The organism is Salinimicrobium sediminis (assembly GCF_900215295.1).
GTDB lineage: Bacteria > Bacteroidota > Bacteroidia > Flavobacteriales > Flavobacteriaceae > Salinimicrobium > Salinimicrobium sediminis.
Genome location: NZ_OCMF01000001.1, coordinates 1,151,153 through 1,381,838 on the forward strand (window position 1 = coordinate 1,151,153; position 230,686 = coordinate 1,381,838).

Genomic DNA, 230,686 nt, shown 5'->3' on the forward strand with positions numbered 1-230,686 from the left:
CCCCCTTTGGACATTTACACTATAGATCCTTTTCAGAACGGCCTGGAATCTTATTCCATGGAGGTGGCGCAGGTGGAAGATTTCATTAATGCCCCCTATGTTTCTTCCCTTGCCTATTCGGGTCTAAGGATCGAACAGATCAACGGCAGACTCGAATTAATGGATGCTGAAGGTGAGCAGCTGGCAGATGAAGCCATGATCAAAGTTGCTTTAAGCGATTATTTGACCTCAATTTATTCCGGAGATTTTAAAACTCCTGAAAAGACCTTTGAAAAAACCACAGCCGATTATCTTATTGATTATCTCCTGCAACATCAGTCTGTAATCGATTTGGAGGGCTGCAACCGCGGGATTTAAATCCTCCCCGAAAATGGCATTTTTAGAAGTTATTTTTCAGCCCTTGAAAATGAAATAGACTGCCAGGATCAGAAAAATGAATCCGATAAGATGATTGCTGCTGAAGGTTTCGTTTTTGAAGAAGATCACTGAAAAGATTACAAAAACTACAAGCGTGATCACCTCCTGCAGCACTTTTAGCTGCACGAGAGAGAATGGGCCGCCTGTACCCCTGAAGCCTATCCTGTTTGCCGGCACCTGAAAGCAGTATTCAAAAAAGGCAATTCCCCAGCTGATCACCACCAGACCAATAAGGCCATATTTGGCAATGCCTTTCCACTCTCCAAATTTCAGATGACCATACCAGGCCAGGGTCATGAAGGCATTGGACAGGATAAGGAGTAGAATGGTAGCTATAGACTTCATTTGTTCAAATTTTATAGCTCCAAAATTATCTAAAAAGTAAAGTAGTTTTACCGGATTTTATAAAAGGAAAAAAACTGATACAGGGCCTTACTTTTTTGGTAGTTTGTTTAGGGAAATAGATTTTTTCAATTATATTTGCAACCGCAAAAATGGTTGCGACAGTCCTCCTTAGCTCAGTTGGTTAGAGCATCTGACTGTTAATCAGAGGGTCCTTGGTTCGAGCCCAAGAGGAGGAGCAAAAAGCAGCAGGCAGCTTTTAAAAAATTCTGGACATATTGAAATTCCTCCTTAGCTCAGTTGGTTAGAGCATCTGACTGTTAATCAGAGGGTCCTTGGTTCGAGCCCAAGAGGAGGAGCAAAATTGAAGCCACCATTTAGGTGGCTTTTTTGGTTATATAGGTTGGGGCGAGAAGCCTGTCCCGAGCGAAGTCGAGGGGAGCCCAAGAGGAGGAGCAAAATTAAAGCCCCACATTTTATGTGGGGCTTTTTGTTTTTACTCATGAACCACGAGGTGTACATTCTTTATTCAAAAACTTTGAATCGCTATTACATTGGTTCATCTTCAGATATTAGGGTTCGAATGCAATTCCATGCTACTTCTCCAGGTTATAAATTCACTGGAAAGGCAGGAGATTGGGAGATATTTTTAAAGTTTTTCTGCGAGAATAAAAAACAGGTTTTGGCTATTGAAAACCATATAAAAACCATGAAGAGTAAAAATTATATTGAGAATTTAAAGAAGTATTCTGAAATGATAGAGAAGCTGAAAAACAGGTATTCTGACCGTTAATCAGAGCCCCGATAGCTATCGGGGTTGGTTCGAGCCCAAGAGGAGGAGCAAAGTTAAAGCCATCTTTTTTAGATGGCTTTTTTGTTTATAAAGGTTTGGGCGAGTAAAACCCTTTCAGGGTTCCAAACCCTGAAAGGGTTATTCCGGGAGTTTAATTTAACTATAAATAGAATGAATAAACTCCTGGTATTTTTCCGTGATCGTTCTGCGTTTAAGCTTTAGCGTGGGCGTTAATTCTCCCCCTTCAATAGTCCATTCATGTGGGAGCAGGCGGAATTGCTTGATCTGTTCCACCGGATTGAAATTGAGGTTGTATTTTTTGACAGAATCACTGATCAATTGCCGCACTTCTGCTGCATGAAGAACTTTGTCATTCCCGGGATAGGGTAATTCCTGGTCCAGATACCATTTTTTGAGGGCTTCAAACGCCGGAACCACAAGCGCGCCAACAAATTTCTGAAATTCTCCTACCACCATGATCTGTTCGATCCATGGACTCTCTACCATCTTATTTTCAATGGGCTGTGGAGCTACATACTTCCCGCCGCTGGTCTTGATGAGCTCTTTTTTGCGATCTGTGATCTTCAGGAACTTTCCATCTATAATTTCCCCGATGTCCCCGGTACGCAACCACTCCCCATCCATCACCTCTTCTGTAAGATCGGGACGTTTATAATAACCCATCATCACATTAGGGCCTTTACAGAGAATTTCCCCGTCTTCGGCTATTTTCACCTCTACTTCCCTGAGCAGGGGCCCCACTGTGCCAAACATCCTGTTCTTTTCGTTGTAACGGTTTCCGCTTATAATGGGAGAGGCTTCAGTTAATCCATAACCCTCCTGGATCACTATGCCTGCGGCGGTGAAAATGCGCAGCAATCTCACCTGGCATGCAGCGGCGCCCGTAATAATAGATTTTACTTCTCCGCCCAATGCATCTCTCCATTTGCTAAAGATCAGCTTATCTGCCAATGCCAATTGCACCATGTAGGATAGACTTTTTGGTTTGTTGATCTCAAATTCTTCGGCTAAACCAAGAGCCCAGAAAAACAGCTTTTTTTTGATCCCGGTTAATTCATTTCCCTTTGCCAGGATACCTTCATATACTTTTTCCACCAGACGGGGAACGGTGGTGAAAAGCGTGGGTTGAACTTCTTTGAGATTGGCGGCAATGGTATCCATACTTTCGGCATAATAAACAGCTGCCCCGCTATAGAACTGGCAGTAGGTGGCCATACGTTCAAAAGCATGATTAAGAGGCAGGAAACTTATCACACGTTTACCTTTAACCCCAACTTCCTGTATAACTTCTGCAGCGCCCATAGCATTGCTCAGAATGTTCCTGTGTGATAACATGACCCCTTTGGGAGTACCCGTGGTGCCGGAGGTGTATAAAATGGAAACCAGGTCATTTTCCTTTACCTGCCCCCGGTGCTTCTCTACCTGTAGTTTTTCTTCGGGAGTGATCTCCTGCATTAAGGCCGTAAGTTGTTCTACTCCCGGGACTTCTTTAAAGGAATAGATCTTCTGCAAAGCAGGTAGTTCTGCTTCGATCTCCATGACCTTTCCAAAGAGGATTTTGTCACCCACAAAGACCATCTTCACATTGGCATCCTGAAGAATGAATTTTAATTCTTCGTTGGTAATATTGGGATAAACCGGAACAGAGACGGCACCAATTTGCTGAATAGCCATATCTGCCATCATCCATTCGGGACAATTCTGGCTTATAATACCAATCTTATCCCTGCCTTCAACACTACCGTCACCTCCCGAAAATCCCATTTTTAAAAGGGAAGCACTAATTTCATCTATTTTTTGTTTTACCTCTGCGGTACTGTATTTTCTCCATTCTCCTTCTTCCTTGGCTGCAAGCGTATCGGGCAGAGGAAAGTTTTCCAATTGATAGCTTAGGCAGTCAAAAAGCCGCTTTGGTTCTCCTGAATTTTTTACCTGTGGATTCATTCTAATCGCTGTTATCTCTTCCGAAAAAAAGTGGAAGTTATGTCCCTGCATGATGACACAGGGAGCGCAAAAGTATTATATAAATAAGATAAAAAGATGCGGGAAGAACCACAAATATTTTCTGAAGCTCTTTGCTCCTCAACCGGAAAACAATAAACCTCCCGGGTATTTAAAATCCGGGAGGTTGGAATGGTATTTCAAGAGATCAATTTTGAATCTTAAATTTTGAATTCTAAATCCATTTAACTTTCTTCTCCCAGTTCCACAGCTCTGTCAAAAGCAGCGTAGGCAGCTTCCTTGATCAATTCCTTTACGTTATTATCGTCCATAGAATCTAAAGCTGCGCGGGTGGTTCCTCCTTTTGAGGCCACGCGGTCCATCCATAGCGTAGGAGAGAGATCGTTCTGATTGAACAATTCTACCGCTCCTTCGAACGTCTGACTCACCAGGACGCGGGAATCGTGTTCAGAAAATCCCATTTTTAAGGCTGCTTCCAGCATGGAGTTCATGAAATAGAAAACATAGGCCGGCCCGCTACCCGAAATTCCGGTAGAGGCATCGATGAATTTCTGGTTTTCCACATGAATGGATTCTCCCGTGGTATCCAGCAGGTTCCTTATCATTAACAATTCCACGCGGGAAACCTCTTTCGATTCGGTATAAGAGGTTACCCCTTTCCCTACCTGTGCGGGTAGGTTAGGCATGGCACGAACAACTTTATTGATCCCCAGGCCTTTCTGGATTGTACCAATGGTTACTCCGGCCATAAGGGAAACGGCGATCTGTTCCTTATTCATCATGGGCTTCATCTTCTGGAAGAGTTCTTCACTGTGATAGGGCTTTACAGCCAGGAAGATCACGTCTGCTTCCGGCAAAGCGTCCTCCAGCTTTTCATACACATCAAAAATGCCCATTTCTTTCAGGGAGATGATCTTATCTGGAGACACATCGAAAACCATGAGCTTCCGGCGATTTAAAAATGTTGATCTGGCCATACCTTCTGCATAGGTAAGACCCATATTTCCTGCTCCAATAACTAAAACTTTCATTATATCATTATTTTGTAATGTTTGTGCAAAGACTGTACAGGACCTTCAGTTTTTCCAAATTTTCTCTGTTTCTGCGGAATAAAATCCGATAGGGTACCATTTTAGAGGGCTCCAGGTAAATTCGGAATAACCATAACTCCCGACAAATGGTCATTTTCCTGAAATTACGTCAGGTTTTTAAGCTTCCGAAGCAAGGCCCCATGAATTAAGCCCTCTCTAAAATTACATTCCTTTTGATATATTTGAACAAACCTCAATAAAAACTTAATTTCTCATGAAAAAATTTACAGGAATTTTGTTTCTCTGCCTAGTCCTGTGGGGAAACATTGTTATTGCACAGGATGATCCTGTTATTGAAAGCATTGTTAGGGAAGCCGAAGAAAACTCAAAACTGGAGAGCCTTGCGCATTCGCTGCTGGACAGTATTGGCCCCCGCCTGGTAGGTACGCCACAAATGAACAATGCTCATAACTGGGCTGTCAAAAAGTTTGAAAGCTGGGGTATCCCTGCCGAAAAGCAGAAATGGGGCGAATGGCGCGGCTGGGAACGCGGCGTAACTCATATTGATATGGTGAGCCCAAGGTTGCAAACCCTCGAGGGCAGACAACTTGCCTGGAGCCCTTCCACAGGAAAGAAACCTGTAACCGCCGAAGTGATCACCCTGCCTGAAGAAATTCAGGATTCCCTGGCTTTCCAGAAGTGGTTGCCTAAAGCCAAAGGTAAGTTCGTCCTTATCTCAATGAAAGAAAATACCGGAAGGCCCGATTATAATTGGGAAGAATTTGCAACCGAAGCTTCTTTTGAAAAGATGAAAAAGGAGCGGGAGGAGCAAAGCAATGCCTGGAGAGATAAATTCCGCACCATGGGGTATAATTCCCGCACTTTGCCCGTAGCTCTTGAAAAAGCCGGTGCCGCCGGAATTATCACCTCCAACTGGTCCCGCGGATTTGGGGTGAATAAAATATTTGGGGCTTATACAGAAAAAATCCCCACGCTTGATCTATCTCTAGAGGATTACGGACTGCTTTACAGGCTTGCCGAAAACGGAAGTAAACCCCAGATTAGGGTGACCTCAGAATCTAAAGATCTGGGCACTGTACCCACCTTTAATACCATTGCTACCATTAAAGGCACCGAACTTCCTGAAGAATACATCGTGCTTTCGGCACATTTTGATTCCTGGGATGGCGCAACCGGTGCAACCGACAATGGTACGGGAACCATCGTAATGATGGAAACTGCACGTATTCTCAAAAAGCATTATCCAAACCCTAAGCGCACCATCATTGTTGGATTGTGGGGAAGCGAGGAGCAGGGACTTAACGGTTCCCGTGCCTTCGTGGAAGATCATCCCGAGATAGTGAAGAACATTCAGGCGGTATTTAACCAGGATAACGGAACCGGAAGAGTGGTTAATATCTCCGGAAACGGCTTTTTGCATGCCTATGATTATCTGGGAGACTGGCTGGCCAAAGTGCCCGATACTGTCACTCAACACATCGAAACCAACTTTCCCGGAAGTCCGGGTCGTGGAGGTTCAGATTATGCATCCTTTGTAGCCGCGGGAGCACCTGCTTTTAACCTTAGCTCCCTGAACTGGGCGTACTGGAACTACACCTGGCACACCAATCGCGATACTTATGACAAGATCGTTTTTGACGATGTGAGAAATAATGTGATCCTTACAGCTGTTCTTGCCTATATGGCGAGTGAAGATGAGGAGCAAGCATCAAGAGAGCAGATCAAATTAAAGAACAACCCAAGGACCGGGGAGCCTCAAACCTGGCCGGAACCACGCTCTCCTAACCGCAAGGGAGGATTGGATTAAATAAGGAAACAAGAGTCAAGAGAAAGAATCAAGACTTTGATGGCATTAGGAAATGGCTGAAATCATTTCTGACTATGAGCTTTCTTTTAGCCCCGGTTTAAAACCCGGGGCTATTTTTTTTGGTTTTCCCGGAGCCACGGATTTTAATCCGTGGTAGAGAGAGGTTGAAAATCATAAACTGTTTTAACGGTTTATAATCAGAGGTGTCAAAAAGCTGATTTTTCCGGTGCTTCATTTCATTTTCAGGACTTCTTTTCCCGCTGCGACTTCCCGACGGGCACGGTCGAATAGTTCTTTGTCGCCACCCACTAACACCCGGGTGAGTGCTTCCATTTCAAAAAGATATTTTCGGGCGAATCCCGGGTCGTTCCTTACGATATCCGGGGTGTTGTCTATAACATCGGCTAATTTGATGGTTTTCGCCTGCGCACTTATATTTGCCTGCCTTTCCACTTCTTTTTGTTTCCTGGTTTTTCTGTTGAGGTGTGGATAATTTACCTTCATAAATTCATCGGTAAGTTCCCCGACAAGCTGAGCCACCTTAGCTCCAAATTTTTCCTGTATTTCTTCAATTTCCACAGCTGTGTCTTCCACCACGTCGTGCAGGTATGCAGCGCAGATCATTTCAGAAGTATGGGGAATTCCTCTTACGATCTCTGCCACCCGTTTTGGATGTTCTATATAAGGTTCATTTGTGAATTTCCTTTGTTGTTCACCGTGGGCTTCAGTTGCGAACCTCAATGCCTCCTCTTCCATGAATTTTTTCTTGTCAAATTAATGATTTTTCAGAAGGAGGAAAAGCAACAAAAAAGGTTGTTTAAAAAGCTTTGGTCAGCTTTTTAAACAACCTTGAAAAATGCCATTTTTGACAGTTTATTTATCCAATGGTGCTCCAACAGGAATAGCACAATCATGCCCGGGTTCCCCGTGTGGCGGATTGACCGACGGAGTTTGATTTACTCTCACAGGTGAAACCGTGGTGGACTGGGTGTTGTTGGTAGAAGTTGGCGTAGCAGTATTGGCTGCCGTTCCATTTAACGGTGCTCCTACCGGAAGGTCACATCTGTGCCCCGGCAAACCGTGCGCAGGATTAACCTTTACCTCTTCAGTAGCAGCATTGGTAGTATTCTCGGTTGCGGCCGGTGTAGCTTCAGTGGAAGCCTCAGCCTGTTTTTCGCTATCGTTGCAGGAAACCGTAAAGATTAATCCTACGGCGAGTACAAATAGATTCAGTTTAGTTTTTTTCATGACAAGTTTTATTTAGTAAGTTCTTCAAGTTCTTTTTTGGAAATATTCAACAGGCCCGAGGCCGGTAATCTTCTGGTCATTTCTTTCCAGTTGGGATCTGCTTTAAAAATAGCTTCAAAAAGTGGTTTTGCTTCGTCCATTCTTCCGCTATTCGCCAGGGCAACTGCTGTCCAATATTTCATTTCAAGATTTTCGGGGAACAATTCCATTGCACCTCCATATTCCTCCAAAGCTTTTTCAACATTGGCTGCTTCCATGGCGAGATCGCCGCGGTTCATAAATTCATAGGCACGGGCAACCTTTAGCAGGCGCTCCAGCTCTACAAGTGGTTCGGCATGATCATCTACCCGCAGGTCGATCTTCTTTTCCTCCCACGGATGCTCTACTTCTTCGGCACCTACAACAATAAGTGCGGCGGATTGTTTTCCGCGGATATCCCCACCGGCAGCTTCCGCAGCCTGTAAAACCTTCAGCACGCGTTCTGCCAAGGGCAGATTTTCATGTTCCAAAAATGCCTTTTTCATGGCGGGAACAACTTTATCATTCAGCATCATATTAGCCTGTACAGAAAAGTTTTCAGCAGCAAAATCTCCTGCAGCCTCCACACATTTTTCTCCTGTATGCACGGCAGTTTCACCATTGGCATTCAAAAATGCAACCTGGCGGTATGCTTTCCCTTCATCAAGGGCTAGAAGTATAGTAAGTGCTTCTGCAGGAGCCAAGCCTTGTTCCATTAATTTTAATCCATTAGGACCATAAGCCGGATTTACAAAAGACTGGGTGGCGACCACGCCCACTCCTGCCTTTCCCCAGGAGACTATAGAGCCTACAGAGAACCAGTGGCTTTGCACCCCCACAGCCATTTCTCCCGTTTTTGCATCCCGGGCTACAATAGAATAGGTGTGGGCAAAAGGATCTTTCATGATCTCAGCAGTTTGAGCAGAAACCTTTGAGCTTAAAGGTAAACAGCAAAGCAAGACAAGAAATAGTCGCATATTTTCCACAGATTAAGGTCTTTAAAAGTAAGAAATAATATTATACCTCAAATTCCTTATGCAGGGTGGCAAAAAAATGAGATTAATGACAAATAAACCGACTGGAAGTTTTTAAATTTGCATCCCTTAGTTGGCCTCGTAGTTCAATGGATAGAATAGTAGTTTCCTAAACTGTAGATCCAAGTTCGATTCTTGGCGAGGCTACAAATAGCTATGAAAATGCCCTTTTTAAAAAGGGCATTTTTTCTTATTAAAGCTGTCATTTAATTACCGGCTGTTTAATTCTTTGAGGTGACTGCAGGAAATCTTTATCTTTAAATACTCAAGCTATTTGGTGTGCAGGAAACCTTGATCAAAAATCTCAAAAGAGTTCTGGGAGAAGATATTCCGGAAGAGCTATACGAGCTTCTTCAGCAATACTCTTTCGAAAAATCCTTTGACAAGAAAGTACTACTTTCTGAAGCGGGCGCAGACTGCAAATACCAATATTTTATCCTGGAAGGCTCTGTCTATTCCTATTACGTCAATGAGAAAGGAGATAAGAGCGTGATAGAACTGGCCATTGAAGAGTACTGGATCACCGATGCAGCGAGTTATTTTACCGGCAAACCTTCCGTAGCAAATATTAAAACCCTGGAACCCACGAGAGCACTATTGATCAACAGAGAGGATTATGATGCCCTTTGCTGTGCTCATCCGCTTTTTGACCGCTTCTTTCGTATTCTTATGCAAAATGCGCTGGCCTCGCTCCACGACCGGATATTAGGAACCATAAGTGAAGATGCCGAACACCGTTACAGGGAATTTTCAAGGTTACGTCCTTATTTCGTACAGAGAATTCCGCAATATCTTATTGCTTCTTATCTTGGTATCAAACCACAATCGTTGAGCAGGATTCGGAAAAACCTTTTTCAGAAGTAATTTGCTAATTCTGCTTTCTTAACATAGGTGAATCATTTTAGAGAAGGATTTGCTGAAATTTGCTTTGTAATTATTTGATTATCAATTTAAAATACAGGCGATGGTAGCAGGAAATACAATTACATGGAAATTAGACCCGGCTCACAGTGAGCTTACCTTTAGGGTGAAACATTTGATGATAAGCCATGTAAAAGGGGAGTTTCAAAAATTTGACGGACAACTTATTTCTAAAGGAGAGGATTTCAACAAGGCAAAAATCAAGGCTACAGTAGATTCCCGTTCTATTTATACCAATAACCCCGAGCGGGATGAGCATTTAAAAAGCATGGATTTTTTTGATGCAAACCTGTACAGAACATTGAAATTTAAGGGGACAAGTTTCGAAAAACTGGATGAGGAGAACTACAAATTAACCGGCCTGCTCAAAATTAAGGGCACTACCAAAGAGGTAGTATTGGAGGTGGACTATGGCGGAATAATGACCGATCCTGCCGGACAGGTCAAAGCCGGTTTTTCCGTCAGCGGAAAGATCAACCGTAAAGACTGGGGCCTCAAGTGGAACGCCGTGCTGGGAAACGGAGGCGTGCTGGTGAGTGATGAGGTGCGTATCAATGGAGAATTTCAATTTATTAAACAGGCATAATCTTTAAAAAGCATAATAATGGAAAACAAAATATTAGGACTGCATCACATCACTGCCATAGCGGGAGATGCACAGCGCAATTATGATTTTTACACCAAGATCCTGGGGCTGCGAATGGTGAAGAAAACAGTCAACTTTGATGACCCTCAAACCTATCATTTTTATTTTGGAGACGAGGTGGGAAGTCCGGGTACTATTCTTACTTTCTTTCCCTGGCCGGGAGCCAGACCGGGACAGGATGGAGCAGGAATGGCGACAGAAATTGGATATTCGGTACCTAAAGGCAGCCTGGAATTCTGGAAAGATCGCTTTGAGGAAAAGAATATAAGACACTTCCAGATCAGGGAAAGGTTTGGAGAAAGGCAATTGCCTTTTTTAGATCCCGATGGTTTGAAATTAACTTTAATAGAGGCTGCACATTCAGATGCTCGCAATGGTTATGAAACAGAATTGATTCCTTCCCAAAATGTGATCAAAGGTTTCCATGCAGTGACCCTCACTTTAAACTTTATAGAAGAAACCGCAGAGGTATTAACAGAGATCTTCGGGTATAAAAAGATTAAAACTGAAGGGAGTTTTTACCGCTATGGAACAGATGCCGTGGAAAATGCCGCTTTTGTAGACATTTTTATACTGCCCGATGCCTATCGCGGAATAAATTCCAGGGGAACCAATCACCACGTGGCCTTTCGGGTGAAGAATGAAGAGGATCTCATGACGATGAGAGCGAAGGTGCTGGAAAAAGGTTTGCAGATCACCGAAAAGATCGACCGCAACTATTTCTATTCGCTGTACTTCAGAGAACCGGGAGGAGTGCTCTTTGAGATCGCGACAGATAATCCCGGGTTTGCCATAGATGAAACCGTGGAGGAGCTTGGTAACAATCTGGTTTTACCCGCAAGATATGAAGCTGCGAGGGCGCAGATTGAAAGAGCTTTACCTGAGTTAAAACATTAAATTGTAATAGAAGATATAAGGCTTAAGAAAAATTAGGTCTATTCTGATAAATACTCCGAATCGCTGGTCAATTCAGCTTTTCATCAAGCATAAAAACCTGATCATATGGTAAAACTGGTAATTGATGCCCGGCAGGCTTCCCTTGGGGAAGGAATGAAGGTGAAGCGCATCCTGCCTTTCAGAAAGAAAAGAATGGTTGGCCCTTTTATTTTCATGGATCACGGCGGCCCCGTGGATCTTCGGCCGGGCCTGAAGAAATCCATGGATGTGCTGCCTCATCCGCATATTGGTCTTTCTACTGTAAGCTATCTGTTTAGCGGAGAATTGGTCCATAGGGACAGCCTGGGAGTAAAACAGGTGATCAAACCGGGAGAGGTCAACTGGATGACTGCCGGTAGGGGAATTTCTCATTCCGAGCGCTTTGAAGACCCGGGGATCCTGGCACAAAATTCCCTGGAATTGATCCAGACCTGGGTGGCCCTGCCGGAAAAACATGAAGAAGATGCGCCTTCTTTTGAGAATTATAAACCCGAAAACTTACCTGTATTTACAGATAAAGGTATTTGGATGCGGTTGATTGCGGGAGATGCCTTTGGGTTGAGGAATGATGTTGCCACGCTTTCTCCCATGTTCTACCTGCACGTAAAACTTCAGAAAGATGCCGTTTTTGGTCTTCCTGAGAAGCACAGCGAGCGTGCTATCTACATTGCAAAAGGTAAATTAGAGGTATCGGGTGGGATTTTTTCCGCAGGACAAATGCTTGTCTTCTACAAGAACAATGATCCAATTATTAAGGCTAAGGAACCTGCAGAATTAATAGTGCTGGGAGGGGAGCCCCTGGGAGAACGTTTTATCTGGTGGAACTTCGTTTCTTCAAGGAAAGAACGTATTGAACAGGCAAAGGAAGACTGGAAGCAGGGGAGAATACTTTTGCCGCCAACAGATAACCGGGAATTCATTCCATTGCCCGAAGATCCATTCAGGAAAAAGGAAGATCCGTCGCCGGAACCTTTATCCTAATCCTTTCTTTCAATACCCGAAAAAAGGCAGATCTTCAATTATTCCTAATGAGGCAACTTATGCCGCAGGAGGCCATAAATATAAGTTCCTATTAATGCTCCTAAAAGTGTTACCAGGATGGGTAGATAACCCGCCCCAATAAGCGTATAAATTGGTCCTGGGCAGGATCCCGCCAGGGCCCATCCTAAACCAAAAAGGATTCCTCCATACATATACCGGCTAAAACTTTTGGTCTTAGGATTAAATTTTATGGGTTCTCCGTCAAACGACTTCAGCTTATATTTTTTGATGAGCCAGGTTCCCACGATTCCGAGGCTCAGGGCAGAGCCCATAATGCCATACATGTGGAAAGACTGGAATTGAAACATTTCATAAATGCGAAACCAGGAAGCGGCTTCACTTTTAAACATCACAATCCCGAAGATGACCCCTATGATTAAAAAATTTAAATATTTCATGCTTTAGAAGATTAAGGGAAACATTAGGTGAACCATGATGAGACCTCCAAGAAAGAATCCCACAACAGCAATAAGAGAAGGTAACTGCAGGTTACTGAGGCCGGTAATGGCGTGTCCCGAGGTGCATCCGCCGGCATATCTTGCTCCAAAGCCTATTAAAATACCTCCCACAAGTAAGATCGCCAGGGATTTGGGATCTGTAAACGCCCCGTTGGCAAAAAGTTCATCTGGCAAATAGGCTTCCCCTGCACTTTCAAAACCCAGGGTCCTAAGAGTGTCCACAGTTTCGGGAGCAATATCTACGGAAGTGTCTCCGCTCAGGAAATTTGCAGCAAGAAATCCCCCAATGACCGCACCGGCAACCACGATCAGATTCCAACGCTTTGTTCTCCAGTCAAAGGCAAAATAATCTATTCTTTTTCCCGCACCACCCATGGCGCACATGGTTTCAAGATTAGATGACATTCCAAAGGTCTTTCCTCCAAACAAAAGCAGGAACAGAATTCCTGCAATCAAGGGTCCTCCCACATACCACGGCCAAGGTTCTAAGATCCAATCCATAACTATCATTTTAAAGGCTGCAAAATAAGCAGGTTTTTGGTCCGGGGGCAATATCATAGGTCACAATCTTTATCTCTTTATTGAATTTTTCAAATCATGACATCTTCAAATTTTTAGATTTTGTATTTGAAGTTCTCAAAAAACGAATTTGTGTTCATTGGTTTTTGATCATTGTTAATTAAGAATAACCGACAGATCCGCAGATATTTTTTTAATCACTCATACTCCTTTTCTTTCATCCTGAAATTTTCAAATCATCCCACCTCCAAATCTGAATAACATCTATCTTTATCTTTGATATGATCAACGAGAAATACTTTGAGAATTTTCCGAAGCTGCAAACGGAGAGACTCTTCCTTCGGAAGCAGGAGCTGAAAGATGCGGCCAACCTGCAGTTATTGCGTTCCAATGAGCAGGTCATGACCTACATGGATTCAGACCCTCATCCCGATGTGCAGACTTCTGAAGCTTTTATCGCCAAAAACCTAAAAAGCTATCAACAAAAGAAAGGATTCTTCTGGGTGATCATAGCTGCTCAAACCGGCAACTATTTGGGAGATATCATCCTGCGCAAGATAGACAGGAGCAACGCCAGGGCAGAGATAGGCTACACGCTCCTGCCCGAATTCTGGGGCCGGGGTTATATGAAAGAAGCCATGCGTGCGGTCATTTCTTTTGGGTTCAAAGATTTGGGTCTCCACAGCATTGAGGCAAATATTAATCCCGCCAACATCAGCTCCCGGGAACTCCTGCTAAAAACGGGCTTTGTAAAGGAAGCTTATTTTAGAGAGAATTATTACTACAACGGAAGGTTCCTGGATACGGAGATCTATTCTCTGTTGGAGAAGAATTTTAATTTTAATTAAAACAGTTAATTTTCAGAGGCGTGAGTAATTTTTTTTCTTCAATTTTCTTTTTTATCCTTTGTATCTCACAGGGTTCGGCACAAATCGTTTTTGAAAATGATGAACTGAAAATCGAGCAGATAAGCAAACATGCTTACCGGCATATCTCCTTTCTGGATACTAAAGAATATGGAAAAGTTGCCTCTAATGGAGTGCTTTATTTAAATAATAATGAAGCCCTGGTTTATGACACTCCGGTAAATGATCATGCGGCTTCTTACCTGATCGGCTGGATAGAAAAGCATCAGAAAAGTAAGATTAAAGCTGTGGTGGTCACCCACTTTCATGAAGATTGCCTGGGAGGATTAGAGGAATTTCATAAGAACGGGATCCCTTCTTACTCCACAACCTTAACTAAGGAGCTGGCACAAAAGAATAATTACTCAGTCCCTCAGAATATTTTTACCAAAAGTCTGGAAATTCATATAGGTGGAATTACAACTGCTACTGAATTTTTAGGAGCCGGACACACGCTTGATAATGCGGTGGGGTTTATTCCATCCGAAAAGGTGTTTTTCGGGGGCTGTTTAGTAAAAGCCGCCGGCTCCGGAAAAGGTAATCTGGCAGATGCCGATGTAGGGGAATGGGCAGAGACTGTGAAAAGGATTAAGCTCAGATTTCCTGATGTAAAAGTTGTGGTGCCGGGACATGGAAGTCCTGGCGGACCGGAGTTGCTCGATTATACTATAGAATTATTCCGGAATCCATAATCTCTGGTAGAAATTTGTTGCCTGACCACCATGGATTTCCCGAAAGATTTCACAGGAAAGCAGAGGTGACAAAGCCTTTTTTAGTCTGTAAATTTTTCACTTGATTCAATAAAAATTTTTGACGCAAAGCTTGCAAGGCTCTACCGCGAAGGGCGCAGAGATCTTTTCTTCATTAATTATTGATCATTCCCGATTGGAAAAGCTGCCCGCAGATCTCGCAGACTTCTGACCACTTTACCGAAAGTTCTTAGTTTTCCTGAAAGAATTTTACTTCATCCTGCCTGACATTTGTCATGGTGCTAAAATTTTAGCTGCCGTATCTTAATTGAGCATTTCAAATCCCGACTGTTCTGAAAAATGGGTTTCCTTTTTTTCGGTGTCCTTAGGATTAATGCTCATGATCGACACGACCCATTCGGAATTTTTATCCAGGGAGGCCGTGGATGAAAATAAATGTATCTCTGTATGGAAAAGGGTCTGACCCTGAATAAAATGGATTACTAAAATATAAACAGGATAAAATGCTGTTTAGGATAATTATACTACTGGTGGTTTTTCCATTGATCACTTCTTGTGATAGTATTTCTGTATCGACACCTCAACCTGTGGATTCAAAAAATATAATGAATTTCCCCAGGGATTATAGAGGAACCTGGACTTGTGAAGGCAACACTGTAACTATAGGAAAGGATTTTTATGAATACAGTGAGGTTTTTGATGTTAAGATTCCAAAACAGCTTGTCGATACTTCTTCTTCCTATCTCCTAAAGAATAACAAGATTTACTATGTCGACAGGTGGAAACAGGAGTTAGGAGAAGGATTTCCATACATGATAGAAAATGATACCATTTACTATACAGAGCGTACAGTAAGTGAAACAACTCTTGGACAAAATGCTTTTTTAAGAAGAGTGAAGAAAAATTACATTTTGAATGTCAAACAGGAGAATCAATGGTGGCAACTGGCATTGATCGAAAAAAATAAAGGAGGAGAAATAATAATAAGGATCCAGAATTTAGAGGAGCTCGATAGATTCTCTAATCACACTCATATTCATACCTTATCAGGTAAATATGACAGGTCCGAGTTTATTGAAGCCAATTGGACAAGAAAGGATCTTTCAGATATGTTGAATAATGGGATGTTCTCGGACACCTTATTAGTACTGGAGCCAAACAACAAGATCCGGTGTGATGATTTCTAACCAATTGTCTTCGAATAAAGGGCTTCTTTGAGGAGAATCAGTAAATATGGGAATATGGAAACCCCATTCACAATAGAACAATTCTTTGAAGTATTCGGGAAATACAATACTGCAGTATTTCCGGCCCAATTCATTTTTATTGGATTAGGCTTTCTGGGTTTAGTTCTTATTCATAAACAAAAAAATAACAGCAATCATTTCATCACCGGCTTTCTCGCTTTTCTGTGGCTTTGGATTGGTTTTATCTACCATATAGGCTTCTTCACCTCGATCAATAAGGCCGCATATGGCTTTGGTGCCCTTTTCATTATTCAGGGTTTATTTTTTGTAAGAGAGTTTTTCAGAAGCAACCTCGAATTTAGATTGCAAAGGAACTCACGCACTTACCTCGGATACTTTTTTGTTCTTTTCGGGTTGATCCTTTATCCGCTAACCGGTTACCTGTTTGGGTCAGAATTCCATACTACAATTTCCCTCGGATTACCCTGCCCCACTACCATTCTCACCTTTGGATTCCTCATGCTAACCAATAGCAAATTCCCCGGCTATCTTTTGATCATTCCCACTATCTGGGCAATTATAGGAACATTGGCTGCAGTAAATTTTGGCGTGTACCAGGATTTCCTAATGATCATTGCAGCCGTTATTGCTGACCTGTACTTGCTGAAAAGGAAGAAAATGCCGGCTGTTTCAGCTGTAAATTATTCAAGAAAATCCTGAAGCCATGGAAGGGAAGATCAACAGAGAATGGCATACCTTACATAAGATGCCTAAAAACCCCGGTATGGATCAAAGGATCGCCTGGCACCTTGAACACGCACAGCACTGTGGCTGCCGAAAGATCGAAGGCAAACTGGCGGAGGAAATGAAGAAAAGAGGAATTAAATTCTGAAATCCGGTTCTCTTTTTTAACAAGCCCTTTTTGATCAATTTTTACATCAATAATATATTTTCAGATAAAGTCCGCGAACTCCTGCAAACAGCACAAGGACCTTCTATTCATTGCTAGTTATTTTCCTTGATCGTGAAAAGCCACGGATGCACCGAGGTTTATTTATTCATATTCCCTTTTGTCTCATTATACAATTCAAATCACTACATCTTTCAATCTGCATTCGGATTTTGTGCTTGTAATTATGAATTTATTTTCACTTTCATCCTCAAATTTCCTATTGGAATTCAAATACTCTTTTGCCTGAAAGTCAGTAATATATATCTGATTTTAGTACATTTATAATAATGACTTCCGAATCTCCTTTTAAAACGGTGAATTATGAGATCAGTTTTCTTTCTGCTACTGTTGTTTGGACTATCTTTTTCTTCACAAGCGGCTTTTTTTCAGCAGCCAGATCAGGTTAGGACCGGAGTACTCTCTAAGACGAGTATAATCGATCTCAGTCATGCCTTTTCCGAAGAGACTGTATATTGGGTCACTGCTAAAGAATTCCGGTTGGATACCGTCTTTGCCGGCCAAACTGATAAAGGATACTACTATTCTGCCTTTGATTTTGAAACGGCAGAGCACGGAGGAACACACATAGATGCACCTATACATTTTGCTGCCAATGCTCAAACTGTAGATGAGATCCCACTCCGTAGACTGGTGGGCGCGGCTATTAAGATCGATGTCTCTTCAAAAGCGATGAATGATCCCGATTACCTGATCTCGGTGGAGGATCTTACCGGCTGGGAAAAAGAACAGCAAATGCAGATCCCCGATGGAAGTATAGTGTTACTGCAAACCGGTTTCTCCAATTTTTATCCGGACCGTGAGAAATACATGGGCACGGCTGAACGCGGGGAAGAGGCTGTCAAAAAACTGCATTTTCCGGGCCTATCTCCTGAAGCAGCTCAATGGCTTGTTGATAAGAGAAATATCAATGCGATTGGCCTGGATACTCCCAGTATAGATTACGGGCAGTCTCAAGACTTTCGCAGTCATGTGATCCTGCTTTCTCAAAACATTCCGGCCTTTGAGAATCTCACTAACCTGGATAAGTTACCTGCAAAGGGTTTTGAGGTCATTGCCCTGCCCATGAAGATAAAAGGCGGCAGTGGGGCTCCGCTGCGAATCATTGCACTTCTTCCTGACTGATCCTGCAAAAAGGGAGTTTTCGTTTATAAAATTTTTTTCTGCTACTATTTTTTTCTTCCAATCTCCACATCCTCATATCTTTATTTGGAATTTGGTGCTTGAATTTTGGAATTTGCTTTTCAATTACGTTTTCCCGTAAACTCCTTTAACAAAATTTTAATAAATTTATTCTATAAAGGGAGGTCAGGTTGGACCGCTGTTGTGCGGGATTCACCGCAATGAATCTCATCGGGAACTTACCCTCTTGCCCCCATCATAACCAACAAAAAAATGAAACAACATCTACTGCTATTCTTAACCGCACTTTTAAGCCTTAATGGTTATTCGCAGATCAAATTTGAAAAAGGATATTTTATAGATAATGAAGATCAAAAAGAGGAGGGTTTGATCAGGAATGTTGACTGGAGAAATAATCCCTCCGAATTTGAATTTAAAATATCTGAAAATAAGGAGTCCAGAAATGAAACATTAGAATCAGTAAAAGAATTCGGCATCTACGATGTGGCAAAATACATCAGGCATATTGTAAAGGTGGACAGATCAAGCGGGAATATCAAGAACCTGAGCGAAGACAGAAATCCTGACTTTAACGAGGAAGAACATTTTTTAAAACTGCTGGTAGAAGGCAAAGTCAGTCTATACTCCCTGGAGGATGGGAATATTACCAGATACTTCTACAGCAAAGATGATTCAGAAATTACCCAATTGATTTATAAAAAATATTTGACTCCCGATAAAAGTATCGCTATCAATGATGGATACAGGCAGCAGCTGTGGAATGATCTTAGTTGTTCAGCTTTTAGCGTGAGAAAGGTGGAGAGGCTGGAATACAAAAAAAGGGAACTGATAAATTATTTTAAGGACTATAACGAATGCCTTGAACAGGAGTATGTTGTTTATGATGAAACACAACAAAGGGACCTATTCAATTTAAGCATCCGGCCCGGGATAAATTACTCCTCTCTTTCCATTGAGAACCTCGCTGTAAACTCAAGAGATACAGAATTTGATAATGAGATTGGTCTAAGGTTTGGAGTAGAAGCGGAATTCCTTATGCCGTTCAATAAAAACAAGTGGGCTATCATTATAGAACCCACTTATCAATATTATAGATCTGAAAAATCACAGGAAAAAGACAATGTGAACGGGGGGACCCTAATCTCCAAAGTCGATTACAGATCCATTGAGTTGCCAATTGGGGTGAGACATTATTTATACCTCAATGATAGCTCAAAGCTCTTCCTGAACCTTTCCTATGTTATTGACCTTAATCTGGGTTCTGAACTCGATTTCTATAGAATGGATAATACTCTGCATTCTAATCTGGAGGTCAAATCCAGAGGGAATATAGCTATGGGGATTGGATACAGGTTTAAGGATACTTACGGCGTTGAACTCAGATACCACACCAGCCGGGAAATTTTGGGCAATTATTCGCACTGGAATTCTGAGTACAGGACCGTTTCTTTTATTCTCGGGTATTCCTTCTTTTAATCAGACTGCCTACAAAAAGGGTTTCAAAAATGGTCTTTTTAGGTACTTATCCGGTAAGAATACTTCCTTTAAAAATCATATTGAATCCGCTTTTAAAAGGCCCTGGGAGTAGTTTAAGCACCTCAGAAAAATCTACACTTCCGAGTATGGATTGAAGCCTGCCGGCCATTTCCGAAGAACAAAGTGGTTCTGATCTTTGATGATCGATCAACGAAATGGGAAGGCCAAAATCATAATATTTTTCACATAGATCCCTGATGAACAGATAATTAATCGTAACTTACATCTCCCTCCCAATAATGGCTCCCTGCATTTTTTGAGTATTAATCTTAATATATATAGCCATGAAAAAAGTAATGTACTGGTTATTCCTGATCCCGTTTATGGCTCTGGCACAAAATCCTGAGCAAAGCAATCAGCAATACGCTGTATTTGAAAATGCCATTTTAACCCCACAGCCGGATAAGGTCCAACAGTTCGAAGCGGGGATTGCAGCACACAACAAAAAATTTCACGCTTCCGATCCTTACGGAGCCCGGGTCTATTACATCTCGAACGGACCAAATGTTGGCAAATACATGTGGGTCATGGGGCCCCTTCCCTGGAGTGCTATGGACAAAAGACCTGAGGATAAGGCGCATGACGACGACTGGATCAACAATGTTGTGAAGTATATGACTGCAGATTCCGATCAATCCTACTGGCGGTTTAACAATGAACTCTCCAATTTCCCTAAAGATTTTAAAGTAAACAAGTTACTGGTGGATACCTATGATATCAAACGCTTCAGGGACGAAGGGGCAAAGGCATCAATGGAAAAGATAGCGAAGGTGATGAAGGGGAAATATCCCGATATGGCCTACGGAGTCTACACCAACGAATTACCCGCGACCAAAGATGGGCGGGACCTTTCTATGGTTTTTTTCTTTGATGATATGGCATGGATGGGGGAAGACCCCAAATTCGTAGAGGCTTACGAAGAAATGTACGGCGCCGATAGCTGGAAAAGTTTTATGCAGGAATGGGAGCAATCTACCGATGGAAAGCAGTCTGAACTATGGATCTTCGAACCTGAACTCAGTGGACTGCCCGCAGACGTCAAGGCCATGGACCGGCAATAAAATACATTAATTATTATTCATTAAACCCACTTTGTAATAGGTGGGTTTTTTTGTAGGGTTTTGTCTCTCACGACAAACATCCATGGGAAATTTGTTTACGGCAATTATTTGTAAAATGTTTAACCGGGAAAAGGTCTCCCGACTATTTTCACGCAAAGCCCGCAAAACTCAACCGCAAAGAACGCAAAGAGATTTTTTTTCTGACTACTGACCACTGACCACTGATCTTTTTTTCCCGCAGCTCATACATTCTTCTCATATCCTTCCTCCCGTCATTTCGAGCCTGCCTGTTTGTAGATAGGTTAATCCGGAACTGTGAGGGCAGAGACGGATTAATATTGAGAAAAGGGATGTTCACAAAACCACTTTGAAAAAAGCTTCAGAAATCTAAAAATTCAGCTAAATCTCTCCTAAAGAATCCGGTTGAATTCGGGGCTTTGGCCTAAAATGGGTAACTTAGAGATTCAGGTAAAACCTGATCAAAAAACTTAACTAACCATAAATTTTCTTACCACATGAACATTTACGAAGCAATTAAGCAAGACCACGACATACAAAGAGATCTTATTGCCAGGTTATTAGAAACTTCCGGGGATACTAAAGAGCGTCAGGAGCTTTGGTCTCAGCTTAGAAAAGAACTGGAAGTTCATGAAGTTGCCGAAGAACGACACTTTTATTCACCTCTCATAGACACCGACAAAATGCAGGAAGATGCACGACATGGAATGGCAGAGCACCATGAGATCGATGAACTTATACAGGAACTGGAGGACACCGGAATGGATTCTCCTCACTGGCTGGGAGCCCTGAAGAAGTTGAGGGATAAGGTGCACCATCATTTGGAAGACGAAGAGGAGGAGTTCTTTGGAAAGGCAAAAAAGGTCTACACCCAAAAGGAGAGCGAAGAACTCGCTGCAAAATATGAGAAGTCCAGGGAAGAATACAAAAAAGGATGGCCGGAATCGATCCCGGGTTCAGACCACGAAGAATAGAACACCCTAAAATGTCATTTTAAAGGCGCTTTTGCGCAGTACTCTAATGCTGCGCAGAATTTCTGTTGTTTACTGATCATTGCAAATTGAAAATCTTTCCCGCAGCTCACGCAAAGTTTTTCAGAACTGCCAATTTTGAATTAACCAGTCCCTAATTCCCTGAATAATAAAAATTTAAATTAACTTAGAACCGCCCTCCCGAATCGTTCTCTTTGTAACCAACACTTTAATAAATGATAACCTCAATTGATCTATGCCTTCGGAAAAGCGGCTATCTGGCAGCTATTCTGTTCCTGAGCACCGGGATGCTTCTTGCCCAGGAAAAATCTCAACAGATAAAAGATCTGCTGAATAAATATCACGAGTACGGCCAGTTCAACGGTTCAGCTCTGGTCGCCGATGATGGAGAATTGGTCTTCAGCGACGGTTTCGGAATGGCCAACATGGAATATGATATTCCTAACAAGCCGGAAACAAAGCACCGGCTGGGTTCTATCACCAAACAATTCACCGCAGCTTTGATCCTGCAACTTGTCGAAGAGGGGAAGCTGGAGCTGGATAAACCCATTTCCACATATCTGCCCAATTATAAAGGGCCCGCAGCCAATGTGGTCACACTTCACCACCTGCTTACCCACAGTTCGGGAATTCCAAGCTATACATCCTTTCCTGGATTCTTTGAGGAGCAAAGTCGGGACCCTTCAAGTCCGGCAGAATTTGTAAAGGTCTTTGCTGATTCTACCCTGCAATTCACCCCTGGGGAAAAATTCGCCTATAACAACTCGGGATATTTCCTGCTGGGGCATATTATTGAAGAAGTAACAGGAAAATCATATGAGCAGGTGTTGCAGGAAAAGATCCTTGAACCTCTCGACATGGATGATACAGGTTATGATCATCATGCTACCATATTGAAGAACCGGGCTGCGGGTTATGAGAAGAACGGCAACGAATATGTAAACGCACCATATTTGGATATGTCCCTTCCCTATGCTGCGGGATCGATGTATTCAACTGTGGAGGACCTGTACAAATGGGACAGGGCGCTGTATGAGGACGAGATACTTTCTGCAGAATCTAAAGAATTAATGTTCAGTCCGCTAATGCCCGATGGGGATGGGAAATATGGCTATGGCTGGAGTATAGGAGACCTTCCTGTGGGCACTTCGGGAGACAGCGTTTCCATTGTGGCCCATGGCGGCGGTATCAACGGCTTCAATACGTTGATCGTTCGCGTGCCTGAAGAGGAAGATCTTATTGTTCTGCTGAATAATACCGGGGGTACAATGTTAAGGGAAATGGCAATGGGTATTAATAACATCCTGCACGGTGAAAAAGCCGATATGCCAAAAAGATCTATTGCAATGGAAGTGCTTCCTGTTTTCGCCAAAGACGGAGTGGATGCGGGACTCGCAAAATACAGGGCACTGAAAGCCGATGAGACCTATGGCCTAAAGGAGAATGAAATGAACCAGATTGGTTACCAACTGCTGCAGAACGGAAAGACCAAAGAAGCCATTGAAGTCTTCAAAATAAACGTAGCCGAATACCCGGATTCCTGGAACACCTATGACAGCCTTGGGGAGGCTTATATGATGGATCGTCAAAGGGATAAAGCCATTGCCAATTATGAAAAATCCATAGAAATGAACCCCGATAATCAAAACGGGAAAGACATGCTGGCGAAGATCAGGGCACAATAAGAGAAGAAGATCAGGGCACAATAAGAGAAAAAGTTTCAACTAAAAAACCTTCCATTCCGGAAGGTTTTTTGTTTTTCCACTATCTTCAAAAATGTTTAATTGATATGTTGATGAAACCTTTACTTCCGTCTATAATCTAAAGTCTACCGAACAATTTCACGCAAAGCCCGCAAAGTTCAACAGCAAAGAGCGCAAAGAGTTTTTTTTCTGACCACTGACCACTTACCACTGATCATTTTTTTTCCCGCAGACCACGCAGATTTTCGCAGATAACCAAACCCCGTCCGTTCGAGTGAAGCCGGACCTGCGGGAGCAGGGGCGGATTTGTATCGAGAACAACTAATCACAAATTAACCATTGACTAATTCACCAAATTACGCTTTACCGTAAACCTCCTTAACTGAATTTTAATAAATTTACAGAAGCCCTATAAACTGTAGTTGTTCTGGCGAAAAAATAAGAGGAATTGATTCTTCGATAAATACAAACAACATAATATTTCTCCAAAATTGAGCTTTAAAAATATAATGACCTATAAATTGAATAAGAAGGTCGCTGAAAAACATCTTGATGAGCTAATTGATACTTTTTATCAACATTTTGCTACAGGAGGAAGAACAATTAAATATGTTTTTGACTTTTCTGAAGTTGAATGGATGTCGAATGAAGAACTACTTACTTTTACTGGATTGTTTAAGTCTTTAATTGATTCGGATATTGACTTCAATGTACAATTTTTAAAAGATGGTTCTAGTGAAACAATTAACAAGAGAAAAGCCAAACAAATTATACAATTATGGGATGTTTGGAAAATTTATTCAATTGTTCCTCACAAAGATTACAATCTATACTTTGATATTGACGGCAATTTTATTGAACGTCTGAGAGCAGAATATAATATTCAGACAGTCACACAAGAAATTTATGAGAGCTATGGTATAACACCATTTGTCACCCTAGAAAAAATCGAATCTTACGATGATCAAAGGATCGTGGAAAAGCTTCACGAAATTTACAGATTGGAAGCGGCTACAAGTGAAATTTTACACGAGAATAACTGTTACTTACCATTCCATAATGAAACTCTAACTTCCATCGTATCAAAAGAGTTATTTGAAAATTTCTTAGATCATTATGACCAAAGCCTTTTTAGCCCTAAAAGTAAAGTAGCTTTCCTGAGCCTCGTATTAAAAAGAAAGCTAAATACAGAAAGATTGGGGAAGGCTAAGGTGCAGGAAATCCTTAAAAGAAACTTCAAAGAAGAATCATTTCCTGAATTAAGAGATTTCTATGTTGAAATGGATAACCCGGACGTGTTTCTAAACCGTTCTTTACTTCAACTCTCCTTTGTTGATTTCGGGGAAGGAATTCCTAAAACCTTGAAATCAGCCTACTATAGGAATACCGGCACTGGGTATAGTAAAGAACATACATCTCAAAATGAAGATACTCGAATTCTTGAATATGCCTTTAAACATGATTCTTCCCAACATGAATTAAAAGATAAGTATTCTAAAGAATTTGCTGTTCCACGGGGGTTATTTGATCTGCTTTCAGTCGTGAAAAGATTTGAGGGGGTTATCATTGCTCGAAGTCACTATGGAAAAATTGCCTTCGACTTCTCGTGTGGTAAATCGATGGAGGAAGCTGTGCGGTATTTTGGGGATCAGTCAAAGATTTTTCCAGGAACATTATTTACTATTTATATACCAGAAAGGGAAATTCAATTTGAAATTGACTCTTCTTCCATTAAACCTTACGACTCACTTGCCGAATATTCTTTTAAGAAAAATGAAGTAAAACATGTAAGTCTTTTTGAAATACAAACTGAACAAAAAAACCAGAAAACGGATAAGGGAGAATTTTACAATATACTCTTCGACTCCTTTCTTAAGAAAATTCAAAATAATTCTGAAACATTAATTTATTTGGACTTTACTGGTTGGGAAATAGATGAAAGAGTTACTAAGAAAATTATCTTTTTTCTATGCACTGATTATAGAATAAACCTGAATAACAATGTTATTGTAGTAAATCCACCTTCAAAAAGATTTTTAGCTTCAATAAGGGATCAACTATTAGATCTAGAAGAAGTCCACCGAAGGTTTAAAATACATCCAACGCCTTTCGTATTTTTTGATAACAATGAATTAGAAATTTTTTGGCTGGGTATATTTTCTGAACAAGACATCGAAAAATTAAATAAACTTCTTTTTGAAGAACACGATTTAAGGAAATCTGACTTTGAAAATCCAGAAGCAATTATTGGTCATATTAACCATTATGATAATTATGGAAATTTAGTTTCTATTATTAACTCTACTCAATTAAAATTACATTATACAGGTGAAGCATCGAAAATAGAAGATAGTGAAATTGAAAAGATAATTGCTCCTTGTATAAAATCTTCAAAGGACACAGTTTATCTTTGTAATGGCAACTATTACCAATATCAATATTTAGAATTATTTGACGCCTTGTCGGATGAAGACAAACGCAAATTTCTCAATGAAATTTTACTACGAAAAATTCAAAGTTCTATTGATGATTGGAACCAATATATACTTGTAGGAATTACCTCTAGCAGTCATAAGATAGTTGACTACTTTGAATCCCGGTTGGGAGGAGATCGTAAAAATTATGTTCGTTTAAATAATTACTTTTCTTTCGAGGAGGAAGCAGAATTTAAACAAGGTATTTATAAAGGCTCAAAAGTAATTCTTCTTTGCGATGTTGTTTCTACAGGTTACATGGTTGAACGTTTTATTTCAAGACTGAATATATTAGAAGCATCAATTGAAAAAATAGGAGTCCTTGTTGATGCAATCGATACTGATTTTAACCCTGATAAATACAATTATTCTGAAATTAAAAATAAAATTATTTCGGTTTATAAAAAGCCCCTTAAAAAATATACCCGAAATAATATTTCTGCAAAGTTGAAACATGGAGAACTGAAAGTAATAAGAATTAATCCTTTTACCAATACACCAATAACTCAGGGAATTGATGAGAGTAATTATAATAAATCGGTTCTTCTCAATAATGAGGATTTTGCAAAATTAATATCGGTAGATCAAATACAGGTAGGTTATTTTAATTTTAATAGTCTTGTGCATCCGTACTTTTTTAACATGCACTCTATTTTATCCGACCCAAGAAAATCTCAAAATTTAATTACCCAACTCTTCGACGCATTACAGAAACAAACTTCTCTAGAAGAAATTGGGGTGGTATTTTATCCGAAATCTTCAGGTATTCATAAGATTGATTTCAAATTGTTGCAGGACAAGTACTTCAAGAATCACAACACTCTTTTTTTTGAGTTGGAGAGATTTCTAACCAATGAAGGATGGCGTTTTCCACATCCTCCTCAATATTTAGTTCAAATTAGTAGAGAGAAAAGAACTATGATTCTTGATGACGGCTCTTGCTCAGGTGAATCTATATCCCAGATGATTGATGAAGTATCCTTTTTAAATGTTAAAAGCATAACTGTTTTGTCCCTTGTAGGCCGAATTAACAACCATAAAAGAGAATTCTTTTCAAGAATAAAAAAAATAGACAGTGGAGGGAAGGAAATTCCTGTAAAAATATTCTTTGGGAGTAACTGGCACATCCCGACGTACCATCAGTCCAAGAGCCCAGTAATTGAAGAGAATAAATGGCTGGATCAATTAATTCAATTACCAAATATTCCACAAGGAATTAAGACTCTTGTAAAAACTATCAAAAAGGAGATTACTCCTAAAGAAATTTCAGAAGGGAATAGTTCTTATTTATTAAAAACCAAAGAAGGATTTGCAATTCATGACGAACTCGCACTTGTGCGTAATGAATTTGGAAAGATTTCTGAATACAGATTTTACAAAGAATATTTCCAATTTTTCGATCAGTTTATTTCCTATCATGAATCCAAGAATTCAAAAGAGAGAGGACATTTTCCCTATAGAAAGATTGAGGCCGTATGTGCCGTTTTCTTACACGAACCATATTTATTTGATAAAGTCAAAGCGGTCATTCCGGATGTGGTTGATAAAATAGAAAAATTTGTGGAATTATTTGTTATTGAAAATAAAATACCACAAGACTTGTTGTGTTATCAATGGAATAAAAAAGATATGATTCATCTATTATTTATTATTTACAAAGATGAAACTTTACTTGACATATTAAATAATAACTTGAAAAAGCTATTAATTTTTTCCTCCGACAGTCAATCCACAGTTAACTATTTTCTTTATAAACTGCTGAAATATTTCCCTCTCGAAAAATCAGAAACAAGAATTAAAAGACTTGATAATCAATTTAAAGAAATCTTAGAAAATGTAGAAACAGATAATGTAACTCTAAATAAACAAATAAAAAAGTTCTATAATTTTTTAAAGACTTTGCCCTCAGGTACGGATATAGAATCACTCTTACGGACGTTAAGAGAAAATTACAAAAAGGAAAAAGAACCAGACTTGCATGATGACAAAATTTCTTTTAATCATAATATCTCTTTGATTCTTGGTAAGATTAGAGAGGCAATGGACAAAATAGAATCTAAAGAAACGATCCCTTCATCTCTATCGGATGCAATAGTTAAAGGTTGGTTCCAGGTCTTTAATTTCATTTCCCCAATATTAACTTTTTCCATTACGTATGAGGAGTACCTTGCTCCTTTCCCTTATTTCAAGTTGCTTAATACTACAGAAAGGGACTCTGATTCTTTAAGAACACTTGTGGGAGCTAATGAAACAATGATTTTTTCAATTGATCAATCGTTTAACGATATCAACAAATTAAAAAAGATTGAAAGGAATACTATACTAATTCAATCGAACTTTTCATTGAACACAGATTTTCACAGACTAATTGAGCATCGGTGGACGGATTGGTCCCGATTCTACCAAAAATTAGAAAAAGAGTTGAAGAGGTTAGAATTAAAAGTAAAGCTGGATAATCAATTAAATAAAAACCATTTAAAAATCCAAATACCAAAAATCTATTCTTATAAACTAATAATTGATGAATTAATAAACAACCTTAAAAATCATTGTAAAAAAGAAAAAGGAGCAGAGGTATATTTATGTCTTCAGGATATAGGTTCAAACGGTATTCAGCTCCACATTATTAATCCAATTGCAGACATTAGCCACTCCAACAGTAATGGAGAAGGCACCAAATGTCTCAACCTTCTTTCAACAGCCGGCCATTTTGGATTTGAATATCAAGCCCAGATTAAGGAAGGAAACTATGATCAAATTTTGAAATTCCAAACATTATGATTAAAACCAGAAATATAAATTTATTTGTGTTTGACACCAAAACAAACTTCGAGAAGTCACAAGAATTTTTGGGTACATCTTTTAAATCGATAAATCAAGTTGACAGTTTAGAGTCATTTAACGCACACTTAGAAAGATTAAATGATGAGGAGCTGATTTGTTTAGTTGTACATGTATTTTATACTGAAAGAATTAATGGTATAAAAAGGTTTGCGACTTCAGGAATTCTAGAAGAATATAAGGCATTGGATGTAATGTATATTTCGGACGGAGATGAAAAGGAAATTAAGCATCAAATGGTGGACGAGGGTATCCCTGAGAAGAACGTCTTTAAGTATCATGACGTTTATTCGAATTTAAATGAAGAAAAGGTTCAGGCTACAACCAAATCAGAATTATTAAAAAGAGGAACAAAATTGATTAACACTCCCAATTTCGAATTTGGTATAATTACAGCTTTATACAAAGATGAATATGAAGCAATTAAGCCACATTTCAATTGGCTTGATGAAGAATCAATTACGGTAGGCAATAAGAAATATAGAGTTGGTCATTTACATGGTCAAAGAGAAAGACGAATAATTGCTGCTGTTCCCAATGCAACAGGAATGGTCGATTCGGCTATAATTGCAACTCAAATGTTAGATCTATTCAGCCCCAAGTATCTGCTAATGTCAGGTGTATGCGGAGGAGGCAAAAATACCCATTTTGGGGATATTGTCTTAGCAAAACGAATATTTACATTTCAGAAGGGAAAGGTTTCTGATATTGTTGATAGAGAAAAAAACAACATTGATTTATATGATAAAAATGGCGAAAAAATAAATTACGACAAATTGTTCGACAAAGAAGGAAATCAAATCAAAATAAGTATAGAGAAATTCCAAATAGAACATGATTCAATTTTAGAATTTCAATTAAAAGATTGGACGGATCCAGAAGTGGAACGGATTAAACAAGAAATTAATAATACAGAAATTGTAAAAATTTGGGGTAGTCCAATTAACATACATTTTGAACCAATGGCTTGTAGCACTATGGTAATTAACAAGGATGGTTTTTTTGAGGATCATATAAGGTCAGTGGATAGACAGACTGTGGCGGTTGAAATGGAGAGTTATGGGGTAGCAAGAGCATGTCAGTTCGGAAATGAAGGGAAAACTAAATGGGTAATCTTCAAATCAGTAATGGATAAAACCACGGAGAAAAATGACAAAGCAAAACGTTTTGCCGCCAACACAAGCGCTCTGTTTTTAAAACATTTAATTTATGATGGAGTTTTAAAATAATTAGCTGCACACCTTTTTCCTCAAAACAACCTATGTCAAATCACAAATTAAAATAAAAATTAGGAACTTGTATTGCGGTTAAAAACTTGTACTCGGTGAAGTAATATACCAGAATAGTAGAACTATTAACATTCTACTTTACAATTTAATATTGGTAATCGTTATTCAGCTTTTCTTCCATCAAAATCGATTCATCAATCCCCCTTCTGTAACAAATGCTACACTTGTAGGTAACAAAAGTTACTGACCACCGCCTTCTCTAAGGGTATTTTTGTCTCACAAATTTTAAGAGATGAAAAGAACAAGAACCCTTGCCCTTATTCCCATATTGTTTTTAAGCTTTCTCCTGCAGGCGCAGGAGACGGTGCCTATTGGGAAAAGGGAGATCCTGGAAAGAGTACAGGAGAATAACAGCCGGTTAAGGATCTCTCAGCAGGAGTTCCTGGCAGCCCGTGCCCAGTACCGGCAAACCAATGCAGTCTTTTTACCCAATATAAGTGTTTCCCACACCGGGATGACCACCAATAATCCCCTTATGGCCTTTGGTTCCAAACTGAACCAGGAGATCGTCACCCAGGCCGATTTTGACCCGGCGCGGCTTAACGATCCCGACCGTATCGACAATTTTGCTACCAAGGTAGAAGTGCAACAACCGCTTATCAACCTGGACGGCATCTGGCAGCGGAGCGCTGCAAAGGACAAGATGCAGGCCACAGAGCTGCAGAGCGTACGCACCGGGGACCACATGAAACTTGAAACCGAAAAAGCCTATATGCAGTTGCAGCTCGCTCACAAAGCGGTGACCGTACTGGAGCAGGCGCTGGAAACAGCACAGGCGAACCTGAGACTGGCCGAGAACAACTTCAAGCAGGGCTATCTGCAGCGCTCTGATGTGCTGGCAGTGGAAGTCCGCGTGACCGAAGTCAATAACCAGTTACAGTACGCCAGGAGTAATGTGAACAACGCGAGCGATTATCTCATGTTCCTCATGGGCGATTCCATTGACGTGGTGCTCATTCCAAAAGATTCTCTTAGTGTGCAGTTGAATCCCGTAACCGCTTCTGAACTTCCCGGCGACCGTGCCGACATCCAAGCCATGGAACTGGCAGCCGGGGCACGCAGGAAAATGTACAGGGCCGATCAACTGGCTTTTTTGCCAAGGCTTAATGCCTTCGGAAGTTATGAGCTCTATGATGACGAGATCTTCCAGGGAGACGCCAACGGATACATGGCCGGCGTCGCATTGACCTGGGATGTTTTTGACGGAAGCAAGCGCTTCGGAAAAACCCAGCAGTCCAAAGCCGAATTCAAACAGGCAGAATTGGAACTGGAACAACACGTCCACCAGAGTCAGATGGAATTGAACCGCGCCACCCGCGCCTTAAGGGATGCAGAGAACAAACTGCAGCTGACGCAGCTGGCCCTGGAACAATCCAAAGAAGCCCTGCGCATTCGTAACAACCGCTATGAGCAAGGCCTTGAAAAAACCACTGATCTCTTAGGAGCCGAGACACAATATTCAGAAAAGCAACTGGAGTATTATCAGACGGTGTATGAATATAATTATGCGGTGGCGTATTTGGAATTTTTGACGAGTAGTATTGAGAATTGAGTAGTGAGTATTGAGATTGGAAGCACCAAATTCCAAGCACCAAATTCCAATTATAACGAATGTCACGCTGAGCCCGACTGCGAAGCAGGAGGAAAGCCTGTCCTGAGTATAGCGAAGGATCGAAGCGCTACTGGAAACGAAATAATATTTGAACACAAATGCCCTTCTCCCCCTTTAGGGGGCGGGGGGAAAAAGGGAGTCGGGAATACAGAACAACAATCTTGAATCTTGAACCTTGAATTTTGAATTAAAGAAACTTTGAACATTAAACTTTAAACCTTGAACCAATAGAGATGAAAAAAACAATATACACAATAGCATTAGCTTCCCTGGGATTATTCGCGACGAGCTGTGGCAGCGATGATAAAAAACAGGCAGTGAATGAAGGTCCCGTAGTACCGGTGCAGGTGGAAACACCATCGGGGACGGGAGACCGTTTTCTCACTGCCAGCGGACAAATCGAAGCGGTAAACAGCGCCACCCTTAGCACCCGAATGATGGGGTTCATCGATGACATCCACGTGAACGTGGGAGACAAGGTGAACAAAGGCCAGTTACTGGTATCTATCAATAACAGCGACCTGCAGGCCAAACGTGCCCAGGTAAACGCCGGTATCACCGAAGCTGAAGCCGCCTACAATAACGCTAAAAAAGATTACGAAAGATTTAAGGCCCTTTTCTTAGAGCAGTCGGCTTCCCAAAAAGAAATGGATGACCAGACCGCCCGTTTTGAAATGGCGCAGGCCAGGCTAGAAGCAGCTAAACAAATGAGAAATGAAGTGAACTCCCAGTTCGCTTACGTGAACATACGTGCTCCTTTTAGCGGAGTCATCACTAACAAATTCGCAGAGGAAGGTACTATGGCCAATCCGGGTCAGCCGCTTTTAGCCGTAGAAGCTCCGGGGAATTTTGAAGTAACTGCCAGAGTTGCGGAGTCCAATATTTCAAAAATAGAAACCGGAACCAAAGTGGACGTCATTGTAAAGTCTGTTGAGCAGACTGTTCCCGGCACCGTGGCGGAAGTTAGTACTTCGGCCAGCAACACCGGCGGACAATACCTGGTGAAAGTAGCTCTTGAAGATACTGAAGCAGATTTGAAATCGGGGATGTATGCTACAGTGAGATTTCCGGTAGAGAAGCAGGAAAGCACTGCTGAAGCGGTAATGATCCCCACAGAAGCCATCGTGACCCGTGGTGACCTCAAGGGTGTTTATACGGTGAGTCAGCAGAATACCGCGATGCTGAGATGGCTAAGACTGGGAAGGACCTACGGTGACCGTGTAGAGGTACTTAGCGGACTCAACCCCGATGAGGCTTATATAGTTTCGGCAGACGGAAAATTGTTCAACGGAGCAAAAGTTAGTGTAAAGGAGTAAAGATGCGTTAAGGATTGAGGCAGTTATCCTCCCGACCGGAGGAAGGGAGATAGCGCCGAAAGCCTGACCCCGCCGAAGCTTTAGCGAAGGTGGGGAAACGCCCAAAGAACCATAGAAAATATGAAAGAAGGATTAGCAGGCAAGATTGCCAAAGGCTTTATTAATTCAAAATTGACGGTGTTGCTCATGATCGTGTTCATGATCGTGGGTGTGTACGCGTCATTTTTAATTCCACGCGAGGAAGAGCCGCAGATCGATGTGCCCATGGCCGACATTTTTGTTGGCTACCCGGGTGCCAGCCCTACCGAGGTGGAACAGCGTATTATCAAACCCCTGGAAAAAATGGTTTCCAACATTCCGGGTGTGGAGTATGTCTACTCTACCTCCATGGAAGAACAGGGGATGTTGATCGTGCAGTTCTACGTGGGCGAGGACATTGAACGTTCCTATGTGAAGCTCTACAACGAGCTCATGAAGAATATGGACCAGTTTCCGCCCAATGTGAGTCAGCCGCTGGTGAAGACGAGGGCTATTGACGATGTTCCGGTACTGGGGCTCACCCTGTGGAGCGAAAATTATGACGATTACCAGCTGCGGCAAATGGCCAATGAACTGCGCCATGAGATCGAAAAAGTTGAAGATGTTTCTATAGTGAACACCATTGGTGGCCGTGACAGACAACTGCGCGTGGTGCTCGACAAGGACAGGATGGCTGCCAGCGGAGTGGATCTGCTTGGGGTTACTGAAAAGATCAAGGCTTCCAATCAGCAGCTTTCCTCGGGCAGTTTTGACCGTAACGATAGCGAAGTTCTGGTTAGCTCCGGAAGCTTTTTGGAATCCCCACAGGATGTGGAGAACCTCATCGTGGGAGTGAATGACGGGCAACCGGTGTACCTGAAGCAAATTGCCACGGTACAGGATGGGCCCGAGATCTCTAAATCTTACGTGAATTTTGGATTTGGACAGGCAATAGATGCTTCGGAATATCCCGGGGAATATCCTGCGGTAACTTTATCTGTAGCCAAACGCAAGGGAGCCGATGCGATGAAGATCGCCGATGTGATCCTGGAAAAAGTAGAGCATCTGCAAACAAATCTTATTCCTGAAGATGTACATGTGGAAGTTACCCGTAACTACGGCGAGACCGCTTCTCATAAAGTGGGAGAATTATTGCTGCACCTTATTGGCGCAATCATAGCCGTAACCCTGGTAGTGATGCTGGCCATGGGATGGCGTGGCGGACTGGTGGTATTCCTTTCGGTACCTATCACCTTTGCTCTTACGCTACTTAGTTATTATATGCTCGATTACACCCTGAACAGGATCACCTTGTTCGCACTGGTATTCGTGACCGGTATTGTGGTCGATGACTCGATCATTATTGCCGAGAACATGCACCGGCACTTTAAGATGAAACGCCTGCCGTTCAAACAGGCCGCACTCTATGCCATCAACGAGGTTGGGAACCCAACAATCCTGGCAACCTTTACGGTAATTGCATCGGTGCTGCCAATGGCTTTCGTAAGCGGATTGATGGGACCATATATGAGCCCAATGCCTATTGGAGCTTCTATTGCGATGATCCTGTCCCTTTTCGTGGCACTGACCATTACTCCGTACCTCGGATTCATCTTTTTACGTGAAAAGGAGAAAAAAGGAAAGCCGGTAAAAGAGGCTGAAAAAGGCATTGAAGATTCGATGATCTACCGCGTATACAAACGCTTTGAAGAACCACTTATCGATAACAAGAAGATCCGTTGGGGCTTCCTGGGCTTAACTGCCCTACTCCTGCTGGGTTCTGTCGCCCTGTTCTTTACTGAAGACGTAGCCGTAAAGATGCTGCCTTTTGATAACAAGAATGAATTCCAGGTGGTTATTGACATGCCCGAAGGAACAACTTTAGAAAGAACAGCCGTGGTGACCAAAGAAGTAGGTCAATACCTAAGCGGAAGCGAACAGGTAGTGAACTACCAGACCTACATTGGCACCTCTGCCCCAATCACCTTCAACGGACTCGTACGTCACTACGACCTGCGCGGAGCAAGTAACACTGCCGATATCCAGGTGAACCTGTTGCCAAAAGGAGATCGTGATCTGCAGAGTCACGACATTGCAAAACTGCTGCGCCCGGATATCCAGGCGATAGGAGATAAATACGGAGCCAACATCAAGCTGGTGGAAGTTCCGCCGGGACCTCCGGTATTGTCTACCATAGTCGCTGAAGTCTACGGACCCGATTATGAGACACAGATCGCACTTGCCGACAGTATCCAGACCATACTTCACAATACCGAAGATGTGGTGGATATTGACTGGATGGTCGAAGCGGATCAAAAAGAGTACGAATTCGAAATAGATAAGGAAAAAGCCATGCTCAATGGCATTGCTCCCCAGCAGATCGTTTATACCCTGAACTCCGCGATGGGGGAAAGAGCCATTACGCAGCTTTATGATGAAGAAGCTACCCAAAGGGTGGGAATCGTGCTTACCCTGGATGAAGAGGAAAAATCTTCGGTTGAGGATATCATGAATATCCAGATCGCTTCCCAAAGTGGTCAAATGATCCCAATAGCCGATCTGGTAGAGCCTAAAGAAGTCTTAAGGGACAAGAGCATCTATCGTAAGAACCAGAAGCGAGTGGTGTACGTGCTGGCCGATATGGCCGGGGAACTCGAGAGTCCTGTTTATGCTATCCTTGGAATGGAAGAAAAACTGAAGGAGATCGACATGCCTGCCGGTTATGAGATAAGTGACCTGTATATGGGTCAGCCGCAATATGAAGATGACTACACCGTGAAATGGGATGGAGAGTGGCAGATCACCCTGGAGGTATTCCGGGATCTTGGGATCGCATTTTTGGGAGTGATTGTGATCATTTATATCCTCATCGTGGGTTGGTTCCAAAACTTTAAAGCTCCAATAGTGATGATGGTAGCCATTCCGCTATCGCTGATAGGAATTGTTCTGGGTCACTGGATCATGGGTGCCTTCTTTACCGCTACCTCCTTTATTGGGATGATCGCGCTGGCCGGGATCATGGTGCGGAACTCGGTGCTGCTCATCGACTTTGTAAATCTGAGACTGGAAGACGGAATTCCGTTGAAACAGGCGGTGATCGAAGCCGGGGCTGTAAGGACCACGCCAATCCTCTTAACTGCCGGAACGGTAGTGATCGGAGCCTTCGTGATCCTCTTCGACCCAATTTTCCAGGGATTGGCGATATCCCTTATGGGAGGTACTATTGTCTCGACTTTCCTAACCCTGTTGGTAGTGCCGTTGGTGTACTATATGATAGAGAGAAAGAAGTATGAGGACAGGGAGGAGAAACCGGTTGTAACCGAAAAACGAGAAACTGAGGAGGTTATTTAGTTGTGAGTTGTCGGTTGCAGGTTGCGGGTTGCGGGTTGCGGGTTGCGGGTTCCACTTTCCGCTTTGCCCCTGCCCTAAAGGGAGGCGGAAAGTGTGATGACTAAAAAATTTGAAACACAAAATCCCCTTCTCCCCCTTTAGGGGGCCGGGGGGTAAAAGGAAGTTGCCTGTTGCGGGTTGCGGGTTGCGGGTTGCCAGTTCTTAGTTCTGATTATAAAACGAATGTCATGCTGAGCCCGACCGCGACAGCGGGAGGAAGGTCGAAGCGCTTATGATCACAATGTTGAAATTTTAAACGAGTTGAGATCCGACAACCGACAACCGACAACCGAGAACCGATAACCTTGAACTTTAAACCTTGAACATTAAACCCAAAAAGATGAAATTACTAATAGTCACCAGCGTAGTCGCCTTTCAAAAAGACGTACTAAAGCTGTTCAAAAAAGCAAATATTGAAGCCTTTAGTTCTTCGGAAATAGACGGCTACAAGAATGGAAATTCCCTGGTCGCCACCCAAAGCTGGTTTCCCGGGGAAAAAGGCGGCAATGAGTCCGTCATGTTGTTCTCCTTTACCGAAGAGGAAAAGATCGACGATCTTTTCAAGTACCTGAAGGAGTACAATGAGCACCTGGAAACAAATAATCCTGTACGTGCAGTGGTCCTACCCATAGAACGATCACTTTAACAATTATCAATGATCAATGATCAATAAACAATAAACCATAAACAACAAAAAACTAGAAATTATGCTAAACAGAGTAATACGCGGTATCGCCGGAACATTTATCCTTATCAGCCTGCTTCTGGCAGTTTATGTAAATATCAACTGGTTGTGGTTTACAGCTTTTGTTGGGTTCAACTTATTACAAAGCTCGCTTACCCGTTGGTGTTTGATGGAAGATATCCTGAAGAAATTCGGGATAAAGGAGGAAAAAGCACAATTGCAGAAGTCCGGTTCAGAGTAATGAATTAAGATTATGAGTTGTGTAATTCATTGGAGATGCGGGTTGTGAGTTACTTGCCCACCGAAGCTTTAACGAAGGAGGGCGGGTTGCACTTTCCGCCTCCCTTAAGATTCGATAGGTATCGGGGTAATGCGGATAGTGCAACGATCGAAATCTCCCTTTCCTTAGGATTTATTCAGAATTCGGCTGAAAATTCCGGAACATGACGAATCGCATGTTTCGGGAATCGGCGGTTTCATAAATTAACCTGTTAAACCATTTCCTATGAAAAATCTTCTTTTCCCCTTTTTTGCTCTTTTCCTCCTCGCCGGATGCCAGGAAAGGAAAGTCGAATATTCAACTCCGGAAACAGCTGAACTCCGAATTCCGGCCAGGCAGCAGGAACATCCCGGTAAAAAACTGATGGAAACCTACTGTTATACCTGTCACAGTCCTACTGCACCAATGATGGATGGCAGAATAGGTCCGCCAATGGCGGCTGTAAAGGCGCATTATTTAATGAGTGATCCGTCCCGGGAGGAATTTGTGCAACAAATCGTCGCCTTTGTGGAGGAACCATCCGCAGACAAATCCAAAATGCGGGGAGCAATTAACCGCTTTGGACTCATGCCTTACCAGGAATTTCCCGATGGTACCGTAGAAAAGATCGCCGAATACATTTTCGAATATCAGATCGAAGAACCCGAATGGTTCGCTGAACATTGGAAACAAGGCCCCGGCGAAGGAATATACCGTCAGCAGGGTAGAGGTATGGGCCAAGGAATGGGACAGGGACAGGGTCCGGGCAAAGGCATGGGCATGCAGGGACAAAATGCTGCTGACAGAGGCTTGAAGATCGCACTGCAAACCAAACAATTTTTAGGTCAGAATTTGATGGGAGCCATTCAGAAAGAAGGGACCCTTCACGCTTTGGAGTTTTGTAATGTGGAAGCTATGCCGCTTACCGCTTCCATGGCCGAAAAATATAAGGTCTCTATACAGCGGGTTTCAGATAAGAACCGGAATCCGCAGAATCAAGCCACTCCCGAAGAAGATGCGTTGATCGATCTTTTTACCCACCAGATTAGTGCAGGTAAAGATCCGCAGCCGCTCTTAATTCCTGAAAATGGTACTACCCGCTTCTATTATCCCATAGTCACCAACAGCATGTGCCTTCAATGCCACGGAAAACCAGGGGACATTGAGCCGCAGGTAAAAGAAAAGATCCTGAAATTGTATCCGCAGGACAAGGCCATAGGATATACAGAAAACGAGGTGCGCGGGATATGGAAGATCGAGTTCTAACCCAAATGGATCAGGAGAAAACAGATTAATCCTGAGGCTGAGGAATTTATTTAAATGCTGCTGAAAATATATTGGACATCCCCTTGGTCCTTTATATTCAAGGCTGCCTGAGAATATATTCTTTTCAGCCTCTTTTTCTTTTAGAAAATCATCGATGGGGCCACTTGTTCTGTAATAAATGTTACTGCTCCTTCCGGGTTTAAGGATTAACTTTAGTAGAAATTGAAGCCCATGAAAAAGATCGGACTTATAGGTGGTACCTCCTGGCATTCCACAATTGTTTACTACAGGTTGATCAACGAGCTGGTAGGGGAGAGGATCGGGTCGCAGGCGAATCCGGAGCTGCTCATCTACAGTCTCAACATTGAACTTATGCGGGAGCAGAATAAAGAAAAGATCAACAATAAATACCTCGGAATTGCCCGCACATTAGAGACTGCAGGGGCCGAAGCTTTGGTGATCTGTGCCAATACGCCGCACATGGTGTATGATTTCGTGCAACCGCAAATCGATATTCCAATCCTTCATATCGCTGATGCTATTGGAAAAGAAGCCCATAGTTCCGGACTTAAAACTCTGGGCCTGCTGGGGAACAGGCCTACCATGACAGGTGATTTCATTTCGGAATACCTCAAAAATAACTACGGCATTAGAACCATAATTCCTGATGCTCAATTCATAGATCAAAACCATCATTACGTGTCTGCCGAACTTACGCAGGGAATATTCTCTGATAAGGCTAAAGAATTTTTCATGGAACAAATGGAGCTGCTGAAGCAAAAGGGAGCAGAAGGGATCATTCTTGGCTGTACCGAACTGCCGATGCTCATAGAGACTTCAGATTTTGACCTGCCAATGATGGCAACCACCCAACTACATGCACAAATGGCTGCAGATTTTATTCTTTCTGATAATTAAACTTTTTTGTGCTCCAAATTCACATAAGATTAATACCGGGATTTTCGCCTAAAGCTTTAAAAGAGTTAAATTTAAGGGAATTAAAAAAAATTGAATTATGAGTTATTATTTTTCAAAGGTCCTCGACACCTCATTTGAAGAGGCCATAGATAAAGTTACAAAGGAATTAAAGGAAGAAGGTTTTGGGATTCTTACTGAAATTGACGTAAAAGAAACTTTTAAAAAGAAACTTGATGTGGATTTCAGGAAGTACAGGATCCTGGGAGCCTGCAATCCGCAGCTGGCGCACAAGGCTATCTCTGCGGAAAGTAAGATAGGGACCATGCTGCCCTGTAACGTCATTGTTCAGGAAACCCAAAACGGGAAAACTGAAGTTTCTGCAGTAGATCCTGTTGCCTCCATGAGTGCGGTTGAAAATAAAGATCTGGGAGGGATTGCCGGCGAAGTTCGGGAGAAGCTTAAGACCGTAATAGAACGCCTCAATTAGATCCCTTTTTAGAGAAGTCAAAAAAGGAAAAAAACTACACCTGATCTTTTCCTTATTAAAAATATTCAGCAAAAAAATCCCGGATGCCGCTAAGGAATCCGGGATTTGGTCTGGTATATATAGAAGGTGGTTATGCAGTTTGATTTTCTGCTATCAGCACTTTTGTTTCCAAATGAACTTCAGAAGTTATGGAGTTCGAAATTAAACAAGCTTTCTCTGCTTTGATCATGACCTTTTCTGCCTTTTCCCTGTCATCCTCGTTTGGAATGGTGAGTACGGGCCTGAGAAAGACCTCTGTCATGGCAAATTTTCCTTCTTTCTTGTCTAAAATACCTTCTGCAGGGCAGGTAAGGCTAATAAATTCCAGGTTGGAATTTTCGGCAATAGCTAAAAAAGTGGTCATAAAACAGCTGTTTACGGCAGCGGTGAAAAGATGTTCCGGAGACCAGATCCCGGGCATTCCTTTGGGAAATTCGGGCGGAGTTGCTACTTCAACTTTTTGATCAAGAACCGGGGAAGAAATTTCCCCTTTTCGGTCCATTTTCCATTCAAGGTCTACGTGATATTTATGTGCTTCCATTGTGTAAGTTTAATTTTAAAGATAAAGCAGGTTTTTTCTAATCTTTATGATCTGCATCAGGTTTTACTTCGCAGTTGCCTGTGGCACAATTTCCTGCCGCACAGCCAAGGCCGAACAACCCCATTGCTGCCGGCCAGGCGCCTAACAGCACTCCTATCCATTGACCTTCAAATCCGCTTTGGATGATCACCCACATTCCTATAAAGAGGTAGGCAACACGTGTCCAGGTCCAGTTGTTAAAGATCCTGTTGCTCATCTTCCAATTTTACTGTTAAGCCCGGTCCAGCTTCCGCCGTTGTAAACATTGGTGTAACCCCGGGATTTTAATAAACTTTTTGCTGAAGCACTTCGCATCCCCGAAGCACAACAGGTAATAATAGGCTTATTTTTATCTTTAGGGATCCCTGGACTGGTATTCAGGTTGGACAATGGGATATTTTTAGAACCCTTAATATGTCCGCCTGCATATTCCGCTTTGGTTCTCACATCAACGATCACTCCGCCTTCTTTTAGCATCTGATTATAATCCGGGGCAGGGGCAAACCCCATCAATTCTTTTAGTTTATCGAACATACTATGCTTCTTGTGAGGTTAGATAATTTACTTCCAGCCATGATCCGCCGTTAAGACAGTTTACTCCCTGCCGGCTTAGATAATCTGCAGCCTGTCCGCTTCTCATTCCCGAGGCGCAACATAAGATCAATGGGGCTTCCATTTCCCTTAGATCATTGATCCTGTCCGGAATTTCATTTAATGGAATATTTACAGCTCCGGACACACTTCCTCCCATAAATTCTCCACGGGTTCGTACATCTACTACGGTTCCTTTGTTGTTTTTTATAATTTCTTCTCTACTCATTTATATGATATTTAAGTAAGACTTTATTCAATTAAGAAGTATTCCTTCTTTAAAAAATATGAGCACAAATTTACACCCGGGGAAGAGGTTTCACAGTTACTTTTGTTACATAAGCTTCCGGTTTTAAGATGGCTTTAAAAGGTTATTTTCAGGAGCAAAAAAAAGAGGCTGTCCTGTGGAGCAACCTCTTTCCAAAAATCCTTTTATCCTGATCTTTATTTAAAATCCTCAATAGCTTCACTTAGGTCATAAACCTTTTGATCCTTGAATTTATTCTCTAAAATGCTGCTTCCGGCAGAGGATCTGTATCCCCCGGCACAATGTACCACGATGGGTTTATCGTTAGGCACTTCTCCTGCACGGTTCCTCAATTCATTCAGCGGAATTCCAAGCGCACTGTCAAAGATCTTACCTTCGGCAAGCTCGCTTTCATTCCGTATATCGACAATGGTATATTTATCCTTATTGTTTTTGAAATCCTGAAGATCAAATTCATCAGACCTTTTAGAGACTTCTTCACTCAAAGTGATCATCCCTTTCATCTGCTTTTCGTAACCTATTTTGGCTGTTCTTTCCAAAAGCTCATCGATGTCTTCTACAGAACTTACCACGAGGTAAAATGGTTCATTAGGCTCAATGATTGCCCCGAGCCAGGTCTCATATTTATCCCCCTCTGTTCGGGACATGATGTTGATACTATTTGGAAGATGGCCGGCTTTATAGGCATCTCCGTCTCTTGCGTCTACAACAGTCACCCCTTCTTCTACTTTGGAAACTCCAATGTGTAAAGGAACCCTGTATTTTTCCTGCTGTACATTTCCTGCTCCTTTGCGGTTCATGTCCACATTAAAGCCGAAATAGGAAGGAATAAAAGGTTGGTCCTTCAGGATCTCTTCTACGAATTCCTCTTCGGTCTGGTCTTTAAAAGCCCAGTTGCTCATACGTTCATCACGCAGTGTACTCGAAGGAGCAGCACTCATATTTTTACCACACAATGAACCTGCGCCATGTGCGGGGTAAACCAAAGCATCATCGGGAAGGTCATTGAATTTATTTTGCATGGTGTGGTACATGGCTTTGGCAAGTTCCACTCGTTTTGCGGTCATGTTTCCTGCTTTTTCGCGCAGATCGGGCCGGCCCACATTGCCTATAAATAAAGTATCACCTGTAAATAAGGCAGTTTCGTCACCCTCTTCGGCAACAAAAGTGAGACTGTCCGGAGAGTGACCGGGAGTATGAAGAGGGCGGATATTGATCTTTCCGATCTTCACCGATTGTCCTTCATCAAAAGGTTCATGAGGATAACTTACCCCTACTTTTTCGCTCACATAGATAGTGGCACCGGTTTGTTCGTGGATTTGTAAATGTCCGCTAACAAAATCGGCATGAGGATGAGTTTCAAACACCGCTACGATCTTTGCATTATGCTCCTCGGCAAACTTGTAATATGGTATAGGATTACGGCTTGGGTCAACCAAAGCCATTTTACCCTCACTTACCAGCGCATAGGAATAATGTGCTAAAGGGTCGTCTTTAAATTGTTTTATAGTCATAGCTCCTTTTATTATTTTGTTTAATTTTTACTGAAAACGCTTTACAATCGCTCTTTTCATGTTGAGGCAAAAATAACCTCCAATAAGGCGGAAGGCAGTAACAATTGTTACAATTAGCAGTGGTTCAATAAAATGGATATTTTAGCTTCCATAAAAGTAATACTTATTCACAAATCGACCTGAAGGATAGTAAAAAGAGCCGGCGCTAACCATTTAAAATTGATCTGCAGAAGAGGATCCTTGGAAAGGTCAAATCCCCCTTTGGATTAAGGAAAAAATTCTTGTGTAACATTAGTCACAAAGAGCGGGCTAAGAATTCCTATTTTTGGAATCCATATGGGCCTCAACTCTTACATAGCGATTCTCTTTTCGGTGATCTTCTTCGGAAAATTCCTCGTAATGGACTCCAAAATACTGGTGGCTGTTTTTGATGCAGATGAGATCTCTTATGTAAACCCTTTCTGCAAAAAACAAAATGTGAAAATGCAGAACAACAGCGCTGCGAAATCTTTAGCTGAAGATAACCAATCTCTGGACCTTACTATTGATTCCTTTTGCAATGCCCCTTTTAAGTTTGACGTTTTTACCTGGGAATCCAGGATAATTACTGAAGAAACCCGGGCATACGCAGATCAAACTCCCTCTTTGCCGGAATCTGCTAAAGACAGGTTCTACCCACCTCCAAGAGCTTAGGCTTTACTTCCAAACCTAAACTTTTTTTAATCTTTTCAGGACCTGAAAGTTCTGAACCAAAACCTATTTTATAATGACGACGCAGATCTCAGTCAGCCGTCGCTCCATTCGGGTATTGAGAGTAATGCTTAGCGGGATATTTCTTATCGCAAGTGCCAATCACCTTATGAATGTAGAGCAAACGGCAAAACGCATAGACGCAGCCAGTATGAAAGGATTCGCTTACCTCTTTGGAGACCCCGAGATACTGGTGATCCTTTCGGGTATTGTCATGCTCGTGGCAGGACTCGCCTTTTTTGCAGGCTTCCGAACCCGGTGGGCGGCAGCGATCCTCCTGTCAGTTCTCATCCCAATTACCCTTACCATTCAGGTAGGACAGGCGCATACCATGGGACCCTTATTTAAAAATATAGCCATCATGGGCGGACTCCTGTTCTTTATCCTGAATGACTTTACCAAAGAAACAATAACCGAAACAAACCCGGCTCAACCGGAATTGAGCATAAAAAACAAAGCACTATGAAAATGTATTTTATAAGCAGTATCGTAATTCTCCTTGCAGTATTTACCAATCCTGTAAATGCTCAGGAACAGCAAGAGCAACAGAACTATGTTGTACTAACAAAGAAAGTTCCACAGCTCAAGCCTATTTTAATAGCAGCAGAATCGCTGGCCCGCGAAGACGGGCATCACTTCGGAAAATTCGAGGTCATCATTTGTGGTCAAACCGTAAAGGAACTTACCAATAAAGAAATGATGCAGGAACATATCAACAAAGCTAAAGAACAAAATGTAGAGCTTGTCGCCTGCGGATTCTCCCTGAAGAAATTCGGAGTGGATCGAAGGGATATTTCCCCTGAACTCAAGGTGGTCGATAACGGGATCCTGTATAACCTTCAACTACAAAAGAAGGGATATATAAGTCTTTCTCTTTAAATCTCCGGAAATGAAAATATTAAAAGGAATTTTTTTGGCAGGAATTGCCATCTGGAGTTTTACATCCTGTAACAGGCTAACAGGAGCGAATGCAGATTCAGCAATAATGGCAAAGGATACCCTTAGCATTACCGTGCTCCAAACCGCAGATATTCACGGGCAACTTGACCCACACCCGGAATTGTTCTGGGAAAACGGGGAGATCGTCTTTAAAGAAAGAGGTGGCCTGGCGAATATTAAGACCCTTTTTGAAGAAGAACGGGTAAAAAATCCCGGCCGCACCATCATTGTAGACGGGGGAGACCTCATCCAGGGAAGCGGATATGCCGCTCTTTCTGAAGGGCGTATTTTTCCTGAACTCATCAGTAACATGGGTTATGACGTAATCATTCCCGGAAACTGGGAAGTGGTCTACGGGAAAGACAGAATGATGGAGATTATGACGGGGTACAATACCCCTGTAATTGCACAGAACATGTTCCATCAGGATAATGGAAAGCCACTCTTTCCACCTTACTGGATCAAAGAGATCGAAGGTGTGAAAATTGGTTTTATCGGCATCAATGACCCTGATGTTCCCGTACGTCAAAATCCTGTCTTTAGTAAAGGGATGAGCTTCAGTGGAATCGAAGATGAGGTGAAGGGGCTTATAACTAAAGTCAAAAAGGAGGAAGAAGTAGATGTGCTTTTTCTTGTTACTCACATTGGAGTGTTTAAGCAGGTGGATCTGGCCAGCCGGGAGCTGGCGAAAGACGTGGATTATATCCTCGGAAATGATACCCACGAAAGACTGCGGAAACCTGTTCAGGGAAAATATGCAAAGGTGACAGAACCCGGAGCTTTTGGTTCTTTTGTGGGAAAACTCACCTTGCATTTTGTGGATGGAAAGCTGGTGGGAGATGACTACGAACTCCTGGATGTGGATCCCCAAGTTTATCCCGCAGATCCCGAACTGCAGCAGATGGTGGAGAAAGCCAAGAAACCTTACGAGGACCATCTCGAAACTGTGGTGGGACACACAGCGACACCCATTTACAGATACCTGACGGTGGAAAATCCAATGGACAATATGATCACCGACGCCGCAAGATGGAAAACCGGGGCCGATATCTCCATTTCCAACGGCTTCAGGTTCGGAAATCCCATAGTTCCCGAAAATGGGAAACCTGCGCCTATTACCCGGGCCAACCTGTGGAACCTGCTTCCGGTAAATGAGAAAGTAAAGACCGGAAAAGTAACCGGGCAACAAGTGAAAGACTGGCTGGAGCGGGAGATGCATAATGCCTTTGCACAGGTGCCTACAGAAAGATTTGGAGGTTGGCTGGTAAGATTCTCCGGCATGGAGGTAGACTTCAATAGTCAGGGGGGAAAAGGAGAACGTGTTCAGTCTATAACCATTAAGGGAGAACCTATGCAAATGGATGAAACTTATACCATTTCTGCCTGTGTACGTCCCGGCGACCCAATTGACAACTTGTGCCGTATTCCCGATGTGAAGGAGGTGGAAATAAAAGATTATACCATCCACGAGGTGGTGGAAGAATATTTAAGAAAGAATTCCCCGGTTTCTCCAAAGCTGGAAGGCCGTGCCTATTGTGAATATTTAGGACCTTACTCTTTTTCCACAGTACCTGAGACAGATTACAAATTTCAGTAATGAAATTAATTAATATAAGAGCCTGCCTTTTTCAAACAGAGATTTGGCAGGTTCTTATCATAGAAGATTATAACTTAACATTGCAAAATTTGAGATTATGAGACGAGGAAAATTATTGAAGATGGTAAGTATGGGGGTAATATTTGCAATAGTAACAAGTTGTGGGCAGAGAAATATAGCCACCTCTGGAAATAGAGGGAAGCAACAAACCATTACCTTACTGCATACCAATGACATTCATGGCAATTACATGCCATTTTTGACCACTACAGGAAGTGCCACTTCCCAAACAGGTGATGCAGGTAGAGATACATTAATCACTTTTAAACAGCAGGCCGAAATAGGTGGTTTTGCAGTATTGGCAACCGCGGTGAAGGAAATTAGGAAATCAAAGGGAGATGAAAATGTTCTCCTGCTGGATTCGGGGGACGCTTTTGGTGATGATCTTTTAGGGAATCTAACCAGGGGAGAAGCTGTAATAAGGATGATGAAAAAATTAGGTTATAATTATCTTTCTCTTGGTAATCATGATTTTGACTACGGCAGGGAACGTACAGAAGAATTGATGAAAATCGCCGGTTTCCCTTTTGGCGCTGCCAATATCAGAGACAAAAGAACAGGAAAAAGTATTTTTGGCAATCCTTATTTAATAAAGGAAATAGGAGGTACAAAAATAGCTATTCTGTCCCTGGGATATCATAATACAGATCTTACCGGAAATTCAGAAAATATGAAGGATCTGGAATTTCTCCGGGGGAATGAAGTTTTAAAGGAAGTTTTACTAGAGGTTAAGGAACAGGCCGATATCATTATTTTGCTATCGCACCAGGGAACTGCTGTTGACAGATTGACTGCAGAAGAATTTTCTGAAATTGATCTCATTTTGGGAGGGCATAGCCATGATCTCATATCAAAACCCGAAAAAATTAATAATACCTATATGGTACAGGCACTGTCTGATGCTGCAGCGCTTGGTGAAATTGACCTGGAGATCACAGATGGCAAATTAACAGGAATAAAGGCAAATCATCAATTACTTTGGTTAAGTGATTTTGAAAAGGACGGTGAAATGGAGAATCTTATTAAAGAACTTCGGGCTCCGCACCTTGTTCATCTTGAGGAAGTTATAGCAACGGCAACAGAGGTGATTGACAGGCAATACAAAACAGAAAGTTCTTTTGATAAATTCGTTGGAAATTTGCTTCGCAAAGAATATGAGGCAGAAATTGCTTTTTTGCCGGGAGTAGGTTATGGCATCTCTCTCCAGGGAGATATCACACGAGAAGACCTGTACCGGCTTATTCCACATCCTCCTAAGATTGTTACCCTCAGCCTTACCGGAAAACAAGTTAAGGCTACTTTGGAGCAAACCGCAACCAACCAAAAACCCGGGGATAAATATGAGGTAGTGGGCGGTCTGCTGCAAAGTAGTGGAGTCAGCTACACACTGGATTATTCTAAATCTGTGGGAAATCGCATAACCGCTGTGCAGGTCAACGGAAAAGATCTTGATCTTGAAAAAGAATATAAGATCGTTACTCACAGCGGAATGCTAAAGGGGCTTCATCGCTATAATGAAATTGGAAAAGGGAAGAACATCGACAGAAAAGATATTCAACTGAATGAATTTGTCACTGAAAAATTCCGTGAGTTAAAAGATATAAGTAACCCCGAAAATATGAAGGAAATCAAATTTATTAAATAAATTCAGCTTTTGATTTTTAAAAGAAAAGAGGCTGTCTGGAAAGTTTTTAATACGTCATCCTGAATTTATTTCAGGATCTTAACCAATTGAAATTCAATTACATTAGAAGCTGAAACAAGTTCAGCTTGACGAAACAAGGTCTTTCCAGACAGCCTCTTCTTTGTTATAATGATCAGCAATTCCTTACTGTTTTAAAGTTCCACCTCCACAAACATCTAATTTAAGAGGATCTACTTATATTTATTAATACTGCTCCTTTAAAAACTTCTTGAATTTATTAGTATTGTAATCTCCCATTCCCAGGTGGGTCATCACCAGTTTACCATCAGCATTTATTACAAAGGTGCTGGGGATGCTTTGTGTTTGGTACATCACCGGCATGCCTCCATTTAATTGATAGATCTCAAAGTCATAGCCTTTCTTTTCATTAAAGTCAATGGCTTTTTGAAAATCCTGATCTACAGATAGCATGATAAAAGCCACTTTCTCCTTATCTACGTCATTATAGAGCTTATTGATTCCGGGCATTTCGGCTACACATGGAGGACACCAGGTAGCCCAAACATTCATAAAGATCACTTTGCCTTTAAGATCCTTCATTGCCACTTTTTCCCCTTTGGAATTGATGAGGTTCATATTAAAATCTGCAGTTGGACTTGCATCATTCATGGCAAGATCCTCCTTTTCTTCAAGGTCGGGGTTCATTAATCCGGTGGCGAGGATCCCACGTTGCAGGAATCCCAGGACTTCGGTATGTAAACCTGTTACATATAATCCGCCAAAAATGGCAAAAATGATCCCGTATTCTATGAGGTGTTTTTTCAGACTTTTCTTCTTCTTTTCTTTCATGCTTGCAGTTCTTCTTTGATTTAGGTATTCCAAAGATAGAGCCACTATTCCCTGTGGGATGTAACAAAGGTTACAATAGGCAGCAAGAAAAAAGGCATCCTAATGGATGCCTTTCAAAAAATTGAAATTTATTGTCTATTTCTTTTTTTCAGCAACAAAGCGTATTACCCAGCCTTTGCCTTTGTGGAATGCCCCCTCCTCAAGTTCAATCTCTCCTTCAAAGAATTCCAAAAAATGAAGATCATGAAAGGAATTTTTGATCTCCTCTTCAGAAAACAGCATTTCTGGCTCTTTTGGGCCTCCAACTGCCGGATTGCTTTCCTGGTATTGAGGATGTTTAGAGGCAAAACCTTCAAAGATCACTTTTCCACCTTCTTTTAAATATTTATGTGCCGAGTTGAAGAATTCCTGTCTTTGCTGAGGAGGAAAGTGGGCATAAACAAAGCCTATGGCATCAAACTGAGCTTCTTTAAAGCTAAGGTTTTGCAGCCCGGAAACCGTATAGTCGATTTCCACCCCTTCAGCTTCAGCCAGTCTTAAAGCTTTCTTCCTGCCTTCCTCACTTTGATCAAAAGCTGATACCTGCCAGCCTTTTTTGGCTGCATGAACTGCATTTCTACCTTCCCCTTCCGCAGGGAAAAGGATTCTGCCGGGGGTGAGGTTTTTGAGTTTAGCTTTTAGATACTCATTAGGATCCTTTCCGTAGATATATTCCTCCCGTTGATATCTTTCATTCCAGAATTCCTGCATAGTTTTTTTAGGTGTCAAAAATGGAATTTAAAGCAGCTCTTTTCCAATGATGTAAATTCCCATCACCAGCACAAACCAACCAAAACCTTTTTTCAGTTTTCTACCGTCTATGAATTTGTTGAGGTAACCTCCCAGGAAGATCCCAATAATAGAAAGTCCGGTGAAGATCAGAAGAAAGACCCAGTCAATGTCGAGATTCTGCACATCTCCAATAAATCCTATAAGAGATTTGACGGCAATGATGAGCAGGGAAGTGGCTACTGCTTTTTTCATAGGAAGTTTGGCCAGTAAAACCAGTGCAGGGATAATTAAAAATCCTCCCCCGGCCCCCACAATTCCTGTTAACACGCCCACTACAACCCCTTCTATGATTATGAGGGGATAATTATATTTCACTTTTGTCTCCCGCAGGTCTGCATTGGAGGTTTCCCTGATCATGGAAACCGATGCCACGATCATGATCACTGCAAAGAATAGCATGATCCCGATGTCTTTAGTGACTTCAAAATCCCAGAGGGTGAAAATATGTTCGGGAATTGCGGGGACTAAATACTTTCGGGTGGCATAAACTGCTATAAATGCCGGAATGGAAAATACGGTGGCAGTGCGAAAATCCACCAGCTTCTTTTTTAGATTATTAAGCGCTCCCACGAGAGAGGAGGCGCCAACCACGAATAAGGAATATGCGGTTGCCGTTACGGGATTGATCGACAGCAAATAGACCAGCACAGGGACAGTAAGAATGGAACCACCTCCTCCAATGAGGCCCAAAACAACCCCGATCAATAAAGCACCTAAATATCCTAAGAGGTCAATAATCTCCAAAATTTCTTCAATTTAATGGGAAGCAAAAGTAACCTCCGGTCCTTCCATTTGCAGTAACAAAAGTTACAGTTTTTTTGCGCTACAGCTCATGCACTACAATGCTATTACGTTGCAGCAGGATCTTACCTTCCATTTCAAGCTTTTTGAGCAACCTGGAAACGACTACACGTGAAGTGTTGAGATCATAAGCTACCTGTTGATGAGTGACCTGTAATTCTTCAGATTGATTGATCTTGGCTTTGTCCTGCAGGTAGCGCAGCAGGCGTTTGTCCATGTTCATAAAAGCCAGGGTATCTATGGTCTCCAGCATTTCGGTTAACCGCGAATGATAACTTTCAAAAACAAAATTTCTCCAGCTCTTATATTTAGCCGTCCATTCTTCGATCTTACTCACAGGGATCATTATAAAGCGGGTATCTCTTTCGGCTACAGCCCTCACTTCACTTTTGGTTTGGCCTAAACAGCAGGAGAGCGTTAGGGCGCAGGTATCCCCTCTTTCAAGAAAATAAAGCAACAATTCATTTCCTTCCTTGTCCTCGCGTAAGATCTTGATGGCGCCTTCGAGGAGTAAAGGCATGGAACTTATATAATCGTTGATGTCCATAATGATCTCACCTTCCCTGGCGAATTTCAGGACCCCGGTATGTTCTATTTCTTTTAAAAGTTCTTCTTCAAAAATGAATCCGTAGGCTTCTTTAAGTTCCTGTAACATGTTTTAGCTAATGATAAATATTAGGAAGAGCCAAGTTATTGATTTTCTATGTGAGGCAGGGAATTATAGAATAAATAAAATTGAGGTATAAGGTTAAACAACCTTAAAAATGGGGCTTAAATGCCTAAAAATTAGTGAAATAACCTACGCTTAACAAATAAGGGTGAGAGATTTGCTACTTTCATCAGAAACCAAAAAATTAAGAATTATGAAAATGAAAAAATTTTATTTATCGACTTGTTTCGCGCTCCTAATGTTGTTTAGCGGAAAACTTTTGGCCCAGGAGGAAGGAGCGAAAAAAGATAAGGCGAAAGACGTAGTTGAAATGGATGAGCGTCAGGAATTAAAGAATGATGCCAAAAAGGCACTGGAGGCTTTTAAGGCAAAGGATAACGGTATTCAGGCACATTTAGATAGCGCTGCAGGATATGCCATTTTCCCTAATGTCGGTAAAGGCGCATGGATACTCGGTGGTGCTGCCGGGAATGGAATAGTCTATGAAAAAGGAAAAGTTGTAGGTTATACAGAACTTCGCCAGATTGACGTAGGATTCCAGATTGGCGGACAAGCCTTTAGTGAAATTATTATTTTTAAGACTGAGCAGGCACTAAACGAATTTAAAGAAGGAAATTTTGAATTGGAAGGAAGTGCATCTGCCGTAATATGGGATAAAGGTAAAGGAGAAGCCATTCAATTCCAGGATGGAGTTGGAGTAGCCTTAATGCCTAAAGCCGGTGCTATGGCCGGAATCTCTGTAGGGGGTCAAAAATTCAACTATGGAGAGGTACAATAAGAGATCTGACAATATCTAAGAAAAAAAACCGGCGTTGTTGCCGGTTTTTTATTTGCTGCAAGAGCCGGGAGCCAGAACTTTAAGCATTTAGTTCGCACTGATCAGTTTCCAGTTTAGTTTAACTATAATTAAAATCTGCGCGATCAGCGGGAAATGTAACAAAGTCAAGAAGTATTCAGTGGTAAGGATCTGTGGCGAAATGGAGAAATTCTGCTAACTGCCTACTCCTTACCGCCCACTTCTGACCACTGCCAACTGACCACTGAACAGTCCAATTAAGCTCCCTGTCCCATACTTTGCATGAGTCCGCCGTCCATGGGATAAGTTGAACCTGTGACATAATCTGAGTCTGAAGAGGCTAAGAACACCGCCAGTTTCCCGATCTCTTCGGGTTTTCCTGCGCGCTTCATGGGAATATGCTGTACCTGGTCCTTTCTCACCTCCTTATCTTCTACAGCTTCCTCGTTCATTGGGGTAAGGATCATTCCCGGCGCTATGTTGTTCACATTGATCCCTTCTTCTGCCAGTTCAAGGGCAAGCACCCTCGTAAAATTGCGAACAGCGCCTTTGGTTGCACAATATTCAGCTGTGCCGGGAGCGGGAATTTCTTCATGAACAGAACTTACGTTGATGATCTTTGCCTTTCCGCCTTGTTTCCTTACCTGGTTGATAAACCTGCGGGTACAGAAGAAATAACCGTAAACATTGGTTTTCATGGCTGTATCCCAAACTTCAGTAGACATATCGGCCACTTTGATGCCCTGCCCGTTTACTGCGGCGTTGTTCATGAGAATATCCACTCTTTCGAATTTTTCTATGGCTTTATCGAACATTCGTTCAACCTCTTTTTCTTCAGTCACATCTACCTGCAACACAAGACCGTTACTTCCTGCCGCTTCCACTTTTTTGAGAGTTTCCTGCGCCCCCTCTTCATCGGAATAGTATGTGATCACCACTTTTGCACCTTCTTTTGCAAATTCAATAGCTGTTGCCTGACCAATACCCGAATCTGATCCTGTGATCAAGGCCACCTTGTTGTCCAACTTTCCCATTTCTATATTAATTTTTTATTTATCTGATAGATATATAATCTACAACGGAAAATTCAATGCCGGCGTTAAGGAAAAGGTAATTTCGGGATACTGGAAACTTCAGGTTAATATTTAAAATTAAGGGTGACCGCCAATCTATTGCCGTCCCCGCCATGATAAATTCCAAGGGTTCCGGTGACTGCAAGTCCCGCACTTATCCATATGGCCCCTCCGTAATTATTATGCCATTGCTCCGAATTTTCTCCCGGCACCCAAACCCTTCCGTAGTCAAAACCGGCAGTGACGCCATAAACGAAAGGAAGGAGTCTATTTTCCCAGATTCCCAAAGCAGTACGCAGATCTGTACTGTGATAAAAAGCCTGTTTTCCGTTAAATCTGTGATTCCTGTAGCCTCTCAGGCTTCTGTTGCCACCTATAGTTGCCGCATGATAGAATTCATAGTCGTCACCAAAGAGGGCTTTACCTCCAAGTTTGGTGGCAATCACGACAAAGCCGTTGGACATGAGCGGGTAATTCATGGAAATTACAGGCTCCAGATACCCAAATTCGTTACCGGCATCATCTAAGGCAGATTTATACCCGGTGGTAATCGAAATATCCGATCCCAGGTTTGGAAAGGCTTTGGTGTTCTTACTGTTAAAATGATAATTGGCTTCCCCTCCTGCGTAAACCTGCGTGTCAAAAATGTCATTTTGGGCAGGAAAGCTCTCTGCGAGATAGGTTTCAGGTTCATACTTGACCTTTAAGGATTCCACCAGGGGTCCAATTTTAAAGCTGCTTCCGCCCTCATTGCGCCAGATCAGGGAGGGTCTAAAATGCCATTTTTGGATTTTTACCCGGTTATATTCCTTGGTTACATCATCAGGAAAATAAGTGGCTTCAGTCCCACTACCAAAGTAATTTAGGGTATAGTTGGGGCTCGTAAATCTCGCATCAATGCCCAGGTTCCAATTATAGAACAAGTGGGCAAATTCTCCGGTATACCGAATCGAATAGCCATTAGTGTCGGTATAGTAATTGGCTAAAAGCTTGTGCTGCGCCTGGAAAGGATTATTTACCAGAGAGTAGCGGGTCCAGACATTTTCCACACCCAGGGTGAATCCCGCGTCGGTTTCAAAATTAACATAAGGCAGAACCTTAAAGATGCTGTGTTTGAATTTTTTATAATGGAAGTTATTGATCTCGTAAGAATCGACGAGCAGCCGCCGGGAACCCTGGTTTAATATCTTGCTTTCTGAACTCTTAAAATCATACAATTTTGCGTTTCTCTTGTTCCGGAAATCGTAAGTGTCCTTCCCCGCACCGCCGAGAACTCTTATCCGAAGTGGCTTATCCCCCTCGCCGGAAATCTTAAAACTATCATCCCCATCCATTCCATAGATCCAGATCTCTTCGGTCTCTTCTGAATTATAGCTGCGGCTGAAGATCTCTTCTCCGCCGGAAGTTTGGGTAATCCTGGTAGTAGCATTCTCCTGCCTTTCGATCTCAAAGGCATCATCTTCATTGGTTCCGGTGATCACCACGAAATCCTGAAGTCTGTTGTAATATTTGCGCGCAATTTCCATGAGGTTGCCGCGACGTCCTTTCAGCTTTTCTTTGATCTCCTCAATAGAAGCATCCTGTGCATCTTCTGGAAGGTCATTAAAGGCGATCTCGATCTGTTCATCGGTAATGGAATTCCGGATCACCGCCACCTGTTCCTGCCAGGCTTCCCATTTAGATTTATAAAGTAATTGCAGATCCAGCGGATATCCGGACCAGTTGAACCATTTGATATTGTCTATATCTTCATCGTAGGTCTGCATCTTCCGAAGCATTGGCACCGATAGCTTAATAAGCGGAATCAAAGCCCCATCGTATTTCGAAAACGCCTGATCGCGATCCCGCGGAATAGGGACATACCTCTTTTCTCCATTCTCTTCAAACTCTGCCCATCGCCATTGATCCTGGTGGCGATCCCAATCTCCTACGAGCATATCCAGTAATCTGGCTTTGATATATGCAGCTTCATCTACTGTTGCATTTTTTTCTTCTCTTAATTCTTCAAGGAGATCGAAGGTGCTTAAAATGTCTGCGGGATCACCAAACTGCGAATAATCTTTATTCTCTTCGCCGGCATGTGCCTGCAATTCAAAAAGGGAATCTCCATATTCATCATTATACATTTCCAGAGCCGGTTGCGGTGGTACGTAATAAATGTCCGGCTTGATGTGGGGGATATCCAGTGTTTTTGCGAAATGGTCAAGCGAATATTTGGCGTAAGGATGAGAAGTTGTAAAGTAATCGAGCACCAGGCGCTCCGGCAGGGTATTTTTCAGGATATCATCCAGGTAATTGTCGGGAGAAAGGTCCGTTTGCAGGTACTGGAGGGGATCTTTTCGCAGGGCGCGTAAGGTGTATTCATGGCCTTCATTGTCCTTGAACCTTATCGATCTTGATTGCTGCCCTCCACCTTCTTTCACCGGACTTAAACTATCAAGAAGCAGAACCGGCACTTCGATCTCTTTACTGTACAGCTCCCGGTAATGCTCGCCCCACAAGAACCTGTGAAAGCCTGATTTTTTAGTCTCTTCGGGAGTATAAATAGAAGCCGCATGAGTTTCCCCTATCTCTTTCCACGGCTCTCCTTTAATTTTATCTTCCTTATCTTTTTCCCGCGGAATTTCCTTCTGAAAAAGCTGTTTAAGGTCGGTATTATAAAATTCCACCCGGGAATTGCCATTTTTGAAGACAGTAAGTTTGGCAAAACCGGCTGCTTCTGAAGCGAAATGGTCTTCTTCACCGGCGCGGGCCGATTCTGTTGCGGCGGCTGTGGCGCTAATGATCTGCGGATTTCGATCGTTATGCAGGTACTGAAGATTCTTGTGATGTCCCGAAACAAAGATCACATCATCAAATTGGCTGGCAAGGGTTTCCAGCCTTTTCCTGAAGCTTCTATATGCAGGACTTTCAAAGTTCTGCTTTGAAAATGGAAACACCCTGGACAAAAAGCCCGGAGTATTGGCAGTTAATACAGGGTGATGCATCGCAATGAGTTTAACCTTTCCATCATTATCCTTTATGGCATCCTTAATTTCTATAAAGAATCTCTCCCGGTCTCTTATATCGCATTCCATATTAAAATCTGCACTACGATCCCAGTCTTCAAGAAACCACTGAGAATCTACCGTGATGAGCACTACCTCCTCGCTGATTTCTATTTCTTCAACAGGGCAGCCATCATCAGGCACGAATTCTCTTTTGCTGTTCTGCTGAAGAAAACTCTCCAGGTCGTCCAGGCTCTGGGGTGCTGCAGAAGACCATTCATTTTCTCCGGGGGTAAAAATGATCTTTCCATTGAAGTTTTCGAAAGGTTTTAAAAGGTGGTTCCTGAGAAACTTTTCTGCTGCCATCCGCTCCTGCTCCTGTGCAGGATACCCGCTTTCAGCAGTTATATTACCGAGCAGCAAAAGGCTTGCAGTTTTGTCATTTTTAGATGCTTTGCTTACCGCATTCAGTATTTCAGGAGTTGACATTTCGGTTCCCAGGCCTGTATTCGAAAGGATGTAGAAGATATGGGAAACTTCAAGAGAGTCCGGGGTAGATTCCTGGGAACACACTTTTGTAGAAGTGCTAAAAATAAGAATTATAAGAAGTGTTTTAAGGCTTTTTGAGAGCCCGGGGAACATAGGTTTGTGTAGCATAAAAGAAACCTGGTTGATGAATTATTTTAAATTTATGATCTTTCTGCACCACCCAAACATTTGAAGGTCTGAAAAAATCTTTTTCCTGCCTTGGTTTTTAACGGCTTATAACACTTTTGAAAAGCATTCCTAAAAATTTTCATAAACCTAAAATGAGGTTATATTTGTGAGGGAACCTAAAAAATTAACAGGTCCGGACTTTGAGATTCTATTTACTTCTTCTTTTTCTGTTATCCTGGCTGGCAAATGGCCAGGAACTACCTCCTGTGCTCAATTTTAGCCCCAATGATTATAATGCCGGAAACCAGAATTGGATGGTGTCGCAGGGGCCGGATAAGAGAATATATGTTGCTAATAATTCCGGTTTGCTTCAGTTCGACGGGGAACACTGGAATTTATATAAGGTGCCGGGGGAAACGGCCGTAAGATCGGTCCTGGCCACAGAGGATCGTATTTACACAGGAGCTTATATGGACTTTGGATATTGGGAGCCGAAGGAGAATGGCAGACTAACCTATACTTCACTCAAGGACTCCGTAGGCCCGGGATTATTTGACGGGGAGCAATTCTGGGATATAAAGGAAATAGGGGATCACGTGATTTTTCAGAGTCACCAGCGATTATACAGTTTTAATAAGATTTCCGGACAGGTCACTGTAGTGGTTACTGAAAGGAATATTTCCAATCTTTTTAAAGTTCGGGACAGGATATATTATCAGGAAGCAGAAAAAGGCCTTTTTGTTATAGAAGAGGGGGTGGGGAGATCTTTTGTCTCTAATGAAAAGATCAGGAATAAAAGCATTATCGGTTTGTTTCCCTATTCCTCAGATAAAATACTGGCAGTGACCAGGGATGACGGAATTTTTATCATAACCGGGAATCAATGGGAATTTTTACCCGTGGAAAATTACCCCGGTTCGGTAAGTTTCTTTTCTGCAAATTACCTGAAAGATGGATCTCTTGCTTTAGGAAGTATCGGGAGCGGCCTTTACATCCTGAGTTTGGAGGGAGAGCTAAAATACCATCTATCACAACCCACCTTACTCAACAATACTTTGTTGGCAGTGACCGAAGATGAAGAGGGAAATGTTTGGGGAGGTTTGGACAATGGGATAGCCGTTATCAATAAGGAAAGCCCGTTCAGGTTATTCGTAGACACTTTTGGAAAAATTGGTACTGTCTATTGCGCTTTGGTTGTAGACGGCTTTATGTACTTGGGAACGAATCAGGGTCTTTACTATAAGGAAAAGGATGCTGACGGGGAATATGTGCTGGTGCCGGGAACCACAGGGCAGGTTTGGAGCCTTAATTATATCAACGGGGAGCTTTATGCTGGACATGATCGTGGCACTTTTATAGTTGAGGGTAAAAAGGTAAGGTTGATTTGGGATGGCCTTGGAACCTGGACAATGGCAGGGATGGGGGGTGGTATTTTACAGGGACATTATAACGGACTTAGCTATTTTTCCCCGGGGTCAGAGGAACCGGCCAGTTACATTGAAAATTTTGATCTTTCGGTGCAACACATGGTTGTGGAGAATGATTCTATCGCCTGGATAAGTCATTATCACCGGGGGGTGTTTAAAATCGAGTTGAGCAGAGACTATTCAAAAATTGAAAATATAAAAAACTTTAAAGTGGATCCCGAGGCGGGTATGGATCCTCATGTTTTCATTTTTGAAAATGATATCTATTATTCAACGGAGAAGCTGGTCTTTAAATATGACAGGAAAAAGGACGAGTTTACCGCCGATAATGAACTCAACAGGTTAAGCAGGGGGAATAACAGAATCAGCGGGGCTTCCAGGGTTTTGACAAATGGGAGTTGGTGGACCTTTGGAGAAGAAAATCTTTTTTATGTGACCAGAGATCCTTTTGAGCAGAAGTTAATTGAAAGAAAGATACCGCTTCCATTGGAAAGCAGAAATATCGGGAAAGGATTTGAAAATATCTCTCTTGTAGGGAAGGATCAGTTTCTTGCAGGTTCGAATGGAGGCTACATAGAATTTTCCCTGCCGCTAAGAAATGACGTGCTCTCCGGTCAGCTTTTATTAAGTTCCATTAAAACCTCAATCAAAGGAGAACATGCTGCCTACCGGTCTTTAATTGCGAAAGGTTTGGACCTGGACAATGAAAGCAATAGTATTTCTTTTCATTATGCTATTCCAAATTATCAAATTCTTGCCAGGCCTGAATACAGTTACCGGTTATTAAACTACACCAAGGATTGGTCATTGTGGGATCAGAGCGGAACGACGAGGTTCGAAAATTTGCCCCCCGGGAATTATGTTTTCCAGGTTAAAGGAAGAATAAACGACCGGGACCTGGAGGTTCGGGAATATGCTTTTACTATCCCTAAGCCCTGGCATCTGTCCAATCTGGCTTTGATCAGCTATGGTCTCCTGTTCCTTCTGGGACTTTTTGGAATTCACCATTTCTATAAAAGACGGCACAGGAAAATAATTCTTGAAAGGGAGAAGAACCTTAAGATGAAGAACCTGGAGGCAGAACAACAAATCATTAAGCTTCAAAAAGAAAATCTTGAAAGGAATATGACCGAGAAAAACGGGCAGCTGGCAGCTTCCACAATGTCTCTCATCAAAAAAAATGAATTCCTGTCCTATCTAAAAGAGGAATTAAAGGGAGATGAAAATTCCAGGGTTAAGAAGGTCATTAAAACTATAGATAAAGAATTGAGTGAAGAGGATAACTGGAAGATGTTCCAGGAAGCTTTTAAAAACAGTGACAAGGAATTTTTTGATAAGCTAAAAGCTAAACATCCTGAACTTACTTCAAATGATTTGCGGCTTTGTGCTTATTTAAGATTAAACCTTTCCTCTAAAGAAATTGCTCCTCTAATTAATATCTCAGTTAAGAGTGTGGAGATAAAGCGATATCGTTTGAGAAAAAAAATGGATTTGCCCAGAAATGTGAATTTAACAGACTATATAATGCAATTATAGCCTTTACAAAGCTCATTTTTTCCTCTACACTACCTATACAAATTTCCTAAATAATACTTTTTACTCTCTTTTTTAATTCCCCATTTTATAGCCTATAGGCTTATAAGACCAATGTTTTTGGGGTATATTCTTATCTATACATTAGACTTTTCAATTGTAGATTTTTTGTAAAGGCGATATTTCTTCCGGAGGTTGATTAAGTTAATATATTGGTAACACAATTTTAACAACTAATCCTAAGGCGAAATTGTATAAATCCTAATCTGAGTTGATCCGGAAGATCTTTCCGGTAATTCGAAATCGATTTCGGTTTTGGTTTATTCATTTCCGTCAAATTATTAATCTTAAAATTAAATGCACCAACACCTAAATTAACAATCAATGAAAATTAAAAATTATTTAGTCGTGTTATTTCTGTTTGTTTTGAGTTCTGCCTTGGCTCAAACGAGAGAAGTGACCGGTACCGTAGTAGATGATACAGGAATGCCTTTACCGGGAGCCAATGTCATTATAAAAGGTACTACAGTAGGAACCCAGACAGATTTTGACGGGAAATTTGCTATTGAAGCAGCCCCGGAGGATATTCTTGTATTTTCCTATGTAGGATATGAAACCATTGAAACCCTCGTGGGGGATCTGCAGGATATTGCCATAACCCTCGCTCCAAATGCTGCTTCCCTTGATGAGGTAGTTGTTGTGGGATACGGTACCCAAAAGAAAAGTGTAACCACCGGGGCTATTTCTTCTGTTAAGGCCGAGGAACTTGAAGCTGTTCCCAATGGAAGAATTGAACAAACTCTTCAGGGAAGGGTTTCCGGGGTAACAATTGCACAAAACTCAGGTCAACCAGGTTCTTCAGCAACCGTTCGTGTTAGGGGTCTTACCACATTCGATACCTATGGAGGAAACACTCCATTATGGGTTGTAGACGGTGTGATCGTGGATTCAGGCGGGATTGGATATTTGAACCAGCAAGATATTGAGTCTATAGAAGTCCTTAAAGATGCTGCTTCCCTTGCTATTTATGGGGCCAGGGCAGCCTCCGGAGTTATTCTTGTAACTACAAAGAAAGGTAAGCAAGGTTTAATGAATGTTAACTATACCGGATATTATGGTTTTTCCGGACCTGAAAAGACAGTAGACCTTTTAAATGCACCACAGTATGCTGCATTGATGAATGAGAAATCTGTTGCAGCGGGAGGACAAATTGTTTATCCCGATCTTACTGCTTATGGGACAGGAACAGACTGGCAGAAGGCTATTTTTAATGACAGGGCTACAAGAGAATCACACGAGTTTAGCCTTAGTGGTGGGAATGATGTTTCTACCTTCTATGCTTCCTTCGGACTTTTAGATCAGGAAGGTATCGTTACTTCAGAGATCTCCAAGTATCAGAAGAAAAGTTTACGATTGAACTCTACTCATGAAATATCTGATATGTTCAAGGTTGGACAAACTTTTGGATACACTCACCAAAGAAATACAGGATTGGGAAACACTAACAGTGAATACGGTGGGCCCTTGAGTTCAGCTCTAAACCTGGATCCTCTTACCCCTATTGTAGTAACAGACCCTGCGGTAGCTAATTCTTCTCCCTATATTAATAACCCTGTATTTAGAGATGCAAACGGGAATCCTTACGGAATTTCCGATCCAAGGGTAGGGCAGGAAATGACTAACCCAGTTGCTTATGTTCAAACCAGGTTGGGTAACTATAACTGGTCTGATGATTTTGTAGGTAATGCCTATTTAGAATTTAAGCCCATTGACCAACTTACCTTTAGATCAAGTGTAGGTGGGAAAATAGCATATTGGGGAGGTGACTTCTTTACTCCTGTGTATTATTTAAGTGCTACAGTAGGAACTTCACAAAATAGCTTAAGCCGAAACCTTAACAAGGGATTTGGATGGAATATTGAAAATACAGTTTCTTACGATGACAGCTTTGGTAAACACAACCTTACTGTGTTGCTGGGACAAGGGGCTTATGTTGACGGTATTACCAGTGGTACATATACTTCTTATCAGGGCCTTCCGGTGAGCAGTTACAAAGACGCTTCTTTTAATTACGACATTCCGGATGATCGAATTGTAGGTAGTGCCTATAACGGAACCGAGCATCGCGTAGTTTCCCTCTTCTCGCGTTTGAACTACAACTATGATGAAAGATACCTTTTTACAGGAATTGTTCGTAGAGACGGATCTTCCAATTTTGGACCAAATAACAAATTTGGGGTTTTCCCATCCTTCTCTGCAGGTTGGAATGTGTCCAATGAAGATTTCTGGGGAGGTGAAGGATTCATCAATACTTTAAAAATAAGAGCAGGTTATGGAGTTACCGGTAATGATGCCATCAGGCAAAATGGATATCTGGCTCTAATTGACGGCGGTCGTAATTACACCTTTGGACAGGATGGTAGTGCCATAGAAATCGGCTACAGCCCAAATGCACCCGCAAACCCCGATTTAAGATGGGAAGAGACTTCTCAGCTCAACATTGGAGCTGATGCAAGATTTTTTGATTATCTTACTATGACGCTGGAATACTATAAGAAAGTGACAACCGGCATTCTTCAGGAATTTGAAATTCCGGGGTATGTGGGTTCTACAGGTCTTCCCGTTGGTAACGTGGCCGATATGGAGAACCGTGGAGTAGAACTTGAATTGGGCTTCAATAAGAATTTTGGAGAACTTTATTTCTCTGCTAATGGTAACTTTACCTACCTTGAAAACGAGGTTACTTACCTTGGTCAGGATAAGATCTTTATTACTACCGGTACTTCGGGATTCCAGTCTATGGGTCCCATTACCAGAACTCAGATTGGACAACCATACAACTCTTTCTACGGATTTAGTACAGCAGGTATTTTCCAAACTCCCGAAGAAGTTAATGCCTATACAGGACCTAATGGAAATGTGATTCAGCCAAATGCTGTTCCGGGTGACTTCAAATGGGTAGATACTAACAATGATGGAACTATTACAGATGATGATAAACAGTTCCTTGGAAGTCCGCTTCCAAAATATACCTTTGGTCTTACCCTTAACATGAATTATAAGAATTTCGATTTGATGGTATTTACTCAGGGTGCAGCAGGCAATAAGATCTTCCAGGGCTTACGTCGTCTGGATATCCAAAATGCCAACTACTCTACAAAGGCACTTAGCAGATGGAGAGGTGAAGGAACATCAAATGATTATCCCCGTCTAACGAACAACGATACTAACGAAAACTTTAGTAGAATGTCCGATTTTTATCTTGAGGATGGAGATTATCTCCGCTTAAAGCTGGCTCAGGTGGGATATACCATTCCTGACACCTTTACAAAAGCATACGGGGTTCAAAAAATGAGATTCTATGTAACAGGAGAAAACCTGTTAACATTGACAGACTATACAGGTTACGATCCTGAAATTGGAGGAAATACATTTGGTATAGATCGTGGATATTATCCACAGGCCAGATCTTTCCTATTTGGAGCTAACATACAATTTTAAAAAAAATGAAAATGAAAACACACACATTCAAGTTAGTATTAGCTGCTTTTGCAGTGATATTTACGTTGAATTCCTGTAGTGAAGATTTCCTTGAGGTGCCGGTAAAAGGTACTAACCTGGAATCCAACTATTACAGGAATGAAACGGAAGCTTTTGCCGGTCTTGTAGCAGTTTATGATGTTATGAGAAAATATTCCGGAGGATTTGAGAACATGGTTACCTTTTTTAATGCGGGTTCAGATGATTTCAGAGCCGGAGGAGGTAACGCTTCTGACGGGATCGGGATCCAGAATTTTGATGACTTCAAAATTACGCCCACTACAATGCCTCAAAGCTATTGGAGTGATTACTATCAGGGAATATCCCGTGCTAACTTTTTACTTACCAAGTTGCCTGATGTTGACATGGATGAGAGTAAAATCGCGCGAATGACTGCCGAAACCAAAGCTCTTCGTGCACTTTATTACTTTAACCTGGTAAGAATGTTCAAAAACATTCCTTTGATTACTACTCCTCTTACCAGCAGTGAATTCAACACGGTGCCACAGGCAGATCCTGCGGCGGTTTTTGCGCAAATAGAACAGGATCTTCTTGAGGCTATTCCAGACCTTCCACCTACAATACCTGCAGAAGAGGCAGGACGTATTACTAAAGGAGGAGCCCAGGCAATATTGGGTAAAGTATTCCTTTGGGAAGGAAAAAACCAGGAAGCGGCAGCTCAATTGAGAGAGGTAAACGGAACTCCTGGTGAAACCAACCAATATGGGAACAGATTACTTGACAGCTTTGATGCTCTATGGGAGACAGATAATAAATTTAATGCCGAATCCATAGTAGAGGTTGCTCATACAAATGCTTCTTTCTCCTACTGGGAGATATGGGGTCAGGGTCAGGATGAAGGTAATACCATTAATACTATGGTAGGACCAAGATCTTATTCTCAATTGACCGAGGCTGCGCCAGATCTACCTTCTGGATGGAGTTTTAATCCTGTGGAACCGGAATTGTATGAACTTTTAAAAGGTGATCCGAGATTTGACGCAACAATTCTTGATTTGGAAGCTTTAGTAGCAGCCGGCGCTGCATCCTATTCTCCAGGATACGAAGACACTGGATATTTCCTAAACAAATTTATTCCTACCCGTGCAGATGTGACTACAGGTGCGGGAGAACCGATCTTGAACTATCGTCAGAATTTTTATGTAATTCGTCTTGCAGACACTTACTTAATGGAAGCTGAAGCTCTTGGCGGAACAGGTGCAAGAGCCCAGGCTCTTTTAGACGCAGTAAGAGCCAGAGTTGATTTACCTAGTGTTCCTGTTTCATTACAGGCTATCTACAGAGAACGCAGACTGGAACTTGCCGGAGAAGGTCATAGATTTTTCGATCTTGTGAGAACAGGAAGAGCTGCTGAATTCTTATCTGATGAAGGTTTTGTTGCCGGAAAGCATGAAATTCTTCCTATTCCTTACAGGGAACTAGAAAACACCGTAATTGAGCAAAATCCGCAGTATTAATAAATATGAAAAACATGAAAAAATTTAGATTTATACTGGGTCTGTTTAGCCTCCTTGCAATTCTAGGTTGTAGTATGGAAGATGGAATAGACGACGACACTTCCTTTTTGGAAACCGTTAATTCCGGAAATATAGGTGCCACTTTTGCCATAACGAATGATAATACCGGTCTTGTGACCATTACTCCTACCGGTGAAGGGGTTACCAGATTCATAGTAGATTTTGGAGACGGTTCCCCGGTTTCAGCAGAGATTAAACCAGGAGAATGGGTGAAGCACTTCTATGCAGAAGGAAATTATGATGTTGTGGTTACAGGGAAAAACCTGGCAGGAGAAACGGCTCAGGGAACTCAACCCCTTACTGTTTCATTCAGAACTCCAGAGAATCTAGAAATCAACATAGATAAAGATCCTCAGGATAATTATACCGTAATTGTAAGTGCTACTGCAGATTATGCAGCCACTTTTGATGTATATTTCGGGGAGTCTGCAGATGAGGAGCCAACACCTCTTATGCCAGGCGAATCTGTTAGCCATACCTATCAGACAGTGGGAACTTATGATGTAAGAGTTGTTGCTCTTAGTGGTGGGGAAGCTTCTCTTGAAGATACCAAACAGGTTACCATTACAGATCCTTTGTTTTTACCGGTTGACTTTGAATCCGCTAAATTGGATTATACCTGGAGTGGATTTGGTGGAGCCAGTGCTCAGGTAATAGATAACCCCGATATTAGTGGGATCAACACCAGTGCTAAAGTTGTTGAACTTAAAGAGAATGCTGGTGCAGAAGTATGGGCCGGAGCTTCCTTACAATTAGATGAACCTCTTGATTTCTCTCAGGGTACTGCAATAAAAATGAACGTTTGGTCACCTGAAGCAGGTGTGCCTGTAATGGTCAAAATTGAAGACACTAGTTCAGAGCCCGACGGGAATGGGAACCCATCAGTTTTTGTAGAGGTAATTGAAAATACAACTACATCTGGTGAGTGGGAAGAAATGACCTTTGACCTTAGTAGTGCTGCAAGTTTTGATGCTTCCATTAACTACGACAGGGTGATCGTGTTTTACGACTTCGGAAATCCTGGAGAAGGAGCAACATTCTACTTTGATGACATTAGTTTAATGAAACTGGTGCTTTTACAACTTCCCATAACTTTTGATAACGCAGATCTGGATTATTCTCCAGGAGTATGGGACGGAACATCTTTTGAGGTGGTTGCCAATCCAGCTCAATCTGGGGCCAATACGTCAGCTTCAATGGTTGGTGCGATAACAAATTCCGGTAGTGATTGGGAAGGCATTAAATTTAATCTGGATGAGCCAGTGGATTTCAGTGGTGATAACAAAACAGTCACAATGAAATTATGGTCGGATACTCCTGTCTCCGTTCTCCTTAAATTGGAAGATGCTGTTAATGGTGAGGCTAATACTGAAGTAGCAGCAGACCATGGTGGATCAGGCTGGGAAGAACTTAGCTTTAACTTTAGCACAGATGCACAGTATTCTGGAATGGTCATTTTTGTAGATGGCGGTAAATCTACAGCTGGAACTTTCTATCTTGATGATATTCGTATGGGAGTAGCAGAGTATATTTCTCTCTTCAGCAACGTTGCTGATGATGTAACTGTAGATACCTGGAGAACAGACTGGTCAGTTGCCGATTATGAGGAGGTTACTTTTGATGGCCGTGCATCAAAATACTATACAAATCTTTCTTTTGTAGGGATCGAAACCGTTGCCAATCAATTGGATATCACCGAAATGACTCATTTACATGTGGAATTTTATACTGAAAATGCTACTGCATTTAAAGTGAAACTGGTTGATTTTGGAGCAAATGCTAAATGGGAAGCTGCTGATGCAGGAGATTTTGACAATACCGAACACGAAATAGTATTTGAAAATCCTGCGCAAAAGGAATGGGTAAGCCTGGATATTCCATTGTCTGATTTTACCAACCTTACAGGTAGAGAACATATTGCACAACTAATCTTTTCTGCCGCACCAGCGGGAGAAGCAGATGTATATGTTACCAACATATATTTTCACAACTAAATAAAATAGATAAATGAAAAATATATTGAATTTAAAAAGTCTATTCTATGCCGGCCTGCTTCTTATAGCCGGTTGTTCAGAGACAGATTACGAAATGGGGGAGCTCACTGCTCCAACTAATGTAATGATTGAAACATCCCTTGTGGGACAGGATGAAGCGCATCCTTATGGAGACGGTTCTGGCGATGTCGAAATATCTGTTACAGCAGATAATGCTATAGCTTATAAAATTGACTTTGGTACAAGTGCAAATCCCGATTTTAAATCTTTCACCAATAAAATCTCCAAAAAGTTTACAGCCCTGGGTGTTAATACCTATACGCTTACAGTTGTTGCTTATGGAGCCGGAGGTACTGCTACCACAGTAACTCAGGATGTGACTGTAGAAAGCATATTCTCTCCACAACCGGAGATCATTACCTCTCTTGTTGGCGATGGATCAAAAACCTGGGTAGTTGACAAATCAGTTCCCGGGCATTTTGGAGTAGGTCCATTTTCAGACGGTTCAGTTTGGCCGGAATGGTGGTCTGCCGGAGTAGATGAAAAAGTGGAAAGCGCAAATTGCTTTTATACTGCTACCTTTACTTTTAGTGAAACAGCAAATGGATACTCATTGACTGTTGATGCTCCGGATGGTGCATTCACAAAGACCGGAAGTTTAAGTAATAACTTGCCAGGTATTCCTGCGGAGGGGGCAGAAGGTTGTTACGATGGGTACACTGGAGGAAGTTCAGCCTTTTCTTTTGTGCCTTCAAGTACAGGTGTACCTGAATCAACGCCTTCAACCAAAACTGCCATAGAGCTTATAGGCTCAGAAACCTTTATTGGCTACGGGGCTGTTCAAAAGGAATATGAAATCCTTGAAATCTCTGAAGATCACTTATATCTGAGGGTTCAGGGTACAGAAACAGGAAATGCCTGGTATGTTAGATTGATTCCGGCGGAATAATCTTTGGAAAAAACCTTAAAACTTTCGGTGGTGAAGAATCCGCCGGAAGTTCTAAGGTTACTTTCCACTCATTTTAAAATAAAAAAAATGTTATCTAAAAAGCTAAATTATCAGCTCAAGCTCTTCTTGTGCCTGTTTTTTCCAATAATCACATTGAGTTGCAGTGGTTCTGATCCCGATGAGGAGGTAGATACAAAGCTATCTGATCTTACGGTTGAAGTATCTATTGTGGGGGCATCGGCTTCAAATCCTGAAGGGGATGGTAGCGGGAAGATCAATGTTTCTTTTTCAGCAAAAAACGCAAATTCCTATCGTGTGAATTTTGGAAATGGAGATGTCCTGGAAACCACTTCTAATAATCTTTCCTATACCTATGTTGAAAGTGGGATCAATACCTATAAAATCTTTGTTTCTGCATACAAAGGCAGTGAATACATATCTAAAGAGCAAAGCGTAACAATCTATGTTACTCCCTCGATGATCTTTGCAGAGGAGTTCAATTACAGCGGGGCACCCGATTCTTCCAAATGGACCTATGACATAGGCAGGGGAGATAATGGCTGGGGCAATGGCGAGGCTCAATATTACACTTCCCGGTCAGAGAACGTTAGAGTAGAAAATGGGATTCTAAAGATTACTGCGAAAAAAGAAAATTATGAGGGAGCTGCATACACCTCATCCCGTTTAAAAACCCAGGGAAAATTTTCCTTTACCTATGGCAAAGTGGAAGTTCGGGCAAAATTGCCCAATGGCGGTGGTACCTGGCCGGCGATCTGGATGTTGGGTTCCAATATTACTTCTGTAGGTTGGCCTGCTTCTGGAGAAATTGACATCATGGAACATGTTGGTAATAATCCGGGAAAGATCATTAGTGCAATTCATACCCCCTCAAGTTATGGAGGCACTCAAAACAAAGCCGTAACTACGGTAGAAGACGCCACTTCAGAATTCCATGTCTATGGCCTGGAATGGACGTCCGAAAAACTCATTTTTTCCGTTGATGGGAAAGTACATTATACCTACAATCCTACCAACAAAAATGCAAGCACCTGGCCTTTTACTTCAGACCAGTTCCTTATCCTCAATATAGCGGTTGGAGGAACCCTTGGTGGAACAATAGACCCTGCGTTTAGTTCCGGCACCATGGAAGTAGATTATGTTAGAGTGTACAAATAACCTCCTCCATTAGCGAGGAATAATAAATTATTATGAAAGGGCTTTTCTCTATTTCACTACTACTTTTCCTTATTGGAGGCTGTAGTAGCGAGAATGATCCTCAACCTACCACCCCGCCTCAACCTCCAAAAGTGGAGAATGAAGTGGTTTTTTACCTTACAAAAGGAGATCAATCTCAATTGTTTCAAAAGCAACCGGGGATTCTTGCATTTGGGGTGAATTACAATTCTTATCCTACAATAAAAGTGAGTGTCACCGAGACCTATCAAACGGTGGAAGGTTTTGGCTTCACCCTTACTGGTGGAAGTGCCGAGGTAATTAATTCACTTAACTCAGGTAAAAAGGCAGAACTTCTTCAAAATCTTTTTTCTAAAGAGGGGAATGGGATTGGTGTAAGTTATTTAAGAATAAGTGTGGGTGCCTCAGATCTTAATTCCTCTACTTTTTCCTATAACGATCTTCCCCAAGGCCAAACCGATGAAGATCTTTCTGAATTCAGTCTTGAACCAGATATGGAAGATCTTATCCCTCTCCTGCAGGAAATTCTGGAAATAAATCCTGAAATAGGTATTATGGCAACGCCCTGGTCTCCTCCCGTGTGGATGAAGGATAATCAAAGTACAATTGGAGGAAATCTTCTAAAGGCTTATTACAATGTCTATGCTGATTACCTCGTCAGGTATATACGGGAAATGGAGAGTTTGGGCATAAACATTCATGCCTTGACCGTACAAAACGAACCTTTACATGCGGGAAATAATCCCAGCATGCATATGACTGCAGCTGAGCAGACCAGCTTTATAAAAAATTCTTTAGGACCGGCATTTTTACGTGCCGGGTTAGAAACAGACATTATAATATATGACCACAACGCTGACAATCCATCATATCCAATATCAATCTTAAATGATCCTGAAGCAAGAAAATTCATAGCGGGTTCAGCTTTCCATTTGTATGCCGGGGACATTTCAGCTCTGTCTACCGTTCATGATGCTTACCCTAACAAGGATATATACTTCACCGAACAATATACCTCCTCCCAGGGAGACTTTGGAGGAGATCTGAAATGGCATTTAAAGAATGTTATAGTTGGATCTCTCAGGAATTGGAGCAAAACTGCTTTGGAATGGAATCTTGCTAATAATTCAGGTTTTGGTCCTCATACTCCGGGAGGTTGTACTACCTGTAAGGGAGCTATAACTGTAACCAGTAGTGGATCGTACACTAAAAATGTGAGCTATTATATTATTTCTCACGCTTCAAAATTTGTTCCTCGTGGTTCTGTGAGAATCACCAGTAATATTACCGGTAGCCTGCATAATGTTGCTTTTAGAACCCCAGCAGGAGGCAAGGTTTTGATAGTACTCAACGATGGAGAAAAGTCTGAGTCCTTCAATATAGAATATAATGGAAAGTTGATAACAACCTCTTTACATCCAGGTGCAGTTGGAACATTTGTATGGGAGTGAGCAACGAAAACAGGTAATCATGAAAAATTTAATTCTTTTTGTCTTTTTGGTTTTCTCATTAGCAGGGAAGGCACAGGAATCTACTTCCGGATTTCTCCATACCAGAGGTCAAATTATTGTAGATGAAAAAGGTGAAAATGTACTTCTAAAAGGTATAGGTCTGGGTGGCCATATGCTTCAGGAAGGATATATGCTAAAAGTGCCATTTTCGGGACAGCAGTATGTGATACGGGAGCATATAGAAGAGTTGATAGGAAAGGAAAGAACGGACGAATTCTATGAAGCCTGGCTAAAGAATCATACCCGAAAGATTGACATTGATTCCATGAAGAGCTGGGGGTTCAATTCAGTCCGTCTCCCAATGCATTACAATCTTTACACCCTTCCGGTAGAAGACGAGCCGGTAAAAGGTGAGAATACCTGGCTGGAAAAGGGGTTTCAAATGACCGACTCCCTTTTAAGTTGGGCAGAGGCAAATGAAATGTATCTTATCCTAGATATGCATGCGGCTCCGGGAGGACAGGGACATGATGTAAATATCTCAGATAGGGATCCCTCTAAACCATCTCTGTGGGAAAGCGAAGCAAACCAGCAAAAACTAATTGCACTCTGGAGAAAACTGGCCGAAAGGTACAAGGATGAGCCCTGGATTGGTGCATACGACATTATAAATGAACCTAACTGGACCTTCGAAGAAGGAAAAAATAAAAATGGAATTGAAGATACTCTTAATGCTCCTCTAAAAAAGCTTTTGGTAGATATTACTAATGCTATTCGTGAAGTAGATAGCAGGCATATAATCATCATTGAAGGAAATGGATGGGGAAATAATTATAATGGAATACTTCCTCCCTGGGATGACAATATGGTAATAAGCTTCCATAAATACTGGAATTATAATGATACTGCTTCTATCCAACAGTTCCTCGATTTCAGAGAAAAGTACAACACTCCCGTATGGCTCGGGGAAACAGGAGAGAATTCCAATGTCTGGTTTACAGATGCTATTAGGCTTATGGAAGAAAACAACATTGGCTGGTGTTGGTGGCCCCTCAAAAAATTAGGTTTCAACAATCCTTTAGAAGTTCCGGTAAACCCGGGATACGGGCAAATCCTTAACTACTGGAGAGGAGAAGCGGAGAAACCTTCAGAAGCTGAAGCCTACAAAGGTTTCATGGAACTGGCAGAAAATGTAAAGCTTGAAAATAACTATTATCACAGAGGAGTAGTGGATGCGATGATGCGCCAGCCTCATACAAAAGAAGCCATTCCGTTTAAAGAAGTAGTCATCGACAATAGTGCAATTATTAAAGCTGCCAATTATGACATGGGAGAAAAGGGTATTGCTTATCAGGACAATGTCGCCGCCAACTATTATATATCGACGGGAGGTGAGAGGCAAAGTTGGAATAACGGTAGAACCTATCGAAATGACGGGGTGGATATTTACCCTATGGAGCCCAGGGAAAATTATGATGATGTTTTTGTTGGAGATATGGAAGAAGGGGAGTGGATGCAATACACTTTTGAGGTATCCAAAAATGGCAATTTTGACCTTTCCTTCAAAACTGCTGCCGATGCTCCCGGTAGTGCCGCTGTTGAAGTCAACGGAAAGAGATATCCGGATTTTGTAGTTCCTGCTAGTGCAGGAAAATGGACTCAAACAACTGTAAAAGAAATTCTCTTTAAAAAAGGACAAAACCAGATTAAATTTTTTGTGATCGATGGGGGCTTTAACCTCGAACAAATCCAAATTAATCGCCAAAACTAAATATATGAGATCCCTACGAATATTTTCTCTTTTCTTGCTGCTAATAGTAACGTCATGTGCAGATGAGCCTAAAGAAACAGCCAAGGCAAACTTGTGGTTGACAACCATGGATCAAAAGTCACTGCTTGATCAGCGTACTCTGGAGGTAATTGATGCAGAAGATACTTTAGGAACGACTATAAACATTGATACTTCTCAGACCTTTCAGGAAATAGACGGGTTCGGGTATACGCTTACGGGTGGAAGTGCTTTGCACATTAATAAAATGAGCGATTCGGCCAGAACGGAACTACTTCAGGAGCTTTTTGGAACCGGAAAGGATGAAATAGGAGTGAGTTACCTCCGGCTGAGTGTTGGTGCTTCAGATCTTAATGAAGCCCCGTTCTCTTATAATGACCTTCAGGAAGGAGAAACTGATGTTAACCTTAAAAATTTCAGCCTTGCTAATGACACGGTGCACTTAGTGCCCGTTTTAAAGGAGATCCTGAAGATTGCTCCGGATATAAAGATCATGGGCTCTCCCTGGTCCCCACCGGCCTGGATGAAAGACAACAAGGATACCCGGGGTGGAAGTTTGCTTGAAGAGTATTATCCGGTGTACGCCAATTATCTTGTTAAATATGTGCAGGCGATGGCCGAGCATGGCATTACTATAGATGCTATTACCGTGCAGAATGAGCCTCTTCATCCCGGCAACAATCCGAGTCTGCTAATGCTTGCTGAAGATCAGGCTGAATTCATCAAAAACCACTTAGGTCCTGCATTCGAAAAGAACAATATCGACACAAAGATCATTATCTACGATCACAATGCCGACAGGCCAGATTATCCCATCAGCATTTTAAATGATCCTGAAGCAGCTAAATATATCGATGGATCTGCTTTCCATCTATATGGCGGAGAAATAGAAGCCCTGTCTGAAGTACATGAGGCTCATCCCGACAAAAACCTGTACTTCACGGAACAGTGGGTAGGAGCACCGGGAGATTTTGCAAAGGAAATGTCCTGGCATACCGAAAATCTACTAATAGGAGCCACTCGCAACTGGAGCCGGACGGTTCTGGAATGGAATCTGGCTGCCGATGAAAATCAACAGCCCCATACGGATAGAGGAGGATGTGACCGCTGTCTGGGCGCTATTACCATTACAGGTGATGAAGTGACAAGGGAACCGGCATATTACATAATTGCACAAGCTTCAAAATTCGTTCGTCCCGGTTCTGTAAGAGTGGAATCTAACCTGCCTGAAGATCTTCCTAATGTGGCCTTTTTGACACCAGAAGGAACGGTGGCTCTGATCGTGCAGAACAAATCGGAGACTGAAAAAACTGTAATTGTAAAATTGAATAATAAACAAACTTCTTTTCAGCTTCCGGCAGGAGCAGTGGGAACTTTAGTATTATAATCCAATGAGAATATCACAAATAATTTTAGGACTTGGAATTTTAATAACTACCGGCTGTGGCGTCAAAGCTCAGGATTCAAAAATTGCGCCGTCCAAAGCAGAAATTGAGAACAAGGTAGATGAACTTTTGTCGAAAATGACAATTGAGGAAAAAGTGGGTCAAATGACCCAGGTAACCCTGGATGTTATTGGAAAAGGAGATGATCGCTTTAGCAGCTACGAACCTTTTTCTTTAGATCAAGACCTGGTTAGAAAAGCGGTTTCTGAATACCACGTTGGTTCATTTCTTAATACGGCAAATAACCGTGCTCTTTCAAAAGAGGAGTGGTATGAGGTTATAAAAGAACTTCAGGATATCAACAAAGCCGAAACTAAACTTGGCATTCCTATCATCTATGGAGTCGATATGATCCACGGTGCCACCTATACCGCCGGAGCTACAATGTTTCCACAACAAATTGGGCAGGCAGCCAGCCGGAACCCTGAGCTGGTGCAGCGAGGGGCTGAGATCACTGCATACGAAACCCGTGCCAGCGGAATTCCCTGGAATTTCTCTCCTGTTTTAGACCTTGGAATGGATCCGCGTTTTTCAAGAATGTGGGAGTCTTTTGGTGAAGATCCATATTTAACTTCTGTTTTGGGAGTAGCAATGATCGATGGTTATGAAGGCAAGGATAACAACATTGGACATCCGGAGCATGTTGCATCAACCTTAAAGCACTTTTTAGGTTATCACGCGGTAACTTCGGGTAAGGACAGAACTCCGTCTTACATTCCTCAGGACGCTCTAAGAGAATACCATTTACCTCCTTTCAAAGCTGCAGTAGAGGCTGGGGCGCACACCATTATGGTGAATTCAGGAATTATCAATGGAGTTCCGGTTCACGCTAATTACGATCTGCTTACCTCTCTTCTAAAAGAAGAGTTAGGATTTGAAGGTTTGGTAGTGACCGATTGGGCCGATATTGAAAATCTGCACCGTCGCGACCGCGTAGCCGAAAACGACAGGGAAGCTATAAAAATGGCTATTAATGCAGGGATCGACATGTCTATGGTTCCTTACCAGTATGAGGTCTTCGTTGACAACCTGGTGGATCTGGTAAAGTCAGGTGAGGTTAAGGAGTCGCGGATTGATGATGCGGTGAGAAGGATCCTAAAAGTTAAGCTCGCTCTTAACCTTTTTGACACTCCTGTAACGCATTACAAGAACTATCCAAAGTTCGGAAGTGAGGAATTTGAGCAAGCCTCTTACGATATGGCGGCTGAGTCAATAACCCTTCTTAAAAATGAGGATAACATACTTCCGCTTGACAAAAATGCGAAAGTGCTCGTAACAGGTCCGAATGCAAATTCAATGCGTACCCTCAACGGAGCCTGGACCTATTCATGGCAGGGAGAAAAGACTCCCGAATTCGCAGAATCCTATAATACTATTCTGGAAGCTGTTCAGAAGGAAATAGGAGCCGAAAATGTCATTTTTGAACCTGGTGTTTCTTACGTCGAAGGAGGCAAATATTATGAGGAGGAAAAAGTGGATTTTGAGAAAGCCATTTCCGCAGCTAAGAACGTGGATTACGTGATCCTTGCTGTAGGTGAAAATACTTATACTGAAAAGCCGGGGGATCTTAATGATCTCTACCTGTCTGACCATCAAACGGAATTAGGCAGAGAACTTGCAAAGACTGGTACCCCCGTGATTCTTATCCTAAATGAAGGGCGCCCCCGGATTATCAGTAAGTTCGAAAGAGAAATGAAAGGGATCGTACAGGCTTACCTCCCCGGAAATTTTGGAGGAGATGCACTGGCAGATGTTCTATTTGGAGATGTAAATCCTTCCGGAAAGCTGCCATATAACTATCCGCGATATCCAAATGCAACGATACCTTACATTCACAAACCTTCTGAAGAACAAGCCAAGGCCGAAGGAGTTTATAACTACGAAGCCGATTACAATCCGCAGTTCTTCTTTGGAGACGGATTAAGCTATACCACTTTTGAATATTCAGATCTAAAGCTGGATAAGAATACGATCAGCACCACCGGAATTGTCTCAGTAGAAGTGAAAGTGACCAATACCGGGGAAAGAGCAGGAAAAGAAGTTGTAGAATTATATACTTCAGACCTGTATGCCAGCCAAATTACACCCGATGTTAAAAGGCTTAGGAGGTTCGAAAAGATTTCTCTTGAACCAGGTGAGACTAAAACTGTCACCTTTACTTTGAATGCGAAAGATCTTGCCTACTTCACTCCTAAAGGGGAGTCAATGGTTGAACCGGGAGATTTCGAATTAATGGTAGATGAACTAAAAACAAACCTTGAGGTGACCAACTAATTGGCCAACCTCTAATACCAAATTAAACCAATAAAATGAAAAAGCGAATATTACTCCTGGCTTGCCTTTTTCCGGTCTTTACGGCGACGGCACAAAAGTCAGATATAAAGAGCTCTGTTAAGGATGTTGAGGCCAAAGTAGATTCTGTGCTCAATATTATGACCCTTGAAGAAAAAGTGGGTCAAATGGTTCAGTATAGTGGCACCTGGGATCTTACAGGTCCCGCTACCGGAGACCAGAATCAGTTTCGGGAAGAGCAGCTTAAAAAGGGACTTGTGGGTTCCATGCTCAACGTTCTCTCTGTTGAGGCAACCCGTGAAGCTCAGAAGATGGTGATGGAGAATTCCCGCATTAAAATTCCTCTCATGTTTGGTTATGATGTCATTCATGGCTTTAAGACAATTTTCCCCGTGCCACTTGGAGAAACTGCAAGTTGGGATTTGGAAGCGATGGAGGAAACGGCCCGCATCTCTGCGTTGGAAGCAGCCGCAGACGGTGTGAACTGGACCTTTGCTCCTATGATCGACATTTCCAGGGATGCACGCTGGGGCCGTATTATGGAAGGAGCCGGGGAAGATCCCTATCTTACCTCCCGTGTTGCCGAAGCCAAAGTAAGAGGATACCAGGGAGAGGATCTGTCTGATCCTGCCAGTATTGCGGCAACCGCCAAACATTTTGCGGGATATGGTTTTGCTGAAGCAGGCCGGGATTATAATACAGTGCATGTGGGAGAAAATGAACTGCACAACACAATTCTACCGCCCTTCAAAGCCGCAGCCGATGCAGGGGTGGCTACTTTTATGAACTCATTCAATGACATCGACGGAACTCCTTCTACCGGAAACCGGATACTCCAGAGAGAGATCTTAAAAGGAAATTGGGACTGGGATGGTTTTATCGTTTCAGACTGGGCTTCAATTGCCGAAATGAGAGACCATGGTTATGCCGAAGATCTTACTCATGCTGCCGAAATTGCCTTAAAAGCCGGAAGTGATATGGATATGGAAGGCGGTACCTATGAAACCGGTTTGGTAAAACTGGTAGAGGAAGGAAAGCTTGACGAACAATTAATTAATGATGCGGTACGAAGGATTTTAAGAGTGAAATTTAAACTTGGCCTTTTTGAAGATCCATACCGCTACTCGAATCCTGAAGCTATCAATAAAATAGATAAGGCAGCCCACCGGGAGGTTGCCCGTGATGTAGCTAAGAAGTCAATAGTGCTTCTAAAGAATGAGAAGAACCTGCTTCCGCTTTCTTCTTCAGTAAAGAACATTGCGGTTATTGGTCCGCTGGCAGATGATAAGAACACACCTATAGGTAACTGGCGTGCCCAGGGGGAAGCTAATTCCGCAGTTTCTATCCTGGAAGGAGTAAGGAATGCAGCAGGTAAAAATGTAAAAATTACCTACGAAAAAGGTGCCGATCTTGGCATGGGAGAAAGAAGCTTCCTAAAACCCCTCGAAATAAATAAAACCGATAAGTCGGGCTTTAAAGCCGCTGTTGAGGTTGCGAAAAAGGCCGATCTCGTTATTCTTGCCCTTGGAGAAGATGCTTTCCAGAGCGGGGAAGGAAGAAGCCAGGTGAATATTGGTCTGGCAGGGGTACAAAAAGAACTGATGCAGGAAATCTTTAAGGTGAACAAAAATGTTGTCCTTGTGCTTCAAAACGGAAGACCACTGGAAATAAGCTGGGCTGCTGAAAACATTCCTGCAATTGTAGTGGCATGGCAGTTGGGTACCGAGAGTGGAAACGCCATTGCCGATGTACTCTTTGGAAAATATAATCCTTCAGGGAAACTTCCGGTGTCATTCCCGAGAGCTGTTGGTCAGGAGCCGTTGTATTATAATCAAAAGATGACCGGTCGTCCTACCAATCCTACAGATGTGACGTATTCGGCATATACCGATGAGGAGAAAACGGCATTGTATCCGTTTGGGTATGGTCTAAGTTACACCATCTTTAAATACGGGGACCTAAGCTTGTCTTCAAAGGAGATGACACAACAGGGATCTATTAAAGTTACTGTGCCTGTAACAAATGCAGGAAGCATTGCAGGTAAAGAAGTGGTGCAGTTATACCTGCGCGATCTTGTGGCAAGTACTACCAGGCCGGTGAAGGAATTAAAAGGATTTGAACTCGTACAGCTGCAGCCGGGAGAGACCAAACAGGTAACTTTTGAGATCACCAATGATTTGTTGGAGTTTTACAATGCCGAAAGGAAATGGACCTCAGAACCGGGAAAATTCCAGGTGATGGTCGGAGGAAATTCAGCAGATCTTAAAGTTGAAAGCTTTGAACTAAAATAAAAATCAGCTTCCAAAAAGCCATTTTTGGAACCTTTTAAAAACTTAACTTCAAATAAAAAACAGGCATGAAAAAACAGTTTAAAAATATATTGCTGGGCCTTATGGTCTTTACGGGTGGCAGTTTGCTGGCACAGGAGGCCCATGTAAAGACAGAAAAAGATACCCTCTTCTTTGAAGATTTTTCCGGGGACAACCTGAACCGTGAAAAGTGGAATGTAATGGGCACAGATTTCTGGGTGAACAATGAACAACAGATCTATGTTGATACCTCTGCAACTGTTTTTACTGTAAAAGGTGCCGATGCCGGAGGCGTTGAAAATGCCCTCGTATTAAAAGCGCATTATAGCCCGAATTACATTAATTACCGCGGGAATGATTTTGATTTTATCTCCGGAAGGATCAACACCAGGGATAAAGTGATGTTCACCTACGGAACTGCAGCCGCTAGAATGAAATTGCCAAAAGGTACAGGCTACTGGCCGGCCTTCTGGGCTTTAGGCGGTGGAGACTGGCCCGAAACCGGGGAGATCGATATCATGGAATACGTAGGAGAAACAGATTGGATCGGGGTTGCCCTACACGGCCCCGGTTATTCTGGAGAAACTCCGCTGGTGAATAAATATTTCTTTCCCGAAGGAGAGGATGTTACTGACTGGCATATGTACTCTGTAGATTGGACCCCTGAAGGATTTGACTTTAGAGTCGATGGCAGGCTGATCTATCGGGTTACAAAACCTATGGTAGAACACTACGGCAAGTGGGCTTTTGACAACCCGAAGTTCCTTATCCTTAACCTGGCGTTGGGAGGTGCATATCCATACAAAACTAACGGCATCGAAGAACCATATAACGGACTTCCTGAAAGTACAGTACAACTCATCAAAGATGGAAAAGCCGAAGTGCTTGTAGATTGGGTGTTGATTACTCAATAATAATTCGCAATTAGCCGGAGATCCTCTTCAAAAATGTCATTTTTGAAGAGGATTTTTATTTTTATAATAGTTTCTTTTTGCCCCCGCCACCTTTTCAGGTTTTTAAACCCTGAGAGGGTTCTTCCCGGTCAAGTCCTGGCTCTTGATTCTGCAAAGCGCAGCGATCTAATTCAAATTTCTTCTTTCAATAAAGAACCTCTTCAGCAGTTCAGATGCTTCCTCCTCTAAAATGCCATTTTTCACCTTTGTCCTGGGGTGAAGCTTAGTCCCCATTTTTCTATATCCTCTTTCGGGATCCGATGCTGCGAAGACCAGATTGGAGATCTGACTCCAGTATAAAGCACCGGCGCACATCTGGCAGGGCTCAAGTGTCACATACATCGTGCAGTCGATGAGGTATTTTCCGCCTAAAAAGTTAGCTGCAGAGGTAATAGCCTGCATTTCGGCATGTGCGGTGACATCATTGAGGAGCTCGGTGAGGTTATGTCCGCGGGCGATCACTTGTTGCCTGGCCACAATGACCACGCCTACCGGGATCTCTCCTTTTTCATAAGCTAATTGCGCTTCCTCCAGCGCCTTCTTCATAAAATAGCTGTCGTCAAAAACTAATTGCATATTCAAAAATACAATTTCAAAATGTACCTTTGCCTTTCATGGCAAAAAGTCTTCTTGATACTATAAATTCCCCTGCAGATCTGCGAAAAATTGCTCCCGAAAAGCTTCCGCAGCTGGCAGCCGATTTGCGTAAATTCATCATTGAAATAGTGGCGACCAAAGAAGGCCACCTAGGTGCCAGCCTTGGAGTTGTAGAGCTCACCTTAGCCTTGCATTATATCTTTAATACGCCTGAAGATCTGCTTGTGTGGGATGTAGGCCACCAGGCTTACGGACACAAGATCCTTACCGGACGAAGAGATCTTTTTCACACCAACCGACAGTTAGGCGGCTTAAGCGGATTTCCAAAAAGGAGCGAAAGCGAGTATGATACTTTTGGCGTTGGACATTCCTCAACAGCAATTTCTGCTGCCCTGGGAATGGCGTTGGCTTCAAACCTTAAAGGAGAAACCGCGAAGCAGCATATAGCAGTAGTCGGGGATGCCTCCATCTCCAGTGGAATGGCCTTCGAAGGGCTCAACCACGCCGGGGTTACAGATGCTAACATATTGATCATTCTCAATGACAATGCAATAGGAATTGATCCCAGTGTAGGTGCGCTTAAAAATTACCTTACTAAAGCCAGAGTTGGCTATAAACCGAAACAGGATAATATTATTGAAGCCCTCAATTTTAAATACTTTGGACCCGTTGATGGTCATGACCTGGAAAGCCTTACAAGTATCCTGGAAGAGTTAAAAGGGATCAAGGGGCCCAAGTTCCTTCACGTCATAACAACAAAGGGGAAAGGACTTAAAAAGGCGGAAGAAGATCAGGTGAAGTATCATGCCCCGGGGAAATTTGTTCCCGATACAGGAGAATTACTTCCGTATGACACCAAAGGTCTTCCATTAAAGTTTCAGGATGTGTTTGGGCTCACCTTAGTGGAGCTGGCAGAAAAAAATGAGAAGATCATTGGGATCACGCCGGCAATGCCCACGGGCAGCTCCCTAAAGTACATGATGGATGCCTTTCCCGAAAGGGCCTTCGATGTAGGGATAGCCGAACAACATGCAGTTACTTTGGCCGCAGGAATGGCCACCCGGGGATTTACGGTTTTTTGCGCCATTTATTCCACCTTTCTTCAAAGAGCTTATGACCAGGTGATCCACGATGTGGCGCTTCAGAATTTACCTGTGGTATTTTGTCTTGACCGTGCCGGACTCGTTGGAGAAGATGGAGCTACTCATCATGGGGCCTTTGATATTGCTTATCTGCGTTGCATTCCCAACATGACCATCTTTGCTCCCCTGGACGAGGTGGAGCTTAGGAATATGCTATATTCCGCCCAGGATGGTACTCTAAAAGGCCCTTTAGCAATAAGATATCCTCGCGGGCGTGGCTTTAGAAAAGAGTGGCAACTGCCTTTTGATAAGTTGTTAATAGGTAAAGGAAGAAAACTGCAGCTGGGTACACTTATTGCGGTTTTAAGCTTCGGTTCTGTTGGAGCTAATGTTAGTGCAGCACTAAAAGATCTTCCGCAGGGGGAAATTGCCCACTATGATATGAGGTTTGTAAAACCTTTAGATGAGGAGTTGCTTCATGAGGTCATGAAAACATACAAGGCGGTAGTTACTATTGAAGACGGAGTGGTAAAAGGCGGGTTTGGTTCTGCAATTATGGAATTTGCCCAGGAGCATCATATCCAGATCCCAATTAGGATGCTGGGATTGCCAGACGAATTTATTGACCACGGAAAAGTGGAAGAATTACAAGAAATAGCAAAAATTGACGTTGAGAGTATTAGCAGTTGCCTGTCCAACCTTCTGAAAAAATATAAATTACCTGATGCATAAGTTTACCCTAAGCCTCCTCTTTTTTCTTTTTAGCCTTACAGGTTTCGCAAAAGTGACTGATACCACGGCTGTAGACACTATTAAAGTTGTTAATGAGAAGATCAACTATTGGGAAAATGTGAATAAGGTAGGCTTAAGCCTTAATGAAGTTGCTTTTATCAACTGGAATTCAGGGGGAAACAATTCTTTTTCTGCGCTTTTAAATGGGAATTTCGGAAGAAAATATAAAAAGGAACTGCTTAACTGGAATTCAACACTGGTAATAAAATATGGCTTTAATGCCCAGGAAGGGCGGGAATTAAGAAAGACCGAAGATCAGCTGGAAATAAATTCGAACTTCGGCTATCGCCGGGATTCAGTCTCTAACTGGTACTATTCGGCAAAATTCAACTTTAACACACAACTTACCTACGGTTACCGCTATCCAAATACAGATTCCCCTATTTCAAAATTTATGGCCCCGGGTTACGCATTTTTGGGTGTGGGAACAGAATACTCATCACCCGAAGAAGACCTTACGGTGTATATTTCTCCGGTGACAGAGAAGTCTACTTTTGTACTTGATCAAAGGCTGGCCAATGAGGGCATGTTTGGAGTCACACCGGCTATAAAGGATGAAGAAGGGAATATTATAGAAGAAGGCGAGCGGGTGAGGACCCAATTTGGATTCCTGGTGAGCAGTGCATTTACCAAACAGATCTTTGATAATATAGGTTTGAATAACAACCTGCGGCTGTATTCGGATTATCTCAATAAATTCGGAAACATTGATATTGACTGGGAACTCAATCTCGATCTTAAAGTCAATGAATTCGTGCGTGCGAACGTAGGCTCACATCTTAAGTATGATGACGATGTGAAGTTCAAACAAGATCTGGATGGCGACGGAACTCTAGAAACCGGTGGGCCAAAAATTCAATTTAAGCAATTGCTTGGAGTAGGGCTCGTTTATTCCTTCTGAAAAAGTTGATTTTCCAACCTATTTTTTGATAAGGGTCTGGACCCTGCTGGAATTTCCGCTTTGTATTCTGAAAAAATAAAGTCCTGAGGCTTCTGTAAAGAGATGGATCTCTTCAGGAATATTGTCTTCAAGATCTAATCGCACAGACTTCACAAGTTTCCCCTGTACATTGTAGATGTAAACTTCTGTCCCGGCTGAAGTTTCGCCCGAAATAATTTTATAAGTCCCGTCTGAAATAGTAGGATAAACAGTGATCATATTATCATCTATCACCATTTCTCCCCTCTCTTCAGCCTCTTCCTCAGCCGTCTTGAATTTTCCCGAAAACATTCCGCGGCCATATGAAGCAGCGTATACTACATTATTACCTTTTTTAAGATCCAGATCGGTGACTTTTACATCGCTCATTCCATTATAGGATTGTTTCCAGACAGGAGAATTGGAGCTAAAATTTTCCGTAGCCCAAATCCCAAGTTCTGTCCCTATGATCACTTCCTCCTTATTCAATGGATTGGCAAGGATACTAAGCACCGGAAGATCCGGCAGATTTCCCTCCTTACTCACCCAGGTAGGATTGGCTGCTGTGGCATTAGCAGTGTACCACACATTTCTTACTCCGTAGTTATAGAAGGTCACAAGTAGTTCATCCTCGTTTCTTCCAAATTCTATATCTGAAATGCTGCCTACGAACTGCGAACCTGTAAGCTCTGTCCAGATGGCATTGGAGGGTTCGCCGTTGGCATTTTGAACCCGTAAGAGCTTTCCATTGATGAGACCAAGATATACCGTGCTACTTTCTGTGGTATATGGTGAAATACTTAAGGCGCTTATAGAAACATCCAGTAAAGAATTCGTCAAGGTTCGCCTTCTGGCCACGGGATCATCACTTGTTATTCCGTCATCTCCAATGGAAGTAAGATTGGTTAAATTTTCATAGCGGTACAGGGTGCCATCGCGATCTCCGGGTCCATTTGAATAGAGGATATCCAGGTTAGAGTCCAATGCCTGCGGATTAATAAAAAAGCCATCTCTGTCTTCATTGTTCGCAATTAGGCCGTAATCCCCTTTATCATAATTGTACAACACGATAAGGTCATTATAAACCAGATTGGCGATAAAATATTCAGCGTCATCCTGGTCAAAAAATGAATGCGCTCCGTCTCCTCCAAGGATTCCTATCGAAACAGGATCGCCGTTTTGGATCAATTGCGTACCGTTGTCCTGGGTGCCGCCTAAAAAATAATCTCCGCTGGAGAAAGAGGTAGGAGCAACCGCAATAGAATAGAATTGGGTGGTGATATAGTTGCTTTCAGGAGTAATAAAAACATCAGAAGTGCTGGCTGCAGCAAGGTCCCTGGCATAAGAAACTCCACCGTCATGACCAAAGATCGCCTGATTGGTATTTCCGGGCCTGAAACGCATCACGTGATGATCTGCATGAACTTCAGAAACCGGAAGTTGATCCAGGTTGGCATTATTAGCCCATTTGGAGATCTGTTCCCAACTCTGTCCGCTGTCTGTAGAACGAAAAAGATCAATTCCGCCGGCATAAACGATATTATCGTTTGTTGGGTCTGCCTCGATCATAAGATTGTAAAAGGCCTGACCCCGGGCGAAATCATCTGCTGGAATATCAAGATCTGCATCATTGGGCTCATTTAATGGCACAATTGAGGCAAAGGCATCTGTGGTGATCCACATCTCGGCCTCTTCAGAAACACCTTCAGAAAGGATATAGAATTTTTGCGGATTCGAAGGTGATGCTTCGATCTCTGTTCTGTAGACATTAGGAATGGTGGTAATCAAATTCCAGGAGGTGTTTTCTCCTTTTTCTCTTTTGAAGATCATTCCTCCTCTAGAATTTTCAACGCCGGGAGAATAGGTGGTTGCAACCCAAATATTTCCGGCTGCGTCTACTTCAAAGTCATTAAAAGATTCGTCTTCAAGGATCTTATTCCAGTTGTTTCCGCCATCTTTGCTGCCGTAAAGACCTCTGTCGAAAAAACCAAGATAGTTGGTAGGGTTACGTGCATTTGCATAAAGATGAGTGGAAACCCCGATAAAGATTTCGGTGCTGCTACCATTATCCCAGGCTTCAATATCGTTTATATAGTAGACTCCCCCAATTATCCTCGCATTCTGACCTGATCCCGGAGTCTTGAATTTCTCCACATCCAGCACTTTTGTCCAGGTATCGCCACCGTCGATCGTTTTATAGACTCCTGTCCCAATTACATCACCGCCGGTATACTGTTCTCCGGTTCCCGCATACCAGGTATTGGAATCCCTGGGATCAACTGTGATACAGGAAATATTTAGATTTGCCGGCAAACCTTCTGCCTTTTTCCAGGGAGAAGACTCACTGGTAATATTTTCATTGATCCATAAACCACCACTTATCGCACCTGCAAATACTCTTCTCCCGGTGTCGTCATTGGGATCAAAAAGCAGGACCCTGGTGCGGCCTCCCACGTTGCTGGGGCCACGGGAAACCCATGGATGTGCTTCGCTGTCGCCGGGAGATTTTATGCTTCCTTTTTTACCTTTTCTTTGCTCAAGTAATTGTTCATGAAGCTCCCGCACTTTGTGAGGTTCAGGATAACCCAGAGCAGGATTCATGGTCAAATATTCCATCTGCTCATAATATTTATTGGGAGGTAATCCCTTTTGAATTTTTTCAAGTCTGGAAAGCCCCTGGTCTTTTTCGGGCGATTTTGTTTTAAGAAATTCGGAGTGTTTCTTCCGGATCTCTGAAATATTGGGGGTGGAAATTTCTTCTGAAAGCCTGTAAATGCCAAAAACTGTGGCGAATACCAGCACCGGAAGAATAAAATATAATCTTTTGCTCATATAGGGATGTAAACTATTTCCGAAGAAATCAGTCCGGTAAAATACGAAAAATTAAATTTTCAGCCCCTTGAATTTTTTGAAAGACGAAACAATATTACTGTCTGTTAATGAGGAGATATAGCTGCAAATTTTTATTAGCTTCTCGTAAACCGGCAGATCTTCGAAATCTCCTGCATGAGGAATGAGCTTCAGCACGAGTTTGTTGTAGTTCGTGTACTCGCCGTCCCGGGGTAAAAGGGCTTCGGTATAAGTATCCAGCAGGTGAGAAAGCATTTGATAACCGGCAATTTCCTTACTAATTACCTCTTCACTTTGGTAGATCTTATCAATACTTATCTTTATGATGTCTGTGATCTGCGCTTCATATTTACTCCTGTCAAATAATGCCTCGTGAAATTCCCCTTTTAGGATAGCTTCTTCATTATCCATAAAGATCTCTACGGCTTCAGTAAGCAGCGTATTGATAGCCAAAGCACGTAAATAGCTCAACCTGTCGGCGCGGGTTTGCAGATTGTGGTATTTTTTTGTGATGATGGAATCTTTCACCAGGTTGATCAAATATTCCAGCGCATATTCCTCCTGGATAAGCCCCAGGTTGATGCCATCTTCAAAATCAATGATCGTGTAACAAATATCATCTGCCGCTTCTACTAAAAAGGCCAGTGGATGTCGGCAGTAACTGAGATTTTTTCCCTTGCTTGTTGAAATAAGTCCCAGCTCGTTGGCTACCTCCTCAAAAAAGGCTTTTTCAGACTGGAATATTCCGAACTTCTTATCGGCTATACGTGAGCTTGGTTTATGCGGAAGGGATTCCTTCGGATATTTTATAAATGCTCCCAAAGTGGCATAGGAAAGCCTGATGCCGCCCGGAATACCCGGTCTGTCTTCGGTAAGGATCTTAAAACCATTGGCATTTCCTTCAAACTTCGTTAGATCCTGAAATTCTTCAGGCGTGAGCATCTCCTTGAATCTCTTTCCGTTACCATTGCTGAAATATTCTCCAATCGCCTTTTCCCCTGAATGTCCAAACGGCGGATTCCCGATGTCGTGCGCTAATGCTGCAGCGGCAACAATGGCACCAAAATCGTTCATTTGATAACCATGGGTTTTTTCAAGCTGCGGATGCTTCTCCAGGATCTTTTGGCCTGCAAGCCGACCAAGGGAACGCCCAACCACGGAAACTTCCAAACTGTGCGTAAGCCTCGTGTGTACGAAATCGGTCTTTGAAAGGGGAATTACCTGGGTTTTATCCTGCAGACTTCTAAAAGCTGATGAAAAAATGATCCTGTCATAGTCAACTTCAAAACCTAAACGGGTAGCATTCTGTTCTTTTCTTAATCTTTTATTCGTGTCTCCTGCTTTTCTCAAAGAAAGCAGCTGCTCCCAGTTCATCATTTGGTAATTGTTTTACTAAAGCTTCAAAAATAGAGAAAAGGAAGCTGTTTCGCCACAGCTTCCTTTTCTATTTAAAATTCAAAATTTAAAATTCAGGATTAAAAAAGATCTAAATCAGTTCAATTGTCATTTCGACAGAGCGTCTGCTTTTGCTAAAAAGGAGATGTGACGAGAAATCTTTGAGATTTACCGAAGTTCCTTTTTATGCGTAATTCGAAAATCGATTATCTTTTTCGAGTAAATGATTTAAAACCTTGGCAAATCTGTCTCAAATCTCACGTCTCACATCTAATATCTAACTCCCGCACATCAAACAATCATCTCCTTCAGCTTCTTTAGAGCTGGCGATAAGGGCACGCAATTCTTCGGGAGTTAAGGAAGTTCCTTCCGGTACGGGAACTGCTGAAGGTTTTGTAGCTTCCGCAGGAATTTCTTCCTTCTTTTCCTCTTTTGCCAAAGTGAATTTGATGGCATCAACCGCACTCTTTGTCCGCAGGTAGTACATTCCGGTCTTGAGTCCACTTTTCCAGGCGTAGAAATGCATGGAAGTAAGTTTGCTGTAATTCGCATTTTCCATGAACAAGTTAAGCGACTGTGACTGATCGATAAAATAACCGCGGTGGCGAGACATGTCAATGATGTCCTTCATACTAAGTTCCCAAACCGTTTTGTATAGTTCTTTGAGATCATCGGGGATGACATCGATATTTTGCACCGAACCATTGGAGCGTAAAATGGCATTTTTGACATCCTCTGTCCATAGATTTCTTTCAACAAGGTCTTCGAGCAGGTGCTTGTTCACTACAATAAATTCTCCCGAAAGTACCCGGCGGGTGTAAATATTCGAGGTATATGGTTCAAAGGCTTCATTGTTCCCCAGGATCTGAGATGTGGAAGCAGTAGGCATAGGTGCCACTAAAAGGGAGTTGCGAACGCCATTTTTGAGCACCTGCTTGCGCAGTTTAGCCCAATCCCATCTTCCACTGAGTTCCTCATCGTTGATCCCCCAAAGGTTGAATTGGAATTGCCCTTTGCTCATCGGGGAACCTTCATAAGTTGAATAAGCTCCCTCTTCTTTTGCCATTTCCATAGAAGCGGTAACAGCAGCAAAATATAAGGTCTCAAAGATCTCCTGATTCAGTTTTTTGGCTGCATCACTTGTGAAAGGTAGTCTCAATTTTATAAAAGTATCTGCCAATCCCTGCACACCAAGGCCAACCGGGCGATGCCTGAAATTAGAATTTTCAGCCTCCTTAACCGGATAATAATTCCTGTCGATCACCTTGTTAAGATTCCTGGTCACTCTTTTGGTGATCCTGAACAATTCCTTATGGTCGAATTCATCCCCTTTTACAAACATTGGCAGCGCAATGGAGGCCAGGTTACAAACGGCTACTTCATCTTCGCTGGTATATTCCAGGATCTCGGTACACAGGTTCGAGGAACGGATGGTTCCAAGGTTCTGCTGGTTTGATTTCCGGTTGGCCGAATCCTTGTACAGCATGTACGGAGTTCCGGTTTCTATTTGTGACTCCAGGATCTTTTCCCAAAGGTCACGGGCTTTTATGCTTTTTCGGCCCTTACCTTCAGCTTCATATTTTTCATAGAGCGCTTCAAATTCGTCGCCGTGAATGTCGTAAAGTCCGGGGCACTCGTGGGGACACATAAGCGTCCAGTTCTCATTGGCTTCTACACGTTTCATGAAAAGATCGGGCACCCACATTGCATAGAACAGATCGCGGGCACGCATTTCTTCTTTTCCGTGGTTCTTTTTCAGGTCAAGGAAGTCGAAAATATCTGCATGCCATGGCTCCACGTAGATTGCAAAAGAACCTTTTCGTTTTCCGCCACCCTGATCTACGTATCTTGCCGTGTCATTGAACACCCGCAGCATGGGAACAATTCCGTTTGACGTTCCGTTCGTTCCTGAAATATAGGAACCTGTGGCTCTTACATTGTGAATAGACAGACCAATTCCGCCGGCCGACTGTGAGATCTTTGCGGTTTGCTTCAGCGTGTCATAAATGCCGTCGATGCTGTCATCCTTCATTGTCAATAGAAAACATGAAGACATTTGTGGCTTCGGAGTCCCTGCATTGAAAAGGGTAGGAGTGGCATGTGTGAAATACTTCTTAGACATGAGCTCATAGGTCTCGATAGCAGCCTCCATGTCATCCGGATGTATCCCTACAGAAACCCGCATAAGCATGTGTTGAGGTCTTTCAGCGATCTTTCCGTTGATCTTTAGCAGGTATGATCGTTCTAGTGTTTTAAATCCGAAGTAGTCGTATTGGAAATCCCGGTTATAGATGATCGTGGAATCCAGCAGATCCTTATTCTTTTGGATCACCTCGTAAACATCATCGGCAATTAGCGCCGACTTCTGATTGGTTCTTGGATTTACATATTCGTAGAGGTCTGTGATCACTTCTGAAAAGCTTTTCTTAGTGTTCTTATGCAAATTGGAAACCGAAATTCTTGCCGCCAGCTTCGCATAGTCCGGGTGTGAGGTGGTCATCGTAGCTGCGATCTCTGCCGCCAGATTATCCAGTTCGCTGGTAGTTACTCCATCATAGAGTCCTTCGATCACCCGCATCGCCACTTTTACCGGGTCTACGAGTTCATTAAGTCCATAACACAACTTCCTTATTCGGGCTGTGATCTTGTCAAACATTATGGGTTCTCTGCGGCCGTCTCTTTTTTCTACGAACATAACTTGAGCTTTAAAGCCCCTCCCGCCCTCCCCAAAGGGGAGGAGCTGTGGGCGATTATTTGAAAAGGAGGCTTTGCCAGGAGCAAAGCATTAAAAGGCTATTTTTTTATTCCCGTTCCCCCTCTGGGGGAAAGGGGGCTAGAAGTCGGCGTCGAAGCTGATCTTATCGGCGTCTTTGTCTTTGTTCATCACTCCTGCTTTTTGGTATTCCCCAACTCTCTTTTCAAAGAAGTTGGTCTTCCCCTGCAGGTTGATCATATCCATAAAGTCGAATGGATTTGCAGTGCCGTATTCTTTCTCACACTCAAGTTCTACTAATAATCTGTCGGCTACAAACTCGAGGTACTGCGTCATAAGCTTGGAATTCATTCCAATGAGGCTCACGGGAAGGGATTCTGTAATGAACTCTCTTTCAATATTAAGAGCGTCAACAATGATCTCTCTTATTCGCTCTTTTGGCACCTTGTTCACCAGGTGGTTATTGTGCAGGTGAACTGCAAAGTCGCAGTGCACGCCTTCGTCTCTGGAAATAAGTTCGTTGGAGAAGGTAAGTCCGGGCATGAGCCCGCGCTTCTTCAGCCAGAAGATGGAACAGAATGCCCCCGAAAAGAAGATCCCTTCAACAGCTGCAAAAGCAATAAGCCTTTCAGCAAAAGAATCAGATTCGATCCACTTAAGGGCCCACTGCGCTTTCTTCTGAATTGCAGGGAATATTTCAATGGCTTTGAACAAATTGTTTTTTTCCTTTTCATCCTTAACGTAGGTATCGATGAGCAGGGAGTAGGTTTCAGAATGGATGTTCTCCATCATGATCTGGAATCCATAGAAGAATTTAGCTTCAGAATACTGAACTTCATTAACAAAGTTCTCTGCTAAATTTTCATTTACAATCCCGTCAGATGCGGCAAAAAAGGCGAGAATGTGCTTGATGAAATATCTTTCATCTCCCGTTAATTTGTGGTTCCAGTCGGTAAGGTCCTGGTGCAGGTCAATTTCTTCTGCAGTCCAGAAACTTGCTTCCATTTTCTTGTACCAATCCCAGATGTCGTGATGTTTAATGGGGAAGATCACGAATCTGTCCTTGTTTTCCTGTAAAATGGGTTCTAACTGGGCCATGATATATAAATTTGGTTGGTTAGCAATAATGGTTCTAACAAATATTGGGAATTATGTAAGAGTTTCTCCTACAGCAGCCGAAAGCTTTTCAACAAAGTTTTCAACACGACGCATGAAAATTGTTATTGAGGTTTTGTTAAAGATAATAGCTACTATGCTGTAAACAAAAACATTAACCTCTGTTAACGAATTTAAGAACAGAAGGAGTCGCTGCACATTATCAAAAGCAAGAGCTTCTGAAAATAGCATTTTCAGAAGCTCTTTTATCATTCCATTTTCCTCCCGAAAAAGTGTTTCCTCCGGGCTGATAAATCCCAAAGAAGCATATGTTACCGACTCTTTTGGTGAGGTGTTGAAAAATTAAATTTTCACAAATTCAACCCTGCGGTTGTTTGCTTTTCCTTCGGGACTCGAGTTCTCGGCTACCGGAACAGATTCTCCCAGGCCTTTGTGCTGCATTCTGGAGCTATCGATTCCCATAGCAATAAGCGCATCTTTCACAGCGAGTGCCCTTTGTTCACTCAGCTGCAGGTTATGGGTGTCATCCCCGTCGCTGTCGGTGTGGCCTTCAATGCTGAACTTTAAATCGCCGTGTTCCTTCATCATGGCTGCGATTTCATTGATCACTCCCATAGATTCGGGTTTTAGACTCGCTTTGTTTACATCAAACAAAATTCCGCGGGTAATGAATTTTCCGTCTGCCATAACCCGATCATAAAGTTTTTTTCCACCCTCGGCGATCCGGATATTTTTAACGGCAAGGATGTGGCCCTGTTGATTGTCTTCAATTTCGATACTAAACGCAGTAGGATCCAGGTCTATATTGGGAACGTTCAAAATTCGTTCTTCATCAATGAATAATTTTAAGGCCCGTTCATTGTAAGAAATGGCAATATGCTTCCACCCTGCTGTACCATCGGGTGTTGTAGGACCCTGCTTATCAAAGGTTTTATCGTCACCATTTTTAATAGATCGAATTCTTGCCCCATTCTTGTTTATAATCAGAGGATAAATTACCTGGTCATTCCCTATTCTTTTATAGGAGTTATCTCCCGGATAAAATCTTACTAAGATATGCTGCCAGTGAGAATAGGTGTCATTGAAGTAAGCATCAAATTCTATAGTAAAGACCTCGGGTAAGTAATCTTCCTTATCAATAAGAGGTGTTATTATCCCATTATGATCAAGCTTAATAATCTTAACCCCGTCTAAAGAAGCATTTTCTGCATTCCCTCTTACCAAATCCCAGCGAGATGGAAATTCCCCATTTTCTTCCCGGGAGAGATCATCCTCAAAGATTATTTCATCGCCGGGTACAAAATTATACTTGCTCCAGACCTTTGCAGGAGCGGAAGCTTTGGCGCCGGCAGGTTGCTCAACAGATGAATCTTGTTGAGAGACAGGAGCAGCCGGATCATCTGTAGAAGCTTCGGAAGCAGACTTTCCGTTAAGCACACCATCAATGGCCTTGTCGGTCTCTTTAGTTACTTTTTGATCGGTTTTTTTAAGAACGGATCTTTCAGCTGCCTGTTCAGCTTTTTTAGAGATCTTTTTCAGAATTTGGGCTTCAGCAGGAAGAGAGAAACACAGGAATCCGGCCATGAGGAAGAACATAATTTTTTTCATAATGCGACAATTTAAAATTACAAAAAAGGGAAAATGGTCAATAATCAAGGGGGTGGAGCCGGTTTTTAAACACCTGAAGGGGTGGTGATTACACATGGCTCTGACCAAATTTAATCAAAAGATCAATTGGTTCTTTAGAGGGTAAGAAATTTTTTTAGGGGACTAAGCTTTTTGCTTGTTTAGTTTTTCTGCAATTTTTTCAAGTTCGGCATACCAGTCTTCTCCAAATTTGCGGATAAGGGCTTCTTTTACAAACTTATACACCGGCACCTGCAGCTCTTTTCCCAGGGTGCAGGCATCGTCACAAATGTACCAGTGATGGTAGTTAACAGATGAGAATTCGGTGTAATCCTGCGTGCGAACAGGGTACAAATGACAGGAAACAGGTTTTTTCCAGTTGATGTCTCCCTGATTATAAGCTTCCTCAATTCCGCAGAGAGCTGTGCCTTTTTTGTCGAAGGTCACATATGCACAATCGGCACCATCAATTAATGGTGTCTCGTATTCTCCGTCTTCTCCTATAATGGAAGTTCCCTGTTTTTCAATGGCTTCTATGCCTTCTTTACGCAGGTAAGGTTTGATCTTTGGATACAGATCTTCCAGGATGTGGGTTTCAGCCTCCTCCAGCGGGGCACCGGCATCTCCCGCAATACAGCAGGCCCCTTTGCAGGCAGAAAGGTTGCAAACAAAATCCTTTTCCAGGATCTCTTCAGAAACGATAGTTTTTCCAAGCTGAAACATGGTGGCAAATATACTTTTTTTCAACAGGTTTTCTTTAGCCAAAATCCAATTTACATTTTGTTAAAATTTTCATATTAAAATTGTTAACGGATCAATTCAAAGTACTTTTGCAGGCTAAATTCTGAGTATGGAACTTAACTTCAGAGAAATAGCTACCGCCAGCATGATCCTTTTCGCGGTAATAGATATCATTGGAAGTATTCCCATTATTATTGATCTGCGGAAGAAGGCGGGACACATTCAAAGTGAAAAAGCTACCGTGGTTGCGGGAATTCTTATGATCGCTTTTCTTTTTGTGGGAAAAGAGATCCTTAATCTTATTGGGATCGATGTAAACTCCTTTGCCGTGGCAGGAGCGCTTATCCTGTTCTTCCTTGCCCTGGAGATGATCCTTGGCATTCAGCTCTATAAAGATGATGCGCCCGAAACTGCTGCCGTTGTACCGCTTGCCTTTCCATTGATCGCAGGGGCGGGAACCATGACCTCTATCCTTGCCTTAAGAGCAGAATATGCGACTGTTAATATTATTGCTGCCATAATTATAAATATTATTTTTGTCTACATTGTCCTCAAATCATCAGGTAAGATCGAGAACTTTCTGGGGAAACAGGGGATCAACGTGATCCGTAAGATTTTTGGGGTCATTCTCCTGGCTATTGCCGTTAAACTTTTTGCTACCAATATTAAGAGCTTATTCATATGAAAGTCTTCATTTATTTTCTTATTGCCGTTGCCTCTGCGCTAATTATCTATAACCTCACTTTTGTTGATTTTCAGAATGCATTTTCGGGAGATAGTAAAACTGCCTTGATAGGGGTACTGGCCTCAAGCATCGTGGTGGTTTTAATGGTGATCCTGTTAATGTCCCGTGCCATTTCAGAGAGATCTGAAGACTAATGAACTTTGATGTTCTGATCATTGGCGGAGGTGCTGCAGGATTGTCCTGTGCCCTGGTGCTCGGATCCGGACTTTCGAAACCATGCTCTGATGGTAAAAAGGTGGCGTTGATCGCACATCAGCGATCTTCTCATCTTTCGAGTGCTCTCTTAAACAATGTCCTTGGAATTCCTGCCGGAACCGCCGGAAAAGATGTCCTCATTTCCGGAAGCAAACAGCTGCAGGAGCTTTATCCTGAAGTACAACAGCTCATAAAAGAAAAGGTTCAGGAAATATCATTTTTGGAAGGCGGCTTTAAGGTTGTTACCAACAAGAATACTTATACTTCTAAAAATGTGGTGTTAGCTACAGGTTATGCGCAGCCATTTCTGATAAAAGGATTAGAAGATTATGTGATCCCTCATAAAAAGGCGAAACCTTCCAAGGATAGAATACAACTCATAAATGTAGATCACCTGGTTTACCCGGGACTTTATGTGTCAGGAACCTTAGCCGGACACCGAAGTCAGTATGCTATTGCCTGTGGGAGTGGTGCGGCAGTTGCAACGGATATCCTTACCGCATGGAATTGCGGAGAGCACACCCAGGTGCACGATAAAATGAAGTAAATTTAATTTTTAAGTTTTTTGCTTTTTGAAAGCGCAATGATCTTTTCCAGTGCGAGATCATCTTCATTTACAATCTGTTCAAAGACTGTGCTGCCAAACAACTGCTGCCCCATGGCGGCTTTGAGATATCTCCTAAGCACAGGCCTGTAATGCGAGAACCGCATTTCAAAATTTTCTCTCAGCATAAACGCACGGAATTCCCTCAGTACCTCGTCTGTGATCAATTCCCGCTCCATAAACTCTTCCTCACTTAGTGAATTATAAAAGCTTCTGTTCTTCTCGAGAACTTCGAAAATAAAAGCGTCCATATAGCCGTTGCGAAGCATGAGGTTCAGGCTTTGCCTTTCAAAATTGCTGTCCTTGGGAATAAAAACATCGGGGATGATCCCGCCACCACCATAAACTACCTTTCCTCCGGGAGTGACATATTTGAGGGAATCTTCCACATGAATACTGTCTGCACTCTGTAATTCCCCATTTTTATACCGGTTAAGGTAGTCGTTGAAATATTCTTCACTGCCATTGTCGTATGGCCGCTGGATAGACCTTCCCGTAGGGGTGTAATACCTTGCTATGGTGAGTCTTACTGCACTACCATCGCCTAAAGCCATTTCCCGTTGAACAAGACCTTTGCCGTAGGAGCGTCTGCCTACAATGGTTCCTTTATCGTTGTCCTGTAAAGCTCCGGCAATGATCTCACTTGCCGATGCAGAATTTTCATTGATGAGTACATAAAGTTCGCCGGTTTCAAAGTTTCCTTCCTTTGTAGCGTAGGTCTTTTCAACAGCTCCTTTTTTATTCTTTGTGATGAGTACAAGTTTATCTTCAGGAAGAAATTCATCCACGATCTTAGTGGCTTCTGCAAGGTAACCCCCGGGATTATTCCTAAGGTCCAATACGATTTGGGTGGCACCTTTTTTCTTAAGGTTCAATAAACCTTCTTTAAATTCTTTATAGGTGGATTCTGCAAAGCGATTAATTTTGATATACCCAAGATCATCGGTCAACATATAAACAGCATCAACGCTTTTCAAGGCAACCTTTCCGCGTTTCACATTGAACTCAAGAAGGTCGGGCTCCCCTTTACGATGCACTTTAAGAACCACCTTGGTATTTTCCTCCCCTTTTAATTTATTGGTGATCGAATCCTCGCTGATATTAGAGTCGAACAGAGGTTCGTCATTGGCATAAAGAATTCTATCTCCCCCTTTGATCCCCACCTTTTCACTCGGCCCGCCTTCCAGAGTCTGAATTACCGCAATAGTATCATTGATGTTTCTAAAGCTCACTCCGATGCCAACAAAATCTCCTTTCATGCTCGCGCTGAGGTCTACATATTCAGATTTTGGAATATAAACCGAATGCGGATCGAGGTCTGTGAGGATCTCGTTCACGGTTACGTCCACAATACTGTCCATATCTACATCATCCACATATTCATATTCGATGTAATCAATTAGCCGTGCTAATTTTTCTTTCTTCTTATTAGGTTTGAGAAAAGAGTTGGAAGTATAACTGGAAAAATCCAGGGCAGCACCTATCAGGACGCCAATGGCGCAGGCGAAGCCTAAAAGTAGTGGCAGATATTTTTTGCTGTTATTTTTCAACCGTTTAATTCGGTAATTTGTTCTATTTCAACTCCGGCTTTTTCCAAAAAGTCTATTCCGGAATTATCTTTATAATCTATTTGATAGACCAGGCGGGTAATGCCACTCTGGTGTATCAATTTACTGCATTCCTTGCACGGAGACATCGTAATATACAAAGTAGCCCCTTTACATGACTGTGTAGAACCGGCTACTTTTAAAATGGCATTTGCTTCGGCATGAAGGACGTACCATTTTGTGTATCCTTCTTCATCTTCACAAGGATTTTCAAAACCGGTGGGGGTGCCGTTGTATCCGTCAGAAATGATCATTCTATCTTTTACAATAAGCGCGCCAACCTGTTTACGCTGGCAATGTGAAAGTTTTCCCCATTCCCGTGCTATTCTAAGATAGGCTTTGTCGAACTTAAGTTGCTTAATTTTTTGCATAGTCTTAAAAATCCCCTGCAAGATAAAAAGCTTTTTAAGTTGTTGAAACTTTGTGCTTTACTAAAATATTGCAAGGCTGAAATTAATCCAATAAAGGAAAGTTAAATTTTAAAGCGCAAGATAATTTTCTTTTAGTATAGGTAAAATGATTCCAATAACAATGGCTGAAACTACAAGGATCCAGTCCCTTCTCTTTACCCGCAACATATTTTGTAGAATAAATCCCAGGATCATCACACATAGAACCACAATGACCTGGGCAGTTTCAATTCCCAGGGCAAACTCCAGTAAAGGAAGAAGAACGCTATCTGTTCCCGACGCGATCATTTTAAAATAGGTAGAAAATCCTAAGCCGTGAATGATCCCGAAAAAAGCAGTGGTAAGGTAAAGTACACTTATATTATTCTTGCTCTCTTTTTTCTTGGCATTGATCATATTAAAAATAGCAGTGATCAAAATAGTAACGGGGATTAGAAATTCAATCCAGCTGCTGTCCACAAGTACGATCTCATAAACCGAAAGAAAGAGAGAAAGGGTGTGTCCAAGGGTAAAGATGGAGACAAGCCATAGCACCTGTTTCCATGAGTGGAAGGAGTAGGCAACCACAAGTACGATAAGGAAAAGAATATGATCATAGGCATTCCAGTCAAGTACATGTTCCAGGCCTAATCTAAAATACAACCAGAATTGTGACATAATTCAAAAATGATAATCGCCGAAAGTACAATTTCTAGTTAAGATGGGCAAAGGGAGAGGCTAAATCAACCTGTAATGAGGCGAATAATTTTCAGAATTTTTTATAAGCAAGAAGAAAAAATTCTTACTTTTGCCCTCCACTTGCTCGAGTGGCGGAACTGGTAGACGCGCTGGATTCAAAATCCAGTGTCTTCGGACGTGCGGGTTCGATTCCCGCCTCGAGTACTTAAAACCCTCTTGTTATTACAGAGGGTTTTTTTTATTATTGGCCGTATGTATTATGTCTACGCTATCCAGTTTATCCTGTACTTATATTTATTTTGGTTTAACCCATAATCACGAAAGACGGATTAAACAGCATAACAGCGGACTGAATAAAACTACAAAACCTTATTTACCTTTTAAAGTTATATATCTGGAAGAATTTCAGGATCGACCCTCTGCCTGAAAGAGGGAAAAGTATTTAAAGTCAGGAATTGGCAAGGAGTTTCTTAAAAATTTAAAGGAGTAGCTTATTTTAATTTTTCTGAAAGTGCGGGCCTGCCTGCCGGCAGGCAGGTTCGATTCCCGCCTCGAGTACTTAAAACCCTCTTGTTATTACAGAGGGTTTTTTTATTATTGCCTGTATGTATTATGTCTACGCTATATCCAGTTTATCCCGTACTTATATTTATGTTGGTTTAACCGATAATCACGAAAGACGGATTAAACAGCATAACAGCGGACTGAATAAAACTACAAAACCTTATTTACCTTTTAAAGTTATATATCTGGAAGAATTTCAGGATCGACCCTCTGCCAGAAAGAGAGAAAAGTATTTGAAGTCAGGAATTGGCAAGGAGTTTCTTAAAAATTTAAAGGAGTAGCTTATTTTAATTTTTCTGAAAGTGAGGGCCTGCCTGCCGGCAGGCAGGTTCGATTCCCGCCTCGAGTACTTATTGAATTTAAATAAAGCTAAAACCACGTCAACTTAATTGTTTACGTGGTTTTTCTTTTACTTACCATGAAAGGTCAACCTGAACAAAAACCTGACGCTGTTTACAAAAGTGCAAATGCTCCGGGTATTTCAGCTTATAAGTCGAGCCATTTCTTAAAGGCTGATGCTTTGTTGCTGCTTATAACCTGGTCTCCCGGGGCAGAAGGTTCGGTTTGTAGAAGAAGACGACCTTTAAAATAGGGTTCTGCCCTCGCAACTGCATTAATGCTCACGATCAATTGACGGTTTGCCCTAAAAAACTTTTCAGGATCCAGCTTTTCTTCCAGTTGATCAAGAGTATAATCAATGACAAATCGTTGTTTGTCAAAGTTTACCAATAGCACAATTCCTTCTTCGGCCAGGAAAAAGGCGATTTCTTCCTGCTGAATAACCTTTATGCTTTGTCCACTTTTCACCATAAATCGGGATTTTTTTGCGACTGATGGTTTTAAAGGGCCGTTTCGTAATAAATTCCTGATGTTCTCAAGCTCCTGTTGCATGTTTCCCTGCTGCAGGCTCTCGTGCTTTTTAATAGATCTTTCCAGTGCATCTTTTTTGATGGGTTTCAGCAAATAATCAACACTGTTTACCTTAAAAGCTTCAATGGCGAATTCATCAAAAGCGGTGGTGAAAATTACCGGACTTTGCAGGTCTACTTGTTTGAAGATCTCAAAGCTGCTGCCGTCAGAAAGGTGAATATCACAGAATAGTACATCGGGCTGCTCATGTGTTTTTAACCACTTTACAGACTCTTCAACAGATTCCAGCTTTTCAAGGATTTGCGCGTTAGGGCGTAGCTGCAAGATCTGGTTTTCAAGAGCGTCGGCTGCAAAAGCTTCATCTTCAATTATGACTGTTCTCATTTTACCGGAGCTTTAAAAGTGGCAGTTTTACTTTGAATTTTTCTTTTGAATTTTGGATTTTGACTTCTTTGTCTGAAAAGTAATCATAGCGTCTCCTAATGTTCTCAAGACCTGTATTCGTTGAGCTGACATGGTCAAGGCGGGGCTGAAGGTTATTCTGGACACACAAATAATCCTCTTCAACTGTTATTTCAATACTTAAAGGCTTTTTCCTTGTAGAGCCGTTATGTTTGATCGCATTTTCGATCAACATCTGGAGGGCTCCCGGAGGTATTTGTAGTTGTTCCACTTCGGCAGGAATGTCAAGTGCAAATTTAACCGCGCTTCCAAAACGGGTTTCTAAAAGAAAGATGTATGAATTTACAACCTCCAGTTCCTTTTTCAGCGGAATCAATTGTTGGTCACTATTCTCCAGAAAGGCCCGGTAAAGATCTGAAAGGCGCTCTGTAAAGTCTGAAGCTCTTTCAGGATTTTGCGGAATCAGGGAACGAAGAACATTTAAGCTGTTAAATAAGAAATGTGGACTCACCTGTGATTTTAGACTTTGCAACTGGGCCTGAAAATTTTCCTTTTGAAGACGGGCAGCGCGTAACATTTCCTTTTGAAGTTGTTTTTTGCTTCTTTCCCTTTCTACAAAATAGTAGAAAAACAAAGTAATTATAGCCATCACCACGTTATTGAACCTTATCCTGTCCGGTGGGATATCCACATTCGGAAAAATAAATCTGAAGGGAACGAGAAGACACAAGTAAAGTAAAATTACGGTGCTTATGATCACCAGTATCGCTTCCAATATACCCCTCAAAAGTGAGCCATAATTTGCCAGACGATAGTCATTAATGACTTTTGATATTCCTCTATGAACAAGGAATACAAGGAAAAGAAATAGAACGGTGGCAGAAAATTCAAATGCCGCAAGGCGGTTAAAAATGGTTGAGCCATTTTCATTAAAGATGAGAGAGCCCTGGTGAATATACACCATGGTGAAGAATACCAGAAAACTTAAAATTAAAGCTCTCAATGCCAGTTTTAGGAGCCATTGTTTAAGAGGAATACCAGAAGAATGTTTTTCTTCTGAAGCAAGAATGCTATGCAACTTTCCTGTCTTAATGAGATGGAGAATTTCTTTGTTCAGGTAAATGTAAAGAATTAATAGCTTTTTAAGTAACGGTCGGTGCGCATCCATAGTAATAGTTTTATTCCGGATGCAAATAAGTGGAAATCTTCAAAAACTCTTTTCCTTTCATTTATGCTATATCCCAATTCATTCCTTAAATATCCCGGTTCATCGCTTTACGGTTTCTGTGGTCGGCTAACAGATTGATATTTGTCCTGTGAACCAAAAAATCGAGTTTAATTAAAACTACAAAGTGATGAAGTTGTATAGTCAATTATCAATCGTATTATTTATTTTTCTTGGATACCTTAACCTATCGGCCCAGGGAGAAGAAGGACAGCTCAAAGGGAGTCTTTTTGACCAGGAACATGTGAGCATCCCATTTGCCACAGTTGCAATAATCAAATTACCCGATTCAACAGTAGTAACAGGAACTACTACCGATCTTGACGGGATTTTTGAATTGGACGCACCCGTTAAGGGAGATTATCTTTTGCGCTTTAGTGCTATGGGATATGAATCCCGGTTTACTGATGCTTTCGAAATCACATCTCCGGGTTACCAACGAGATTTCGGACAGGTGATCTTACCTGCCGAAGTAACCATGCTCAATGAAGTAATGGTACAGGCCTGGAGACCGAGAGTAGAACTCGAAGCCGGGAAAATGGTAGTAAGGGTTGAGGGAACTGCGATGGCTGCGGGCAGCACAGCATATGAGGTTGTATCCAAAAGCCCAGGAATTACCGCAGATCAGGATGGAGGTCTCAATCTTAATGGAAAATCGGGAGTAGAAGTAATGATCAACGGCCGGGAAACATTTCTTTCTGCCGATGAGCTAAAGAACTTTTTGGAAACCATGCCAGCTGAAAATATTGAAAAAATCGAACTTGTGCATAGTCCTTCCGCGAAATATCCGGCCGCAGGAACTTCGGGTATTATCAATATCATTTTAAAGCAGAATGTAAAAACTGGTTTCAGTGGAACCGTATATGGAGGGGTGGAGTTTAATGATGAAAACTGGTATAACGCAGGCGTCAATCTCAACTATGGACAGGAAAAATGGTCCGGTTTTGTAAATTTGGATGCAACTAAATCAGGTTTTAACCGGGAACAGGAAGCTTTTCGTCAGTTTACTAACGAAGGAGAATTTGATTACTATGCTCAAACCGGGAAACAGCTGGAAACCCGATGGGTTCCGTCTATAAGGACAGGATTTGATTACCTTATTGATAAAAAACACACTATTGGGATAACCGGGAGCTACTCGTTTTATGAAGAAGACGGATCCTGGAACACAGAAACTGCCCTTGGGGAATATGCAGAAGGAGATCTGGTTAATATAATAGCAAAAAACAGTTCGGTCGAGGACTATGGAAATGGCAGGTTAAATGCTCATTATGTCGGAAAACTGGATACTATCGGAACTTTGCTGACTGCAGATGTGGATTATGTAAGGCTAAACAGGGACAGAGATTCTTACTTCGATAATTTTTATACTTATTTTCAAGATGAGACAAATGAAACTGAACACCTGTTCAATCAAAGTTTTTCTACTTACGATATTATAGCAGCAAAGGCCGATCTCGAATTACCTTTGACTGAAAAATCCGGACTTGCAATGGGTGTTAAGGGGAGTAAGGTAACTTCTGAAAGTGACCTGAAGTTTTACCTTGGAAAAGCAGGAGAAAGAACATTAGATCCTACACGGAGCAACAACTTTAATTATGAAGAAGAAATCTATGCCGCCTATTTAAGTTACAGGAATAAATTCAATGATACCTGGAACCTTCTGGCCGGGCTGCGGGCAGAGCAAACGATTGGAGAAGGCATTTCACCAACTACGGGCGACGTGAACAAAAGGGATTACCTTGACTTCTTTCCAAACATTCAGTTAAGCCAAAAAGTGACGGAGAATTACGAGTTGAATTATTCCTATAACAGAAGGATTGACAGACCGAGATACAGTACGTTGAATCCTTTCCTGTTCTATTTGGATCCATATACATATATAGTAGGAAATCCCGATCTGGAAGCCTCAATAACTTCATCTTATAAGGTGACGCAAAACCTGTTCGGAAAATATCAGTTAATTCTCGGCTATGACCATACAGAAGGTCCTATAGGTGAATATCCGAGGATCAATGAAGAGACGGGTCAAACCATCTTCACAACTGCAAACCTGGAAAAAGAGACTTCGATTTTTGCCACCCTCGTAGTACCGGTCGAGATTGGTTCTTTTTGGAACTTGACAAATACATTAGTGGTAAATCAAATGAATCATGAAATAGTCTATGCAGACCGGTTGATTGAAAACGACAATTTGTATTATTCACTTCAGTCAAATAGTCAATTTAACCTGCCATGGGATATGAATATGGAAGTTATAGGTGCATATAATGGCCCTATGGCCTTAGGCATATATCAATTGGAAAGCAGATGGTATATCGATCTGGGGCTTAAAAAAAGTTTTTTATATGACAGGCTTGATGTTACCCTTAAAGTAAAAGATATCTTTAATGGAATGAAGATGACTGTCACTGGGGAATATCCGGGCAGTACATTTAAAATGCAGCAGCATTTTTACAACCAGGGTGTAAGTGTAAATCTAAGGTATAAACTTAGTCGCGCCGGTAAAGAAAAGGATACCCGCCAAAAAAACCTTGAAGAATTGAACAGGGCGGGAGGTTAACTAAGTTCATTCTTCTACAACTTCATCTGAAACCCGGCTTTGCCGGGTTTCTTTATTAAGTGAGAGGATTCAGCAAAATTAATTTTCTTCTGTCTGTGAATCTGCTCCTGCCAATATTTAGCAAAAGACCATTCCCGCCTCGGGTATACGGACTTCAAAATGAAACTTTTGAGGCCTTTTTATTTTTATTTCGGTTTACTTTTTGAAAACCTGAATTGATTCACCTTTTGCTAATTCCCCCTTCTCTGAGTTATTCTCCAATCCCTTTTGCAGCACCTGTTTTATCCCTTCAAGATTATCTGAAAACTGCATCATTTGTGACAGGATCTGTGCCATTTCATTTTTATCTCCAAATCCTTTCAGTTTATTGTTCTTTACAAACGTTTCCTGGATGCTTCTCCATCGCTCCTGCTCCACCTTATCAAGCACATCAACGAGCTCCTTATATTTAAGAAGGTTTGCTTCAGCCGAAGAGGTCAGGGTTTGCGATTCGCTCTCATAATGAGAAAGCAGCAGCCTGTTTAGTTCTTTATCGTTCATTATAGGTACTACCTTAGAAACGAGTTTATTCATATCCCGGTATGATCCCTGAAGCTTGAACGGAGGCTGGGTTCGATATTCATCTTCCATTGCTGCACTTTTAATATAGGCAGCATTTACCTTTAAAACAGTATCTCTTATTTCAATTACCTTCTTAAGTACAGAAGTATACTCCTGAATTTCCTGATTGCTGTGGCTTCCTACCAGCTGGGCCTCCTGATTATCATTTTCAATCCTGTCAATTAAGGTATAAATATCTTCAAAATGTGAACTGCTCAATTGTTGTAATAGTGGATTCGCAGTCAATGAATTCTCTATCAAACTCAGCTTGAAAAGCTGTTCGGTATCTCCGATAATATCTCCAAGGTTATAGATGTCTGCACGGTTTGCGAGCATATCCGGGATCCTGAATTTATCACCGGTTTCCGTATAAGGGTTTCCGGCCATAATCACACAGAACTTCTTTCCTCGCAGGTCGTAGGTTTTTGATTTACCGTTATAGATCCCTTCGATTTTCCTTGTTCCATCGGAAAGAGAAATAAATTTCTGAAGGAATTCCGGGTTGCAGTGCTGAATATCATCCAGGTAAAGCATCACATTATTTCCCATTTCAAAAGCCAGGTTCAGCTTCTTAAGTTCTTCCCTTGCAGCTGAATTCTTGGCAGACATTGGATCCACTGAAGTTATTTCGTGCCCTATTGCGGGGCCATTGATCCTGATAAAAATAAGCCCCAGTCGGTCTGCGATGTACTCCATCAGGGTAGTTTTTCCATAACCGGGAGGGGAAATCAGGAGAAGCATACCACTTCGGTCCGTCCTGGTTTTATCTCCAACAGTTCCTAACTGTTTCGCAAGATTGTCACCAAAAAGGGGGAAATAAACCTGATCGATCAGTTTATTTCTAACGAAAGAGGTCAGGACCCTGGGCTTTAATTCCTCCAGCTTCAGCTCCTCTTTTAAAGTTTTGGTAAGATCGTGCTTTACCTTTCTAAAAGTATTATACGCAGGAATATTTTTTCCGGTGAATTCTTCGAGTTCTGCAATAAATTTGTGATAATTAAATAGAAATGTGCCTTCCTTAAAGGATGGATGTTCCCCGCTTAAACCAACAATCGTTCCGGTAGGAAAAACTGCTTTCGTTTTAGACACAGAATCATCTCCAAACATAATACAACACACAACCTCATCAATATAATTCACCAGCAAATTTTTGTCCAGGCTCACAGGTTCCTTCAGGCTGTTGACATAGGCCGAAACCCACTGCCTGATAAGCCTGATCTTCCCTTTATGATCTGCCACTTTTTCGTAGCTGTTCTTAAACCTCAGATCTGCCTGTTGCTCTTTTAATGCCTTCAGGAAATCTTCTTTAAGAGAAATTGCCACAGAACTTCGTACAAATTCATCATCATTCTGCAATTCTTCAAAAATATAGCCGGCAATCTTTTCATTCATTTCTGAAGGAAAAAGTCCTGTGTCTTCAGCAAAATGCTGAATGTGTTTGCACAGTTTCTGAATCAGAAAATCATATTCCCCTGTATCCGGAAAAACGGTAAGAACTTCACCTGATGCTTTTAGAGTTTGATCCATTTTTTCCCGCGCTTCCGGCTCCAGACTATACCAGAAGTACTGTGCATAACTTCTTATTTGGGGCGTAAAAGTTAGTAACCCCAATTCATGATGTTTATGAACCAGCACTGACAAAATTTTTGAAGCATCTACATCGTGTACTCCTTTAATATATCCTTCCGAATAATCACTGCTGCTTTCCTTTTGAACAATCTTCAAAAGTTCATCTTCTGAAACATTCAGCAATTCTTCAATAGGTAGTTTTCTGAATAATTTATAGGCAAGGTAAGAGCTTCTGTAGATCTGATAATTTTCAGAAACCAATTCCTGCTCCCAAAGTTGAGTTAAGCCCAGAAGGGTCTCATCATTTAACTCCTGATAAAAATCTGTTCCCGTTATATGATAATGTGGTACTCCGGCTTTAAGGACCAGGGTGAGATCCAGTGGCTGTTTGTTAACTCCAAATTTGTGTTTTCCCAGTCTGATAACATTATCTCCGTCTTCATAGAGATCAAGTTTATCCTTCAGCTTCCTCAGTGCATTTTCACGGGCAGTTTTTAAACTGGTTTCAATCTCTTCAGCTTTTCCACTGTCATCCAGCTCTACCAGCTGCTTAATGATGTCCCTCACCTTGTTGATCATGAGGTCTGAAGCAAAGTATCCATGAATTTCAGAGGCAGAACCTAACCTTTCTGCCTTGGAATTTGCTCCTTTCAGGATCCTTTCAGCAGCATTTTGAAGGGCCATGGCTTTTTTGTTCCGCTTTTCAACCAATGCATTTTTTCTGGCTTCAAAGGCTCCATGAACTTCTTCCCTTTTTTCAATTATAAGCGAAATAAATTCTTCGAATTCAGTAAATTTTCCCTCCAGCTCTTCAAGCTGAATGGAAATTTTTATTTGAAATTCATCACATTTTTCGGGAGTGTTTGCAATATCCAGGTAGTTTATGATACTCTGGTCAATAAGCTTTAGCTGTGCAGCAAAATCTGCACGGGCTTCTGCACTTCCAAGAGATTTCTTTTTGTTTCTTAAAGCCGCTTTCAGCTGATTTATAGTGGAAAAAATCAGGGAAATATTGTCAATTATCTTTGTAGAGTGAGCTGTGTCTTCTATATCAAGATTTGATACAATTTCGATAAGCATTTCGAGATCGGCGGCGATCTGGTTCACCTCTTCCTCCAGCTTTTTTATCTCGACAACTTTGCTGACTTTCTCCAGCGCCGCCTGCTTCTCCTGAATCGAATTCTGATAAGGCTGCAATGCCTTTTCATCCAGTAAAAATTTGACGCATTTTTCAGAAATCTTCAGCGTTTGTTCTGCTATTTCTTCCTCTAACTTTTGAACAAATTCAGCATCTACATAACGTACATCTTTCAGATTAATAGCTTCTCCCCTAAGCTTCCGAAGTTCCGTCAGAAAAAAGACGAAGTCATTAATGGATTTATAGGAGGAACTTTTCAGCTTTCCGAATAAAGCCTCAGCTCTTTCTCTTATTTCCTTAGTTTGCTGCTGCACATTTTTCTTAAGCTGTACAACTTTCTGAAACTCATCAATAGCCGCATTTGCAGCTTTATTAATTTCACCCAAAGGAATATTAAGCTGCTGTGCCTCAACTTCCGGCAACCAGTAATAAGAATCGAGAATGTCTTTGGAAAACTTCGAAATGTCAAGATAAAGGCCCCCGTAGCTGTCTTCTTTATTTAAAAGATTTACAAGTCCGTTAACTTCTGCCATTGCTCTAACAATGTCTTTATTCCCAATCTTGTAAAGCAGTGTCTCCTCGTGCTGGGAAGGGATAAAATCACCTTTTAAATAGGGGGTTTGCCATATTTGTATTACATGATGTTTTGTCTGTTCATTTTCATTCTTGAAATAGCAAAGTTCCCCGTTCTTGAGAATTGTAAATCCGTTACAAATAATAGGTGTCTGAATCTCCTGGGTAATGATGTTGTATGACATTAAATTATATAAACCTTCCTCCGGAGAATAAAAGACATACAGATAATCTTCCCCATTGGGAGATGCTATCTTCTGCTCAAATTTTACTTTTTCAATGCCGTTACCAAGGATCTTGTATTCCCCCGTTTGTAAATAATATCCTGTAGGAAAAATTATTCCCTGATCATCGGGAAGTAAAAGACAGGAATTTTTTATGCTATCAATTTTCTTTACCTCTTTAAGCTTGTGGTTGTATACAAAATATCGCGGATCCTCCTGGAAAGGCTTGATTTCAAGTACCAAAAGGTTTCCAAGATCTGCATAAAGATACTGCCCATCATCCAGGGTCTGGTCCAGATGTTCCACCGGTTCAGCAAGAATTCCTTTTCCCTCTTTGGTATTATCCTCTATTTTTATTGTAAGATCTCCACCAATTGTCTCCACAAAAACACGGTCGAGAATTGAGACGTGGGAATGCACTCCATATCGGTGCATATCCCTTGTAGCTTCCAGCCATTTAAATTCGTGCTGTGCCTGGTATTTGAACTCATGGTCACTCCTGTTGTCAATGTACTGAAGCTTGTTATCCTTTATGATCCACTTGAAGGTCTTAATGTCTGTTACACTTTCACTAAGCTGAAAGACCATATGCAGATAATTACCAATCAATGCAAATTTTGAAAAGATCGTATTCCTGTAATACTTGTAGAGATTTGCAAAATCTGAGATAAATGTCTCATCCTGCAAAATGTCCAGTGGCCGGGGCTCAAATTTATTGTCTTTGAACTCGTAGATACTAAAAACATCAGATAAAGTAATCTCTGTTCGCAGCCCAAAGTGGACATTGTAACCAAAAACACAGGTATTGCCCAGGGAAATCATATCCCGGGCAATGCAATTATTTTCGGTATTGATGCGATCATTGGAAATGAGTTTTGTCTCCAGGGAACCAAAAACTTCCTTCCGGTCCACGTTCAGTTTCTGCAATCGCTCTTGTAGCTCCGTTTTCTGTTTTTGCAAACGGTTTCGGATGATCTCATAGGTGCCGCCGTCCAGAGTATGGACATCGTTATTTTTTACTTGGTCTACTGCCATTGTGGTGGTACTAACTTTAAACTAAAGACTCAGGACAAATAATTCCGGGAGATAGAATATAGATTATTCCCTTCTCCTGAAATAAAATTCAGGATATAAGGTAACTAATAGATAAGGTGCCCCGCTTCCGGGGCACCTGGTCTACTACTTATGATTTGAGTTCAATGGAAGAGGCTTATTAGCCAGTCCAAGTCCATCGGCAAGGGTGAATAAATTGCCAAAAATGGTTTGCTCTTCCTCATCTGTTGACTTCTGCTTTAAATTATTCAGCAGGGTGGCAATACTCAGGTTCTTGATGTCTTCTGATGAGATCCCATATTTATCAGTGAACATCTTGATCTTGTCCAGAAGGTCACCTTTGACGTTATCACTGCCTAAAATAGCAGTTTTCACATCCTGTATGTTCCTGCTGTTATCAACCAGCCTGTCATAACCTTTGGCTTTGGTGATCTGGCTGATTATCTGGTCAAAGAACATAGTCTCTCCTCCAACGATATCTATTTTGGCTGCTCTCAACGCATCTCCAAGTACTGCTGCCTGCGCATCTGCGATATCTTTCTGGATATTGATATGAGCAAGATCTACCTGCAGATCCTTATCCAGGCGCAATTTGAATTCTTCGTGGTCTTTTCCAACACCATCCAGTTTTTTCATTGCATTTGCTTTTTCTTCGATACCTGCAGCATCGGCAAGTGCTTTTTCTTTAACAACAGCGGCTTCAGCAAGACCATCTTTACGTTTAGCATCGGCTTTAGCTTCAATTCCTGCAGCCTCAGCTTTGGCTTTCTTCTCAATAATGGTGGCTTCAACAATTCCCTGACGCTCGTTAGCATCGGCTTTTGCATGCATTACCTGTGCTTCAGACATTCCAATTGTGGCTTCTTCTTTAGCCTGAGCCTCTGCAAGGATCTTCCTGGCCTCTGCCTGCTTGATACTTGCTTCTTTTTCAGCCAAAGCTTCAATATTAATTTCTTCTGCTCTTTGTTTTGCAGCTTCTTTAGAAGCTTCTGCTGCTTTGGTAACTTTAATAAGTCCTTCCTGGGCCTCGGCTTCAGCAATGGTGATTTTCACCTGCTTCTCACGTTCAGCAGTTTTAAAGGCCTCAATATCTTTCATATTTTCCTGCTCTTCAACAACTCCTTTTTCAAGGGTCACACGATCGCGTATCACATCCTGGATATTTTTCTTCTCAACCTCAACCACTTTCTCTTTCTCAATTTGAGCCAGAGTTACAACTCGTTCTCTCTCTGTAGCTTCCAGCATCCTGTCTTTTTCCACCCGCTCTGTTTCCACAGCTTCGGTACGTTGCTTGTTTTTAAGGGCAACAATGATCTGGCGCTCCATATTCTCTTCAGCAACCTTTACTTTCTCCTGGGTAATAATACGCGCAGATTCAGATTTCAAACGTTCTTCTTCAGAAACCTTGGCAATTTCAGCTTCCTCCCTGGATCTAATATTTGCGATCTCACGTTTTTGCTGCTCTTCTTTCTCAGCTAACTGCTTATCGAGCTCAAGTATGGCTTCTCTTGCCTCGACATCCTGTTTCCGGATAGTTTTCTCTTCATCCCGCTTAATTAGGTTTGCCTTTATGTTTTGGATTGCAGTTAATTCAGTAATTTTTTTGATACCCTGCGCATCAAGGATATTATCTGCTTTCAATGCAGTGACAGATGTTTGCTCAAGGAAGTCAATTGCACAATCCTCCAGCGTATAACCGTTAAGATCTGTACCAATGATATCTACAATTTCATCACGGAATTCGCGACGGGCTTCATATAGTTCAATGAACTCAAACTTTTTACCCACAGTTTTAAGCGCTTCAGAAAATTTTGCCTCAAAAAGATCTTCCAGAGTTTCAATTTTAGAAGCTCTTGCCACACCAATGGTCTGGGCTACTTTTTTAATGTATTCGATATCGTTGTTCACCCTTACAAAAAAGGCAACTTTGATATCTGCACGCATATTGTCTTTACAAATAAGACCTTCGTGTGCAAGACGTTCGATCTGGATCTTCTTAACCGAAACATCCATGATTTCGACCTTGTGAAAAACAGGGATTACATAAAGACCTTTATCTGTTGCAACCTGGGTACCTCCAAAACCGGTACGAATAAGTGCCTGGCCCTGCGGAACTTTTTTGTAGAACATCGCAATGATCGCGAAGTATACTATAATGAGGAATAAGAGGACTCCTATTCCAATACCTATGATGGGTAAAACTGTTTCCATTTTTTTGAATTTTAATCGTTATATAATTGAACTAAATAATAATTGTGATCGGGAGATCTTTTAATGATTAGGACATTGCTCCCATAGGGAAGAGCTTCTCCTGTTAGGGATTTTACGTAAACGGACATAGAATTGCCGTCGACACGAACCTCTGCATTTCCCATTTTTTCTTCGGAAATTGTAGAGAGTAAAAGAGCTTTTCGGCCTAGATAATCTATAGGTGCATCCCCATCTTTATTCAGGTTTTTAAAGAAACCCTTGAAAGGGGTGGTCAGGATTTTGGTCACAATTAGCGCCGGGAACAGCGCCAGGAGCATAACCACAAAGCCGAAGAAGTTGTCATATGAATAAGTAAGTGTAGTTACCAGGGCTGTCATAAACCACCAGATAAATATCCAAAAAGTGAAAGTGAACATGAAAGGCAGGCCTACAAAATTGAAATAGATCAAAAATATTTGCCACCATTTAAGAGGTTTACGCTTTTTCCCGATCACGTCCTCCTGGTTGACTTCGGCATTTGAAATATCCTGAAAGTCCATATTGCCGCCTTCCATACCGGTAGTTACATCAACAGCCTGGCCTGCATCAATATCTACGTCTACATCAAAGTCCAGGTCAAAATCGATTCCTCCTATCATGGTCAACAGCCAGTAAAGAATGAGCACGATGAGCAGGATGGACAGAACGAAATTAACTTCAGAGAATAATATGTTATAGAGATTCGCCAAGTTTATGCTTCTTTAGAGTCATTTAGACCCAGTTTTTCTTTAAGTTTTGCTAGATCGTCATTCGCTTTGGCGGTAGAGGTATCTGCTGCTTTATCTATTTCGTCATCTATAGATTTTTTAGCATTTGCTATATCTCCATATGCTTCGGCAAGGGCTTCCTCCCGGGCAACTTTTTCTTTCATACGTTCCAGCATGGAAACCGTCCCTGTACTGTCAATCTCTGCCATTTGCTTGTTAAGACTTTTTGTGGCGTTGCTTACTTTAACTCTTGCCTTTAAGGTCTTTAACTCATTTTCCCATTTTCCGATATTACCTTTAATGGTTTGAATCGTCTTTTGAAGCTGAGCTACATTGTTGTCAAACTTATCTGATTCTTCTTTGGATTTCAGAACCTGCTGTTCTGCAGCCTCTTTTTGCACAAGAGCTTCCTTTGCAAGTCTGTCGGCTTCAGTTGCGTCAATTTCTTTGCTATGACCTTTTTTCAGAATTATAATTGCTTTATTCTGGTATTCTTCGGCTTTGTTCTGATATTCATCCTGGTCATTTTTAGCACGAATGGCAAGTGCTTTAACCTGCGCCAGGGCTTCAAGGCTTTTATCAAGATCCTGTTTCATATCTCTAATACCCTGTTCCGTCATTTTAATGGGATCTTCCATATTGTCTATAGCGGAATTTGTTTCGGCCTGGCCTATTTTGAATAATCGTTTAAACACATTCATAATCTTAAGTTTTAGTTGTTGTTAGTATTTTGAAAATTCTATGATCTTATCTGAAAATTCGCTCATCAAGAGGCTAAGAGAATTTAAACTTCCTTCCAGTTCATTAATATCCAGATTCTCAATTTGGAGAGTATCCCGAAAGATGACCTTTTCACCGGATTCATCCAGAACAAAAGCTCCGTGAATGATATCTCTGTTCTTTTGAAGTAGACTTTTAAAGATCTTTTCCGACTGAGCATTAATTCTGAAGATGAATTGCTCCAAAATTAGTATTGGCGGTGCTACTCCCAGGATCAGGTTTTTAATTCCATAACTTTCCTTTTGTGCCACCAGGATACAATCCTGAGGAGCTTCACGGCTAATGTCAAAATCAAGTTCAAGTAAGAAATCCCTGGTAATGTGGTAATGATCTTTCATGAATGGTTGGTTAGAGTGTTAAAAATTTCTAAAATAGTAATATTACAAAATTCTTCTAAAGTCTTGACTACAAAATCACCAGAATGATATAGTCAACAATAAAAAAAGTTAAAGCAATCATAATTAAAGATGTTAGAGGTTAGGTTTTCATTTTTACAATGAACCACTTCCTGGCTTTTCTGATATTTACGGCCGGTCATCAGGATCCCAAGGAATTGTCTCATATAATTAGCAAAGCCTAAATGTTTTTGCTAATTTTGTTAGACCAAGATACAAATAAAAAGTTTGTTTGCAAATTTAATTAGCAAATTATGTCATTTTTTGGAAAAAATATTAGGAAAATCAGAAGTGTCAAATCCTTAAGTCAGCAAGCTTTTGCTGAATTGTTTGACTTAAAGCGCGGAACTTTAGGGGCTTATGAAGAGGGGAGAAGCGAGCCGAGAATCGAAACAATTATTATGATTGCTAAGCATTTTAGCATTCCTATTGATGATCTACTTACCCAGGAACTCACTGTAAATAAATTACTAAAGTTTAAAGGCAATCTTGCTTCTGAAGATCAGGAACTTGTGAAGGAGCAATTTGCCAAAATACCATGTATTATCAGAAATAACAGCAGGGACTATTTGCTATACTACAATAAGGAAGAATTTATTAAAAGAATGCCCTGCCTATGTCTTCCCCTAAACCGGGAAAATAATTACCGGGGTTACACAGTTGACAACCTGGAAATGAGCAGCAACGATAAAGGGCTTTTTCCAAAAGATGTGGTTATTGGAGAATATGTTCCGCAAAAGGAATATAAAAATCTTGATAATGGAAGTCTTGTTCTTGTTGTTCTTAAAGATATGCTTGTACTACGGCGTCTTTATATAACCAATGCCAAAGTTGTGCTGAGAGCGGAGCATAAGAATATAGAGGAGATCACCGCAACTCTTAAAGAGGTGAAGGAAATGTGGCGCATTTGCTATGTTTTTTACCACCGCCTGCCTCCAATAGGAGAGGCATTGGAAGATAAATTGCTTTATCTTGAAAGAGAAATGGAGAAGATCAGGTCGAAGATGTGATTTGTTTAATATATTTGAAATTTTAAAGGTATTTTTTGCACATGAAAGCCGCAGGTTTAAGTGCATTTGCGGACCTAGGAAGAACCTTTTCTCCTGCAATTAATTATAAAAGACCATTCCCGCCTCGGGTATACAGGCTTCAATAATGACATTTTTGGGCCTTTTTTTATTCAACAGTTTGTTTAATAAACCTTTTGATATCAACCTTGGTACACAAAATTAATTTCTAAATTTGCAGGGCAACAACAAACAACACCACACCAATGCCTGAAGTTACCACCGCAGCAAAGATCTTCACCTGTAATCAAAGCCGTGATCTCGCCGAAAAAATCGCCAAAGCTTATGGAGCTAAACTGGGAAAAGTCATCACTTCCACCTATAGTGACGGAGAATTCCAGCCTTCTTTCGAGGAATCGGTAAGAGGATCGAGAGTTTTTATAATTGGTTCTACCCATCCGGGAGCAGACCATCTCATGGAACTTTTGCTGATGCTTGATGCTGCAAAAAGGGCTTCGGCAAGACATATTACCGCAGTTATTCCTTATTACGGATGGGCGCGGCAGGATAGAAAAGACAAACCCAGAGTTCCAATCGCTGCTAAACTGGTAGCCAAGATGCTGGAAACTGCCGGGGCGACGAGGATTATTACCATGGACTTGCATGCTGACCAGATCCAGGGCTTTTTTGAAAAACCTGTAGATCATCTCTTTGCTTCTACAGTATTTCTTCCCTATTTGCGCAGCCTCAACCTTGAAAATCTCACCATTGCCTCACCCGATATGGGAGGGTCAAAAAGAGCCTATGCCTATTCCAAGACCATGGAAAGCGATGTAGTGATCTGTTACAAACAGCGCGCGAAGGCAAATGTGATCTCTCACATGGAACTTATTGGAAATGTAGAAGGCCGTAATGTAGTTCTTGTAGACGATATGGTAGATACTGCGGGCACGTTGACCAAAGCTGCCGATGTGATGATGGAAAGAGGAGCTTTAAGTGTTCGTGCTATTTGTACTCATCCCGTTCTTTCAGGAGAAGCTTATGAAAGAATCGAAAGATCAAAACTTCTTGAGCTAATTGTCACCGATTCCATTCCGCTGAAAAAGGAGAGCAAGAAGATCCGTGTGGTCACCTGTGCCGATCTGTTTGCAGATGTAATGAACCGCGTACACAACAACAGGTCTATCAGCTCCAATTTTATAATGTAAGCCGAAGTTAGAGGTTAGAAGTACGAAGTGGGAATTGGATGGGAGACATTGGATTTCCCCTTAATTTTAATCTGAAAACAATACCTGTTCATCCTGTTTAAAATAATTAGGCCTCAGCCTTTTAATAGCTGAAAAAAAAGATTTACTTTTGCAGCCTAAAATTTTTAACAATGAAATCAATTACGATCAACGGATCTAAAAGAGAAAGCGTGGGCAAGAAAGCTACTAAAGCCCTACGTAATGCTGGACAGGTTCCTTGCGTACTATACGGGGGAGATCAGCCTATTCACTTTGCAGCAGATGAGATTGCCTTCAAGGACCTGGTGTACACTCCAGATGTACACACTGTGGAAATTGATCTAAAAGACGGAGGAAAGTTTAATGCTGTTCTTCAGGACATTCAATTTCACCCTGTAACCGATGCTATTTTGCACATTGATTTCTATCAGATCTTTGAAGATAAAGAGATCACGATGGAAATTCCTGTACATACCAAAGGAGTTGCACGTGGAGTAAGAAATGGTGGGGTGTTGAGATTCAACCTTCGCCGCATGAGAGTAAAAGGACTTCCTGGAAATCTTCCTGATTTTATCGAAGCCGATATCACTCCGCTTAAGATTGGTAACAAACTTTATGTTACTGCCCTTAAAAGCGATGATTACAAAATCATGCACCCAGATAACACTGTGGTTTGCCAGGTTAGAACTTCACGTAATGTTGTTGCTCTTGAAGATGAAGAGGAAGAAGGAGAAGAAACTCCGGCAGATGAAGTACCTGCAACTGAAGTTGACCAGAAAGAAAACGAATAAGGAGTTAAAGCCTAATTCAAAAGATAAAGCATCCCCAATCGGGATGCTTTTTTTATTTTTACCGAAAAGACCCGCATGCTCTCTTTCTTCGGAAAAATTTTTGCTAAGCAACCAAAAGAGGAAATACCCCCTATGAAAAAGTTCCTTATTGTAGGCCTTGGAAACATTGGCCCAAAATATCATAACACCAGGCATAATATAGGTTTTAAGGTATTAGATCACCTGGCTGAAAAGGAAGGCCTTGTTTTTGAGTCCCAAAAACTGGGAGACCTTGCTACCTATAAATTCAAAGGCCGTACTTTTTTGCTCCTGAAGCCTTCCACATACATGAACCTTAGCGGGAAAGCAGTAAATTACTGGTTACAAAAGGAAAAGGTGCCGCTGGAACATTTGCTGGTGATCACAGATGATCTTAATTTACCTTTTGGAACTCTTAGGGTGAAGACCAAAGGCAGTGACGGCGGTCATAACGGGCTTAAAGATATTCAGTCGCAATTGGGTACTACTCAGTACAATCGTTTCCGGTTCGGGATAAGCGATGAATTTACCAAAGGCCGGCAGGTAGATTATGTGCTGGGGGAATGGGATGAGGAAGAAAATAAAAAGCTTCCGGAGAGATTGGATAAATCCCTTGAGATCATTCGATCTTTTGGGACGGCAGGAATCAATAATACAATGAATACCTTTAACGGGAAATAGCATTTAGCCTTGAAAGAACATAAAGGAGCGCACGCCTTCAGCAGCAATCATCATACAGTAGTGACCATTGGCACTTTTGACGGGGTGCACGTGGGGCATCAAAAAATTATTGAAAGACTGGTCAATACAGCCAGGGCCGGAAATCTTGAATCGGCCATACTTACTTTTTTTCCTCACCCAAGGATGGTATTGCAAAAGGATGCAGGGATTAAATTGATCAACACCATTGAAGAACGAAAAGAGATCCTCGAAAAAAGCGGAATAGATCATTTGATCATTCATCCTTTCACTCAGCAATTCTCCAGGCTTTCTGCCCGTGAATTTGTGAGGGATATCCTCGTGCATAAATTAAAGGCCAAAAAGATCATCATTGGCTATGACCACAGGTTTGGCCGCAATCGTACAGCAGATATCAATGACCTGAGAGAATTCGGAAAGGAATATGATTTTGAAGTAGAAGAGATCTCAAAGCAGGATATCGAAGACGTTGCAGTAAGTTCCACCAAAATAAGAAAGGCTTTACTGGAAGGAGAGGTAGAAAAAGCTAACAGATTCCTTAGCTATCCTTTTGCCCTTGCAGGTAAGGTGGTAAGTGGCAGGGGGCTTGGTAAAGAGTTCAACTATCCAACAGCCAACATCAATGTGGAAGAAGCCTATAAACTAATTCCTAAAAATGGGGTTTACGTAGTGAGATCTGTCATTGATGGGGAGCCGGTATTTGGAATGATGAATATTGGCACCAATCCTACTGTTGGCGGGACAGAAAAGACGATTGAAACTTACTTTTTTGGAATTGATAAAGATCTTTACGGGAAGTTTCTTTCTGTGCAACTCCTTACGCGTATTCGCGATGAGAAAAAATACGATTCTGTTGAAAATTTAAAGATCGCTATGAAGCAGGACGAAGCTTTTAGTAAACAATTCATTAAAGACAATTATGCTGAATAAATGGCTATTTACCCGCATAGATAATTCTGCACTCATTGTATTTAGGATTATTTTTGGGGCTCTGTTAGCTATTGAGGCCTTTGGTGCCATTTTTACCGGCTGGATCCGCCGGGCATTTATAGAACCCGATTTCACTTTTACCTTTATAGGCTTTGAATTCCTGCAACCGCTTCCCGGGAATGGGATGCTTTGGTATTATGGGGTTCTCGGCTTGTTCGGCATCTTTGTGATGCTGGGATATAAGTACAGGTTTAGCATTTTCATGTATACCATCATGTGGGCGGCAGTGTACCTCATGCAAAAATCCTCCTATAATAACCACTATTACCTGCTCATGCTGCTGTGTTTTCTAATGCTGCTGCTCCCTGCGAATCGTTATGCTTCTTTGGATGTATGGCAAACCCCGCAACTAAAGAAGATCAGCATGCCGCGATGGGTGTGGGTGCTCATCGTTGGGCAAATGTGGATCGTTTATACCTACGCAGCCATTGCCAAGATCTACCCCGACTGGTTTAATGCAAGCCTGCCAGCCATGCTCATGAAGGCGCGGGAACATTACTGGCTGGTAGGAGATTTTCTTCAGCAAACCTGGGTGCATTACAGTATAGCCTGGTTCGGATTCTTTTTTGACCTGTTGATTATCCCCTTATTACTCTGGAAAAGGACGCGGATTTTCGCATTTTTGGCAGCTATATTTTTTCACCTTTTCAACAGCTTCATTTTTCACATTGGAATTTTCCCTTACCTCGCACTGGCTTTTGCCCTTTTCTTCTTTCCCACACAAAAGATCAACGGGTATTTCCTGTGGAAAAAAACACATTATGATGCTGCCGAAGTTGAGGTGCCAAAAAGCCGGAATTTGATCGTCGGTTTTCTGGCTACCTGGCTGCTGGTACAATTCCTGCTGCCTTTGAGGCATTGGGCAATTAAGGATGACGTGCTGTGGACAGAAGAAGGACACAGGTTGAGCTGGCGCATGATGCTGAGGTCAAAAGCGGGAATTTTTCAGTATAAAATTGTGGATAAGCAAAAGCCGCAGGACACCATTTTTCTTAAGCATCAAAATTATCTTACTGCAAAACAAATACGTGCCCTGGGCTCAAAACCCGATATGATTTGGCAGTTTGCCCAACGCATTGAGGAAGGTTATCAAAAAAGCGGAAAAGAGGTAGAGATCTTTATTGACAGCAAGGTTAGCGTTAACGGAAGGCCTTATGCGCCTTTTATAGATCCTAAAGTCGATCTCGCCGCCGAAGAATGGGATCATTTTAGGCATCACGAGTGGATTTTACCTTCTCCGGTTGAGGAATAGTTTCTTATTTTTGTTCCTTTATCCTTGAAATGCCTTTTCGGCAAATCTTCAAAAACCAATTCTATGTTACAGGTAGCCAATATCAGGGCGAATAAAGAGGCATATATTACAGCCTTAAAAAAGCGAAATTTCGATGCTGAAGCAGTTTTTTCTGAAGTTCTGGAACTCGATGAAACCCGTCGTTCCACGCAGACTGAACTGGATGAAAAATTAGCCGAATCCAACCGGCTGTCAAAAGAGATCGGGCTTCTATTCAAGACCGGTGAACACCTGAAGGCGAATCAGCTGAAGCAGCAAACTTCCGATCTTAAGGAAATTACCAAGGAACTTTCCGAAAAGCTTGCAGCTACCACGATGGCCCTTAACAGGCAATTGTACAACATTCCGAATATTCCGAATGAATTGGTTCCGGCAGGAGCTTCCGAAGAAGATAATGTGGAGGTGTATAAGGAAGGGGAGGTGCCGCAATTGGCCGCCGATGCCCTGCCTCACTGGGAGCTGGCAAAAAAATATGACATTATAGATTTTGAGCTGGGGAATAAGATCACCGGCGCCGGATTCCCGGTTTATAAAGGCAAGGGTGCAAGGCTGCAAAGAGCGCTGATCTCTTACTTCTTGGATAAAAACGTAGCTGCAGGCTATACCGAATTCCAGATGCCGCTCATGGTCAATGAGGCTTCAGGTTATGGAACCGGTCAGTTGCCCGATAAGGAGGGTCAGATGTATCATGTTACTGAAGATAACCTGTATCTCATTCCCACTGCCGAGGTGCCTATTACCAACATGTTTAGGGATGATATGCTTTCAGATAAAGATTTGCCTATTGCCTGCACCGGATATACTCCCTGTTTTAGACGGGAAGCCGGTTCCTATGGCGCGCACGTACGCGGACTTAACCGTCTGCACCAGTTTGATAAGGTGGAGATCGTTAGGATCGAAAAACCGGAAAATTCCTATGCTGCCCTGGATGGAATGGTAGAGCAGGTGAAGGAAATTCTGCGGGAGCTAAAACTGCCTTACCGTATTTTAAGGCTTTGCGGGGGTGATCTTGGATTTACTTCTGCACTAACCTATGATTTTGAAGTATTTTCAACGGCCCAGGATCGCTGGCTGGAGATAAGCTCCTGTTCGAACTTTGAAACCTTTCAGGCGAACAGGCTTAAGCTTCGTTATAAAGATAAAGATGGGAAAAAAGAACTGGTTCACACGCTTAATGGAAGCGCCCTGGCCCTTCCCCGTGTACTTGCCGGAATTCTTGAGAATTACCAGCTGCCAAACGGGATCAAGGTTCCCGATGTGCTGGTGCCTTACACCGGCTTTGATATGATCAATTAGTACATAGCATTTTAATATTTACAAACCTCACAGGTTTTCAAACCCTGTGAGGTTTTCTTTTGCATTAGAATAAAATCCTCTCTTTCAGGTTCTAAAAAACGCATTTTACTATCTTTATAAAAATATTTTCGGGATGCGGCTTTTCTACTTCCTTGTCATCTTTTTTTTCTTCGGTTTTTCCGGCTATTCACAGAGTGAGCAGCTGGCGAAGAACTATTTTGACAGGGGAGAATTTAAAAAGGCCGAAAACATCTATGAAAAACTTTTTGCCAGGGAACCTAGCAATTCAAGTTTTTTCTACGGCTTGATCGCCACCTATCAGCAACTGGAAAAATATTCCGAAGCTGAAAAACTCCTGCAGGACCGTATCAACAATACTGCAAATGCGCCGCATTACCTGGTAGAGCTGGGGCATAATTACGAGTTGCAGCAAAGAAATGAGCAGGCAGAGCAGTTTTATAAGGAAGCATTACGTGCAATAGAATCCCGTCCAAATTTCGCTTTTTCAATTGCCAGGACCTTTGAGAAATACAGCAAGCTTGATCATGCCGTTTCCGCCTATGAGCTGGGCATGAAAATGAATTCTGATGCCGAATATAATATTCAGCTTGCGCGGCTTTACGGGGAGCAGGGGCAGATCGAGAAGATGTTCAGCAACTATATTGACGTTTTGGGAAGTAATCCTAACCTGTTGCCGGGGGTGAGCCGCATTTACGGGCAATTCATAACAGATGATCCTGCCAATGAAGCCAATGTCATCTTCCGCCGATTGCTGCTTAAAAGGCTGCAGGAGGACCAGAATATTCTCTATAACGAAATGCTGAGCTGGCTTTTTGTGCAGCAAAAGGAATTTCAAAAGGCATTTCAGCAGGAGAAAGCGATCTACAGGAGAGGGCAGCAGGGATTGGGGTCAATCTTACGACTCACGGTAATGGCAAGGGAAGAAGGGCAGCCCGAAACTGCGCTTGAACTTCTGGATTTTGTTATTGCCGAAACTCCTTCAGAAGAATTGAAGTTGCAGGCACATCAGCTAAGGTTGAATATTTTGCAGGAAACGCTTCCAAAGGAAAAATATTCAGAAATAGAGAGTGCTTATACTGTCCTTTTTGAGACCTATGGCAGTGCTCCCAATACTTTATCGCTCTACATTGACTATTCTAATTTTCTGGCTTTTAAACAGGGAAAAATAGCAGAGGCAGAAGCTGTCCTCAAGCAATTTTTTGAAAGGGACCTGAAGAAACTCGAGGAAGCAGCTCTAAAAATGGCATTGGCAGACATCCTTGTGCTCGATGAAAAATTCAATCAGGCTTTGATCTATTATACGCAGGTGCAAAATCTTGTGGAGAATGATGTGATCGCACAAATGGCGAGATTTAAGGTAGCCAAGACCAGCTATTACAAAGGCGATTTTGAATGGGCGAACATTCAGCTGGATGTGCTAAAATCTGCCACCTCTCAGCTCATTGCCAATGATGCAATGGAACTGAGCTTATTGATAAGCGAGAATTCCCTTGAAGATTCCACTCAAACTGCATTAAAAAAATATGCCAGGGCCGATCTTTTGGCATTTCAGGAACGTAATGGCAATGCCATAAAGGTTCTGGATTCCGTGCTTACCCAACATAAAGGAGAGAAGATCGAGGATGATGCCCTGCTAAAACAGGCGCGCCTTTATGAAGAAATGGGTGAATTTGAAAAAGCTGAAAACAACTACCTCTCAATCGTAGAACATTACAAAAACGGGGTTTTAGGAGATAATGCTCATTTCTATCTTGCCGAATTATATGCCGGGAAGCTGGAAAAGCCCGAAAAGGCGCAGGAGTTTTATGAAAAAATTATCTTTAATTACGCCGATAGTATTTACTTTGTCGATGCCCGGAAAAAGTTCAGACGGCTTCGGGGCGATGAGATCGAATAACTACTAATTAAAATTCTCCTTTTTGCTAAGGATCTTTGGCTATGTACATCTATAATGTCACAACAAATATTCAGGAAGATGTTCACGATAAATGGGTGGAATGGATGAAGACCGAACATATTCCCGACATGCTTAAAACCGGGAAATTCACCAAAGCGCTTATGACCCGTGTCATCGTAAATGAGGAAATGGGCGGCGTCACCTATTCGGTTCAATATACTACCCAGAATAAGCAAATGCTGGAGCGGTATTATGCCGAAGATGCACAGGAACTGAGGGGGAAAACTGCACCTTTTGAAGGGAAGTTTGTCGCCTTCAGGACCGAGCTGGAAGTAATTTCTGAGCAATAAAACCACCTTACATGAAGAAAAGTTTCAAAAAGAAAGGTGGCAATCACCAACGATCTGCTATGTCTCAATCTGCGGAAGGAGATGTTAAAGCTAAAAAACATCTTGGACAACATTTTCTTACCGACGAAGGTGTGGCCGAAAAAATAGCCGGGACTCTTAGCTACAGCGGATATGAAAAGGTCCTGGAAATTGGTCCCGGGATGGGAGTGCTCACAAAATATCTGCTTAAGAAGGACCTGGATGTTCACGTGATCGAGATCGATCGCGAGAGTGTGGCTTATTTGCAGGAACATTATCCTGCGTTGCAGGGAAAGATCCATGAGAAGGATTTTTTAAAATATGATGTGAGCGAGATCTTTGGGCAGGAACAATTCGCGATCATTGGGAATTTTCCATACAATATTTCAACTCAGATAGTTTTTAAAATGCTGGAGCTTCGGGAGTATATTCCTGAGTTTTCGGGGATGTTCCAAAAGGAAGTCGCACAACGCATCTGTGAAAAGGAAGGCAATAAGACCTACGGAATTCTTTCAGTTCTGGTGCAGGCCTTTTATGAAGCCGAGTACCTTTTTACCGTACCGCCTTCAGTTTTTAATCCGCCGCCAAAAGTTGACAGCGGAGTCCTTCGGCTAACCCGCAAAGAAGACCTTTCGCTGCCCTGCGATGAAAAGTTGTTTTTCAGGGTAGTGAAGACCGCATTTCAGCAGCGAAGAAAAACCTTGAGGAACAGTTTGAAGATCTTCGACCTGCCCGAAAATATTACAGAAGATAGTATCTTTGGTCTGCGGCCGGAGCAGCTAAGCACTGCCCGGTTTATTGAACTCACTCAAAAGATCCAGCCTCATGCAGTTTGAGATAACCGAAGATTACATCGAGCACATCCAGCTTCTCATTGAGGAGCATCGCGATGATGAACTGCTTAAGCTGCTGGATGAAGTGCACCATGCCGATATCGCCGAGATCATCGATGAGCTAACGCTTGACGAGGCGACCTACATCATCAAATTGCTCGACAGCACCAAAACTTCCGAAGCTCTTATGGAGCTGGAGGAAGACGTGCGGGAGCGCATTTTAGACAATCTTTCGGCTAAGGAGATCGCCGAAGAGCTCGAGTATATGGACACCGATGATGCCGCCGATATCATCGCCGAACTTTCTGAAGAGCGAAAGCAGGAGGTGATCCAGGAAATGTCTGACGAAGAACACGCAGAGCATATCGTCGAGCTGCTTCGTTACGATGAGAATTCTGCCGGAGGTCTTATGGCGAAGGAACTGGTAAAGGTCAATGAGAACTGGAGCGTGAATGGATCTCTGGCCGAAATGAAGGCCCAGGGTGAAAATGTGACCCGTGTGCATTCCATTTATGTGGTCGATGACAAAGGTAAACTCAAGGGCAGGCTTTCACTTAAAGATCTGCTTACCGCCTCAAGTAAGGCCAATATCAGCGATGTATATATTGATAAGGTAGATTATGTTACCGTTCACACTAAAGGGGAAGAAGTCGCCCGAATCATGCAGAAGTATGACCTGGAAGCGATTCCGGTGGTAGATGAGATGGGTAGGCTCGTGGGGCGTGTAACTATTGATGATATTGTGGATTTTATTCGGGATGAAGCCGAAAGGGATTATCAGCTCGCTGCCGGTATTTCTGAAGATGTCGAGGCAGATGATTCCATCCTGCGCCTTACCCGGGCGAGGTTGCCCTGGTTGATTCTGGCACTTTTGGGAGGTTTTGTATCGGTGACCGTTTTAGGGACTTTTGATGCCGCCATGCAGGAACATGCAGCTTTATTTTTCTTCGTGCCGCTTATTGCCGCAATGGCGGGAAATGTGGGGGTTCAGTCTTCAGCAATTGTTTTACAGGGTTTAGCCAATGATAGTCTGAGCGGATCCCTTTTGAACCGGCTTATCAAAGAGATTTTATTAAGCCTCCTGAACGGTGCTGCGCTTGCACTGCTGCTCATCGTTGGCGGAATTTTTCTTCTCGGGTTTGACTTCTGGTTTGGGCTTACGGTGGGGATCTCCCTGGTTTCGGTAATTGTGATCGCTTCTTTGATAGGAACCTTTGTGCCTATTATTTTGGATAAATTCGGGATCGATCCGGCTATGGCAACGGGCCCCTTTATCACCACCAGTAATGATATTTTTGGAATCCTGATCTACTTTTCCATAGCCAAGCTCATCCTGGGCTTTTAATCTCCCAAAACCAATTTTTAATTTTTTAAAAATGAAATTTGGAATTTGGAATTTGTAATTTTTTTATGGGTGCTGCTGCGCACCGGGCCTGCCTGCCGGCAGGCAGGCTTTCCGCTATATTTTTTTGCCCTTAAGAGGCAAAAAAGATGCCGCTGCAATCCCTGCCCCAACTTCTATTTTGTAATTTAGAATCTTCTGAAAGTTTCCACAATATCATTTATGAAAGCAATCGATCCAAAAGAAAAACTTACCCGCTTCAGCAATCACTGGCATCCACGACAAATAGGCGTTGTCAATGATATGCAGGTACTGGTAGCGAAGGTAAAAGATGAATTCGTTTGGCATCAGCACGATGAGGAAGATGAATTGTTCCAGGTGATAAAAGGCACCTTATACCTTCAGTTTGAAGATCGCACAGAGACTGTGAAAGAAGGAGAGATCATTATTGTTCCCAAAGGAGTAAAGCACTGTCCTATGACCAAAGACGGGGAGGAAGTCCATATTATGCTTTTTGAAAAGCTGAGCACCAAACATACCGGAAACGTGCAGGACAGTCTCACTCAATCTGACTATCCAAAAATCTGATCTTTCATGACCATTCTTCACGCTGACTCTAATCATCCAATTCTTTTACAGCAACTCGAAGCAGCCGGATTCAGGAATATTGAAGGCTACACTTTAACGCCACAGGAGATCCTGCGGGATCAACACCTCTATGACGGAATAGTAATAAGGAGCCGCTTTCATATTGGCAAAGATTTCCTTGAAGCTGCACCCAATCTAAAGTTCATTGCACGGGTTGGGGCGGGGCTGGAAAGTATTGATGTGGAATATGCAGAAAAACGCGGCGTTAAACTGTTTTCTGCCCCCGAAGGAAACCGAAATGCAGTGGGAGAACATGCGCTGGGGATGCTGCTGTCCCTTTTCAACAAATTGAATCAGGCAGACAGGCAGGTGAGGGAAGGGCTGTGGTACAGGGAAGCCAACCGCGGTGTTGAACTGGAAGGAAAGACTGTAGGGATCATTGGCTACGGGAATATGGGAAAATCCTTTGCTAAGAAGCTGCAGGGTTTCGATGTAAAGGTGCTTTGTTATGACATTTTAGAAGGGGTAGGAGATGCCAATGCCAAACAGGTTTCCCTGGAGAAATTCCGAAGAGAATGTGATGTAGTGAGCCTGCACACGCCCTGGACGCCTGAGACCAATAGGATGGTCGACAAAGAATTTATAGCTGCCTTTGCAAAGCCATTCTGGTTGCTCAATACTGCCCGCGGAAAAAGTGTAGTAACCGAAGATCTTGTTGCAGCCCTTAATTCCGGAAAAATTCTCGGCGCAGGCCTGGATGTACTGGAGTATGAAAAAGGCTCTTTTGAAAGCCTGTTTGCTGAAGGTGCCGAAATGCCAAAAGCTCTTCAGGAGCTGCTGGTGATGCCAAATGTGTTGCTGAGTCCGCATGTGGCGGGATGGACCGTGGAATCCCACCGGAAGCTTGCAGATACCATTGCTCACAAGATCATATCCCACTTTCATAATCAATAAAAAGTAAAGACGCACCACTAGTTCGTCTTTGTTTTAAATATAGGAAAATATGAAAAAACGAGTAACCGGCATCGGCGGGATCTTCTTCAAAAGTAAAGATCCCAAAGCCACAAAAGATTGGTACAGCAAACATTTAGGTTTTAACACCGATCAGTGGGGGAGCACCTTCTGGTGGAAGGACAAAGAAGGAAACGACTGCTCCACCCAGTGGAGCCCCATGAAGGAAGACACCGACTACTATGAACCTTCAAAAAAGCAATTTATGGTCAACTACCGGGTAGAAAATCTGGAAGAACTGCTGGAGGAGTTGAAGAACGAAGGTGTGGATATCGTGGGGGAAATGCAAACTTTCGACTACGGGAAATTTGGATGGATCATGGATCCCGAAGGCAATAAGATCGAGCTGTGGGAGCCTATTGACAAAGCATTTCTGTAGCGATGGGAATAAGATTAGGTCGATTAAACGGCCATGCCATAGGCACATCCTGCTAAAATTATACTAATCTTCGGCGATCTTTTCCCCTCCCGGAATAAGGCTTTACCTTTGCAGGTTTAAAGAAGATCAGGGATTTGAAAGACTATTTTTACTTTCTTAAGGGGAACTTCAGGACCGTAAGCTTTGGATGGCTGCTCACGCTGCTCTCCGGCTTTGGTCAAACCTTTTTGATCTCCTTGTATGTGCCTGAGATTATAAGGTCCTTTAATATTTCTGAAGGTGCCTTTGGAGCTATTTATGCCGGTTGTACGGTTGCCGCCTCTTTTATTATGCTCTCTGTAGGTCATACGGTGGACCACAAGCCGGTAAAAAAAGTAACAGCCTTTACCGTTGCCGGTCTGGGATTATCGAGCATTCTTTTGGGAGCTTCCCAGAACATCATCATGCTCATAGTTGCCATTACGGGCCTTCGGCTTGCCGGGCAGGGGCTCCTAACCCACATAAGCATGACCATCATGTCAAAGCAGTTTGTGGCAGACAGAGGAAAGGCTCTGAGTTTTTCTTCCCTTGGATTTTCTGTAGGAGAGGCTATTTTTCCACTGCTCATCGCTTTCCTTATAGGCTGGTTCGACTGGAGAATAGCTGCAGTTGCCAGTGGTGTTGTCTTACTCCTTTACCTGATTAGGCTTAGGTTTAACAGGCTTGAAAATTTTGATGAAAAGCTGTCCAAGCAAGGCAGCCCTTCTCCCTGGTCTCTGCTTAAGGATTATAAAAGTGTGGTGTTGGACAAAAGATTTGGAGTTATGATGCCCGCTAGTTTTATTCTGAGTTTTGCGGCAACCGCCATCTTCTTTTACCAATACGTATTTGTGGAGAACAAAGGCTGGTCGGTACAGCTATACGCAACTTTCTTTACCGTGTATGCCATTACCCGTTTCCTGTTTTCCCTTTTTGGGGGAGTATGGGTGGATAAATTTACCGCCAGGAAATTATTCAGGTATTATTTGATCCCTGTAAATCTGGGGCTGCTTCCCTTCGCTTTTATGGACAATATTATTGGAGCCCTGATTTTTTTAATCACAGCAGGAATAACGATGGGAGTCTCCGGAACTGTAAAAACAGCCCTGATCGCTGAACTTTATGGAACCGAAAAGATGGGAGTAATAAGAAGTGTTTTTACTATGTTTTCTGTTATAAGCACCGCTTTAGGCCCATTGGTGGTGGGACTATTAATGGATGCCGGAGTGACTTTTGAATATATTATGGCAGGGATCTTTGTATTAATGGCTGCGATCGTCATTAACTCTCAACGCATCAGATCCTACCGAAAGCAACCTGCAGAGGTTTATTAAAACTTTTTTTCCCTTTAATGGGTAAGTAAAAGTCTCTGGTAATTGTTCATTGCTAATTGATAATTGTTCAGGCAAGGGAATCGATGATCTCCTGCACCCTTCCCACTTCTCCTGTTTCCAGCCTAACTTTTATGCCATGGGGATGCATGGGAGATTTTGTGAGGATATCCTGCACAACTCCTTTAGTGATGCGGCCGGAGCGCTGGTCATGTTTCTGTACAATTCCAACTCTGGTGCCGGGAGAAATGTCTTTTCGTGAAGGTTTCAAAAATGTGTTTTTAAAAAGTTTTTCCTGAACAATTAACCCTTGCTCAAATTGATCATGGCAGACTTGATAGGTTCATCTCCTTCCACAGCCTCAAAGGTCATATTCTTTACCAGGGGATCTGCCAGGGACATGATGAGCAAAAAAGCCACGTCATCTCTCGGAATTTCTCCTGCTGAATCCAGTTTTTCAGCCAGTTTGACCTTGCCCATTCCCAAATCATCTGTAAGGGCGCCGGCTCTTACAATGGTATAGTCCAAACCGCTTTTCCGCAGATGTTCATCGGCAGTGGCTTTGGCTTTGAGATAATGCTCCAGCTTTTTATGCTTTGAAGGCTCATCTGCACCCATGGAACTCAGCATAATGAACTTTTTGATTTTAGCCTTTTTTGAAGCATCAATAATTTTGATGGCTCCTTTTTCATCCACTTCTGTGGTCTTTTCCGGGCCTGTATCGCCCCCAGAACCTGCCGTAAAGATTACCTTATCGATTCCTTTGAGTACATGGCTAAGGTCTTCCTGTTCCAGGTCTCCCAATACCCACTGCACCTCCATATCTTCAAAAATGGTTTTTTGCTCTTCGTTCCTGATCATCGCCACCGGCTCAAAACTCTGGCTGTTATTGAGGATTTCAATGATTCTTTTTCCGGTACTTCCGTTGGCTCCAACGATAAGGATCTTTTCCATAATTGCATTTTTAAGTCTGAAACAGCAAGTTAAGCATCAAAAAAGGCAAATCCAAAGCTATATTTTACCTATGACTCGCCAGATTCTTTTGCGGCAGCTTCATTTTTACGCATTTCTGTGACCTTGCGTTCAAGTTCCTGCTGAAACTCCTCCATCACAGGTCTTACAGTACTTTCGGGTAAATCGGCGATCTTGATATACATCAATCCGTCTATGGCATCATTGAACAACGGGTCCACATTGAAAGCCACCACTTTCGCATTCTGCTTGATATACTTTTTAATGAGCACCGGTAATCTCATACTTCCAGGCTCCACTTCGTCAATGATCTTATCAAACTTGTTAAGATCTGCCTGGGTTTCATCAAAAATAAAGTCTTTATCTCCATCCTTCAGCTTTACCTTAAACTCCTTTTTTGGTCTCACATATTGAGCAACATAAGGATCATAATAATGTGACCTCATGAATTCGATCATCAGAGATTTTGAGAAATTGGAGAATTTGTTGCTTATGCTCACCCCGCCAATAAGATATTTATGCTTCGGAAACCTGAGGGTACAGTGCACGATTCCCTTCCACAGCAGAAAGAGCGGCATTGGCCGTTGCTGATATTCTTTGGTAATGAAGGCCCGTCCCATTTCTATGGACTCGCTCATCATTTTGTAAAGCTCGGGTTCGAACCTAAAGAGGTCCTGCAGGTAAAACCCTTGTATTCCATGTTCTGCGAAGATCTCGGCGCCCATTCCCATTCTGTACGCCCCGGCAATTTTCCTTGCTTCATTGTCCCAAAGGAACATGTGGTAATAATAATCATCGAACTTATCAAGGTCGACAGGGTTGTTGGTGCCTTCGCCTATGGCCCTAAAGGTAATTTCCCGAAGCCGTCCAATCTCCTTCAGAATATTGGGAATGATCTCTTTTTTAGCTAAAAACACCTCGTAATTCTTGCTTTCAAGAAGGCGCTTGTCCAGTTTTCGGCAAGTCTCAACTTCCTCGAGCATAAGATCGCACTGAGTTTCCTCCACGATCTTTTTAGGTTGCTTCGGAATTTTGAAATTCTTGGGAATACTTTTCAAAAACGGCTTTTTTTCAAAGGCATTGGCCAGCATATAGGTCTTTCGGCGTAAAAAGGCAGTAAGCGATTCAACAGTGGTTATCTCCTGAATATCCTGCGGATTAATAGCATTACCAATTCGCACCTTGATCTTGCGCTTCTTTTGAGAGAGCATTTCACTTGGAAGCTTCGCCGTTCTCAAAATATCGCTTACCGAGGCCAGCCTGTAAAAGAAAGTACTGTTTTTGGCATGAAAATAAATAGGGATGACGGGAACTTTTGCTTTTAGAATGAGTTTCATCGCAGCGGGATCCCAGGGGCGATCAACGATCCTGCGTTCCTCGCGATAGGTGGAAACCTCTCCGGCAGGGAAGATACCCAGGGGTTTTCCCTCCCGCAGGTGCATGATGGCTTCTTTAATTCCTTTGGTGCTGGACTGTACTTCCTTATGCTCTTCAAAAGGATTTACCGGCATAATGTAAGGCTGCAAAGGTTCGATGCGCTGCAGCAGAAAATTCGCAATGACCTTGAAATCTTCCCGTTGAGAAAGTAATAGTTTTAAAAGGATCATGCCATCAATTCCACCCAGGGGATGATTGGAAATGGTAATAAATGGTCCGGATTTTGGAATCCGCTTCAGGTCTTCCTGCGGAATTTCAAAATCGATCTCAAAAGCCTTCAGAAGAGAATCTATGAACTGTGGTGCGGGCAAATTTTTCCGTTTTTCATACTCCTTATTGATCACAGAAAGTTTTGTTGTTTTCAAGAGAACCCAACCCATAGAAGTTCCTAAAAATCCGAGTTTATCCAAATTCATGACCTTGGCAACTTCTTTTGCACTCACAATTCCCATATAAATCTGTTTAAGAGGTTAAGCCAACTACGGTATGGCAACTATTTGAACGGTTTCCCGGGTAATTTGTTTCAAAAGGATCTTCTTCTCTTTCTCCAGCTCCTGTACAGCGACTTCATCAAAATGACGTATGGTGTACAGGGAGACCCCGGTGTTATAGCTCACTCTAAAAGTTGCTTTCAGGTGATTGAGCAACTTTTCTAAGTTATTAAATTTATTGTCAATACACACCGAAAAACTAATGGCCGAGTTCTGAATTAGATCCACTTTGATCTGATATTTATGAAAGAGGCTGAAGATCTCGCTGATATTCTTTTCGAGGATAAACGAAAAATCCAGGGAAGATAATGAGATCAATACCTGATCTTTTTTCACTATAAAACAAGGGATCTTCGGAAGGATTGGCTGCCCTTTTCTCACTGCGGTTCCGGGATTCACCGGGTGCAAAAATGATTTTACATAAAGCGGAATTTCCTTTCGCTGTAATGGCTGCAGGGTCTTGGGATGAATGACCGATGCTCCGTAAAATGCGAGTTCAATGGCTTCTTCATAAGAAATGTGCTCCAGCAGCTGTGGATCCTTAAACACCCGTGGATCTGCATTGAGTACTCCGGGTACATCTTTCCAGATAGTGACACTGTCGGCATTAAGGCAAAAGGCGAAAATCCCGGCGGTATAGTCACTCCCCTCCCTGCCCAAAGTGGTTGAAAAGTTATTTGGATCTGCCCCAATAAACCCCTGTGTGATCGTTAGATTTTGGGGATTTACTCTTAATTTGATCTGCGTCTGGGTTTCCTCCCACTGTACCTGGGCATCCCGATAGGTACTGTCTGTGCGAATGCAAAAACGAGCGTCTAAAAAGTCATTTTTGACATCTTTATAGGAAAAGTAAGTGCTAACGATGGTGGAGGAGAGGAGTTCTCCATAGATTACTACCTGGTCATAGACAAAATCGTAATTGGTAGAACGGTTATGGTTCAGAAAATTCTCCAGCTCTTTAAATAATTCACTTACTGAATTAAAGGCTGAATGATCTTTGTTCTCAAACAGGCCCAGCATGATCTCCAGGTGGTATTCTTTTACCGGTTGAAGAGCACCTTTAAAATTCCCTTTTTGAAGATAATCTTTTACAACTTCTTCAAGGGCGTTGGTGATCTTTCCCATAGCCGAGACCACAACAAGTTTTTCAGCAGTGCCTTCTCCCTGCAATACCTGCAGCACATTCTTTACGCCGGCGGCATCTTTTAAAGATGCACCCCCAAATTTGAAGACCTTCATGAGTTGGTTGCTACGAATTTGGTGATCCCGTTCTCATCCATCTGTACCGTATACCAGTCTTTAAGAATGTTTGCGCCGCTGCGTTCGTAAAAATCTATAGCGTGTTTGTTCCAGTCCAGCACTACCCATTCCACCCGTTTTAAACCCTGTTCCTTTGCATAAGCGATGACCTTACGGTAAAGAGCATTTCCAATGCCTGTGCCGCGCATTTCTTCTCTCACTATGAGGTCTTCCAGGTGAAGTGTTCGGCCCTTCCAGGTGGAAAAACGGTAATAGACCAGAGCCATTCCTTCAATCTTTCCATTGACTTCGGCTACAAAAACGTGGAAAAGGGGATTTTCTCCAAAACCTTCTTTTTCGAGGGTTTCAACTGTGGTGATCACAGCATCGGGTTCATTTTCAAATGCTGCAAGCTCCTTGATAAGTTCCAGTACCTCCGGCATGTCTTCTATTCTCGCGTCTCTAATTTCAGGTTTCATAGATATGGTTTAATGACAAAAATAGAGATTTGATTTTAAGATTAAATTACGAAAACGTTGTAGTGGCTTAGAATAATTTGGTTTAGTTTTGTCCGGTAAAGCATACCAACCACTTCAATGATTAAAAAAAATCAAACATTAGGCGAATTCATAATTGAGAACCAGGCAGAATTTGCTTACTCTTCAGGAGAACTTTCAAGATTAATTAATTCCATCAGGCTCGCGGCAAAAGTTGTGAACCATGAGGTGAATAAAGCCGGACTCGTAGATATCACCGGTGCAGCAGGTGAAACTAACGTGCAGGGGGAAGATCAGCAAAAGTTGGATGTCTATGCCAATGAAAAATTTATTCAAACCCTTACCAACAGAGAAATAGTGTGCGGTATCGCTTCCGAAGAAATGGAAGATTTTATCACCATTGCAGGACAAAATGGTGATCATAAGAACAAATATGTTGTATTAATGGATCCTCTTGACGGAAGTTCCAACATTGACGTAAATGTTTCAGTGGGTACAATTTTCTCTATTTACAGAAGGGTGAGCCCTATTGGCACTCCCGTGCAGCTGGAAGATTTTCTTCAGCCGGGAAATAAGCAGGTGGCTGCGGGTTACATTGTTTATGGAACTTCTACGATGCTCGTTTACACCACGGGCCACGGGGTGAATGGTTTTACGCTCAATCCTGCTCTTGGTTCCTGGTATCTTTCCCATCCTAATATGCAATACCCGGAGGATGGCAGGATTTATTCAGTAAACGAAGGGAACTATGTGCATTTTCCACAAGGTGTGAAAAATTATATTAAGTATTGCCAGGAAGAAAAAGAAGACAGGCCTTATACCTCAAGGTACATTGGGTCTCTGGTTTCAGATTTTCACCGGAATATGATCAAAGGCGGGATCTATTTCTACCCCACAAGTTCTAAAGCTCCGGACGGAAAGCTCAGGTTGTTGTATGAATGTAATCCTATGGCTTTTATTGCTGAACAGGCCGGCGGGAAAGCCAGCGACGGCTTTAACCGAATCCTGGACATCGATCCAAAGGAGCTGCATCAACGCGTACCCTTCTTTTGCGGAAGTAAAAATATGGTGCTAAAGGCCGAAGAATTTATGGCCAAAGACCCTGAATAACATCAGGTTCAAAAAAGCTAATTTCCGAAGAAATTTTGTCTTAATAAAGTCTTGATTCTTGCCTCTTGGTTCTTAGCTCTTTAACACTGCGGTCTATTTTTCTTTATTCAGCAGGTAGCGGTAATCTTCAAAGCTCATTCCGCTAAAGATCTGGATAGAGCGTTTGATGATCCCTTCAGAAACAGATGGAGAGAAGCCAAGGCCTATCGCGTATTTTCGCAGTAGTTCTTCCTCTTCCTCCTCGATATCATGGTCTGAATAAATGATCCTGAATAAATCGTAAAGCCGCTCGAGCCGTCCCTCTACCGAATTATTTGGATGAATAGGAAAGGCATTAGGGTTCTTAAGCACCTTTGTGTATTCATCTTCACCAATGTCCAGTTTCCTTGCGAACCTTTTTAGCTGTGCTTCTTCATATTTATTGATTTCTCCGTCTGCAGCGGCAAGATTGACAATAGCGGCAAAATGCCCTAAATTCCTAAGGTGTTCCCCGGTTCCAAAAAGGTCTGAAAATGACATATCACTAATTTTTTTTCAAATATAGCAAATAGCGCAGTAATTATACTTTGTGTTTGGGGGTTTCCCCTGCCTTCCCGGCAGGGGCCGCGCTTTCCGCTCATAGTCCCTCGCCTTTGCAGGCTGCGGGAGCTATCCGCTGCAATCGCTAACCCATCAAAAAGAGTCTGGCAGTTTTAATTTTTTCCTAATGCTACAGCTGCCCTGTAGAAATATTCCTAACTTGAATTTATGCTGCTTAAAAAACAGAAAAAACCCCTGCTTTGTTTTGATGAGAAAGGGATCTACTGCGAACCCGCAGGAGTCTACCTTGATCCCTGGAAGCCGGTCGATAAAGCCATTATTACTCACGGTCATGCCGATCATTCACGTTGGGGGCATAAGCAGTATATCACCCATCACACCAATGTTCCAATAATTAAACACAGGTTAGGGGATATTGAAGTTTCCGGAAGGGACTACGGCGAAACTTTCAGCATCAATAATGTGAAATTTTCCCTTCATCCTGCCGGGCACATCATAGGTTCTTCCCAGGTGAGAGTAGAGCATAAGGGCGAGGTGTGGGTGTTTAGTGGAGATTATAAGACCGAAGATGATGGTTTGGCTGTGCCCTATGAACCTGTGAAATGCGATGCTTTTATAACGGAATGTACCTTTGGATTACCGGCCTTCAAATGGCTTCCGCAGGAACAGGTGATGAACGATATCAACAGCTGGTGGCAACAGAATCAGTCTGAAGGTAAAACTTCTATTCTCTTCGGATATTCCCTCGGAAAAGCCCAACGGCTGCTGAAATTTTTAGATCCGTCTATAGGTAAGATATTCACCCACGGAGCAATTGAAAACATGACCGAAGTAGTCCGGCCTTTTGCTGAACTTCCGGAAACCACCCGCATCACCAGGGAAACAAAGAAAGAAGAGATCAGAGGCGGTATGGTACTGGCGCCACCCAGTGCCCATGGCAGCACCTGGATCAGGAAAATGGTGCCATACGAGACGGGGATGGCCAGCGGCTGGATGGCTTTTCGTGGCGCGCGCCGCCGCAGGGCCGTTGACCGCGGATTTGTACTCTCAGATCATTGCGATTGGCAGGGTTTATTATCATCTATAAAAGCTACAGGTTGCGACCGGGTGATCTGTACCCACGGCTATTCCGAGATATTTTGCCGGTTCCTTAACGAGATTGGCTACGACGCCCGCACCGCTGATACCCAGTACGAAGGGGAACTGGCAGAGATGAATCCGAAGTCGGAGGATAAGGATATTGACAATGAACAATAATATCAATTAGCAATAAACAATAAAAAAGTGATCAGTGGTCAGTGATCGGTGATCAGAAAAAAGAATAATGAAAAAATTCCATTTTCCCAATTAACCAATTAACCAATCACTAATCACCAAGAACCAGCGTGAACGAATTCGCAGCACTTATAAGGGAACTTGACAGCACCAACAAAACCACGGTGAAGGTGGCGGCGTTGACGCGCTATTTTCAGCGGGTACCGAATAAGGATAAGGTGTGGGCTATAGCTATTTTATCCCATCGTCGTCCGCCAAGGCCAGTCAATACTACCTTGCTTCGCACATTTGCTGCCGACCTGGCCAACATTCCGCTTTGGTTGTTCGAAGAATCCTATCACATTGTGGGTGATTTGGCTGAAACCATTGCCCTTGTAATACCACCGGCAGAAGAATCGAGTGAAAAAAGCTTAACACAATACCTGGAGGAGATTATCGATTTGAAATCAGCCACCGAAGCTGATAAGAAGGAATATCTTCACGAAAATTGGGCGGCACTGAACTATTACGAGCGCTTCGTTTTTACCAAACTGATTACCGGAAGTTTCAGGATTGGAGTGAGTCAGAAGTTGATGACCCGTGCGCTTTCCAAAGCTACAGAAATCGATGAAGATGTGTTGGCCTATAAATTGATGGGCGACTGGGATCCGCAGAAAATTACCTTTCAAAAGCTCATTTTAGAGGAGAATGAAGAAGATTTTCTTTCCAAACCTTATCCCTTCTACCTGGCTTATGCTATCGAAGGCGAACCTGAAGATCTCGGTGATCCTGCCGATTGGAGTGCTGAGCATAAATGGGATGGGATAAGATCACAGGTAGTGATTCGCAACAGGGAGATCTTTGTGTGGAGCCGGGGAGAGGAATTGGTGACCGATAAGTATCCTGAATTTTCTTCCTTTTTGGAGCTCATTCCTGACGGAACAGTAATAGACGGAGAGATCCTGCCGTTTCCTGGTGGAAATATCGGAACCTTCAATGACCTTCAAACCCGCATCGGCCGAAAAACAGTCTCCAAAGCGCTTCTGAATAAAGTCCCTGTGATCCTTAAAGCTTATGATGTGCTGGAGTGGGAGGGAAAAGACATCCGCACTTTGCCCTTTTTGGAAAGAAGAAAGATCCTGGAGAGGCTGCATACAACGGTAGGAACAGAAAAACATCCGTTTCACCTTTCAAAAACAATTTCATTCAATAAATGGGAAGAAGCTGCAGCCGAAAGGGAGCGGGCCCGGGAGGAGAAGAGTGAAGGCTTGATGCTGAAGCGCTGGGATTCCCCTTACCTGGTGGGAAGAAAAAAGGGAGACTGGTGGAAATGGAAGGTAGAACCGCTTACGGTAGATGCCGTTCTCACCTACGCCATGCGAGGCCACGGCCGCCGTTCTAATTTGTTTACAGATTACACTTTCGCCCTGTGGCAGGATGAGGAGCTCGTCACCTTCGCTAAAGCTTATTCCGGACTCACAGATGCCGAATTCCGTCAGGTAGACGCCTGGATTAAAAGAAATACATTAGAACGTTTCGGCCCCGTTCGTTCAGTGAAACCGGAATTGGTTTTCGAAATAGCCTTCGAAGGCATAGCCGAATCCAACCGGCATAAAAGCGGGGTGGCCACCCGCTTCCCGCGGATTTTAAGGTGGAGACAGGATAAGAAAATAGAAGAAGCAAATACAATAGAAGAATTGAAGCAGTTGATTCCTAAGTAAATTGAGGTGCGACGGACCACCCCATCTCCGCTCCGCGGATCCACCCCTCCTTAAAACATGGAGGGGAGCTTTACCGAAACAACTTTGCTGTTTCGCTTGGTAAAACCTGGGTTTAGTAAAGCCAAGAAGTGAAGTAAAATTTTAAATAGTAGTACAAATAGCTCCTTCCCTTGCTAAGGGAACCTGCCTGCCGGCAGGCAGGGGTGGCTCCGGCGAATAGCCGGAGACGGAAGGGTCCAACCACGCAGAATCATGAATAAGAGAGAACTCATAAAACTCGCCAACGACTGGTTCAAATCCCGGTCCTGGAAATCTTTTGCTTTTCAAATGGAGTCCTGGAAGGCATTTTTGGAGGGTAAGCATGGCCTGCTCAATGCCCCCACCGGAAGCGGAAAAACCTATGCCCTATGGATCCCTATTGTTCTCGATTACATCAAGCAAAACCCCGATTATAAAACCAAACATAAACCGGGCTTGAAGGCTATTTGGATCACGCCCCTGCGGGCACTCTCGGTCGAAATTGAGCAGGCAGCCAACAGGTTCGCTCAGGATCTGGGAAGCCAATTGACAGTGGGCATCCGCACCGGGGACACCTCTCAAAAGTTACGTGCCGCCCAGAAGAGACAAATGCCCGACCTTCTTATCACCACACCCGAAAGTCTACAGCTGCTACTTGCTTCAAAAGGCTATGAAAAGGTCTTTCAGGATCTTAATGCGATTGTAATTGACGAGTGGCACGAGCTGCTGGGAACCAAACGCGGAGTGCAGATCGAACTGGCTCTTTCCCGCCTAAAAACTGTAGCTCCAAAAATGAAGATCTGGGGCATTTCTGCTACTATCGGAAACCTTCAGGAGGCACGGGAGGTGCTGCTGGGTCCGGGATCGAAAGCTTTTGAGAATTCGGTGTTGATCAGGGCCGATATTCAGAAGAAGATCACGGTAAAATCTATCATTCCCGAGAAGATGGAAACCTTTCCCTGGAGGGGACATTTGGGGCTGCATCTCATTGATGAGGTGGTTCCTATCATCCGGAAGTCGAGAACTACCTTGCTTTTCACCAATACCCGTTCTCAATGTGAGATCTGGTTTCAAAGAATACTTCAGAAGTATCCGGAGTTCGCCGGGGAACTGGCCATGCACCACGGGAGTATCAATAAAGAGACAAGACTGTGGGTAGAGCAGGCTATCCGGGATGAGCAGCTAAAGGCGGTGGTAGCAACCTCCAGCCTGGATCTGGGAGTGGATTTTGCACCGGTGGAGACCATTATCCAGATTGGGGGACCCAAAGGTGTGGCCAGATTTCTTCAGCGGGCAGGCCGAAGTGGTCACCAGCCGGGAAAAGAGAGTGTGATCTACTTTTTGCCCACCCACGCTATGGAACTTATTGAAGCTTCAGCTTTACAAAAGGCGGTGAAAAATACAGTAGTTGAGGACCGGATCCCGTATCTCAATTCTTTTGATGTTCTGGTTCAGTATTTAACGACTCTTGCAGTTTCTGACGGATTTTTTCCGAAGGATATTTATCCTGAAGTTAAATCCACCTTCTGCTATCAGGCGCTTTCCGAAGAACAGTGGGAATGGCTGCTGAATTTCATCACCCAAGGGAGTCAGACGTTGCAGGCGTATGACGAGTATAAAAAAGTGGAAATCGAGGAGAACGGACTTTTTAAAGTGAACAACAGAGCAGTTGCCATGCGGCATCGCCTGCAGATTGGAACTATTGTGAGCGATGCGGTGCTGGCGGTAAAATATCTTGGTGGCGGCTATATTGGCACTATTGAGGAATGGTTTATTTCTAAATTGAACCCCGGGGATGTGTTCACTTTCGCCGGAAAGAACCTGGAGCTGTACCAGATCAAGAATATGCAGGTTATCGTAAAGAAGTCGAAGGTAAAGAATTCCCGTTTCCCCAGCTGGGCAGGCGGCAGGATGAGTTTTTCGGCACAAATGAGTGAGCTGCTTCGGGAGGAGATGTTTGTAGCTTCAGAAATTGAAGAGGCTTCTTCAGCAGAAACTTCAACAGAACTCCAGGCGATGCATAACATTTTTCAGAGGCAAAAAAGAGAATCCATCATCCCGAAAAAGGATGAATTCCTGATAGAAACCTTTAAAACTCGGGAAGGATATCATGCAATTTTTTACCCTTTTGAAGGCCGCTTTGTACACGAAGCTATGGCAAGTTTACTCGCCTACCGGATCAGTCTGCTGTCACCCATCACTTTCTCTCTTGCCTTTAATGACTACGGATTCGAACTGCTTTCTGATCAGCAGATAGATATGCAGCAGGTGTTTGACAACGACCTTTTTTCTGCCGAATACCTTATGGATGACCTTCAGAAAAGTTTGAACTCGACTGAAATGGCACGCCGGAAATTTCGGGATATTGCCGTCATCGCTGGAATGGTTTTCACCGGTTTTCCGAATAAGATGATCAAGACCAAGCATCTTCAGTCGAATTCCCAGCTTCTTTTCAGCGTTTTCAGGGATTATGAGCCGGACAATTTATTGTTTCAGCAGGCGTTTAGGGAGACATTCGAGCACCAGTTAGAGGAAGGAAGATTAAGATTGGCGATGGAACGCATTTCGGAACAAAAATTGGTCTGGAAGCAATGTGAAAAACCGACACCTTTTGCCTTCCCTATCATTACCGACAGGATGCGCGAGAAATTATCTTCAGAAAAACTGGAGGATAGAATTAAGAAAATGATGGCTCAATGGGGAGACCTGTAGCTTCAAAAATGACAAAAACACTTACACTTTTTAACCAGACTTTTATTTTACATCCTTCCGGAGCTATGTTTTGGGAGGAAGAAGACCTGCTGGTGATAAGTGATGTGCACCTGGGGAAGGTTTCTCATTTCCGGAAATTTGGAAGTGCAGTGCCGCAGAAGGCCATTGCCGGGAATTTCAAAAAAATGGATGAGGTGATCGGCTTTTTTGACCCCTCTAAAATTGCATTTTTGGGAGATCTTTTTCACAGTTCGCTTAATAAGGAATGGCTTCTTTTTGAGCAATGGATGGAAACCGTTTCTGCTGAAGTTATTCTTGTGGAAGGAAATCACGACATTATTTCTCCGCTGAAATACGAAGCCCTCGGAATTTTTATTACTTCGGAAATGGTCATAAAGAATTTCCTTTTCACACATCATCCTGAAGAAAGAGAAGGATTTTTTAATTTTTCCGGACATATACATCCCGGCGTGAAGATCAATGGTCATGGCCGGCAACAACTGAAGCTTTCCTGTTTTTTCAAATCCAAAGATCAGCTCATCCTGCCCGCATTTGGAGAATTCACCGGAAAACACATTCTCATACCGCAGGGAGATGATGAGGTGTATGTGGTGACAAAAGAAGAAGTGATTTATTTGAATGATTGAAAAAGATTCAAGAGCCAAGAGCCTAGAGACAAGACTTATTCATGCTAAACCCTTTAGTTGATTCTTCGAAATTGAGATAGAAATTAATTATCTTAGTAAAATGGAGCCAAATATAAAAATTAAGATAGTGAAATTGTTGGATGAGATGCCAGAGGATTTGCTGAAGGAGGTCTATATTGTTCTTGAAAATTATGTGGAGGAAAAACCAAACAAATTAAAACTGTCCAGGAACCTCAATAAAATTCTTGAAGAGGATCAAAACCTTCTCCAAAGACTTTCAAAATGATCTCATTAGATGAGGTACTGCAAATCCATGAGATCCTTATAAAGCGATTTGGAGGTACTTCCGGATTGAGAGATAAGAACCTTCTTGAATCTTCTTTGCAGAGACCGTTCGCTACCTTTGATGGAGAAGAACTCTATCCAACTTCCGTTGAAAAAGCCGCTGCGATTATAGAAAGTATAGTGTCAAACCATCCTTTTATGGACGGGAATAAAAGGACCGGGTATACTGTGATGAGATTAATACTCTTGAATGAAAATTTAGATATTTCTGCTTCAGAAGATGAAAAATATGATTTTGTAATCCGAATAGCTGAAGGTAAATCTGATTTCGAACAAATCAAGAAATGGATTAACGAGAATTTGAAGAAGTGATAACCTTGTTGCCTGAGACTAAAATTTCACACAGAGTCCACAAAGTTTAAAAAGAAAGATCACAAAGAGATCTACGGACATCAGCGAAATCTGCGGGAACCTTATAAGCAAAGGCAACAGCTGAAAAACTCATAACGTTCCAATTAACCAATCCCCAATTAACCAATCCCTTCTCTCTAATTTAACTTCTGTTTAAAACTCACCCCCTTTAAGCATTGAACTATAAACTTTATCTTTGCCCCAAATTTTTAATTTTTGAGTAAATCTTCTATTGCCCAAAGCTTTGCACAGTCGGCTCAACAGCTTGAACTGGGGAAAGCCCTTGCCCTGCCGCGAACTCATGTTGAACTCAAAGGCCTTGTTGGGTCGGCACTTTCGTTTGTGGTGGCGAACGCTTTTGAGGAAGCTGAAAAGCCTTTTTTGCTGATCTTCAATGACAAAGAAGAGGCTGCTTATTATCTAAATGACCTCGAGCAGCTGTTGGGTGATAAGAATGTGCTATTCTATCCCGGAAGTTATCGCCGGCCTTACCAACTGGAGGAAACCGATAATGCCAATGTACTGCTGCGGGCAGAAGTGCTCAACAGAATCAATTCCCGAAAGAAACCGGCTCTAATAATAACTTACCCGGATGCTCTTTTTGAGAAGGTAGTAACGCGGAAGGAACTTGAGAAAAATACGCTGAAGATCAAAGTTGGCGACGAACTGTCCATTGATTTTGTAAACGAGGTGATGTTCGAGTACAAGTTCCAAAGGGTGGACTTTGTGACCGAACCCGGAGAGTTTTCCGTGCGTGGAGGGATCCTGGATGTATTCTCTTTTAGTAATGATGAGCCTTACAGGATAGAGTTCTTTGGAGATGAGGTGGAAAGCATCAGGACCTTTGATGTGGAGACGCAGCTGTCGACAGATCAGGTGAAGAAGATCAGTGTGATCCCGAATGTGGAGCACAAAAGGCTTCAGGAGGTGCGGGAGAGTTTTCTGAAGTATATTTCAGATAAGACAGTGATCTTTAGTCAGGATCCGTCGCTGATGTTTGACAGGATTGACAAGCTCTTCAGCAAAGCCGAAGAAGCATTCAAGGATCTTTCCGAAGAAATTAAGCATAACGAACCGGAAGAATTGTTCTGCAATTCGGCACTTTTGAAAGAGCAGATGCAGGAGTATTCGCTGGTAGTGACAAGTTCAAACCAGATCCTGAAACAAGTTCAGGGTGACGCAGAGGTTAAGCAGATTGCATTCAGCACAAAACCGCAACCTTCCTTCAACAAGAATTTTGAGCTGCTTATTCAGAACCTGAGGGAGAATACGGAAGATGGTTATACGAATTATATTTTTTGTGTCAGCGAGCAGCAGGCCAAGCGTTTCCATGACATTTTTGACGATATGGAGGGGGAGGTGAAGTATAAGACCGTGGTGCTTTCCATGTATCAGGGATTTATTGATGATACTTTGAAGATGGTTTGCTATACAGATCACCAGATCTTTGAGCGCTACCACAAATTCCACCTAAAGAACGGCTATGCAAAGAAGCAGGCGATCACGCTGAAGGAGCTCACCAACCTGGAAGTAGGGGATTATGTAACCCATATTGACCACGGAATAGGGAAGTTTGGCGGACTGCAAAAGATAGACGTCGAGGGCAAGAAACAGGAGGCGATCAAACTTATATATGGGGAGCGGGACATTCTGTACCTGAGTATTCACTCGCTGCACAAGATCTCAAAATATAACGGCAAAGACGGGAAGCCGCCCAAGATCTATAAACTGGGAAGCAACGCCTGGAAGAACCTGAAACAAAAGACCAAGGCGCGGGTAAAACATATCGCCTTCAACCTTATTGAGTTGTACGCGAAGCGCAGGCTGCAGAAAGGTTTTGCCTACGGGCCTGATTCTTACCTGCAGCACGAGCTCGAGGCCTCCTTCCTTTATGAAGACACGCCCGATCAAAGTACCGCCACAGCAGATGTAAAGGCCGATATGGAAAATGAACGGCCCATGGATCGCCTGGTGTGTGGGGATGTTGGCTTCGGAAAGACAGAAGTTGCGATAAGAGCAGCTTTTAAAGCAGTAGACAACGGAAAACAGGTGGCTGTGCTGGTGCCCACAACAATTTTGGCCTTTCAGCATTACAAGACCTTCACCGAACGCCTGAAGGATTTCCCCGTAACTGTAGATTATCTGAACCGCTTTAGAACGGCAAAAGAAAGAAAGACCACGCTGGAAGAGCTGGAGAATGGAAAGGTAGATATCGTCATAGGTACTCATCAACTAGTTAATAAGGCGGTAAAATTTAAAGATCTGGGGCTGCTGGTTGTGGATGAGGAGCAGAAATTCGGGGTGGCCGTAAAAGACAAGCTGAAGACCATCAAAGAAAATGTCGATACGTTGACGTTGACAGCAACGCCCATTCCGCGTACGCTGCAATTCAGTTTGATGGCTGCAAGGGATCTTTCTACGATTACTACTCCGCCGCCAAACCGATATCCTATCGAGTCGCATGTGATCAGATTTTCAGAAGAGACCATTCGCGACGCGATCTCTTATGAGATCCAGCGGGGTGGGCAGGTATTTTTCATCCATAACCGGGTGGAAAATATCAAAGAAGTTGCAGGTATGATACAGCGCCTGGTTCCTGATGCAAAGATCGGGATTGGGCATGGTCAAATGGAAGGGAAGAAGCTGGAGACTTTGATGCTGAAGTTCATGAATGGGGAATTCGACGTGCTGGTTTCGACAACAATCGTGGAAAGCGGACTCGATGTGCCAAACGCAAATACCATTTTCATCAATAACGCGAATAACTTCGGGCTCTCAGACCTTCACCAAATGCGTGGGCGGGTAGGCCGGAGCAACAAAAAAGCATTCTGCTATTTCATCACTCCGCCGTACTCGGCAATGACCGATGATGCCCGGAAGCGGATCACAGCCCTGGAGCAATTCAGCGAACTGGGCAGCGGGTTCAATATTGCGATGAAAGATCTTGAAATTCGTGGCGCAGGTGACCTTTTAGGAGGGGAACAAAGCGGATTCATCAACGAAATTGGCTTTGACACTTACCAGAAGATCCTGAATGAAGCCATAGAGGAACTGAAGGAAAATGAATTCAGGGATCTGTATGATGGCCAGGACACAGACGATAAGGAATACGTAAAAGATACGCAGATCGACACCGACTTTGAACTGTTATTCCCGGATGATTATATCAACAATATTTCTGAAAGGCTGAACCTTTACACCCAGCTCAACAACCTGAAAACCGAAGACGAGCTTCAGAAATTTGAAGCCGAACTCGTGGACCGGTTTGGGGAATTGCCTGCAGAGGCCGAAGATCTTTTGAACAGCGTCCGTATCAAATGGATAGCTTCGAAGATTGGGCTTGAGAAGATCGTGATGAAGCAGGGCAAACTGATAGGCTATTTTATTGCCGATCAACAGTCGCGTTTCTACCAGAGCAAAGCCTTTACCAGAGTGCTGCAATATGTGCAAACGCATCCTCACAGCTGCACCATGAAGGAAAAGAAGACCCGCAGCGGGCTGAGGTTGTTGCTGACGTTTGAGAAAGTGACGTCTGTGGATCGTGCTTTAAAGGTGCTACAACCGCTTGATGTGAAGGCGACGGTTGAGGTACAGGAAAAGTAATACTTCTTAAAAATGACATTTTTGAGAGGTGATCTTGAGCAGACCTAACAGTCAAAACCTGTTAGGAGTCTTTCATTTCCCTAAAATACCCTTAAGAGCTTCTGCTGTTTTTACTGCTTTGCTTAACTTGTAGGAAATCAATTATTTCTAACCAACCGGCATAAGCATGCGGCAGCTTATTATTAAAGTTCCAAAAGGCAATAAAGAAGAAATTCTGGGGCTGGTAACAGAATTTAAAGGCAAGAACACCATCTGTCTTTCTGAAGAAAAACATGATGTTTTTGTGCTTTTTCTGCCCAACCAGAAAGTGAATAACTTCCTCAAACACCTTGATAAATATGAGCAACCCGAGATAAGCCTCATTCCGCGTGGAGTGATCACTCTTTATCCTCCTGCTTCAGATTCTCCCGACCAGGTGGCCGATGTACAGCCAAAAAGTTCCCTGGAGATCTACCTTGGAGGCATTCAAAGTGTAGGTTCTATAAAAGGCCTTATTGGATACTCTATTGCGGCCGGGATAATTGTTTGGATAGGGCTTTACACTACCACTGTTTTCTTGCTGGTGGCAGCCATGTTGGTGGCTCCCTTTGCGGGACCTGCCATGAATGCCGCCCTGGCAACTTCAGCCGGGAAAATGCCGCTTCTAAAAAGTAGTCTGGCACGTTATGGGCTGGCAATTGGTACAGGGATCCTCGTAAGTTTTCTTATGACCGTGATCTTTCCGCTGGAGACCCTCACCCCATTAATGGTAGAAATAAGTCAGGTATCAAAAGTGGCAATTTTACTACCTCTAATATCGGGTTTTGCAGGAGCAATAAATATTGTGCAGTCCGAAAGAGATAGCCTGGTATCGGGTGCGGCGGTAGGGATACTTGTTGCTGCCTCACTTGCCCCGCCGGTAGGACTCATAGGTGCGGGGCTGTATTTACTGGACTGGGAGATCATTAGCAGCAGTGTATTCCGTGTAGTCCTGCAGCTGTTGGGAATTCACCTGGCTGCCACACTCGTTTTCTATTTCTACGGAAAAGTTACTCCCAAAGGAGTCCGTTTTTTGCAGGGAAGCAGCAAGATGACCTGGTTCACCAGCTCATTCGTAGTGCTGGCAATTGCCGGAATGATGTTTTGGCAGTTCAGCCGGCCTCCATTTCTGCGCAAGGCCAGTATGAATACCGAGCTTACCGAAGAACTCGATAAAGCGCTCAATGAACTTGAATATATTGAGGTAATAGGAAAAGATGTGAACTTTACCAATACCAGGATAAAGGGGAACCCCACAGTGAGCTATAATGTGACCGTGCTTCCTAAAGATACCGGTTTAGCTGACGCTGTTCTGAAAAAAAGAATAATAGATCACCTTAAACAAAATATTAAACATCAGGACGACAATATCTATGAGGTATACCAGGTAAACATAGCAGAAGACTAGAATGAATTCAGGAACAGATCATGGATGATACTACATTTTTATGGAACGGGGTCCAGCCGCTAATAAGGATCGTGGTTGTGGGGGTTACGGCCTATTTGGCCATTGTCCTTATCTTAAGGGTCTCGGGTAAAAGAACCCTTGCCAGCATGAGTGCCTTTGATTTTGTAATTGCCGTGGCTGTGGGTGCTGTTTTCGGCCGTACTCTTACCACCAAGGATCTTTCAATTTCCGAAGCCGTGACTGCCTTTATTTTACTTGCTGTTTTACAGTTCATTTTTGCCTATTTTGAAGGAAAGTCAAAGGTGTTCAAGAAGATATTCAATACTTCGCCAACCCTGCTTTTCTATGATGGAAAGTTTATTGAAAAGAACCTTCATAAAGAGAGATTGGACGAAAGTAAAGTACTTAGTGCAGTCAGAAAAAAAGGCTTTGGCAGTATGGACGATGTTGCCGCCGTGATTCTGGAGATCGATGCCCAGCTTTCGGTAATCGGAAAATCAAAGGAAGGTAAATCTTCAACTTTTCAAGAACTACTGGACGAAACGGAGCTTTAAAAATGTAGAAAGGCATCCTCAATGTGCTCCAGCCTTGTCCCCGCTTTGTTCTTTATGATGGCCACTATGTCAAAACGTACCTCGACGTCCAGGTTATGCTCATTCACAAAATGATCAATAGCTTTTACCAGCTGTTTGATCTGTTTCTTTTTTACAAAATCCTGAGGATCTCCAAAATCGGGAGTGCTGCGGGTTTTGACTTCGACCACCGCAAGAATATTGTTTTTCCTGGCAATGATATCGACTTCGGCTTTTTGGTAAATGAAGTTGCGGGCCACGACTTCGTATCCCTTAGCCAAAAGATGGGTGACAGCCATCTCTTCTCCCTTTTTCCCAAGTTCATTATGTTGTGCCATACGGGATGGAAATTATGAGGTTCCAAAAATGATAAAGAGATTACTCCTTTTTGGAACCTGCTATTCAGGTTGGTAAAGCACAGCCTGCACTTTTAAATTAAGGGCTTCAATTTCTTCAGGAGTGGCATCCACGATCTGGTCTCCAATAAATTTTCCGGGAGGTGTATTTTGCGGCGCCAAAAAGACGCGAATATTGGAGTCGGAAAGTTTTCCGCCGTTCCAGTCCACAGCACCACTGTAATCCCATCCAAAACCATAGAATTTGATTGAATTACCGTTTAGGCGCACCAATTCTTCATAGGTGGTACCAACTTTAATTCCGTCAAGGGCTTCCCAGCGTCCATTCTTATCAAAACGCAGTTGATGAAGTTGAGTGCGGGCATCATCTTTCCAGGTGATCAAAAGCTCATCTGAAGTGCCCGGATATAAGATGCTGTAAGGTCTTTCCACAGTGCCTTCCTCAAAAAGATCTGTGCCTTCAGAGATTTGAGCATCGGGATATATGGTATTTAGATCATTCGCGGCAATAACTTCGGCCAGGTTCACGAGCTGGAATTTTTCCGCAGATGAAGAACTAACTTTTTTGCTTTTACAGCCTGCAGCTATTAAAAGCAGCCCCAGGATAAGAATTTTTCTCATGCTTAGTTTTTTATAAAATTGCGGAACATTTAGCGCACCTCCATCCCCTTTTACTAAAATTTAACGTGTAATCCCCTGCACTTGCTTAACTTTACAGCCTTTAAATTTGTACATGAATTCACCAAAAAGATATACGATCACAGCGGCCCTTCCTTATACCAACGGGCCCATACATATTGGCCATTTAGCAGGAGTTTACGTCCCGGCAGATATCTATGCGCGTTTCCAGAGAATGCAGGGGAAAGATGTGGCTTTTGTGTGTGGGAGTGATGAGCATGGGGTTCCAATCACCATCAAAGCAAAAAAGGAAGGCGTTTCTCCTCAGGATGTGGTTGATAAGTATCATAAGATCATCAAGCAAAGCTTCAGGGACTTCGGAATTTCTTTCGACAACTATTCCCGTACCTCTGCTAAAGTTCACCATAAAACGGCTTCGGAATTTTTTAAAAAATTATACGATGCCGGAAAGTTTACCGAAGAAACTACGCAGCAGCTTTACGATGAGGAGGCAGAACAATTCCTGGCAGATAGATTTGTAGTAGGTACCTGCCCCAAGTGTGGCTATGAAGAAAGCTACGGTGACCAATGTGAGAAATGCGGTACCAGCCACAATGCGACCGATCTGATCAACCCGAAGTCTACATTTTCTGGCTCAAAGCCTGTGCTAAGGGAAACACGCCACTGGTTTTTGCCCCTTGATCAATATGAGACCTGGTTAAAAGACTGGATTCTGGAAGGACATAAAAAAGACTGGAAGCCGAATGTTTACGGACAGGTGAAATCATGGATCGATGATGGTTTAAGACCAAGAGCAGTGACGCGCGATCTCGATTGGGGGATTCCTGTACCTGTTGAAGGTGCCGAAGGCAAGGTGTTGTATGTGTGGTTTGATGCGCCAATCGGTTATATCTCTTCAACAAAGGAATGGGCCGAAAAGACCGGAAGGGATTGGGAGCCTTATTGGAAAGATGAAGACACCAAACTTCTGCACTTTATTGGAAAGGATAATATCGTTTTCCACTGTATTATTTTCCCTGCAATGCTAAAGGCCGAAGGCAGCTATATTTTGCCTGATAATGTGCCGGCCAATGAATTCCTGAATCTCGAGGGTAACAAGCTTTCTACCTCCAAGAACTGGGCGGTGTGGTTGCATGAATATCTGGAAGAATTTCCCGGGCAGCAGGATGTGCTGAGGTATGCACTTACAGCGAATGCACCCGAAACAAAGGATAACGACTTTACCTGGAAAGATTTCCAGGCGAGAAATAATAACGAACTGGTTGCCATTTTTGGAAACTTCATCAACCGGGTAGTAGTACTTACCAATAAATACTATGACGGGATTGTTCCTAACCCTGCAGAATTTTCGGAAGTTGATGAACAGACTTTGGCAGAGCTTAAAGCCTATCCTGCAGTGATCGCCAGTTCCATTGATCGCTACAGGTTTAGAGAGGCGCAGGGTGAATTGATGAATGTTGCCCGCCTCGGGAATAAATATCTGGCAGATGAAGAGCCGTGGAAACTTATCAAGACCGATGAGGAAAGGGTAAAGACCATCATGTATGTAGCGCTGCAGATAGCTTCTGCATTGGCCACCTTGAGTGAACCTTTCCTGCCATTTACTGCAGAAAAATTAAAGAGGATGCTTGATCATGGAAGATCATCTTCAGAAGCAACGATCAACACAGGCGGTGCAACTCCTGAAATTTCCGAGGAGAATGAATGGGAGCAGATTGGCGGAGACGCAGAATTATTACCTGCCGGACATCAAATAGGAAAGGCAGAACTGCTTTTCTTAAAAATTGAAGACGAACAAATTCAGAAGCAATTGGACAAACTGGAAGCAACCAAAGCCGCAAACTTAGCCGATAACAAAAAAGCCGAACCCCAGAAGGAAACCGCCACTTTTGAAGATTTCTCAAAAATGGATCTTAGAGTGGGGACTATTGTAGAAGCCGCAAAAATGCCGAAGGCCAATAAACTTTTGGTGCTGAAAGTGGATACCGGATTAGATGTTCGGACCATTGTTTCCGGAATAGCTGAAAGCTTTAAGCCCGAAGATATTATTGGAAAGAAAGTAACTGTTCTTGTAAATCTCGCTCCGAGAAAATTACGCGGCGTAGAAAGTGAAGGGATGATCCTAATGACCGAAAATGCTTCGGGTAAACTGGTATTTCTTAATCCCGACGAAGACGGGGTGAAGGAGGGAACGGTGATTTCTTAAAATCAGATCTCGGCTCCGGCTACCTGAGCGGCATTCGATAGGCCTGAGTTGACAGCAAACTGTATCCACGAGCGGTGTCGTATCCAAATGCCTCCCCGAGCGGAGTCGTATTCAAAGGTCTCCCCGAGCGGAGTCGAGGGGTTTCTTGGGAAGACGAATTTCGTTTCTGCATAAGAGATTTTTAGGAGTCTTTTAATGGGGTTAGCGGTAAAGGAAGTAGTTAGGTAGTTGCCGTAGGCTTGAGATCTCGACTCGGCTCGACCTGATAAAACAATTGTCTCCCGGAGCAGCCTGTGCTGAGCGGTGAAGTAGAGTCGAGGGGTTGATTTTGAAGACGCTCAAAATTCGGTTAGATGAAGTTGTATTTTGTATACATTCTTGAATGCTCAGATAAACTTCTATACACAGGAATAACAAATGATATTTCCAGAAGGTTAGATGAGCATAATGCAGGTGTAAACAAGAACAGTTTCACGTTTAAAAGGAGACCCGTAGAAGTTATTTTTCATCAGGAATTTAAGGATGTGAATCAGGCAATCTGGTTTGAAAAGAAAATCAAAAGGTGGAGCGCCCAGAAGAAGAGGGCTTTAGCCAATGATGATGAAATGCTCTTAAACTGCTGGCTGAATGCAGAAATGAGAGTCATTCTAAAAATAAGTATAATTAAAAGGGCAACTTTTAAAGAGGCCTGTACCAGCCGGTCTTGAGGGATAGTCGAAAGGCTCGACCTGAGATGACGTTGTCTCCTGGGCATCTCGTCTGCGAGCGGCATAGGCTTTGTCAAAGGATCTCATATGAAAAAGCATTAATATTAGATACTAAAACTAGGTCTCGACTCCGCTCGACCAGACAATTGGTAGCGATAGTCTACGCTCGACCTGACAAAAAAATGCTAAAAATCGCTTTCCATCCAATTTACGTACTGCCTTTACCCAAAGGCCACCGTTTCCCGATGGAAAAGTATGAGCTGGTGCCGCAACAACTTTTACACGAAGGAACCTGTTCTCAGGATAATTTTTTTGAACCCGATTATCCCGATGAAGCCGATGTCCTTGCTGTTCACGACCAGAGTTATGTCGAAGCCCTGAAAGATCAAACCCTCAGCTACAGGGAAGCCAGGAAAATTGGGCTGCCATTGTCTGAACGGCTTGTGGAAAGGGAATTCATTATTACTTCCGGAACTATTAAGGCAGCCGAATATGCCCTGAAAAATGGAGTAGCCATGAACATTGCGGGGGGCACTCACCACGCTTATACCAATCAGGGAGAAGGATTTTGTATGTTCAATGATCAGGCGGTAGCGGCGAGATGGCTGCAGCGGAACAATTTGGCAAAGAAGATTTTAATCGTCGACCTGGATGTGCACCAGGGAAACGGAACGGCGGAAATTTTTCAGAATGATCCTTCGGTTTTCACGTTTTCCATGCACGGCAAAAACAATTACCCCTTCAAAAAGGAAAAATCTGACCTTGATATCGAATTGGAAAACGGCACAGGAGACGAGGAATATCTCAAGATCCTCAAGAAAACTTTGCCCCGCCTAATCGAGGAACAAAGACCTGACTTTATTTTCTACCTGAGCGGCGTTGACATCCTGGCGACTGATAAACTTGGGAAACTCGGCTGCACCGAAGCCGGATGTAAGGAACGGGATCGTTATGTACTACAGACCTGTCACGATTTAAAGATCCCCGTGGAGGTGAGCATGGGTGGTGGCTATTCGGCCCACATCAGGAATATTGTAGATGCACACGCGAACACTTTTCGGCTGGCGCAGGAGATATATTTTTAGGCTCTTTTTCAGAAAATTGCAGGAATATTTTTTATAAGTACTGTGGCTCAATGGATTAAATTATTAAATTTAATCACCCTCCGCCTTTTTTAATCTAAAACTTTATTTATGAAAAGAGTTTCTTTGCTGCTCTTGTTCCTGCTGCTTCTTGTTCAGGAACAAAATGCCCAGACCTTCAAGGCTGATGACATTGACATTAAGTACGAAAAGTTTGTTTTGCCTAATGGACTTACACTTTTAGTACATGAAGACCACAAAGCACCAATTGTAGCCGTCAACGTATGGTATCATGTAGGCTCTAAAAATGAAAAACCCGGAAAAAGCGGTTTTGCACACCTTTTTGAACATTTAATGTTCAACGGAAGTGAAAATTACAATGATGATTATTTTCAGGCAATCGAAAGGATTGGGGGTACAGATGTAAATGGGACCACCAACCAGGACCGGACAAATTATTTCCAGAACGTCCCGGTCTCGGCACTGGACCAGGTCTTGTTCCTGGAGTCAGATCGTATGGGTCATCTGCTTGGAGCCGTCGACCAGGAACTACTTGATGAACAACGGGGAGTGGTTCAGAATGAAAAAAGGCAGGGGGAGAATCAACCTTATGGCCAGCAATGGAATTATCTTACCAAAGCCATGTATCCAAAAGGTCATCCTTACTCCTGGACGGTCATTGGAGAAATGGAAGATCTAAACGCCGCTTCCCTGGAAGATGTACATGAATGGTTTAAATCTTATTATGGAGCAGCTAACGCGGTTGTTGTTATTGCCGGAGATATTAAACCAAAGGATGCTCATGATAAAGTACTGAAGTATTTCGGGGATATACCGGCTGGTCCCACCATCGAGCGACAGGAGGTGAATATTCCGGTTCATAATGGTAACACCTATCAGGTTTATGAAGACAGGGTGCCCGAGAGCAGGGTGTTGTTCGCATGGAATACACCGCAGTACGGAAGCCGGGAAGATATTTATTTCGATCTTATTTCGGCTATTCTGAGCAGCGGAAAAAATTCACGACTTTATAAGAAGCTGGTTTATGAAGATCAGACAGCTTCCAGCGTACAGGCATTCCAGGCTTCAGGAGAAATTGCGAGCCGCTTCATAAGTTACGCAAACGTAAAACCGGGTGAAGATGTGGAAAAAGTAGAAAATGTGCTTCTGAATGAAATTCAGAACCTGGCGGAAAACGGTCCTACCGAAGCCGAGCTGAAAAGGGTTAAAGCCGAATATATGGCCAATTTTATCAAAGGCCTTGAACGAATCGGCGGATTTGGAGGAGTGTCTGATATACTTGCCTCAAGCCAGACTTACCACGATGATCCTACCCACTATAAAAAAGTTCTTAAGTATGTTGAAAATGCGACTCCTCAGGATATTCAGAAAACTGCCCAGAAATGGCTGAGTCAGGGGAGGCATACTTTAATAGCTAATCCTTTTCCGGAGTATTCTGTGACAAAATCTGAAGTTGACAGATCAAAGTTGCCTGAACTTGGGGAGCAAAAAGCTTCCAAATTTCCGAAGATAGAAAGAGCCACCCTTTCTAATGGTATGGAGATCGTGCTGGCGAAACGCGAGGGAGTGCCTACTATTGTGATGGATCTAATGTTCGATGCGGGACATAAGAGTGATCACCTTAGCAGCCCCGGGACTGCAGAACTGTCAATGAACCTTCTTGATGAAGGAACAAAGAATATGAATTCTCTTGAAATAAGCGAAAAACTGCAGCTTTTAGGAGCAGAGCTCAACTCCCGGTCAGATTTGGATTTCTCTACACTAAGCCTTAGGACGCTTAAGCCAAGCCTGGATGAAAGTTTGGAACTTTTATCTGATGTTATTCTGAATCCTTCTTTTCCGCAGGAGGAATTTGACAGGCTACAAATGGAGCAACTTAATACAATAAAGCGGGAAAAGTCAGAACCAATAAGCATGGTCCTCAGGGTAATGAGTAAATACCTGTATGGCGAAGATCATCCCTACGGAAGTCCTTTCACCGGTACCGGTTATGCCGAAACCGTCGAAAATCTTAAGCGGGCAGATGCGGTGAAATTCTACGAAACCTGGATAAGGCCTAATAACGCGACTCTGGTCGTCACCGGCGATATCAATATGGATGAGCTAAAGTCCAAGCTGGAGAAAAGTCTCAAAGACTGGAAAAAGGCCGATGTGCCTCAAATCACATTCAGCAAACCTAAAACAGATACGAAAAACACGCTATACCTCATTGACCGGCCAGAATCGCAACAGTCGGTGATCATTGCCGGGCACCTTACCGAGAAGTACGGCGACCTTTCAGAAATGGCAGTGGAGCAGATGATCAGCATCCTGGGTGGTGATTTTACGTCAAGAATTAATATGAATTTGCGAGAAGACAAACATTGGGCTTATGGAGCCGGAGGCTTTGTATTGGGGGCGAAAGAAGAAAGACCATTTCTCGTTTATGCCCCTGTACAAACAGATAAATCGGCAGAATCTGTGACCGAGCTGCGCAAGGAGCTAAGTGAATTTGTGAGCACAAGACCTGTCACCGGCGAAGAGCTCGAAAAAGTGAAGACCAACAGTGTCTTAGGTTTACCGGGGAAATGGGAAACCAATGCTGCTGTGAACAATTCTCTCTCTCAACTTGTCATGTATGATCTGCCCGATGATTATTATGAGAATTATGACCAGAATGTACGGAATCTGAGCCTGACTGATGTGCGGGACGTAAGCGAACAGGTGGTGAAACCGGAAAAAGTGAATTGGTTCATGGTTGGGGACAAAGCAAAAATAGCATCAAAGCTGGACGAACTGGGTTTCGACCAGATCGTGGAAATAAATGCTGAGGGAGAACCTCTCAAACCCACGATTCAAAAGAAGGAACCCGTGCAGGAATCCCGGATTGATTAATAAAAAAATCCCACCTGTCCGGTGGGATTTTTTAATCCTCTTTTCTTAAATATCCATTGTCTGGTCTGCATTTTCGGGCGTGCTATTTCTCTGCCTCTTTCTCCGGCAGGATCAGTTCCCTGCAGACTACTTCAGTCACATATTTTTTGATCCCGTTCTTATCTTCATAGCTGCGGCTATTGAGTTTGCCTTCAATTTCAATTTCCCTGCCCTTAGGCACCTGTTTCTCTACTACTTCGGCCAGTTTGCCCCAGGCAACTACATTGTGCCATTGAGTGACGGTTGTTTTTTCCCCATTCTGCCGGGTAAAGGTTTCTCTAGTAGCAATGGAGAATTTTGCAAGTTTTGTTCCGGTGCTAAGGATCATGATCTCCGGTGCTTTCCCTACGTTGCCCGAGAGTTGCACATTGTTCTTTAGTGTATTCATGATAGTATGAATTATGTTGGACAGATCGTTATTTTCCGAGAAGCAGTACTTCATTGCAGATGACTTCGGTTATGTATTTTTTCACTCCGTCTTTGTCATCATAACTACGGCTGGTGAGTCTGCCCTCCAGGCCTATCTCTTTTCCTTTTGGAACATAGTTTTCTATAAGTTCGGCGATCTTTCCCCAGGCGACCACATTGTGCCACTGGGTGTCGGTTACCTTTTCTCCCTTGTTATTCTTATAGGTTTCATTAGTGGCGATAGAAAATTTCGCCATTTTCTTACCTGAATCAAAAGTGAGGATCTCCGGAGTGTTTCCTACATTCCCTATCAACTGTACTTTATTTCTTAATGCATTCATGACTGTATATTTTTAATGTTATTTTATAAGATCAATATTATTGTTTGCCAAGCAGGAGAACTTCGCTGCATAATACTTCGGTGACATACCCTGTTTTTCCGTCTTTGTCATCGTAGGTACGGCTGGTTAATTTTCCTTCCACACCTATTTCTTTTCCTTTAGAGACATAATTTTCAATGAGCTCTGCAGTTTTCCCCCAGGCAACAACATTGTGCCACTGCGTATCGGTGACTTTTTCTCCTTTGCTGTCCTTGTAGATCTCATTAGTGGCAATGGAGAACCTTGCCATTTTTTTACCCGATTCGAAGCTAAGGATCTCCGGTGCGTTGCCTACATTCCCAATCAACTGTACTTTGTTTCTTAATGCGTTCATGATATAAAGAATTAAATAAGTTGAAAATCATTCGTTCATTTCAACAGGACAAACATACTTCTGTTCTCAAACCATAATCGGTTGATAATGATTTGTTTTCGTTTAAATCCATTTGTAAGCGTTTGTAAACGAATAGAAAACAGCTCAATTTTATTTCGTATTATTACAGGAAGCCTATAAAACATGCTGGAATAGGCTAAAATCAGAAAACAAACCTGTTAGATGAACGAAAGAGCGTTTTGGAAATATTACCGCGATTTTAATTTGTATAACCTGGTGTTTTCGGCAATCAGCGGAATCTATTTCGGAATTGCGAGCGGTCTTTTTATTTTCCTGAGCTTTGGAATGTTGATCGGGTTTTTTGGGTTCCGCTTTTTCAGGAGCAATGAATACTACCTGTATTACAATCTCGGCTTCACCAAAAAATTCCTGATCAAGAAGGTGTGGATCTGCAATCTCATATTTGCAGGACCTGTATTTCTCCTTATTATCCTTTTCCTATGAACAGGCTGGAAGTCGCAGAGGTAAACAAGACCTTCGGAAAAAGGCAAATTCTGAACAGAGTTTCCTTCAGCTGTAAAACCGGCGAAATTATTGGCCTTTTTGGAAGGAATGGTTCGGGTAAATCCACTCTGCTCAAAGGAATAACGGGAACTTTGAGTATGGATTCCATAACGATTTATATAAATGGGGAAAATACGCAGGCTTCGGAAATCTTTCCGAAGAAACTGATCGGATTTTTGCCCCAGGACAGTTTCCTTCCAAAAGAGATGAAGGTGCGGGATGTCATCCCCCTCATGTTTCCGAAGGGAGAGGAGCAGGATAAAATTTTCCATGCAGACGGGGTCGCAGCCTTTGATAGCCGGAGGGTAGGAAAATTATCTTTGGGTGAGTTAAAGTACCTGGAGTTGCTGTTGCTCTCACAGCTTCCGCAGCCATTCTTTTTGCTGGACGAACCTTTATCCATGTTAGAACCCATGTACATCGAAAAAGCCAAAAAATTGCTGCTGTCGCTCAAAGCGACCAAAGGCCTGGTGATCACCGACCATTATTATAAAGACGTACTTGAAATTGCCGATCGCAGCCTTGTCCTTAAAGCCGGAAGTGCTTACGCTGTAGAGAATGAACAGGACCTGGCCCGGCATGAATATATAAATGCATAAGAAATGAAACCAGCCCCGGCTAAAGAAATAAGGGATGAATTAAAACACCAGGACCGGGAAGAACTCCTGCAAATTGTGTTGAGATTATCCCGTTTTAAGAAGGAAAACAAGGAGTTGCTTACTTATCTCCTGTTTGATGCTAACGATGAAGAAGAGTATAAACAAAAGGTGAAAGCCGAAATCGATTCCGAATTTGCCGCTATGAACCGGAACAACTTTTACTACACGAAAAAAAGTATGCGCAAGCTGCTCAAAAATGTAAAAAAATACAGCCGTTATTCCGGGAAAAAAGAGACCGAACTGGAACTAATCATTTACTTCCTCCTTAAAATGAATGATTTTAAACCATCAATTCATCGCAACAAAATCCTGAAAAATATGTACGACCGGCAGCTGGAGCTCGTGAAGAGAAATATGGAAAAACTGCACGAAGATCTGCAATACGACTTAAACCTGGAGCTGGAGAAGCTTAGCTAGTATTGAGTATTTAGTATTGAGTATTGAGTATTGAGTATTGAGAAAAAGTATTAAAACCTGAGAAGTGAGTATTGAAAATTTTGGTAATCGTTTATTGATCATTGTAATATAAAAATGGCATTTCCAACATTAAAAACAAACCGACTTAAGTTGCGGCAGATCACTGAAGCCGACCTGGAAAATATTTTTCGCGGACTTTCCCATCCCCATGTTATAAGACATTACGGGGTGAACTACAACACTCTTGATGACACGTGGGAGCAACTGGAGTGGTATGCAGAACTGGAAAGGACCCATAGCGGCATATGGTGGGCCATCGATTTAGCCGAAACAGGAGAATTCTGTGGTGCAATAGGTTACAACAACCTGAGCAGGGAACATAAAAAGGCTGAGTTAGGTTTTTGGCTGTTGCCGGAATTCTGGAAGAAGGGAATCATTCAGGAATCACTGGAGCCGGTGCTGGAGTACGGATTTAAAGAGCTACACCTGCACCGGGTAGAGGCTTTTGTTGAAACAGAGAACATCAGCAGCCAAAAAGCACTTCTAAAACAACATTTTCAGCAGGAAGGGATCCTGAGAGATTCAGAAATCAAGGACGGCAGGTTTATTAGTGTGGCGATTTTTTCAAAACTTAAAAGTGATTTGAAGATTTGAGAATTAGAAAATTAGAAAATTAAAAAAGCACCAAAATAAAATCACTATGGCGATTTTTAAGTTTGAGTAATCAGGTCTGAGTAAATAGAAACAATATGGGCATTAGCAATTAACAATTAACAATGAAAAGGAATCTTTTTATTCCCAAAAATATGCATGAGTAAGAATGTGTGAGGGAGGATTTTTAAGAAAGAAAGACATCTGTGCATCTGTGGCCTTTTTCAATTAACAATTACCAGTTAGCAATGAACAGGAATCTCTTTGCGGCCTTAGCGAGATTTGAGCATGGGGAACAGAGTACTGTTGAAGGTCTGAGTAATAAAATAATTCGTGAATTCGTGGCAAAAACCTTTCAACCAAAGATTACCCAAAAATTATTATTTTTAAAAGCATGGAAAAAACCTGTCTTGAATGTGGGGAAAAGATCGTAGGGCGGACTGATAAGAAGTTCTGCAGCGACTACTGCCGCAATGCCTACAACAACAACCTCAATAAGGACAGTAAAAATTTGGTGCGCAATGTGAATAATCAGCTGCGCAAAAATTACCGAATCCTGGAGGAACTCAATCCCGATGGGAAAATAAGGATCAGCAAATTAAAATTGGCAGCAAAAGGTTTTAACTTCGATTACTTCACCAGTATTTATACCACTAAAACCGGAAATACCTATTACTTTGTTTATGATCAGGGCTATCTTCCTTTGGAAGGAGATTCTTACGCCCTGGTCAAAAGAATATAGAAAAAGCCTCTAAGAAAAGAGGCTTTAATAACAATTTGATCCTGCTTAAGATCAATAATTCCAGTTCTGTCCTTTTAAATTTAAAGCGGCTCTCAATACATCACTCTGACTAAGTTGTCCTACCAGCTTCCCGTCGCGAACAATAGGAAATCTTCGGAATCTCTTTTCGATGAACAATTTTGCTGCATCCAGCACATTCATTTCAGAATCGATGGTCACTGCATTGCAGGTCATTCGTTTTTCCACCAGGTTATCATCCATTGGCATATTGTAGTATCTGCTGTCAGATATATGTTTCATGCAATCTCCTTCCGAGATCACACCCAGCAGATTTCCCTCTTCATCAACCACGCAACCACCCGAGATCTTGTGGTGAAGCAGTTCTTCCATAACCTCAAATACGGTTTGATCTTTTCTAAAAGTAATGAGGTCTGTAGACATAAAATCTTTAACGCAAATTGGGGCACTTGCAACCTTTTCGGGCTCGGCCCTTCTTCCTTGAAAACTTTTTATTCCCATAGCACAAGTGTTTGAATATGAACTAATAAAATAGGGAATTACTTTTGTTTTGCCTCAATTTCTGAGGATTATTAGCAATTATTTATGATTTAATGAATTGTTGATGAGGAGCAGCAAAAGAATTTGAATATATTTGAAGATGTCAAAATCCCTGCAGACATTTTTTGCTGTTCTCATAATCATTTCCGGGGTCATATGGAGCTTCTATAATACGAGGCCACAAGTAAAACTTTCCCGTGAAATACCTACAGATCAATTTTCTACGGCCCGGGCTTTAGAACATGTGAAGGCCCTGGGGAAGGAACCTCATTTTGTGGGTAGTACGGCTCATAGCTATGCGCGTAACTATATAGTTTCTCAACTTGAGGAGCTGGGCCTTATAGTTGAAACTCAGGAGGGTTACACCATCCACAAAGAAGGCATTCTTACAAGGCCGCAGAATATTATGACGCGTATCAAAGGTTCCGGAACCGGGAAAGCCTTGCTTTTGATGACGCATTACGACAGCGCAATGCATTCTTCTCCCGGGGCCAGTGATGCAGCCAGTGGGGTTGCCACTATTCTGGAAGGTATTCGCGCTTATCTTGCTTCCGGAAAAATTCCTGAGAACGATATTATACTCCTGTTTACTGATGCTGAAGAACTCGGCCTGAATGGGGCACAATTATTTGTAGAGGAACATCCATGGGCAGCCGATGTTGGGCTGGCATTGAACTTTGAATCCCGCGGAAGCGGCGGTAATTCTTTCATGTTCCTGGAAACCAATGATGGGAATAGCGTTTTAATCGATCTTTTTGCTGAAGCCGATGTGGAATATCCCGTCACCAATTCTCTCGTTTACAGCGTTTATAAAATGATGCCAAATGACACCGATCTTTCTGTGCTAAGAGAACAGGGAGATATCGACGGCTTCAATTTTGCCTTTATTGATGATCATTTCGATTATCATACCGCTACAGATACTCCTCAAAATCTTGACCCTCGTACTATGGCACACCAGGGGAGTTATCTCATGCCAATGCTCAATTATTTGAGCACGGCCTCGCTTGAGGAAGTGTCTTCAAAAGACGATGATCTGTTCTTTACTTTCCCGGGGTTTGGGTTTGTAAATTTTCCCTTTAGCTGGATCCTTCCATTGTTGATCCTGGCTGTGGTGCTGCTTGTGTCCCTCATCTTCTTCGGAAGATATCGAAACAGGCTTCCCCTTTCTGCTGCTGTAAAAGGTTTTATTCCTTTGCTATTGTCTGTATTGATTTCCGGATTACTTGGTTATTTCTTCTGGAAACTGATGCTGATACTTTATCCGGGTTACCTGGAAATGGAACACGGATTTACCTATAACGGCTATTGGTATATTGCTGCGGTGATATTCCTGTCCCTGGCTGTTTGCTTCTACGTCTATCATAAATTCCGGAAACCCAATAATACCCATCATTTGCTTATTGCGCCATTGATCCTGTGGATCATCATAAGCAGTCTTGCAGCAGTTTACCTGGAGGGAGCAGCTTATTTTATTATTCCGGTTTTCTTCGGATTGATCCAGTTATTGCTGCTGTTGGTCAACCCTAAGATCTCCCCCGTAATAATAGCTTTCCTTTGCCTCCCGGCGATCTTTATCCTCATGCCATTTATTGTTTCCTTTCCCGTTGCATTGGGGCTGGGAATGCTGTTCCTCAGCGGGGTTTTAATCGCTTTGCTGTTTCCGCTTTTATGGCCGGTATTTGGTAATTTCAGGAATAATCAAATGTTGGGTTTTGTGAGTTTTTTGATCTTCTTCGGAATGTTCCTCACAGCACATTTTAAAGCAGATTTTAATAAGGAACGTCCCCGACCCAATAGTTTGGTGTACTTATATAATGAAGACCTCGATCTTGCTACCTGGAACACTTATGACAATAGCTTCGATGAATATACAGCCCCATTTTTTGATGAAGCTGCCGTAGAAGCTCCCGTCATGAACTGGTTTAACAGCAAGAACGGAAGCGGTTTCAGCTATTCTGCGGTAGCGCCCCAGATAATGATTTCCAAACCTTTTATCTCTGTTGAAAAGATTGAAGATGAAGATCCCGGGGAAGAGACGTACAATGTAAAAATTGCCTTCAACAGAAAGGTGAACCGAATAGACCTTTTTGCCGACAGAAGTGTTGATTTTACCCAATTCACAGCAAATGGCAGGGAAGCCGGAAACCTGCAGCCTGGAAAGAGTGATCTGCACGTTTTCAAAAACCGCTGGAGCGATAGATTGCTTACCTATTATGCCGCCAATCAGGATACCTTGCGCCTGCAAATGAGCCTTAAGGCCGGAATAAATCCTCAAATTACCATTTTAGAAGCTGCATATGACCTGCATGACAATCCGCAGCTCCGGGTGCCGCCACGAAGCCCCGCAATGATCCCCCGGCCCTTTGTGATGAATGATGCGATTGTGGTGAAGAAAACCTTTGTTTTACAATGATCAATTAACAATAACCAATTAACAATGATCAAAAGGAGACTTAATTTCAAGACCTTTGAAAGCACCAAATTCCAAAACCCGCAACCCGCAACTATTTACTTAAGTTATTGTAATTTGGAATTTAATAAACCTTAATCCTTAGACATTAAACCTTTAAAACACATTTCCATACTCGGAACCGGCTGGCTGGGATTGCCGCTGGCAAAAATGCTGCTTGCTGAAGATTTTTCAGTAAAGGGTTCTACGACTTCTGCTGAAAAATTACCGACTTTAAGAAACGCCGGAATAAAACCTTACCAGATCAAGGTAACTTCGGAAGGAATAGAGGGAGATATAGCCGATTTTCTAAAGGCTACCGATGTTCTTGTCGTAGATTTTCCCCCGGGGCTGAGAAAGGACCCCAAAATGGATTATTCAGGAGCTATAAGGCTACTTTCTGAAGCGGTTGAAGCTTCAGGTGTCAAAAAGGTCATTTTTGTGTCCTCTATTTCCGTTTATGAAGAGACAGAAAATTTTACGATCTATACCGAGGATACCCAACCTAATGCTTCTTCAGCTTCGGGCAAAGCACTCATTTCCGCAGAAAAGATCATGCTCCGAAATTCCGTTTTTGACACCACAATAATTCGCTTTGGCGGATTGATAGGAGCAGGGAGGCATCCGGTAAAATATCTTGCCGGCAGGACCCGACTTGCAAATCCGCTGGGGCCTGTAAATTTGATCCATCTAAAGGATTGCCTGCAGGTCATTAAAAAGCTGCTTGAAAATGACATTTTTGGAGAGATTTATAATGCAGTTTATCCTTTGAATCCGCCACGGGAAAAGTATTATAAAGAAAAGGCCAGGGAAGCAGGGCTGGAGGAGCCTCATTTTGACCACTCAAAACCTTCTGTTGGAAAAGTGATTTCCGCTTCAAAGGGAATGAGGGAACTGGGTGTGGAGTTTCAGGAAGGAATCTGATCCATAATCTAAAAACAGCTAACGCAATTTTGGCCTCTGATTTTAAACATTCGCCAGGCAGAGCAAAAGCTTGTGCAGAAGCGGCACAGTACTTGCTTCTACTGTTAAAAACCTATTGATTATGAAAAAATTATCCATAATAATTGCAAGTGTGTTCTTCCTAATGGCCGGATTCTCCGGTTTTTCACAGGAAAGAGGGAAGGAGAACAAAGAAAGAGCAAAGGAACGCCAGGAAATGACTAAGGAGAGGAAGGAAATCTCCAGGGAACGTAAGGAAATAGCTAAAGACGCCAGGAAGGCCGGGAAAGAACGGGAAAAACTTTACAGGGAAAGAGCAAAAGAAGAAGCTAAATGGCACCGGGAACGTGAAAAGGAGTTAGCCAAATTGTACCGCGAAGAAAGAAAGGATGCAGCCGAAGCTTACCGGGAAATGGCTAAAGCAGATGCTGAATATTACCGCGAAAGAGCCAAAGCAGCTGCCGAAAGGGAGCGGGAAATGAGAAAATTGGATAATGAGTTGGAAAGAGAGCGTGCTAAAGAGGAAGCGGAATACTATCGCGAACGTGCTAAAGAAGCGGCAGAGCGGGAGAGAGAGCTACGAAAGGATAAGGCCGAATGGAACCGGGAACAGGCTAAAGAAGCTGCCGAATGGTATAGGGAGCAAGCTAAAAGAGCAGAAAGGCGGGAGATAGAACTTCATAAAAAGAACCGTAAGATCAAAAGCAAAGGTGGCAATAAATAAAACCTTGAAATTATAAGCTTAAAGCCGGCACTTCGCCGGCTTTTTTTGTGCTAAACGGCACGATTTGCAAATAGGCGCCATCTTCACACTAAGCAAAGAAGTATAAAAGTAAGAGCACGAAGAAATTAGCAATTATTTGCTGCCATCTATGTCATTTCAATAGAGGTGATAAAGACTATTTTTCCGGCTTATTTACTATACAATAATCGATTTATATCCTACAATAAAAAGGGTTTCCCGCAGATTACGCCAATCTTCGCAGAAAAATCATTCCAATCCCTGATTAACTAATCTGAGGTTAACCTCTGTGAAATTTGGTACTTCTCTTCTTGATAACTTTTGAAATTTTATTAGTGGCTCCGGACTTCTGTTTTTTTAGATTTGAAGTTTTGTAAAATTCCGGGATAGCCTATGAGTGCATTTGTGATAAGTAAAAGAGAAAACGGGAGTTATAAATTCACTTTTGCCTCCCGCAGGGGGAAAACCATCTTTACCAGTATCGCCTGCAGGGAGAAATCAGATTGTGAAAAGATCATTGAGACCATCAGGAATGATTTTGATTCTTTCGTTTTTAGAAAAGCCAGGACAGGTTCGGGAAAATATTTTTTCAGGATCACCCGCGGCGGACTGGTATTGGCTAACAGTCGCAAATTTTCCACAGAGCTCATGCTCCAAAAAGGTATAGACCAGTTTCTAAAATTTCTGCCCGAGGCCGAAACTCTCGATTTTTCTGTCAATGAAGACATCTTTGCGGAGGTGGAGGAAGAGGAGTGATCTTTCAATAAACAATTAACAATAAACAATTACCAGAGGGAAGGATCTTCACTGAAAGTTTATTGCTGATCCGCATACCACGCACTTGTTTTACCTTTTGTTTGCGAAGAGGAAATACTTTAAATAGGTAAGGCAACTCCCTAAGTGGCGTGACTGTGATCTATGGAAAGTGGAAAAATTTTGAATTTAAATATTGATCAGGCTCTGTCAAAAGAGATTTTTGCTGCGACAACAGAGTTATGGATTGGGAGTGAAAATATGGAAGTCTGTAGTTACGTCACTCACAAAGACATTTCCGGAGGGGCTGAAAGGGTAGACCCCAAAAGCACCATTGAATCCATCTTCAAATCCTGCGTCGATACTTCCATTGGTGTCATAGGTGTAAATGAGCTCCGGAGCCCCGGGATTAGCAACATTAAAGATCTTGAGGCCGGCACTGTAATAAGAGATGTAGGCCAGGTCTCCTTTGATGTACAGGTTGTGTACCCGTGAAGATTCGTCGTGGATCTCTCCCACCTGTACAGGACTGGAGACATCAGAAATATTCCAGATAGCAATATCAGGACCGCCAAGATTTTCAAAATCAAATTCAGAGGAGGCGGCCAATTCATTTGTTATAAAGAGATAGTTCCCGTTTTCTGTGGTCCAGCCGCTGTGATCATATCCCTTTCCGGTACTGAGGTTACTTAAAACTACAGGGGAAGATCTATCGGTGACATCATAGATAAAAGTTCCTGCTTCTCCGTGAAAATCGAACATCCTGTCTCCGATGACTGCCATGTCATGAGATTCGGGAAGTTCAGAACTCCACACCGGTTGAGGTTGTGCCGGAGTAGCATTTAGATCGTAAATGGAAATGCCAAATTCCTTTATCTCGTTATTGATCGTTTCATGTTTTCCTGAAAGGTATAAATAACCTTTTTCGTCAATGAAGATGTTATGAGCAGACGGGAAATTACCCACAGCGACCGGGGCAGCCGGATCCTCTATGTTATAGATTTTACCTCTCATTTCCCCCAACCCATCATGTAATCCATCAACAACATAAAGAAAATTTTGCCACACTTTCATGTCAAAAGCCGGATAGGAGGTGGTTGAAAGGAGGACGGGGTTATCCGCATCTGTAACATCTACAATGGAAAAATTCCTGTTTTGACTAATATCTCCTACTATAGCATATTCTTTACCGGCACGTTCAAAACCCCAAACATCTGTGGTGGAAGTTCCCGGAATATTTAAAGTAGCGGCCTGTGAAAAAGGGGGTGTTTCTTTCACTACATTTTCAGTTCCTTCTTCATCCCTTGAGCAGCCTGAAAGGAGGATGGATAATACAAGTGCAAGTAAAGAAAGAGATCTGGTCATGTTTTAAATTTTTAGAGGAGTAATCATCCAATTGTAGTTATTGCAAAAAATACTCCATTTTTGAGTAACTACCCGTATTTCAGTATTTTACTTTACTGGTTAGCTTCAGGTTCACCTTCTTTCACCATTGCCGGCTGCGGTTGATATATGTATTTAATGGATTTCCCCTCTTCATAATTTCTGTTCATGTGCCTGTATTCCTCCTGATAGATCCTTTCCAGGACTATAAAGAAGCCATTTTTCGGTACCTGCACTTTTTCTTTGGTCAGATCAAGAGTGGTCTCTTCCCGGCCCTTTTCGGTTTCGATAATTAAATTCTTCTGTAATTATGGTTTTTGAGAAAATAAATGCGGCTGTCTTATGTATGAAGCGAAAATGGTAGCCATTAGGATTAGGATCACGACCTCAGATGGTTTTCCTTTATACATATGGATCAGAACAATGAAGGTCATATATAAAACCAGCATGGAAGTGCCTATCAAAATGGTTTTCCTGTATAAGAACAGCCCGGTCCCAACTAACAGAAAAGTGCCGGCGATGATCATCACAACAGCACTTTCTACGATTTTTCCGGTTTGATATGGATTGAGTAATTTATCCAGAGCGTTTGGAATATAGTATAGGGTGATTACCAGTGAAGGTAACCAGATCAATATGCTGCTAAGAATCCTTTGTTTTCCTGCTGTTTTTCGTTCGGCCAAAATTTGAGTTGTTAGATGTTTCTGAAGGTTGTTTGTAAAGGTGTCTTTGTAATATACTGTAAGGGCTGCCCGGTTCTATAGAGTCAGTTCCCTGCCGCTTCTAATTCAACTTCAATGTCCTTCAGGAATATCTTGTCCATGGGACTTGAATAGGGATCGGACAGTTTATTTCCCTCCAGATAAAGTTTTTTGGCCCTTTGCAGGCCGGTCTTGTATTCATCTTGGTTTTGTAAGGCTTTATAGGCCAGAGCTGAGTAATATTGATTCTCGGCTACCTCATTATGCTCAGTTTGGTTTTTAAATGCTGCCAAAGCTTTCTCAGGATCATTCGTTTCCAGGTAAAGAACTCCGAGGTGTAAATAGTCGTAGGCGCCAATAAAATCCTCTGCTTCGTTCAGCTTTATCTGCTCTTCTATGATGTTTATTGCCTTCTCCTTTTCTCCGATGGCTTTATAGCAAAGTCCTTTGGCGATGTTCAGGTGATAGGTGCCGTTTTGAGACTGCCCTATGTCATAGGTTACCAGGCTATCTAGTTTTTCGATATCCCGGATCGCTCCTTCGTAGTCCCTGAAGAATTGATAGCGACACCAGCCTCTGTATCCGAGGCGTTCTTTGGGATTCAATGCGACTGCTTTATCAATAAGTTTTTTCCAGGTTACGAAATCCCCGCTTTTAAGATAGGCAACAGATTTTGCCCAGTAAGGGTAATCAAAGGTTGGATCGATCTTGATTGCTTCATCCAGAATAGTCTGATATTCCTTACTGAATTGATAATGACCTTTGATCTCCATCGCTTTTTTACAGGCTTCGTATTTCACCATATCTCCCAAATATTTATAAGCTTCGCAATTGGGTTGGGCATAGGTGCCTGAAAAAGGGATCAGCAGCAGTAAAAGATATAACTTCTTCATTAGGGTAAAATTTCAGTTATTTGGCCATCGTTTATTTTAAAGATGAGGTAGAAGTAATAATCGACCGGAATCTCATGCCTGTACATTACTTTCCAGGATTCGATTCCTTTTGTGATCTCCAGGAGTTGATTAGTAATTCGCTCATCAAATTCAATTTCATTATAATCCTTATCGGCTTGTAAGATTCTGAAACGGTCTGCTTTGCCTTCGCAGTTCACCACAAACCTTATCCTGATAAATCCATTCTGGTCGTTAGTTTCTACAGGTTGGTATTTGGATTCGAAGGTCTCTAAAAGTGTCGATTTTTCTTCGGGATAGAGCGGCCCTGCTCCCAGGTTAAAATATTGCAGGATCTGTTCCTCTCCATTGCAGATCCTAAAACCGGGCTTATCTGTAGTTTCGTTATGTTCAATGTCTCCCACCCATCGCAGGTATTCATTCTCACTGTCTGTCTGCTTTTCAGTTTTACAACTGCACAGAAGAAATAATAAAAAGCTGAAAAAAAGAAGAGGCTTTGGAAAGGTCATTTTGGGGGCTTTAAAGTAGTGTCTGCTTTCCTGCAGTTTTTATTGCCTGGATAAAGTCACATTCGGTAAAAACCAACTATTGGATCATCAAATAAACTGTTTTGGAAATTATACCCGAACCCGGACCAATCATAGTTTCATATTTTAGGATCTGTCCTGCCGAATAAAGATTGGAAGGTATCATGACCTCAATTTCCTTAATGTGTTTGGTAGTTCCATTGTCATGCTCATAAAATCCTCCCATGGGAACTTCGTTCGTGATCTCCATTCTCTCTCCCTCATCGATGGTCCTGAAGAACCTGGGAGAGCTGCCATCACTGGATTGTGTATTTACCTGGAGGATCAATGGTTTTTCGGGAGTGGTGAAAGAGGCGTAGATAGTGTCTCCTGTTACTTCCTGCTCATGGTTGTGCGCATAGTCATCAAAAGTGGAATATTTTATCCAGCTTGTGCTGTAATCGGGCTCCGTACTACAGGAAATGGATAAAAGCGGCAATGAAAGAATGAGAATAATAAGTGCAGATCTTTTCATGGTGGTGTGTTTTCCAAATTTTTAATTGAACCTGTACCCAATTCTCAGATGCAGGTTGAGGGCCAAATCACTTTCATTTTCAAGATAGCCGGCTTCTTTTGCAAAGGTGTACCGGTACCCCACACCGATTCCGGTTTCGTAGGTGAAGTGATCGCCCAGGTGCCTTCTTATTCCCCAGGTAGGTATTATCGAGATATCACTTATTATGCGTATATCCTCATAATTGGAGATTACGAACCAGTCCGGATGATAACTGGTTTGAAGAGAAAGAAAGTTTCCGCTGTTGCCATCTGTTCTTCTTGATTTTCTTTGTCGCTTGTTGAGGTTGTAGTACCATCTGGGTTCAAGGCTTATCACCGGAGCCATTAAAAAGCCTGTCTTTTCATAGAAGCTGCCCGCCCAGAAGCCCGTGTCAAAACCCAGTTCACTTCTCAGCGCGATCTCACTGGAGAGTGCAGTCTCATTATGAAACCAGAGGCCTAAAAGCCCGCTTTGGATGCCGTAGGTGGATTGTTCTACGCTGGCGTCCTGGGAATGAGCAAAAAATGGAAAAGCACAGAAGAGGAGGGGCAGGAAAAATTTTTTCATCAAATAATAGTTGTAGCCCGGGATACATTCCCACATCCTTTTTGGAGCCGGAAAAAACGGACTATTTTTTCAATTAAAGATCTTCATGAAGTAGGGAAGGAAAAGAAGATCTGCAGACGAATATAGTTAAAAATTTTAACAGACTTTACGGAAAACCGCAGAAGGCCGCTTTAAAAAAGAAAAGGCAGTAAAAAAGGTCATTTTTGAAAGGTATTGCACAATTATTGTATTTTCTTGTTGCCCACAGTGCTTCTTAACCCTGGCTTTTTAATCTAATCTGCGTTATGATCTCGTTCACTTCTATAAACAAGTCCGAAAGTTCTGATTTTCCTGATTCCAGATCTGCCTTATTTTGAGTAACAGAATAGATCCCATTTTTGGTGAGAAAATTGAAATTGACTGTGCCTCCTTCCGGAAGGGTGGGTTCGTCAATTTTTTTGGCTTTTGATAAATAATTTTGGAATCCGTCAACTTTTTGGGCAACCATTTGTCGTACATCTTCGTGTTGTCCCGCTCCAATAAATCCACCACCGGAACTCAGGTACAAACTTGTGTCGCCGGTGAGAAAGGAAATTACACTTGCACTTCCAGGATTCATTGCCATCTCGGTAATCAATCCATAAACCTTATCATCTGCTATGTTTTGAAGTCCGAGCTGGTCAGCTTTTGTAGAAAATGCCATATTTCGCATTTCCATATAAGGATTTTGTTGAGAGGTTTTCCCCGGCACTTGTACTTGTTCGGCGGATGCTTTTTTCGTTCTGTTAGTCCTGCTTATGAAAAATCCGATTGCAATAATTGCTGCTATTCCGATTATAATATATTTCATCTTTATTTATTTTCTCTGGTATTGGCCAACGGTCTTGTGTAACGACAAGTGGCACGGAGTAAGGAAGGCGAACTTGTCAGCTTAGTTTTTAATTGGTTTCTAATTTATCGAATTTTAGCTGAATACCCGCCATTTGCTTTACACGGTGTTGGCTGTCGTTTTTTCCTCCATATTGTTTGCAGTTTGTTCTTCTAGGTAAACAAATGACTGTGGAGCTATAAAATTTTCAAAGAAATCAGAAGGATCTATTCCATTTTCGAATTTTTCTACCTCTGAGATTTTAATTGTGAAACCAAATTCTGAATTTTTATAATATTCAAAAAAATCATTTTTATCGATTCCACCTATTGCGTGAAATTGTTCCCATAAATTATCTGGAGTATCCTCAATTATTTCTTGAATTGTGAAAAAACCAATTATTTTTTTTTCTGGAGACGATGAATAGACAAAGATTTTTTCTACAGGCCTTTTAAAAATTTTTTTTCTAAACTCAACTTTTTTTGTTCCAGACATAATTGCTTGAGCATAAACTGGTTTAATTGATAATATAACGTTGGTCAAAGTATCCTTCATTATTTAATTTGATATAATCTTCTTCTTTTAATTCTGTTATAGTCTGCAGCTTGTTTTTAAAACTGTCTATTTCTTTAATTTTTTCTAAGCTAATATTATTTTTCAGATATGCTATTAATCTAAAAGTTATTACGTGTAATTCTTTCTTTTCTTCTAGCCATTGTCTCAATTCTTGCTCGGTAAAAACTGTTTTCTTATTTACAATTTCCCACAACTCATTAAAATCATCAACAATTTGTATACTTTCTAAAATGCCGAAAGGTTCTATCACCTGGTTAATTTTAGAAGAATAAAAAAATACAATATCTCCTTTCTTTGGCTTTTGATTTCTAGAATTAGATATATAAGCCTTTATTATTGTATTACCTTGAATTTCATTTATGCTATCCGGAGCTTGATCAAATAGGGTGGGAGATCTTAATTTACCATCCTTGAATAAAGTACTATAAAAATCTGGTCTAATCGGTATCACGAATTTTTTGATTTGTTCGTTATTCAAATAAAATGGGTGAGCTGAAATTGAATTTTTAGAAATTTTAATTTTGTCCTTATCTAAACATTTAATCATTCGTATTTCTTTTAATCCTTGGCTATTAACAAATTCATCTCTGTAAAATCCGAATATTTCCAGTAATTTAATTAAGTGTTCTTGTTTCTCATATACTGTCAAGTACAGATATTTGATTCTGCTATTAAGACACAATTCAAACATTTTATTTAGGAAGAGTTCGCCTAGTTTTGTTCCAAAGGCGGTGTCATCAACTTTTAACGTGCAGATCTTTAATACCTTTTCATAAATATTAGGGATCTTATGATCTTCAATTTTCTCAACGTTATAAATTAATATTGCTTGAAGTTGATCTTCAACTATTAACGAATAACATTTTCTGTTTTTGGTTACACATTTTTGAAGCCATTTATTGAAATTTTCTTTACCATAATCTGTTCTAAGACTGTCAAAAAATTCACTATTAAATTTATCTTCGATTTCTCTAATGCTGTGCTCTCTAAGAATTGGATGCGATGGAATTTTGAAGGTAAATTGTTCCTCTAGTAGTTTGAGAGCTTTATCAATGGTTAAAACTTTTGATTCAAGATTTATTTTCTCAGCATTTTTGTGGATACCATTATCTTGAGTGACAAAAAAGTCAACAAAATCTTTTTCTAACTGAAATAGTTGCTTGTTATCTATTTCATCATTTATTTTTTTGTTCCTAAAGTTTTGAGTAAAACTTACGGTGGGCTCTGCAAAATCTTCAATTTTCTCGTACTTCTTAAGTTTCGAAATAATTATTTCTTTTCGCGTTCCATCTTTGTCTCTACTAACATCGATTGGTATTGCTTTTGGATGATAAAGTATCTTACACCCATTAACTTTGGCTAATCTGTAGAATTTTGAGAATGCTTCCTTTATGACTTGATTATCTTCAAGTCCTATTAGAATGTTTGTGTCAATTAATATTCTCAAATTTTTACGAATTATTATAAAAATGGCTGCTAACGTCTTATATATAATATTTCACTTCTCTTTATTTCCCCAGCGGCGGGATAAAGAGAAGTTTTGATCTGCAACAGCGGTAGGGAAGAAGGAGCAGGATCTTCCTGCTAATATAATGTTAATTCCTACAAGGCTGTAAAATTCCAAGCACCAAATTCCAAATTCCAAAAATGGTTAATTGGGGATTGGTTAATTAGAGATTGGGAATGGATTTTTCCGCGAAGATCTGCGTGGTCTGCGGGAAACCTTTTGAGGAAATTCCAATGTACAAGCACCAATTCCAATTTGAGACAAAATTCTTTGCGGTCTTAGCGGTTAATCTTTGCGGTCTTTGCGTGAATATTTACAGGAAATGATAAGATTCCTCGAGATGGATAATATGCTTTTTCATTATCTTTTGAATTCCAAAATCCAACCATGAAAAAACTACTCCTTTTAGTCCTCCTTATTACCGGACCGGTGTGGGCGCAGTCGCCCGAAGAGCGCATCGCAGAATTGGGCATTGAATTACCCGAAGTGCGGCAACCTTCCGCCAACTTTGTGAAGTGGAGACAGGTGGACAACCTGCTGTTCTTAGCAGGAGAAGGCAGCCCCGAAAAAGGCACTTTAGGGAAGGATCTCACCACCAAGGAAGGTTATGCTGCGGCACGAAATACGGGAATCAGGATCCTGGCCACCCTTAAAGCGGCCACGGGAGACCTGGACAGGATCAAACAGTTCGTGAAAGTGCGGGGCATGGTGAACTCGGCTCCAGATTTCTATGAGCAGCCCCAGGTGATCAACGGCTTTTCCGATCTTATGTTCGAAGTATTCGGAGAACGCGGAAAACATGCCCGGGCCGCCGTGGGACATGTAAGTTTGCCTTCCAACATTGCCGTGGAGATCGAAGTGGTGGTGGAGCTAAAGGAAGAAGGGGAATAATTCTATCTAAACTATTCCTGCTGCCAGCAGCAAAGAGAATAGGAGCAGCATGATTCCCACCGCCCGGTGAAGGGTGTCAATGGTAATCTTCTTCAGGATCCTGTTGCCAACCGCTGCCCCAACAAAAGCCGACAAAGTAGCTGCAATGAGCAGGGAATAATCTATTTCAGATCTTATTTTCAGAATATCTGCAGCATACACCGTGAGCCGGGAGATGTCGATTAAGACAGAAATCATGATCCCGGTGCCTATAAAGACTTCCTTCGATAATCCTGCCCTGATGAGGAAGGCAGTCCGTAAAGCTCCCTGGTGGCCTGAGAGTCCGCCGAAGAAGCCGCTCAGCACCCCGCCCAGGGGCAGGTATTTGGGATCGAAATTCAGCTTCATCAGTTTCGGGACTATATCAAAAAGCGCAAAGACGAATAACAATAAAGCAATGATCAGTTTTAACGGGGTGATGAAAAAGGTCTTTCCTGCCAGTTTATAGCTTATTAAGGCTTCGGTTTCAGAAAGTATGGTAAGCAGGTAAGCCCCGGCAAAAGCAGCAAGAATAGCCGGAATTCCGAATTTAAAAACGACCTTTTTATCGGCCTTTTTGCCAATGAGGCTAAGCTTGAAAAGATTGTTCAGGAAATGCACTATGGCCACCAGGGCTATGGAGATGTCGAGCGGAAAGAACAATGCAAAAACCGGTAAAAGAATGGTGCCCAGCCCAAACCCGGAAAAGAAAGTGAGCCCCGATGCCAGCAGGGCGAACAGGCAAATGAAAAGGTATTCCAGCATAAAAATTAGCTTGTTCTAATACTACTGCAATCTAAGAAGTAGATCTCTGGATAATGTAGCTTTAATATTAATTTTTCGAAGGGAATAAATGAGCTCCTTCCGCAAAAGAGGCTTTAAAAAGGATATTTTATTGATCTATTTCTTTTTCAATAGCAGCAATAATATCTTTTATTTTTTGTTTTACCCCTTCCGACTGTTCATTCGTGTAGGCGGTATAACTTATCATTTGCAACAGATAATCTTCAAAATCGGGATGTTCTAAAAGAGGCCTGAAGTCGGCCGCGGGCACCAGGGTCTTCATATTCTCATATTTTTTTAAGCTGCCCATGGTTAGTTTCGCCCTCAATTCATCGTCGTCCAGGAGTACCATCATCATACGGCCCACCTGGTAATGTTCTGTAAGGAATGGGATGAGGCGTTCTTCGGTCAGATTAAATATGGCCATTTCCTCTTCCTTCAATTCGCTCAGGGAACTCGAGAAGGCCGAAACTTTATTCCTTAGCTCAAGGTTCTGGAGCAAATACAATTTGCCCGAATTTATCAATTCATTACTAACGCTAAGTTCGGGGTCAAAGGTGGGCCTAATGGAGATCCTGAAAAGATGTGCATCAAGGCTGTCGACAGATATGGTGGCTGGATCCAACTTTTTGTATTGCAGCAGAATAAAGGAGGAATTAAGCACCTCATTCCTTATTTCTATTTTGTCCTTTATCTGGGAGAGATTACTCCTGTATTCTTTTAAGAGCTGCGACAGGATCTGCTGCTCCTGCCGTCGGTTCTGGCGGTCCTGGTTCCAGCTATTGATCTGTAAAGCAATCAGGATCCCAATGACCACAAGAAGTATTTCCCCTATAGCGTACAGCAGGTAACCTGTGAATTTATTTCTGGTCATTAAGGCCTGTCGAACCTTTCTAAAGATAGTAAGCACGCTTCCAGATGATTAGTTCTTTTAAAGATAGGTTTTAAAAATTAACAGGAGTCGGTAGTTGATCTTAAAGCTTGTCAAAAATGCCATTTTTGAGAGGTGTTGAGCAATTGTTTGTCAGCAAATGTTGGAAAGAAAGGAGACGGGCCAGGATGAAGAAACACCGGAAGTCAGCTTTCCTCTTTGGCGTTAACAGTTTTATCTACTCCAAATATATTTACCTGCAGTCCCAGATATTCTGTTTTGAATAGTACAAGCATGCCATTCTTTCTGGCCACATGGGCCGACTGGTGATTGGCGATATCAATGATCGAAATAAACCTATCTGCTATCTTATTTTTAAAGCCATGATCACGAAATGTTCTTGCGATCTCTGTTGCGAAACCATTACCCCAAAACCGGGGTATTAGGGAATAAGCGATCTCATATTCCTTCTTCCCGTTTAATTCTCTTGGGATAATGCCACCCATTCCAATAAATTCCCCTGTTTCTTTGAGTTCAATGGCCAGATGACCTAGACCCTGCTCCTGATATCTATTAAATTGTAATCTAATCCATTCTTCTGCAAGGGTTTCCTTAGTCTTGCTTAAGTCAAGCCCCAGGTAGGCCAACCTGTCATTATCAACAAAGTATTCCACCCAGCTGTCAATGTCTTTTTCATTCAGTTTTCTATAGGTTAGGCGATCGCTTTGCTGATCAAAGTAGTCCATTTATCAAAAGTTAATTCTAATGTTTATCGGCATTTTCTACCTGGGAAACACAGTTCCATTGGCATTTTAAAGGTAGTCAAAAATGCCATTTTTGAGACTGTTTCATTTCGATACTCAGCATGGTTTCGATTTGGTCTTAACTTCCAGTTATTTATTCCTTTAGTATCTGCTCTTTTACCAGCTCTTTTAAAGCCTCTCCATGAAGATTTTTTGCAATGACTACGCCCTTTTCATTCAGAATAAAGTTAGCCGGAATGACCCTGATGCGTATTCTCTTCAGGAAAGGGGCGTCATCTCCCTGCAGGTCTGAGGCCTGTATCCACTTATCGGCACCATCTCGCTCTGCAGCCGCTTTCCAGATAGATTCATCGCTCTCGAGACCATAAGCGATAATCTGTAATCCGCGGTCGTGATACTTATTCCAGAGAGGGACCAAAACATCGCGATTTTCCTTTCTACAGGGTGCGCACCAGGAAGCCCATAGATCAATGATTGTAAGCCTTTCTCCCAGGATATTTTTTAGAGCAACCGTATCTTTTGTGACAAGCGAAAGCTCAAAATCCGAAAATTCATCGCCTACCAGCACCGGTAAATTGGCAGGATCACCGGCATGACAAAGCTCTTTTACCCAGGGATGGTCCGGTTGTTCCTTCTTCCATTTTTCACATTGGTTCACGAGGAATTCGGGCACGCGCTCATAATTTTTCTCGGGACTTACCCATCTCAAGGCGACCATTGCGGGCAGCAGAGATTTCGAGTTGTTTGCAAACTGCATCAACTTCTCCTGATATTGTAATATCGCGTGCTCTTTTTCCAACAACTGACTTCCGTTTTTTACGTTCCATTCTTTTCCTGCCAAATAGGTCTGGAAGGCTTCATATTTCACATCTCTTAATTGCAGTAGTTGTTTATTGTCTTCTGAAGCCTTTTCGATTGTAAAGCTTTTCTGAAATTTTTCGGCATGGGCAGTGATTTCCAACGCTTCTCCCTGCCAGACTATAGGCATATAGTTGGAATTTTCCGGATCTTCAGTTTGAAGGTAGCCGGGAGCTTTTCCCACTTGCTGCACAGCTATTTCCAGCAACACAGGTTCTTTTGAATCGGGTAAATTGTGAAACTCAAAACTGCCATTGGGATCTACTAAAGCAGAATCTATGATCTTTCCGAAATAAGTAGCAGCAACCTCCTGTAAAGATCCGGGCTGAATGAGGTAAACCTTAAGGTTATTTTTATTGTTGCCTTTCAATTTTCCTGAAATAGGTACCGGAGAATCACAAGCCAGGAGAACAAGGCTCATTAAGATAAGACCAAGCGTATTTTTATGGGGGATTATTCTCAATGCTTTAAATTTTGATCGGGGTTTTGAGTATCAGGTCTGTCAAATAGGATCTTTAAAAATGGGTTTTTTATAAGGACCAAATATCCCTTGTTAATTCCCATAAGTTATAGGAATAAAAGTAGTCAAAAATGGCATTTTTGAGAGGGAAATATTTTTAATCGAAATTGTCTTCTTTCCAATTTTCAGGATTGTTTTTGATGTATTTGGAAATATTCTGAAATGCTCTGTCATTCCGGATAATTATATCATGGAAGCGGGTTTGCCATTCAAATTCAAATCCCAGCCGGTGAGCATGTTTGGTAGTGGCAGATTTGTATGATCTGATGATTGTGGAAATTGAATTGGATTTAGGGGAAATTTTAGCCATTTGATGATTTTTTGGGGGATCTTTTGAAATCTCATTCTGTGGAGCCGTTGCATGCAACGGCTGTACATCCCCATCATTCCCATCCCTATAATTCCCATCCTCATCATTCCCATCCCCATCATTCTTAATCCCCATATCCCCATCATTCTCATCCCCATCATTCCCATTCCCATCATTCCCATCATTCCTATTTCCATCCTTTCCATTCTCATTCCCATCATTTGCAATTAGATTTCCGGGATTATTTAATATTAGGATGCCGTGGATATGATTTGGCATCACCACAAAATTTCCTAATCGCACATGAGAGGCGTGGTGAGGAATTTCATGCCAAAGGATATCAGCAATCACCCCTACAGGGGTAAATTCCATTTTTCCTTTTTTGATTTTTCCGAAATAATGTTTTCTGTGTGCAGTGCAGATGGTGATAAAATAGGCTGCATTCCAACGATAGTCCCAGCCTTCAAGTCGGGATGATTTTATGCGGTATTTATTTTGAAAACGATCAGCCAATATGAATCTGTTTTTTCTGCGTAAGGGAATTTATTCTCTCTAATCAATTTGATAATCAACAAATTAAATATATGGATTTTAAAAAGTGATGTTCAAATAAAGAAGCCCTTCCGAAGAAAAGGCTTTAAAATGGCATTTTTGAAAGGTATTATGGTTGTAAAGCGAGGTTGAGTAGGCTGTCAATATAGGTTTGCTGAGAACGTGCAAATTCGGTTTCCCGCCGACTTTTATACATGTAATTGTAGGGTATTGAATCTCCTTTATAAAAGTATTTACCACTAACATAACCGGTACCTACCCAGCTATCTGGAGGGAAGATACCAATATCATCTCTTTTACGCAATGATGAATCCAGGTGTACGATGTTGTCGTTTATGAGCAACTCTTTGCTAAAGAGACCTTTTTTTGTGAAGCGGTCCATGGAATTCTCCCGCGCATCATAGAGCACAAAAATGTAATCCTCATCGGTATTTATGTGGATATCGGTTCTACTATTCATATAATTAATTTGGAAATAACCCCCCGCGAGCAATACCAGTTCTACTATAAAAACAATGTAATATGAAACCTTTTCTTTTATGAGGAACCGATCTAAACCGTACAGGATCACGATAAGCAGGGTGATAGGAACAACTACAATGGGATAAATAATTGCAGGACTCTCTACAGTTACGCCGAGATAGATCGCATAAAGGGCAATAATAATGCTAAAAGGTGTTACCACCGTTAGCGGGGTAACAGGATAAAACCAGGATTTAAGTTTTTTTAAAGTAGCCATAGCCTACTTTAACTGTAGTTATTACTTAAAGTTACAAAATAAGGCTCGAATTATGTATTTCTTCTGCCGATATATGCCGACATATTATTCATGATCAGCCGCTTTTGTTAAGTGAGTAAACACCAATGCGATTTTCCTTTAAGATATTTCGCCTATGGCAGATCGCAATATTTCATGGGTCCATGAAGTTGTTGGAGATTTTCATCCTGTGAGGGATTTAGTTTTTGATTCAGGCAGTGGGAAGTAAAAAAAAAGCCCCTCCAAAAGGAGAGGCTTTTAAAATGTCATTTAAGAAAAGGATTACCAGATCTTCACGCGGTTCTCCGGCTTAACATACATCTTGTCTCCTTCCTGAATATTGAAAGCTTCATAGAAAGCATCAATGTTCTGAAGTGGCACATAAGCCCTGTACTCTCCAGGAGAGTGAGGATCGGTCTTGATCCTGTTTCTAAGAGCTTCTTCTCTCATTTTGGTTCTCCAAACGGTAGCCCAGCTCATAAAGAAGCGCTGCGCCGGAGTGAAGCCGTCGATCTTCCCGGGGTTACCGTGTTCTTTCAGGTGGATTTGAAGTCCGTCGTAAGCGGCATTCACACCTCCAAGGTCCCCGATGTTCTCACCAAGGGTGAATTTTCCGTTGATATAAACAGAATCCAATACTTCAATCGCGCTATACTGGTCGGCTAAACTTCCGCCAAGGGTTTCAAACTGCTCCAGGTCTTTCTCCGTCCACCAGTTGTTAAGATTTCCATCAGCGTCAAATCTTGATCCACTATCATCAAATCCGTGAGAGATCTCATGACCAATTACAGCACCAATTCCGCCGTAATTAACAGCAGCGTCGGCCTTATAGTCATAGAACGGAGGCTGCAAAATAGCTGCCGGGAACACGATTTCATTATAGCTTGGGTTGTAGTAAGCATTCACGATCTGCGGTGCCATGAACCACTCGCTCTTATCCACCGGTTTACCGAGTTCTGCGATGTCTTCTTTTACATTCCATTTTGCAGCGTTAAGCATGTTCTGGAAGTAAGATCCTCCCTCTGCAGGTTCTTTGATATCCACTTCGCTGTAGTCTTTCCACTCGTCCGGATATCCAACTTTGATCTGCGTTGTATTTAACTTCTGCTTTGCCTTTACTTTGGTGCTGTCGCTCATCCAGGTAAGGTTGTCGATTCGGTTTTCGAAAGCTTTCACCACATTTTGGATCATTTCTTCAGCTTTCTGCTTTGCTTCAGCCGGGAAGTGTTCCTCCACGTAAAGTTTTCCCAGAGCTTCACCAATAGTACCATTGATGGTCGCAAGAGCGCGTTCATTCCGTGGTAAAGGCTCCTGTGCACCACGAAGGGTTTTCTCATAGAATTCCCAGTTCGCCTGCTCGATATCTGTAGTCAACATGCCGGCAGCATCGTTGAAAAGCGTCCATCGCAGATATTGCTTCCAGTCCTCTACATTCTGGGAGGCAAGTGTTTTTTGCAACGCCTGCATGTACTTAGGTTGTCTCACGATCACAGTATCTACGCCCTGAGCTCCAATAGCCTCAAAATACCTGTTCCAGTTCACGGCAGGTACTGTTTTTTGAAGCTCGGCAGCTGTCATAGGGTTATAGGTCTTACGGGCATCACGTCTTTCTACCTTGTCAAGTCTTGGTTGGGCAAGGGCAGTTTCGAATTTCAAGATGGTCTCTGCATTTTTAGCAGCTTGTTCTTCTGAATCTCCCAGGAATTGCAGCATCCTGGTAACATGAGCAACATATTTTTCCCTTTTGTCTTTAGAATCGGCATCTTCAGCAACATAATAATCCCTGTCCGGAAGCCCTAAAGAGCCGGGAGAAAGGTATGCAGCATTCATATTGGAATTTTTAGCATCGGCACCTACCCCAAAGCTGAAGAATCCGCCGCCGCCATACATTTGCATTTCCTGAAGATAATTTTGCAGGTCATCTTTGGTTTTTATCGCGGCGATCTTGTCCAGATAAGGCTGAATTGGCTGAATTCCCTGCTCGTTACGTGCAACGGTGTCCATGATGGTCTTGTACAGGTAAACGGCTTTAGCCTGATCACTGTTCCCGTCAAGGCTGTCGCTGTTTGCTGCTGCTTCCAGAAGTGCAAGCGCATCGGCATCGGTTTTTTCGCGCAATTCATTAAAGCTACCCCAAACAGTTTTGTCTGCAGGAATTTCGTTGGTGTCTAGCCAGCGGCCGTTCACATACCTAAAAAAATTCTCCTGCGGAGTAACTGTGGTGTCCATGTAAGCCAGGTTGATCCCTCGTGGTTCTTCAACCTGTGTTACTTCCTTATCATCTTTACAACTTGTGGCAACCGCGGTTGCCATGAAAGAAAAAAGGAAACCTTTTGTTATTCTATTCATAAATTAAATGGATTTATTAAAGTGGTGAAAAATAGTAAAATTGAATGAATTTTAAGCTGTTACAGCTGTTTATTGAGCCTTTAATTCAGAAATAAATTTCTTGTCAAATTCGGCTTTTAAGGAGGTCACGGCATCAACATTTTCATTGGGTATGGCGATGGAGAGGACGTAATGTTTGATCTTCCATTCTCCGTTTTCTTTCACCACCACGCCACTGCCGCGACATATGCCCATTTGGGTATCCAGCAGCTCATCAAACCAGGCCAGTTCTTCATCTTCGGCAAGAAAAATATTGCGCTCCAGGGTAGAAAAGCTCCAGGCTTTCCCCTTGTCAAAATAGGGTTTTGACCATTCCATAAATTCAGGTTTGGTCCAGTTCTCGGTGGCATCGGTGCCAATAAAGACAGATTCGGGCGCCATTAAGCCGAAATAATCTTCGTAATCTGCCCGGGCCGCTGCCTGGTGCCAGTTTTCGAGCAGGTCGGTTATTTTTTCTTTTGGCGTCGTTTGGGCAAAAGATTGGCCAGCTACTGTAACAAAAGAGACAAAGCAAAACAGGAGTAATTTTTTCATGATCGCAGATTTTTCATCTTAAAAATTATGGGCCGTAATTTATTCTATAAAAGAGAGGATTTTACTTACAAAATAATATATTTGGAGAATTTTAACATTCTAGTGTCTTAATTTATCTTCAGATGAAAAATAACATCCTTTTCTTTCTCTTATGTTCCTTCAGTTTTTTTACTGTCCATTCTCAGATTAAATACGAAGCCGGTTATATTATCGATAACACCGGAGACCGTACTGAGGTTTTAATTCTTAACAAAGACTGGAGGGATAATCCTTCAGAAATCAATTACAAAAAAGGGGAGTCTGGTGAGGTTCTGACTGTGGGAGTCGAAGAGGTGAAAGAATTTGGAATAGGAAATTCTTCACGATATAAAAGTTTTCTTGTCTCTATAGATCAATCCAAAGATCAAACCAATGCTCTGGGCACTTCGGCTGAACCCGATTTTCTAAAGAAAAGGGTTTTCCTGAAGCAACTGTTGGCCGGTAAAGCTGCTTTATATTCCTATAGAGAGGGAGTGCTTACCAGATTTTTCTACGCCACCGACGAGCAAAACCCTGAGGCATTGGTCTTTAAAAGATATAAAAAGGACAACAGGATAGCTGAAAACAACAGCTTTAGGCAGCAATTGTACACCAATTTGAACTGTAGATCTCTTTCTGCTGACGCTTTTAGAAAAATTGATTATTCTGAAGATGACCTGGTGGAATTTTTTGCGGATTACAATTCGTGTGAAAACAGTGATTTCAACATTATAGAAGATGAAACCCCGGGTGGAAAATTCAACTTTTATTTAAAGGGTGGAATGCTTTTTTCATCAATAGCTGTAGAAAGAGGTTTGGAAGCTAAGGATGCTGATTTTTCTTTTGATCCGGGATTCGTTCTTGGAGTGGAGGCAGAATATGTGATGCCGTTCAATAGGAATAAGTGGTCTTTGCTTCTTGAGTCTACCTATCAATCTCACGCTAAGGAAGGACAACTGGTTAACAATACCAACTTTGAATTCAATGATGCATATCTCACCCTGGATATGACCTTTATCTCTGTTGCGGGAGGGGTGAGACATTATTTATTTTTAAATGAGAGCTCCAAATTTTTCTTAAATGCCGGGGTAGCATTTGATTTTCCTCTTAATACCGAATTATCATTAGACAGAGGAGAAAAATATCAAATGAAGGCAGAACTGGATGACTTTACAACTCAGGCCTATTTTCTGGGAGGAGTAGGTTTTAATTATGCTAACAGGTTTAGCGCAGAAGTAAGATATTACACATCCAAGAAAACTACGGGAGAAAGAACGGTTCCCGATAATTACATGTTGCAATGGGACGCGGGTATTACTTCCTTTGCTGTAATTCTTGCATATAGATTCTTGTAGCCTGAGAAGCGCCCGTGGATTTTTTCCCAGGTGAAAAGTGGAGAGCCTAATGAAGTTTTTCATTTTTGGCAGTGCAACCTGTCAAATTAAAATTTATCTTAGGTACACCTAATCACCAACTTATGAAAATTATTTTGCAAATCACGGGAGCTGTTCTTCTGTTGTATAGCACTGCGGGAATAGCCCTTCACGCTCTTGCTAAAGTTGAAGGTTTTGGCCATCACTGCGAAATGCTCCTGCTTTCTCCGGAGGACAACCACCTTGCAGTCTATACGCTAACCGCCAGCCTTAGTGCTACCCTGTTCTTTATTTCTAAAAAGAAACGCGGGAAAGAGATGAAGAAGATCGTTTAAAGATCTTCAGCATCGGCATCCAGGGCGACAAAATTCCTGATCGCCGTGTTGGGTTCTATGATATTGTAGCCACTCCAGAATTCAGGATTATAGACTTTAAAGGTCTGATAGTCGAAATCATCTGTGAGTGCAATATTGTCAAGGCTGCCTGCAGGCATAGCTTCATTTTCATAAACTACCAGCTGCAGCTTGTTCACCTGGCTCACATTCAGCTTTAGCTCCAGATCCAGTTCATTCTGCTTGCGGCGACCTTTAACATGCTTGTTCTTTTCAATAATGGTGAGAGGCCGGTGAACTCCTACAGATTCTCCGGTTTCGCGCTCCATATAGCTAAGATTATATTTTCCTGCTTCATCTTTGGTAAAGATCATTTTTCCGCGGTAGACATCATCGGCCGTACTAATTCCGAAGAGGCGGAACTTCTTAAGCGGCTTGACATTTTCGTATTCCAGCCTGTGAACCCCGTAATCTTCTGTATTCACATATAACCTTCCTTTAAAATCTGCTCCCCGTTTTGGCTCAAAATCGATCACATAGGCAGTAGCATTATCTATCCAGGCAAAACCGTTCATTTTAAACCTGTACTTGTTAGACTTGTCAAAAAGGTTAAAAGTGATGTCTTCTTTCCAGAACATTCCGTTCATCAACCTTTGCACTTTTGCAAGAGAACCTGTTTTCAGATATTTTCTGCTTTGAAGCCGGTCTTTCTCTTTTTCCTCCGGCGTTTTCTCCTTTTTCTTCCCGGACACCACAAAATCTTCCTTTAATTCATCCTCATCCACTTTTATTCCTATTATTCCGGACCGGATCTTAAGATATGACCGCTCTTTGAGGGTATTCATAAAAAGGGAATTTAAACGTTCGGTAAGCTCCTCTAAAGATTCGGTGCTCTTAGGATTGTGAAGGTTAGCCGCTTTAATAATATTCACTTTTTGACTGTCATAATTCCCGTAAACATCTGCAAGAACTTCTTTGTAAGAATCTGATACTTTAGGAACCTGGCTTGAAATCTCATTCATCAGGTTCTGGTCAATTCCTGCAATGGTACTTTTGTCAACTTCGAGATCAAAACGCCGCACATAGCTGAAATCTGATTCCCTCAGGAAAATCCTTTTTTTGGTGTTGCTGAAGTTGTAGTTATTGCTTACTTCTTCCTTTACTTTTTCAATGATCTCTTTTGCGGAAAGATTTTTATTGGAAACGAACACCTCCCGAAGTTCTACCGTTGAAGGTTTTAAATAGATGATCTCTGTGGATATGTCCCGCGGATCGATGTCCAGTATTTCATAGCCAAGGGAAGAGATCCTGATAACCTCCGGAAGCTCCTGACCTTTTGCATTATAACTAAAATAACCTTCTTCATTGGTCACCAGCCCCCGGTTTTCTGAAAGGATGATGTTGGCGTAGGGAACCGGCTTCTTAGTGTTTGTATCCAGCACCCGTGCCTTGATCTCCTGCGCCTGTAGCAGCTGAACCTGTAGCATCAGAAAAAAGAAAAAGAAAAATTTCATGTCAATTGTTTTGTTCTTAGACGTTCCTGCAGAAGTATTGTTACAACAGTCTCACAACTTTCTAAGGATTAACAAAAAACTAACTAAAAAGAATTGGCAGCAGCATCATGGGTGCCTAACTTTAATAAAAAAGCTTTTTATGAGACAGTCCATCTGGAAAGCGGCAGCCCAAAAGATCAGTTTTCCAAGCTTAAACGAAAATATAAGTACAGAAATTGCCATTGTGGGAGGTGGTATTACAGGGGTAACTGCAGCCTACCTTTTGGCCAGGTCCGGAAGGAAAGTGGTGCTCCTGGAAGCCGGGACCATAAGTGGCGGAACTTCAGGTGATTCCACGGGGAATCTGTATGCTATGGTCGATAAACGCCTGCACCACATTCAGAGTAAATGGAGTAAGGAGACGGCAGCAAATGTAGCCCGCTCGCGGGGGGAGGCTGTCAACCTTGTGGAGGAGCTGGTCAAAAGACACCAGATAGACTGTAGTTTTAAAAGAGTACCCTGGTACCTCTTCAGCGAAACAGAGAAAAAAGACAGGACGATTGAAAAAGAGATTGAAGCTGCTGCGCATTACGGGTTGCCGGTAGAGGAACTGCATGAATTGCCGCTTCCCATCAAAGTAAGTACTGCCATTAAAGCAGATGGGCAGGCCCAGTTCAATCCTGCTGCTTATGTAAAAGGTCTTGCTGAAAAGATCGATAGTACCAACTGCAGGATCTTCGAAAATTCTGAAGTCTACCATATCGAAAAAGAAGAAGAATTGGTTTTGTCTACTGCCAAAGGAACGGTGACCGCCCAAAAAGTCATTTTAGCCACCCATACACCCAAAGGGATCTATGGTTTACAAACCGCGCTGTACCCTTACAGGGAATACGCTATTGCTGCCAGGTTAAATTCCGGAGATTTTCCCGACGGGATCTACTGGGACACAGAAGCAGACTTTCATACTTCCATGCGTACCTACCGGAAAGGAAATGACAATTATGTACTGGTGCTGGGAGGCCACCACAAAGTGGGGCAGGAGGACGACTATAATCGGTTCTATAGAAAACTTGAGCAGAACGCAAGAAGATACTTTGATGTCGCCGATATAGAATATGAATGGAGCGCTCAGCATTATAAACCTGCTGACGGGTTACCTTATATAGGCGAAAGTTCTGACGATAATATTTACATCGCTACCGGTTTTTCCACAGACGGACTTACCTACGGGGTACTTTCGGCCATGATCCTGGATGACCAGCTTAACGGAAGGAAAAATCCCTGGAGCGATCTCTATAAAGCTTCAAGATTTACTCCGGTGAAATCTGCAAGGAATTTCATCAAGGAAAACATTAATGTGGCCAAACAATATCTTAAAAACCTTCCCGGGAAAGCCGAAGCTGAATCTTTTGACGAGATAGCAGCTGGACAGGGAAAAGTAGTGGAAGTTGATGATGAAAAATGGGCGGTTTTTAAAGATGAAAACGGGCAGGTACATTGCCGGTCGGCTGTTTGTACCCACATGGATTGTATCGTAGACTGGAATGACGCCGAGAAAAGCTGGGATTGCCCGTGTCACGGCAGCCGATTCAAGGCTACAGGAGAGGTTATAGAAGGTCCTGCTTTTTCACCGCTGGATAAACGTAATACTTAGAAAATTAAGCTTACATAAGTACGTCCCCCTGTTTTTACAAACAAGGAGATAGAGAGAAAGGCAAAGTTTTTTTATAAGTTCAGTAACTCCTGTACACTTGAAAATCCTTCCGGCACTATATACAGTTAACTGCCTTTTAAGCTCTCCCAGCTAAAGCCTTCACTGCGCAGCATCGATGATAACACACTTCTTCTTTGCTGAAGGTTAGAAAGATCCAATTGTCCATTGGCTTTTGTAGCGATCGTTTTCGGCTCCGGAAGAGAATTTTTGAAATTATCCTTCAGGTGCATGATCAAATTGGTCATAGTACTTCTTAAAAGCTGTAATTCTTCTTTCTGCCAAGGATGCGGTTTTTCATTGTTTTCCCCATTCAAAAGAGAATTTAATGCCTCATCCAGCCTCACAAAATTGATGCTGAAGCAATTGTCAGGATTCTGGTGACTATAAAAGTGCACAACGGGATAAGCCTGATGGCTCACCATGTGCTTGTCTATCTCCTCCTGAAGCCTTAAAAGTTGTTGGTCTCTATAAGAGGGATTTAATGCCAATAGTTTTTCAGCCATTTCTGAAGGGCTACTGCCCAAATTAAAGATGCTCCTTGAAAGTGTTCTTTTGCGAATAACTGCAGAGGAAACAGAGATTAAATACGTCATGGAACTGGTGAAAAATATAAAACCAAAAAAGGAAAAAATGCTGGTTATGATTTCAAAGAAAGCTGTGGTGGGTTTAAAATTGCCCAATCCTAAAGTAGATATTATATATCCCGTATAGTATAATCTCTCAACCCAATTGGCAGGCCTGGAATTACTATTGGTAATTCCATCGGGATTGGAAGAGAAGACCAGGAACAAGCCAAACCATACGATAAGGATCCAGATCAACAGCACGGCCAGGTTTACGATGAGACCGGAGTATTTAAAAACTCTCCTGTTGGACGGGCCCGAGAATTTACGTAGACCCCGGTAAGCAAAGCTCGCTACCGGTTTGGATATAAAACCTGCACCACTTCCCGAGAGAGTGGTAAAAAAGAAGTCACAAATGATAAGAACAAGAAGTAGTAATCCAATACTTAGAACCAGTATGTTCATATTGTTGATTTAGTTATTAATTTTTTTAAAACCAAAGAGAAATTCCGCCGCCCGCACCAAAACGATTATCGTAACTTCCCATTAACCTGAACCCTTTGCTCAGAACATATTCCAGCCCTATCTGGTAGACAGTTTCACTGCTGTAATCTTTTCCTTGCTCCAGATCGCTATTCCAACCAAAATCTATCTGGTACTCGTATTCTCCATACAATTCCAACCGGGGAAATAGTAAAAGTCCGGCACTGAAAGCGACCTGCGGGCGAAGCTTGTTGTCAATACTCAATTCAGAATCTATCAATAGCGGCAGCAGATATCTTATCCCTCCAATGGCTGTAGGTTCCAGTTCATCCAGGCTGTCTTCTTCTTCATTCTCAAGACTTCCCCCCGCAAAAACTCTGAAGTAGTCATTGAGATATCTTTCATAGGTTAGAGTGGCTTCCAGATTTTCATTCCAGCCATACTCGGCCCGCAACCTGAATTGATTCCGAATGTTGGTGGTGGTAGCATAAAATTCTGTCATATGACTGGCACCCGAAACTTCTCCCCAGGTGAAATATTCATTGGCTTCGGTAGTGAGATTGGCTAATGGATATGAGTCGAGTCGCTCATCCCGAGGCGTATCATAACTAAAAACACGTGCCATACCGCCGTTGAGGTGGTAGAGCACATGACAGTGGAAGAACCAGTCTCCATATTCGTTGGCATCAAACTCAATGACAGTTTTTTGCATGGGTGCTACATTCACCGTGTGCTTTAATGGGGAATATTCTCCATTCTTATTGATCACTCTAAAGAAATGTCCATGAAGGTGCATGGGATGATGCATCATCGTTAGGTTATTCAGGGTAATTCGCACTTTTTGACCCTGTTCAATTTTTATTTTATCGGTTTCAGAAAGAGGTACTCCGTTAATGCTCCACACGTACCTGTTCATGTTCCCGGTGAGGTTGAACAGGATTTCCTTAAGCGGTTGTCCATCAGAAATAGTAGTAGGTTCCGGGGCTCTTAGGTAATCATAATTAAAGACCGGAGATCCTGCTGTTTTCATAGCATCGCCTATCACCAGGGAATCGGGCAGCGGCTTTTTCATAAGGTCCATAAGGTTGGGGTCTTTCATCTTGTCCTGAACCAGCGTATCCCTTTTCATATCATGAACCATGTGCAATTCATGCTCGGATTGGTCCTCCTGCATCTTCATTCCGTCCATCTCCATGTGGTCCATTTCCATGGCGTATTTTTTCATCACTTCAATGGAGTCATTTTTTCCGGGTCTGAATTTCGATGCAGGTGCGCCCATTTTCATGTTCATCGCCATCATCTTTTTCATCATTTCAATCAGGTCAGGTTCGGGGACTACCGGGGCAGGTATAATTTCTCCTTCTCCAATGTAGGCTGAAGCATGTCCTGAACCATCCTGGGAAGTGGCACGAATTTCCAGTTTTCCATTTTCAGGCACAGTGACAATGAAGTCGTAGGTCTCTGCAACAGCGATAAGGGTCTTGTTCTTTTTTACCGGTACAACATCCAGCCCATCGGCAGCAACCAAAAAAGGATCTTCTCCCCCAAAGGTGAGCCAGAAATAAGACGCTGCAGAGGCATTGACAAATCGCAGCCGCAGCTTTTCTCCCGGTTCGAAATCGGGATACTGCTGTTCCGGGAGGCCGTTTACCAGGAAAAGGTCGTGGTAGTTATCAGAAATTGCCATATCGGGCATGCGTTGCCAGCTCATTTTAAGCTTGGCGCCCAATGCATTTTTCGCCAGGACTTTGTTCAGACTTTGCACCTGTCCTTTCTTTATCAGATACCATTCATTACCTCTTTTGAGATTCCGAAGCTGTTCATGTGGGTTTTCATCCATCCAGTCTGAGAGCACCAGGACGAGATCTTTATTATATTCCATGGTTTGCTCCCGCGGATTGATCTGAATAGAGCCATAAACGCCGCGTTGCTCCTGGAGTCCGGTATGGGAATGATACCAGTAGGTGCCCGACTGCTTCAGGGCAAATTCATAAGTGAAAGTCTCTCCCGGTCTTATGGGAGGAGTGGTAAGATAAGGCACGCCGTCAAAAAAATTGGGGAGCAGCAGTCCGTGCCAGTGCACCGAAGTCTCCACATCCATCTTGTTGGTTACATGGATTTTCGCGTACTCTCCTTCAGTGAACTCCAGAACGGGACCCGGAATACTTCCATTAATGGTCATGGCCTTCACATCTTCTCCGGTAAAATTCACCATTTCTTCATCTATGGTCAGTTCAAATTCATGGACCGGCCAGTCATCGACATTACCTTCAACAGATTGAGGACGTTGAGCAAGTGAAGGAAAAGAAAGTGTGGCAGTGAACAGAAGAGGCAGAAGAAGATTTTTCATTACGTTTTCTTCAGGATTACAGGAAATGGGATTACTTACAAGTTAGTCAGCTTCTACCGTTTTCTGTATGAAAGTACTGTTAAAACTCAGCCCGGGAATGAATCCGGGCATAGGAATTTCAAATGCTTTTATAAGCCTGCTACTTGTTTCTTAACAGGTAGTTAACCAGTCTCTCCGGAGAATTTCATTAACTTATAAATACTTTAGAAAATCATAAAAATCTATAGTTATGAAAATAAAACTGCTCTTCGTATTGTTTAGTCTTGGTTGGGTTCTAACGGGTTCCTCACAGGAATCGGTTGGATTGGAAGTTATAGCAGATAATTTAGTATCCCCGGTGGCCCTTGTCGAATCGCCCGATGATTCTGGAAGGTATTTCATTGTTGATCAGGTAGGGGTGATCAGAATTTATACTCCTCAAAAAGGACTTTTAGAAGAGCCTTTTTTGAACCTGAAAGATAAAATTGTTAAACTAAAGGATGCCCACGAGGAGAGGGGACTTCTCGGAATGGCTTTTCATCCTGATTATAATGAGAACGGCAGGTTTTTCGTCTACTACAGTGCTCCGCTAAGTGAGGATGGTCCTAAAAACTGGGATCACACCAGCCACATTTCAGAATTCCGGGTTTCTCCGAATGATCCCAAAATGGCTGAAAAGACTTCAGAAAAGATCATTCTGAAGGTCGATCAACCACAGGATAATCATAATGCGGGAACATTGGCATTTGGTCCCGATAATTACCTGTATATCGCTCTTGGTGACGGTGGAGGTGCAAATGATATTGATATGGGTCATGTGCCCGACTGGTACGATAAGAACGCGGGTGGAAACGGACAGGATGTAGAGCAGAATTTACTCGGTAGTATTTTAAGAATAAATGTGGATGCCGATTCTCCTTATGCCATTCCTGAAGACAATCCCTTTGTAGACAAAGATGGAATGGACGAGATCTATGCCTACGGGCTTCGAAACCCCTACAGGTTTTCATTTGACTTGGAGGGGAACAATGATCTTATCGCCGGAGATGCGGGGCAGGTACTTTGGGAAGAAGTCAGTGTGATCACAAAAGGTGGCAATTACGGGTGGAATGTGAAAGAAGGATCCCACTGTTTCAATTCCTATAATAATGATAAGGAGAAAGAGGAATGTCCCGAAAAAGATAAAATGGGCAATCCTCTAATAGATCCTGTAATTGAATTTAAACAAGGCGGTGCCGATCATGGAGGTAAAGGTCTCGTGGTAATAGGCGGTTATGTCTACAGAGGTGAATTGATTAAGAATCTCGGCGGGAAATACATTTTCGGGACCTGGACACAGCACCATGGGAAACCGGCCGGAGCAGTATTTATGGCAACTCCGCAAGAGACCGGAATGTGGGATTTTCAGGAGCTAAAAATCTCCCAGACCAACTCTACTTCAATCGGTCATTACCTGTTATCTTTTGGTCAGAATAATGAGGGAGAAATGTTCGTTCTTACCACCGATGAAGAAGGACCCACAGGGAATACGGGGAAAGTTTTTAAAATGGTTGCAGGAAAGTAATTCTGTTTTTTCAGCATTGACTATCAGGGAAGGATTAAATTAAGCTTCTCTGAAAAAAATTTCCCGCGTAGGATTATGACGAAATATTCCTGTTTAAAGAACTGGTTCTTGTGAAGGATCTTTTTTGTAAGTGTAGTGGTCCCCCGGCGTTAAAAATTTTTGAAGCCCTGGAGAAAATTTAGCCGGGGGAGCGCGGTTTTGATTTTGCGGGAGCAAAATTGAAAACACCTATCAAAAAAGTGTCCTTTTTTTGGTTCGTTTTTTTGGACAAGCAAAAAAATGAACAATTACAAAAGAAACACGTAAACCTATCGACAGAAGAGAGCTTTATCTTATTAAAATTGAAGATGTAAATTGTACTTTACTTCAAAATCTTTCGAATTAGTCTAAGTCTGTTTAGAAACCTGAAACAAGTTTGGGTTGACTAAAGATCATAGATTTTTTTCATTTATATCTCGAACAATAAAGTAACTCCCACAGTAGCAGGATTTCCCAGGTGAACCGCACCAAAGTTATAACCGTAGCTGATATATTCTTTACCAAAAATATTACGACCCCATAGCATAAGCTTAATATCGCGGTAGGATACGCCAATATTCCCATTGTACAGGTTGTACGGCTCCTGCCTTAGGTTATTTGCAAGATCGAAATATTGCTCACCCAGGTACTTCCATTCTGCACGAGCCGTGAATTCCCATTTTTCATTCAGTCCCAGGTTTGACCGGTATTGCAGAGCGAGCACTGAAGTTACTTCTGGAGTGTAGATTTGCTTGTTATCTTCAAGATTGACTTCCCCGCCATCTTGGGCAATGAGGAGGGATTCATATCCGGCGTCTGTGTAGCCGAAATCATAACTAAGTTCCAGGCCACTGGTCAAAAAGGCTTTCAGCTCTACTTCCAGGCCTTTACTGGTTAGCTTTCCGGTGTTTCGGGTAACGATAACTCCGTCGGGCATTACCAGAGTCGGGACCTGTACGTCGGTCACTTCCGTGTAAAAAACAGTGGCATTCACCAGCAGCTTATTCTTCAAAAAGGAATTTTTAGTTCCTATTTCATAATTATCACTGAACTCCGGTTGATACTTGTAAAGAGGCGGCTGACTTGGATCTGCACTCAACGGAGTTAAGCCTCCCGCCCTGAAGCCGCGACTGTAGGTAAGGAATACAAGGTTTTCTTCTGAAAGATCATACGTAAGTCCAGCTTTAGGCGAGAAGGCATTGAAACTGGCGGTGGCAGTAGTGTCCGGTTGATATTCGAACATTGGTTCTGTATCAGAGTCCAACTGGTATTCTCCGAGTACAGACTGTTTCTTATATTCATGATCGTATCGCAATCCGGCGATTAGATCCAATTTTTCTGTTACCTGATAATTCAGTTGTCCAAAAAAGGCAATTCCTTTTCCCGTTGCCTCACTTGTATTGATGAGTGAAAAATTAGTTTCTTCAGATCCCATTACCGCGGCATCTTCGCCAAAATGTGTGGCTTGTTTCACCGGGCTTTCCTGGTAGAACATGTAAGTTCCCGCAGTCCATTCCAGATCTCTGACGGGTCCGCTGGGAGAGGAAAGTCTGAATTCCTGTGTCGCAACTTTCACCGTATTCCAGTCTTTTCCGTAATCGTTAATGATCGACATCGCGTCCAGAGGTGAGAAGTCTGCATCAATAGGATTTTGGTAATATCTATAATTCTGCTGGTATGCAGTCTGGGAACTGAAGTTGAGGTTTTTCCCTTTATGATCGATGACCAGAGAAGTGTTGAAAGTATTGTCCTTCATTGTTGAAAGTTGGTTCTGGTTCAGGGTGTAAGGGTTTTCAAGTGCGGCCTCGATCCCCATGTTCAAAGGGAAAGCTCCTTCATTTTCGGCTGAAAAATGTTTTAGGTTTAAAGTGGCATTCCAAGTAGGGCTAAAAAGGAATTTTAAATAATAATTTCCGGAAAAATTTTGCTGATCATCATAACCGGAACCTGTAAAATCATTAATGTAAAATCCTTCTCTTTCCTCATACAATCCTGCTGCACCAAAAAAAAGTTTCTCTCCCAAAGGGGTTCTTATCCCTGCCATGTATCGCTGTTGGTTATAATTGCCCAAAGTAGCTTCTCCAAATACTGTAGTTTCTTTTTTAGGCTCCCGGGTTATGATGTTGATCACGCCACCCATTGCATTTCTTCCATAAAGCGTTCCCTGCGGTCCACGTAACACTTCTATTCTTTCAATATCAAAGAGCTGGGTGATATAGGTGTCGAGGTTGTATTGATTTACCCCGTCTATATAGGTAGCAATGGCAGGATCATAGGAGGTAGTGACAATACCCCTTATGGAAGTAACGGTTCTTCTATCTCCGGGATCGCTGGCATACAGATTCGGCGAAACAGCGGTAAGATCATTTGCATTTTGGATCTGGCTTTGCTTTACATTTTCATAGGACAGGCTGGTAATACTCAACGGAATTTCCTGAATGAGCTGTTCTCTTTTCTGAGCAGTTACAACTACTTCCTTTAAACGCTCTCCTTGCGAAGTGAGAATGACTTCCTGCTCAACTGCTTCCGCATCTACATTCACGATCCGGGTAGTTTCTGAATACCCGCGTTTGCTTACACTAAGTATGTAAGAACCATAAGGCACTGCCGTAAATGAAAAGGTCCCTTCCACGGAGGTGGTTGTCTGGTAGGGGGAATTTAGCAGGTTGACCTGTACATCTTCCAACGGTTCTGCAGATTCTGAAAGAACTCTTCCCGTTAAGCGCCCTCTTTCCTGTGCGCCTGCAGTCATGGCAATAAGAGTAAAAAATATGCCGAAGAGTAGACAATGTTTCATGGGATTGCAGTTAGATTCTGCTGATTTTTGTTTTTTCGAAAGATCAGGTTTAGCAAAAGGGCGAAGCTCAGGATGAGCAGCCCGAAAAATTCCCGCGTAGATTCGATCCATGGTTTTTCATCTGACATGGATCCGGTGATATTTTCGGCGCCATGCCTGGTTATCCAGGAGAGAACTCCATCAGGCATAAAGAAAAGGTACAGCGCATATGCAAGGAAGAACCCGATTCCTGCGTAGTGCAAAATTTTATTGTCCTTTCCCAATATGGCAAGCAGGCAAACAAGAGCTCCATACCCATAGATTCCTATCCACAGAAGAGGGTCCGGATCATTATATTGTATAACGGCAGAAATGCTGAAGATGATAACAAAGAATGCATTAATGAATTTCACATTTTGCTATTTTGGATAAGCTCATTTTGACAGGTTAGTGCTGTTGTTTCTCTCTTTTTGTACAAAAGGAGAAATTCTGAACATCTTACGCGTATCCGGAAGCTTAGCTACCATGGGCTATTACCGGGAGTTAGTTAATCTTCCTGGTTTTCAAGCCTGTATATTATTTTTTTCATTTCTGCAATTTCCCGTTCCTGTGCCTCGATAATTTCCTTTGCAAGTTTTTGTGCTTCAGGATCCTTGATGTCTGCTCTCTTACTCGTTAATATGGCAATTGAGTGATGAGGTATCATGGCCTTCATCCACAACACATCCCCAACAGGAATTTGTGCCCGTACTAAACCTAAAGCACTTAAAAAGATCACCAGGCTTCCGGCGTATATTGCTATATTCTTTTTTTTGTTTTTATACATTCCCAGCATTACGGTGAGCATGATCACGGCCATTGCACAGATTCCTAAAATCGCCATATAGAATCTTGTCAAACTAAACCAAACGTGGTCCCATGAATAGGTATTCATGTACATGGTTACATACATTGCAATAAATGAGAGAACGAGCATAATTATAAATTTGCTATACATTCCTTTTTTCATTCCGCCGTGCTTATTTTCTTGTGAATCCATTATTTAGAAAATTTATTGTTGGTTGATTATTTATTGTTTCCTGTCTTTTTAAACAAGTATTTATTTTGAAATGGTTTTTTCAACAGTTCCGCATTCAGGCATTTTATCTCCGAAATAGGGATTGGAAATTTCTTCAATACTGGCATACCAATAAGCGCCTTTATTGTCAAAGGCCATAGGGCAAAACTTTTTGTAGATCGTTCCTCCCGAGAGCGCATCTTCAAACATGGGTCCTGCTATTTCAGTGAATTTGGCAAATAGTTCCCGTTGAACCTCAATATCATCTGTCTCCGACATTTGCTGTGCCAGGGACTTCATCTCAGCCCTTTCCTGAGAGAAAGTTCCGGCCATAACGTTCGCTATGTCCTGTACCTGATCTGCATCAGATAAAGTTAATGCCATTTTTATCTCCAGGTAATTATGCCATATTTTACCTGTCATACCATCAATAAAATGTTCATCTGCAATATCAGCAGTCATTTTCTTTTCTTCTTTAACTTCTTCGGGCGTGTTTATTTCTACTGTTTGCTTTTCCTTACACCCAATAAATGAGGTGAACACTAGGAAAATAATGGTTGTGTTAAATAGCGATTTCATTTTTTACATTTTAAGATGTTTATAAAACTGATAAATAAATATTTCTGACTTATGCTCCTGTAACTAAACGTATTACTGACTCAGAAGAATCTTGTTTCCTGACCTCGACAATGGAAGCCATCTGATTAAATAAAATGTTAGGTTTTTTATTGGTACCAACCTTGAGTATCCGGAGTTTGGCAGCGTGTGGCTGTCTTATTCCGTAGGTAGGGTAGCCGGCTTCAGCTATGCGGTAATTTTTATCTTCGTCAAAAGCAGTGTCCACCGAAAAGTTAAGTCCTTCTCCGCTCGCTTTGACCCTGTACCCTTCAGGGAGGACAATATCTGTTTCCCGGAAATTTTTTTTGGTGCGCTTTGACACCTTGGATACGACTTCCTCTTCGTCGCCTCGCTCTACTTCAGCATTTTTACAGGAAAAGAATAGAGCAGAGAGGGGAACAAAGAATAGAAAGGAATTCCTCATTCTTAGGTTTTTGGTTGGCTAGAAAGGATTATTCTGTCTAGTACTTTTAAATTTACAAACAGTGCAGAGGAGGAGCAATGAACTTAACAAGGGTTTAACCCGGCCGGGTTTTTTTTAACAAGTTGTTTAACTTTTAAATTTGGGGCCAAAAATCCTTTTTTTGAAACTTCATAATAAGCCTCTTAAGAAGGATAACCTTCTTCGGGCTAAGGATAGTTTAGGTATTTGTGTAAAAAGCAGGTACGCTTTTTAAATTTCTCTTTCCCGGAATAGCGGAATAGTACCGGTGCTGTCGGCTTCAAGCGACTCTTCAAATTCCTGGTCAAGTTCGAGTTCAAAATTTTCAGGAGTTTTAAGGAATAGCTCGTTGAGCTGAAGCTTAAAATTGTCAAATTCCACAACCAGGTTTTGAGCTACTTCAAAGATCTCGTCGGGATTTTTTTGCTTTTTATTGGAGAACTGATGCAACACATGAGCTTTGGTTAGCAAAACATTGGTGCGGGCTTCTACAGCATTCGTTTTTAGCGTGTCCGGCAAAGTTTCTCTAAGGCTCTCCATGATCTGCATTAGATTATTGGAGCTCTCGACGATTTCTGAACCCGTTTTATTCTCCAGGTTCTCTATTTCATTCTGGGCAGTAATATAAGCCAGCCAGTCGGCTGCAATTTCCCTGGCTTCGGGAGAAAGAATGACATTTCGGGTTTTAGAGATCTTAAGGCTATCAGAAAAGGAGGTGCTGGTTTCTAAAGGTGCAACTACAGGTTTTTCTGCTTCATCTTCGCAAGACAACAGGGACAGCATTAAAAAAACAACCAGGATTTTTCTCATTTTTTAAAGATATGTTTTTGTAGTAAAGCTTCAGAATAATTCCGAGGATTTAAGACTGCGGAATTTCTCATCTTTCCCGAAATCGATATCTTTGCTTCTACTAAAAAAGAAACTTTTATGGCTTCAAAGATATTGATAATTGGTGCATGCGGACAAATAGGTACCGAACTTACCTTAGCACTACGCGAAAAGGTAGGAAGAGACAATGTGATCGCGAGTGATATACGGGAAGGAAGTGAAGATTTGATGAATTCCGGACCCTTTGAAATTGCCGATGCCACTAACTATAATCAAATTGAAGACCTGGTTATCCAGCATGATATAGAGGAGGTTTACCTTATGGCAGCCATGTTGAGTGCCACTGCAGAAAAATTTCCCATGAAAGGCTGGGACCTTAACATGAGTTCCCTGTTCCATGTATTGAACCTTGCAAAAGAGGGAAAGATCAAAAAAGTTTTCTGGCCTTCGAGCATTGCCGTTTTTGGACCTACCACCCCTAAACATGATACTCCGCAAACTACGGTGATGGAGCCAACCACAGTTTACGGGATAAGCAAACAGGCGGGGGAACGTTGGTGTGAATACTATTTCAACAAGTTTGGAGTAGATGTGAGAAGCATAAGATACCCGGGATTGATAAGCTATAAAACATTACCCGGTGGCGGAACCACAGATTATGCTGTAGAGATCTATCATGAGGCGCTAAAAAATGGAAAATACACCTCCTTTCTTAACAAGGACACCGAGCTGCCTATGATGTTTATGGATGATGCTATTAGAGCTACTATTTCCCTGATGGAAGCTCCTTCGGAAAAGGTGAAGGTAAGATCCTCATATAATTTATCTGCCCTTAATTTTACTCCTGACACTTTAGCTAAAGCTATTCAAAAACATATTCCTGAATTCGAGATCTCTTATGCACCGGATTTCCGCCAGGCTATAGCTGATTCGTGGCCTTCAAGCATAGATGATTCTGAAGCCCGTAAAGACTGGGGCTGGAGGCATGATTTTGATCTGGAGAAAATGACTTCAGAAATGCTGGAGGGAATAAAAGAGGTCTATCACGTCTAGATCCAAAATTTGTGTTTTTATCCTACTGTGCTACAGGAGTTCGGTAGTTTGCACACATCCCAGTTGTAATAAAAGAAAAAGTCCTGCACACGTGCAGGACTTTGGAATCGAAATAAAACTAATATGATTAGTTGATAACGCGCACCTGAGCTGCGGTCAATCCTTTTCTTCCTTCTTCTTCAACGTACTCTACCTTATCACCTTCATTAAGAGTTTCCCCGTTTAATCCGGTAACGTGAACGAAGATGTCTCTTCCTGTTTCGTCGTTGGTAATGAATCCGTAACCTTTTGATTCATTGAAAAATTTAACTGTACCTTCCATTGTAAAAAAATAATAATTAATAAAGTACAAACATAAACTAATATTTGAAACGAGGAATTATGAAATTGTTATTTATTTCTAAAAATTTTATTCTGTGGGAGTTACTTCTTTTTTCGCTCTTTCATTTTTTTAATGTTTTTGTCTGAAAGCGTATAATCTTCTAATTTTTTTCCCCTCCAGCGAAGCACCAGAAACATGGGTAAAAGAAGAAATACACTTGCTAAAACGGAAAGGCCGACAATTTTATCTCCCAGAGCCTGATCCTTCTCAATCTGCATCACATAAAATCCCACAAGAATTGCAATTCCAATAATGATAGCTAATACTTTTGTTAAAGTTCCTAAGATTTTCATACGGTTACTTCTATAAGTTTTCTACGGTAGGCGGTAAGCATTTTAGATTTTGAAACAAACCCAAGATACTTATTCTTTCGAACTACCGGAAGGTTCCAGGCATCAGTTTCCTGAAATTTCTGCATGATAGTTCGCGGACTATCCTTTTCTTCATCAATAATTTCGGGCGCGGCCTGCATGAGCTCGTCTATTTTAACGCTGTCATAGAGCTTTTTATCAAACATGATGGGCCTGATATCATCCAGGAGGAGAATTCCTATAAAATTATTATCCACGTCAACAACCGGAAAAATATTCCGGGAAGATTTTACAACGCCCTCCCTGACAATTTCTCCTAACGTCATTCCTGTTCTTAGAGGCACAAAATTCTTTTCAATGATCTGTTGTAGATTCATCAGGGTAAGCACAGCCTGGTCTTTATTATGGGTGATCAACTCTCCACGCCTTGCCAATTCCATTGTATATACCGAATGTGGTAAGAACCTCGTAGTGATCATAAAAGAGATCGCTGCAGTGATCATTAGAGGAACAAAAAGTTCATAACCGTGAGTAAGTTCGGCAATGAGGAAAATTGCTGTGAGAGGAGCCTGCAGAACTCCCGCCATTAATCCTGCCATTCCCACAAGTGTGAAATTGCTTACCGAAAGCGGACTTTTTAGAAAATTGATGTGGTTCATAAATAGGGCAAAGCAGTGACCCATGGTGCTGCCCATAAAGAGTACAGGTGCAAAGATCCCCCCAACTCCACCTGCATTAAAAGTCAAAGAAGTTGCCACAATTTTAAATATCACAAGCCCCGCCAAAAGAGCGATGATTACCCAGAAATTATCCAGATAGTCATTGAACAAACTACTGCCAAGCGCCTCCAGATAATCCTCCTGCAGCAGGTTGTTGATCACATTGTATCCTTCCCCATATAGCGGAGGGATAAGGAAAAGGAGTACTCCAAGGATAGATCCACCAATGAGCAACCGGTGGAATGGAGATGATACTTTTTTAAACTGCTTATTGATCCAGAAATAAGTTTTAGTAAAATAAATGGAACAAAGGCCTGCCAATACTCCCAGGAGAATGTAATAAGGCACATCGGCTATTTCGAAACTATCTTTTAGGTTAAAAGGAAGAATGATATCAGATCCAAAAAAGAAATAGGAGGTAAGGATGGCAGAAACCGAAGCCATCAACAGGGGTAAGAGGGAAGCCAGCGTAAGATCCAGGCTAAATACTTCTATGGCAAAAACAATAGCAGCAATTGGGGCTTTAAATATACTTGACATCGCTCCCGCTGCAGCACAACCAATAAGCAGGGTTCGGGTAGCCTGGTTCATGTTGAAAACCCGCGAAATATTTGAACCTATAGAGGCACCTGTAGCCACGGTAGGTCCTTCCAGTCCCACAGATCCCCCAAAACCTACGGTAATTGGAGCTGTTAACAAGGAGGCATACATTTGAAAAGGCTTCATGAGGCCTTTTTTCTTGGAAATAGCATACAGGGTAGAGGGAATACCGTGCCCCACCGGATTTCTTAATCCGTATCGGATAATCAAAATAGTGATTGCCAGTCCTACAATGGGGAATATGAAATAGAACGCGTGGTGATAATTGGCAATTAATTCCCCTTCCAGCAATCGCTGAATGAAATGAGTAAGGTTCTTAATGACCACGGCTGCAAGTCCCGAAGTAAATCCAATTATTGCAGCGAGTATCATAATGAACTGCTGCAAAGAAAGATTTTTGGTTCTCCAGATCAAGAACCTTTTAAATAGGGGATTCCTGCTTTTAGCACTCATAATAACAATGAAAGAGCCTCCCGGTTAAGAAGGGCTTTTTAGAAAGGGTTATTGGGTAACCTTCAAATTTAGCTCTTTAAGCTGTTCCCCGCTAATTCTTGCGGGAGCATCTATCATCACATCTCTTCCCGAATTGTTTTTGGGAAATGCAATGTAGTCCCTTATAGTTTCCTGGCCACCTAAAATAGCTACTAACCTGTCAAACCCAAATGCTATTCCACCGTGTGGAGGAGCTCCATATTGAAAAGCATCCATTAAAAATCCGAACTGGGCTTTAGCTTCTTCCGGAGTAAATCCCAGATGATCGAACATCATCGCCTGAGTGTTCTTGTCATGGATTCGTATAGAACCTCCTCCAATTTCATTTCCGTTAAGGACAAGGTCATAGGCATTGGCGCGGACTTTCCCCGGCTCAGTGTCCAGTAATTGAATATCTTCAGGTTTTGGGGAGGTGAAAGGGTGGTGCATTGCATGATAGCGATTTGTCTCTTCATCCCATTCCAAAAGCGGAAAATCTACCACCCATAAAGGGGCAAATTCCTCTGCTTTCCGTAGTCCAAGTTCGTTCCCCAGGTGCATACGCAATGCGCTTAGCTGAGTTCTGGTCTTATGTCCATCTCCAGCCATGACCAGAATAAGATCTCCTGCTTTGGCTCCGGTTCTTTCTGCCCATGCTTTAAGATCTTCTTCTGAATAAAATTTATCTACAGAAGATTTTAAAGTTCCGTCTTCATTAAATTTCGCCCAAACGAGGCCGTTAGCTCCGATCTGTGGACGCTTCACCCACTCTATAAGTTTGTCGATTTCCTTTCTTGTATAGGAAGCAGCTCCGGGTACAGCGATCCCCACTACCAGTTCCTGCTGGTCAAAAACATTAAAGCCTTTATTCTTTGCGAGGTCGTTGAGTTCACCGAATTCCATTCCAAAGCGTATATCCGGCTTATCATTTCCGTACTTTTTCATTGCCTCATCATAGGTCATGCGCGGAAATTCGGTCACCTCAACACCTTTTACTGCTTTGATAAGGTGACGGGTGAAATCTTCAAAAGTGTTTAATATATCTTCCTGCTCCACAAAAGCCATTTCGCAGTCTATCTGGGTAAATTCCGGCTGACGGTCGGCCCGCAGATCTTCATCCCTAAAACATTTTACGATCTGGAAATATTTGTCCATTCCGCCAACCATAAGCAGCTGCTTAAAAGTCTGAGGTGACTGCGGAAGGGCATAGAACTGGCCTTCGTTCATGCGGCTTGGCACCACAAAATCCCGGGCACCTTCGGGCGTGGATTTGATAAGCACCGGAGTTTCCACCTCGATAAAGCCTTTTTCTGAAAGGAATTTTCTCACCTCCATAGCGACTTTGCTTCGGAAGATCAATTTATTCTTCACCGGATTCCGGCGGATATCAAGATATCTGTATTTCATGCGCAGATCCTCCCCGCCATCAGTTTCATCTTCAATCGTGAATGGCGGAAGTTGTGCAGCGTTTAAAACTTTAAGTTCAGAAACAAGGATCTCGACATCCCCGGTAGGCATGTTAGGGTTTTTGGATTCCCGCTCGATCACTTCTCCTGAAACCTGGATCACGAATTCCCGGCCCAATTGGGACGCTTTTTCCATCATCTCCTTTGGCGTGCGTTCATCATCAAAGATAAGTTGCGTGAGCCCGTAGCGGTCCCGTAGATCAACCCATACCATAAAACCTTTGTCCCTTATCTTTTGCACCCATCCGGAAAGTTTTACTTGCTTTCCTTTGTCTTCTATCCGTAATTCCCCGCAGGTATGGCTTCTGTACATAAACTTGATCTTTTTAAGAGGAGCAAAAATAAGAAGTTATCGCGGGATTGCGTGAAGATTAGAAAAGTTATTGGCTAAAAGTTAATCTGAAATTTTAGGGGGTGTCAAAAATGGCATTTTTGGGAGGTGTTGCGGAAAAAATTTAGCCACGAATTCACGAATGATCTCTTTTTGAGCCTTTAGTTATTAGCTGTTGGCCATTGGCGCCTCAATATATATTGCAGATGATTAGAATTTTTCCCGCTGATTTCGCTGATTTCCGCAGATCCGTTTGAGCGGAAATGCTGGCGCGGATTTGTAATCCGTGCCGAGCTGAAACATTTGTGTCTCTACTAATATGTTGTCCCTACGGGACATTTGATCAGGGGGGCGATTTCTTTGTTCTACCAATATGTTGTCCCTACGGGACAATCTTTTAGAAATATTTTCTGCGTTGATCTGTGTTCTGCGGGAAAGCTTTTTTTGCCACCAATACTCGAAGAATTTTTGTTTCTATACCCTTCAACAAAGGCATTTCTCTGCGCTCTTCTTTAATCTTAGTTCGCTTCGTATAAAATGAGAGCAGGATCTGTTTATTCCTGCGAGTGAGAGGATAATTGGAATTTAAAGCTTGTAAGCTGAGAGTTATTAAAAAAGGCTGCACATCTCTGCACAGCCTTTTTGTTTTCAAAAATGCGGTAAGGATCTAATGATGTATCCTGGTAAAATGCACTTTATCTTCAATGGCATTCAGGATGAAATTATCATCCAGCCCGTTTACTATCCAGGTTTCGATCTTCGCCTTTTGAGTGATCGCGGCAGCTGAAACCTTTGAGCTCATTCCGCCGGTACCATGAGTGGACTTCGTCTCGCTCATTACTTCTTTCTTCAATTCTTCAAGGTCATTCACCTTGCGAATTGTTTCCGGAGTCTTGGCCTCAATAGTACCTTTTTTGTACACCCCGTGAGTATTCGTTGCGATGATAAAAAGGTCCACATCAAGTAAAGCTGCGGTTTGCGCGGCCAGGTTGTCGTTGTCTCCAAATTTGATAGCATCCGTTGAAGACGTATCATTTTCGTTGATGATCGGGATGTAATCGTTCTCCACAAGCACATTCACTGTGTTAATGATGTTCTGCCTTGAATCTTCATTGCTGAAATCATTGGGAGATAAGAGACACTGCCCTATCAAGAGCCCAAGCTCCCTGAAGTTTTCCTGGAAAATACGCATCAGGTGCGGCTGGCCTATAGAAGCCAATGCCTGCTTGACGTCGATATTTTCACCGCTTCTTTCCAGGTTCACGAATTGACGGGCCACAGCAACAGCACCCGAACTAATGATCACGAACTCGTATTCATCTTTAAGGGCTGCGATCTGCCGGCCAATATCTTCAATTTTACCTCTCGAAATATGGTCGGTTTCTTTGGTTAGAGTATTAGAACCTAATTTTAAAAGTATCCTCTTTTTCTTCTTTGGAGTTTCCATTTCTATGTTATTCTGTTCTAAAATTTTATCTAGTTTGTCCATTTCCGTGTATATACCATTTGTTGGTTACTAAATGCTGCAGCCCAATAGGACCTCGCTGGTGTAGTTTATCTGTGCTTATCGCCAGTTCTCCACCAAGTCCCAGCTGACCTCCATCGGTAAATCTTGTTGAGGCGTTGTGATAAACCGCTGCATTATCTACATTTTCCATGAAATGCTGTGCAGTTTTGTCATCTTTTGAAATTATGGAAGCCGAATGCCCGCCTGAGTATTTATTGATCTTTTCAATAGCTTCAGTAGCCGATTCCACTTCACCTATAAGGGCTTTATAGTCCAGAAATTCCTCATACCATTCATCTTCACTTTTTACAGGGCGGCTGCCTTTTATGCTTTCCAAAGATCCATCAGCAATTATCTCCACGTTATTTTCTGAAAGGGTTTGCTGAAGTTGCTTCAGGAATTCTTCCTTATTCGGTAGGTTAGCATCTATGAGCACCTTGTCCACTGCATTACATGCAGATATTTTCCCTGTTTTTCCGTTAAGGATCACATCAAGGGCAATGTCTGTATCTGCGTTCTCATGCACATAGACAAAATTGTTTCCGCGGCCGCTCACAATTACCTGCGCTGAAGAGTTTTCTTTTACGAATTTGATCAATCGCTCGCCACCTCTTGGTACTACAAGGTCTACTCTTTGATCTGGATGAGCTAAAAACTCCTGAGTCCGTTTCCTGTCAAACTGAAGATATTCCACCCAATCTGTAGTAACATTATTATCTTCAAGAGCTCTATGCCAAAGCTTTACGATCTCCAAATTTGAATTAAGGGATTCCTTTCCGCCTTTAAGAAGGATCTTATTACCGGATTTGAAGGCGATCCCTGCAGCTTCAACAGTCACATCGGGACGGGATTCATATATGATCATCACCGTTCCAAAGGATGCAGTCCTGTTATAGACCTGCATTCCGTTCTCATGCTTAAAGCTGAATCTTTCCACTCCCACAGGATCTTCCTGGGAAGCCAAATGTTTTAATGAGTGTACCATTCCTTCTATCTTGGAATCATCCACTTTTAGCCGGTCTTCCATGGCCAGATCTTCCCCTGAATAATTGTCGAGGTCGATCTTATTTGCTTTTAAAATGTTGTCCTTTTCCTTTTCCACAAGATTTGCCATTGATATCAAAACGGCGTTTCGTTCGTCAATGGTTAACTGAGTGTTCATTCGTTGAATTTTAATTAATATTAATTTTCCTGCCCATAGGTGTCCAAACACTTTGCCAGACTCCGGAATAAAAAAGAAAACCTCCGGATAATTCCGGAGGTCTTAAATTCATTGGTGTCAAAAATGTCTTTTTAGGCGAGGCTTTTCTCTCTTCTGTTTCTCATTCTCACCCTTCCGCGGTTTACCAGATATAGCATAGCGGGCACTACCACTAGTGTGAGGAAGGTTGCGAAGATGAGTCCGAAGATCACCGTCCATGCCAGTGGACCCCAAAAGATCACGTTATCTCCTCCAATATAGATCTGCGGGTCATAATCTGTGAATAAAGAGAAGAAGTCAATGTTAAGTCCTATAGCCAGGGGAATTAGTCCTAAAACTGTCGTAATGGCAGTTAAAAGCACAGGCCGCAATCTTGACTTACCACCTTCCACGATCATCTCATAATACTGCCCTTTAGTCAGCAGTTCGTTATCATCCAGCCCGAGGCTGGCTTTTTTACGGTCAATGAGAATCTGGGTGTAATCCACCAGTACGATTGCATTGTTCACCACGATCCCTGCGAGAGAAATAATTCCCATCATGGTCATGATGATGATGAAGTCCATCTGGAAAATCACCATTCCAAAGAACACCCCGGCAAGGGACAGGAATACGGCCATGAGGATGATCAATGGCTTGGGAATCGAGTTGAATTGCGCCACCAGGATCAACAGGATGGCACCCAGACCAATGATAAGAGCCTTAAGCAGGAAAGTCATATTTTCCTGTTGCTGTTCCTGCTCTCCGGTGAATTCCATGGAAATATCCTGCGGCAATTCGTAACCGGCCAATTCGCTTTGCAGCTGTTCTACTATCGCGTTCCCGTTGTAACCTTCCAGCACATTCGAATAGACCGTGATCACTCTCTTAAGGTCCTTTCTTTTAATCGCGCTGAAGGCAGAAGTGAGCTCCTTTTTTGTTACTGAAGAGATTGGTACCTGTACGAGGTCTCCGGTATTCTGATTTTTGAAGGTGATAGGCTGATTGAAAAGTGCATTTTCATCATACCTGAAATCTTCATTGAACCTTACATTGATTGGATAATCTTCATCTCCTTCTTTATATGTTGAGATCTCTTCTCCATAGATAGCACGTCTTAGGGTTTGTCCAACCGAAGACGTGGAGACTCCCAACTGCCCTGCCTTTACACGATCAACGGTGACATTGAGTTCCGGTTTGGATTTATTGACATCAATCTGCAATTCCTCGATCCCGGCGATATTCCGCTCCTGAATGAAATTCACAAGATCTTCTGCTTCTACGAGCATCTGCTCATAATTTTCGCCCTTGAGCTCTATATTGACTGGATATCCCACCGGCGGGCCGGCAGCATCTTTTTCCACGATCACCGAAGCTCCCGGGAAACCCTGTACTGCATCACGAACTTCAGAAAGCACATGGCTACTTCTTACGCCGCGGCGGTCTTTAAATTCCCTCATGGAAAGTGTCACTTTTCCCTTATGCGGCATTTCATTCTGCTGCCCCCCATCTGTCTGCGGGTTTCCTGCTCCCTGCCCCACCTGCGAAATAGCAGATTCTACCATGTAGTTATAACCATCTTCGTCCTCATATTTTTCAATGACGTCATAGATCTGTTGTTCGATCTGTTTGGTAACCTCATTGGTTTTCCTGATATCGGTTCCTTCAGGAAATTCGATATAGGTAATGATCTGGTTGGGTTCATTCTCGGGGAAAAACAGAACAGTGGGTTTGACAATTCCAACAAGAACAAAAGAGGCGATCAACATTCCAAGCGTTCCGAAGAAAACCAGGTATGAATTTTTTCCGCGGAGGGAGTATCGAAGCGTAGATTCATATTTTCTCTCCAGCTTTTTCAGTGCTCTGTACTGGAAGAAATCTACCCATGAACTAAGGAAATATTTATAGAACCAAAGAAGAAGAGCAAAAAGGATAGCGAGGTTTCCTATTGCTCTAAAAGAGCCAAAATCCAGGATGAATCCGGCGATCAACAGGATCAAACCTGTACCTCCCAAAACTGCACTTATTCGGATCAGTTTTTTCTTAGTGAACTCCTTTTCTTCAGTCTTCATGAATTCAGAAGTCAGCATGGAGTTAATGATCAACGCCACAAACAGCGAGGATCCTAATACCACCGACAGCGTCATAGGGAAATAGATCATGAACTTACCAATGGTCCCTGGCCATAGCCCCAGCGGGAAGAATGCAGCAAGGGTTGTAGCTGTTGAGGCAATGATAGGCCATGCAATTTCACCCACTCCCTGCTTGGCAGCCTTAAGCCTTGGCATCCCCTGGTCCATTAAACTGTACACGTTCTCCACAACCACAATCCCGTTATCTACCAGCATTCCCAGACCCATAACAAGGGCGAAAAGTACCATGGTGTTAAGAGTGAAACCCAGGCTGGAAAGGATGATGAAGGAAAGGAACATGGAAAGCGGAATAGCAAATCCCACAAAGAGCGCGTTCCTGAAGCCAAGGAAGAACATTAGCACCACTACTACTAAAATCACCCCAAAAATGATATTGTTCACAAGATCGTCTACCATATTTTCGGTGATGGTAGATTGATCGTTGGAGTAGGAGATATGAAGATCTTCGGGCAGGTAAGTTTCCTTTTCGTGCTCAATGATCTCCTTAATATTTTCAATAGCCTCAATCATATTCTTTCCCCCACGCTTCTTGATATCAAGCATAACTACGGGATCACCGTATTCGCGGGCAAAAGTGGTGGGTTCCTGCTCCTGAAATCTTATTTCGGCAATATCTCTTAAAAAGACGTTCCCGTCTTCCCTTTTTACGATGATGTTATTGAGTTCAGCAGGATCTTTGACTTCCCCAATGATCCTAATATTCTTCTGAATTTCGCCGGTGATCACATTACCGCCGGAGATGGTTTGGTTTTCCATGCTCACCGCGCTAATGATATCCTGAAAACTCACTTTTGAAGCGGTCATTTTATAAATGTCTACCGCAATCTCCACCTCTTTTTCTTCGGCTCCTCTTACCGATGCTTCCTTGATCTGCGGAAGCAGCTCTATTCTGTCCTGCAGGTATTCGGCATATTCTTTTAACTTCTGAACAGGGTAATCTCCTGTGAGGTTCACGTTAAGGATAGGCATTTCTTCGGAAATGTTGAGGTCGAATACGTTTGGCTCCACCTTGGCGCCATTGTCCATAGTAGGCCAGGTAGTAGCAGCTTTTTCCTGGTCCACCTTATCCTTTACCTTTTGTTTGGCGGCATCAACCGAAATATCCTCGTCAAACTCGACGATCACCAGTGAATAATCCTGCAGCGTAGTAGAAGAGATATCCTTTACTCCTGCAATGTTGTTGAACTCTTCCTCGAGCGGCTCGGTTATAAATTTCTCGATATCTTCGGCCGAGTTTCCCGGATTGACCGAGCTCACGTATATTTTGGTCTCAATGATCTCGGGAAAAGATTCCCGGGGCATGCTGTAGTAGGACATGAGACCGCCAACAAAGATGATGGCGATGATCACATATACCGTCATGCGATTTTCAATAGCCCAGGAGGAGAGCTTAAATTCTTTATCTAACTTCATAGTTGTTTATAGGGTGCGGTTAGAAATTCTTACTTTTTCGCCTTCGCGAATACTGCGGGCTCCGTTGACGATTAGCAGATCTCCAGGCTCAAGTCCGGATAATACTTCAACCGAATTGTCATAGGAAAGTCCGGTTTCGAGAATCCTCTTATGTGCAACTCCGGTAGAATCTGATTCCTTTTCGAGGACATAAGCCATTCTTTCGCCGGCAGCATTTGTTTGCACTACATTCTCAGGAATAATTATAGCTCCTTCTGAAGTGTAGTCATTAAGCCGCACAGAGGCAATAAGGTTTGGCTTGATGTTCTCCGCATTTCGCGGCACTTCCACCTGGATCTCAAAGGTGCGGTTGTTTGGATTGACAAAGTTGCCCACCTGTTTTACCTTACTTTTAAAAGAGGTGCCGGTGGCAGCGATCTCTACCATCACATCTGTACCTTTCTCTATTTTGCTGAGGTAGGATTCAGGCACGGCAGCAGTAATGTACATGTCCTGCAGGTTGATAAGCCTGAAGAGCCTGCTTTGACCGGGTGCAACCACTTCCCCTTCTTCTGTAAAAACTTCATCTATGATCCCGCTAAAAGGAGCCCTCACAACTGTCTTCGCCAGCTGAGCCCGCATTTGATCTACGGAATTCTGAATTGCTTCGTAATTGGTCTTAGCTTCAAGAAATTGTATCTCACTGCCAATGTTTTGATCCCAAAGCCTTTGCTGTCTTTCAAAAGTTGTCTTTGCCAATGCAGCCTGAGCTTCCATTTGAGCCAACTGACTTCCCAGGCCTCCTTCATCAATTCGGGCTAAAATTTGCCCTTTTTGGACCCTTGTTCCTTCAGTGACATTTACCTTTTGAAGAATTCCTGAAAACTCGGGATAAATGGTGATATTCTGTTTAGTTTCCACATCTCCCGGAATTTCTACGTAATGTTTAAAGAGGGAATCTGTAACCTGCCGCACTTCGACCAGGGCAAAATTATTTTTTTTGTCCAGCTTTTCTATAGCAGCATCAAGCTTCGCTATTTTAGAGGACAGTGTGGATTGCTGAGTGCTGAGCTCGGCTTTTTTGGCTCTTATTTCTGAAAGGTCCCCTGTCTCAATTACATCTTCAACAGAATCGCTTTTTCCGCAGGAAACCAGGAATAGAAAACTAATTATTAATAAGCTTGATCTTTTCATTTTTCAACAATTATTTGTTTGGTTATTCTTCTTCAGAATAGGTTTTGGTATTTAAAATATTCTCCAGTTCCACTTTTGCGTTGATCACCTCCAGCATTGCCTCAAGGACGTTTTGCTGAGCGGTGTACAATTGTCTTTGCGCCTCACTGAGCTCAAAACTACTAGCAAGACCTTCAAAGAATTTGATCTGGTTCTTGTTCTCTATTCTCTCGGCAAGGGCCAGACCTTCCTGTTGAGCTTCAAAATTTTCCAGGCTAAACCTGTAGTCGGCCTTAGCCGCGTCAATTTGAAGGGAGATTCTGTTCCTGGTTTCTTCAAGGTCCAGCTTCGCCTGCTCATATTCCAGTTGCATCTGCCTGGTGCGGGAATTTCTCATCCCACTACTGAAAATCGGGATATTAAGATTTACACCCAGTATCGACTGATTAAAATATTCCTGCTCCTCATTAAAAAAGGTAAATGAATCGCTATAGCCGGAGGTTCCATAGTTTAGAAAACCGGTAAGCTGAGGTAAAGCCTTTGCCTTTTCCAGCCTTACAAAGATCCTTGCAGCCTCTGCTGAATTTTCTGCGATGCGCACATCGATATTCTCCTCTAGAGGAATACTTTCCTCCAGCAATTGCTCATCATAAAATTTCATGGCCAAAGTGTTGAGATCGTCTGTAGGAATGATTTCCCTCTCAACAGGAATTCCCATTGCCATGTTTAGAAGTTGATAGGAGATCTCCAACATACGTCGGCTTCGGTTAAGATTATTTTCCAGACTAAGGCGGGTGATCTTTAGCTGCTCAACATCTTCCTCCTCGGCAAGTCCGTTTTCAAATATTTTTTCTGTGTCACTAAGATTTCCGGAAATATTCTCAAGATTGTTCTCCAGGATCGTTACACTTTCCTGCGCCATGAGCAAATTGCCATAGGCGTTGATCACTGCCTTACGCACTTCAAGATCGGTCTTGATCTTTGCATTCTTTGAGATCTGTAATAAAGTTCTGGCCGATTGAACTCCTACTATATAGGAGCCATCAAAAATGAGTTGAGACCAGGTCGCTGTTGCAGTGACATTTTGCTTGGTACCAAAGCGCACTGGAATAAAACCTTCAGGAGCGTTTACAGGTTCATTATTTCTTTGAACATCAAAGTAATTTTCTACTACATCAATGGTAGCCTGAGTATTATCAAATGCTGCTGCCGGTAAAAGAGTAACGGGTTGTTTCAGGAAGTTCTGGTAATCAACATTTGCGTTTATCTGGGGAAGACCCTGGGAGATGATCTCCCATTTTTGTGATAAAGCCTTTTCTACTTCCTTTTCAGATTTAATAGAGGAGTAGTTGTTCTCCAGCCCCAGTGCCACAGCCTCTTCGAGAGACAGTACAAGTGGTTCTGAGGGGACTTCCTGCGCCCAGCCGCTTAGACAGAAAAAACTGCTGATTAAAAATATTGCTTTTTTCATTTTTTGCTGCTTTGGTTTAATAAGGTTTCCAGTTTCTTTAAACCTTTTGGAGTGACTATTGCCCTTAGATGATACTCCAGGTGCATTTCGGTAAGTTGATTGGTTGAGAATTCAGGTTCCGGAAAATGAACGTCATCCTTAATGCCCAACATCCCGATAAAGTAGATTCGGCTGATGAATTCTACCGGAAGGTCACTACGGTAAACTTCCGTTTTTATCCCTTTTTGAAGATTTTGCCTGGTCAATTCCTCCATTACCTTTCGTTGTTTCTCCCTAATACTGAAATAAGTCCTGGGGTAATACTTTTGCAGCTGATGCTGAGGAGAAGATTTTTCATCCTTTAGATGCGTGCAGGCGAAATTCTTAATGGCGAATAGCTCTTCAATAGGATCTTTATTTTCCTCTTTTATGCTTTCTATCCCGCTTGATATGGTTTCGAAAACATAATTGGCAGTGGCATCAATTAATTTCGTCTTTGTTGGAAAATGTGCATAAATGGTCTTTTTAGAAATTCCAAGTTCGGCAGCAATCTCGTCCATAGTCACGCTTTTCACTCCTAAGGTGAGAAACATACCGGCCGCCTTTTTTAAAATTTGTTCTTTCACTTTTTGAAATTAGAGGGTGCAAATATACGTTCGGAAACTTTAAAAACAATAAAAGTTTCCAAAGTTTTTTCCTACAAAAAATTAAAGGCCTTTGAATCTGCAGTTTCTACATGATTTGGTATTTTAGCGCAAAAATTACTCATGCTCTCTATAGACCAGTACCGTAAAGAATTTGAAGAATATCTCGTCCGGAAGATCGAAAGCCGGGAACCGGCCAATCTTTACGATCCAATGGTCTATATTCTTAGTCTTGGAGGCAAAAGGGTGCGGCCGGTTCTTGTTTTAATGGCTTCAGAGATCTTTAGCGGTGACTACAGGAAAGCTTTGGATGCTGCTCTTGCTATTGAAGTATTCCATAACTTCTCACTTGTACATGATGATATCATGGACGACGCACCTTTGCGCAGAGGGATGCAGACGGTACATGAAAAATGGGATATCAATACTGGGATCTTGTCAGGTGACGCTATGCTCATTAAGGCATATCAGCTTTTCGAGAACTATGAAGGGGAGACCTTCAGGCAACTCGCTGCTTTGTTTTCCAAAACGGCTATAGAAGTGTGTGAAGGCCAGCAATACGATATAGACTTTGAATTACGCGAAAACGTAAGTATTGGGGAGTACCTGAAAATGATCGAATATAAAACTGCAGTTCTTGTAGGAGCATCTCTTAAAATGGGAGGTATTGTGGCCAATGCTTCCGCAGAGAACTGTGATAGGATCTATGAATTCGGGCGTTTTTTGGGGATCGCTTTTCAGTTACAGGATGATTACCTGGATGCCTTTGGAGATCCGGGTACATTTGGAAAACAGGTGGGAGGCGATATCATCGAAAACAAAAAGACCTTCCTTTATCTTACCTCTCTCCGCCAGGCTGCTGCGGGAGAAGCAAATCAACTTGAACATCTGTATTCCATAAATCCGCCTGACCCTACAGCAAAAGTGGAGACTGTAAAAGGCCTTTTTGAGAGCAGTGGTGCAGCCGAACTCACCCGAAAGGAAATTGAAAAATATACTAAAAAAGCCTTTGAGGTACTGGAAGAGCTTCGGGTAGGAGAGGAGCAGAAAAAGCTGCTGTACCACTTCGGAAAAAATTTGATGAACCGGGAGGTTTAGATCAGAAAAAAACGCTAACGAAAGGCATGAATGCATTGGCATAAATGCTTTTTTCGTCATCGTAAAGAACGTCATACCTTATCCCTACAGTTACCTGCCCGGTAGTATAACCCAATCCAAGGAACAGGGCAGGATACCAGTAAGAGTCTTCCAGATTTGCACCGTCCAGTTTGAAATCTTTGGAAACGTAATTCTCTTCAAATTCCGCCGACAGCTGCAGCGCCTGCAACGGCCTTAATAAACCTATTAGGCTACCACCTGCAGTGTAAGCCGAATAGCGGGAGGTATTAGTGTAAGAACCAGCCAGGCCTATTCCTGCCGAGGTGTAGCGATTAAAATCATAGATTGCCTTTGGCGCCAGGAATCCGCTGAAGTATCCATCGCTGAAGTTGGCACCCACACTTCCGCCATATCTTACATTTTCGAAAAATGCACTTTTTGGAGCTTCAGATTCCTGTGCAAACACGTAGGAATGAGAAAGGTAAATTATTAATATCGGAATTAATAGTCCTTTTTTATTAATAAACAAGAAGTTCTTCATGTTAAATGTTTTCCAAAGTATAAGGTAAATATATTAAATGGTCCTGTGCTTCTTTTTTAAAAATTGTACTTTTGTAACGTTTTACTAAAAAGAAACAGGTAGTTTCATGCTATGGACAAATATTCATTTTTAAATGCCGCACATACAGCCTATTTCGCTGATCTTTATGACCAATATCTTCAATTTCCCGACAGTGTAGAGCCAAGCTGGAGAGCTTTTTTCCAGGGATTTGATTTTGGTTTGGAAACTTCAGGAAACGGGCAGGTCGTTGTTGATCAACCTCAAAAGGTCTTAAATCATCCCCAAAATGGAGAGCCGGTCCAAATGTCGGAATCTGTTCTCAAGGAGTTCAGGGTGGTGAAATTGATCGATGGTTACCGTACCCGTGGGCACTTATTCACAAAGACAAATCCTGTGCGGGAGCGCAGAAAATATAGACCTACCCTTGATATTGAAAATTTCGATCTTCAGGAATCAGATCTTGATACCGTATTTAATGCGGGGGAGATCCTGGGATTGGGACCTTCGACTTTAAAACAGATCATTGAGCACCTGCGAAGGGTGTATTGTGATTCTATCGGGATCGAGTATATGTATATCCGAAAACCCGAAGAGGTGAAGTGGATACAGGAAAAGCTGAACATTAATGAGAATCAGCCGGCTTTTAATGAAGAGCAGAAAAAGCACATTTTAAAGAAGCTTAACGAAGCAGTATCTTTTGAAAATTTCTTACATACCAAATATGTAGGGCAAAAACGTTTTTCACTGGAAGGTGGGGAAAGTTTGATCCCGGCACTGGATGCTATTATCGAAAAAGCTGCCGATCTTGGCGTGAAGGATTTTGTCATGGGAATGGCTCACCGCGGGCGGTTGAGTACCCTTACCAATATCTTCGGAAAAAGCGCCAAAGATATTTTTACCGAATTTGACGGAAAAGATTACGAAGAAGACATTTTTGACGGGGATGTAAAATATCACCTGGGATGGACTTCCTGCCGCACTACCGACAGCGGAAAAGAGATCAATATCAATATCGCACCTAACCCTTCCCACCTGGAAACAGTGGGTGCGGTGGTAGAAGGTATAACCCGCGGAAAACAGGACCGCCATTATAATAATAAAACAAAGGCAGTATTGCCAATAATCGTGCATGGCGATGCAGCTATTGCGGGTCAGGGGATCGTTTATGAGATCGTGCAAATGGCTCAGCTGGAAGGTTACACTACCGGAGGAACCATTCATATCGTAGTGAACAACCAGGTTGGATTTACCACAAATTATCTTGATGGCCGTTCTTCTACCTATTGTACAGATGTTGCGAAAGTAACCCTGTCACCTGTTTTGCATGTGAATGCTGATGATGCCGAAGCGGTTGTACATGCAGTTCTGTTCGCACTTGATTTTAGAATGACCTTTGGAAAGGATGTGTTTATTGACCTTTTAGGTTACCGTAAGTATGGTCATAACGAAGGTGATGAGCCAAGATTTACACAGCCTAAACTTTATAAGGCTATTAGCACGCATGAAAATCCCCGGGACATCTACTCAAAGAAGTTGAAAGAGGAGGGAGTGATAGATGACAGCTATGTTCAAAAGCTGGAAGAAGAGTATAAGGCAAAACTGGAGGAGGACCTGGAATCTTCCCGAAAAGAAGAAAAAACAAGGGTAACTCCTTTTATGCAGGATGAGTGGCAGGGCTTTGATCATGTGGATGAATCCCGCATGATGGAAGACGTGGATACCACCATTGATATGCAGGTGCTCTCGGAAGTTGCCGAGGCAGTATCAAAACTTCCGGAAGACAAAAAATTCTTAAGAAAGATCAAAAAACTCGTAGAGCTACGCCATACCATGTTTTTTGAAAATAATAGCCTTGACTGGAGTATGGCCGAACTGCTTGCTTACGGAACACTTCTTAAAGAAGGATATTACGTAAGAATGAGTGGGCAGGACGTGGAAAGGGGAACTTTCTCTCACCGTCATGCAGTGGTTAAAGTGGAGGACAGTGAAGAGGAGATCATACTTCTAAATCAGATACAGGGAACCATATGTGATACCAAAGAAGGATCTTCCTGTGATTTTAAAGTATACAACTCTCTCTTATCTGAATATGGAGTGGTAGGATTTGATTATGGTTATGCAATGGCAAGTCCTAACTGTCTTACTATATGGGAAGCACAATTCGGGGACTTTAGCAACGGAGCCCAGATCATGATCGACCAGTATATTTCTGCAGCCGAAGATAAGTGGAAGCTTCAGAACGGTTTGGTGATGTTCCTGCCTCATGGATATGAAGGCCAGGGAGCAGAACATTCTTCAGGGAGAATGGAAAGATATCTTCAGCTTTGTGCAAAAGATAACATGTTTGTTGCCGATGTTACAACACCTGCAAATATGTTCCACCTGTTGAGAAGACAGATGAAAGTGAATTATCGTAAGCCTTTAATTATTTTTACTCCCAAGAGTTTGTTGAGGCATCCAAAGGTGGTTTCCACCAAAGAGGAATTTGCGAATGGAACTTTCCAGCCGCTGCTTGATGATACTACGGCTACAGTAGAAAAAGTAAAATCTGTGGTATTCTGTACCGGTAAGTTCTACTATGATCTACTGGAGCACCGGGAAGAAAAGGGGCGCGATGACTTGGCACTTGTAAGGATAGAACAACTTTTTCCTTTGCCACAAAGACAGATCAAAGAAGTACTGGCTAAATATAAAAATGCGGACGATATTGTTTGGGCGCAGGAAGAACCAAGAAATATGGGAGCTTACAGCCATCTGTTATTACATCTTGAGGAAGCTAAGAACTTTAGAGTTTCCAGCAGGAAATTCTATGGCTCACCTGCAGCAGGAAGTTCAGTGAGGTTCAAGAAGCGCCACGAAAAAGTTATAGAATCTGTTTTTGATAAAACTATTGAAGTAGCATATTAATACTAATAAATTTCCCACGGCTTATTGAGCCTGGACTATTAAATAAAAAAGAAGAAATCATGGCTTTAGAAATGAAAGTCCCTTCTCCGGGAGAATCGATTACCGAAGTAGAAATCGCCCAATGGCTGGTTTCTGACGGAGATTATGTAGAAAAAGATCAGGCAATTGCCGAAGTAGATAGTGATAAAGCTACGCTGGAGCTTCCGGCAGAAGCAAGTGGGATCATTACGCTTAAAGCTGAAGAAGGAGATGCTGTAGCTGTTGGGCAAGTGGTATGTTTGATCGATACAGACGCACCAAAACCCGGAGGTGGAGCAAAAGATTCTAAAGAAGTAGCAAAAGAGGAAAAAGAAGCCACTTCGGCTAAAGAAGAGGAGCTTGAATCTTCAGAAAAAAATAAGGAGAAAGCTGAAGCTAAGACCGAAGCTCCTTCTAAATCCACTACACCATCTCAAAAACAGGATACCTATGCAACGGGAACTCCTTCTCCTGCAGCTAAGAAGATCCTTGATGAGAAAGGAATGGAAGCAAATTCTGTTAAAGGTAGTGGCCGTGATGGCAGAATCACAAAAGAGGATGCTGTCAATGCCAGGCCTTCCATGGGTACACCCGGAAAAGGGAAAAGAGGAGAAGAGCGCAAGAAAATGTCTATGCTTCGCAGAAAAGTAGCAGAACGTCTTGTGAGTGTAAAAAATGACACTGCCATGCTTACTACTTTTAATGAAGTGGATATGTCTGCCATTTTTTCTCTAAGAAAACAATATAAGGATGAGTTTAAGGACAGGCACGGTGTGAGCCTTGGATTTATGTCTTTCTTTACCCTTGCTGTGGTCAGGGCTCTGGATCTGTATCCCGGAGTTAACTCTATGATCGATGGAGATTACCAGGTAAAATATGATTATATGGATATTAGTATAGCCGTTTCGGGTCCTAAAGGATTAATGGTGCCGGTATTGAGAAATGTTGAAAATATGAGCTTTCGCGGGGTAGAGGCAGAGATCAAGCGCCTTGCTTTAAAGGTTCGTGACGGAGAGATCACTGTGGATGAAATGACCGGGGGTACTTTTACAATTACCAACGGCGGAGTGTTTGGATCCATGCTTTCCACTCCAATCATTAACCCTCCTCAAAGTGGTATTTTAGGAATGCATAATATTGTTGACAGGCCTGTAGCTATTGATGGACATGTCGAAATTCGTCCAATAATGTACGTGGCACTGTCTTATGACCACAGGATCATAGATGGAAAAGAATCTGTAGGTTTCCTTGTAGCAGTAAAAGAAGCTCTCGAGAATCCTGAAGAGTTGTTAATGGATAACGATGTGAAGCGGGCCCTGGAACTTTAGAATTTTTAGACCCACAAAAAAGAGAGGCAATGATTTCGGGATCATTGCCTCTCTTTTTTGTTGCTAGTTAACAAGGAACGAATAAACGTTCAATACCAGAACAAAAATTATTACTAGTGCCAATAAAGCCGGAAACACCGGCAGGTGTTTGTGGTTATAATGATTCATAGCGGTAGAATTTTGGTTAAGGTTAAGATCCAAATTCTACTGCGATTATGAAATAGGGGAAAACCCGTATTTTCTTATTTCAAATACAGGTTCATGTTTTTATAATCGATTATCGCCTTGCCTTTTTTAAGGAGGTCGGCTCCAATAATTCCCTGCACTTTTTCGGCCTTATGCTTTACAAGAGCATCATTTACATGCCTCAGGTCAAAAAGCACCAGGTCCACCTTCTTTTTTTTCCAGCCTTCGATCTCAATAATATTCTTCTGCGCGATCTGGGTCATCATATTTGTAGCCCCGGCGCCGGCTGCTTTGATGTCGCTGTCTTCTGCAAGTAATTCGAAATGAGAAACTGCTTCCATGCCTACACAGGTGCTTGAAGCTCCTGTATCAAGAATAAAATTCCCTTCAATTTTGTTGATCTTTGCCTTTAATTCCAGGTGTTGGGTTGCGGTATAGGTGAGGGGGATTCTTTTATATCCTTTTTCTTTCAGAAACTTTTTTAAAGACGCCATTCTTTTCTTTTTTGCCAAAGATAGGTGTATAAAATAAATTATTTTTGCATTTATGATAATTACAGATACTCACACTCACTTATATAGCGAAGCCTTTGACGAAGACAGGAATGAAATGATAGCAAGAGCTATCGATGCCGGAATCACCAGGTTTTTCATTCCTGCAATAGATTCAGAACATATCCCTTCAATGTATGCTCTGGAAAAGCAATTCCCACAGCATATCTTTTTGATGGCGGGGCTTCATCCAACCCATGTAAAGGAAAATTATAAAGAGGAACTGGCTGTGGTTGAAAAGCAGCTTGATGAAAGAAAATTTTATGCAGTAGGCGAAACCGGCGTAGATCTCTACTGGGATAAATCGACACTAAAGATACAGCAGGATGCTTTTCAATACCAGATACAGCTGGCAAAAAAGTATAAATTACCGATAGTTATTCATTGCCGGGATGCTTTTGATGAGGTTTTTGAAGTGCTGGAGCGGGAAAAGGGAGAGGATCTCTTCGGAATTTTCCATTGCTTCACCGGCACCTATGAACAAGCGCTAAAGGCATTATCCTACAACATGAAACTTGGCATAGGAGGAGTAGTGACCTTTAAAAATGGTAAAATTGATCAATTTCTAAACCAGATTCCGCTAGATGAAATCGTGCTGGAAACAGATGCGCCTTATCTCGCTCCTGCACCTTACCGCGGAAAACGCAATGAAAGTTTGTATCTTGTAGAAGTGCTGAAGAAGATGGCAGAAATCTTTCATACCACCCCGGAAGAAATTGCAGAGATCACCACCAGGAATTCAAAAGATATTTTTGGGATATGATCCATGGAATTACTTATTATTTTGTTTTTTTGCTAACCCTAATGCTGAAATGGTGACAAATTACGATGATATTCGGTTTTATAATGATGTAGAAGTACAGGATGCTCTTAAGGAGTATGTGAAGCATCCTATGATTAAAGGCCTTTTGCATTACACATTTCCGAATGTTGCCTTTCAAAAAATAGAGGAAAAGGTACTGGCCTGTAGATCCATAAGGGATTTCCAGACCCAGATCATCTATCACACCGTACAGAAAGTACTGAGTAAAAGTTCAGAAGGTCTTTTCTACTCCGGTTTTGAAAGGCTTCAAAAAGAGGAATCTTACCTCTATATTTCCAATCACAGGGATATAGTTCTTGATACTTCCCTCCTTAATGTAGTGCTGTATGAGTCTGACCTGAAAATGACAGCTTCAGCCATTGGGGATAACCTGGTAAAAAAGCCATTTTTGCTCGCCCTTTCAAAACTCAACAGAAACTTTCTGGTAAAGAGAGGCCTGGGACCACGGGAAATGCTGCAGAGTTCCCAAAAACTTTCAGAATATATCAAACAGCTGTTAGTTGAGGAAAAACGTTCGGTATGGATGGCTCAACGCGAAGGCCGCACCAAAGATGGGAACGACCGAACCCAGCAAGGGGTTCTAAAAATGTTGGCGATGGCCAAAGGAAATGATAGCCTGGCCGAATATTTTGGAAAACTAAAAATTGTTCCGGTGGCCATTTCCTACGAATTTGATCCTACAGATGTTCTAAAATTACCGGAGATCCTTGCCAAAAGGATGGAGACGATCTATATAAAATCGGCCAATGAGGATTTTAAATCTATTCTCAAAGGAGCTTTGGGTAATAAAGGAAGGATACATATTGCGGCAGGGGAACCGGTGAGTGTGGAGGCGCTAAGAGAGATCGAGGCAAAATCCGGATCGGTGAACGAACAGCTCCAGAATTTAACTGCCAGTATTGATCACAGAATCCACAGCAACTACACTTTATGGCCTGCAAATTATATTGCTTTTGACCTGCTTAACAGCAGCAGTATGTTTGAAGAACATTATACAATCAAAGAAAAAAGGCAATTCGAAAGACGCCTCACAAGGAGAGTAGACTTTAAAAACGCCCTGGAGGTAAACAGCTATTTGCTTATGTATGCTAATCCTGTAATCAACCAGAAGAACCTGCATGAACAACAGCGCTAAAATTCTCTTACTCTATACCGGGGGAACCATTGGTATGGTTAAAGATTTTGAAACCGGAGCGTTAAAGGCCTTTAATTTTGATGAATTACTACAGAATATTCCCGAGCTAAAGCTGCTGGAACATCGCATTGATACGGTAAGTTTTGAAAGGCCTATCGACTCTTCAAATATGAAACCTGCATTTTGGCTTCAGATTGCAGAAATAATTGAAAATAAATACGAAGATTATGATGGCTTTGTAGTATTGCACGGCAGTGATACCATGTCCTACAGTGCTTCAGCTTTGAGCTTCATGTTCGAAAACCTCTCCAAACCAATTATTTTTACAGGTTCGCAGCTCCCGATTGGTGATTTGAGAACAGATGCCAAGGAGAACCTGATTACCAGTATACAAATAGCCGGGTTGCAGAAACATGGCAAACCTTTAATTACCGAAGTAGGTCTCTATTTTGAATACAAATTATACCGGGGGAACAGAACTTCTAAGATCAACGCAGAACATTTCCAGGCTTTTGCTTCTCCAAATTATCCGCCGCTGGTGAATTCCGGGGTGCATTTGGCGGTAAATGATTCCGCTTTGTGGCGGGCGACGAACAGAAGAAAGATGAAGTTGCACCGCGGTCTTAATGATGAGATCGCGCTTATCAAAATTTTTCCCGGCATCAACAGGAGTCTTTTGGAGCATATTCTTAGCAAGGAAGGATTGCAGGGAGTAATCCTTGAAACCTATGGAAGTGGTAATGCACCTACAGAAGACTGGTTTGTAAACCTGTTGAAAAATACTATTTCCAGGGGAGTAGTCATAGTTAACGTTACCCAGTGTATAGGAGGAAGTGTTGCGATGGGTCAGTATGAAACCAGCACTCAGCTTAAGAAAATCGGGGTTGTTTCGGGCAAAGACATTACAACAGAGGCAGCTGTGGCTAAAATGATGTACCTGCTTGCAAAGGATCTTTCTCCAAAAGTTTTTAAAACAATTTTCGAAACTTCTTTAAGAGGGGAAATGTCGTAAAAAATAAGGCAGTTTCTTGACCGACTCAGGAATTTTTTCGTTATTTGGCGAACTGTTTCAAAAGCAGCAGTAGTTTAACATTTTAGAGAGGTGGCCGAGTGGTCGAAGGCGCACGCCTGGAAAGTGTGTATACCCCACAAGGGTATCGAGGGTTCGAATCCCTTCCTCTCTGCGATTTTATTAATAAATATTTATATCTTTAACCCGTTAACTAATTAAATTAAGACAAAAAGTAATGAAAAGATTATTTTCAATTTTGGTAATCGCTACAATTATGGTGTTCGGAGCCGTAGATGTTAATGCGACAAATAACGTAAATGCTTTGCCGGCTGCCATGGTGAACTTCGTTCAGGATGAAGATCAGGCCGTTGCTGAAGAAGCAGAAACCGAAGATGCTGGTTTTCACCAGGAGCTAAAAAGGCGATTTATTGAAGGTGGTCCCGGATTCATGGGGATTGTACTTCTTTGTTTGATCCTTGGTTTAGCGATTGCAATTGAAAGAATTATATATCTTAACATGGCTACTACCAACACTAAGAAGTTGGCGCAGGATGTTGAGGACGCTCTTAATACAGGCGGGATTGAAGCTGCAAAAGAAGTTTGTCGTAACACAAAAGGACCTGTTGCCTCTATTTATTACCAGGGACTTGACCGTGCAGATGAAGGAACTGAAGCTGCTGAAAAAGCGGTTGTGGCTTACGGTGGAGTTCAAATGGGACTTTTAGAGAAAAACGTATCCTGGGTTTCTTTATTCATTGCTTTGGCACCGATGCTTGGGTTCATGGGTACAGTAATTGGTATGATCGAGGCCTTCGATAGAATTGAAGCTGCCGGAGATATGCAGCCATCTCTTGTTGCAGGGGGTATTAAAATCGCACTTCTTACAACAGTATTTGGTTTGATCGTAGCTATTATTCTTCAAATCTTTTACAACTATATCATTGCGAAGATCGATCGTATTGTAAATGATATGGAAGATGCTTCTATCACTTTGATGGATATTCTTGTAGCTTACAAGAACAAAAGAAGAGTATAACAATACCAATAAACTATTATGACCTTACATAAAATTTTAAAATATATAGCGCTAGTCATTGGTGTTGTAGGCCTTATCCTCTGGGCAAGGGTTCTTATGGCCGGTGATGATGCTATAGAAAATTCTGCCGATGTACAGGCAAGTGTGGTAACACCTTTCCTTTATGTGGCATACCTTGTGTTTGCTATTATCGTACTCCTGGTACTGTTCTTTGTTATTAAAGGATTGTTTTCAGGAGATATTAAGCGAACTCTGATTGCCGTAGGAGCATTTATTGTAGTTGTTGGAATTGCATATGTGCTTACAGACGGTACCGAGAAACAACTTAGTGACGGGACCATGCTTTCTGCAAGTGGTGATCATTGGGTAGGAGCAGGTTTAGTAACCTTCTACATCCTTGCATGTATCGCAATCTTGTTGATGGTGGTTTCGGGAATAAGAAAACTTATAAAATAACTTTATTATGGCCAGACGATCCACACCCGAAGTTAATGCCGGTTCCTTGGCCGACATCGCTTTCCTGCTTTTGATCTTCTTCCTGGTAACTACTACTATTGAAACCGATAGTGGTATTAGCAGAAAGTTGCCTCCAATGCAAGATGAGGAAGTGGTGCCTCCTGTTATTAAGGAAAAGAATATTTTCCAGGTAATTGTTAACCGCAATAATGATCTGCTTGTTGAAGATGAACTCATGGAATTGAGTGAACTGAGAGAAGCTGCCAAAGCCTTTTTAGATAATGGCGGTGGAGTAGGTCCTGAGGCCTGCGATTATTGTGAAGGAGCAGGTGACCCTACATCTTCAGATAACCCGGTTAAAGCGGTTATTATGTTGGTGAATGACAGACAAACTGAATATGGTACCTATATCGCTGTTCAAAATGAGCTTGTTGGAGCATACAATGAACTTCGCGACCGTACTGCTCAAAGAATGTTTGGAAAATCTTTCCAACAAATGGAAGCAGATTTCAATGATGTGAGGTACACGGGGAACAAGGATAGACTTAAAGAGCAAATAGAGCAGGTGAGGGACATGTGGCCTCAAAAACTCTCTGAAGCAGATCCAAAAAATTAATCGCGAAAATTTAAAAGATTATGGCAAAATTCAATAAGAAAAAGAGTAGTGAACTGCCCGCGATCAATACTTCGGCATTACCTGATATTGTATTTATGTTGCTTTTCTTCTTCATGGTTGCTACTGTAATGCGTGAGAATACTTTAAAGATTCAAAACGTACTTCCTTATGCAGACCAGGTAGAAAAGCTGGATAAAAAAGATCTTGTAATGTATATCTACGCAGGTAAACCCAGCGAAAGATATCGCCAGAGCTTTGGTACCGAGGCGCGTATTCAGCTGAATGACAATTTTGCTGATGTTTCCGAAATCCAACAGTTCATTTATTCTGAAAGAGAGTCTAAAAGAGAGGAGCTTGTTCCTTTTCTTACCACTGCACTTAAAGTAGACCACGAAACCAATATGGGGCTTGTATCCGATATCAAGATGGAATTGAGAAAAGCGGAAGCGCTTAAGATCAATTATACCACCCGTACCGGTGAAGCGAGTCAAAACTTCGACTAAATCGATTCATTATTTTTGAAGGATCCCCTTTCAGCTAAGTTGAAAGGGGATTTTTTTTGAGGTGTATTTGCTATACACTTATCTTTGTTTAAACGCTGCATATGAACCTGCTCCAAAAATGGCTTTTTTGCCTGTTCCTTATTTATCCAATCTGTGTCTGGGCGCAGGAGGATAATGATATTCCCCCTGTATTAGACAGCTTGTATAGAGAAGACCAGGTTTACTTTGGTATTACTTATAATATTATAACCGGGCAACCTTCGGGAATTGAAAGCTCGCAATTTTCAGGTGGTTTTCATGCAGGGTTTATTCGTGATATGCCCATCAATGAACAGCGTAATATTGCAATAGGAGTTGGCCTGGGTTGGTCTGTTGACACCTATGGGCACAATGTTTTTATAGGAAAGGAACTAGATTCAGACAACAGCCTTTTTCAAATCATGGACAGGGGGCGAATTGACTTTGATACTAACAGGTTTACCACCCAGTCTGTCGATATTCCTATTCAATTTAGGTGGAGAACCTCTACGGTAGAAAGCTATAAATTCTGGAGGATCTATGCGGGGTTAAGACCGGCATACGCCTACTACTTTCAAACCAGATTTGACCAGGCAGGACAAACCTATAAGGAATCAGACATTCCCGAATTCCAGAGGTTTAGACTGGGCGCAACTTTTACCTTTGGATACAATACCTTTAATTTCAACTTCTATTATAGCCTTAATTCCTTTTTAGACGGTGCTACCGTTGAGAATGAAACGCTCGATCTGCGCACTTTCCAGGTGGGTCTTATGTTCTACTTGTTATAGCCAGTAAAAGGCAAGTGCAACCTGCGGAATAAAACCTACCAATAAGCCTATTGCCAGTTCGTTTAGATTATGTGCTTCATAGTATAGACGGGAAGACGCCGTTAGTCCTGTTATAGCCACTAAAAAACTTATGGTATAGATAAGATTGAGATTAAAATGAATACTGAGGAAGATCAGGAAAAGCATAAGTCCGCCTAATCCTGTCATGTGGAGGCTGGCCTTCAGCTTCAGAAATAAAAGAAGGAGGTTCAGAAGCACAGAGATCATGATCCCGAAGAAAAAATAATAGAGTTCGGGATAATCAAAAACATTCAGCACATATTTAAGCACTACAAAGTCAAGGCCCGCGTAAAATAGCAACGGCCACTTCCTTTCCCGGATCTCCCTCATATAATGATCAGTAACTTTTCCAAGCGTTTTCAGCATGAAAAAATAGACTACAGGAATGAAGATGGTCATGATGGAAATCGCCAGGATCTTTGCTTTTACCACTTCTTCAGGAAAAAAGCGGGGAGACACAAGGAAATAGATCAAAGTGCCTGCAAACGGCATCCAAAGAGGGTGAAAAAGGTAAGAAGCACTCTTAAGGAGAACCTTCATTAGATCTGTTTTCGAAGCCGGGCTACCGGTATGTCAAGTTGTTCCCGGTATTTGGCCACAGTACGGCGGGCAATAGGATAACCTTTTTCCTTAAGGATCTTCGCCAGCCGGTCATCTGTAAGTGGTTTGCGCTTGTTCTCATCTTCAATGGTCATCTCCAGGATCTTTTTGATCTCCTTGGTTGAGACATCTTCTCCCTGATCATTTTTCATGGATTCTGAAAAGAAATCCTTGATAAGCTTTGTGCCGTACGGTGTATCAACATATTTGCTGTTGGCAACCCTTGATACTGTAGAAACGTCCATTCCTATTTCGTCGGCAATGTCTTTTAGGATCATAGGCCGCAGGTTCCGTTCATCACCGGTGAGGAAGTATTCTGTCTGGTAATTCATGATCGCACTCATCGTTACAAAAAGTGTGGTTTGCCGTTGCTTGATGGCCTCTATGAACCATTTAGCGGCATCCAGTTTTTGTTTGATGAACATCACTGCATCTTTTTGCGCTTTAGATTTCTCTTTGGATTCCTTATAGCCCTTGAGCATTTCACTGTAATCTTTCGATACATGCATCTCCGGAGCATTACGGCCGTTGAGGCTTAGTTCCAATTCTCCATCTACGATCTTTATCGTAAAATCGGGGATTACATGTTCTACGGCGCGGGTATTTCCCGCATAGGCGCCACCGGGTTTAGGATTTAAATGTTCAATGACCTCAATGGCGTCACGAAGTTCATCTTCGGTAATATCATGCTTGGAAAGCAATTTTTGGTAATGCTTTTTGCTGAACTGGTCGAAGGAGCTTTCGATAATATCTTTGGCAAGGCTCACCTGCCTTGTTTGTTCCTTACGGCCCAATTGTATCAGTAAACACTCCTGAAGGTTTCTTGCTCCCACTCCCGCAGGATCCAGTTCATGAACATGCTTCAGGACCTTTTCTACTGTAGGTTCGTCTGTGTACACATTTTGGGTAAAGGCCAGATCATCTACAATATCCTGAATGGATCTGCGTATATATCCACTTTCATCCACACTACCTACCAGGAATTCTGCGATCTCCTTTTCAGATTCGTTAAGGCGTAGGGTGCTGAGCTGGGTTTTTAAATATTGGGTAAAAGAGGTGCCAGAGGCATAGGGTACCTGCCTGTCTTCATCATCTGCACTGTAGTTGTTTGCCTGGAGGCGATAATTGGGGATCTCATCGTCACTCAGATATTCATCTACATCAATATCTGCTTCGATAGTTTCATTTCCCGGATCATCATCCTGGTATTCGTCCTGGTTATAATCCTCTTCGTATTCGTCTTTTTCTTCTTTCCCGCCTTCCAGGGCAGGATTCTCCTCCATCTCTTGTTTAAGCCGCTGCTCAAAAGCCTGCGTAGGCAGCTGGATAAGCTTCATCAACTGAATTTGCTGAGGGGAGAGCTTTTGAGAAAGTTTAAAATTTAATTGCTGTTTTAGCATAGGGTTTTTGGGCTTTTTATAAAAATAAAAAAAACAATCTACAAACGTAAACGAAGGCAGATTGTTTTATGACTACTTTAGGACGAGAGGCGTTTAGAACTCTGCGTTAAGAGGAGTTCTTGGAAAAGGAATAACATCTCTAATGTTGCCCATCCCGGTGGCGAACTGCACCAGTCTCTCAAAACCTAATCCAAAGCCGCTGTGTACACAAGTACCAAATCTGCGGGTATCCAGGTACCACCAAAGCTCTTTTTCATCTATCCCCAGCGCCTGCATTTTCTTTGTAAGCACATCAAGGCGTTCTTCTCTCTGTGAACCTCCAACGATCTCTCCAATCCCAGGGAAGAGAATATCCATGGCGCGTACCGTTTTTCCGTCTTCATTTAAACGCATATAAAATGCTTTTATGTTGGCAGGATAATCAAAAAGGATCACTGGGCATTTAAAATGCTTCTCCACCAGGTAACGTTCATGTTCACTCTGAAGGTCTGCACCCCATTCTTCGATGATATAATTAAATTTCTTTTTCTTGTTGGGTTTCGAATCTTTAAGAATGTCAATAGCTTCTGTATAGCTCACTCTTTTGAAGTTGTTGTCGATCACGAACCTTAGCTTATCTGTAAGTCCCATTGGGCTTCTTTCTGCTTCAGGTTTTGCCTTGTCTTCATTTGCCAAACGTTCTTCAAGGAAAGCAAGGTCATCCTTGCAGTGCTCTAAAATGTACTTAAGAACGTACTTTATAAAATCTTCGGCGATATCCATATTTCCCGCAAGATCGCAGAAAGCCATTTCGGGTTCTACCATCCAGAATTCGGCAAGGTGGCGGGAGGTATTTGAATTTTCGGCTCTAAAAGTTGGCCCAAAAGTATAGATCTGTCCCAGACCAAGAGCGTAAGTTTCCCCTTCGAGCTGACCGGAGACGGTAAGATTGGTTTCCTTTCCGAAGAAATCTTCTTTAAAATCAACTTTTCCATCCTCTGTTCGCGGAATATTATCCAGATCAAAAGAAGTCACTCTAAACATTTCTCCTGCACCTTCGGCGTCGCTTCCGGTGATGATAGGGGTGTTTACATAGTGGAAGTTATTCTGCTGGAAGTAGCTGTGTACCGCAAATGCAAGTTTGGAGCGCAATCTCATGACCGCCCCAAAGGTATTGGTGCGTACCCTCAAATGGGCCTGTTCCCTGAGTTTCTCCAGCGTATGCCTTTTTGGAGAGAGAATAGTGTATTTCACTTCCTCGGGATCTGCATCTCCAAGGATCTCCACATTTGTCACCTGAATTTCAACTTTTTGACCACTCCCAAGACTTTCGGTAAGTGTGCCGGTAACCTTAATGGCAGCACCTACAGTGATACGCTTAAGCAGCGCCTCATTCATCTTTTCGTAATCAACCACACATTGCATGTTGTTGATGGTCGAACCGTCATTAAGGGCAATAAACCTGTTGCTCCTAAAGGACCTTACCCAACCTTTAACTTCGACTTCCTGTAAATATTTGGTACTTTCTAAAAGTTCAGCGACTTTTCCTGTGATCATCTCTTCAAAATTTGAATGGCAAAGATAAATTTTTGGCACATGCCTTACAAGTAAATAGCTATGGGCTTACTGCGGAAAAATAGCTTCCAAAAATCACATTTTTGAATAGGCTTCTTCCTCATTTTCTTCGGAATCATCTTCTGCCGGAATGATATCTATTGCAGGCTCCCGCAGCACATCCTTGTTGGCGATCTCTTTTTGCAGGGACAGCAGCAAGGCCGGAAGCAATAGTAGATTCGACAGCATTGCGAATAAAAGTGTAGCCGAAACCAATCCGCCAAGTGCAACCGTTCCTCCAAAACTACTGATCATGAAGACCGAAAAGCCGAAGAAAAGCACAATAGAGGTATAGAACATGCTCACCCCGGTTTCTCTTAGCGCTGCATATACCGATCTTTTGATCTTCCAGTTGTTCGCTTTTAGCTCCTGCCTGTATTTGGCAAGAAAATGAATAGTGTCATCTACAGAGATCCCAAAGGCAATACTAAAGACCAGAATTGTAGAAGGTTTTATAGGCACTCCCAAAAAGCCCATCATTCCTGCGGTGACCAGCAAAGGCAAAATATTGGGAATCAATGAGACCAGGATCATCTTAAATGATCTGAACATCCAGGCCATCAACAGGGCAATGAGGAAGATCGCCAGTCCCAGGGAGATGATAAGATTTCTCACCAGGTAGGTCGTACCCTTCTGGAAAATGAGGGCTTTGCCTGTCATTTCTATAGAGTATCTGTCTTCCGGAAAGATCTCGTTAATCTTTGGCCACAGGTCTTCCTCGATCTCTTCCATTTCCCTGGTGCCAATGTCTTTCATAAAAGTAGTCATCCTTGCATATTGTCCGGTACTGTCAACAAAAGATGTTAAAAGATTATTCCCGGATGTTTCCAATCCCTGGGCATAGGGTAAAATGAAATTCCGCTCCTGGGAGGTGGGGAGCTGGTAATATTTGGGGTTTCCGTTGTAGTAGGCCTGCTTGGAATATTTTACCAGGTTCACAATAGAAATGGGAGGGGAGAGCTGCTCTTCTTCTGCAATAAGGTTTTGTAACTCTTCCATTTTTTTTAGTGTAGGAAGCTTCATCACTCCCTGTTCCCTTTTTGTATCGATTAGGATCTCCAGGGGCATCACTCCGTCAAATTCTTCCTCAAAGAATTCAATGTCTTTGAAGAAGTCGGCATTTTGCGGCATATCTTCAAGTAAACTTCCCGAGATCTTGATCTGGTATATTCCTATAATGCTCGCTGCCAGGAGAATCACAGAAATTATAAAAATACTGATGCGGTGGTGTTTCACCATTTTTTCCATCCAATTCACAAAGCCGTTGATCCATCTCTTATTCAAATGCTTCAGGTGTTTTTCCCGCGGCACATTCATATAGCTGTAGATGATGGGAATGATGAGCAAACTCAAAATAAAGATGAGGATGATATTGATGGAGGCAACGATCCCGAATTCCGTAAGCAAGGTGCTTTCGGTAAGTATAAAAGTGGCAAATCCTGAAGCCGTGGTAAGATTGGTAAGCAGGGTTGCATTCCCGACTTTGGTGATCACCCGCTGCAGTGATTTCGCCTGGTTCCCGTGCTTTTTGATCTCCTGCTGATATTTATTGATGAGGAATATGCAGTTGGGGATCCCTATGACAATGATCAACGGCGGAATGATCGCAGTGAGCACCGTGATCTCGTAATGTAGTAATCCCAGCACCCCAAAAGCCCACATAACACCTACAATCACGGTGATCATTGAGATCACTGTCGCACGAAAACTTCTGAAAAAGAAGAAAAAGATTAGCGAGGTTACAAGAAGGGCGGCACCAATAAAAAGTCCTATCTCATCGATAATAGTCTGAGCATTAAGAGTACGGATGTAGGGCATGCCGGAAACATACACGTTCATCCCCGTCTCCTCTTCAAAATTTTCTACAAGCGGAATAAGGTCTTCTACGACAAAACTCTTTCTTTTGCCGGTGTTGACGATCTTTTTGTCAAGATAGACTGCAGTTTGTACCGTATTGGAATGCCGGCTGTAGACCAAACCTTCGTAAAATGGCAAATTATTGAAGAGTTCGTCCCGGTAAGCCCCCACCTGTAAACTATCCGGATCCTTTACCTGGATAAAAGGCACCATCTCAAAACGGCCCGGGTCTTCAAATTTCTGAAGCTTCATCAGGTCGCCAACCGCCACGGTAAATTCAACTTCGGGAGAAGAACGCAGCTCACGGGACAGATTATTCCAGGCGGTAAAATTTTCGGGAGTAAAAAGTTTGGGATCATTTACTGCCAGGACGATGACATTTCCTTCTTCCCCAAATTTATCCAGAAATGCATGGTATTGTACGTTTATAGGGTCATCATCGGGTAGAAGATTAGCTTCGGTAAAGGAAAATTTCATGTTTTTCCACTGCAGACCGAGAAAGACGGTACAGGCGGCGATGAGGATAAGAATAAGGATCCTGTTACGCAAAATGATGCGTGCAACTGTGTTCCAGAATTCAAAGCCGAGAAATTTAGACATGGAAGAAAATTGTCTTGCAAAGGTAAGAAAGCATCTCTACTTAACCATTTAGCAGCTGGGGAATAAGACACAAAAAAAGCAGCTGTAAAGCTGCTTTTTGGAAGTATTTATATTTAAAGTCTAAACCGTCATAATCTCTTTCTCCTTTATGGCAAAGATCTTTTCGATTTTTTCAATGTAAGTATCGGTAAGCTTCTGAATATCGGCTTCAGCAGATTTCTGAAGATCTTCAGAAATATCAAGTTTTTTGATCTCCTGATTGGCATTTTTTCGGTCATTACGCACCCCGATCTTTGCATCTTCAGCTTCGGCTTTTGCCTGTTTTGCCAGTTCCCGACGACGTTCTTCAGTCAAAGGAGGAACGTTGATGATCACACTGTCCCCATTGTTCATGGGGTTAAAACCAAGATTTGCCTGCATAATACCTTTTTCAATGGCGGTGATCATGTTCTTTTCGAACGGCTGAATGGTTAATGTACGGGCATCAGGCGTGTTTACGTTCGCAACCTGGTTAAGCGGAGTCTGGCTACCGTAATAGTCTACTCTTACACTTCCCAGCATGGCAGGAGTGGCTTTTCCAGCCCTGATATTTAAAAGTTGTTTTTCAAGGTGCAAAATGGCAGAATCCATCGCTTCTTTTGCACTGTCAATAATAAAATCTAACTCGTCGTCCATTTTATAAGTTTAAAT

The 230,686-nt window shown here is 42.2% G+C and carries 202 protein-coding genes and 5 tRNA genes (1 of these 207 only partly in view); 114 read left to right on the forward strand and 93 right to left on the reverse strand.

What is annotated here, in order from left to right; genetic code table 11:
* Both CRO16_RS05230 and CRO16_RS05235 read left to right on the forward strand, forming a co-directional pair.
* A protein-coding gene (locus tag CRO16_RS05230) for a bifunctional metallophosphatase/5'-nucleotidase (RefSeq protein ID WP_097055255.1) crosses the window boundary here: on the forward strand, positions 1 to 89 show its end. 1,096 nt of this gene lie to the left of the window's left edge; 89 of the gene's 1,185 nt are visible here — the last part of the coding sequence; the start codon falls outside the window, past its left edge; the stop codon is at positions 87 to 89.
* Positions 58 to 357, forward strand: coding sequence for a hypothetical protein (locus tag CRO16_RS05235; protein ID WP_097055256.1), 300 nt, complete (start codon positions 58 to 60; stop codon positions 355 to 357). The genes CRO16_RS05230 and CRO16_RS05235 overlap by 32 nt, the downstream gene beginning before the upstream one ends.
* 36 nt (positions 358 to 393) lie before the next feature.
* On the opposite strand, the gene CRO16_RS05240 is transcribed toward CRO16_RS05235, so the two are convergent.
* Positions 394 to 762, reverse strand: a complete 369-nt coding sequence (locus tag CRO16_RS05240; protein ID WP_097055257.1) for a DMT family protein — start codon at positions 760 to 762, stop codon at positions 394 to 396.
* A gap of 162 nt (positions 763 to 924) precedes the next feature.
* On the opposite strand from CRO16_RS05240, the gene CRO16_RS05245 reads away from it, so the two are divergent.
* The 3 genes from CRO16_RS05245 to CRO16_RS05255 all read left to right on the forward strand — a co-directional run bounded on the left by CRO16_RS05245 (position 925) and on the right by CRO16_RS05255 (position 1,552).
* A tRNA-Asn gene (locus CRO16_RS05245) sits at positions 925 to 998 on the forward strand.
* A gap of 46 nt (positions 999 to 1,044) precedes the next feature.
* A tRNA-Asn gene (locus CRO16_RS05250) sits at positions 1,045 to 1,118 on the forward strand.
* Between the two features lie 5 nt (positions 1,119 to 1,123).
* Positions 1,124 to 1,552: a GIY-YIG nuclease family protein gene (locus CRO16_RS05255; RefSeq protein WP_143544427.1), complete on the forward strand. Its 429-nt coding sequence runs from the start codon at positions 1,124 to 1,126 to the stop codon at positions 1,550 to 1,552.
* Between the two features lie 156 nt (positions 1,553 to 1,708).
* Here the strand turns inward: CRO16_RS05255 and CRO16_RS05260 are convergent, their stop codons facing one another.
* A complete protein-coding gene (locus CRO16_RS05260) occupies positions 1,709 to 3,517 on the reverse strand; it encodes an AMP-dependent synthetase/ligase (RefSeq protein WP_097055795.1) in 1,809 nt (602 codons plus the stop codon).
* Positions 3,518 to 3,759: 242 nt separating this feature from the next.
* Positions 3,760 to 4,566, reverse strand: coding sequence for a pyrroline-5-carboxylate reductase (proC, locus tag CRO16_RS05270; protein WP_097055260.1), 807 nt, complete (start codon positions 4,564 to 4,566; stop codon positions 3,760 to 3,762).
* Positions 4,567 to 4,840: 274 nt separating this feature from the next.
* Here proC and CRO16_RS05275 point away from each other — a divergent pair, with 274 nt between their 5' ends.
* Positions 4,841 to 6,394: a M20/M25/M40 family metallo-hydrolase gene (locus tag CRO16_RS05275; RefSeq protein WP_097055261.1), complete on the forward strand. Its 1,554-nt coding sequence runs from the start codon at positions 4,841 to 4,843 to the stop codon at positions 6,392 to 6,394.
* A 231-nt stretch (positions 6,395 to 6,625) separates the two neighbouring features.
* On the opposite strand, the gene CRO16_RS05280 is transcribed toward CRO16_RS05275, so the two are convergent.
* From CRO16_RS05280 to CRO16_RS05290, 3 genes are all read right to left on the reverse strand, one after another.
* On the reverse strand, positions 6,626 to 7,150 hold the full coding sequence (locus tag CRO16_RS05280; protein WP_097055262.1) for an HD domain-containing protein: 525 nt from the start codon (positions 7,148 to 7,150) through the stop codon (positions 6,626 to 6,628).
* 117 nt (positions 7,151 to 7,267) lie between these two features.
* A complete protein-coding gene (locus CRO16_RS05285) occupies positions 7,268 to 7,642 on the reverse strand; it encodes a hypothetical protein (protein WP_097055263.1) in 375 nt (124 codons plus the stop codon).
* A gap of 8 nt (positions 7,643 to 7,650) precedes the next feature.
* On the reverse strand, positions 7,651 to 8,565 hold the full coding sequence (locus CRO16_RS05290) for a DUF1028 domain-containing protein (protein ID WP_245858875.1): 915 nt from the start codon (positions 8,563 to 8,565) through the stop codon (positions 7,651 to 7,653).
* Positions 8,566 to 8,769: 204 nt separating this feature from the next.
* On the opposite strand from CRO16_RS05290, the gene CRO16_RS05295 reads away from it, so the two are divergent.
* The 5 genes from CRO16_RS05295 to CRO16_RS05315 all read left to right on the forward strand — a co-directional run bounded on the left by CRO16_RS05295 (position 8,770) and on the right by CRO16_RS05315 (position 12,178).
* Positions 8,770 to 8,841: transfer RNA gene (locus CRO16_RS05295), tRNA-Arg, on the forward strand.
* Between the two features lie 132 nt (positions 8,842 to 8,973).
* Positions 8,974 to 9,558, forward strand: coding sequence for a Crp/Fnr family transcriptional regulator (locus tag CRO16_RS05300; protein ID WP_179670485.1), 585 nt, complete (start codon positions 8,974 to 8,976; stop codon positions 9,556 to 9,558).
* Between the two features lie 100 nt (positions 9,559 to 9,658).
* On the forward strand, positions 9,659 to 10,201 hold the full coding sequence (locus tag CRO16_RS05305) for a YceI family protein (RefSeq protein WP_097055266.1): 543 nt from the start codon (positions 9,659 to 9,661) through the stop codon (positions 10,199 to 10,201).
* Between the two features lie 18 nt (positions 10,202 to 10,219).
* Entirely contained in the window at positions 10,220 to 11,158 is a 939-nt protein-coding gene (locus CRO16_RS05310; RefSeq protein WP_097055267.1) for a ring-cleaving dioxygenase, read from the forward strand.
* 105 nt (positions 11,159 to 11,263) lie between these two features.
* Entirely contained in the window at positions 11,264 to 12,178 is a 915-nt protein-coding gene (locus tag CRO16_RS05315; RefSeq protein ID WP_097055268.1) for a pirin family protein, read from the forward strand.
* 44 nt (positions 12,179 to 12,222) lie between these two features.
* Here the strand turns inward: CRO16_RS05315 and CRO16_RS05320 are convergent, their stop codons facing one another.
* Positions 12,223 to 12,636, reverse strand: a complete 414-nt coding sequence (locus CRO16_RS05320; protein WP_097055269.1) for a YeeE/YedE family protein — start codon at positions 12,634 to 12,636, stop codon at positions 12,223 to 12,225.
* Between the two features lie 3 nt (positions 12,637 to 12,639).
* The gene (locus CRO16_RS05325; RefSeq protein WP_097055796.1) at positions 12,640 to 13,197 is read right to left on the reverse strand and encodes a YeeE/YedE family protein; all 558 of its coding nucleotides are present in this window, start codon (positions 13,195 to 13,197) and stop codon (positions 12,640 to 12,642) included.
* Between the two features lie 299 nt (positions 13,198 to 13,496).
* On the opposite strand from CRO16_RS05325, the gene CRO16_RS05330 reads away from it, so the two are divergent.
* The 20 genes from CRO16_RS05330 (at position 13,497) to CRO16_RS05425 (ending at position 39,995) form a co-directional block, all read left to right on the forward strand.
* Positions 13,497 to 14,063 carry a GNAT family N-acetyltransferase gene (locus CRO16_RS05330; RefSeq protein WP_097055270.1) on the forward strand — a complete coding sequence of 189 codons (567 nt, stop codon included), beginning with the start codon at positions 13,497 to 13,499 and terminating at the stop codon, positions 14,061 to 14,063.
* Positions 14,064 to 14,083: 20 nt separating this feature from the next.
* Positions 14,084 to 14,812 (forward strand): subclass B1 metallo-beta-lactamase, encoded by a 729-nt coding sequence (gene bla / locus CRO16_RS05335; protein ID WP_179670486.1) that lies wholly within the window; start codon positions 14,084 to 14,086, stop codon positions 14,810 to 14,812.
* A gap of 521 nt (positions 14,813 to 15,333) precedes the next feature.
* Positions 15,334 to 16,017 (forward strand): hypothetical protein, encoded by a 684-nt coding sequence (locus CRO16_RS05340; RefSeq protein WP_143544429.1) that lies wholly within the window; start codon positions 15,334 to 15,336, stop codon positions 16,015 to 16,017.
* A gap of 54 nt (positions 16,018 to 16,071) precedes the next feature.
* A complete protein-coding gene (locus CRO16_RS05345) occupies positions 16,072 to 16,737 on the forward strand; it encodes a DUF6064 family protein (protein WP_097055273.1) in 666 nt (221 codons plus the stop codon).
* Between the two features lie 4 nt (positions 16,738 to 16,741).
* Positions 16,742 to 16,909 carry a hypothetical protein gene (locus CRO16_RS16115; protein WP_179670487.1) on the forward strand — a complete coding sequence of 56 codons (168 nt, stop codon included), beginning with the start codon at positions 16,742 to 16,744 and terminating at the stop codon, positions 16,907 to 16,909.
* A 381-nt stretch (positions 16,910 to 17,290) separates the two neighbouring features.
* Positions 17,291 to 18,112 (forward strand): cyclase family protein, encoded by an 822-nt coding sequence (locus CRO16_RS05350; protein WP_097055274.1) that lies wholly within the window; start codon positions 17,291 to 17,293, stop codon positions 18,110 to 18,112.
* Between the two features lie 270 nt (positions 18,113 to 18,382).
* Entirely contained in the window at positions 18,383 to 19,606 is a 1,224-nt protein-coding gene (locus CRO16_RS05355) for an outer membrane beta-barrel protein (protein ID WP_097055275.1), read from the forward strand.
* 344 nt (positions 19,607 to 19,950) lie between these two features.
* Entirely contained in the window at positions 19,951 to 20,727 is a 777-nt protein-coding gene (locus CRO16_RS05360) for a hypothetical protein (RefSeq protein ID WP_097055276.1), read from the forward strand.
* Between the two features lie 515 nt (positions 20,728 to 21,242).
* A complete protein-coding gene (locus CRO16_RS05365; protein WP_097055277.1) occupies positions 21,243 to 21,719 on the forward strand; it encodes a hemerythrin domain-containing protein in 477 nt (158 codons plus the stop codon).
* Between the two features lie 233 nt (positions 21,720 to 21,952).
* Positions 21,953 to 23,422, forward strand: a complete 1,470-nt coding sequence (locus tag CRO16_RS05370) for a serine hydrolase (protein WP_097055278.1) — start codon at positions 21,953 to 21,955, stop codon at positions 23,420 to 23,422.
* 527 nt (positions 23,423 to 23,949) lie between these two features.
* The gene (locus CRO16_RS05375) at positions 23,950 to 28,695 is read left to right on the forward strand and encodes a type I phosphoribosyltransferase (protein ID WP_097055279.1); all 4,746 of its coding nucleotides are present in this window, start codon (positions 23,950 to 23,952) and stop codon (positions 28,693 to 28,695) included.
* Complete coding sequence (locus CRO16_RS05380; protein WP_097055280.1) at positions 28,692 to 29,984, forward strand: 5'-methylthioadenosine/S-adenosylhomocysteine nucleosidase family protein; 1,293 nt, start codon at positions 28,692 to 28,694, stop codon at positions 29,982 to 29,984. The genes CRO16_RS05375 and CRO16_RS05380 overlap by 4 nt, the downstream gene beginning before the upstream one ends.
* 292 nt (positions 29,985 to 30,276) lie before the next feature.
* Positions 30,277 to 31,596: a TolC family protein gene (locus CRO16_RS05385; RefSeq protein ID WP_097055281.1), complete on the forward strand. Its 1,320-nt coding sequence runs from the start codon at positions 30,277 to 30,279 to the stop codon at positions 31,594 to 31,596.
* A 293-nt stretch (positions 31,597 to 31,889) separates the two neighbouring features.
* Entirely contained in the window at positions 31,890 to 32,972 is a 1,083-nt protein-coding gene (locus CRO16_RS05395; protein ID WP_097055283.1) for an efflux RND transporter periplasmic adaptor subunit, read from the forward strand.
* 120 nt (positions 32,973 to 33,092) lie between these two features.
* A complete protein-coding gene (locus CRO16_RS05400; protein ID WP_097055284.1) occupies positions 33,093 to 36,341 on the forward strand; it encodes an efflux RND transporter permease subunit in 3,249 nt (1,082 codons plus the stop codon).
* A gap of 379 nt (positions 36,342 to 36,720) precedes the next feature.
* Complete coding sequence (locus tag CRO16_RS05405) at positions 36,721 to 37,026, forward strand: hypothetical protein (RefSeq protein WP_097055285.1); 306 nt, start codon at positions 36,721 to 36,723, stop codon at positions 37,024 to 37,026.
* A 61-nt stretch (positions 37,027 to 37,087) separates the two neighbouring features.
* Entirely contained in the window at positions 37,088 to 37,306 is a 219-nt protein-coding gene (locus CRO16_RS05410; RefSeq protein ID WP_179670488.1) for a YgaP family membrane protein, read from the forward strand.
* A 264-nt stretch (positions 37,307 to 37,570) separates the two neighbouring features.
* Positions 37,571 to 38,590 (forward strand): Tll0287-like domain-containing protein, encoded by a 1,020-nt coding sequence (locus tag CRO16_RS05415; protein WP_097055287.1) that lies wholly within the window; start codon positions 37,571 to 37,573, stop codon positions 38,588 to 38,590.
* A gap of 231 nt (positions 38,591 to 38,821) precedes the next feature.
* Entirely contained in the window at positions 38,822 to 39,508 is a 687-nt protein-coding gene (locus CRO16_RS05420) for an aspartate/glutamate racemase family protein (RefSeq protein WP_097055288.1), read from the forward strand.
* A 97-nt stretch (positions 39,509 to 39,605) separates the two neighbouring features.
* Positions 39,606 to 39,995, forward strand: coding sequence for a DUF302 domain-containing protein (locus tag CRO16_RS05425; RefSeq protein ID WP_097055289.1), 390 nt, complete (start codon positions 39,606 to 39,608; stop codon positions 39,993 to 39,995).
* A 130-nt stretch (positions 39,996 to 40,125) separates the two neighbouring features.
* On the opposite strand, the gene CRO16_RS05430 is transcribed toward CRO16_RS05425, so the two are convergent.
* From CRO16_RS05430 to CRO16_RS05450, 5 genes are all read right to left on the reverse strand, one after another.
* Positions 40,126 to 40,575, reverse strand: a complete 450-nt coding sequence (locus tag CRO16_RS05430) for an OsmC family protein (RefSeq protein ID WP_097055290.1) — start codon at positions 40,573 to 40,575, stop codon at positions 40,126 to 40,128.
* A gap of 37 nt (positions 40,576 to 40,612) precedes the next feature.
* The gene (locus tag CRO16_RS05435; RefSeq protein WP_097055291.1) at positions 40,613 to 40,831 is read right to left on the reverse strand and encodes a hypothetical protein; all 219 of its coding nucleotides are present in this window, start codon (positions 40,829 to 40,831) and stop codon (positions 40,613 to 40,615) included.
* Complete coding sequence (locus tag CRO16_RS05440; RefSeq protein WP_097055292.1) at positions 40,828 to 41,148, reverse strand: rhodanese-like domain-containing protein; 321 nt, start codon at positions 41,146 to 41,148, stop codon at positions 40,828 to 40,830. Before CRO16_RS05440 ends, CRO16_RS05435 begins: the two co-directional genes overlap by 4 nt.
* Before the next feature lies 1 nt (position 41,149).
* Positions 41,150 to 41,434 carry a rhodanese-like domain-containing protein gene (locus CRO16_RS05445; RefSeq protein WP_097055293.1) on the reverse strand — a complete coding sequence of 95 codons (285 nt, stop codon included), beginning with the start codon at positions 41,432 to 41,434 and terminating at the stop codon, positions 41,150 to 41,152.
* Between the two features lie 215 nt (positions 41,435 to 41,649).
* Complete coding sequence (locus CRO16_RS05450; protein WP_097055294.1) at positions 41,650 to 42,987, reverse strand: MBL fold metallo-hydrolase; 1,338 nt, start codon at positions 42,985 to 42,987, stop codon at positions 41,650 to 41,652.
* A gap of 399 nt (positions 42,988 to 43,386) precedes the next feature.
* On the opposite strand from CRO16_RS05450, the gene CRO16_RS05455 reads away from it, so the two are divergent.
* From CRO16_RS05455 to CRO16_RS05475, 5 genes are all read left to right on the forward strand, one after another.
* Entirely contained in the window at positions 43,387 to 43,680 is a 294-nt protein-coding gene (locus tag CRO16_RS05455; protein WP_143544431.1) for a hypothetical protein, read from the forward strand.
* Positions 43,681 to 43,753: 73 nt separating this feature from the next.
* Complete coding sequence (locus CRO16_RS05460) at positions 43,754 to 44,203, forward strand: DoxX family protein (protein WP_097055296.1); 450 nt, start codon at positions 43,754 to 43,756, stop codon at positions 44,201 to 44,203.
* Positions 44,200 to 44,616, forward strand: coding sequence for a DsrE family protein (locus CRO16_RS05465; protein WP_097055297.1), 417 nt, complete (start codon positions 44,200 to 44,202; stop codon positions 44,614 to 44,616). The genes CRO16_RS05460 and CRO16_RS05465 overlap by 4 nt, the downstream gene beginning before the upstream one ends.
* 10 nt (positions 44,617 to 44,626) lie before the next feature.
* Positions 44,627 to 46,273, forward strand: coding sequence for a bifunctional metallophosphatase/5'-nucleotidase (locus tag CRO16_RS05470; RefSeq protein ID WP_097055298.1), 1,647 nt, complete (start codon positions 44,627 to 44,629; stop codon positions 46,271 to 46,273).
* A 97-nt stretch (positions 46,274 to 46,370) separates the two neighbouring features.
* On the forward strand, positions 46,371 to 47,978 hold the full coding sequence (locus CRO16_RS05475) for a bifunctional metallophosphatase/5'-nucleotidase (RefSeq protein WP_097055299.1): 1,608 nt from the start codon (positions 46,371 to 46,373) through the stop codon (positions 47,976 to 47,978).
* 243 nt (positions 47,979 to 48,221) lie between these two features.
* Here the strand turns inward: CRO16_RS05475 and CRO16_RS05480 are convergent, their stop codons facing one another.
* From CRO16_RS05480 to CRO16_RS05495, 4 genes are all read right to left on the reverse strand, one after another.
* The gene (locus CRO16_RS05480) at positions 48,222 to 48,827 is read right to left on the reverse strand and encodes a TlpA family protein disulfide reductase (protein ID WP_097055300.1); all 606 of its coding nucleotides are present in this window, start codon (positions 48,825 to 48,827) and stop codon (positions 48,222 to 48,224) included.
* A gap of 135 nt (positions 48,828 to 48,962) precedes the next feature.
* Positions 48,963 to 49,595 (reverse strand): class I SAM-dependent methyltransferase, encoded by a 633-nt coding sequence (locus tag CRO16_RS05485; protein ID WP_317042511.1) that lies wholly within the window; start codon positions 49,593 to 49,595, stop codon positions 48,963 to 48,965.
* A gap of 9 nt (positions 49,596 to 49,604) precedes the next feature.
* Positions 49,605 to 50,402, reverse strand: coding sequence for a sulfite exporter TauE/SafE family protein (locus CRO16_RS05490; RefSeq protein WP_097055302.1), 798 nt, complete (start codon positions 50,400 to 50,402; stop codon positions 49,605 to 49,607).
* Between the two features lie 79 nt (positions 50,403 to 50,481).
* Positions 50,482 to 51,114 carry a Crp/Fnr family transcriptional regulator gene (locus CRO16_RS05495; protein ID WP_097055303.1) on the reverse strand — a complete coding sequence of 211 codons (633 nt, stop codon included), beginning with the start codon at positions 51,112 to 51,114 and terminating at the stop codon, positions 50,482 to 50,484.
* A 214-nt stretch (positions 51,115 to 51,328) separates the two neighbouring features.
* On the opposite strand from CRO16_RS05495, the gene CRO16_RS05500 reads away from it, so the two are divergent.
* Positions 51,329 to 51,907, forward strand: coding sequence for a lipid-binding SYLF domain-containing protein (locus CRO16_RS05500; RefSeq protein WP_245858876.1), 579 nt, complete (start codon positions 51,329 to 51,331; stop codon positions 51,905 to 51,907).
* Positions 51,908 to 52,182: 275 nt separating this feature from the next.
* Here the strand turns inward: CRO16_RS05500 and CRO16_RS05505 are convergent, their stop codons facing one another.
* Positions 52,183 to 52,959 (reverse strand): SDR family NAD(P)-dependent oxidoreductase, encoded by a 777-nt coding sequence (locus CRO16_RS05505; protein WP_097055305.1) that lies wholly within the window; start codon positions 52,957 to 52,959, stop codon positions 52,183 to 52,185.
* A 104-nt stretch (positions 52,960 to 53,063) separates the two neighbouring features.
* Complete coding sequence (locus CRO16_RS05510; RefSeq protein WP_143544432.1) at positions 53,064 to 56,642, reverse strand: BamA/TamA family outer membrane protein; 3,579 nt, start codon at positions 56,640 to 56,642, stop codon at positions 53,064 to 53,066.
* A 200-nt stretch (positions 56,643 to 56,842) separates the two neighbouring features.
* Between CRO16_RS05510 and CRO16_RS05515 the strand changes: the two genes are divergently transcribed.
* The 12 genes from CRO16_RS05515 (at position 56,843) to CRO16_RS05570 (ending at position 79,017) form a co-directional block, all read left to right on the forward strand.
* Positions 56,843 to 59,605 carry a helix-turn-helix and ligand-binding sensor domain-containing protein gene (locus CRO16_RS05515; RefSeq protein ID WP_097055307.1) on the forward strand — a complete coding sequence of 921 codons (2,763 nt, stop codon included), beginning with the start codon at positions 56,843 to 56,845 and terminating at the stop codon, positions 59,603 to 59,605.
* Between the two features lie 381 nt (positions 59,606 to 59,986).
* On the forward strand, positions 59,987 to 63,103 hold the full coding sequence (locus CRO16_RS05520; protein WP_097055308.1) for a SusC/RagA family TonB-linked outer membrane protein: 3,117 nt from the start codon (positions 59,987 to 59,989) through the stop codon (positions 63,101 to 63,103).
* Positions 63,104 to 63,114: 11 nt separating this feature from the next.
* Positions 63,115 to 64,620 carry a RagB/SusD family nutrient uptake outer membrane protein gene (locus CRO16_RS05525; protein WP_097055797.1) on the forward strand — a complete coding sequence of 502 codons (1,506 nt, stop codon included), beginning with the start codon at positions 63,115 to 63,117 and terminating at the stop codon, positions 64,618 to 64,620.
* Positions 64,621 to 64,634: 14 nt separating this feature from the next.
* A complete protein-coding gene (locus CRO16_RS05530; RefSeq protein ID WP_143544434.1) occupies positions 64,635 to 66,674 on the forward strand; it encodes a hypothetical protein in 2,040 nt (679 codons plus the stop codon).
* Between the two features lie 13 nt (positions 66,675 to 66,687).
* Positions 66,688 to 67,623 (forward strand): hypothetical protein, encoded by a 936-nt coding sequence (locus CRO16_RS05535; RefSeq protein ID WP_097055310.1) that lies wholly within the window; start codon positions 66,688 to 66,690, stop codon positions 67,621 to 67,623.
* Between the two features lie 87 nt (positions 67,624 to 67,710).
* Entirely contained in the window at positions 67,711 to 68,799 is a 1,089-nt protein-coding gene (locus tag CRO16_RS16300; protein WP_179670489.1) for a glycoside hydrolase family 16 protein, read from the forward strand.
* Between the two features lie 32 nt (positions 68,800 to 68,831).
* Positions 68,832 to 70,268, forward strand: a complete 1,437-nt coding sequence (locus tag CRO16_RS05545) for a glycoside hydrolase family 30 protein (protein WP_097055311.1) — start codon at positions 68,832 to 68,834, stop codon at positions 70,266 to 70,268.
* A gap of 19 nt (positions 70,269 to 70,287) precedes the next feature.
* Positions 70,288 to 72,039 carry a cellulase family glycosylhydrolase gene (locus CRO16_RS05550; RefSeq protein ID WP_097055312.1) on the forward strand — a complete coding sequence of 584 codons (1,752 nt, stop codon included), beginning with the start codon at positions 70,288 to 70,290 and terminating at the stop codon, positions 72,037 to 72,039.
* A 4-nt stretch (positions 72,040 to 72,043) separates the two neighbouring features.
* On the forward strand, positions 72,044 to 73,444 hold the full coding sequence (locus CRO16_RS05555) for a glycoside hydrolase family 30 protein (protein ID WP_097055799.1): 1,401 nt from the start codon (positions 72,044 to 72,046) through the stop codon (positions 73,442 to 73,444).
* A 4-nt stretch (positions 73,445 to 73,448) separates the two neighbouring features.
* Positions 73,449 to 75,776, forward strand: coding sequence for a glycoside hydrolase family 3 N-terminal domain-containing protein (locus tag CRO16_RS05560; RefSeq protein WP_097055313.1), 2,328 nt, complete (start codon positions 73,449 to 73,451; stop codon positions 75,774 to 75,776).
* A 35-nt stretch (positions 75,777 to 75,811) separates the two neighbouring features.
* On the forward strand, positions 75,812 to 78,085 hold the full coding sequence (gene bglX / locus CRO16_RS05565; protein WP_097055314.1) for a beta-glucosidase BglX: 2,274 nt from the start codon (positions 75,812 to 75,814) through the stop codon (positions 78,083 to 78,085).
* A 65-nt stretch (positions 78,086 to 78,150) separates the two neighbouring features.
* Positions 78,151 to 79,017: a glycoside hydrolase family 16 protein gene (locus tag CRO16_RS05570; protein WP_097055315.1), complete on the forward strand. Its 867-nt coding sequence runs from the start codon at positions 78,151 to 78,153 to the stop codon at positions 79,015 to 79,017.
* Between the two features lie 165 nt (positions 79,018 to 79,182).
* On the opposite strand, the gene CRO16_RS05575 is transcribed toward CRO16_RS05570, so the two are convergent.
* Entirely contained in the window at positions 79,183 to 79,632 is a 450-nt protein-coding gene (locus CRO16_RS05575; protein WP_097055316.1) for a nucleoside deaminase, read from the reverse strand.
* 38 nt (positions 79,633 to 79,670) lie between these two features.
* Between CRO16_RS05575 and CRO16_RS05580 the strand changes: the two genes are divergently transcribed.
* Together CRO16_RS05580 and CRO16_RS05585 are read left to right on the forward strand one after the other, a co-directional pair.
* A complete protein-coding gene (locus tag CRO16_RS05580; protein ID WP_097055317.1) occupies positions 79,671 to 81,467 on the forward strand; it encodes a 1-deoxy-D-xylulose-5-phosphate synthase in 1,797 nt (598 codons plus the stop codon).
* Positions 81,460 to 82,428: a DUF3078 domain-containing protein gene (locus tag CRO16_RS05585; protein WP_097055318.1), complete on the forward strand. Its 969-nt coding sequence runs from the start codon at positions 81,460 to 81,462 to the stop codon at positions 82,426 to 82,428. The genes CRO16_RS05580 and CRO16_RS05585 overlap by 8 nt, the downstream gene beginning before the upstream one ends.
* Positions 82,429 to 82,446: 18 nt before the next feature.
* On the opposite strand, the gene CRO16_RS05590 is transcribed toward CRO16_RS05585, so the two are convergent.
* The 7 genes from CRO16_RS05590 to CRO16_RS05620 all read right to left on the reverse strand — a co-directional run bounded on the left by CRO16_RS05590 (position 82,447) and on the right by CRO16_RS05620 (position 92,869).
* Positions 82,447 to 85,278: a T9SS type A sorting domain-containing protein gene (locus tag CRO16_RS05590; protein ID WP_097055319.1), complete on the reverse strand. Its 2,832-nt coding sequence runs from the start codon at positions 85,276 to 85,278 to the stop codon at positions 82,447 to 82,449.
* A 51-nt stretch (positions 85,279 to 85,329) separates the two neighbouring features.
* Positions 85,330 to 86,670: a deoxyguanosinetriphosphate triphosphohydrolase gene (locus tag CRO16_RS05595; RefSeq protein ID WP_097055800.1), complete on the reverse strand. Its 1,341-nt coding sequence runs from the start codon at positions 86,668 to 86,670 to the stop codon at positions 85,330 to 85,332.
* A 298-nt stretch (positions 86,671 to 86,968) separates the two neighbouring features.
* On the reverse strand, positions 86,969 to 89,386 hold the full coding sequence (locus CRO16_RS05600) for a ribonucleoside-diphosphate reductase subunit alpha (RefSeq protein ID WP_097055320.1): 2,418 nt from the start codon (positions 89,384 to 89,386) through the stop codon (positions 86,969 to 86,971).
* A gap of 138 nt (positions 89,387 to 89,524) precedes the next feature.
* Positions 89,525 to 90,502: a ribonucleotide-diphosphate reductase subunit beta gene (locus CRO16_RS05605; protein ID WP_097055321.1), complete on the reverse strand. Its 978-nt coding sequence runs from the start codon at positions 90,500 to 90,502 to the stop codon at positions 89,525 to 89,527.
* A gap of 51 nt (positions 90,503 to 90,553) precedes the next feature.
* Positions 90,554 to 90,820, reverse strand: coding sequence for a hypothetical protein (locus tag CRO16_RS05610; RefSeq protein ID WP_097055322.1), 267 nt, complete (start codon positions 90,818 to 90,820; stop codon positions 90,554 to 90,556).
* A gap of 42 nt (positions 90,821 to 90,862) precedes the next feature.
* Entirely contained in the window at positions 90,863 to 92,128 is a 1,266-nt protein-coding gene (locus CRO16_RS05615) for an OmpA family protein (RefSeq protein WP_179670490.1), read from the reverse strand.
* A gap of 162 nt (positions 92,129 to 92,290) precedes the next feature.
* Positions 92,291 to 92,869: a DUF3109 family protein gene (locus CRO16_RS05620; RefSeq protein WP_097055801.1), complete on the reverse strand. Its 579-nt coding sequence runs from the start codon at positions 92,867 to 92,869 to the stop codon at positions 92,291 to 92,293.
* A 127-nt stretch (positions 92,870 to 92,996) separates the two neighbouring features.
* On the opposite strand from CRO16_RS05620, the gene CRO16_RS05625 reads away from it, so the two are divergent.
* From CRO16_RS05625 to CRO16_RS05635, 3 genes are read left to right on the forward strand one after another with little or no spacing between them, the layout of a single operon-like run.
* Complete coding sequence (locus tag CRO16_RS05625) at positions 92,997 to 93,572, forward strand: MarC family protein (RefSeq protein WP_097055324.1); 576 nt, start codon at positions 92,997 to 92,999, stop codon at positions 93,570 to 93,572.
* Positions 93,569 to 93,766, forward strand: a complete 198-nt coding sequence (locus CRO16_RS05630) for a hypothetical protein (protein ID WP_097055325.1) — start codon at positions 93,569 to 93,571, stop codon at positions 93,764 to 93,766. Before CRO16_RS05625 ends, CRO16_RS05630 begins: the two co-directional genes overlap by 4 nt.
* Positions 93,766 to 94,374, forward strand: coding sequence for an FAD-dependent oxidoreductase (locus CRO16_RS05635; protein ID WP_097055326.1), 609 nt, complete (start codon positions 93,766 to 93,768; stop codon positions 94,372 to 94,374). The genes CRO16_RS05630 and CRO16_RS05635 overlap by 1 nt, the downstream gene beginning before the upstream one ends.
* Before the next feature lie 2 nt (positions 94,375 to 94,376).
* On the opposite strand, the gene CRO16_RS05640 is transcribed toward CRO16_RS05635, so the two are convergent.
* From CRO16_RS05640 to CRO16_RS05650, 3 genes are all read right to left on the reverse strand, one after another.
* Positions 94,377 to 95,981 carry a S41 family peptidase gene (locus tag CRO16_RS05640; protein WP_097055327.1) on the reverse strand — a complete coding sequence of 535 codons (1,605 nt, stop codon included), beginning with the start codon at positions 95,979 to 95,981 and terminating at the stop codon, positions 94,377 to 94,379.
* Positions 95,978 to 96,409, reverse strand: a complete 432-nt coding sequence (locus tag CRO16_RS05645) for a deoxycytidylate deaminase (protein ID WP_097055328.1) — start codon at positions 96,407 to 96,409, stop codon at positions 95,978 to 95,980. Before CRO16_RS05645 ends, CRO16_RS05640 begins: the two co-directional genes overlap by 4 nt.
* 108 nt (positions 96,410 to 96,517) lie before the next feature.
* A complete protein-coding gene (locus CRO16_RS05650; RefSeq protein WP_097055329.1) occupies positions 96,518 to 97,105 on the reverse strand; it encodes a HupE/UreJ family protein in 588 nt (195 codons plus the stop codon).
* A gap of 143 nt (positions 97,106 to 97,248) precedes the next feature.
* On the opposite strand from CRO16_RS05650, the gene CRO16_RS05655 reads away from it, so the two are divergent.
* The 3 genes from CRO16_RS05655 to CRO16_RS05665 all read left to right on the forward strand — a co-directional run bounded on the left by CRO16_RS05655 (position 97,249) and on the right by CRO16_RS05665 (position 97,971).
* Positions 97,249 to 97,330: transfer RNA gene (locus CRO16_RS05655), tRNA-Leu, on the forward strand.
* A gap of 55 nt (positions 97,331 to 97,385) precedes the next feature.
* Complete coding sequence (locus CRO16_RS16450) at positions 97,386 to 97,553, forward strand: GIY-YIG nuclease family protein (RefSeq protein ID WP_097055330.1); 168 nt, start codon at positions 97,386 to 97,388, stop codon at positions 97,551 to 97,553.
* 178 nt (positions 97,554 to 97,731) lie between these two features.
* Positions 97,732 to 97,971: a GIY-YIG nuclease family protein gene (locus CRO16_RS05665; protein WP_097055331.1), complete on the forward strand. Its 240-nt coding sequence runs from the start codon at positions 97,732 to 97,734 to the stop codon at positions 97,969 to 97,971.
* 205 nt (positions 97,972 to 98,176) lie between these two features.
* Here the strand turns inward: CRO16_RS05665 and CRO16_RS05670 are convergent, their stop codons facing one another.
* Positions 98,177 to 98,944, reverse strand: coding sequence for a LytR/AlgR family response regulator transcription factor (locus tag CRO16_RS05670; RefSeq protein WP_097055332.1), 768 nt, complete (start codon positions 98,942 to 98,944; stop codon positions 98,177 to 98,179).
* 1 nt (position 98,945) lies between these two features.
* A complete protein-coding gene (locus CRO16_RS05675; RefSeq protein ID WP_097055333.1) occupies positions 98,946 to 100,130 on the reverse strand; it encodes a sensor histidine kinase in 1,185 nt (394 codons plus the stop codon).
* A gap of 187 nt (positions 100,131 to 100,317) precedes the next feature.
* Here CRO16_RS05675 and CRO16_RS05680 point away from each other — a divergent pair, with 187 nt between their 5' ends.
* Entirely contained in the window at positions 100,318 to 102,750 is a 2,433-nt protein-coding gene (locus CRO16_RS05680; protein ID WP_097055334.1) for a TonB-dependent receptor domain-containing protein, read from the forward strand.
* 195 nt (positions 102,751 to 102,945) lie between these two features.
* On the opposite strand, the gene CRO16_RS05685 is transcribed toward CRO16_RS05680, so the two are convergent.
* The 5 genes from CRO16_RS05685 to CRO16_RS05705 all read right to left on the reverse strand — a co-directional run bounded on the left by CRO16_RS05685 (position 102,946) and on the right by CRO16_RS05705 (position 111,982).
* Entirely contained in the window at positions 102,946 to 107,889 is a 4,944-nt protein-coding gene (locus tag CRO16_RS05685) for a DNA repair ATPase (protein WP_097055335.1), read from the reverse strand.
* A 144-nt stretch (positions 107,890 to 108,033) separates the two neighbouring features.
* The gene (locus CRO16_RS05690; protein ID WP_097055336.1) at positions 108,034 to 110,118 is read right to left on the reverse strand and encodes a flotillin family protein; all 2,085 of its coding nucleotides are present in this window, start codon (positions 110,116 to 110,118) and stop codon (positions 108,034 to 108,036) included.
* 11 nt (positions 110,119 to 110,129) lie between these two features.
* Positions 110,130 to 110,846, reverse strand: coding sequence for a hypothetical protein (locus tag CRO16_RS05695; RefSeq protein ID WP_097055337.1), 717 nt, complete (start codon positions 110,844 to 110,846; stop codon positions 110,130 to 110,132).
* 2 nt (positions 110,847 to 110,848) lie between these two features.
* Positions 110,849 to 111,565, reverse strand: coding sequence for a PspA/IM30 family protein (locus CRO16_RS05700; protein WP_097055338.1), 717 nt, complete (start codon positions 111,563 to 111,565; stop codon positions 110,849 to 110,851).
* 21 nt (positions 111,566 to 111,586) lie between these two features.
* A complete protein-coding gene (locus CRO16_RS05705) occupies positions 111,587 to 111,982 on the reverse strand; it encodes a type III secretion system chaperone family protein (protein ID WP_097055339.1) in 396 nt (131 codons plus the stop codon).
* Positions 111,983 to 112,293: 311 nt separating this feature from the next.
* On the opposite strand from CRO16_RS05705, the gene CRO16_RS05710 reads away from it, so the two are divergent.
* From CRO16_RS05710 to CRO16_RS05780, 15 genes are all read left to right on the forward strand, one after another.
* A complete protein-coding gene (locus tag CRO16_RS05710) occupies positions 112,294 to 113,049 on the forward strand; it encodes a helix-turn-helix domain-containing protein (protein WP_097055340.1) in 756 nt (251 codons plus the stop codon).
* A gap of 263 nt (positions 113,050 to 113,312) precedes the next feature.
* Positions 113,313 to 114,254, forward strand: coding sequence for a ribose-phosphate pyrophosphokinase (locus CRO16_RS05715; RefSeq protein ID WP_097055341.1), 942 nt, complete (start codon positions 113,313 to 113,315; stop codon positions 114,252 to 114,254).
* Positions 114,255 to 114,424: 170 nt separating this feature from the next.
* Complete coding sequence (locus tag CRO16_RS05720) at positions 114,425 to 115,063, forward strand: 50S ribosomal protein L25/general stress protein Ctc (RefSeq protein WP_097055342.1); 639 nt, start codon at positions 114,425 to 114,427, stop codon at positions 115,061 to 115,063.
* 75 nt (positions 115,064 to 115,138) lie between these two features.
* Positions 115,139 to 115,762: an aminoacyl-tRNA hydrolase gene (pth, locus tag CRO16_RS05725; RefSeq protein ID WP_097055343.1), complete on the forward strand. Its 624-nt coding sequence runs from the start codon at positions 115,139 to 115,141 to the stop codon at positions 115,760 to 115,762.
* 9 nt (positions 115,763 to 115,771) lie between these two features.
* Entirely contained in the window at positions 115,772 to 116,710 is a 939-nt protein-coding gene (locus CRO16_RS05730) for a bifunctional riboflavin kinase/FAD synthetase (protein ID WP_097055344.1), read from the forward strand.
* Positions 116,700 to 118,022: an HTTM domain-containing protein gene (locus CRO16_RS05735; protein WP_097055345.1), complete on the forward strand. Its 1,323-nt coding sequence runs from the start codon at positions 116,700 to 116,702 to the stop codon at positions 118,020 to 118,022. Before CRO16_RS05730 ends, CRO16_RS05735 begins: the two co-directional genes overlap by 11 nt.
* A 63-nt stretch (positions 118,023 to 118,085) precedes the next feature.
* A complete protein-coding gene (gene serS / locus CRO16_RS05740; RefSeq protein WP_097055346.1) occupies positions 118,086 to 119,357 on the forward strand; it encodes a serine--tRNA ligase in 1,272 nt (423 codons plus the stop codon).
* A gap of 133 nt (positions 119,358 to 119,490) precedes the next feature.
* Entirely contained in the window at positions 119,491 to 121,275 is a 1,785-nt protein-coding gene (locus CRO16_RS05745) for a tetratricopeptide repeat protein (RefSeq protein ID WP_097055347.1), read from the forward strand.
* Between the two features lie 41 nt (positions 121,276 to 121,316).
* Positions 121,317 to 121,625 carry a DUF4286 family protein gene (locus CRO16_RS05750; RefSeq protein WP_097055348.1) on the forward strand — a complete coding sequence of 103 codons (309 nt, stop codon included), beginning with the start codon at positions 121,317 to 121,319 and terminating at the stop codon, positions 121,623 to 121,625.
* Between the two features lie 59 nt (positions 121,626 to 121,684).
* Positions 121,685 to 122,479 (forward strand): 16S rRNA (adenine(1518)-N(6)/adenine(1519)-N(6))-dimethyltransferase RsmA, encoded by a 795-nt coding sequence (rsmA, locus tag CRO16_RS05755; protein WP_245858926.1) that lies wholly within the window; start codon positions 121,685 to 121,687, stop codon positions 122,477 to 122,479.
* A complete protein-coding gene (mgtE, locus tag CRO16_RS05760; RefSeq protein WP_097055350.1) occupies positions 122,469 to 123,821 on the forward strand; it encodes a magnesium transporter in 1,353 nt (450 codons plus the stop codon). The genes rsmA and mgtE overlap by 11 nt, the downstream gene beginning before the upstream one ends.
* Positions 123,822 to 124,040: 219 nt before the next feature.
* A complete protein-coding gene (locus CRO16_RS05765; RefSeq protein ID WP_097055351.1) occupies positions 124,041 to 124,406 on the forward strand; it encodes a cupin domain-containing protein in 366 nt (121 codons plus the stop codon).
* 6 nt (positions 124,407 to 124,412) lie between these two features.
* Complete coding sequence (locus CRO16_RS05770; protein WP_097055352.1) at positions 124,413 to 125,360, forward strand: 2-hydroxyacid dehydrogenase; 948 nt, start codon at positions 124,413 to 124,415, stop codon at positions 125,358 to 125,360.
* Between the two features lie 49 nt (positions 125,361 to 125,409).
* Positions 125,410 to 125,796: a VOC family protein gene (locus CRO16_RS05775; protein WP_097055353.1), complete on the forward strand. Its 387-nt coding sequence runs from the start codon at positions 125,410 to 125,412 to the stop codon at positions 125,794 to 125,796.
* 134 nt (positions 125,797 to 125,930) lie between these two features.
* Positions 125,931 to 127,148 (forward strand): MFS transporter, encoded by a 1,218-nt coding sequence (locus tag CRO16_RS05780; protein WP_097055354.1) that lies wholly within the window; start codon positions 125,931 to 125,933, stop codon positions 127,146 to 127,148.
* A gap of 67 nt (positions 127,149 to 127,215) precedes the next feature.
* Here CRO16_RS05780 and CRO16_RS05785 read toward each other — a convergent pair whose 3' ends face one another.
* The 5 genes from CRO16_RS05785 to CRO16_RS05805 form a co-directional block, all read right to left on the reverse strand.
* The gene (locus tag CRO16_RS05785) at positions 127,216 to 127,416 is read right to left on the reverse strand and encodes a YwbE family protein (RefSeq protein ID WP_097055355.1); all 201 of its coding nucleotides are present in this window, start codon (positions 127,414 to 127,416) and stop codon (positions 127,216 to 127,218) included.
* 32 nt (positions 127,417 to 127,448) lie between these two features.
* Positions 127,449 to 128,099, reverse strand: coding sequence for an SDR family oxidoreductase (locus CRO16_RS05790; RefSeq protein ID WP_097055356.1), 651 nt, complete (start codon positions 128,097 to 128,099; stop codon positions 127,449 to 127,451).
* Between the two features lie 68 nt (positions 128,100 to 128,167).
* Positions 128,168 to 130,006: a GNAT family N-acyltransferase gene (locus CRO16_RS05795; RefSeq protein ID WP_097055357.1), complete on the reverse strand. Its 1,839-nt coding sequence runs from the start codon at positions 130,004 to 130,006 to the stop codon at positions 128,168 to 128,170.
* Positions 130,007 to 130,033: 27 nt separating this feature from the next.
* On the reverse strand, positions 130,034 to 131,284 hold the full coding sequence (locus CRO16_RS05800; protein ID WP_097055358.1) for an aspartate kinase: 1,251 nt from the start codon (positions 131,282 to 131,284) through the stop codon (positions 130,034 to 130,036).
* Positions 131,281 to 131,763 carry a GNAT family N-acetyltransferase gene (locus tag CRO16_RS05805; protein WP_097055359.1) on the reverse strand — a complete coding sequence of 161 codons (483 nt, stop codon included), beginning with the start codon at positions 131,761 to 131,763 and terminating at the stop codon, positions 131,281 to 131,283. Before CRO16_RS05805 ends, CRO16_RS05800 begins: the two co-directional genes overlap by 4 nt.
* Before the next feature lie 117 nt (positions 131,764 to 131,880).
* Between CRO16_RS05805 and fbp the strand changes: the two genes are divergently transcribed.
* Entirely contained in the window at positions 131,881 to 132,891 is a 1,011-nt protein-coding gene (gene fbp, locus CRO16_RS05810; RefSeq protein ID WP_097055360.1) for a class 1 fructose-bisphosphatase, read from the forward strand.
* A gap of 93 nt (positions 132,892 to 132,984) precedes the next feature.
* Here fbp and CRO16_RS05815 read toward each other — a convergent pair whose 3' ends face one another.
* Positions 132,985 to 133,410: a hypothetical protein gene (locus CRO16_RS05815; protein ID WP_097055361.1), complete on the reverse strand. Its 426-nt coding sequence runs from the start codon at positions 133,408 to 133,410 to the stop codon at positions 132,985 to 132,987.
* 228 nt (positions 133,411 to 133,638) lie between these two features.
* On the opposite strand from CRO16_RS05815, the gene CRO16_RS05820 reads away from it, so the two are divergent.
* The 9 genes from CRO16_RS05820 (at position 133,639) to CRO16_RS05860 (ending at position 146,062) form a co-directional block, all read left to right on the forward strand.
* On the forward strand, positions 133,639 to 134,688 hold the full coding sequence (locus CRO16_RS05820; RefSeq protein ID WP_097055362.1) for a ligase-associated DNA damage response exonuclease: 1,050 nt from the start codon (positions 133,639 to 133,641) through the stop codon (positions 134,686 to 134,688).
* 128 nt (positions 134,689 to 134,816) lie between these two features.
* The gene (locus tag CRO16_RS05825; protein WP_097055363.1) at positions 134,817 to 136,406 is read left to right on the forward strand and encodes an ATP-dependent DNA ligase; all 1,590 of its coding nucleotides are present in this window, start codon (positions 134,817 to 134,819) and stop codon (positions 136,404 to 136,406) included.
* Between the two features lie 252 nt (positions 136,407 to 136,658).
* Positions 136,659 to 139,136, forward strand: a complete 2,478-nt coding sequence (locus CRO16_RS05830) for a ligase-associated DNA damage response DEXH box helicase (RefSeq protein ID WP_097055364.1) — start codon at positions 136,659 to 136,661, stop codon at positions 139,134 to 139,136.
* Complete coding sequence (pdeM, locus tag CRO16_RS05835; RefSeq protein ID WP_317042512.1) at positions 139,121 to 139,783, forward strand: ligase-associated DNA damage response endonuclease PdeM; 663 nt, start codon at positions 139,121 to 139,123, stop codon at positions 139,781 to 139,783. Before CRO16_RS05830 ends, pdeM begins: the two co-directional genes overlap by 16 nt.
* A 127-nt stretch (positions 139,784 to 139,910) precedes the next feature.
* Positions 139,911 to 140,069, forward strand: a complete 159-nt coding sequence (locus CRO16_RS16125; protein WP_179670491.1) for a hypothetical protein — start codon at positions 139,911 to 139,913, stop codon at positions 140,067 to 140,069.
* A complete protein-coding gene (locus CRO16_RS05845) occupies positions 140,066 to 140,440 on the forward strand; it encodes a type II toxin-antitoxin system death-on-curing family toxin (protein ID WP_097055366.1) in 375 nt (124 codons plus the stop codon). The genes CRO16_RS16125 and CRO16_RS05845 overlap by 4 nt, the downstream gene beginning before the upstream one ends.
* Positions 140,441 to 140,695: 255 nt before the next feature.
* Complete coding sequence (mfd, locus tag CRO16_RS05850; RefSeq protein ID WP_097055367.1) at positions 140,696 to 144,082, forward strand: transcription-repair coupling factor; 3,387 nt, start codon at positions 140,696 to 140,698, stop codon at positions 144,080 to 144,082.
* A gap of 166 nt (positions 144,083 to 144,248) precedes the next feature.
* A complete protein-coding gene (locus tag CRO16_RS05855; protein ID WP_097055368.1) occupies positions 144,249 to 145,508 on the forward strand; it encodes a DUF389 domain-containing protein in 1,260 nt (419 codons plus the stop codon).
* Positions 145,509 to 145,528: 20 nt separating this feature from the next.
* A complete protein-coding gene (locus tag CRO16_RS05860) occupies positions 145,529 to 146,062 on the forward strand; it encodes a DUF421 domain-containing protein (RefSeq protein ID WP_097055369.1) in 534 nt (177 codons plus the stop codon).
* On the opposite strand, the gene CRO16_RS05865 is transcribed toward CRO16_RS05860, so the two are convergent.
* A complete protein-coding gene (locus CRO16_RS05865; RefSeq protein WP_097055370.1) occupies positions 146,059 to 146,418 on the reverse strand; it encodes a YraN family protein in 360 nt (119 codons plus the stop codon). The genes CRO16_RS05860 and CRO16_RS05865 overlap by 4 nt on opposite strands.
* 60 nt (positions 146,419 to 146,478) lie before the next feature.
* On the reverse strand, positions 146,479 to 147,057 hold the full coding sequence (locus CRO16_RS05870) for a hypothetical protein (RefSeq protein ID WP_097055371.1): 579 nt from the start codon (positions 147,055 to 147,057) through the stop codon (positions 146,479 to 146,481).
* A gap of 112 nt (positions 147,058 to 147,169) precedes the next feature.
* Here CRO16_RS05870 and metG point away from each other — a divergent pair, with 112 nt between their 5' ends.
* The 4 genes from metG to CRO16_RS05890 all read left to right on the forward strand — a co-directional run bounded on the left by metG (position 147,170) and on the right by CRO16_RS05890 (position 153,965).
* Positions 147,170 to 149,281, forward strand: coding sequence for a methionine--tRNA ligase (gene metG, locus CRO16_RS05875; protein ID WP_097055372.1), 2,112 nt, complete (start codon positions 147,170 to 147,172; stop codon positions 149,279 to 149,281).
* A 353-nt stretch (positions 149,282 to 149,634) separates the two neighbouring features.
* Positions 149,635 to 149,988, forward strand: coding sequence for a GIY-YIG nuclease family protein (locus CRO16_RS05880; protein WP_317042513.1), 354 nt, complete (start codon positions 149,635 to 149,637; stop codon positions 149,986 to 149,988).
* Between the two features lie 182 nt (positions 149,989 to 150,170).
* A complete protein-coding gene (locus CRO16_RS05885) occupies positions 150,171 to 151,073 on the forward strand; it encodes a histone deacetylase family protein (protein ID WP_097055373.1) in 903 nt (300 codons plus the stop codon).
* Positions 151,074 to 151,181: 108 nt separating this feature from the next.
* The gene (locus CRO16_RS05890) at positions 151,182 to 153,965 is read left to right on the forward strand and encodes a M16 family metallopeptidase (RefSeq protein WP_097055374.1); all 2,784 of its coding nucleotides are present in this window, start codon (positions 151,182 to 151,184) and stop codon (positions 153,963 to 153,965) included.
* A gap of 82 nt (positions 153,966 to 154,047) precedes the next feature.
* Here CRO16_RS05890 and CRO16_RS05895 read toward each other — a convergent pair whose 3' ends face one another.
* From CRO16_RS05895 to CRO16_RS05905, 3 genes are read right to left on the reverse strand one after another with little or no spacing between them, the layout of a single operon-like run.
* A complete protein-coding gene (locus tag CRO16_RS05895; protein ID WP_097055375.1) occupies positions 154,048 to 154,392 on the reverse strand; it encodes a single-stranded DNA-binding protein in 345 nt (114 codons plus the stop codon).
* A 28-nt stretch (positions 154,393 to 154,420) separates the two neighbouring features.
* On the reverse strand, positions 154,421 to 154,753 hold the full coding sequence (locus tag CRO16_RS05900; RefSeq protein WP_097055376.1) for a single-stranded DNA-binding protein: 333 nt from the start codon (positions 154,751 to 154,753) through the stop codon (positions 154,421 to 154,423).
* A gap of 37 nt (positions 154,754 to 154,790) precedes the next feature.
* Entirely contained in the window at positions 154,791 to 155,126 is a 336-nt protein-coding gene (locus CRO16_RS05905) for a single-stranded DNA-binding protein (RefSeq protein WP_097055377.1), read from the reverse strand.
* Between the two features lie 222 nt (positions 155,127 to 155,348).
* On the opposite strand from CRO16_RS05905, the gene CRO16_RS05910 reads away from it, so the two are divergent.
* From CRO16_RS05910 to CRO16_RS05930, 5 genes are all read left to right on the forward strand, one after another.
* Complete coding sequence (locus tag CRO16_RS05910) at positions 155,349 to 155,630, forward strand: hypothetical protein (protein WP_143544436.1); 282 nt, start codon at positions 155,349 to 155,351, stop codon at positions 155,628 to 155,630.
* Positions 155,627 to 156,289: an ATP-binding cassette domain-containing protein gene (locus tag CRO16_RS05915; protein WP_097055379.1), complete on the forward strand. Its 663-nt coding sequence runs from the start codon at positions 155,627 to 155,629 to the stop codon at positions 156,287 to 156,289. Before CRO16_RS05910 ends, CRO16_RS05915 begins: the two co-directional genes overlap by 4 nt.
* A 3-nt stretch (positions 156,290 to 156,292) precedes the next feature.
* On the forward strand, positions 156,293 to 156,766 hold the full coding sequence (locus CRO16_RS05920) for a hypothetical protein (protein WP_097055380.1): 474 nt from the start codon (positions 156,293 to 156,295) through the stop codon (positions 156,764 to 156,766).
* Between the two features lie 114 nt (positions 156,767 to 156,880).
* On the forward strand, positions 156,881 to 157,420 hold the full coding sequence (locus CRO16_RS05925) for a GNAT family N-acetyltransferase (protein ID WP_097055381.1): 540 nt from the start codon (positions 156,881 to 156,883) through the stop codon (positions 157,418 to 157,420).
* A gap of 391 nt (positions 157,421 to 157,811) precedes the next feature.
* The gene (locus CRO16_RS05930; protein WP_097055382.1) at positions 157,812 to 158,159 is read left to right on the forward strand and encodes a hypothetical protein; all 348 of its coding nucleotides are present in this window, start codon (positions 157,812 to 157,814) and stop codon (positions 158,157 to 158,159) included.
* Positions 158,160 to 158,210: 51 nt separating this feature from the next.
* Here the strand turns inward: CRO16_RS05930 and CRO16_RS05935 are convergent, their stop codons facing one another.
* Positions 158,211 to 158,678, reverse strand: coding sequence for a CBS domain-containing protein (locus CRO16_RS05935; RefSeq protein ID WP_097055383.1), 468 nt, complete (start codon positions 158,676 to 158,678; stop codon positions 158,211 to 158,213).
* Positions 158,679 to 158,817: 139 nt separating this feature from the next.
* Between CRO16_RS05935 and CRO16_RS05940 the strand changes: the two genes are divergently transcribed.
* From CRO16_RS05940 to CRO16_RS05955, 4 genes are all read left to right on the forward strand, one after another.
* Positions 158,818 to 161,133 (forward strand): M20/M25/M40 family metallo-hydrolase, encoded by a 2,316-nt coding sequence (locus CRO16_RS05940; RefSeq protein ID WP_097055384.1) that lies wholly within the window; start codon positions 158,818 to 158,820, stop codon positions 161,131 to 161,133.
* Between the two features lie 186 nt (positions 161,134 to 161,319).
* Positions 161,320 to 162,093: an NAD(P)H-binding protein gene (locus CRO16_RS05945; RefSeq protein ID WP_262507442.1), complete on the forward strand. Its 774-nt coding sequence runs from the start codon at positions 161,320 to 161,322 to the stop codon at positions 162,091 to 162,093.
* 121 nt (positions 162,094 to 162,214) lie between these two features.
* Positions 162,215 to 162,835, forward strand: coding sequence for a hypothetical protein (locus CRO16_RS05950; RefSeq protein ID WP_143544440.1), 621 nt, complete (start codon positions 162,215 to 162,217; stop codon positions 162,833 to 162,835).
* A 411-nt stretch (positions 162,836 to 163,246) separates the two neighbouring features.
* On the forward strand, positions 163,247 to 163,609 hold the full coding sequence (locus CRO16_RS05955; RefSeq protein ID WP_097055387.1) for a DUF1508 domain-containing protein: 363 nt from the start codon (positions 163,247 to 163,249) through the stop codon (positions 163,607 to 163,609).
* A gap of 237 nt (positions 163,610 to 163,846) precedes the next feature.
* Here CRO16_RS05955 and CRO16_RS05960 read toward each other — a convergent pair whose 3' ends face one another.
* The 10 genes from CRO16_RS05960 to CRO16_RS06000 form a co-directional block, all read right to left on the reverse strand.
* Complete coding sequence (locus CRO16_RS05960) at positions 163,847 to 164,971, reverse strand: LVIVD repeat-containing protein (RefSeq protein ID WP_097055388.1); 1,125 nt, start codon at positions 164,969 to 164,971, stop codon at positions 163,847 to 163,849.
* 92 nt (positions 164,972 to 165,063) lie between these two features.
* The gene (locus CRO16_RS16130) at positions 165,064 to 165,225 is read right to left on the reverse strand and encodes a hypothetical protein (RefSeq protein WP_179670492.1); all 162 of its coding nucleotides are present in this window, start codon (positions 165,223 to 165,225) and stop codon (positions 165,064 to 165,066) included.
* Positions 165,226 to 165,297: 72 nt separating this feature from the next.
* A complete protein-coding gene (locus CRO16_RS05965) occupies positions 165,298 to 165,672 on the reverse strand; it encodes a hypothetical protein (protein WP_245858879.1) in 375 nt (124 codons plus the stop codon).
* An 83-nt stretch (positions 165,673 to 165,755) separates the two neighbouring features.
* Positions 165,756 to 166,583, reverse strand: coding sequence for a tetratricopeptide repeat protein (locus tag CRO16_RS05970; RefSeq protein ID WP_097055389.1), 828 nt, complete (start codon positions 166,581 to 166,583; stop codon positions 165,756 to 165,758).
* On the reverse strand, positions 166,583 to 167,110 hold the full coding sequence (locus CRO16_RS05975) for a hypothetical protein (RefSeq protein ID WP_097055390.1): 528 nt from the start codon (positions 167,108 to 167,110) through the stop codon (positions 166,583 to 166,585). The genes CRO16_RS05970 and CRO16_RS05975 overlap by 1 nt, the downstream gene beginning before the upstream one ends.
* A gap of 76 nt (positions 167,111 to 167,186) precedes the next feature.
* Positions 167,187 to 167,642 carry a hypothetical protein gene (locus tag CRO16_RS05980; RefSeq protein WP_097055391.1) on the reverse strand — a complete coding sequence of 152 codons (456 nt, stop codon included), beginning with the start codon at positions 167,640 to 167,642 and terminating at the stop codon, positions 167,187 to 167,189.
* A gap of 21 nt (positions 167,643 to 167,663) precedes the next feature.
* Positions 167,664 to 168,230: a hypothetical protein gene (locus CRO16_RS05985; protein WP_097055804.1), complete on the reverse strand. Its 567-nt coding sequence runs from the start codon at positions 168,228 to 168,230 to the stop codon at positions 167,664 to 167,666.
* A gap of 253 nt (positions 168,231 to 168,483) precedes the next feature.
* Positions 168,484 to 169,059, reverse strand: coding sequence for a hypothetical protein (locus CRO16_RS05990; RefSeq protein ID WP_097055392.1), 576 nt, complete (start codon positions 169,057 to 169,059; stop codon positions 168,484 to 168,486).
* Positions 169,060 to 169,197: 138 nt separating this feature from the next.
* Entirely contained in the window at positions 169,198 to 169,620 is a 423-nt protein-coding gene (locus tag CRO16_RS05995; RefSeq protein WP_218839723.1) for an ASCH domain-containing protein, read from the reverse strand.
* Positions 169,595 to 171,100: a PIN domain-containing protein gene (locus CRO16_RS06000; RefSeq protein ID WP_097055394.1), complete on the reverse strand. Its 1,506-nt coding sequence runs from the start codon at positions 171,098 to 171,100 to the stop codon at positions 169,595 to 169,597. The genes CRO16_RS05995 and CRO16_RS06000 overlap by 26 nt, the downstream gene beginning before the upstream one ends.
* A gap of 447 nt (positions 171,101 to 171,547) precedes the next feature.
* On the opposite strand from CRO16_RS06000, the gene CRO16_RS06005 reads away from it, so the two are divergent.
* Positions 171,548 to 172,051 (forward strand): RidA family protein, encoded by a 504-nt coding sequence (locus tag CRO16_RS06005; RefSeq protein WP_097055395.1) that lies wholly within the window; start codon positions 171,548 to 171,550, stop codon positions 172,049 to 172,051.
* A 6-nt stretch (positions 172,052 to 172,057) separates the two neighbouring features.
* Here the strand turns inward: CRO16_RS06005 and CRO16_RS06010 are convergent, their stop codons facing one another.
* From CRO16_RS06010 to CRO16_RS06045, 8 genes are all read right to left on the reverse strand, one after another.
* The gene (locus tag CRO16_RS06010; protein ID WP_245858881.1) at positions 172,058 to 172,834 is read right to left on the reverse strand and encodes a sulfite exporter TauE/SafE family protein; all 777 of its coding nucleotides are present in this window, start codon (positions 172,832 to 172,834) and stop codon (positions 172,058 to 172,060) included.
* A 127-nt stretch (positions 172,835 to 172,961) separates the two neighbouring features.
* Complete coding sequence (locus tag CRO16_RS06015; RefSeq protein WP_097055396.1) at positions 172,962 to 173,726, reverse strand: DUF6090 family protein; 765 nt, start codon at positions 173,724 to 173,726, stop codon at positions 172,962 to 172,964.
* Between the two features lie 203 nt (positions 173,727 to 173,929).
* A complete protein-coding gene (locus CRO16_RS06020) occupies positions 173,930 to 174,469 on the reverse strand; it encodes a GNAT family N-acetyltransferase (RefSeq protein ID WP_097055397.1) in 540 nt (179 codons plus the stop codon).
* A gap of 151 nt (positions 174,470 to 174,620) precedes the next feature.
* The gene (locus CRO16_RS06025; RefSeq protein ID WP_097055398.1) at positions 174,621 to 175,808 is read right to left on the reverse strand and encodes a TlpA family protein disulfide reductase; all 1,188 of its coding nucleotides are present in this window, start codon (positions 175,806 to 175,808) and stop codon (positions 174,621 to 174,623) included.
* A gap of 154 nt (positions 175,809 to 175,962) precedes the next feature.
* Positions 175,963 to 176,688, reverse strand: coding sequence for a transposase (locus tag CRO16_RS06030; protein WP_097055399.1), 726 nt, complete (start codon positions 176,686 to 176,688; stop codon positions 175,963 to 175,965).
* 148 nt (positions 176,689 to 176,836) lie between these two features.
* Positions 176,837 to 177,466, reverse strand: a complete 630-nt coding sequence (locus tag CRO16_RS06035; RefSeq protein ID WP_097055400.1) for a hypothetical protein — start codon at positions 177,464 to 177,466, stop codon at positions 176,837 to 176,839.
* A gap of 300 nt (positions 177,467 to 177,766) precedes the next feature.
* Positions 177,767 to 179,833: a M13 family metallopeptidase gene (locus CRO16_RS06040; protein ID WP_097055401.1), complete on the reverse strand. Its 2,067-nt coding sequence runs from the start codon at positions 179,831 to 179,833 to the stop codon at positions 177,767 to 177,769.
* Between the two features lie 69 nt (positions 179,834 to 179,902).
* Positions 179,903 to 180,406 carry a nuclear transport factor 2 family protein gene (locus tag CRO16_RS06045; RefSeq protein WP_097055402.1) on the reverse strand — a complete coding sequence of 168 codons (504 nt, stop codon included), beginning with the start codon at positions 180,404 to 180,406 and terminating at the stop codon, positions 179,903 to 179,905.
* Positions 180,407 to 180,528: 122 nt separating this feature from the next.
* On the opposite strand from CRO16_RS06045, the gene CRO16_RS06050 reads away from it, so the two are divergent.
* Positions 180,529 to 181,779: an outer membrane beta-barrel protein gene (locus tag CRO16_RS06050; protein WP_097055403.1), complete on the forward strand. Its 1,251-nt coding sequence runs from the start codon at positions 180,529 to 180,531 to the stop codon at positions 181,777 to 181,779.
* 122 nt (positions 181,780 to 181,901) lie between these two features.
* Positions 181,902 to 182,132, forward strand: a complete 231-nt coding sequence (locus CRO16_RS06055) for a hypothetical protein (RefSeq protein ID WP_097055404.1) — start codon at positions 181,902 to 181,904, stop codon at positions 182,130 to 182,132.
* Here CRO16_RS06055 and CRO16_RS06060 read toward each other — a convergent pair.
* Entirely contained in the window at positions 182,129 to 183,643 is a 1,515-nt protein-coding gene (locus tag CRO16_RS06060) for a carboxypeptidase-like regulatory domain-containing protein (protein ID WP_097055405.1), read from the reverse strand. The genes CRO16_RS06055 and CRO16_RS06060 overlap by 4 nt on opposite strands.
* 139 nt (positions 183,644 to 183,782) lie before the next feature.
* Between CRO16_RS06060 and CRO16_RS06065 the strand changes: the two genes are divergently transcribed.
* Entirely contained in the window at positions 183,783 to 185,276 is a 1,494-nt protein-coding gene (locus CRO16_RS06065) for an FAD-dependent oxidoreductase (RefSeq protein ID WP_097055406.1), read from the forward strand.
* 125 nt (positions 185,277 to 185,401) lie between these two features.
* Here the strand turns inward: CRO16_RS06065 and CRO16_RS06070 are convergent, their stop codons facing one another.
* Together CRO16_RS06070 and CRO16_RS06075 are read right to left on the reverse strand one after the other, a co-directional pair.
* Entirely contained in the window at positions 185,402 to 186,364 is a 963-nt protein-coding gene (locus CRO16_RS06070) for an ion channel (RefSeq protein ID WP_097055407.1), read from the reverse strand.
* A 25-nt stretch (positions 186,365 to 186,389) separates the two neighbouring features.
* Positions 186,390 to 188,732 (reverse strand): multicopper oxidase domain-containing protein, encoded by a 2,343-nt coding sequence (locus CRO16_RS06075; RefSeq protein WP_097055408.1) that lies wholly within the window; start codon positions 188,730 to 188,732, stop codon positions 186,390 to 186,392.
* Positions 188,733 to 188,961: 229 nt separating this feature from the next.
* Here CRO16_RS06075 and CRO16_RS06080 point away from each other — a divergent pair, with 229 nt between their 5' ends.
* Positions 188,962 to 190,275 carry a PQQ-dependent sugar dehydrogenase gene (locus CRO16_RS06080; RefSeq protein ID WP_097055409.1) on the forward strand — a complete coding sequence of 438 codons (1,314 nt, stop codon included), beginning with the start codon at positions 188,962 to 188,964 and terminating at the stop codon, positions 190,273 to 190,275.
* Positions 190,276 to 190,723: 448 nt separating this feature from the next.
* Here CRO16_RS06080 and CRO16_RS06085 read toward each other — a convergent pair whose 3' ends face one another.
* The 6 genes from CRO16_RS06085 to CRO16_RS06110 all read right to left on the reverse strand — a co-directional run bounded on the left by CRO16_RS06085 (position 190,724) and on the right by CRO16_RS06110 (position 195,996).
* Complete coding sequence (locus CRO16_RS06085) at positions 190,724 to 193,090, reverse strand: TonB-dependent receptor (protein ID WP_179670493.1); 2,367 nt, start codon at positions 193,088 to 193,090, stop codon at positions 190,724 to 190,726.
* Positions 193,087 to 193,482 (reverse strand): transmembrane 220 family protein, encoded by a 396-nt coding sequence (locus CRO16_RS06090; RefSeq protein ID WP_097055411.1) that lies wholly within the window; start codon positions 193,480 to 193,482, stop codon positions 193,087 to 193,089. The genes CRO16_RS06085 and CRO16_RS06090 overlap by 4 nt, the downstream gene beginning before the upstream one ends.
* 134 nt (positions 193,483 to 193,616) lie before the next feature.
* On the reverse strand, positions 193,617 to 194,108 hold the full coding sequence (locus CRO16_RS06095; protein WP_097055412.1) for a DUF305 domain-containing protein: 492 nt from the start codon (positions 194,106 to 194,108) through the stop codon (positions 193,617 to 193,619).
* Between the two features lie 60 nt (positions 194,109 to 194,168).
* Positions 194,169 to 194,705 (reverse strand): DUF3347 domain-containing protein, encoded by a 537-nt coding sequence (locus CRO16_RS06100; protein ID WP_097055413.1) that lies wholly within the window; start codon positions 194,703 to 194,705, stop codon positions 194,169 to 194,171.
* Positions 194,706 to 194,754: 49 nt separating this feature from the next.
* Positions 194,755 to 195,168, reverse strand: a complete 414-nt coding sequence (locus CRO16_RS06105) for a hypothetical protein (protein ID WP_097055414.1) — start codon at positions 195,166 to 195,168, stop codon at positions 194,755 to 194,757.
* Positions 195,169 to 195,417: 249 nt separating this feature from the next.
* Positions 195,418 to 195,996: a hypothetical protein gene (locus CRO16_RS06110; RefSeq protein ID WP_097055415.1), complete on the reverse strand. Its 579-nt coding sequence runs from the start codon at positions 195,994 to 195,996 to the stop codon at positions 195,418 to 195,420.
* Positions 195,997 to 196,113: 117 nt separating this feature from the next.
* Between CRO16_RS06110 and CRO16_RS06115 the strand changes: the two genes are divergently transcribed.
* Positions 196,114 to 197,067, forward strand: a complete 954-nt coding sequence (locus CRO16_RS06115; RefSeq protein ID WP_097055416.1) for an NAD-dependent epimerase/dehydratase family protein — start codon at positions 196,114 to 196,116, stop codon at positions 197,065 to 197,067.
* A gap of 127 nt (positions 197,068 to 197,194) precedes the next feature.
* On the opposite strand, the gene CRO16_RS06120 is transcribed toward CRO16_RS06115, so the two are convergent.
* The 10 genes from CRO16_RS06120 to CRO16_RS06170 form a co-directional block, all read right to left on the reverse strand.
* Positions 197,195 to 197,389 (reverse strand): cold-shock protein, encoded by a 195-nt coding sequence (locus tag CRO16_RS06120; RefSeq protein ID WP_029038224.1) that lies wholly within the window; start codon positions 197,387 to 197,389, stop codon positions 197,195 to 197,197.
* Between the two features lie 101 nt (positions 197,390 to 197,490).
* Positions 197,491 to 197,742, reverse strand: a complete 252-nt coding sequence (locus CRO16_RS06125) for a hypothetical protein (RefSeq protein ID WP_097055417.1) — start codon at positions 197,740 to 197,742, stop codon at positions 197,491 to 197,493.
* Positions 197,739 to 199,532, reverse strand: a complete 1,794-nt coding sequence (locus CRO16_RS06130) for a chloride channel protein (RefSeq protein WP_097055418.1) — start codon at positions 199,530 to 199,532, stop codon at positions 197,739 to 197,741. Before CRO16_RS06130 ends, CRO16_RS06125 begins: the two co-directional genes overlap by 4 nt.
* Before the next feature lie 48 nt (positions 199,533 to 199,580).
* Positions 199,581 to 201,329, reverse strand: coding sequence for an aspartate--tRNA ligase (gene aspS / locus CRO16_RS06135; protein WP_097055419.1), 1,749 nt, complete (start codon positions 201,327 to 201,329; stop codon positions 199,581 to 199,583).
* A gap of 685 nt (positions 201,330 to 202,014) precedes the next feature.
* Positions 202,015 to 202,836 (reverse strand): glutamate 5-kinase, encoded by an 822-nt coding sequence (gene proB, locus CRO16_RS06145; protein ID WP_245858883.1) that lies wholly within the window; start codon positions 202,834 to 202,836, stop codon positions 202,015 to 202,017.
* Positions 202,820 to 204,016 carry a glutamate-5-semialdehyde dehydrogenase gene (locus CRO16_RS06150; RefSeq protein WP_097055421.1) on the reverse strand — a complete coding sequence of 399 codons (1,197 nt, stop codon included), beginning with the start codon at positions 204,014 to 204,016 and terminating at the stop codon, positions 202,820 to 202,822. Before CRO16_RS06150 ends, proB begins: the two co-directional genes overlap by 17 nt.
* 131 nt (positions 204,017 to 204,147) lie before the next feature.
* Positions 204,148 to 207,600 carry an efflux RND transporter permease subunit gene (locus tag CRO16_RS06155; RefSeq protein WP_097055422.1) on the reverse strand — a complete coding sequence of 1,151 codons (3,453 nt, stop codon included), beginning with the start codon at positions 207,598 to 207,600 and terminating at the stop codon, positions 204,148 to 204,150.
* Positions 207,601 to 207,606: 6 nt separating this feature from the next.
* Positions 207,607 to 208,773, reverse strand: a complete 1,167-nt coding sequence (locus CRO16_RS06160) for an efflux RND transporter periplasmic adaptor subunit (protein WP_097055423.1) — start codon at positions 208,771 to 208,773, stop codon at positions 207,607 to 207,609.
* A gap of 22 nt (positions 208,774 to 208,795) precedes the next feature.
* Entirely contained in the window at positions 208,796 to 210,223 is a 1,428-nt protein-coding gene (locus tag CRO16_RS06165) for a TolC family protein (RefSeq protein ID WP_097055424.1), read from the reverse strand.
* Positions 210,220 to 210,795 (reverse strand): TetR/AcrR family transcriptional regulator, encoded by a 576-nt coding sequence (locus CRO16_RS06170; RefSeq protein WP_317042516.1) that lies wholly within the window; start codon positions 210,793 to 210,795, stop codon positions 210,220 to 210,222. Before CRO16_RS06170 ends, CRO16_RS06165 begins: the two co-directional genes overlap by 4 nt.
* A 174-nt stretch (positions 210,796 to 210,969) precedes the next feature.
* Here CRO16_RS06170 and CRO16_RS06175 point away from each other — a divergent pair, with 174 nt between their 5' ends.
* Complete coding sequence (locus tag CRO16_RS06175; RefSeq protein WP_097055426.1) at positions 210,970 to 211,944, forward strand: polyprenyl synthetase family protein; 975 nt, start codon at positions 210,970 to 210,972, stop codon at positions 211,942 to 211,944.
* Position 211,945: 1 nt separating this feature from the next.
* On the opposite strand, the gene CRO16_RS06180 is transcribed toward CRO16_RS06175, so the two are convergent.
* Entirely contained in the window at positions 211,946 to 212,485 is a 540-nt protein-coding gene (locus CRO16_RS06180; RefSeq protein WP_097055427.1) for an alpha-ketoglutarate decarboxylase, read from the reverse strand.
* A 111-nt stretch (positions 212,486 to 212,596) separates the two neighbouring features.
* On the opposite strand from CRO16_RS06180, the gene CRO16_RS06185 reads away from it, so the two are divergent.
* On the forward strand, positions 212,597 to 215,413 hold the full coding sequence (locus tag CRO16_RS06185) for a 2-oxoglutarate dehydrogenase E1 component (RefSeq protein WP_097055428.1): 2,817 nt from the start codon (positions 212,597 to 212,599) through the stop codon (positions 215,411 to 215,413).
* 59 nt (positions 215,414 to 215,472) lie between these two features.
* Entirely contained in the window at positions 215,473 to 216,759 is a 1,287-nt protein-coding gene (gene odhB, locus CRO16_RS06190; protein ID WP_097055429.1) for a 2-oxoglutarate dehydrogenase complex dihydrolipoyllysine-residue succinyltransferase, read from the forward strand.
* A gap of 242 nt (positions 216,760 to 217,001) precedes the next feature.
* On the opposite strand, the gene CRO16_RS06195 is transcribed toward odhB, so the two are convergent.
* Entirely contained in the window at positions 217,002 to 217,439 is a 438-nt protein-coding gene (locus tag CRO16_RS06195; protein ID WP_097055807.1) for a retropepsin-like aspartic protease, read from the reverse strand.
* Positions 217,440 to 217,491: 52 nt separating this feature from the next.
* Between CRO16_RS06195 and CRO16_RS06200 the strand changes: the two genes are divergently transcribed.
* The 9 genes from CRO16_RS06200 to CRO16_RS06240 all read left to right on the forward strand — a co-directional run bounded on the left by CRO16_RS06200 (position 217,492) and on the right by CRO16_RS06240 (position 223,886).
* Complete coding sequence (locus CRO16_RS06200; RefSeq protein ID WP_097055430.1) at positions 217,492 to 218,259, forward strand: TatD family hydrolase; 768 nt, start codon at positions 217,492 to 217,494, stop codon at positions 218,257 to 218,259.
* Positions 218,260 to 218,311: 52 nt separating this feature from the next.
* A complete protein-coding gene (locus tag CRO16_RS06205) occupies positions 218,312 to 219,454 on the forward strand; it encodes a 1-acyl-sn-glycerol-3-phosphate acyltransferase (RefSeq protein ID WP_097055808.1) in 1,143 nt (380 codons plus the stop codon).
* A complete protein-coding gene (locus CRO16_RS06210; RefSeq protein ID WP_097055431.1) occupies positions 219,438 to 220,466 on the forward strand; it encodes an asparaginase in 1,029 nt (342 codons plus the stop codon). Before CRO16_RS06205 ends, CRO16_RS06210 begins: the two co-directional genes overlap by 17 nt.
* 84 nt (positions 220,467 to 220,550) lie before the next feature.
* Positions 220,551 to 220,638: transfer RNA gene (locus CRO16_RS06215), tRNA-Ser, on the forward strand.
* Between the two features lie 63 nt (positions 220,639 to 220,701).
* Complete coding sequence (locus CRO16_RS06220) at positions 220,702 to 221,502, forward strand: MotA/TolQ/ExbB proton channel family protein (RefSeq protein WP_097055432.1); 801 nt, start codon at positions 220,702 to 220,704, stop codon at positions 221,500 to 221,502.
* An 18-nt stretch (positions 221,503 to 221,520) separates the two neighbouring features.
* Positions 221,521 to 221,958: a hypothetical protein gene (locus tag CRO16_RS06225; protein ID WP_097055433.1), complete on the forward strand. Its 438-nt coding sequence runs from the start codon at positions 221,521 to 221,523 to the stop codon at positions 221,956 to 221,958.
* A gap of 7 nt (positions 221,959 to 221,965) precedes the next feature.
* Entirely contained in the window at positions 221,966 to 222,574 is a 609-nt protein-coding gene (locus CRO16_RS06230; RefSeq protein ID WP_097055434.1) for an ExbD/TolR family protein, read from the forward strand.
* Between the two features lie 20 nt (positions 222,575 to 222,594).
* Positions 222,595 to 223,077, forward strand: a complete 483-nt coding sequence (locus tag CRO16_RS06235; RefSeq protein WP_097055435.1) for an ExbD/TolR family protein — start codon at positions 222,595 to 222,597, stop codon at positions 223,075 to 223,077.
* A 101-nt stretch (positions 223,078 to 223,178) separates the two neighbouring features.
* Complete coding sequence (locus CRO16_RS06240; protein WP_097055436.1) at positions 223,179 to 223,886, forward strand: porin family protein; 708 nt, start codon at positions 223,179 to 223,181, stop codon at positions 223,884 to 223,886.
* Here the strand turns inward: CRO16_RS06240 and CRO16_RS06245 are convergent.
* The 5 genes from CRO16_RS06245 to frr form a co-directional block, all read right to left on the reverse strand.
* Complete coding sequence (locus CRO16_RS06245; RefSeq protein ID WP_097055437.1) at positions 223,881 to 224,486, reverse strand: hypothetical protein; 606 nt, start codon at positions 224,484 to 224,486, stop codon at positions 223,881 to 223,883. The two genes, CRO16_RS06240 and CRO16_RS06245, sit on opposite strands and share 6 nt — an antisense overlap.
* The gene (gene rpoN, locus CRO16_RS06250) at positions 224,486 to 225,946 is read right to left on the reverse strand and encodes an RNA polymerase factor sigma-54 (protein ID WP_097055438.1); all 1,461 of its coding nucleotides are present in this window, start codon (positions 225,944 to 225,946) and stop codon (positions 224,486 to 224,488) included. The genes CRO16_RS06245 and rpoN overlap by 1 nt, the downstream gene beginning before the upstream one ends.
* 93 nt (positions 225,947 to 226,039) lie before the next feature.
* On the reverse strand, positions 226,040 to 227,482 hold the full coding sequence (gene asnS, locus CRO16_RS06255) for an asparagine--tRNA ligase (RefSeq protein WP_097055439.1): 1,443 nt from the start codon (positions 227,480 to 227,482) through the stop codon (positions 226,040 to 226,042).
* 93 nt (positions 227,483 to 227,575) lie between these two features.
* The gene (locus tag CRO16_RS06260; RefSeq protein ID WP_097055440.1) at positions 227,576 to 229,996 is read right to left on the reverse strand and encodes an efflux RND transporter permease subunit; all 2,421 of its coding nucleotides are present in this window, start codon (positions 229,994 to 229,996) and stop codon (positions 227,576 to 227,578) included.
* Between the two features lie 120 nt (positions 229,997 to 230,116).
* Positions 230,117 to 230,671 carry a ribosome recycling factor gene (gene frr / locus CRO16_RS06265; protein ID WP_097055441.1) on the reverse strand — a complete coding sequence of 185 codons (555 nt, stop codon included), beginning with the start codon at positions 230,669 to 230,671 and terminating at the stop codon, positions 230,117 to 230,119.
* Between the last annotated feature and the right edge of the window lie 15 nt (positions 230,672 to 230,686).

Excerpts from the sequence above, each read along its gene's own strand:
- CRO16_RS05330 (WP_097055270.1), top strand. The coding sequence starts at position 13,497 with ATGATCAACGAGAAATACTTTGAGAATTTTCCGAAGCTGCAAACGGAG.
- CRO16_RS05510 (WP_143544432.1), bottom strand. The coding sequence starts at position 56,642 with ATGCTACACAAACCTATGTTCCCCGGGCTCTCAAAAAGCCTTAAAACA.
- CRO16_RS05460 (WP_097055296.1), top strand. The coding sequence starts at position 43,754 with ATGACGACGCAGATCTCAGTCAGCCGTCGCTCCATTCGGGTATTGAGA.
- CRO16_RS06180 (WP_097055427.1), bottom strand. The coding sequence starts at position 212,485 with ATGAAGAACTTCTTGTTTATTAATAAAAAAGGACTATTAATTCCGATA.
- CRO16_RS06125 (WP_097055417.1), bottom strand. The coding sequence starts at position 197,742 with ATGAAAATCTTAGGAACTTTAACAAAAGTATTAGCTATCATTATTGGA.
- CRO16_RS05340 (WP_143544429.1), top strand. The coding sequence starts at position 15,334 with ATGCTGTTTAGGATAATTATACTACTGGTGGTTTTTCCATTGATCACT.
- CRO16_RS05525 (WP_097055797.1), top strand. The coding sequence starts at position 63,115 with ATGAAAACACACACATTCAAGTTAGTATTAGCTGCTTTTGCAGTGATA.
- CRO16_RS05440 (WP_097055292.1), bottom strand. The coding sequence starts at position 41,148 with ATGTTCGATAAACTAAAAGAATTGATGGGGTTTGCCCCTGCCCCGGAT.
- CRO16_RS16450 (WP_097055330.1), top strand. The coding sequence starts at position 97,386 with ATGTCTACGCTATCCAGTTTATCCTGTACTTATATTTATTTTGGTTTA.
- CRO16_RS06055 (WP_097055404.1), top strand. The coding sequence starts at position 181,902 with ATGAAAATTATTTTGCAAATCACGGGAGCTGTTCTTCTGTTGTATAGC.
- CRO16_RS05745 (WP_097055347.1), top strand. The coding sequence starts at position 119,491 with ATGCGGCTTTTCTACTTCCTTGTCATCTTTTTTTTCTTCGGTTTTTCC.
- CRO16_RS05470 (WP_097055298.1), top strand. The coding sequence starts at position 44,627 with ATGAAAATATTAAAAGGAATTTTTTTGGCAGGAATTGCCATCTGGAGT.
- CRO16_RS05285 (WP_097055263.1), bottom strand. The coding sequence starts at position 7,642 with ATGAAAAAAACTAAACTGAATCTATTTGTACTCGCCGTAGGATTAATC.
- rsmA (WP_245858926.1), top strand. The coding sequence starts at position 121,685 with ATGTCTCAATCTGCGGAAGGAGATGTTAAAGCTAAAAAACATCTTGGA.
- CRO16_RS16115 (WP_179670487.1), top strand. The coding sequence starts at position 16,742 with ATGGAAGGGAAGATCAACAGAGAATGGCATACCTTACATAAGATGCCT.
- CRO16_RS05855 (WP_097055368.1), top strand. The coding sequence starts at position 144,249 with ATGCGGCAGCTTATTATTAAAGTTCCAAAAGGCAATAAAGAAGAAATT.
- CRO16_RS06115 (WP_097055416.1), top strand. The coding sequence starts at position 196,114 with ATGGCTTCAAAGATATTGATAATTGGTGCATGCGGACAAATAGGTACC.
- CRO16_RS05925 (WP_097055381.1), top strand. The coding sequence starts at position 156,881 with ATGGCATTTCCAACATTAAAAACAAACCGACTTAAGTTGCGGCAGATC.
- CRO16_RS05380 (WP_097055280.1), top strand. The coding sequence starts at position 28,692 with ATGATTAAAACCAGAAATATAAATTTATTTGTGTTTGACACCAAAACA.
- CRO16_RS06155 (WP_097055422.1), bottom strand. The coding sequence starts at position 207,600 with ATGAAGTTAGATAAAGAATTTAAGCTCTCCTCCTGGGCTATTGAAAAT.
- CRO16_RS05715 (WP_097055341.1), top strand. The coding sequence starts at position 113,313 with ATGCCTGAAGTTACCACCGCAGCAAAGATCTTCACCTGTAATCAAAGC.
- CRO16_RS05325 (WP_097055796.1), bottom strand. The coding sequence starts at position 13,197 with ATGGATTGGATCTTAGAACCTTGGCCGTGGTATGTGGGAGGACCCTTG.
- CRO16_RS05580 (WP_097055317.1), top strand. The coding sequence starts at position 79,671 with ATGGCAAAAAGTCTTCTTGATACTATAAATTCCCCTGCAGATCTGCGA.
- CRO16_RS05620 (WP_097055801.1), bottom strand. The coding sequence starts at position 92,869 with ATGTTTCAGCTTGGAAAAACTATCGTTTCTGAAGAGATCCTGGAAAAG.
- CRO16_RS05675 (WP_097055333.1), bottom strand. The coding sequence starts at position 100,130 with ATGGATGCGCACCGACCGTTACTTAAAAAGCTATTAATTCTTTACATT.
- CRO16_RS05615 (WP_179670490.1), bottom strand. The coding sequence starts at position 92,128 with ATGAAAAAAATTATGTTCTTCCTCATGGCCGGATTCCTGTGTTTCTCT.
- CRO16_RS06010 (WP_245858881.1), bottom strand. The coding sequence starts at position 172,834 with ATGCTGGAATACCTTTTCATTTGCCTGTTCGCCCTGCTGGCATCGGGG.
- CRO16_RS05710 (WP_097055340.1), top strand. The coding sequence starts at position 112,294 with ATGTCATTTTTTGGAAAAAATATTAGGAAAATCAGAAGTGTCAAATCC.
- CRO16_RS06085 (WP_179670493.1), bottom strand. The coding sequence starts at position 193,090 with ATGAAACATTGTCTACTCTTCGGCATATTTTTTACTCTTATTGCCATG.
- CRO16_RS05890 (WP_097055374.1), top strand. The coding sequence starts at position 151,182 with ATGAAAAGAGTTTCTTTGCTGCTCTTGTTCCTGCTGCTTCTTGTTCAG.
- CRO16_RS05870 (WP_097055371.1), bottom strand. The coding sequence starts at position 147,057 with ATGAGAAAAATTCTTATCCTGGGGCTGCTTTTAATAGCTGCAGGCTGT.
- CRO16_RS05435 (WP_097055291.1), bottom strand. The coding sequence starts at position 40,831 with ATGAGCAACAGGATCTTTAACAACTGGACCTGGACACGTGTTGCCTAC.
- CRO16_RS06100 (WP_097055413.1), bottom strand. The coding sequence starts at position 194,705 with ATGAAATCGCTATTTAACACAACCATTATTTTCCTAGTGTTCACCTCA.
- CRO16_RS05720 (WP_097055342.1), top strand. The coding sequence starts at position 114,425 with ATGAAATCAATTACGATCAACGGATCTAAAAGAGAAAGCGTGGGCAAG.
- CRO16_RS05705 (WP_097055339.1), bottom strand. The coding sequence starts at position 111,982 with ATGAAAGATCATTACCACATTACCAGGGATTTCTTACTTGAACTTGAT.
- CRO16_RS05260 (WP_097055795.1), bottom strand. The coding sequence starts at position 3,517 with ATGAATCCACAGGTAAAAAATTCAGGAGAACCAAAGCGGCTTTTTGAC.
- CRO16_RS05815 (WP_097055361.1), bottom strand. The coding sequence starts at position 133,410 with ATGTCATTTTCAGACCTTTTTGGAACCGGGGAACACCTTAGGAATTTA.
- proC (WP_097055260.1), bottom strand. The coding sequence starts at position 4,566 with ATGAAAGTTTTAGTTATTGGAGCAGGAAATATGGGTCTTACCTATGCA.
- CRO16_RS05880 (WP_317042513.1), top strand. The coding sequence starts at position 149,635 with ATGAAGTTGTATTTTGTATACATTCTTGAATGCTCAGATAAACTTCTA.
- CRO16_RS05650 (WP_097055329.1), bottom strand. The coding sequence starts at position 97,105 with ATGTCACAATTCTGGTTGTATTTTAGATTAGGCCTGGAACATGTACTT.
- CRO16_RS05885 (WP_097055373.1), top strand. The coding sequence starts at position 150,171 with ATGCTAAAAATCGCTTTCCATCCAATTTACGTACTGCCTTTACCCAAA.
- CRO16_RS05775 (WP_097055353.1), top strand. The coding sequence starts at position 125,410 with ATGAAAAAACGAGTAACCGGCATCGGCGGGATCTTCTTCAAAAGTAAA.
- CRO16_RS05905 (WP_097055377.1), bottom strand. The coding sequence starts at position 155,126 with ATGAACGCATTAAGAAACAAAGTACAGTTGATTGGGAATGTAGGCAAC.
- metG (WP_097055372.1), top strand. The coding sequence starts at position 147,170 with ATGAATTCACCAAAAAGATATACGATCACAGCGGCCCTTCCTTATACC.
- CRO16_RS06075 (WP_097055408.1), bottom strand. The coding sequence starts at position 188,732 with ATGAAAAATCTTCTTCTGCCTCTTCTGTTCACTGCCACACTTTCTTTT.
- serS (WP_097055346.1), top strand. The coding sequence starts at position 118,086 with ATGTTACAGGTAGCCAATATCAGGGCGAATAAAGAGGCATATATTACA.
- CRO16_RS05960 (WP_097055388.1), bottom strand. The coding sequence starts at position 164,971 with ATGACCAGATCTCTTTCTTTACTTGCACTTGTATTATCCATCCTCCTT.
- CRO16_RS05830 (WP_097055364.1), top strand. The coding sequence starts at position 136,659 with ATGAATAAGAGAGAACTCATAAAACTCGCCAACGACTGGTTCAAATCC.
- CRO16_RS05790 (WP_097055356.1), bottom strand. The coding sequence starts at position 128,099 with ATGGAAAAGATCCTTATCGTTGGAGCCAACGGAAGTACCGGAAAAAGA.
- CRO16_RS05680 (WP_097055334.1), top strand. The coding sequence starts at position 100,318 with ATGAAGTTGTATAGTCAATTATCAATCGTATTATTTATTTTTCTTGGA.
- CRO16_RS05930 (WP_097055382.1), top strand. The coding sequence starts at position 157,812 with ATGGAAAAAACCTGTCTTGAATGTGGGGAAAAGATCGTAGGGCGGACT.
- CRO16_RS05765 (WP_097055351.1), top strand. The coding sequence starts at position 124,041 with ATGAAAGCAATCGATCCAAAAGAAAAACTTACCCGCTTCAGCAATCAC.
- CRO16_RS05975 (WP_097055390.1), bottom strand. The coding sequence starts at position 167,110 with ATGACCTTTCCAAAGCCTCTTCTTTTTTTCAGCTTTTTATTATTTCTT.
- CRO16_RS05275 (WP_097055261.1), top strand. The coding sequence starts at position 4,841 with ATGAAAAAATTTACAGGAATTTTGTTTCTCTGCCTAGTCCTGTGGGGA.
- CRO16_RS05860 (WP_097055369.1), top strand. The coding sequence starts at position 145,529 with ATGGATGATACTACATTTTTATGGAACGGGGTCCAGCCGCTAATAAGG.
- aspS (WP_097055419.1), bottom strand. The coding sequence starts at position 201,329 with ATGTACAGAAGCCATACCTGCGGGGAATTACGGATAGAAGACAAAGGA.
- CRO16_RS05320 (WP_097055269.1), bottom strand. The coding sequence starts at position 12,636 with ATGAAATATTTAAATTTTTTAATCATAGGGGTCATCTTCGGGATTGTG.
- CRO16_RS05795 (WP_097055357.1), bottom strand. The coding sequence starts at position 130,006 with ATGGGAATTGTGAGTGCAAAAGAAGTTGCCAAGGTCATGAATTTGGAT.
- CRO16_RS05455 (WP_143544431.1), top strand. The coding sequence starts at position 43,387 with ATGGACTCCAAAATACTGGTGGCTGTTTTTGATGCAGATGAGATCTCT.
- CRO16_RS05770 (WP_097055352.1), top strand. The coding sequence starts at position 124,413 with ATGACCATTCTTCACGCTGACTCTAATCATCCAATTCTTTTACAGCAA.
- CRO16_RS06005 (WP_097055395.1), top strand. The coding sequence starts at position 171,548 with ATGAAAAAACTACTCCTTTTAGTCCTCCTTATTACCGGACCGGTGTGG.
- CRO16_RS05535 (WP_097055310.1), top strand. The coding sequence starts at position 66,688 with ATGAAAAATATATTGAATTTAAAAAGTCTATTCTATGCCGGCCTGCTT.
- CRO16_RS05395 (WP_097055283.1), top strand. The coding sequence starts at position 31,890 with ATGAAAAAAACAATATACACAATAGCATTAGCTTCCCTGGGATTATTC.
- CRO16_RS06175 (WP_097055426.1), top strand. The coding sequence starts at position 210,970 with ATGCTCTCTATAGACCAGTACCGTAAAGAATTTGAAGAATATCTCGTC.
- CRO16_RS05400 (WP_097055284.1), top strand. The coding sequence starts at position 33,093 with ATGAAAGAAGGATTAGCAGGCAAGATTGCCAAAGGCTTTATTAATTCA.
- CRO16_RS05305 (WP_097055266.1), top strand. The coding sequence starts at position 9,659 with ATGGTAGCAGGAAATACAATTACATGGAAATTAGACCCGGCTCACAGT.
- CRO16_RS05700 (WP_097055338.1), bottom strand. The coding sequence starts at position 111,565 with ATGAATGTGTTTAAACGATTATTCAAAATAGGCCAGGCCGAAACAAAT.
- CRO16_RS05900 (WP_097055376.1), bottom strand. The coding sequence starts at position 154,753 with ATGAATGCATTAAGAAATAAAGTACAGTTGATAGGGAATGTAGGAAAC.
- CRO16_RS06045 (WP_097055402.1), bottom strand. The coding sequence starts at position 180,406 with ATGAAAAAATTACTCCTGTTTTGCTTTGTCTCTTTTGTTACAGTAGCT.
- CRO16_RS06230 (WP_097055434.1), top strand. The coding sequence starts at position 221,966 with ATGGCCAGACGATCCACACCCGAAGTTAATGCCGGTTCCTTGGCCGAC.
- CRO16_RS05235 (WP_097055256.1), top strand. The coding sequence starts at position 58 with ATGGAGGTGGCGCAGGTGGAAGATTTCATTAATGCCCCCTATGTTTCT.
- CRO16_RS06015 (WP_097055396.1), bottom strand. The coding sequence starts at position 173,726 with ATGACCAGAAATAAATTCACAGGTTACCTGCTGTACGCTATAGGGGAA.
- CRO16_RS05865 (WP_097055370.1), bottom strand. The coding sequence starts at position 146,418 with ATGGCACAACATAATGAACTTGGGAAAAAGGGAGAAGAGATGGCTGTC.
- proB (WP_245858883.1), bottom strand. The coding sequence starts at position 202,836 with ATGGACAAACTAGATAAAATTTTAGAACAGAATAACATAGAAATGGAA.
- CRO16_RS05480 (WP_097055300.1), bottom strand. The coding sequence starts at position 48,827 with ATGAAAGAAAAGAAGAAGAAAAGTCTGAAAAAACACCTCATAGAATAC.
- CRO16_RS05280 (WP_097055262.1), bottom strand. The coding sequence starts at position 7,150 with ATGGAAGAGGAGGCATTGAGGTTCGCAACTGAAGCCCACGGTGAACAA.
- CRO16_RS05405 (WP_097055285.1), top strand. The coding sequence starts at position 36,721 with ATGAAATTACTAATAGTCACCAGCGTAGTCGCCTTTCAAAAAGACGTA.
- CRO16_RS05630 (WP_097055325.1), top strand. The coding sequence starts at position 93,569 with ATGAAAGTCTTCATTTATTTTCTTATTGCCGTTGCCTCTGCGCTAATT.
- CRO16_RS06035 (WP_097055400.1), bottom strand. The coding sequence starts at position 177,466 with ATGGCTACTTTAAAAAAACTTAAATCCTGGTTTTATCCTGTTACCCCG.
- CRO16_RS05920 (WP_097055380.1), top strand. The coding sequence starts at position 156,293 with ATGAAACCAGCCCCGGCTAAAGAAATAAGGGATGAATTAAAACACCAG.
- CRO16_RS05545 (WP_097055311.1), top strand. The coding sequence starts at position 68,832 with ATGAAAGGGCTTTTCTCTATTTCACTACTACTTTTCCTTATTGGAGGC.
- pth (WP_097055343.1), top strand. The coding sequence starts at position 115,139 with ATGCTCTCTTTCTTCGGAAAAATTTTTGCTAAGCAACCAAAAGAGGAA.
- CRO16_RS05350 (WP_097055274.1), top strand. The coding sequence starts at position 17,291 with ATGAGATCAGTTTTCTTTCTGCTACTGTTGTTTGGACTATCTTTTTCT.
- CRO16_RS05950 (WP_143544440.1), top strand. The coding sequence starts at position 162,215 with ATGAAAAAATTATCCATAATAATTGCAAGTGTGTTCTTCCTAATGGCC.
- CRO16_RS16300 (WP_179670489.1), top strand. The coding sequence starts at position 67,711 with ATGTTATCTAAAAAGCTAAATTATCAGCTCAAGCTCTTCTTGTGCCTG.
- CRO16_RS05465 (WP_097055297.1), top strand. The coding sequence starts at position 44,200 with ATGAAAATGTATTTTATAAGCAGTATCGTAATTCTCCTTGCAGTATTT.
- CRO16_RS05990 (WP_097055392.1), bottom strand. The coding sequence starts at position 169,059 with ATGAAATATATTATAATCGGAATAGCAGCAATTATTGCAATCGGATTT.
- CRO16_RS05940 (WP_097055384.1), top strand. The coding sequence starts at position 158,818 with ATGTCAAAATCCCTGCAGACATTTTTTGCTGTTCTCATAATCATTTCC.
- CRO16_RS06120 (WP_029038224.1), bottom strand. The coding sequence starts at position 197,389 with ATGGAAGGTACAGTTAAATTTTTCAATGAATCAAAAGGTTACGGATTC.
- CRO16_RS05590 (WP_097055319.1), bottom strand. The coding sequence starts at position 85,278 with ATGAGCAAAAGATTATATTTTATTCTTCCGGTGCTGGTATTCGCCACA.
- CRO16_RS05370 (WP_097055278.1), top strand. The coding sequence starts at position 21,953 with ATGATAACCTCAATTGATCTATGCCTTCGGAAAAGCGGCTATCTGGCA.
- asnS (WP_097055439.1), bottom strand. The coding sequence starts at position 227,482 with ATGATCACAGGAAAAGTCGCTGAACTTTTAGAAAGTACCAAATATTTA.
- CRO16_RS05375 (WP_097055279.1), top strand. The coding sequence starts at position 23,950 with ATGACCTATAAATTGAATAAGAAGGTCGCTGAAAAACATCTTGATGAG.
- CRO16_RS06220 (WP_097055432.1), top strand. The coding sequence starts at position 220,702 with ATGAAAAGATTATTTTCAATTTTGGTAATCGCTACAATTATGGTGTTC.
- CRO16_RS06160 (WP_097055423.1), bottom strand. The coding sequence starts at position 208,773 with ATGAAAAGATCAAGCTTATTAATAATTAGTTTTCTATTCCTGGTTTCC.
- pdeM (WP_317042512.1), top strand. The coding sequence starts at position 139,121 with ATGGGGAGACCTGTAGCTTCAAAAATGACAAAAACACTTACACTTTTT.
- CRO16_RS05345 (WP_097055273.1), top strand. The coding sequence starts at position 16,072 with ATGGAAACCCCATTCACAATAGAACAATTCTTTGAAGTATTCGGGAAA.
- CRO16_RS05605 (WP_097055321.1), bottom strand. The coding sequence starts at position 90,502 with ATGGCCCAGTTAGAACCCATTTTACAGGAAAACAAGGACAGATTCGTG.
- CRO16_RS06040 (WP_097055401.1), bottom strand. The coding sequence starts at position 179,833 with ATGAATAGAATAACAAAAGGTTTCCTTTTTTCTTTCATGGCAACCGCG.
- CRO16_RS06245 (WP_097055437.1), bottom strand. The coding sequence starts at position 224,486 with ATGAAGGTTCTCCTTAAGAGTGCTTCTTACCTTTTTCACCCTCTTTGG.
- CRO16_RS06060 (WP_097055405.1), bottom strand. The coding sequence starts at position 183,643 with ATGAAATTTTTCTTTTTCTTTTTTCTGATGCTACAGGTTCAGCTGCTA.
- CRO16_RS06150 (WP_097055421.1), bottom strand. The coding sequence starts at position 204,016 with ATGAACACTCAGTTAACCATTGACGAACGAAACGCCGTTTTGATATCA.
- CRO16_RS06195 (WP_097055807.1), bottom strand. The coding sequence starts at position 217,439 with ATGGCGTCTTTAAAAAAGTTTCTGAAAGAAAAAGGATATAAAAGAATC.
- CRO16_RS06105 (WP_097055414.1), bottom strand. The coding sequence starts at position 195,168 with ATGAGGAATTCCTTTCTATTCTTTGTTCCCCTCTCTGCTCTATTCTTT.
- CRO16_RS05935 (WP_097055383.1), bottom strand. The coding sequence starts at position 158,678 with ATGGGAATAAAAAGTTTTCAAGGAAGAAGGGCCGAGCCCGAAAAGGTT.
- CRO16_RS05845 (WP_097055366.1), top strand. The coding sequence starts at position 140,066 with ATGATCTCATTAGATGAGGTACTGCAAATCCATGAGATCCTTATAAAG.
- CRO16_RS05635 (WP_097055326.1), top strand. The coding sequence starts at position 93,766 with ATGAACTTTGATGTTCTGATCATTGGCGGAGGTGCTGCAGGATTGTCC.
- CRO16_RS05310 (WP_097055267.1), top strand. The coding sequence starts at position 10,220 with ATGGAAAACAAAATATTAGGACTGCATCACATCACTGCCATAGCGGGA.
- CRO16_RS06165 (WP_097055424.1), bottom strand. The coding sequence starts at position 210,223 with ATGAAAAAAGCAATATTTTTAATCAGCAGTTTTTTCTGTCTAAGCGGC.
- CRO16_RS06020 (WP_097055397.1), bottom strand. The coding sequence starts at position 174,469 with ATGGACTACTTTGATCAGCAAAGCGATCGCCTAACCTATAGAAAACTG.
- CRO16_RS05360 (WP_097055276.1), top strand. The coding sequence starts at position 19,951 with ATGAAAAAAGTAATGTACTGGTTATTCCTGATCCCGTTTATGGCTCTG.
- CRO16_RS05955 (WP_097055387.1), top strand. The coding sequence starts at position 163,247 with ATGAGTGCATTTGTGATAAGTAAAAGAGAAAACGGGAGTTATAAATTC.
- CRO16_RS05240 (WP_097055257.1), bottom strand. The coding sequence starts at position 762 with ATGAAGTCTATAGCTACCATTCTACTCCTTATCCTGTCCAATGCCTTC.
- CRO16_RS05595 (WP_097055800.1), bottom strand. The coding sequence starts at position 86,670 with ATGAACTGGGAGCAGCTGCTTTCTTTGAGAAAAGCAGGAGACACGAAT.
- CRO16_RS05450 (WP_097055294.1), bottom strand. The coding sequence starts at position 42,987 with ATGACTATAAAACAATTTAAAGACGACCCTTTAGCACATTATTCCTAT.
- CRO16_RS05805 (WP_097055359.1), bottom strand. The coding sequence starts at position 131,763 with ATGAAACCTGAAATTAGAGACGCGAGAATAGAAGACATGCCGGAGGTA.
- CRO16_RS05910 (WP_143544436.1), top strand. The coding sequence starts at position 155,349 with ATGAACGAAAGAGCGTTTTGGAAATATTACCGCGATTTTAATTTGTAT.
- CRO16_RS06095 (WP_097055412.1), bottom strand. The coding sequence starts at position 194,108 with ATGGATTCACAAGAAAATAAGCACGGCGGAATGAAAAAAGGAATGTAT.
- mgtE (WP_097055350.1), top strand. The coding sequence starts at position 122,469 with ATGCAGTTTGAGATAACCGAAGATTACATCGAGCACATCCAGCTTCTC.
- CRO16_RS05355 (WP_097055275.1), top strand. The coding sequence starts at position 18,383 with ATGAAACAACATCTACTGCTATTCTTAACCGCACTTTTAAGCCTTAAT.
- fbp (WP_097055360.1), top strand. The coding sequence starts at position 131,881 with ATGATTAAAAAAAATCAAACATTAGGCGAATTCATAATTGAGAACCAG.
- CRO16_RS05570 (WP_097055315.1), top strand. The coding sequence starts at position 78,151 with ATGAAAAAACAGTTTAAAAATATATTGCTGGGCCTTATGGTCTTTACG.
- CRO16_RS05820 (WP_097055362.1), top strand. The coding sequence starts at position 133,639 with ATGCTGCTTAAAAAACAGAAAAAACCCCTGCTTTGTTTTGATGAGAAA.
- CRO16_RS06260 (WP_097055440.1), bottom strand. The coding sequence starts at position 229,996 with ATGTCTAAATTTCTCGGCTTTGAATTCTGGAACACAGTTGCACGCATC.
- CRO16_RS05365 (WP_097055277.1), top strand. The coding sequence starts at position 21,243 with ATGAACATTTACGAAGCAATTAAGCAAGACCACGACATACAAAGAGAT.
- CRO16_RS06170 (WP_317042516.1), bottom strand. The coding sequence starts at position 210,795 with ATGTTTCTCACCTTAGGAGTGAAAAGCGTGACTATGGACGAGATTGCT.
- CRO16_RS05600 (WP_097055320.1), bottom strand. The coding sequence starts at position 89,386 with ATGTTCGTAGAAAAAAGAGACGGCCGCAGAGAACCCATAATGTTTGAC.
- CRO16_RS05575 (WP_097055316.1), bottom strand. The coding sequence starts at position 79,632 with ATGCAATTAGTTTTTGACGACAGCTATTTTATGAAGAAGGCGCTGGAG.
- CRO16_RS05735 (WP_097055345.1), top strand. The coding sequence starts at position 116,700 with ATGCTGAATAAATGGCTATTTACCCGCATAGATAATTCTGCACTCATT.
- CRO16_RS05385 (WP_097055281.1), top strand. The coding sequence starts at position 30,277 with ATGAAAAGAACAAGAACCCTTGCCCTTATTCCCATATTGTTTTTAAGC.
- CRO16_RS05915 (WP_097055379.1), top strand. The coding sequence starts at position 155,627 with ATGAACAGGCTGGAAGTCGCAGAGGTAAACAAGACCTTCGGAAAAAGG.
- CRO16_RS05445 (WP_097055293.1), bottom strand. The coding sequence starts at position 41,434 with ATGAGTAGAGAAGAAATTATAAAAAACAACAAAGGAACCGTAGTAGAT.
- CRO16_RS05500 (WP_245858876.1), top strand. The coding sequence starts at position 51,329 with ATGAAAAAATTTTATTTATCGACTTGTTTCGCGCTCCTAATGTTGTTT.
- CRO16_RS05520 (WP_097055308.1), top strand. The coding sequence starts at position 59,987 with ATGAAAATTAAAAATTATTTAGTCGTGTTATTTCTGTTTGTTTTGAGT.
- CRO16_RS05550 (WP_097055312.1), top strand. The coding sequence starts at position 70,288 with ATGAAAAATTTAATTCTTTTTGTCTTTTTGGTTTTCTCATTAGCAGGG.
- CRO16_RS05670 (WP_097055332.1), bottom strand. The coding sequence starts at position 98,944 with ATGAGAACAGTCATAATTGAAGATGAAGCTTTTGCAGCCGACGCTCTT.
- CRO16_RS05315 (WP_097055268.1), top strand. The coding sequence starts at position 11,264 with ATGGTAAAACTGGTAATTGATGCCCGGCAGGCTTCCCTTGGGGAAGGA.
- CRO16_RS06210 (WP_097055431.1), top strand. The coding sequence starts at position 219,438 with ATGAACAACAGCGCTAAAATTCTCTTACTCTATACCGGGGGAACCATT.
- CRO16_RS05625 (WP_097055324.1), top strand. The coding sequence starts at position 92,997 with ATGGAACTTAACTTCAGAGAAATAGCTACCGCCAGCATGATCCTTTTC.
- CRO16_RS05895 (WP_097055375.1), bottom strand. The coding sequence starts at position 154,392 with ATGAATACACTAAAGAACAATGTGCAACTCTCGGGCAACGTAGGGAAA.
- CRO16_RS06200 (WP_097055430.1), top strand. The coding sequence starts at position 217,492 with ATGATAATTACAGATACTCACACTCACTTATATAGCGAAGCCTTTGAC.
- CRO16_RS06225 (WP_097055433.1), top strand. The coding sequence starts at position 221,521 with ATGACCTTACATAAAATTTTAAAATATATAGCGCTAGTCATTGGTGTT.
- CRO16_RS05585 (WP_097055318.1), top strand. The coding sequence starts at position 81,460 with ATGCATAAGTTTACCCTAAGCCTCCTCTTTTTTCTTTTTAGCCTTACA.
- CRO16_RS06240 (WP_097055436.1), top strand. The coding sequence starts at position 223,179 with ATGAACCTGCTCCAAAAATGGCTTTTTTGCCTGTTCCTTATTTATCCA.
- CRO16_RS05690 (WP_097055336.1), bottom strand. The coding sequence starts at position 110,118 with ATGGAAACAGTTTTACCCATCATAGGTATTGGAATAGGAGTCCTCTTA.
- rpoN (WP_097055438.1), bottom strand. The coding sequence starts at position 225,946 with ATGCTAAAACAGCAATTAAATTTTAAACTTTCTCAAAAGCTCTCCCCT.
- CRO16_RS05410 (WP_179670488.1), top strand. The coding sequence starts at position 37,088 with ATGCTAAACAGAGTAATACGCGGTATCGCCGGAACATTTATCCTTATC.
- CRO16_RS06080 (WP_097055409.1), top strand. The coding sequence starts at position 188,962 with ATGAAAATAAAACTGCTCTTCGTATTGTTTAGTCTTGGTTGGGTTCTA.
- CRO16_RS05505 (WP_097055305.1), bottom strand. The coding sequence starts at position 52,959 with ATGGGAAAGTTGGACAACAAGGTGGCCTTGATCACAGGATCAGATTCG.
- CRO16_RS06070 (WP_097055407.1), bottom strand. The coding sequence starts at position 186,364 with ATGAACATACTGGTTCTAAGTATTGGATTACTACTTCTTGTTCTTATC.
- CRO16_RS05560 (WP_097055313.1), top strand. The coding sequence starts at position 73,449 with ATGAGAATATCACAAATAATTTTAGGACTTGGAATTTTAATAACTACC.
- CRO16_RS06065 (WP_097055406.1), top strand. The coding sequence starts at position 183,783 with ATGAGACAGTCCATCTGGAAAGCGGCAGCCCAAAAGATCAGTTTTCCA.
- CRO16_RS05555 (WP_097055799.1), top strand. The coding sequence starts at position 72,044 with ATGAGATCCCTACGAATATTTTCTCTTTTCTTGCTGCTAATAGTAACG.
- CRO16_RS05645 (WP_097055328.1), bottom strand. The coding sequence starts at position 96,409 with ATGCAAAAAATTAAGCAACTTAAGTTCGACAAAGCCTATCTTAGAATA.
- bglX (WP_097055314.1), top strand. The coding sequence starts at position 75,812 with ATGAAAAAGCGAATATTACTCCTGGCTTGCCTTTTTCCGGTCTTTACG.
- CRO16_RS06185 (WP_097055428.1), top strand. The coding sequence starts at position 212,597 with ATGGACAAATATTCATTTTTAAATGCCGCACATACAGCCTATTTCGCT.
- CRO16_RS05425 (WP_097055289.1), top strand. The coding sequence starts at position 39,606 with ATGAGTTATTATTTTTCAAAGGTCCTCGACACCTCATTTGAAGAGGCC.
- CRO16_RS06235 (WP_097055435.1), top strand. The coding sequence starts at position 222,595 with ATGGCAAAATTCAATAAGAAAAAGAGTAGTGAACTGCCCGCGATCAAT.
- CRO16_RS05970 (WP_097055389.1), bottom strand. The coding sequence starts at position 166,583 with ATGAAGAAGTTATATCTTTTACTGCTGCTGATCCCTTTTTCAGGCACC.
- frr (WP_097055441.1), bottom strand. The coding sequence starts at position 230,671 with ATGGACGACGAGTTAGATTTTATTATTGACAGTGCAAAAGAAGCGATG.
- CRO16_RS05415 (WP_097055287.1), top strand. The coding sequence starts at position 37,571 with ATGAAAAATCTTCTTTTCCCCTTTTTTGCTCTTTTCCTCCTCGCCGGA.
- CRO16_RS05750 (WP_097055348.1), top strand. The coding sequence starts at position 121,317 with ATGTACATCTATAATGTCACAACAAATATTCAGGAAGATGTTCACGAT.
- CRO16_RS06110 (WP_097055415.1), bottom strand. The coding sequence starts at position 195,996 with ATGAGAAAAATCCTGGTTGTTTTTTTAATGCTGTCCCTGTTGTCTTGC.
- CRO16_RS05475 (WP_097055299.1), top strand. The coding sequence starts at position 46,371 with ATGAGACGAGGAAAATTATTGAAGATGGTAAGTATGGGGGTAATATTT.
- CRO16_RS06130 (WP_097055418.1), bottom strand. The coding sequence starts at position 199,532 with ATGAGTGCTAAAAGCAGGAATCCCCTATTTAAAAGGTTCTTGATCTGG.
- CRO16_RS06050 (WP_097055403.1), top strand. The coding sequence starts at position 180,529 with ATGAAAAATAACATCCTTTTCTTTCTCTTATGTTCCTTCAGTTTTTTT.
- CRO16_RS05420 (WP_097055288.1), top strand. The coding sequence starts at position 38,822 with ATGAAAAAGATCGGACTTATAGGTGGTACCTCCTGGCATTCCACAATT.
- CRO16_RS05800 (WP_097055358.1), bottom strand. The coding sequence starts at position 131,284 with ATGAAGGTCTTCAAATTTGGGGGTGCATCTTTAAAAGATGCCGCCGGC.
- CRO16_RS05980 (WP_097055391.1), bottom strand. The coding sequence starts at position 167,642 with ATGAAAAGATCTGCACTTATTATTCTCATTCTTTCATTGCCGCTTTTA.
- CRO16_RS05685 (WP_097055335.1), bottom strand. The coding sequence starts at position 107,889 with ATGGCAGTAGACCAAGTAAAAAATAACGATGTCCATACTCTGGACGGC.
- CRO16_RS05530 (WP_143544434.1), top strand. The coding sequence starts at position 64,635 with ATGAAAAAATTTAGATTTATACTGGGTCTGTTTAGCCTCCTTGCAATT.
- odhB (WP_097055429.1), top strand. The coding sequence starts at position 215,473 with ATGGCTTTAGAAATGAAAGTCCCTTCTCCGGGAGAATCGATTACCGAA.
- CRO16_RS05290 (WP_245858875.1), bottom strand. The coding sequence starts at position 8,565 with ATGAAAGATCCTTTTGCCCACACCTATTCTATTGTAGCCCGGGATGCA.
- CRO16_RS05430 (WP_097055290.1), bottom strand. The coding sequence starts at position 40,575 with ATGGAAGCACATAAATATCACGTAGACCTTGAATGGAAAATGGACCGA.
- CRO16_RS05495 (WP_097055303.1), bottom strand. The coding sequence starts at position 51,114 with ATGTTACAGGAACTTAAAGAAGCCTACGGATTCATTTTTGAAGAAGAA.
- CRO16_RS05985 (WP_097055804.1), bottom strand. The coding sequence starts at position 168,230 with ATGAAAAAATTTTTCCTGCCCCTCCTCTTCTGTGCTTTTCCATTTTTT.
- CRO16_RS05665 (WP_097055331.1), top strand. The coding sequence starts at position 97,732 with ATGTATTATGTCTACGCTATATCCAGTTTATCCCGTACTTATATTTAT.